The 224,981-nt window shown below is 71.2% G+C and carries 227 protein-coding genes (2 of these 227 running past the window's edge); 94 read left to right on the top strand and 133 right to left on the bottom strand.

Going from position 1 to position 224,981, the window contains the following annotated elements; translation table 11 throughout:
- The 5 genes from OG494_RS24565 to OG494_RS24585 all read left to right on the top strand — a co-directional run.
- Positions 1–194: the end of a hypothetical protein gene (locus tag OG494_RS24565; RefSeq protein WP_328442867.1), read on the top strand. Its footprint begins 913 nt before the window's first position; only the last 194 of its 1,107 coding nucleotides appear in the window; the start codon falls outside the window, past its left edge; its stop codon occupies positions 192–194.
- Positions 195–216: 22 nt separating this feature from the next.
- Entirely contained in the window at positions 217–690 is a 474-nt protein-coding gene (locus OG494_RS24570) for a cupin domain-containing protein (RefSeq protein WP_328442868.1), read from the top strand.
- Positions 691–800: 110 nt separating this feature from the next.
- The gene (locus OG494_RS24575; protein WP_328442869.1) at positions 801–998 is read left to right on the top strand and encodes a hypothetical protein; all 198 of its coding nucleotides are present in this window, start codon (positions 801–803) and stop codon (positions 996–998) included.
- A 2-nt stretch (positions 999–1,000) separates the two neighbouring features.
- Positions 1,001–2,110: a 3-oxoacyl-[acyl-carrier-protein] synthase III C-terminal domain-containing protein gene (locus tag OG494_RS24580; protein ID WP_328442870.1), complete on the top strand. Its 1,110-nt coding sequence runs from the start codon at positions 1,001–1,003 to the stop codon at positions 2,108–2,110.
- Positions 2,111–3,964: 1,854 nt separating this feature from the next.
- Positions 3,965–4,297 carry a hypothetical protein gene (locus tag OG494_RS24585; RefSeq protein WP_328442871.1) on the top strand — a complete coding sequence of 111 codons (333 nt, stop codon included), beginning with the start codon at positions 3,965–3,967 and terminating at the stop codon, positions 4,295–4,297.
- A 101-nt stretch (positions 4,298–4,398) separates the two neighbouring features.
- On the opposite strand, the gene OG494_RS24590 is transcribed toward OG494_RS24585, so the two are convergent.
- Together OG494_RS24590 and OG494_RS24595 are read right to left on the bottom strand one after the other, a co-directional pair.
- Positions 4,399–5,943 (bottom strand): recombinase family protein, encoded by a 1,545-nt coding sequence (locus OG494_RS24590; protein WP_328459009.1) that lies wholly within the window; start codon positions 5,941–5,943, stop codon positions 4,399–4,401.
- 1,111 nt (positions 5,944–7,054) lie between these two features.
- Entirely contained in the window at positions 7,055–7,321 is a 267-nt protein-coding gene (locus OG494_RS24595; RefSeq protein ID WP_328442872.1) for a ribbon-helix-helix protein, CopG family, read from the bottom strand.
- Positions 7,322–7,742: 421 nt separating this feature from the next.
- Between OG494_RS24595 and OG494_RS24600 the strand changes: the two genes are divergently transcribed.
- The 4 genes from OG494_RS24600 to OG494_RS24615 all read left to right on the top strand — a co-directional run bounded on the left by OG494_RS24600 (position 7,743) and on the right by OG494_RS24615 (position 10,005).
- Complete coding sequence (locus OG494_RS24600; protein WP_328442873.1) at positions 7,743–7,931, top strand: hypothetical protein; 189 nt, start codon at positions 7,743–7,745, stop codon at positions 7,929–7,931.
- Positions 7,928–8,263, top strand: a complete 336-nt coding sequence (locus OG494_RS24605; RefSeq protein ID WP_328442874.1) for a hypothetical protein — start codon at positions 7,928–7,930, stop codon at positions 8,261–8,263. The genes OG494_RS24600 and OG494_RS24605 overlap by 4 nt, the downstream gene beginning before the upstream one ends.
- 178 nt (positions 8,264–8,441) lie before the next feature.
- Entirely contained in the window at positions 8,442–9,488 is a 1,047-nt protein-coding gene (locus OG494_RS24610) for a hypothetical protein (RefSeq protein ID WP_328442875.1), read from the top strand.
- Complete coding sequence (locus tag OG494_RS24615; protein ID WP_328442876.1) at positions 9,457–10,005, top strand: hypothetical protein; 549 nt, start codon at positions 9,457–9,459, stop codon at positions 10,003–10,005. Before OG494_RS24610 ends, OG494_RS24615 begins: the two co-directional genes overlap by 32 nt.
- Positions 10,006–11,716: 1,711 nt before the next feature.
- Here OG494_RS24615 and OG494_RS24620 read toward each other — a convergent pair.
- Positions 11,717–11,983: a hypothetical protein gene (locus tag OG494_RS24620; protein ID WP_328442877.1), complete on the bottom strand. Its 267-nt coding sequence runs from the start codon at positions 11,981–11,983 to the stop codon at positions 11,717–11,719.
- 431 nt (positions 11,984–12,414) lie between these two features.
- On the opposite strand from OG494_RS24620, the gene OG494_RS24625 reads away from it, so the two are divergent.
- Entirely contained in the window at positions 12,415–12,600 is a 186-nt protein-coding gene (locus OG494_RS24625; RefSeq protein ID WP_328442878.1) for a hypothetical protein, read from the top strand.
- Between the two features lie 598 nt (positions 12,601–13,198).
- The gene (locus OG494_RS24630) at positions 13,199–13,855 is read left to right on the top strand and encodes a hypothetical protein (protein WP_328442879.1); all 657 of its coding nucleotides are present in this window, start codon (positions 13,199–13,201) and stop codon (positions 13,853–13,855) included.
- 182 nt (positions 13,856–14,037) lie between these two features.
- On the opposite strand, the gene OG494_RS24635 is transcribed toward OG494_RS24630, so the two are convergent.
- Positions 14,038–14,532 (bottom strand): DUF2690 domain-containing protein, encoded by a 495-nt coding sequence (locus tag OG494_RS24635; RefSeq protein ID WP_328442880.1) that lies wholly within the window; start codon positions 14,530–14,532, stop codon positions 14,038–14,040.
- Between the two features lie 151 nt (positions 14,533–14,683).
- Here OG494_RS24635 and OG494_RS24640 point away from each other — a divergent pair, with 151 nt between their 5' ends.
- Positions 14,684–15,688, top strand: a complete 1,005-nt coding sequence (locus tag OG494_RS24640; protein ID WP_328442881.1) for a hypothetical protein — start codon at positions 14,684–14,686, stop codon at positions 15,686–15,688.
- Positions 15,689–15,805: 117 nt separating this feature from the next.
- On the opposite strand, the gene OG494_RS24645 is transcribed toward OG494_RS24640, so the two are convergent.
- The 17 genes from OG494_RS24645 to OG494_RS24725 all read right to left on the bottom strand — a co-directional run bounded on the left by OG494_RS24645 (position 15,806) and on the right by OG494_RS24725 (position 32,712).
- Complete coding sequence (locus OG494_RS24645; RefSeq protein ID WP_328442882.1) at positions 15,806–16,747, bottom strand: hypothetical protein; 942 nt, start codon at positions 16,745–16,747, stop codon at positions 15,806–15,808.
- Positions 16,744–17,046 carry a hypothetical protein gene (locus OG494_RS24650; RefSeq protein WP_328442883.1) on the bottom strand — a complete coding sequence of 101 codons (303 nt, stop codon included), beginning with the start codon at positions 17,044–17,046 and terminating at the stop codon, positions 16,744–16,746. Before OG494_RS24650 ends, OG494_RS24645 begins: the two co-directional genes overlap by 4 nt.
- On the bottom strand, positions 17,039–17,392 hold the full coding sequence (locus OG494_RS24655; protein WP_328442884.1) for an SAV_915 family protein: 354 nt from the start codon (positions 17,390–17,392) through the stop codon (positions 17,039–17,041). Before OG494_RS24655 ends, OG494_RS24650 begins: the two co-directional genes overlap by 8 nt.
- A 1,638-nt stretch (positions 17,393–19,030) precedes the next feature.
- Positions 19,031–19,996, bottom strand: a complete 966-nt coding sequence (locus OG494_RS24660) for an ornithine cyclodeaminase family protein (protein ID WP_328442885.1) — start codon at positions 19,994–19,996, stop codon at positions 19,031–19,033.
- Positions 19,996–20,703, bottom strand: coding sequence for a 2OG-Fe(II) oxygenase family protein (locus OG494_RS24665; RefSeq protein WP_328442886.1), 708 nt, complete (start codon positions 20,701–20,703; stop codon positions 19,996–19,998). The genes OG494_RS24660 and OG494_RS24665 overlap by 1 nt, the downstream gene beginning before the upstream one ends.
- A 37-nt stretch (positions 20,704–20,740) precedes the next feature.
- Positions 20,741–21,421, bottom strand: coding sequence for a thioesterase II family protein (locus tag OG494_RS24670; RefSeq protein WP_328442887.1), 681 nt, complete (start codon positions 21,419–21,421; stop codon positions 20,741–20,743).
- An 11-nt stretch (positions 21,422–21,432) separates the two neighbouring features.
- A complete protein-coding gene (locus tag OG494_RS24675) occupies positions 21,433–22,782 on the bottom strand; it encodes a class I adenylate-forming enzyme family protein (protein ID WP_328442888.1) in 1,350 nt (449 codons plus the stop codon).
- Positions 22,779–23,246 (bottom strand): hypothetical protein, encoded by a 468-nt coding sequence (locus tag OG494_RS24680; RefSeq protein WP_328442889.1) that lies wholly within the window; start codon positions 23,244–23,246, stop codon positions 22,779–22,781. Before OG494_RS24680 ends, OG494_RS24675 begins: the two co-directional genes overlap by 4 nt.
- On the bottom strand, positions 23,239–24,378 hold the full coding sequence (locus OG494_RS24685) for a beta-ketoacyl-[acyl-carrier-protein] synthase family protein (RefSeq protein ID WP_328442890.1): 1,140 nt from the start codon (positions 24,376–24,378) through the stop codon (positions 23,239–23,241). The genes OG494_RS24680 and OG494_RS24685 overlap by 8 nt, the downstream gene beginning before the upstream one ends.
- Complete coding sequence (locus OG494_RS24690) at positions 24,372–25,604, bottom strand: beta-ketoacyl [acyl carrier protein] synthase domain-containing protein (protein ID WP_328442891.1); 1,233 nt, start codon at positions 25,602–25,604, stop codon at positions 24,372–24,374. The genes OG494_RS24685 and OG494_RS24690 overlap by 7 nt, the downstream gene beginning before the upstream one ends.
- Positions 25,601–26,878: an MFS transporter gene (locus OG494_RS24695; RefSeq protein WP_328442892.1), complete on the bottom strand. Its 1,278-nt coding sequence runs from the start codon at positions 26,876–26,878 to the stop codon at positions 25,601–25,603. Before OG494_RS24695 ends, OG494_RS24690 begins: the two co-directional genes overlap by 4 nt.
- Positions 26,875–27,132 (bottom strand): acyl carrier protein, encoded by a 258-nt coding sequence (locus OG494_RS24700; RefSeq protein ID WP_328442893.1) that lies wholly within the window; start codon positions 27,130–27,132, stop codon positions 26,875–26,877. Before OG494_RS24700 ends, OG494_RS24695 begins: the two co-directional genes overlap by 4 nt.
- On the bottom strand, positions 27,129–29,390 hold the full coding sequence (locus OG494_RS24705; RefSeq protein ID WP_328442894.1) for a non-ribosomal peptide synthetase: 2,262 nt from the start codon (positions 29,388–29,390) through the stop codon (positions 27,129–27,131). Before OG494_RS24705 ends, OG494_RS24700 begins: the two co-directional genes overlap by 4 nt.
- On the bottom strand, positions 29,387–30,103 hold the full coding sequence (locus OG494_RS24710; protein ID WP_328442895.1) for a thioesterase II family protein: 717 nt from the start codon (positions 30,101–30,103) through the stop codon (positions 29,387–29,389). The genes OG494_RS24705 and OG494_RS24710 overlap by 4 nt, the downstream gene beginning before the upstream one ends.
- Positions 30,104–30,113: 10 nt before the next feature.
- Entirely contained in the window at positions 30,114–31,343 is a 1,230-nt protein-coding gene (locus OG494_RS24715; protein ID WP_328442896.1) for an ATP-grasp domain-containing protein, read from the bottom strand.
- Positions 31,340–31,876, bottom strand: coding sequence for a GNAT family N-acetyltransferase (locus tag OG494_RS24720; RefSeq protein WP_328442897.1), 537 nt, complete (start codon positions 31,874–31,876; stop codon positions 31,340–31,342). Before OG494_RS24720 ends, OG494_RS24715 begins: the two co-directional genes overlap by 4 nt.
- Entirely contained in the window at positions 31,873–32,712 is an 840-nt protein-coding gene (locus OG494_RS24725; protein ID WP_328442898.1) for a hypothetical protein, read from the bottom strand. Before OG494_RS24725 ends, OG494_RS24720 begins: the two co-directional genes overlap by 4 nt.
- Before the next feature lie 259 nt (positions 32,713–32,971).
- Here OG494_RS24725 and OG494_RS24730 point away from each other — a divergent pair, with 259 nt between their 5' ends.
- Genes OG494_RS24730 through OG494_RS24745 form a run of 4 tightly spaced genes read left to right on the top strand, consistent with a single transcriptional unit; the run spans position 32,972 to position 38,871 of the window.
- The gene (locus OG494_RS24730) at positions 32,972–33,166 is read left to right on the top strand and encodes an MbtH family protein (RefSeq protein WP_328442899.1); all 195 of its coding nucleotides are present in this window, start codon (positions 32,972–32,974) and stop codon (positions 33,164–33,166) included.
- On the top strand, positions 33,163–34,053 hold the full coding sequence (locus OG494_RS24735) for a ketopantoate reductase family protein (RefSeq protein ID WP_328442900.1): 891 nt from the start codon (positions 33,163–33,165) through the stop codon (positions 34,051–34,053). Before OG494_RS24730 ends, OG494_RS24735 begins: the two co-directional genes overlap by 4 nt.
- A gap of 11 nt (positions 34,054–34,064) precedes the next feature.
- Positions 34,065–34,328: an acyl carrier protein gene (locus tag OG494_RS24740; protein WP_328442901.1), complete on the top strand. Its 264-nt coding sequence runs from the start codon at positions 34,065–34,067 to the stop codon at positions 34,326–34,328.
- A 28-nt stretch (positions 34,329–34,356) separates the two neighbouring features.
- A complete protein-coding gene (locus OG494_RS24745) occupies positions 34,357–38,871 on the top strand; it encodes a non-ribosomal peptide synthetase (RefSeq protein WP_328442902.1) in 4,515 nt (1,504 codons plus the stop codon).
- Positions 38,872–38,958: 87 nt separating this feature from the next.
- On the opposite strand, the gene OG494_RS24750 is transcribed toward OG494_RS24745, so the two are convergent.
- The gene (locus tag OG494_RS24750; RefSeq protein WP_328442903.1) at positions 38,959–39,282 is read right to left on the bottom strand and encodes a hypothetical protein; all 324 of its coding nucleotides are present in this window, start codon (positions 39,280–39,282) and stop codon (positions 38,959–38,961) included.
- A 464-nt stretch (positions 39,283–39,746) separates the two neighbouring features.
- On the opposite strand from OG494_RS24750, the gene OG494_RS24755 reads away from it, so the two are divergent.
- Entirely contained in the window at positions 39,747–39,920 is a 174-nt protein-coding gene (locus OG494_RS24755; RefSeq protein ID WP_328442904.1) for a hypothetical protein, read from the top strand.
- On the opposite strand, the gene OG494_RS24760 is transcribed toward OG494_RS24755, so the two are convergent.
- Both OG494_RS24760 and OG494_RS24765 read right to left on the bottom strand, forming a co-directional pair.
- Positions 39,917–40,489, bottom strand: coding sequence for a TetR family transcriptional regulator (locus OG494_RS24760; RefSeq protein ID WP_328442905.1), 573 nt, complete (start codon positions 40,487–40,489; stop codon positions 39,917–39,919). The two genes, OG494_RS24755 and OG494_RS24760, sit on opposite strands and share 4 nt — an antisense overlap.
- Positions 40,486–41,193, bottom strand: a complete 708-nt coding sequence (locus OG494_RS24765) for an SDR family NAD(P)-dependent oxidoreductase (protein WP_328442906.1) — start codon at positions 41,191–41,193, stop codon at positions 40,486–40,488. Before OG494_RS24765 ends, OG494_RS24760 begins: the two co-directional genes overlap by 4 nt.
- A gap of 310 nt (positions 41,194–41,503) precedes the next feature.
- On the opposite strand from OG494_RS24765, the gene OG494_RS24770 reads away from it, so the two are divergent.
- Together OG494_RS24770 and OG494_RS24775 are read left to right on the top strand one after the other, a co-directional pair.
- Complete coding sequence (locus OG494_RS24770) at positions 41,504–41,944, top strand: PTS sugar transporter subunit IIA (RefSeq protein WP_328442907.1); 441 nt, start codon at positions 41,504–41,506, stop codon at positions 41,942–41,944.
- 48 nt (positions 41,945–41,992) lie between these two features.
- Positions 41,993–42,931, top strand: a complete 939-nt coding sequence (locus OG494_RS24775; protein WP_328442908.1) for a TAXI family TRAP transporter solute-binding subunit — start codon at positions 41,993–41,995, stop codon at positions 42,929–42,931.
- 5 nt (positions 42,932–42,936) lie between these two features.
- On the opposite strand, the gene OG494_RS24780 is transcribed toward OG494_RS24775, so the two are convergent.
- Positions 42,937–44,334: a sensor histidine kinase gene (locus OG494_RS24780; RefSeq protein WP_328442909.1), complete on the bottom strand. Its 1,398-nt coding sequence runs from the start codon at positions 44,332–44,334 to the stop codon at positions 42,937–42,939.
- Between the two features lie 3 nt (positions 44,335–44,337).
- Positions 44,338–45,015: a response regulator transcription factor gene (locus OG494_RS24785; RefSeq protein WP_328459010.1), complete on the bottom strand. Its 678-nt coding sequence runs from the start codon at positions 45,013–45,015 to the stop codon at positions 44,338–44,340.
- A 303-nt stretch (positions 45,016–45,318) separates the two neighbouring features.
- Here OG494_RS24785 and OG494_RS24790 point away from each other — a divergent pair, with 303 nt between their 5' ends.
- The 5 genes from OG494_RS24790 (at position 45,319) to OG494_RS24810 (ending at position 49,492) form a co-directional block, all read left to right on the top strand.
- Positions 45,319–46,047 carry an amino acid ABC transporter ATP-binding protein gene (locus OG494_RS24790; RefSeq protein ID WP_328459011.1) on the top strand — a complete coding sequence of 243 codons (729 nt, stop codon included), beginning with the start codon at positions 45,319–45,321 and terminating at the stop codon, positions 46,045–46,047.
- Positions 46,048–46,122: 75 nt separating this feature from the next.
- Entirely contained in the window at positions 46,123–46,977 is an 855-nt protein-coding gene (locus OG494_RS24795) for a glutamate ABC transporter substrate-binding protein (RefSeq protein WP_328442910.1), read from the top strand.
- 74 nt (positions 46,978–47,051) lie between these two features.
- The gene (locus OG494_RS24800) at positions 47,052–47,738 is read left to right on the top strand and encodes an amino acid ABC transporter permease (protein WP_328442911.1); all 687 of its coding nucleotides are present in this window, start codon (positions 47,052–47,054) and stop codon (positions 47,736–47,738) included.
- A complete protein-coding gene (locus OG494_RS24805) occupies positions 47,735–48,637 on the top strand; it encodes an amino acid ABC transporter permease (protein ID WP_328442912.1) in 903 nt (300 codons plus the stop codon). The genes OG494_RS24800 and OG494_RS24805 overlap by 4 nt, the downstream gene beginning before the upstream one ends.
- Before the next feature lie 117 nt (positions 48,638–48,754).
- A complete protein-coding gene (locus OG494_RS24810; RefSeq protein ID WP_328442913.1) occupies positions 48,755–49,492 on the top strand; it encodes an SDR family NAD(P)-dependent oxidoreductase in 738 nt (245 codons plus the stop codon).
- 75 nt (positions 49,493–49,567) lie between these two features.
- Here the strand turns inward: OG494_RS24810 and OG494_RS24815 are convergent, their stop codons facing one another.
- A complete protein-coding gene (locus tag OG494_RS24815; protein ID WP_328442914.1) occupies positions 49,568–50,248 on the bottom strand; it encodes a YoaK family protein in 681 nt (226 codons plus the stop codon).
- Positions 50,241–51,182 (bottom strand): DUF4037 domain-containing protein, encoded by a 942-nt coding sequence (locus tag OG494_RS24820; protein WP_328442915.1) that lies wholly within the window; start codon positions 51,180–51,182, stop codon positions 50,241–50,243. Before OG494_RS24820 ends, OG494_RS24815 begins: the two co-directional genes overlap by 8 nt.
- Positions 51,183–51,353: 171 nt before the next feature.
- Between OG494_RS24820 and OG494_RS24825 the strand changes: the two genes are divergently transcribed.
- Positions 51,354–52,205, top strand: coding sequence for a helix-turn-helix domain-containing protein (locus OG494_RS24825; protein ID WP_328442916.1), 852 nt, complete (start codon positions 51,354–51,356; stop codon positions 52,203–52,205).
- A gap of 28 nt (positions 52,206–52,233) precedes the next feature.
- Here OG494_RS24825 and OG494_RS24830 read toward each other — a convergent pair whose 3' ends face one another.
- From OG494_RS24830 to OG494_RS24855, 6 genes are all read right to left on the bottom strand, one after another.
- A complete protein-coding gene (locus tag OG494_RS24830; RefSeq protein ID WP_328442917.1) occupies positions 52,234–53,352 on the bottom strand; it encodes an amidohydrolase family protein in 1,119 nt (372 codons plus the stop codon).
- Positions 53,349–53,567: a hypothetical protein gene (locus tag OG494_RS24835; protein ID WP_328442918.1), complete on the bottom strand. Its 219-nt coding sequence runs from the start codon at positions 53,565–53,567 to the stop codon at positions 53,349–53,351. The genes OG494_RS24830 and OG494_RS24835 overlap by 4 nt, the downstream gene beginning before the upstream one ends.
- 133 nt (positions 53,568–53,700) lie before the next feature.
- A complete protein-coding gene (locus OG494_RS24840) occupies positions 53,701–54,453 on the bottom strand; it encodes a succinate dehydrogenase/fumarate reductase iron-sulfur subunit (RefSeq protein WP_328442919.1) in 753 nt (250 codons plus the stop codon).
- Positions 54,450–56,366 (bottom strand): fumarate reductase/succinate dehydrogenase flavoprotein subunit, encoded by a 1,917-nt coding sequence (locus OG494_RS24845; RefSeq protein ID WP_328442920.1) that lies wholly within the window; start codon positions 56,364–56,366, stop codon positions 54,450–54,452. Before OG494_RS24845 ends, OG494_RS24840 begins: the two co-directional genes overlap by 4 nt.
- A 64-nt stretch (positions 56,367–56,430) precedes the next feature.
- A complete protein-coding gene (locus OG494_RS24850) occupies positions 56,431–57,255 on the bottom strand; it encodes a hypothetical protein (protein WP_328442921.1) in 825 nt (274 codons plus the stop codon).
- Positions 57,252–57,539, bottom strand: coding sequence for a hypothetical protein (locus OG494_RS24855; RefSeq protein WP_247063001.1), 288 nt, complete (start codon positions 57,537–57,539; stop codon positions 57,252–57,254). Before OG494_RS24855 ends, OG494_RS24850 begins: the two co-directional genes overlap by 4 nt.
- Before the next feature lie 255 nt (positions 57,540–57,794).
- Here OG494_RS24855 and edd point away from each other — a divergent pair, with 255 nt between their 5' ends.
- From edd to OG494_RS24875, 4 genes are all read left to right on the top strand, one after another.
- Entirely contained in the window at positions 57,795–59,690 is a 1,896-nt protein-coding gene (gene edd, locus OG494_RS24860) for a phosphogluconate dehydratase (protein WP_328442922.1), read from the top strand.
- Positions 59,687–60,292 (top strand): bifunctional 4-hydroxy-2-oxoglutarate aldolase/2-dehydro-3-deoxy-phosphogluconate aldolase, encoded by a 606-nt coding sequence (gene eda, locus OG494_RS24865; protein ID WP_328442923.1) that lies wholly within the window; start codon positions 59,687–59,689, stop codon positions 60,290–60,292. Before edd ends, eda begins: the two co-directional genes overlap by 4 nt.
- A 213-nt stretch (positions 60,293–60,505) precedes the next feature.
- Positions 60,506–62,767, top strand: a complete 2,262-nt coding sequence (locus OG494_RS24870; RefSeq protein WP_328442924.1) for a PEP/pyruvate-binding domain-containing protein — start codon at positions 60,506–60,508, stop codon at positions 62,765–62,767.
- Between the two features lie 22 nt (positions 62,768–62,789).
- Positions 62,790–64,052, top strand: coding sequence for an MFS transporter (locus OG494_RS24875; protein ID WP_328442925.1), 1,263 nt, complete (start codon positions 62,790–62,792; stop codon positions 64,050–64,052).
- Between the two features lie 60 nt (positions 64,053–64,112).
- On the opposite strand, the gene OG494_RS24880 is transcribed toward OG494_RS24875, so the two are convergent.
- From OG494_RS24880 to OG494_RS24900, 5 genes are all read right to left on the bottom strand, one after another.
- Positions 64,113–64,337: a hypothetical protein gene (locus OG494_RS24880; RefSeq protein WP_328442926.1), complete on the bottom strand. Its 225-nt coding sequence runs from the start codon at positions 64,335–64,337 to the stop codon at positions 64,113–64,115.
- A 2-nt stretch (positions 64,338–64,339) separates the two neighbouring features.
- Entirely contained in the window at positions 64,340–64,867 is a 528-nt protein-coding gene (locus tag OG494_RS24885; protein ID WP_328459012.1) for a regulatory protein RecX, read from the bottom strand.
- 85 nt (positions 64,868–64,952) lie between these two features.
- Entirely contained in the window at positions 64,953–65,999 is a 1,047-nt protein-coding gene (recA, locus tag OG494_RS24890) for a recombinase RecA (protein WP_328442927.1), read from the bottom strand.
- A gap of 229 nt (positions 66,000–66,228) precedes the next feature.
- Positions 66,229–66,423, bottom strand: coding sequence for a DUF3046 domain-containing protein (locus OG494_RS24895; RefSeq protein WP_328442928.1), 195 nt, complete (start codon positions 66,421–66,423; stop codon positions 66,229–66,231).
- A 62-nt stretch (positions 66,424–66,485) separates the two neighbouring features.
- Positions 66,486–68,342, bottom strand: coding sequence for an Hsp70 family protein (locus OG494_RS24900; RefSeq protein ID WP_328442929.1), 1,857 nt, complete (start codon positions 68,340–68,342; stop codon positions 66,486–66,488).
- 242 nt (positions 68,343–68,584) lie between these two features.
- Between OG494_RS24900 and pdxA the strand changes: the two genes are divergently transcribed.
- From pdxA to def, 4 genes are all read left to right on the top strand, one after another.
- Positions 68,585–69,610, top strand: coding sequence for a 4-hydroxythreonine-4-phosphate dehydrogenase PdxA (gene pdxA, locus OG494_RS24905; RefSeq protein ID WP_328442930.1), 1,026 nt, complete (start codon positions 68,585–68,587; stop codon positions 69,608–69,610).
- A 38-nt stretch (positions 69,611–69,648) separates the two neighbouring features.
- Positions 69,649–70,422, top strand: coding sequence for a DeoR/GlpR family DNA-binding transcription regulator (locus tag OG494_RS24910; protein WP_328442931.1), 774 nt, complete (start codon positions 69,649–69,651; stop codon positions 70,420–70,422).
- A complete protein-coding gene (locus OG494_RS24915) occupies positions 70,403–75,061 on the top strand; it encodes a DEAD/DEAH box helicase (RefSeq protein ID WP_328459013.1) in 4,659 nt (1,552 codons plus the stop codon). The genes OG494_RS24910 and OG494_RS24915 overlap by 20 nt, the downstream gene beginning before the upstream one ends.
- Positions 75,062–75,163: 102 nt before the next feature.
- Positions 75,164–75,664 carry a peptide deformylase gene (gene def / locus OG494_RS24920; RefSeq protein WP_328442932.1) on the top strand — a complete coding sequence of 167 codons (501 nt, stop codon included), beginning with the start codon at positions 75,164–75,166 and terminating at the stop codon, positions 75,662–75,664.
- A gap of 6 nt (positions 75,665–75,670) precedes the next feature.
- Here the strand turns inward: def and OG494_RS24925 are convergent, their stop codons facing one another.
- The 5 genes from OG494_RS24925 to OG494_RS24945 form a co-directional block, all read right to left on the bottom strand.
- A complete protein-coding gene (locus OG494_RS24925) occupies positions 75,671–76,750 on the bottom strand; it encodes a GNAT family N-acetyltransferase (protein WP_442874270.1) in 1,080 nt (359 codons plus the stop codon).
- Between the two features lie 222 nt (positions 76,751–76,972).
- Positions 76,973–77,263, bottom strand: a complete 291-nt coding sequence (locus OG494_RS24930) for a hypothetical protein (RefSeq protein ID WP_328442933.1) — start codon at positions 77,261–77,263, stop codon at positions 76,973–76,975.
- Between the two features lie 85 nt (positions 77,264–77,348).
- Positions 77,349–78,080: a VOC family protein gene (locus OG494_RS24935; RefSeq protein ID WP_328442934.1), complete on the bottom strand. Its 732-nt coding sequence runs from the start codon at positions 78,078–78,080 to the stop codon at positions 77,349–77,351.
- A gap of 58 nt (positions 78,081–78,138) precedes the next feature.
- The gene (locus OG494_RS24940; protein WP_328442935.1) at positions 78,139–78,906 is read right to left on the bottom strand and encodes a maleylpyruvate isomerase family mycothiol-dependent enzyme; all 768 of its coding nucleotides are present in this window, start codon (positions 78,904–78,906) and stop codon (positions 78,139–78,141) included.
- The gene (locus OG494_RS24945) at positions 78,896–79,360 is read right to left on the bottom strand and encodes an SAV_6107 family HEPN domain-containing protein (protein WP_328442936.1); all 465 of its coding nucleotides are present in this window, start codon (positions 79,358–79,360) and stop codon (positions 78,896–78,898) included. Before OG494_RS24945 ends, OG494_RS24940 begins: the two co-directional genes overlap by 11 nt.
- Before the next feature lie 221 nt (positions 79,361–79,581).
- Here OG494_RS24945 and OG494_RS24950 point away from each other — a divergent pair, with 221 nt between their 5' ends.
- Positions 79,582–80,103, top strand: coding sequence for a YbaK/EbsC family protein (locus OG494_RS24950; RefSeq protein ID WP_328442937.1), 522 nt, complete (start codon positions 79,582–79,584; stop codon positions 80,101–80,103).
- Between the two features lie 5 nt (positions 80,104–80,108).
- Positions 80,109–80,672 (top strand): GNAT family N-acetyltransferase, encoded by a 564-nt coding sequence (locus OG494_RS24955; RefSeq protein ID WP_442874499.1) that lies wholly within the window; start codon positions 80,109–80,111, stop codon positions 80,670–80,672.
- A 16-nt stretch (positions 80,673–80,688) separates the two neighbouring features.
- Here OG494_RS24955 and OG494_RS24960 read toward each other — a convergent pair whose 3' ends face one another.
- From OG494_RS24960 to OG494_RS24970, 3 genes are all read right to left on the bottom strand, one after another.
- On the bottom strand, positions 80,689–81,549 hold the full coding sequence (locus OG494_RS24960; protein WP_328442939.1) for a DMT family transporter: 861 nt from the start codon (positions 81,547–81,549) through the stop codon (positions 80,689–80,691).
- A 210-nt stretch (positions 81,550–81,759) separates the two neighbouring features.
- Positions 81,760–83,445, bottom strand: coding sequence for a DUF885 domain-containing protein (locus OG494_RS24965; protein ID WP_328442940.1), 1,686 nt, complete (start codon positions 83,443–83,445; stop codon positions 81,760–81,762).
- 106 nt (positions 83,446–83,551) lie between these two features.
- Positions 83,552–84,436: a methylenetetrahydrofolate reductase gene (locus OG494_RS24970; protein WP_328442941.1), complete on the bottom strand. Its 885-nt coding sequence runs from the start codon at positions 84,434–84,436 to the stop codon at positions 83,552–83,554.
- Positions 84,437–84,571: 135 nt separating this feature from the next.
- Here OG494_RS24970 and merB point away from each other — a divergent pair, with 135 nt between their 5' ends.
- Genes merB through OG494_RS24995 form a run of 5 tightly spaced genes read left to right on the top strand, consistent with a single transcriptional unit; the run spans position 84,572 to position 89,595 of the window.
- Positions 84,572–85,261 carry an organomercurial lyase gene (gene merB / locus OG494_RS24975; protein WP_328442942.1) on the top strand — a complete coding sequence of 230 codons (690 nt, stop codon included), beginning with the start codon at positions 84,572–84,574 and terminating at the stop codon, positions 85,259–85,261.
- 60 nt (positions 85,262–85,321) lie between these two features.
- On the top strand, positions 85,322–86,413 hold the full coding sequence (locus OG494_RS24980) for a polyprenyl synthetase family protein (RefSeq protein ID WP_328442943.1): 1,092 nt from the start codon (positions 85,322–85,324) through the stop codon (positions 86,411–86,413).
- A 1-nt stretch (position 86,414) separates the two neighbouring features.
- Positions 86,415–87,887, top strand: coding sequence for a phytoene desaturase family protein (gene crtI, locus OG494_RS24985; protein WP_328442944.1), 1,473 nt, complete (start codon positions 86,415–86,417; stop codon positions 87,885–87,887).
- A complete protein-coding gene (locus OG494_RS24990; RefSeq protein WP_328442945.1) occupies positions 87,884–88,810 on the top strand; it encodes a phytoene/squalene synthase family protein in 927 nt (308 codons plus the stop codon). The genes crtI and OG494_RS24990 overlap by 4 nt, the downstream gene beginning before the upstream one ends.
- The gene (locus tag OG494_RS24995; protein WP_328442946.1) at positions 88,807–89,595 is read left to right on the top strand and encodes an LLM class F420-dependent oxidoreductase; all 789 of its coding nucleotides are present in this window, start codon (positions 88,807–88,809) and stop codon (positions 89,593–89,595) included. The genes OG494_RS24990 and OG494_RS24995 overlap by 4 nt, the downstream gene beginning before the upstream one ends.
- A 40-nt stretch (positions 89,596–89,635) precedes the next feature.
- Here OG494_RS24995 and OG494_RS25000 read toward each other — a convergent pair whose 3' ends face one another.
- Positions 89,636–90,157 carry a CGNR zinc finger domain-containing protein gene (locus OG494_RS25000; protein WP_328442947.1) on the bottom strand — a complete coding sequence of 174 codons (522 nt, stop codon included), beginning with the start codon at positions 90,155–90,157 and terminating at the stop codon, positions 89,636–89,638.
- Positions 90,158–90,176: 19 nt separating this feature from the next.
- On the opposite strand from OG494_RS25000, the gene OG494_RS25005 reads away from it, so the two are divergent.
- The gene (locus tag OG494_RS25005; RefSeq protein ID WP_328459015.1) at positions 90,177–91,442 is read left to right on the top strand and encodes an MFS transporter; all 1,266 of its coding nucleotides are present in this window, start codon (positions 90,177–90,179) and stop codon (positions 91,440–91,442) included.
- Here OG494_RS25005 and OG494_RS25010 read toward each other — a convergent pair.
- Positions 91,378–91,746, bottom strand: a complete 369-nt coding sequence (locus OG494_RS25010) for an Rv2175c family DNA-binding protein (RefSeq protein ID WP_247062933.1) — start codon at positions 91,744–91,746, stop codon at positions 91,378–91,380. The two genes, OG494_RS25005 and OG494_RS25010, sit on opposite strands and share 65 nt — an antisense overlap.
- A 103-nt stretch (positions 91,747–91,849) precedes the next feature.
- On the opposite strand from OG494_RS25010, the gene pknB reads away from it, so the two are divergent.
- From pknB to OG494_RS25035, 5 genes are all read left to right on the top strand, one after another.
- Complete coding sequence (gene pknB, locus OG494_RS25015; RefSeq protein WP_328442948.1) at positions 91,850–93,856, top strand: Stk1 family PASTA domain-containing Ser/Thr kinase; 2,007 nt, start codon at positions 91,850–91,852, stop codon at positions 93,854–93,856.
- Positions 93,853–94,062, top strand: a complete 210-nt coding sequence (locus OG494_RS25020) for a hypothetical protein (protein ID WP_328442949.1) — start codon at positions 93,853–93,855, stop codon at positions 94,060–94,062. Before pknB ends, OG494_RS25020 begins: the two co-directional genes overlap by 4 nt.
- A gap of 50 nt (positions 94,063–94,112) precedes the next feature.
- The gene (locus OG494_RS25025) at positions 94,113–95,606 is read left to right on the top strand and encodes an SPFH domain-containing protein (protein ID WP_328442950.1); all 1,494 of its coding nucleotides are present in this window, start codon (positions 94,113–94,115) and stop codon (positions 95,604–95,606) included.
- A 136-nt stretch (positions 95,607–95,742) separates the two neighbouring features.
- The gene (locus OG494_RS25030; protein ID WP_328442951.1) at positions 95,743–96,444 is read left to right on the top strand and encodes a hypothetical protein; all 702 of its coding nucleotides are present in this window, start codon (positions 95,743–95,745) and stop codon (positions 96,442–96,444) included.
- A gap of 191 nt (positions 96,445–96,635) precedes the next feature.
- Entirely contained in the window at positions 96,636–97,946 is a 1,311-nt protein-coding gene (locus OG494_RS25035) for a wax ester/triacylglycerol synthase family O-acyltransferase (protein WP_328442952.1), read from the top strand.
- A gap of 37 nt (positions 97,947–97,983) precedes the next feature.
- Here the strand turns inward: OG494_RS25035 and OG494_RS25040 are convergent, their stop codons facing one another.
- The 5 genes from OG494_RS25040 to gltB all read right to left on the bottom strand — a co-directional run bounded on the left by OG494_RS25040 (position 97,984) and on the right by gltB (position 107,842).
- Positions 97,984–99,375, bottom strand: coding sequence for a class II 3-deoxy-7-phosphoheptulonate synthase (locus tag OG494_RS25040; RefSeq protein WP_328442953.1), 1,392 nt, complete (start codon positions 99,373–99,375; stop codon positions 97,984–97,986).
- Positions 99,376–100,103: 728 nt separating this feature from the next.
- Positions 100,104–100,394: a hypothetical protein gene (locus tag OG494_RS25045; RefSeq protein ID WP_328442954.1), complete on the bottom strand. Its 291-nt coding sequence runs from the start codon at positions 100,392–100,394 to the stop codon at positions 100,104–100,106.
- Positions 100,395–100,509: 115 nt separating this feature from the next.
- Positions 100,510–101,685: a macrolide family glycosyltransferase gene (locus OG494_RS25050; protein ID WP_328442955.1), complete on the bottom strand. Its 1,176-nt coding sequence runs from the start codon at positions 101,683–101,685 to the stop codon at positions 100,510–100,512.
- Positions 101,686–101,787: 102 nt separating this feature from the next.
- On the bottom strand, positions 101,788–103,296 hold the full coding sequence (locus OG494_RS25055; protein ID WP_328442956.1) for a glutamate synthase subunit beta: 1,509 nt from the start codon (positions 103,294–103,296) through the stop codon (positions 101,788–101,790).
- The gene (gltB, locus tag OG494_RS25060) at positions 103,289–107,842 is read right to left on the bottom strand and encodes a glutamate synthase large subunit (protein ID WP_328442957.1); all 4,554 of its coding nucleotides are present in this window, start codon (positions 107,840–107,842) and stop codon (positions 103,289–103,291) included. Before gltB ends, OG494_RS25055 begins: the two co-directional genes overlap by 8 nt.
- A gap of 333 nt (positions 107,843–108,175) precedes the next feature.
- Here gltB and OG494_RS25065 point away from each other — a divergent pair, with 333 nt between their 5' ends.
- On the top strand, positions 108,176–108,961 hold the full coding sequence (locus tag OG494_RS25065; RefSeq protein ID WP_328442958.1) for an SDR family oxidoreductase: 786 nt from the start codon (positions 108,176–108,178) through the stop codon (positions 108,959–108,961).
- Positions 108,962–108,964: 3 nt separating this feature from the next.
- On the opposite strand, the gene lgt is transcribed toward OG494_RS25065, so the two are convergent.
- The 4 genes from lgt to OG494_RS25085 are packed head-to-tail and all read right to left on the bottom strand — an operon-like array spanning position 108,965 to position 112,480.
- Positions 108,965–109,987, bottom strand: a complete 1,023-nt coding sequence (gene lgt, locus OG494_RS25070; RefSeq protein ID WP_328442959.1) for a prolipoprotein diacylglyceryl transferase — start codon at positions 109,985–109,987, stop codon at positions 108,965–108,967.
- Entirely contained in the window at positions 109,984–111,186 is a 1,203-nt protein-coding gene (locus OG494_RS25075; RefSeq protein WP_328442960.1) for a M20 metallopeptidase family protein, read from the bottom strand. Before OG494_RS25075 ends, lgt begins: the two co-directional genes overlap by 4 nt.
- A complete protein-coding gene (locus OG494_RS25080) occupies positions 111,183–112,307 on the bottom strand; it encodes an amidohydrolase family protein (RefSeq protein ID WP_328442961.1) in 1,125 nt (374 codons plus the stop codon). The genes OG494_RS25075 and OG494_RS25080 overlap by 4 nt, the downstream gene beginning before the upstream one ends.
- Positions 112,304–112,480 (bottom strand): hypothetical protein, encoded by a 177-nt coding sequence (locus tag OG494_RS25085; RefSeq protein ID WP_328442962.1) that lies wholly within the window; start codon positions 112,478–112,480, stop codon positions 112,304–112,306. The genes OG494_RS25080 and OG494_RS25085 overlap by 4 nt, the downstream gene beginning before the upstream one ends.
- A gap of 24 nt (positions 112,481–112,504) precedes the next feature.
- Between OG494_RS25085 and OG494_RS25090 the strand changes: the two genes are divergently transcribed.
- A complete protein-coding gene (locus OG494_RS25090; RefSeq protein WP_328442963.1) occupies positions 112,505–112,720 on the top strand; it encodes a hypothetical protein in 216 nt (71 codons plus the stop codon).
- A 61-nt stretch (positions 112,721–112,781) separates the two neighbouring features.
- Here the strand turns inward: OG494_RS25090 and OG494_RS25095 are convergent, their stop codons facing one another.
- Entirely contained in the window at positions 112,782–113,543 is a 762-nt protein-coding gene (locus tag OG494_RS25095) for a GntR family transcriptional regulator (protein WP_328442964.1), read from the bottom strand.
- Between the two features lie 117 nt (positions 113,544–113,660).
- Between OG494_RS25095 and OG494_RS25100 the strand changes: the two genes are divergently transcribed.
- Positions 113,661–113,939: a hypothetical protein gene (locus tag OG494_RS25100; protein ID WP_328442965.1), complete on the top strand. Its 279-nt coding sequence runs from the start codon at positions 113,661–113,663 to the stop codon at positions 113,937–113,939.
- A 151-nt stretch (positions 113,940–114,090) separates the two neighbouring features.
- Positions 114,091–114,318 (top strand): hypothetical protein, encoded by a 228-nt coding sequence (locus OG494_RS25105; protein WP_328442966.1) that lies wholly within the window; start codon positions 114,091–114,093, stop codon positions 114,316–114,318.
- A gap of 125 nt (positions 114,319–114,443) precedes the next feature.
- On the opposite strand, the gene OG494_RS25110 is transcribed toward OG494_RS25105, so the two are convergent.
- The 3 genes from OG494_RS25110 to OG494_RS25120 all read right to left on the bottom strand — a co-directional run bounded on the left by OG494_RS25110 (position 114,444) and on the right by OG494_RS25120 (position 115,352).
- Positions 114,444–114,650: a hypothetical protein gene (locus tag OG494_RS25110; protein ID WP_328442967.1), complete on the bottom strand. Its 207-nt coding sequence runs from the start codon at positions 114,648–114,650 to the stop codon at positions 114,444–114,446.
- A gap of 69 nt (positions 114,651–114,719) precedes the next feature.
- The gene (locus OG494_RS25115) at positions 114,720–114,929 is read right to left on the bottom strand and encodes a hypothetical protein (protein WP_328442968.1); all 210 of its coding nucleotides are present in this window, start codon (positions 114,927–114,929) and stop codon (positions 114,720–114,722) included.
- 156 nt (positions 114,930–115,085) lie between these two features.
- Positions 115,086–115,352: a hypothetical protein gene (locus tag OG494_RS25120; RefSeq protein ID WP_328442969.1), complete on the bottom strand. Its 267-nt coding sequence runs from the start codon at positions 115,350–115,352 to the stop codon at positions 115,086–115,088.
- A gap of 208 nt (positions 115,353–115,560) precedes the next feature.
- Here OG494_RS25120 and OG494_RS25125 point away from each other — a divergent pair, with 208 nt between their 5' ends.
- Entirely contained in the window at positions 115,561–116,919 is a 1,359-nt protein-coding gene (locus OG494_RS25125) for a glutamine synthetase family protein (RefSeq protein ID WP_328442970.1), read from the top strand.
- On the opposite strand, the gene OG494_RS25130 is transcribed toward OG494_RS25125, so the two are convergent.
- From OG494_RS25130 to OG494_RS25165, 8 genes are all read right to left on the bottom strand, one after another.
- Positions 116,911–117,564 carry an N-acetylmuramoyl-L-alanine amidase gene (locus OG494_RS25130; RefSeq protein WP_328442971.1) on the bottom strand — a complete coding sequence of 218 codons (654 nt, stop codon included), beginning with the start codon at positions 117,562–117,564 and terminating at the stop codon, positions 116,911–116,913. The two genes, OG494_RS25125 and OG494_RS25130, sit on opposite strands and share 9 nt — an antisense overlap.
- Before the next feature lie 47 nt (positions 117,565–117,611).
- Entirely contained in the window at positions 117,612–118,157 is a 546-nt protein-coding gene (locus OG494_RS25135; RefSeq protein WP_328442972.1) for a Uma2 family endonuclease, read from the bottom strand.
- Positions 118,158–118,206: 49 nt separating this feature from the next.
- Complete coding sequence (locus OG494_RS25140; protein WP_328442973.1) at positions 118,207–118,587, bottom strand: MerR family transcriptional regulator; 381 nt, start codon at positions 118,585–118,587, stop codon at positions 118,207–118,209.
- A 33-nt stretch (positions 118,588–118,620) separates the two neighbouring features.
- On the bottom strand, positions 118,621–119,412 hold the full coding sequence (gene trpA, locus OG494_RS25145) for a tryptophan synthase subunit alpha (protein WP_328442974.1): 792 nt from the start codon (positions 119,410–119,412) through the stop codon (positions 118,621–118,623).
- On the bottom strand, positions 119,409–120,641 hold the full coding sequence (gene trpB, locus OG494_RS25150) for a tryptophan synthase subunit beta (RefSeq protein WP_328459016.1): 1,233 nt from the start codon (positions 120,639–120,641) through the stop codon (positions 119,409–119,411). Before trpB ends, trpA begins: the two co-directional genes overlap by 4 nt.
- Entirely contained in the window at positions 120,620–121,429 is an 810-nt protein-coding gene (gene trpC, locus OG494_RS25155; RefSeq protein ID WP_328442975.1) for an indole-3-glycerol phosphate synthase TrpC, read from the bottom strand. The genes trpB and trpC overlap by 22 nt, the downstream gene beginning before the upstream one ends.
- A gap of 124 nt (positions 121,430–121,553) precedes the next feature.
- Positions 121,554–122,081 (bottom strand): Trp biosynthesis-associated membrane protein, encoded by a 528-nt coding sequence (locus tag OG494_RS25160; protein ID WP_328459017.1) that lies wholly within the window; start codon positions 122,079–122,081, stop codon positions 121,554–121,556.
- A gap of 58 nt (positions 122,082–122,139) precedes the next feature.
- Positions 122,140–123,699 carry an anthranilate synthase component I gene (locus OG494_RS25165; protein WP_328442976.1) on the bottom strand — a complete coding sequence of 520 codons (1,560 nt, stop codon included), beginning with the start codon at positions 123,697–123,699 and terminating at the stop codon, positions 122,140–122,142.
- A gap of 78 nt (positions 123,700–123,777) precedes the next feature.
- Between OG494_RS25165 and OG494_RS25170 the strand changes: the two genes are divergently transcribed.
- A complete protein-coding gene (locus OG494_RS25170; protein ID WP_328442977.1) occupies positions 123,778–124,410 on the top strand; it encodes a TetR/AcrR family transcriptional regulator in 633 nt (210 codons plus the stop codon).
- 9 nt (positions 124,411–124,419) lie between these two features.
- Here OG494_RS25170 and OG494_RS25175 read toward each other — a convergent pair whose 3' ends face one another.
- From OG494_RS25175 to hisF, 7 genes are all read right to left on the bottom strand, one after another.
- The gene (locus OG494_RS25175) at positions 124,420–125,226 is read right to left on the bottom strand and encodes a DUF3592 domain-containing protein (protein WP_328442978.1); all 807 of its coding nucleotides are present in this window, start codon (positions 125,224–125,226) and stop codon (positions 124,420–124,422) included.
- A gap of 73 nt (positions 125,227–125,299) precedes the next feature.
- Complete coding sequence (locus OG494_RS25180; RefSeq protein ID WP_328442979.1) at positions 125,300–126,073, bottom strand: DUF3592 domain-containing protein; 774 nt, start codon at positions 126,071–126,073, stop codon at positions 125,300–125,302.
- A 9-nt stretch (positions 126,074–126,082) separates the two neighbouring features.
- Positions 126,083–126,637: a hypothetical protein gene (locus OG494_RS25185; protein ID WP_328442980.1), complete on the bottom strand. Its 555-nt coding sequence runs from the start codon at positions 126,635–126,637 to the stop codon at positions 126,083–126,085.
- Positions 126,638–126,948: 311 nt separating this feature from the next.
- Positions 126,949–127,311, bottom strand: a complete 363-nt coding sequence (locus OG494_RS25190; protein WP_328442981.1) for a DUF1304 domain-containing protein — start codon at positions 127,309–127,311, stop codon at positions 126,949–126,951.
- Positions 127,308–127,673, bottom strand: a complete 366-nt coding sequence (gene hisI / locus OG494_RS25195) for a phosphoribosyl-AMP cyclohydrolase (RefSeq protein WP_328442982.1) — start codon at positions 127,671–127,673, stop codon at positions 127,308–127,310. Before hisI ends, OG494_RS25190 begins: the two co-directional genes overlap by 4 nt.
- Positions 127,670–128,047 carry a hypothetical protein gene (locus tag OG494_RS25200; RefSeq protein WP_328442983.1) on the bottom strand — a complete coding sequence of 126 codons (378 nt, stop codon included), beginning with the start codon at positions 128,045–128,047 and terminating at the stop codon, positions 127,670–127,672. The genes hisI and OG494_RS25200 overlap by 4 nt, the downstream gene beginning before the upstream one ends.
- On the bottom strand, positions 128,044–128,817 hold the full coding sequence (gene hisF / locus OG494_RS25205; RefSeq protein ID WP_328442984.1) for an imidazole glycerol phosphate synthase subunit HisF: 774 nt from the start codon (positions 128,815–128,817) through the stop codon (positions 128,044–128,046). The genes OG494_RS25200 and hisF overlap by 4 nt, the downstream gene beginning before the upstream one ends.
- A gap of 38 nt (positions 128,818–128,855) precedes the next feature.
- Between hisF and OG494_RS25210 the strand changes: the two genes are divergently transcribed.
- Entirely contained in the window at positions 128,856–129,461 is a 606-nt protein-coding gene (locus tag OG494_RS25210) for a TetR/AcrR family transcriptional regulator (protein WP_328442985.1), read from the top strand.
- A gap of 37 nt (positions 129,462–129,498) precedes the next feature.
- Here OG494_RS25210 and OG494_RS25215 read toward each other — a convergent pair whose 3' ends face one another.
- The gene (locus OG494_RS25215; RefSeq protein WP_328442986.1) at positions 129,499–131,127 is read right to left on the bottom strand and encodes a hypothetical protein; all 1,629 of its coding nucleotides are present in this window, start codon (positions 131,125–131,127) and stop codon (positions 129,499–129,501) included.
- Positions 131,128–131,423: 296 nt separating this feature from the next.
- On the opposite strand from OG494_RS25215, the gene OG494_RS25220 reads away from it, so the two are divergent.
- Both OG494_RS25220 and OG494_RS25225 read left to right on the top strand, forming a co-directional pair.
- Entirely contained in the window at positions 131,424–131,939 is a 516-nt protein-coding gene (locus tag OG494_RS25220) for an RNA polymerase sigma factor (RefSeq protein WP_328442987.1), read from the top strand.
- A complete protein-coding gene (locus tag OG494_RS25225) occupies positions 131,936–132,916 on the top strand; it encodes a hypothetical protein (RefSeq protein ID WP_328442988.1) in 981 nt (326 codons plus the stop codon). The genes OG494_RS25220 and OG494_RS25225 overlap by 4 nt, the downstream gene beginning before the upstream one ends.
- Here the strand turns inward: OG494_RS25225 and OG494_RS25230 are convergent.
- Positions 132,906–133,853: a hypothetical protein gene (locus OG494_RS25230; protein ID WP_328442989.1), complete on the bottom strand. Its 948-nt coding sequence runs from the start codon at positions 133,851–133,853 to the stop codon at positions 132,906–132,908. The two genes, OG494_RS25225 and OG494_RS25230, sit on opposite strands and share 11 nt — an antisense overlap.
- Before the next feature lie 144 nt (positions 133,854–133,997).
- Between OG494_RS25230 and OG494_RS25235 the strand changes: the two genes are divergently transcribed.
- The 3 genes from OG494_RS25235 to OG494_RS25245 are packed head-to-tail and all read left to right on the top strand — an operon-like array spanning position 133,998 to position 135,843.
- Positions 133,998–134,711 (top strand): ABC transporter ATP-binding protein, encoded by a 714-nt coding sequence (locus tag OG494_RS25235; protein WP_328442990.1) that lies wholly within the window; start codon positions 133,998–134,000, stop codon positions 134,709–134,711.
- Positions 134,708–135,442, top strand: a complete 735-nt coding sequence (locus OG494_RS25240; protein ID WP_328442991.1) for an ABC transporter permease — start codon at positions 134,708–134,710, stop codon at positions 135,440–135,442. Before OG494_RS25235 ends, OG494_RS25240 begins: the two co-directional genes overlap by 4 nt.
- Positions 135,443–135,456: 14 nt before the next feature.
- Positions 135,457–135,843 carry a PPOX class F420-dependent oxidoreductase gene (locus tag OG494_RS25245; RefSeq protein ID WP_328442992.1) on the top strand — a complete coding sequence of 129 codons (387 nt, stop codon included), beginning with the start codon at positions 135,457–135,459 and terminating at the stop codon, positions 135,841–135,843.
- Here OG494_RS25245 and OG494_RS25250 read toward each other — a convergent pair.
- The 5 genes from OG494_RS25250 to OG494_RS25270 all read right to left on the bottom strand — a co-directional run bounded on the left by OG494_RS25250 (position 135,827) and on the right by OG494_RS25270 (position 139,064).
- Positions 135,827–136,303, bottom strand: a complete 477-nt coding sequence (locus OG494_RS25250) for a GNAT family N-acetyltransferase (protein WP_328442993.1) — start codon at positions 136,301–136,303, stop codon at positions 135,827–135,829. The two genes, OG494_RS25245 and OG494_RS25250, sit on opposite strands and share 17 nt — an antisense overlap.
- A 48-nt stretch (positions 136,304–136,351) precedes the next feature.
- The gene (locus tag OG494_RS25255; protein WP_328442994.1) at positions 136,352–136,693 is read right to left on the bottom strand and encodes a DUF1330 domain-containing protein; all 342 of its coding nucleotides are present in this window, start codon (positions 136,691–136,693) and stop codon (positions 136,352–136,354) included.
- Positions 136,694–136,767: 74 nt separating this feature from the next.
- Positions 136,768–137,505, bottom strand: a complete 738-nt coding sequence (gene priA, locus OG494_RS25260) for a bifunctional 1-(5-phosphoribosyl)-5-((5-phosphoribosylamino)methylideneamino)imidazole-4-carboxamide isomerase/phosphoribosylanthranilate isomerase PriA (protein ID WP_326955040.1) — start codon at positions 137,503–137,505, stop codon at positions 136,768–136,770.
- 36 nt (positions 137,506–137,541) lie between these two features.
- Complete coding sequence (hisH, locus tag OG494_RS25265) at positions 137,542–138,162, bottom strand: imidazole glycerol phosphate synthase subunit HisH (protein WP_328459018.1); 621 nt, start codon at positions 138,160–138,162, stop codon at positions 137,542–137,544.
- Between the two features lie 32 nt (positions 138,163–138,194).
- Positions 138,195–139,064, bottom strand: a complete 870-nt coding sequence (locus OG494_RS25270) for a hypothetical protein (RefSeq protein ID WP_328442995.1) — start codon at positions 139,062–139,064, stop codon at positions 138,195–138,197.
- A gap of 172 nt (positions 139,065–139,236) precedes the next feature.
- On the opposite strand from OG494_RS25270, the gene OG494_RS25275 reads away from it, so the two are divergent.
- From OG494_RS25275 to OG494_RS25285, 3 genes are read left to right on the top strand one after another with little or no spacing between them, the layout of a single operon-like run.
- On the top strand, positions 139,237–139,425 hold the full coding sequence (locus tag OG494_RS25275) for a hypothetical protein (RefSeq protein WP_328442996.1): 189 nt from the start codon (positions 139,237–139,239) through the stop codon (positions 139,423–139,425).
- A 48-nt stretch (positions 139,426–139,473) separates the two neighbouring features.
- Complete coding sequence (locus OG494_RS25280; RefSeq protein ID WP_328442997.1) at positions 139,474–140,646, top strand: acyl-CoA dehydrogenase family protein; 1,173 nt, start codon at positions 139,474–139,476, stop codon at positions 140,644–140,646.
- A gap of 37 nt (positions 140,647–140,683) precedes the next feature.
- Positions 140,684–141,211 (top strand): NIPSNAP family protein, encoded by a 528-nt coding sequence (locus tag OG494_RS25285; protein WP_328442998.1) that lies wholly within the window; start codon positions 140,684–140,686, stop codon positions 141,209–141,211.
- Here OG494_RS25285 and OG494_RS25290 read toward each other — a convergent pair.
- Complete coding sequence (locus OG494_RS25290; protein ID WP_442874271.1) at positions 141,197–141,766, bottom strand: NUDIX hydrolase; 570 nt, start codon at positions 141,764–141,766, stop codon at positions 141,197–141,199. The two genes, OG494_RS25285 and OG494_RS25290, sit on opposite strands and share 15 nt — an antisense overlap.
- A 318-nt stretch (positions 141,767–142,084) precedes the next feature.
- On the opposite strand from OG494_RS25290, the gene OG494_RS25295 reads away from it, so the two are divergent.
- Positions 142,085–143,215 carry a hypothetical protein gene (locus OG494_RS25295; RefSeq protein ID WP_328442999.1) on the top strand — a complete coding sequence of 377 codons (1,131 nt, stop codon included), beginning with the start codon at positions 142,085–142,087 and terminating at the stop codon, positions 143,213–143,215.
- Here OG494_RS25295 and OG494_RS25300 read toward each other — a convergent pair.
- Both OG494_RS25300 and OG494_RS25305 read right to left on the bottom strand, forming a co-directional pair.
- Positions 143,193–144,077, bottom strand: a complete 885-nt coding sequence (locus OG494_RS25300) for a transketolase family protein (RefSeq protein ID WP_328443000.1) — start codon at positions 144,075–144,077, stop codon at positions 143,193–143,195. The two genes, OG494_RS25295 and OG494_RS25300, sit on opposite strands and share 23 nt — an antisense overlap.
- Positions 144,078–144,081: 4 nt before the next feature.
- A complete protein-coding gene (locus tag OG494_RS25305; RefSeq protein ID WP_328443001.1) occupies positions 144,082–144,774 on the bottom strand; it encodes a thiamine pyrophosphate-dependent enzyme in 693 nt (230 codons plus the stop codon).
- Between the two features lie 52 nt (positions 144,775–144,826).
- Here OG494_RS25305 and soxR point away from each other — a divergent pair, with 52 nt between their 5' ends.
- Positions 144,827–145,288: a redox-sensitive transcriptional activator SoxR gene (gene soxR / locus OG494_RS25310; protein ID WP_328443002.1), complete on the top strand. Its 462-nt coding sequence runs from the start codon at positions 144,827–144,829 to the stop codon at positions 145,286–145,288.
- Between the two features lie 33 nt (positions 145,289–145,321).
- The gene (locus OG494_RS25315; protein WP_328443003.1) at positions 145,322–145,870 is read left to right on the top strand and encodes an RNA 2'-phosphotransferase; all 549 of its coding nucleotides are present in this window, start codon (positions 145,322–145,324) and stop codon (positions 145,868–145,870) included.
- Between the two features lie 143 nt (positions 145,871–146,013).
- Here OG494_RS25315 and OG494_RS25320 read toward each other — a convergent pair whose 3' ends face one another.
- The gene (locus OG494_RS25320) at positions 146,014–146,607 is read right to left on the bottom strand and encodes a TetR/AcrR family transcriptional regulator (RefSeq protein ID WP_328443004.1); all 594 of its coding nucleotides are present in this window, start codon (positions 146,605–146,607) and stop codon (positions 146,014–146,016) included.
- A gap of 206 nt (positions 146,608–146,813) precedes the next feature.
- Here OG494_RS25320 and OG494_RS25325 point away from each other — a divergent pair, with 206 nt between their 5' ends.
- On the top strand, positions 146,814–149,009 hold the full coding sequence (locus OG494_RS25325; protein WP_328443005.1) for an MMPL family transporter: 2,196 nt from the start codon (positions 146,814–146,816) through the stop codon (positions 149,007–149,009).
- A 150-nt stretch (positions 149,010–149,159) separates the two neighbouring features.
- On the opposite strand, the gene OG494_RS25330 is transcribed toward OG494_RS25325, so the two are convergent.
- Complete coding sequence (locus tag OG494_RS25330; RefSeq protein ID WP_328443006.1) at positions 149,160–149,318, bottom strand: hypothetical protein; 159 nt, start codon at positions 149,316–149,318, stop codon at positions 149,160–149,162.
- Positions 149,319–149,335: 17 nt separating this feature from the next.
- Here OG494_RS25330 and OG494_RS25335 point away from each other — a divergent pair, with 17 nt between their 5' ends.
- The gene (locus tag OG494_RS25335; RefSeq protein WP_328443007.1) at positions 149,336–150,073 is read left to right on the top strand and encodes an MBL fold metallo-hydrolase; all 738 of its coding nucleotides are present in this window, start codon (positions 149,336–149,338) and stop codon (positions 150,071–150,073) included.
- On the opposite strand, the gene hisB is transcribed toward OG494_RS25335, so the two are convergent.
- Genes hisB through hisD form a run of 3 tightly spaced genes read right to left on the bottom strand, consistent with a single transcriptional unit; the run spans position 150,070 to position 153,088 of the window.
- Entirely contained in the window at positions 150,070–150,669 is a 600-nt protein-coding gene (gene hisB, locus OG494_RS25340; protein ID WP_328443008.1) for an imidazoleglycerol-phosphate dehydratase HisB, read from the bottom strand. The two genes, OG494_RS25335 and hisB, sit on opposite strands and share 4 nt — an antisense overlap.
- Positions 150,666–151,766 (bottom strand): histidinol-phosphate transaminase, encoded by a 1,101-nt coding sequence (locus OG494_RS25345; RefSeq protein WP_328443009.1) that lies wholly within the window; start codon positions 151,764–151,766, stop codon positions 150,666–150,668. Before OG494_RS25345 ends, hisB begins: the two co-directional genes overlap by 4 nt.
- A complete protein-coding gene (gene hisD, locus OG494_RS25350) occupies positions 151,763–153,088 on the bottom strand; it encodes a histidinol dehydrogenase (protein ID WP_328443010.1) in 1,326 nt (441 codons plus the stop codon). The genes OG494_RS25345 and hisD overlap by 4 nt, the downstream gene beginning before the upstream one ends.
- 84 nt (positions 153,089–153,172) lie before the next feature.
- On the opposite strand from hisD, the gene OG494_RS25355 reads away from it, so the two are divergent.
- Positions 153,173–153,964, top strand: a complete 792-nt coding sequence (locus OG494_RS25355; RefSeq protein WP_328443011.1) for a nitrilase-related carbon-nitrogen hydrolase — start codon at positions 153,173–153,175, stop codon at positions 153,962–153,964.
- A 78-nt stretch (positions 153,965–154,042) separates the two neighbouring features.
- Here OG494_RS25355 and OG494_RS25360 read toward each other — a convergent pair whose 3' ends face one another.
- From OG494_RS25360 to eccB, 3 genes are read right to left on the bottom strand one after another with little or no spacing between them, the layout of a single operon-like run.
- Complete coding sequence (locus OG494_RS25360) at positions 154,043–154,699, bottom strand: response regulator transcription factor (protein WP_328443012.1); 657 nt, start codon at positions 154,697–154,699, stop codon at positions 154,043–154,045.
- Complete coding sequence (locus OG494_RS25365) at positions 154,696–155,394, bottom strand: response regulator transcription factor (protein ID WP_328443013.1); 699 nt, start codon at positions 155,392–155,394, stop codon at positions 154,696–154,698. Before OG494_RS25365 ends, OG494_RS25360 begins: the two co-directional genes overlap by 4 nt.
- Positions 155,395–155,405: 11 nt before the next feature.
- Complete coding sequence (gene eccB / locus OG494_RS25370) at positions 155,406–156,827, bottom strand: type VII secretion protein EccB (RefSeq protein WP_328443014.1); 1,422 nt, start codon at positions 156,825–156,827, stop codon at positions 155,406–155,408.
- Between the two features lie 142 nt (positions 156,828–156,969).
- On the opposite strand from eccB, the gene OG494_RS25375 reads away from it, so the two are divergent.
- Positions 156,970–158,025, top strand: coding sequence for a type VII secretion protein EccE (locus tag OG494_RS25375; protein WP_328443015.1), 1,056 nt, complete (start codon positions 156,970–156,972; stop codon positions 158,023–158,025).
- 69 nt (positions 158,026–158,094) lie between these two features.
- Entirely contained in the window at positions 158,095–159,294 is a 1,200-nt protein-coding gene (locus OG494_RS25380; RefSeq protein ID WP_442874272.1) for an IS30 family transposase, read from the top strand.
- A 68-nt stretch (positions 159,295–159,362) separates the two neighbouring features.
- Here the strand turns inward: OG494_RS25380 and eccD are convergent, their stop codons facing one another.
- From eccD to OG494_RS25410, 6 genes are read right to left on the bottom strand one after another with little or no spacing between them, the layout of a single operon-like run.
- Positions 159,363–160,736, bottom strand: a complete 1,374-nt coding sequence (gene eccD / locus OG494_RS25385) for a type VII secretion integral membrane protein EccD (RefSeq protein WP_328443016.1) — start codon at positions 160,734–160,736, stop codon at positions 159,363–159,365.
- Positions 160,737–160,773: 37 nt separating this feature from the next.
- The gene (locus OG494_RS25390; protein WP_328443017.1) at positions 160,774–161,094 is read right to left on the bottom strand and encodes a YbaB/EbfC family nucleoid-associated protein; all 321 of its coding nucleotides are present in this window, start codon (positions 161,092–161,094) and stop codon (positions 160,774–160,776) included.
- Entirely contained in the window at positions 161,091–161,564 is a 474-nt protein-coding gene (locus tag OG494_RS25395) for a hypothetical protein (RefSeq protein ID WP_328443018.1), read from the bottom strand. Before OG494_RS25395 ends, OG494_RS25390 begins: the two co-directional genes overlap by 4 nt.
- A complete protein-coding gene (locus OG494_RS25400; protein ID WP_328443019.1) occupies positions 161,558–162,922 on the bottom strand; it encodes a WXG100 family type VII secretion target in 1,365 nt (454 codons plus the stop codon). The genes OG494_RS25395 and OG494_RS25400 overlap by 7 nt, the downstream gene beginning before the upstream one ends.
- 3 nt (positions 162,923–162,925) lie before the next feature.
- Entirely contained in the window at positions 162,926–163,999 is a 1,074-nt protein-coding gene (locus tag OG494_RS25405; protein ID WP_328443020.1) for a WXG100 family type VII secretion target, read from the bottom strand.
- A 53-nt stretch (positions 164,000–164,052) separates the two neighbouring features.
- Positions 164,053–164,829: a WXG100 family type VII secretion target gene (locus OG494_RS25410; protein WP_328443021.1), complete on the bottom strand. Its 777-nt coding sequence runs from the start codon at positions 164,827–164,829 to the stop codon at positions 164,053–164,055.
- A 143-nt stretch (positions 164,830–164,972) separates the two neighbouring features.
- On the opposite strand from OG494_RS25410, the gene eccCa reads away from it, so the two are divergent.
- Positions 164,973–168,899: a type VII secretion protein EccCa gene (gene eccCa, locus OG494_RS25415; RefSeq protein WP_328443022.1), complete on the top strand. Its 3,927-nt coding sequence runs from the start codon at positions 164,973–164,975 to the stop codon at positions 168,897–168,899.
- A 9-nt stretch (positions 168,900–168,908) separates the two neighbouring features.
- On the opposite strand, the gene OG494_RS25420 is transcribed toward eccCa, so the two are convergent.
- Positions 168,909–169,313, bottom strand: a complete 405-nt coding sequence (locus OG494_RS25420) for an Imm7 family immunity protein (RefSeq protein WP_328443023.1) — start codon at positions 169,311–169,313, stop codon at positions 168,909–168,911.
- A gap of 141 nt (positions 169,314–169,454) precedes the next feature.
- On the opposite strand from OG494_RS25420, the gene OG494_RS25425 reads away from it, so the two are divergent.
- On the top strand, positions 169,455–171,149 hold the full coding sequence (locus tag OG494_RS25425) for an arabinofuranosyltransferase (protein ID WP_328443024.1): 1,695 nt from the start codon (positions 169,455–169,457) through the stop codon (positions 171,147–171,149).
- A 19-nt stretch (positions 171,150–171,168) separates the two neighbouring features.
- Here OG494_RS25425 and OG494_RS25430 read toward each other — a convergent pair whose 3' ends face one another.
- Positions 171,169–171,660, bottom strand: a complete 492-nt coding sequence (locus OG494_RS25430; protein WP_328443025.1) for a hypothetical protein — start codon at positions 171,658–171,660, stop codon at positions 171,169–171,171.
- A 177-nt stretch (positions 171,661–171,837) separates the two neighbouring features.
- Between OG494_RS25430 and OG494_RS25435 the strand changes: the two genes are divergently transcribed.
- From OG494_RS25435 to OG494_RS25445, 3 genes are read left to right on the top strand one after another with little or no spacing between them, the layout of a single operon-like run.
- A complete protein-coding gene (locus OG494_RS25435; protein ID WP_328443026.1) occupies positions 171,838–172,554 on the top strand; it encodes a S1 family peptidase in 717 nt (238 codons plus the stop codon).
- 57 nt (positions 172,555–172,611) lie between these two features.
- A complete protein-coding gene (locus OG494_RS25440; protein WP_328443027.1) occupies positions 172,612–173,055 on the top strand; it encodes a YdeI/OmpD-associated family protein in 444 nt (147 codons plus the stop codon).
- Entirely contained in the window at positions 173,055–173,531 is a 477-nt protein-coding gene (locus tag OG494_RS25445; RefSeq protein ID WP_328443028.1) for a nucleotidyltransferase domain-containing protein, read from the top strand. The genes OG494_RS25440 and OG494_RS25445 overlap by 1 nt, the downstream gene beginning before the upstream one ends.
- Here the strand turns inward: OG494_RS25445 and OG494_RS25450 are convergent.
- Positions 173,528–174,991 carry a class I adenylate-forming enzyme family protein gene (locus OG494_RS25450; protein ID WP_328443029.1) on the bottom strand — a complete coding sequence of 488 codons (1,464 nt, stop codon included), beginning with the start codon at positions 174,989–174,991 and terminating at the stop codon, positions 173,528–173,530. The two genes, OG494_RS25445 and OG494_RS25450, sit on opposite strands and share 4 nt — an antisense overlap.
- 426 nt (positions 174,992–175,417) lie before the next feature.
- On the opposite strand from OG494_RS25450, the gene OG494_RS25455 reads away from it, so the two are divergent.
- The 6 genes from OG494_RS25455 (at position 175,418) to OG494_RS25480 (ending at position 179,654) form a co-directional block, all read left to right on the top strand.
- Positions 175,418–175,762, top strand: coding sequence for a WXG100 family type VII secretion target (locus tag OG494_RS25455; protein WP_256475974.1), 345 nt, complete (start codon positions 175,418–175,420; stop codon positions 175,760–175,762).
- Positions 175,763–175,779: 17 nt separating this feature from the next.
- Positions 175,780–176,082 carry a hypothetical protein gene (locus OG494_RS25460; RefSeq protein WP_072480751.1) on the top strand — a complete coding sequence of 101 codons (303 nt, stop codon included), beginning with the start codon at positions 175,780–175,782 and terminating at the stop codon, positions 176,080–176,082.
- Between the two features lie 102 nt (positions 176,083–176,184).
- Positions 176,185–176,568, top strand: a complete 384-nt coding sequence (locus tag OG494_RS25465) for a hypothetical protein (RefSeq protein WP_328443030.1) — start codon at positions 176,185–176,187, stop codon at positions 176,566–176,568.
- Positions 176,565–177,875 carry a WXG100 family type VII secretion target gene (locus OG494_RS25470; protein ID WP_328443031.1) on the top strand — a complete coding sequence of 437 codons (1,311 nt, stop codon included), beginning with the start codon at positions 176,565–176,567 and terminating at the stop codon, positions 177,873–177,875. Before OG494_RS25465 ends, OG494_RS25470 begins: the two co-directional genes overlap by 4 nt.
- A 97-nt stretch (positions 177,876–177,972) precedes the next feature.
- Positions 177,973–179,292 (top strand): alpha/beta hydrolase, encoded by a 1,320-nt coding sequence (locus OG494_RS25475; protein ID WP_442874273.1) that lies wholly within the window; start codon positions 177,973–177,975, stop codon positions 179,290–179,292.
- On the top strand, positions 179,289–179,654 hold the full coding sequence (locus tag OG494_RS25480) for a hypothetical protein (protein ID WP_328443033.1): 366 nt from the start codon (positions 179,289–179,291) through the stop codon (positions 179,652–179,654). Before OG494_RS25475 ends, OG494_RS25480 begins: the two co-directional genes overlap by 4 nt.
- 241 nt (positions 179,655–179,895) lie before the next feature.
- On the opposite strand, the gene OG494_RS25485 is transcribed toward OG494_RS25480, so the two are convergent.
- The 4 genes from OG494_RS25485 to nadA all read right to left on the bottom strand — a co-directional run bounded on the left by OG494_RS25485 (position 179,896) and on the right by nadA (position 184,694).
- A complete protein-coding gene (locus OG494_RS25485; RefSeq protein ID WP_442874500.1) occupies positions 179,896–181,047 on the bottom strand; it encodes a S8 family serine peptidase in 1,152 nt (383 codons plus the stop codon).
- Between the two features lie 97 nt (positions 181,048–181,144).
- On the bottom strand, positions 181,145–182,038 hold the full coding sequence (nadC, locus tag OG494_RS25490) for a carboxylating nicotinate-nucleotide diphosphorylase (protein ID WP_328443034.1): 894 nt from the start codon (positions 182,036–182,038) through the stop codon (positions 181,145–181,147).
- Positions 182,035–183,684: an L-aspartate oxidase gene (locus tag OG494_RS25495; protein WP_328443035.1), complete on the bottom strand. Its 1,650-nt coding sequence runs from the start codon at positions 183,682–183,684 to the stop codon at positions 182,035–182,037. Before OG494_RS25495 ends, nadC begins: the two co-directional genes overlap by 4 nt.
- Positions 183,681–184,694, bottom strand: coding sequence for a quinolinate synthase NadA (gene nadA, locus OG494_RS25500; RefSeq protein WP_328443036.1), 1,014 nt, complete (start codon positions 184,692–184,694; stop codon positions 183,681–183,683). Before nadA ends, OG494_RS25495 begins: the two co-directional genes overlap by 4 nt.
- A 111-nt stretch (positions 184,695–184,805) precedes the next feature.
- On the opposite strand from nadA, the gene OG494_RS25505 reads away from it, so the two are divergent.
- Both OG494_RS25505 and OG494_RS25510 read left to right on the top strand, forming a co-directional pair.
- Positions 184,806–185,438 (top strand): NUDIX hydrolase, encoded by a 633-nt coding sequence (locus tag OG494_RS25505; RefSeq protein ID WP_328443037.1) that lies wholly within the window; start codon positions 184,806–184,808, stop codon positions 185,436–185,438.
- Positions 185,439–185,543: 105 nt separating this feature from the next.
- Positions 185,544–186,260, top strand: coding sequence for an LON peptidase substrate-binding domain-containing protein (locus OG494_RS25510; protein WP_328443038.1), 717 nt, complete (start codon positions 185,544–185,546; stop codon positions 186,258–186,260).
- 6 nt (positions 186,261–186,266) lie between these two features.
- Here the strand turns inward: OG494_RS25510 and OG494_RS25515 are convergent, their stop codons facing one another.
- The 11 genes from OG494_RS25515 to OG494_RS25565 form a co-directional block, all read right to left on the bottom strand.
- The gene (locus OG494_RS25515; RefSeq protein ID WP_328443039.1) at positions 186,267–187,301 is read right to left on the bottom strand and encodes a M48 family metallopeptidase; all 1,035 of its coding nucleotides are present in this window, start codon (positions 187,299–187,301) and stop codon (positions 186,267–186,269) included.
- Between the two features lie 47 nt (positions 187,302–187,348).
- Entirely contained in the window at positions 187,349–187,945 is a 597-nt protein-coding gene (locus OG494_RS25520; RefSeq protein WP_328443040.1) for a DUF2567 domain-containing protein, read from the bottom strand.
- Between the two features lie 182 nt (positions 187,946–188,127).
- Entirely contained in the window at positions 188,128–188,337 is a 210-nt protein-coding gene (gene bsaP / locus OG494_RS25525; RefSeq protein ID WP_328443041.1) for a biotin synthase auxiliary protein BsaP, read from the bottom strand.
- Positions 188,324–189,337, bottom strand: coding sequence for a biotin synthase BioB (gene bioB, locus OG494_RS25530; RefSeq protein ID WP_326955073.1), 1,014 nt, complete (start codon positions 189,335–189,337; stop codon positions 188,324–188,326). The genes bsaP and bioB overlap by 14 nt, the downstream gene beginning before the upstream one ends.
- Before the next feature lie 79 nt (positions 189,338–189,416).
- On the bottom strand, positions 189,417–190,142 hold the full coding sequence (bioD, locus tag OG494_RS25535; RefSeq protein ID WP_328443042.1) for a dethiobiotin synthase: 726 nt from the start codon (positions 190,140–190,142) through the stop codon (positions 189,417–189,419).
- Positions 190,143–190,197: 55 nt separating this feature from the next.
- A complete protein-coding gene (locus tag OG494_RS25540; RefSeq protein ID WP_328443043.1) occupies positions 190,198–191,637 on the bottom strand; it encodes an alpha/beta hydrolase in 1,440 nt (479 codons plus the stop codon).
- 150 nt (positions 191,638–191,787) lie between these two features.
- Positions 191,788–193,983, bottom strand: a complete 2,196-nt coding sequence (locus OG494_RS25545) for a bifunctional SulP family inorganic anion transporter/carbonic anhydrase (protein ID WP_328443044.1) — start codon at positions 193,981–193,983, stop codon at positions 191,788–191,790.
- A 282-nt stretch (positions 193,984–194,265) separates the two neighbouring features.
- Positions 194,266–196,503 (bottom strand): bifunctional SulP family inorganic anion transporter/carbonic anhydrase, encoded by a 2,238-nt coding sequence (locus OG494_RS25550; RefSeq protein WP_328443045.1) that lies wholly within the window; start codon positions 196,501–196,503, stop codon positions 194,266–194,268.
- A 517-nt stretch (positions 196,504–197,020) separates the two neighbouring features.
- The gene (locus OG494_RS25555) at positions 197,021–198,301 is read right to left on the bottom strand and encodes an adenosylmethionine--8-amino-7-oxononanoate transaminase (protein ID WP_328443046.1); all 1,281 of its coding nucleotides are present in this window, start codon (positions 198,299–198,301) and stop codon (positions 197,021–197,023) included.
- 12 nt (positions 198,302–198,313) lie between these two features.
- Positions 198,314–199,516, bottom strand: coding sequence for a cytochrome P450 family protein (locus tag OG494_RS25560; protein ID WP_328443047.1), 1,203 nt, complete (start codon positions 199,514–199,516; stop codon positions 198,314–198,316).
- Between the two features lie 21 nt (positions 199,517–199,537).
- Entirely contained in the window at positions 199,538–199,963 is a 426-nt protein-coding gene (locus tag OG494_RS25565) for an SRPBCC family protein (RefSeq protein ID WP_442874274.1), read from the bottom strand.
- A 64-nt stretch (positions 199,964–200,027) separates the two neighbouring features.
- Here OG494_RS25565 and OG494_RS25570 point away from each other — a divergent pair, with 64 nt between their 5' ends.
- Positions 200,028–200,651 (top strand): uridine kinase, encoded by a 624-nt coding sequence (locus tag OG494_RS25570; RefSeq protein ID WP_328443049.1) that lies wholly within the window; start codon positions 200,028–200,030, stop codon positions 200,649–200,651.
- Positions 200,652–200,655: 4 nt separating this feature from the next.
- On the opposite strand, the gene OG494_RS25575 is transcribed toward OG494_RS25570, so the two are convergent.
- From OG494_RS25575 to OG494_RS25590, 4 genes are all read right to left on the bottom strand, one after another.
- Positions 200,656–201,813 (bottom strand): glycosyltransferase family 4 protein, encoded by a 1,158-nt coding sequence (locus OG494_RS25575; protein WP_328443050.1) that lies wholly within the window; start codon positions 201,811–201,813, stop codon positions 200,656–200,658.
- Between the two features lie 142 nt (positions 201,814–201,955).
- Positions 201,956–203,008 carry a C40 family peptidase gene (locus tag OG494_RS25580; protein ID WP_328443051.1) on the bottom strand — a complete coding sequence of 351 codons (1,053 nt, stop codon included), beginning with the start codon at positions 203,006–203,008 and terminating at the stop codon, positions 201,956–201,958.
- A gap of 419 nt (positions 203,009–203,427) precedes the next feature.
- Positions 203,428–203,685 (bottom strand): hypothetical protein, encoded by a 258-nt coding sequence (locus OG494_RS25585; protein ID WP_328443052.1) that lies wholly within the window; start codon positions 203,683–203,685, stop codon positions 203,428–203,430.
- A 281-nt stretch (positions 203,686–203,966) separates the two neighbouring features.
- Positions 203,967–205,355: an NYN domain-containing protein gene (locus OG494_RS25590; protein ID WP_328443053.1), complete on the bottom strand. Its 1,389-nt coding sequence runs from the start codon at positions 205,353–205,355 to the stop codon at positions 203,967–203,969.
- Positions 205,356–205,464: 109 nt separating this feature from the next.
- Here OG494_RS25590 and OG494_RS25595 point away from each other — a divergent pair, with 109 nt between their 5' ends.
- The 3 genes from OG494_RS25595 to OG494_RS25605 all read left to right on the top strand — a co-directional run bounded on the left by OG494_RS25595 (position 205,465) and on the right by OG494_RS25605 (position 208,617).
- The gene (locus tag OG494_RS25595) at positions 205,465–207,168 is read left to right on the top strand and encodes a DEDD exonuclease domain-containing protein (RefSeq protein ID WP_328443054.1); all 1,704 of its coding nucleotides are present in this window, start codon (positions 205,465–205,467) and stop codon (positions 207,166–207,168) included.
- A 988-nt stretch (positions 207,169–208,156) separates the two neighbouring features.
- Positions 208,157–208,438 (top strand): Lrp/AsnC family transcriptional regulator, encoded by a 282-nt coding sequence (locus tag OG494_RS25600; RefSeq protein ID WP_328443055.1) that lies wholly within the window; start codon positions 208,157–208,159, stop codon positions 208,436–208,438.
- Complete coding sequence (locus tag OG494_RS25605; RefSeq protein WP_328443056.1) at positions 208,435–208,617, top strand: YdeI/OmpD-associated family protein; 183 nt, start codon at positions 208,435–208,437, stop codon at positions 208,615–208,617. Before OG494_RS25600 ends, OG494_RS25605 begins: the two co-directional genes overlap by 4 nt.
- A gap of 45 nt (positions 208,618–208,662) precedes the next feature.
- Here the strand turns inward: OG494_RS25605 and qcrB are convergent, their stop codons facing one another.
- The 4 genes from qcrB to ctaE all read right to left on the bottom strand — a co-directional run bounded on the left by qcrB (position 208,663) and on the right by ctaE (position 213,022).
- Positions 208,663–210,366, bottom strand: a complete 1,704-nt coding sequence (gene qcrB, locus OG494_RS25610; protein ID WP_328443057.1) for a cytochrome bc1 complex cytochrome b subunit — start codon at positions 210,364–210,366, stop codon at positions 208,663–208,665.
- Positions 210,363–211,517 (bottom strand): cytochrome bc1 complex Rieske iron-sulfur subunit, encoded by a 1,155-nt coding sequence (gene qcrA / locus OG494_RS25615; RefSeq protein ID WP_328443058.1) that lies wholly within the window; start codon positions 211,515–211,517, stop codon positions 210,363–210,365. Before qcrA ends, qcrB begins: the two co-directional genes overlap by 4 nt.
- A complete protein-coding gene (qcrC, locus tag OG494_RS25620; protein ID WP_328443059.1) occupies positions 211,514–212,332 on the bottom strand; it encodes a cytochrome bc1 complex diheme cytochrome c subunit in 819 nt (272 codons plus the stop codon). The genes qcrA and qcrC overlap by 4 nt, the downstream gene beginning before the upstream one ends.
- 66 nt (positions 212,333–212,398) lie before the next feature.
- A complete protein-coding gene (gene ctaE, locus OG494_RS25625; protein ID WP_328443060.1) occupies positions 212,399–213,022 on the bottom strand; it encodes an aa3-type cytochrome oxidase subunit III in 624 nt (207 codons plus the stop codon).
- Positions 213,023–213,117: 95 nt separating this feature from the next.
- Between ctaE and OG494_RS25630 the strand changes: the two genes are divergently transcribed.
- The 3 genes from OG494_RS25630 to trpD all read left to right on the top strand — a co-directional run bounded on the left by OG494_RS25630 (position 213,118) and on the right by trpD (position 215,076).
- Positions 213,118–213,531 carry a hypothetical protein gene (locus OG494_RS25630; RefSeq protein WP_328443061.1) on the top strand — a complete coding sequence of 138 codons (414 nt, stop codon included), beginning with the start codon at positions 213,118–213,120 and terminating at the stop codon, positions 213,529–213,531.
- Positions 213,532–213,595: 64 nt separating this feature from the next.
- Complete coding sequence (locus tag OG494_RS25635) at positions 213,596–214,036, top strand: hypothetical protein (protein ID WP_328459022.1); 441 nt, start codon at positions 213,596–213,598, stop codon at positions 214,034–214,036.
- Between the two features lie 5 nt (positions 214,037–214,041).
- The gene (gene trpD / locus OG494_RS25640; protein ID WP_328443062.1) at positions 214,042–215,076 is read left to right on the top strand and encodes an anthranilate phosphoribosyltransferase; all 1,035 of its coding nucleotides are present in this window, start codon (positions 214,042–214,044) and stop codon (positions 215,074–215,076) included.
- 10 nt (positions 215,077–215,086) lie between these two features.
- Here the strand turns inward: trpD and OG494_RS25645 are convergent, their stop codons facing one another.
- Entirely contained in the window at positions 215,087–216,040 is a 954-nt protein-coding gene (locus OG494_RS25645) for a GlxA family transcriptional regulator (protein ID WP_328443063.1), read from the bottom strand.
- Positions 216,041–216,122: 82 nt separating this feature from the next.
- Between OG494_RS25645 and OG494_RS25650 the strand changes: the two genes are divergently transcribed.
- Entirely contained in the window at positions 216,123–217,085 is a 963-nt protein-coding gene (locus tag OG494_RS25650) for a DMT family transporter (RefSeq protein WP_328443064.1), read from the top strand.
- Here OG494_RS25650 and OG494_RS25655 read toward each other — a convergent pair.
- Together OG494_RS25655 and ctaC are read right to left on the bottom strand one after the other, a co-directional pair.
- The gene (locus OG494_RS25655) at positions 217,033–217,452 is read right to left on the bottom strand and encodes a cytochrome c oxidase subunit 4 (RefSeq protein ID WP_326947325.1); all 420 of its coding nucleotides are present in this window, start codon (positions 217,450–217,452) and stop codon (positions 217,033–217,035) included. The genes OG494_RS25650 and OG494_RS25655 overlap by 53 nt on opposite strands.
- 94 nt (positions 217,453–217,546) lie before the next feature.
- Positions 217,547–218,491, bottom strand: coding sequence for an aa3-type cytochrome oxidase subunit II (gene ctaC / locus OG494_RS25660; RefSeq protein WP_328443065.1), 945 nt, complete (start codon positions 218,489–218,491; stop codon positions 217,547–217,549).
- Positions 218,492–218,716: 225 nt separating this feature from the next.
- On the opposite strand from ctaC, the gene asnB reads away from it, so the two are divergent.
- On the top strand, positions 218,717–220,651 hold the full coding sequence (gene asnB, locus OG494_RS25665) for an asparagine synthase (glutamine-hydrolyzing) (protein WP_328443066.1): 1,935 nt from the start codon (positions 218,717–218,719) through the stop codon (positions 220,649–220,651).
- Positions 220,652–221,147: 496 nt separating this feature from the next.
- Here the strand turns inward: asnB and OG494_RS25670 are convergent, their stop codons facing one another.
- Positions 221,148–222,137 (bottom strand): carbohydrate kinase family protein, encoded by a 990-nt coding sequence (locus OG494_RS25670; protein ID WP_328443067.1) that lies wholly within the window; start codon positions 222,135–222,137, stop codon positions 221,148–221,150.
- A 147-nt stretch (positions 222,138–222,284) separates the two neighbouring features.
- On the opposite strand from OG494_RS25670, the gene OG494_RS25675 reads away from it, so the two are divergent.
- Entirely contained in the window at positions 222,285–222,455 is a 171-nt protein-coding gene (locus OG494_RS25675; protein WP_328443068.1) for a hypothetical protein, read from the top strand.
- A 94-nt stretch (positions 222,456–222,549) separates the two neighbouring features.
- Here the strand turns inward: OG494_RS25675 and OG494_RS25680 are convergent, their stop codons facing one another.
- Complete coding sequence (locus tag OG494_RS25680) at positions 222,550–222,927, bottom strand: HesB/IscA family protein (protein ID WP_247062697.1); 378 nt, start codon at positions 222,925–222,927, stop codon at positions 222,550–222,552.
- A gap of 145 nt (positions 222,928–223,072) precedes the next feature.
- Between OG494_RS25680 and OG494_RS25685 the strand changes: the two genes are divergently transcribed.
- A complete protein-coding gene (locus OG494_RS25685) occupies positions 223,073–223,735 on the top strand; it encodes a DUF3043 domain-containing protein (protein ID WP_328443069.1) in 663 nt (220 codons plus the stop codon).
- Between the two features lie 60 nt (positions 223,736–223,795).
- Here the strand turns inward: OG494_RS25685 and OG494_RS25690 are convergent, their stop codons facing one another.
- Complete coding sequence (locus tag OG494_RS25690; RefSeq protein WP_328443070.1) at positions 223,796–224,050, bottom strand: hypothetical protein; 255 nt, start codon at positions 224,048–224,050, stop codon at positions 223,796–223,798.
- 159 nt (positions 224,051–224,209) lie between these two features.
- Between OG494_RS25690 and OG494_RS25695 the strand changes: the two genes are divergently transcribed.
- Positions 224,210–224,981, top strand: the 5' portion of a protein-coding gene (locus OG494_RS25695) for an aldo/keto reductase family protein (protein ID WP_328443071.1). Its footprint extends 218 nt past the window's final position; 772 of the gene's 990 nt are visible here — the first part of the coding sequence; its start codon is at positions 224,210–224,212; the stop codon falls past the right edge of the window.

Genomic DNA, 224,981 nt, shown 5'->3' on the forward strand with positions numbered 1-224,981 from the left:
CCGGCCTCGTTGACGAAACCCACCCCAAGGACTCCCGCACCGCGCTCGGACTCGTCGAAACCGAACTGAACCGGCCCGTCCTCGCGGTCGCCGCGGCCTGCGGCCACGGCCGTCGACTGGTTCCCGAGGCAGTCGCCAACGCCGCACTCGCGTGCGAACTCGCTCATCACACCACCGACACCCCGGCCCGCTGACCCCACGGAAAGGACCGCCGAGATGGACACCACAACCACGCCGATACCGCCCGCAGCCGGGAACCTGACCGGCGAAGACGAGACGCTCAAGCCAATCCTGCGCACCGGGATCGTGCCCACCCGCGCGCTCTCCGGTGGCCGGATGCACCTGCCCGGCGCCACCACCCTCGCCCCTCAACGCCACGACACCACCGAGACCGCGATCGCGATCATCAGCGGCCACATCGCCGTCCTCTCCGGCAACGCCATGCAGCCCTTCCATCCGCGCGCGGGCGACATGATCTACATCCCGCCGACGCTGCCGTACGCGGTGGTCAACCTCAGCAACAACGCCTCCGTCCTCGCCTTGGTCTTCCGCACCGACCCCGGATTCAGCACCGACGTGCACCGGATGCCCGAACTCGACCAACAGGTCCGCGAGCAGATCGCCGACCTACGCCGCGCCCACCACAAGGCCCTGCTCACCCGGCGCAACGGCCGCGCCCGCCGTCCCTAGCCCAGCTCGTCTCGTCAACGACGCCCCAGCATTCACGCCACATGCCGGACCATCCCGGCACCTCCCCGTCACCCGGCGTGCCAAACCACCCGCTCGACCGGGGAGACCCCATGCGCACCTGGATCACCGACACCACCCGCGACCTACTCGACGATCCACCACCTGGCGGACCGGTCACGCTCGACGAAATCTCCGCCTGCGCCGGCATCACGATCCACCACCTGCGTGCCTACTACGGCTCGGTCGACGCCGTCATCACCGATCTCACCGCCGGCGCATCTATCGCTGCCCGGTCTAGGCGGTGCTGACAATGCAGTGGAAGAACTTGCATATCCGCGGCGTCGGAGCTGCCCTCGGCGACATCGTCGCTGTCGAGGACCTCGAGCCTGCGCGGACGCTGCACGAGGCGACCAGCCAGCGCGGTGTGTCGATCGCCCGCAACAGCACTGGAATGGACTTGGCGATCCGCGCCGGCCGCAACGCCCTCGCCAGCATGGCCATGACCACCACCGGCCCGCTGCCCGTCCCCGACATGCACTTCCACGCCGCGATCTGGCGCGGCAGCCGCGGCATCGACTTCTGGTCCCGAGCCGCCTACGTCCGCTCCCGTCTCGGCCTGCCCGCCGGCCGCGGCATCGCCACCGAGTTCAACGCCATGAGCAACAGCCTCGTCGGCGGCATCGACATCTCCGCCCGCGTCCTCGCCGGCAGCCCCGACCTCGACACCGTCCTGCTCACCGGCGGCGAAACCTTCGGCCCACCCGCCTTCGACCACCTCACCGCCGACCACGGCATCGCCTACGGCGACGGCGGCTCCGCCCTCATCCTCGGCCGCCACCGCGGCCTCGCCCAGATCCTCGCCACCAGCTCCTACACCGACCCCACCCTCGAACAGCTCCACCGAGGCAACGATCGGTTCCTCCCCGCCGGTACTACCGAACTCGGCATTGAACGCATCCACGAACGCAAACGTCAGTACACCGACGTCGTCGGCGCCGCCTCGGTCACCCGCCGCAACCACGAGGGCGTCCGCGCCGTAATCGACGAAGCACTCCACGACGCCAACCTCAGCCTCGACCAGCTGCGCTGGGTGCTGCTGCCGCACTACGGCCGGCACCTGCTCGACACCCACTGCCTTCGACCCCTCGGCATTACGACCGACCGCACTTTGAGCCACGCAGGGGACCAGTGGGGCCACATCGGTCCCAACGACCAGCTCATCGGACTCACCCACTTGCTCACCCGCGGCGCCGTCGCCCCCGGCGACCACGTCGCGCTCCTCGGCATCGGCATCGGCATGACCTGGACCGCCGGGATTGTCCGAATCGACTCGGTCCCAGACGGCCTGAGTGCACTCGCGCCGCCCCTGCGCTGGCCCTGGCGCAGAACAGAGCGCCAGCAAGAACCCGCAGCGGACTGACCGACTTACAAGCGCCCAGCCAGAGGAACCAAATGGCAAACCTCTACTCCCCGACAGACCTGGACCGCGCTCTCTTTCAGGCGCCCTTCATCGTCATCAACGCCGACAACGCTGTACACGGTATTGCCTACGAACTCGATGAAGCCGTTCACATCCTCAACACCGAGGCCGCCGCGCGATCGCTCGTCGGCACGTTGCGCCCGCCGATGTTCGCGATCGACATCGACCCCGACGACACCGGAGCAACTCCCGAGGCGGGCGACGCCGTCGCCGAACAACTCATCCTCTGGGCCGACCGTTACGGCCTTCCATGGCTACGCCGTGACTCCGGGCGCGACGGCCACGCTCACCTCGTCATCAAGACACCCGATTGCCTTCGTCACGAACTCAACGCTGTCGCGAACGCTGTCGCGATCCGACAAAACGTCGCAACAACGGTACGGACCTCGCTGCGGCTGACTTCGGCACCTCATCGACACAGCCTTCCCTGTCCGCTTCGGGGAGGCACACTGGTTCTCAACGATCTCCCACCTTCAGCGACGACGAAGCGCCGCCCAAACCGCACACTGAGCGCTCCACCACGCGCCTCGTACAGCGGACCCAGCAGGTCCGAAGGCGAATACGGGCATGCGTTGGCGCTCGCCCGCGCCTGCTTCACGAGCCTTCAAGCCTGGGCATACGCAAACCTCGCCGGCACGAAGGCCCGCGAGATCGGCGAGACTGCATGGCGGCGGTGGATCTGGGCGCCTGCAACCACGGTCGTTGCAGCTGAACGACATCTCAGCGAGCGTCAAGCGTGGCAGATATTCCGCGACGCCTCACCTATCCAAGCTCGGCATCTCGGGCAAGCCGGCTGGCACTACACCCGCTGGCTTCCTGCCGTCGATCAAGCCGCGCAGTTTCGGCCACGCCGTAGATCGCTGCACCGAACGCAGCTGGCCCAGCCAGCCAGCGACGCCACAGCCAACTCCAAGGCGAACAACGAGGCAATGCAACACGCAATCGACGCGTTGCTCAGCAAGTCATCGTCGGGCAGCCGGATCATACGGTCATCGCCGACTGAGCCGGGCGTGCAAGTTCGAAGCATGCGAGCCGCCCTCGCAGCACTGGCCCACGCCATCGCCGTAAAGGACGGATCGATATCCGTCAGAGAGTGGGCCGAGAGGTCCCACCTCGATCCCAAAACGGTGCGACGAGCACGGGACGTAGCTCTTAAACTCGGCATCATCAAGTTGACACAGCAATACCGAGGCGGAAGTCACGATTCTGATGCATTCACGTTGCCAAAGACAGATCTCCGAACTTCGCATCTTTCGAGCAAAACTTCCCCCACTTCGTACACCCCCAAGACTGGCAACGCTAACGTCTCACGGCTGCAAGCGCAGCATCACAAAGATCGCATCGCCTGGACCACATACCTCTCGACGACAAACGAAACGAAGCGCACAAATACCAGTTCAACATTTTCACAAAAACCTCCCCGGTTGATCGCGTACGAGGAGGAAGTACATGTCTACAAATATCGAGGCAGAGCCCCATCGGTATGCACTGATACTTCCATCAATGCACCTACCTTTCCACTCCAGAGAACTACTAGAACAAGCCCTAGCTCGTTCCGGTCGAGTCGGTCCAGTGTTCATTCTGCAAACTGGACAACTCTTCTCTCCACTACCCGCGAGGCGAACTTCCTACCAAGTCCAGTCAGATCACTTGATCGAGTGGACGATCGAGAACCTACTCCATCCCATTCGAGCCCACTTCACAGGGCCACTTATTATCGCGGCAGCAACCCCGGATACACCGCCCTACAGAGCACTTCGACAAGTCCATATCCCCGGGCTCCAGATAAAGATCATGAAGACGCCGTTCTTTATTGCCCCAGGCTGGCTCGTAGCGGATGACGCCCCCCAGAATACCAACCAACATATCCCCGGACGCGACAACCTGCGACACGCGATGCTGTCCAACTCTTCCATACTTTCCGGAACAACCAACACTTTGACCGACCTGCGACATACCGTTATCCATCGCGATCACACTCATAACACTGTGCGAGCAGTCGAGATCGGCACGCTTGCCGACATCAAGCTCGCGCGCAAAGCAGGCCACAATACCCAAGGCTGGCGGAACGGATTCGCCACAATCCGACTGTGCGATAGCACCCTCACCATTGAAGCCTCACATTAAGTCGATACCCTGGCAACGAAATGAATGGCAGCCAACCTCACCGAAACGATCACTCGACGGTCCAGCTACGATCACATCATCGCCGCAGTATTGCAGCGAGACTAACCTTCACCGCTCGCCCACACGGGCACTTCATACCCTGGAACACGTCGACGAAGCAGCACCTCAGGAACAATGAACTCCAGCTTCAGCGGATCTGTCCACGCCATCACCCGAACACCCGAGTCCAGCATGAGCTGTCGCCGCTCGACGTCATCCATCCGAACCCATGCCTGACCATAGGTCTCTCCAGTTCCTACATCGCGCCACTCGTCCGGCGCACTCGGCTGCTGCTCAAGTTCAACGATCCGTTGGTCCAGGGCTGCCATCTGCGCACGAATTCTGCTTTTCGCACGCTCGGACCGAGCTTGCGCAGCGAACAGCGTCAGCTCAGTAAGTGCAGCTTCCGCTTCCTCCAGAGCTGCCGAAGTGTCGTTGCCGGGGATCAGTACGGATTCTGTGACCTCGACATCGCCGATATGACTAAGGAGCTGCTCTTCGGTAAAGTCTCGCAGAATCTCCGCTCTAATATTCCTCCCATCACAGTCACCGCCAGTTACATTCGTTGCGCATTTATAGTACCCGTACGTCTTCCCACGCCTCGTTGCTCCCTGCCGATACAACCTGGCGCCGCAACCGCTGCAGAACACCACTCCGAGCAAAGGAGTCGTCTTTTCGCTTCGATTGCGAGTACCTTTACCGTCAACTAAACGGTCTTGCAGCTGCTTCCACTCGGCCACAGAGACAATGGACTCTCCCACCTTGACTAACACGCCGTCCGGTCCGACCACTGGCCGTCCCTCGTGGCTCATGAGACCTCGAAGAGAATCCGAAGTCAGGATCGACCTCACCGTCGAGACGTTCCACTTGAGACCTCGGGTCGGCCTACCAGCCTGCTGACGCCTGAGATCCTGTGGCGACAAGACACCCCGATGCGTCAGCTCCTTCGCGACAGAATTGAGCGACTTCCCTGCCAGGATCGCCTCGACCATGTACCTCGCATGCGGATAAGCTTCAGGGTCCCGATACACACCGTACCCTGGACCGTCCTCGCGAGGCTGGGCCCGCAGCCCATACACAGGTGCACCACCAGCCCACCTTCCAACTTGCCGCAACTTCTCGCGGCTACCGGTAGTGCGTTCTTTGATCGCCGTCCGCTCAACTTCGGCGAAGATCGCCGCGAGCTGGATCCAGACCCGGCCCATCGACGTCTCCGAGTCGATGCCGTCGTCGACACATACGATGCGCTTATCCCGATCAATACACCACCGCAGCAGGCGCAACGTGTCTTCAGCCGACCGGCTGATGCGGTCCAGTTTCCAGGCAACGAGAACATCCCAATGCTTGGCTTGCGCATCGGTCAGCCATTCACCCAGTCCTCCACGTTCAAACGGCGACACGCCCCCTGATACATCCAGGTCTTCGGCAACGTGCACGACACGACCACCGTTCCCGCTCGTCCACCACTCGATTCGGTCACGTTGCCGCGCAGGTGACGTACTCTCATCGGTTGCACGACTAAGCCGGACAGCACCCAAAATTCTTAGCTTTCCTCCCACACAATCAGCGTAGACATAGTTGCAAACGCTAGCAAACCCATCTCCCACAAAAGGGTTACTTCGTTCGATAACCAAGCTCTAGCCAGCCACTAAATCCACGCAAGTATGCCCGTAAGCCGCTTTACCAGTGGATTCGTTGGCGCTGCCGACCGATCGAACGTTGAACCCTGGCCTGAACATCTCGCCTGCCGGTACCCACAGCGCCCGGACAGGCAGGCCTGCCTCGCACGCCGAAGGCCAGATTTCTGACACGTCGCCGACCGCCGATTACGGCGCCACTGTCAGTCCTACTAAGTCCGGGCTGCGCTTGTTCAAGCGCAGCCCGGTGGGCACCCACCCAAGCCCGAGTACGTCTCGAGCACGACAATTATGGCGCACCACGTTCCGCCCAATGCATCCACCGCAGCCGCACTCAAGCAGACCGCGGCCTGCGACCGCTTCGCCGGCGATCGGGAGTAGCTGGTCTGGCTGCGCGGGCCCCCGGCCGAGGCTGCTGCGGCGTGCCAGGACCTCGCGGCCGCGTTTGGGAGCCGGACTCATTCTGGCCACCGAACCTGCCGGGCCGCTGCCGTCATCGAGATCGGACGCCACAACGCAGGACGAACTGCAGGGCGCGCTGCGTGTGTGCGACTGCGAAGCTGTGCGTCCGGCGGATCGAGGAGATCACCAGCGCCTTGCCCGGGGCCGTCGTCCTGGCGCGCAGCACCTTGAAGCGGATCGAGAAGGGCGCGAGCAGGGCGTCGCTTCGTTAAGGCCTGCCGCCAGGCCCCGCGCGAACAGCGACTGTGAGCCCGGGCGGCTGATCGGGTCGCCCAGCTCGCCGCCGGCGGCCCGGACCCGGCCGACCGGGCAGGTCGAGATGTCGCTGCGCACTCACTCCCGTCCAGTACCTCGGGAAGGCCACCGACGTCCGGCCATGCGACGAGTTCCTCTGTGCCCAGTTGGCCGCGAGCTCGCCCCTTGATCTCGACAGCCGAAGCGACACCAGTCGGATCACATGCAACCAGGCTCAAACATGAGAAGGTCCGGACGCCCTACACGTCCGGACCTTCTCGTAGCTACCCAGGCTCGACTGCACGGCACTCCCTGCCGCGCTGCCAAGGACATACGGTGTTAGACCACCCTCCCCGACGGTCCAGTGCCACGTGACGCGGACATGTCAGAGGATTATGACCTGCTTGGTGGAATCACCGGTCTTTAGCAGCACCTCTGCGCCATCCCGTTTGACGGCGTCATACACAACCTCACCGTAGCCAATGAGGCGACGGACAGCTTCGGTGAGGCTCACACCCTCGCGTTCGATCACGGCTTCGAGCGCATGGATGGTCTCAGGATTCACCGCGACGTTGATGCGCTTGGGCGGTGCCTTTTCCTTTCCCTCAGGGGTACCACGCTGGTGCGGCGCGTTGGTAGCAGCTGCGGACATACTTCTCTCCCTCGGCAGGATCGGCGCATCGGGTCCCTCACCCCGAATTTCCCGGCGCCTGTCGATCTTCTGGTAGTCGCCGACCCAGACTCCCTCCCGACGGAGTTCTAGGTCGCACGATGCGTCCGTAACCACATGCCCTGACAGGGACTCGACACTCCCAGAGCATGGCTAGCACGTTAGGGCTCACGCACCATACTCAAGCACCTTTCCCACGAGAACACCACCCATCTGCAGCAATCGTCACACGATGTGACCACGCTGGTACCACGTACAACCCACGCCCTAAACACGTCTGTGTGTCGTCTGGGGTAGGGTCCCCGTTACGCGTGAACTTGGTCAACAGGTTCCGGCACTCGATCCCGACGAGTACCAGCGCGGCTTCGTGTCCCTTTACTAGGAACGCAGGTATCCCGCCCGCATGACCACATACCCCGAGCACCCCAACCCCCCGACAGCTGACGTCGAGCACCTCAAAACCGCCGAGGCCCGCCACGACCTCGACGAAGACACCTGGGTTGGGTTGACGCCACACGACAAGGTTCCGCGCGGACCGGTCGTTGTGCTGTTTGTCAAGGAGGAGAAGAGCCCGACCGGCAGGCGCCGGTGACCGAGTCCGACGACGAGACCTGGAGGGACGACGACCCGGCCTCCGGGCCGTCCCATCGCACGCCGCCGCCGAGCGACACGCCGCTCGTCCGGATCGACGATCTGGAGGTGCGCCGACATGCCCACAAGGCTTCGATGCAGAACCGCGTGCTCGCCGGCGTCTTCGGCCTATTACTCATCACGTTCGTGGTCATCGTAATCGCGGTATCCCTCGGAGGCATTACCGAGAGCTTCGCACTAGACCTTGGCCGACTCATCTTGCCGGCCGCGCTGGCGTCTGGAGGGACCATCGTCGGCGCACTGTTCATCAGCCGAGGCCGCGATGACTCCTAACGATCATCGTGCGTGGGGCTACGCCGACTTTGTCCCCCGCAGCCCCACGCACACCTTCACGACTTGACAGCATGCAGCACCGAGCAGTGACCCAGATGCCACCGACGCAACCTTTGGCAACCAGCCAACTAAATCCGCGGGCCGAGGCTCCGCAGCCTGACGAAGGGAGTCTGGCCGGATGACCAGCTATGGCTACAAGTTCTATACGTTCAGCGTCCATCACCGGCGAGATACAGCCACCCGATTGAAGCTCGGTACGCTCCGCGGTGAGAGCGGCGGCGCAGATGGCATCCCGGCCTCCCGGTGCGATGCCCTCATCACTCTGTACGGCCTTCTGAACGGAATCCGAGGACGCCGCCTGGACGAGAAGACCAAACACCTCACCGTCCAGTCCGTCAGCCCGGCCGGTCGGTCGATCCGGTTCACGGCCGACCTGGGCACGAGCGGCCAAAGTTCAACCTTCATCGACCCGGCCACCGGGACGGACGCCCAGGTCTTTAAACGGGTCGAACGCCACATCGAAAGCAACCAACGCCGCGGGCTCGTCGTCGCGCCCACGCAGTCGTCGGTCGGCATGGTGGCACTCGAGTCGCACTCCGGTTCGACCGGCAGCAGTCAGATCATCCCCATGCTCAAGCGCGGGTTTACCGCTCACACCGGCCTGGTCGTCGATTTTGACGCCGTGGTTCACGAGGACGCTCTCAACGCGTTCCTCGAGGAGGCCCACATCGGTGCTATCACCGTACGTCGGCAGGGCCTGCCCAACGATCTCGCCGACCTCCTGGAGGTACGCGACAAGGAGGCGCCGCTCGGCCGCCTGGAGATGAAGATCAGCAAGGGCCGCATCCCCGCGTTCACGCGAGGCTTGACGGACAAGCTCCGCCGGAACGCGCAGGCCCGTGAGCAGCTGCTCTCGGTCGGCGGCCTCGCGTTTGACGAGGTCAACGTCAAGATGGAGGTCGGAGACCGTGCGACGACGCTGTCGATATCCGCAGAGCGGATGCCGTCGTTCGTCTACCGGATCCGCACGAACGCCCTCCCGACAGACGCCCGCTTCTACGAGGAGGTGACGCAGATGGTGCCGGAGGTGGCGCGAGCTTTCGGCGCGATTGTCGGTGCTGCCTGGCAGACTGGCGCCTGGACAGATGCCAGCCGAGCGACGGTCGTGGAGCTGCCGCAACAGGAGGTATCTCGTGAGGAGGGGCTCGCCTCGAGCGCGGGGTAAGTTTTCTAGCTTTGCCCTGGTCAGCGACCACTACCGAACGCTAAGAGACGCCGAGACCGGTCGACCACGGATCCGCGACTATCTGACGTTCGTCGGCCTGCCGCTCCTCCTGGCGGCCCTTGCCTGGGTGCGCGGCGCCCACGCCGGCCACATCCCCGAGGTACTCGCCGCGGTGGCCATCCTCACCGGGCTGATCTTCAACGTCTTCGTACTGCTCTTCGATCTGACGATGCGGGCGGCCGACAAGACCGACCCAGCACACCAGGCCACCCTCAACCAGCTGACCGACGAGCTCCGCGCCAACATCTCCTACGCGGTATTGCTCGGCTTGGTCCTCACGGCCGCCTTTGGCGGCCTCGCCATGTTCACCGACACGAGCCAGCCGCTTCCGACCAGCGTCACGGCCGTGATCGTGTTCCTCGGCGTTCAGATGCTCCTGACCGTCTCGATGGTCCTGAAGCGCATCCGGGCCCTCTACCGGGCATTCCGAGTCGTGAGCCCAGAACGCATCCCATGAGCCCAGTGCGCCGCAGGCCAATTGACACTCTGCCAAGGTGACCTTGATGACACATCACAACCGGCCGCGCGTGATGTTCACTCGATAGTGTCGGTCAACTTGACCTCACCTGCGCGAATACCTAGCGCGCACGGCGAAACGGCAGAGCCACGGCAGCCTCACGGCGCTCTTTGTGGTGATACGCCTTAACTTCTCCGTATTTTGAGTCGCGTGCTAACCACCCGCGCCGAAGCGACCCGCGAAGGTTTCAGCCGCCAACGGACGGTCCTGGCACCTCGGCCAGCGGGGGGACGGAGACTCTTGCCCCCGTTCTTCCAGCAGCTCGTCGTCGAAGCACGAGCGCCGACAACGCAGGCGCTCCACATGGAGACCGGCCGGACTGGGCTATATCAGCATAAGCGGGCGGACTCGCCACGACGCCGGTGCGCTGCGGCCATGGGGCACGATTTTGCGGGATCCCGAGGCAAGACAGGCTGCTTGTTCGACGTCGTTGGGGCGTAGCTGTCCAAGCGATATTCCGCTATTGACTGCGTTGAGCTCCACCTCTGCTTCCGCTCTTCCTGTCGCACATCGGGGCTTCCGGGCCAGACCCGGGCGAGCACAGCGTTGCTACCGCACATCCAGCCCGGAGGTGGGACTAGTCCGTTCCAGTCCCACGCGGTGCGGCCGCACTCTCCCATTACCCGAATGGCGTCATCCAATCGAGTGACGGTAAGTGATCATCATCGCAGCCATATCCGCCAGCTCGACCTCAGGGAGCGCTCGCGCACAAATCAGCCGAGAAGGCTCGCATGACTACCGAATCCGCAGCCGTTTCCGCAGCTCTGGGGCTGTAACCACCGCCTGCGCCACCACGCCCAAAGGTGAACATGACTCAGGTATTTGCGCGAATTCGCCGCTTATCCAAGCGCTTAGTCCGACGAGCGGTCCATCGCGGCAATGACTCACAGTCAGCACGAACGTCCCCCGACCGTTGGCCGACGCGGGGCGTTCGCTCGCCGCGTCGCACCTCTGCGTAGTTCTCGATGTTGAGCACTCGACTCCAGAATGGACTCATGACCGGGCGGCGTCAGGTAACGAAAACGCGGCCCCCTGCGGAAGCAAGGAGCCGCGTGACGTAAACCAGCCCGCTAACGTCCCTTCCAGGAAGGCAGCAGACAGCCGTGACTGCTCAGCCGATTCTCTCGGCCAGGCCACGCCAGCGAACTCCGGTACGACTGACGATCGCAGTCGCAGCCGCGGCCTATCGCGCGATCGTCGCGCCGACATTGCGACACTTCGACCAGTGGATGCCGACCGCGCGGGCAGCTGCTGTAATCAGCCTCCTGTTCGGCGGCATTACCTCCGCCGCTCAGCTCCACGCCGCCGGCGCCGACACGGCAGCTTGGCTCACCGGTGGCGGGCTTCTGCTGCCGGCGACCGTCCTCGCGGCGTCCGCTGTGAGGACTGCGTCGGACCGCAGCCCCGAACCGCACCAAAGCTTGCACAGTTCTCGCCCCGGCGACAGCGGTACTCCTGCAATGACGCCGGAGATCATGGCCCTCGAGTCGTGGTGACGCGCCATCAGGCACCGAACGCAGGGAAGGCTCGGACACCACTCTCGTCCGAGCCTTCCCGAAAACAAACCCCAGGCCTGCCGATGCACCATCCACTCACGTGCAACCACAGGGATATGGACCAGCTGGGCAAGCAGCTACTCCATGACGGTCACCTACAGAATGACGACCTGCTTGGTGGAATCACCGGTCTTCAACAGAACTTCTGCACCGTCCTGCTTGACGGCATGGTAGACGACCTCGCCATAGCCGATCAGCCGACGAACGGCTTCGGTCAGGCTGACACCCTCGCGCTCGATCACGGCTTCGAGCGCCTGAATCGTCTCTGCATTTACTGCGACGTTGATACGCTTGGGAGGCGCCTTTTCCTTACCTTCGGGTGTTCCACGCCGACGAGGCGCGTTGGTGGCTGCAGCGGACATGTTGTTGTACTCCTCGCGACGGTCAGCGCACGGGCCCCTCTCCCACGTCCCGGCGCCGAGCGAACTTCGGGTCGTCGTCGGCTTGGAACCCTCTCCACCAGGGATCCAAGCCGAACGATGCGTCCATAACCACATGCCCTGACAGGGACACAACACTCCCAGAGCACGGCTAGCGCGTTAAGGCTCACCCGCCTACTCAAGCATCTTTGCCACTGACGCACCACCCAACTGCCGCCTCCATCACACGAGAGTGCAACATGCATGCCACGTTCAGACCACATGTACGCCACACCTGACACACATCTGAGTGTCAGATCCGGTAGTGTCCGGGTTACGCGTGGACCTCAGCGCCTGGTCCTGGCCTCGGCCCCCGACGAGCGCCAGCGCGGCTTCGTGTCCCTTTCAACAGGAACGCAGGTAATCCCGAGACCATGACCACATACCCCGAGAACCCCGGCCCCCCGACGGTCGAGGGAGATCGCCTGGCAAGCGCCGAAGCCCATCACGACCTGTCGACAGACACCTGGGTCGGCGAGACTCCGCCCGAGAAGATGCTTCGCGGCGCGGTCGTCGCCGTGTTCCTCGAGGAGAACAGCCATACCGGTAAGCGCCGATGACCAACTCTGACACGTCGAGCGACGAGCCTCCAGCATCGGGTCCGTCTCAACGCACGCTTCGTGCCCCGTCTCGCGCCCGTCGATCCGTATCGACGACCACGAGGCCAACGTCATGCCCGCAGGGCGTCGAGGCAGCGCAGCGTACATGCCGGCGTCTTCGACCTGCTGCTGACTTCGTTGCTCGTCACAGTCGACACTCTCCTCGCCGGAGGTTGTCACCCGTGACGCATCACGAGCGCTAGGCGGTCGGGGCTGTCGACACGCACGTTCGACAGCACACCGCTGGCTGCCCACCGCGATTTCGCTCGGCCATCGCGTCGCGATGCCCATACAGCGGCGCCGCGGTCAAAGTTGGCGACTCCAGACGTTGAGGTCACCGTGTCCTCCCGTCCACCGCGCCGGGAGGACACGGCCACGTACCGCGACCGGGGATTCTGAGGTTAGCCCGCACCGAAGATCAGCACGTAACACATGGCAACACGATGACGACCTTGAGTCCCGGATCAGCTAAGCCTGAGCTCGGAACCCGCCAGACCAGTTCTATTCAGCGCGACACGCGTTAGACGTATGTCCAGGACTTGCAGGAACGGACTTTGCGATGAACAGCCCCACGTCGTCCACGAACTCGGCCCCACCCGCTCGAGCCGGCCTCGGGCTCTGGGGCTCGGTTGGCCTCATCGCGGACGCCTCGGCGATCGTCACGCTCGCCACGCAGGGCCCCACAGCATTGGCTGTCGTCACCTGTGCCGTAGCGCTCCTTGCGGGAATCCGGCTCATCACGGCTCGCCTGCGTGGCGCTCTGCGGGTAGGGCTGCTCGTTCTGCTCATCAGCGCCGCGGCGCTGGCTGTAGTCGTGATCGGACTTGACCGAGTGAAATCCTGGGCCGCGACCGGCCCGAGCGACATAACAGCGATGACCGGTGGCTGCGCGCCGTTCCAGGTCTTCGGGCAGAACCGGTGGCAGCCTTACGGTGCTCGGCAGCTGGCCGGCCCGAACCTGCAGTCCCGCGTCATCGGCCCCGTCGCTCCCAACAAGACCATCTTTGTCAATGGATGGGTTCACGGAGCAGTCGCTTACCCGCTGAATTCACCGCCGTGGAACTCCGACGTCTACTTCCACCTGTCGGACAACACCGGCTGGGTCACATTTGCCGGCGTCCGAGCGGTGCCGACTAATCAAGACCCCTCAGGCCACTCTCCTGACGGTGGCGTTCCCGTGCCGATCCTGCCTGCTTGCGAAGGAGCAATCCAATGAGGACCGAGTCGGGCCTACGCACACGTCGCCACCGCAGCTTAAGCAGGACCGTCACGCCGCCGGGATCGTGCGAGCACTCTGACGTGGTAGCCGCTCGGCGGAGCCGTACAGGCAGAAGGTTCACGGCGGAAACGTCAGGATCGTGTCTCCACCGTGAACCTTCGCCAGGAGCCGCCGTGCGGTTACACCGCTGCAGTCTCCGCTTTGCCGCCCGTGGCACAGTCGAACGCCGACCCGACGATGGTGAGATCGCCGCACATCAGGTTGGCGGCGGCCTTCACCTTGTGCACCGGCGAGTAGATCATTGGCGACCAGTAGGTTCCGGCTCGCGTGCCGTTGACGTCGTCCATCCCGGATGCGCTTTGGCTGTAGCCGGTGTCCTGGATAGCGACGAGCGACAGGGCGAGGTCGGACTTGAGCCCAACCGGGTACTGCTCCCACCGGGCCCAGTTCGTCTTGCACGTCGGGGACCAGCGCACCTCGAGCCGTGCACCGCTCAGGTCCTCGATCGCCACGGTTTTGGCGTCAGCTGCACAACCTGTGGCCTGCGGGTCCTGTCCCGAACAGTAGTCGCCGTAGCAACCGACGGCGGCCTCGGCCGATGCGGCCGGCTGCAGCCCAGCCATCGCCGCGACAGCCAGCACCACCGCCCCTGCAGTCTTCATCCGCGTGAACATCTGCATCTCCTCACCGCTGGTGAGCCAGACGTCTCTAGCTCCTTCTTCCTTGATACCGGTGGGGTGTCGCAGCCTTGTCGCAAGCGATCGGGGCTTACCGGGACGCACCCAGCCAGCCAAGACGCTGTCGCGAGAGGAGCCGAGGTCCGTCATGCCATCGCAACGTGAACCGAGTTCCCGCGGGCAGGCGCAGCAGGTCGCGGCGACATCGGACTACCTCGTTCACCTGTTGACCAACCAGGCGCAGTACCGCAAGCGTTGGGAACGTCATGATCAAGTAGTTCAGCACCGCGGACCAGCAATCAGCCAGGCGGCCGTGGCCCACGTGATCTACGACCATCTGCGCGAGCGCGGTGAAGGCCATCCCAGCATCGAACAGGACGACGACAGCCGCTCGCCCTCGCGAAGTCTCAAAGACATCGTGAGCCGCGCCTTGACGGGCAAGGTCCTCTCCAATAGGACGCTCCGGTGGTTTACAGACGCTTTCGACATGCGTGAAGCCGACATCGACAAGCTGAGGGCCCTACGAGCCGGGAATGACTCCGGCCCCGCGCAGATCGTCCGACCTGCCCGCATCACCACTGAGCAACCAAACTTCCGGGCGCGGTATCAGACCATCTCGCTGCGCGAATTCCACGTCGTTGGCCCCGTCGGCATCCCCGTATTGCACCGGACTACGCACGTCGTCCGCGCCATCGACGAATTACGAAGCTACCGCTACCGCTTCGACACCAGCGCTGCGTCCGTCGAGGTACTGCACGGCGGAACTGCCGGGCCCATCTGCCGAACCGGCGACGACGGAATCTATGCGGTGGACATCACCTTCCACGAACCGGTCCCGCCCGACGCAACGGAGTCGTTTGAGTACCAGACTGTCCTCAACTATGACCAGGCGCCGCCGCCGGAGTTCCGACGAGCAACGGTCAACCCTATCGCCAACGTAACCATTGACGTCACGTTTGACGACGAGCTGCGACCTACCCAGGTGTGGTGGGCTGAGTGGGATGACCTAAGAGCACGCCACCCTGTCCATCAAGAACCTGTCAAATTACGCCACGATGGGCGTGTCCACCGGCACGTCGAGCATCTGCAGGGCATCGTGGGCTTCCATTGGGAGTTCTCGGCAGACCAACTCCACCGTGTCCGCAACTCGTAGCCGCCATCTCTGAAACTATGTCGCGACCCGCCTCGCCTCGACGACCCGCCGACTTTCGCCGCCACGGATGTCGCATGCCGCCACGATCTTGCGATCACAGCGGCATGCGACACCGACTCACCAAAACTTGCCGTGTTTCCATGCATCCCAGTGGTGATCCACGACGTAGCCTACGCCCATGGAGACAGCAGCCCCCACGCCGAGCGCCACCCACCCGGGCGGGCCGGATGCGACTGCGAAAGTGGCAAGAGCTCCAAGCGCCAAGCTGGCAGTTCCGCTCGCAATGGCCTTGTCGACCGGCTTACCGTCGTGAATGGACTGCAAGACCCCGGCCCCAGTCAACACAGCACCGAGGTAGGAAACCTTCAGCGGCGCCTTCGCGAGTTCCCACCCGAAGCCCTTGCCGAGGACGTCGTTAACCGGCGAGACCACCTTGTTGATCTCCCAGCTCCGGACGAAGCCTTGGGCGGATGTGACTGCCTCACTTCCCTTCCCGGTCAGCGCCGTGCGCAGCCTCTCGTTCCTGACGACATCGTTAATCGCGCGCGCGTCGCTGGAGATCTTGGCCCCCGCGGTGCGCAAGTACCCTGTGGTCCTTGTCCACGTAGAGGGCGGGAACAGAGCTTCCGTCAGAGCTTCGTGCGCCATTCGCTCGCCTTCCCGAGCACCTGAGATGCGGCTGCTGAACTGACCAGACAGATCGGGGCGTGTGCACTGGACCACATCATCGATCACGGCCAGGCCGGCAGATCGAGCGTCGCGCCGGATATCGGCCATCCGAGCACGGACACGGTCGATGGCGTCGGCGAAGACCATCAACGCGGTAACGAGCGTCGAGGCATCGTGTGCGACCTGGTCGGCAAGCGTGCCGTTCGTGGTGAGGGTCTTGGCTGAGCGATCAGCAGCGTTGCATACCCAGTCCGGTGCGAGGCGATTGCGCTGCTCGAAGATGTCCGCCGCACTGGACGTGGTCAGTCGCTGAACCATGCCCACACTATCGGCGGCCCTCCTGCAGGCGCAGGGATCCGCGTCGACGCGCGTGGAAAAGGTGATGATCATGGCTCATCCTTCACGAGGCCAAGGATGCTTTCGGTGCACCCGCGTTCGTAGGTCGCATACCGCTGGCCAGCTTGACGAAGGCTGGTCGTATGGGTCGTCGTTGCCTTCGCCAGGCTGGATGCCCGCTCGCGAATGTCGTCAATGACCGTGGCGACCGCACCAGTCGAGGTGCCGGCATTAATGCGACCGAGGGTCTCCAACTGCGCCGATGCAGCCTTCAGGTCTGCCACAGTGTCCTCGAGTCGATCGGCGGAGGCAGCGAGTGTCTCGGGCTGCACCCGGAAGCCATGGCTAGCCATCGAGGCTCTCCTTCGTTCGTTGCAGTTCGCTGGGCAGTGCGTGATCCCAGAGGATGACGTCGGCATCGCAGTCCCGCTGGTGTTCATGCACGTCCCGACCTCTGACCTGCGCCCATGGCTGGTGTTCGCCGCAGCAGGCGATCAACTGCTTCAGGGAGCTGTAGGCCAGCAGCGCACGAGTGCCGTCCGGCAAGGCGCGGACCTCCACCGGGACCGGCTCGTCCGGACGGACGAGCCGCTGGGCCGGCAGGTACACCGGCGCAGCCTCGAGCGTTACCGGTTCAGGCTCGGACCGGTAGATACCAAGCACGGGGTCGGTGACAACATCAGGTCGATAATGGTCCACGAAACCACCTTTGTTCTGTCTTGGACCCACAACGTTGATCGTTACTGTGCTGAGAATCCGTCGCTTTCGCAACCACCAACGACCGATTTAGGGAAAATTTAGGCAAACATCGATCACCGAATGCGACATTCGCCGCATCGGAGCGTACGACGAACTTCCCCCAGTGCAGCCTTGAACGCCGTTCGGATAGTTCAACAAACCCGTTCACTTCACCCAAATCCCGGCAGTATCACCTGGTCAGAGCCTCACTAGCGAGCCACATGGACCGCACCAGAGCACGCCATGTCGCATCAAGCCGGGGCCGCCAGGCCTCAACCTATGGAAAGTCTAAAACACGATGATCGCCCCGCTTCCCCTGCCTCCCGTCGACAGATGTCGCATTTTTGTCGCAGGATCGCGATGCTTCGCCGCATTTCTTCAGATGGACCACCGCGAGGCGTGCACGCCGATCCATGAAGACGATTCACGTATTAGCGGGGCCACGCTCCTGGGCGCGCCAAGCGCGCAATGTCGCCCGACCCGCTGGCACGACTCGACCAACAAACCGGAGAACGAGGGACGTGGCGCCACAGCCCGGGTGTCAAGACAACCGACTAGACCTTAAGCGAGCTCGCCGCCAGGCTCCGCACTACTCGCCCACCCGGAATTCGCATCCAGCCCAACGCCGGGAGCAGCTCTCACGGCTCATCGACTGGCCGCCTACAGCAACCCAGCCTGATGAAGTCTTATCGCTGCCGTGACGCCAGCCCCACCGAGCAGAACCAGAAGCATCCGGAGCACCCGTACAGCCCGGTCGCCATGACGATGGTCATGGTGCAGTACGGCCACTACGACGACGAAGGAGATCAGCAGCAATACGTAGCCGACCAAGACCCAGGCCCACATAAGCCGTTCCCTTCAACCCGCACCATCGGTGTTGAAGGGAGGGAACGAGCGGTGATTACTCAGAGTAGTCACCAAGAGTGCGCGTTCGACGCGTACTCCACGTCCCACGCCCATCGTCTCACTGACACCGCGAAACCCCAAAACTGCTGACCAAAAGCCCAGTTCGGCCGTGTCGCGACGACTTCGAGGCAAAAGTACTACTAATCACCCGTTCAGACGAACAGCCGTAAATCAGCTACAAATCAGCTCGATTTGGGGTAATTGAGGCGTACGCATCTACCCGAATAGCCGCCGTCGGTGTCACCCGTACGGCCCATGGCTTGATCGCAACAGCCGGAAGCGGACGGCGAGCCTTGATAAGCGCGGTTTCGCAAGGAGACGAAGTGCCCCTCCGCACCTCGCCGCTGCCGCGTACGGCCACCGACGCCGCGCGCAGCCATCTATTGGCAGTGCTGCAGACCGACCTTCACCTGTAGTCGCCTGGACAACTCTGCTCGGATGAAGACAACCGGCCGGCATGCACGTTGGTTGCAAATCTGTGCAGACCTAGGTGCGGATCTGGTACGCCCTGGGTGCCTGTGTCTCGGTCATCGCTGACCAGGGTAACCCCGGGGTCGGCGGGCCTTGCCCGGCGCCCGCCTCCGGTCCGCCGCCACGGCTCCCAGGGCTTCGCAGTACGCCATGGCGTCCCACCGAACCGGCGACACTGGCATCGCTCGAAGCACGTCACCAGGAACCGGCCACTCGAACCGGTCAGTACTCGACGCGGGTGCCCGCTCCCGTCTCCTGAGCGCGGGCGTACACGAACCGCGCCGCCGCCAGGTCCTGGATCGCCAGGCCCACCGACTCGAACACCGTGATCTCCTCCTCCGACCCGCGGCCCGGCGCCCGGCCCAGCAGGACGTCGCCGAGGGGTGTCAGGTCCACCGCCGCCCCCTCGCGAGCTGCGAATACGTAGTCGCCCGCTTCGTTGACCGCCGACTCCGGCGAGTCCACGAACACCCGGGCCGACGCCATCGTCGCCGTGTCCAGTTCGCGCGTGTGGGGGACGCACGAGCCGATCGCGTTCACGTGCGTTCCTGGCCGCAGCCACGCGTGCCGCAGCAGGGGTGAGGCCGCGTTGGTCGCCGTGATCACGATGTCGGCTGACCGTGTCGCCTCCTCCGCGGAGGAGGCGACCACCACCGGCACGTCCAGCTCCGCCGACAGAGCCGCGCACCGGGCCCGGGCGTCCGAGCGGGTCACCACCCGGACCTGATGCAGCGGGCGGACCGCCGCCAGGGTGCGGATGTGAGCCGCGCCCTGGACGCCGAGGCCGAAGATCGTCACGTCCGTCGCGTCCGGGCGGGCCAGGGTCTCCGTGGCCACCGCCGTCACCGCCGGGGTGCGCAGCTCCGTCAGGACCGAGGCGTTCAGCAGCGCCAGGGCTTCTCCCGTCTCGCCGCTGAACAGGAGCATCGCGCCCTGGTGGGCGTCGAGACCGCGCGCTGTGTTGCCCTCGAACAGGCAGACGATCTTGACGCCGTAACCGTCGGCGCCGGTGTACGCCGGCATCATCGCCAGCAGGCCCGCCGCTCCCTCCGGGGCGACCACCGGCCGCAGCGGCTGGTGCGCGTCGCCCCGGGAGAGGGCCTTGAGGGCCTCGCGCATCGGGGCGAGGCCCTCCTTCGGCGGGAACGCCTCGCGGACGTCGGCGCCGGAAAGAACCAGCAGGGTCATCAGGCGGCCGTGCCGAACAGTTGCTCGTCCAGGCCCTCCGGCCGGACGGCTTCGGGGATCGAGCGGGTGTAGTAGTTCATCGTGACGACCGCGCGCAGGGCGTCGTCGGTGCGCAGCGGCTGGACGTAGTGCGGGTGGAAGCGCGCGTCGAAGAAGAACAACTGGCCTCGCCGCGGGTAGATGACGGCGGCGTCTTCGTCCACTTCGGACACGTCGCGGGCGTGGCGGTTGCGGGAGACGACCAGGCCGCCGCCGGTCTCCTCGGTGCAGTCGGTCAGGTACAGCAGGCCTTCCACCGGGTTGCTGTCCACGTGGCACGGGTAGCGCATGGTGACGCCGCGCTGCACGTTGAGGCTCAGCGCGCGGTTGGCCGTGCTCGTCAGTTCCAGGGGCTCGTCGGCGAGGCGCTCCCCCAGCTGCCGGAACCAGCCGGTGTAGAGCTCGTTCACCCACGGCGCCTGCTCGACGAGCACCGCGCCGTCGACGGACTCCAGCGGGATGACGGCGTCGGGGGTCTCGCGCGCGGTGGCCATCGTCGGGCGGAAGCTGCGGCGGGCCGCCTGCCGGCGCGCGACGTCCAGCAGCTCGTCGGTCCAGCCGGCGGGCAGCGTGCTGCCGACGTCGTAGATGTGCCAGTGGAACGGCAGGTCCCGCGGCGGGGTCCAGCCCGCGAACAGGCCGGCGGTGGGGTCGATCGTGGCCGACATGGTTCTCTCCTTCGGTCGAACCGTCCTCGGAAACTCTTCAGGGGACGCTCACGTGCGCTCGCAGCCGCGCGGCCACCTCGGCCGGCCGCTCGAACGGGAAGTGGTGGCCGCCGGGGAAGGCGGCCGGGTGGAACTCGGCGGCGGTGTAGCGGGCCCAGTCCCCGACCGCCGCCGGCGACGCCGAGGGGTCGTCGGCGCCGTGCCAGGCCAGCAGGTCGACCGGCAGCGGGTCGCCCGGCTCCGGGCGGTACTCCGCCACCAGGCGCAGGTCCGCGCGCAGGGTCGGCACGAACATTGCGCGCATTGGCGAATGCCGCGCCGCGGGCTCGACGAACCCGGCGGCGGCCAGCTCGCCGAGGAACTCGTCGTCGTCCGCCACCGCGACCAGCCGGGCGAACTCGCCGGCCGGGCTCGAGTGCGGGGGCCGGGCTCCGGCGACGACGACGAACTCGGGACGCGGCAAAGCATCCCCGGCGCAGACCAGGCGCGCCATCTCGTAGGCGATCAGGCCGCCCATGCTGTGCCCGGCCAGCGCGTACCGGCCGTCACGAGGGATGCGTTCGACGAGCCGGGCGGCCACGCCGACGAGGCTCGACGCCGGGGTGTCGCGGCCGCGCGGGTTCAGCGGGCGGACCGTGATGTCCGGGGCGAGCGCGCCGGCCCACGGGCGGAAGGCCCGGGGCGAGCCGCCGGCGCCCGGCACGCAGAGCAGTTCCACGAGTCCCTCCCCTACTTGTGCAGGCTGCCGGCCGTGACCGGGTGCACGGTCAGCTCGCCGGGGCGCTCGTTGGGCGTCAGCAACGGGTACAGCGTCCGCCGGACGTCCTTTTCGGACAGTGCGCGGGTTTCGTCGACGTAGAGTGCCAGCTCCAGAGCCCCGGCGTTTTCGTCCGCGGGCGGCGTGACGATCGCGCGCAGGACGCCGTCCAGGGACTCCGCCGCCTTGCGGACCGAAGACAGCGAAACCTTGTCGCCGCGCACGATCGCGAAGTCCGAGATCCGCCCGCTGAGCCACAGGTAGCCGTCGTCGTCGAGGCGGCCGACGTCCCCGGTGGCGATGGTGTCCGCCGCGACGAGCTTGCCGCGCGACACACTCCCCTCGACGCCGACCTTGGCCCGGTACACCGTGTCGGCGGTGACCAGGACCTCCTGCTCGTCCGGGCCGCGGCCGGCGTCGCGCAGGCCCAGCCGGACGCCGTCGATCGGGGTCCCGGCCGAGGCGTACCGGGCCGGCGGCTCGCGGTGCGCGGCCAGCGTCGACACCCGCGGCCCGGCCTCGGTGAGCCCGTAGGTCAGGTAGAGCTCCAGGTCCGGGTTCGCGGCGAGCAGCCGGGCCGTGCGGGCCGGGTCGAGCGCGTGGCCGCCGACGCCGAGCGCCCGCAGGCCGCGCGGCAGCCGGCCGCCGTCGGCCTGCAGGTCGGCGACGAGCAGCGGGGTCAGTGCGGACACGGTGACGTCGTGGGCGGTGACGACGTCGCGGTAGCCGGCCGGGGTGAACGGCGGTCCGGTGACGACCAGCGACGCGCCCGTGACAAGGCCCGCGATGACCTGCGCGACCAGCGCGTACGAGTAGTGCATCGGCAGCGTGATCAGCATCCGGTCGGCCGGCCCGAGCCCGATGCTGCGGGCGTGCCGTGTGGCGTTGCGCCGTAGCGCCGCGACGTCGTGCAGGCAGCCGGTGGCCATCCCGGACGTGCCGGAGGTCAGCAGGATCGCCTGCCCGGGCCGGTGCGTCCGCACCGAAGTGTCGTCCAGGCGGGTGACCGTCACCTGGTCGGTCTCGCCGCCGGGGCGGACCAGGGCCGTCGCGCCGAGCCGCCGGGCGGTCGCGCGCAGCCGTGACGCCGGGGTCGACGCCGCGAGCAGCGTGGGCACCAGCCCGGCGAGGACCAGCGCGAAGAACACCCGGATCAGCCGGGTGCCGTTGGGCAGCGCGACCAGCACGACGGAACCCGGGACGAAGCCGGCGGCGAACCGGTCGGCCAGCTCGCCGACTCCCGCGCAGTCGCCGGTGGCGCCCGGCCAGGTCGTGCGGGCGAGCAGGTCCTCGACCTCGCGCGCGGTGACGCCGGTGTTCACGCCGCCTCCAGGAGTTCGCAGGTGCCGCGGTGGGTGCCCGACCGGTCGACCTCGTGCGTCACGAGCAGCACCGCGGGCGCCGCGCCGGTCAGCCAGCGCCCGGCGAGCACGCGCGCGACGGGCAGGCCGTCGGACGGCGGCATCGTGAGCAGCAGGCTCGGCCCGTGCAGCCCGAACTGCAGGCAGCTCAGGCCGACGAGGGTCCCCGGGCTGGCCGCGACGAACCGCAACGGCGACACCGCGTGTTTGACGACTTCGGCGGCGACGCGCCGCAGCGTGTCGCCGGTGGCGTACTCGCTCACGCCCAGCACGCCGACGGGCTCGCGGTCGCCCGGCCAGTCCCGCAGGACCCGGCCGACGAGGTCGCACACCAGCCAGGCGGCCGGATCGGCGTAGCGGACCTGGGCCCCGGCCGGCCGGGGCGCGTCCGGGGCGCGGACCCCGGTGGCGATCGGCTCAGGCATCGTCCCCCCGTTCGAACAGCAGGCACGTGTTGAACCCGCCGAACCCGAGGGTCAGGCTGATCCCGAAGTCGCCGTCGACGGCGTGCGGGACGTCCCGGGCGACCGGCAGCCGCAGCTCCGGCATCGGCCGGGTCAGGCCGAGGACCGGCGGCACGGTCCGGTCGCGCAGGGCCAGCAGCAGGGTGATCGCCTCGACGACACCGGTCGCGCCCAGCGAGTGCCCGAGCGCGCCCTTCGTCGCGAACACCACCGGCGGCCGCGGCAGGTCGCCGAACAGCCCGGACAGGCAGGCGGCTTCGGCCTGGTCGTTCAGGACCGTCGCGGTGCCGTGGGCGTTCACCACGGCGACGTCGGCCAGGGGCCGCTCCGCCAGCTCGGCGCAGCGGCGGACGGCCCGCGCGGCGGCTTCGCCGTCGGCCTTCGGCGCGGTCATCCCGGCCGCGTCGTTGGTGGAACCCCAGCCCCGCAGGAACCCGAGCGGGCGGGCGCCGCGACGCCGCGCGGACTCCAGCCGCTCGAGGACGACGCAGCCCGCGCCGTCACCGGGCAGCATCCCGGAGCGGTCGGCGTCGAACGCGCGGTGCGTCGACGGCGACAGCGTGCCGAGCACCGAATGCCCGAGCCGCTTGCCGTCGGTCAGCAGGTCGACGCCGCCGGCGACGACGACGTCGGCGTACCCGGCCTCCAGCAGTTCGGCCGCGACGGCGATGGCGTCGGACCCCGACGAGCACGCCGTGGACAGCGAAACCGGCGGCCGGGTCAGCCCGAGCCGTTTGCCGGCTTCGGCGACCCAGTCGTGCAGCGAGCCGGGGTCCGCGTCGTCGATGTGCGGGCCCAGGCTGGTGCCGAGCACCAGGACCGGATCGGCCTCTTCGGCGCGCAAGCCGGCGTCGCGCAACGCGGCTTCGGCGGTGGCCGTGGCCAGTTCGACGTGCCGCTCCCGCGGGCCGCCGTCGGCCGGCCCGTCCGGCAGCAGGCCCGCGACGAAGCTGCGCAGCACGTTCGCGCCGGGCACCAGCTGCAGGCCGGACCGCCCGGCGAGCAGGCCTTCCCACACCTCGTCCCGGCCCGCGCCGAGCGAGGTGTGCCACGCGGTCCCGGTCACGCAGAGCGTCCGGTCCGACCTCAGCACGGGACCTGCTCGACGACCGCGAACGCGTTGGTGCCCCCGATCCCGGCCGACATGACCCCGGCGCGGCGCGGCCCGGCGGTCGCCCAGTCCCGGCCCTCGGGCAGGATCGAGAACCGGTCGCCGCCCGCGGTCAGCTCTTCGATCGCCTCGGTGGTGTTCGGGGTGGCGGGCAGGAACCCGTGCTCCACCGCGAACGCCGTCTTGATCAGCGCGGCCAGCCCGGCCGCGGTGTCGGTGTGCCCGATGCTGGCCTTGACCGACCCGACGGCCAGGGGCTGCCCGGCGGAGCCGAGGGCCTCGGTCAGCGCGGTGGCCTCGATCTGGTCGTTGACCGGGATGCCGACGCCGTGCGCCTCGACGTACCCGAGGTCCGCGCCGGTCACCCCCGCGCCGGCCAGAGCCTGGTCGACCACGCGGATCTTGCCCTCGACGCCGGGGATCGTGAAGCCGGCCTTCTGCTTGCCGTCGTTGTCGACGGCGGTCGAGCGGATCACGGCGTGGATCGGGTCACCGTCGGCCAGCGCGTCGTCGAGCCGGCGCAGCAGCACGGCCCCGACGCCGTCGCCGGGGACGGTGCCGGTCGACGCGCGGTCGAACGGCCGGCAGATGCCTTCGCTCGAGTAGATGCCGTTCGGCGTGTACTCGTAGGTGCCGTCGGTGTCCATCACCGCGACACCGCCGGCGAACGCGTAGTCGCTGGCGCCGAGCAGCAGGCTCTGGCAGGCCAGGTGCACCACGACGAGCCCGGTCGCGCACGAGGCGTCGATCATGATGCTTTCGGCGCGCAGGTCGTGGAAGTAGGAGAAGTGCGGGCCCGCGAACGTGGCGTCGCGGTCCACAGTGGACTCGAAGGTGCCCCGCTCGACGTGCTTGGTGCGCGCCACCCCGGCGTAGACGGCGGTCGTGTCGCCGATGTCCGACAGCCGCACGCCGGCGTCCTCGGCCGCGGCCCACATCGCCTCGTAGAGCATGCCGTGCTGCGGGTCGCGCTCAGCGGTCTCGCTCGTGTAGCCGACCAGGCCGGCGTCGTAGAGGTCGCGGTCCGGGATGTAGCCCCACGCGGCGATGTCGCGCGGGCCGTCCCCCGGCGGCACGGGCGCGCCGCGGGTGAAGCGGTCGCGCCCGGCCCGGAGGTTGTTCCAGAACTGCGTGGCGCTCGCGGCCCCGGCGTACCGGCAGCCCACCCCGACGATCGCGATCGCGTCGGCTCCCCGCGTTCGGCTCATGCCGCGCTCTCCATTTCGTCGAAGGTCTCGGGCGCGGGTTCCGCCTGCTCGGCGGGCAGCGTCCGGCGCAGGCTCAGCACCAGGAGCGTCGCGACGGCGCTGAGCACGATCATCACGACGACGAACACGGCCCCGGAGCCGACCGACAGCAGTGCGCCCGCCAGGGCCGGGCCGATCACGGCACTGGTGGACAACGTGATCGAGAACAGGGCGTTCGCCCGGCCCCGCAGGTCTTCGCCGACGGCGTTGTTCAGCAACGTCGTGAGCAGCGGGACGACCAGGGACTCCCCGATGGACAACAGGATCACCGCGACCGTGGCCAGCACCAGTGCTGTCGTGCCCTCGTGGCGCCCGGCCAGCAGCACGAACACCCAGCAGGCCGCGAACATCACGCCGCTGGCGCCGACCAGCAGCGTCCGGGAGAACCGTTCGAGGTGTGGCATCACGGCGAACTGCACGACCGCGCAGAGGATGATGTTGACGGCGAAGGCGAACGACAGCCCGCTCGCGGTGATGGCACCGGTCTGGGTCAGGTACCCCGGGAGGCCGGCACGGAACTGGCCGAAGGACACCAGCCCGGACAGCAGCAGCACGGCCAGCAGCGCCAGCAGGCTCGGCGAGCGCAGGACGGCCCGGTAGGTGCCGCGGACGGCGCCGGCCCGCTTCCGCTCGGCCTGGTGCGCGCGGTTCGGCAGCACCCGCACGGTCGCGACGGCCATCACGAAGAACGTCGCCGCGTCGATCGAGTACATCAGGAAGTACCGGCCGACCGGGCTGAGGAACGCCAGCGCGGCAAACACCCCGCCGAGGATCACGCCGATCCCCATCGCGACGTTCAGCACGCCGTAGTCCGCCGAATACGCGGTTTCGCGCTGGTCGGTGCTCGTGGTCGCGCCGTACGCCGAGCGCACGGCGGTGCCGACGCCGCTGATCCCGAAGCCGAACACCACCGCGGCGGCGACGGCGATCCAGGCCTGCCCGGCGAAGGCGAACAGGAGCGTGCCGACGCCGGCGTTGACGTTGGCCAGCGGCACGACGACGTTGTAGGGCAGCCGGTCGAGCAGCGCGCCGTAGGCGAGGCCGCCGAACACCGCGGCGAACGCCTGGATGGCGAGGGTCGCGGCGGGCACCCAGGTGGGCAGGTGCCGGACCTCGGTGAGGTAGATCCAGAGGAACGGCATCACCATGCCCGCGCCCAGCGCGCTGATCCCGTTGGTGGCGATCAGCCAGCGAGCGGCCCGCGGCAACGTGGCGATCCGGCTCAGGCCCTTCATGCCGCGTTCGCCTCCAGCCGAGCGGTCAGCGCGGCGACGAGCGTCGCCACGGTCTGGTGGTCGAAGAGCATCCGGACCGGCAGCCGGGTGCCGACCTCGCGGCCGAGCGCCGCCATCACCCGCGTCGCGCCGAGCGAGTTGCCGCCGACCGAGAAGTAGAAGTCGTCGTCGGTGAACCGGTCGTGGCCCAGCACGCGGACCCAGGTCCGGCGGACCAGGTCGGCGAGGTCGGGCTGCGGGTGCGGAGTGGTCACGGCTGGGCTTCCTTCTCTTCGGACTTCTCGGCGAGGTGTGCAGCGAGACGGCGTGGGGTGGGGTGGCCGTAGAGGTCCCGGATGCCGACCGTCAGGCCGGCGTCCCGGAGAGCGGCCAGGGTTTTCGCGGCCAGCAGGGAGTTGCCGCCACTGTCGAAGAAGTGGTCGTCCGGGCCGATCGTCCCGCCGAGCACCGCGCGCCACGCGGCCAGGACGACGTCTCCGTCTTCGGCCGGGGTCGCCGAGGGGGTACCGCCGAGGACCGGCTCGGGCAGGGCGGCTTCGTCGAGCTTTCCGTTGACCGTCAAGGGAAGCGCGGGCACCGCGGTGAACGTCGAGGGCACCATGTACTCGGGCAGCAACGCGGCCGCGCGGGTCCGCAAGGCGTCCGGGGTGCCGTCCGTGAGGACGACGTAGGCGTCGAGGCGGGCTTCGGCGGTGCCCGGGGCGGCGAGGACGACCGCGGCCGCGACGACGCCGGGCTCGGCCAGCAGGACCTTGCGGATCTCGTCCGGCTCGATCCGGTAGCCGCGCAGCTTGACCTGGCTGTCGAGGCGGCCGAGGTGCTCCAGGCGGCCGTCCGGCAGCAGGCGGCCGAGATCGCCGCTCAGGTAGACCCGGCGGCCGGCCGAGGTGACGAACCGTTCGGCCGTCAGCTCCGGACGGCCGAGGTAGCCGTGGGCCAGCCCGGCGCCGCCGACGGCGATTTCGCCCGGCACGCCCGGGGGCAGCGGCCGGTGGCGCGCGTCGACGACCTGGACGTCCCAGCCCGGGATGGCGTGGCCGACCGAACGTGAACCGGCCAGCGCGTCGGCGCGGGTCACCGTCTGCGCGGTGACGTGCACCGTGGTTTCGGTGATGCCGAACATGTTCACCAGCCGGCAGCGCGTCTGCGGGTACCGGTCGAACCACGGCAGCAGCGCGAACGCGTCGAGCGGCTCGCCGCCGAAGATCACCAGGCGCAGCGGGAGGTCGTCGAAGCGCCGCAGCTGCGTCTCGATCACCTGCGCGAAGCTCGACGGCGTCTGGCTGAGGACCGTGACGCGCTCGTCCCGCAGCAGCGCGGCGAACTCGTCCGGCGAGCGCCGCGTCCACTCCGGCACGACGACCAGGCGGCCGCCGGTGAGCAGGCAGCCCCAGATCTCCCAGACCGAGAAGTCGAACGCCACCGAGTGGAACCACGTCCAGACGTCGGTGCCGGCCAGGCCGAACCCGTCCGCGGTCCCCGTGATCAGGTCCACGACGTTGCGGTGCGGGACGACGACGCCCTTGGGCCGCCCGGTCGAGCCGGAGGTGTAGATCACGTAGGCCGGGTCGTCGGGGCCGGCCAGCCCGGCCGGCACTTCGCCGTCGGCCGGCAGCTCCGCCGACGTCACCGCGGGCACCCCGGGCAGGCGTCCCGCCGCGGCCTCGTCGGTGACGACCAGCGCGAGCCCGGCGTCGCCGGCGATGTAGGCCAGGCGCCCGTCGGGGTAGGCCGGGTCGAGCGGGACGTACACCGCGCCCGCCCGCAGCACCCCGAGCAGCAGCGCGACGAGGCCGGCGCCGCGTTCGTGCACGATCCCGACCCGGTCGCCGGGCCGGATCCCGCGCTCCCGCAGGCCGGCGGCGAACCGCTCCGCCCGCTCGGCCAGGTCCGCGTAACCGAACCGGCCGTCCTCACCGGACACCGCGGGGGCGCCGGCGCGTCGAAGAGCCTGCTCGGCGAAGACGTCCGTGATCGTGCGCGGGCTCCCGGCGGCCACCAGCGGCGGCGGCGCGGCACCGGTTTCGAGGGCGATGTCGGCGAGTGGCCGGTCCTGGTCCCCGGTCCGCAGCTCCGTGAGGACGGCGGTGAGGTGCCGCCCGAGCTGCGCGGCCGCCCACGGCGCGACGGCGTCTTCGGCGAACCGCGCCGTCGCCCGCCCCCCGGTGACCTGCACGGTCAGCGGGTACGGCGCCCGCTGGTCCTCGACGACGCCGACCGTGGGCAGGTCGCGCGTCGACCCGGCCGGCGCGGTGGCCGCGTGCTTGCGGAACACCCCGGCCGGCTGGTCCTCGTCGACCGTGATCAGCGTGGCGCCACCGGACACGCCGACGGCCAGCGTCGCGGCGCGCGCGTAGCGGCCGAACACCAGGCCGAGCGCGGCGAGCACATCGGCGGGCCCGGCCGCGCCCAGGTCCACAGTGGACGCGCTCGACGTCCCGGCCAGGTGCGCCAGCGGATCCCGGACGGCCGCGACGTCCGGCAGCGGGGCGAGGGGCGCCGGCCCGGTCACGACCGCGCCTGTTCGCCGGCCAGCGTCCGCTCCAGCAGCGCCACCAGGGGCCGCCACCGCTCGACCAGGTACATGTGGCCGCCCGGGATCTCGGCGGTCGTGCAGCCCGCCGAGGTCACCTCGGCCCAGCGGGCGGCCGCCGCCGCGGACACCAGCTCGTCGGCGTCGCCGCGGACCGCGACGATCGGGAACCCGACCCCGGTCTCCTCCGCGGGCCGGTGGGTCTCGTCGACCGCGATGTCGCCCCGCAGCGCGGGCAGCAGCAGCTCGCGCAGGTCCGGGTCGTCCATCGCGGGGTGGCGGTAGCCGGCCAGCTCGGCCACGGCGATCACGAACTCGTCGTCGGGCAGCCCGGCGATCGGTGCCGGCCGCGGGATTCCGGGCCGCTCCGCGCCGCTGGCGAACAGCGTCAGCTCCACGGCCGGCCGTTCGCGCGCCACCAGCCGGGCGACCTCGTAGGCGACCCGCGCGCCGAAGGAGTGGCCGAAGACACCCACCCGCCCGGCGTCGCCGACTTCGCGCAGGACGTCTTCGGCGATCGCGTCCAGCAGCGCCGCCATGGTCGTCGCCGGGGTCTCGGCGAACCGCCGTTCCTTGCCGGGCAGCTCGACGGCGGTGAACCGCAGCGCCGTCGCCGCGGCCGGCCACGCCTGGAAGAAGCTCGGTCCCGCCCCCGCGGGCGGGAAGCACAGCACAGGTACGCCGGTCGTCATCGTGCCTCCCTCACTCGAACCGGTTGCCCTCGGCGATGAACGCGGACGCGGCGGCCGAGGCGGCGCGGAACCCGGCCGCGGTCGTGCCTTCGACCCACACGTTCTGCAGCCGCCCGTGCAGGCCGGTCCGGTAGTCGGTCACGTCGCCGACCACGCGGCGGGGGTCGACCCGCCACACCCCGGGCACCCGCAGCAGCGCGGCGGGATCGGCGAGCGCGGTGATCCGGCGGGCGGCCACCGGGGCCTGGGTGAACAGGCAGGACGCGTAGCCGGTGGTGACCACCGGGCGGCGCTCGGCCTTGCCGACGGCCACCTCCAGCGCCAGTCGCACCGGGTTCAGGTCGCTGACACGCGGCACGATCGACGACAGGAACCCGCCGAGCCGGCCGTTGACCTCGATCAGCCGCGGTCCGGTGGCGGTGTGCTTGAACTCCATGTGCGCCAGGCCCGTCGTGACGCCCAGCGCGGTCAGGATCTCGCCGGCCCGCTCGATCGCGAGCCGCTGGGTCTCCCACGGCAGCAGCGACGGCCCGGTCATCCCGCTGTCGCGCAGCGGCGGGAGCAGCGGGTAGCGGTCCGAGAGCCAGAACGCCCAGTGCTCACCTTCGCCCAGGGTGGCCACCTCGACCGAAAAGTGGTCGCCGAGCCAGTCCCCTTCGGGGTGCGGGACGCCGATCAGGCGCTCCTCCAGCAACCACGTCTGCCCGGCGTCGCCGGCCGCCGCGGCCAGGGCCGCGCGCAACGCGGCCTCGTCGTCGACGGGGAAGATGTTGAAGCTTCCGTTGCCCCGCACCGGTTTCAGCACCGCGGGGAAACCGACGGCCGCGATCGCGGCGGCCGGCCCGGCTTCGTCGGTGAAGGACGCGGCCCGCACGCCGAGCCCGGTGCCGGCGAGGATCGCGCGCTGGACGTCCTTGCGCGTCACCGCTTCGGCGGTCGCCTCGTCGTGGTAGGGCAGGTCCAGCCGGGCGGCCACCGCGGCGACGAGCGGGATCAGCTCGTCCTCCACGGTCAGCACGCCGTCGACCTCGAGGGCGGCCAGCGCGGCGGCGATCGTGGCGGCGTCCTGCCCGGCGGCGTCGACGACTTCGGCCAGGTCGGCGAGGCCGTCCCGCTCGTCGGCGGACCAGGGCCGCCCGCCCGCGTTGACGACGACCAGCTCGCACCAGTCCGCCGCCGCGTCGAGCAGGTCCGGCAACGCGGACGCGTCGGCCGATTCGAACACCGCCACCTTGGTCATGACCCGGGCTCCCGCCGCTTCGCGTATTTGCGGGTCTCGCCGTCGGAACCGAGGAACGCGAACCCGGTCTTCTCCAGCACCCGCCGCGACGGCAGGTGCCCTTCGTCGGTTTCGGCGCGCACCGCGGTGACGCCGGGCTGGTCGAACGTCCAGGTCAGCAGCGCTTCGACGACCTCGGTGGCCAGGCCGCGGCCCTGGAACGCCTCGATCAGGCCGTAGCCGATCTCGGCCTCCCCCGCCGCGTCGGGCGCGGAGTGGAAACCGACGTCGCCGACGGCGAGCCCGGACTCGTTGTCCACGACCTGGTAGAGGCCGAAGCCCGGCCGGTAGGCGTCGGCGGTGACCATCCGCAGCACGAGCTTCGCGCCGCCGACCGTCCCGTCGAACGGGTAACCGGGCGCCCAGGCCCACTTCCCCGCGCCGGGTTCGCCGGCGAGGATCGCGCGGACCTCGTCGAACGGGACCTCCCGCAGCGTGGTCCGCGCCGTCGTCAGGACCGTGAGCGGGGCCGGGGGTTTCGTTTCCTGCGTCATGCCGCCTCTTCTTCAGGGGCCACCGCGCTCATCGCGCGGTAGACCGCGGTGTTCTGCAACCACAGCTTCGGGAACAGCGGGCGCACGGCGAGCCGTTCCAGGTCGGAGATCGAGCGCCCGCGCATGCTCCGCGGCCGGTCGCCGTCGTCCTGGTCCTCCTCGGCGGCGACCGGCTGGCCCCCGAGCATCTGCCAGACGAGGTTGATGTGGACCTGCTTCCACTCGAGGACCTGCGTGTCGAACCGCTGGAGGCCGGTCATCACCTCGGCGAGCTGCATCGTGGCCGGCGCCGCCGACGTCTCCGGGCCGGTCGCCTCGACGAGGTCGGCCATCGTGACGCCGGCGGCGGTGACGGCGGCCTCGAACGCCGCCCACACGGCGTGCGCGGCGCGCCGGACGTTGCGCGACCCGGGCGACGCGAGACCGGAGGCCGCCCCGGCCAGGTCCTTGCGCATCTGCAGGAACGACACCTGCGAAAGGGAGTTCGTCATCACGCGCAGGCATTCGACGGTCAGCCCGGCGGTGTCGGCGCAGCGGACGAGGTGCCGGGTGGCCATGATCGGGTCGCCCTTCGCGAGGGCCCCGGTCAGGTCGCACAGGCTGTGGTGCACGGCGACCCAGCAGTACTCGGTCAGCAGGTGCAGGATCTGGAAGAAGCGGTGGTCGGAGTGCAGCAGTTCGTCTTCGGGAATCAGCGCCGAGAGCGCGGCGGTCAGCCGGAGCTCGGTCTCGTAACCACTGCCGCGGTCGAATTCGTACCGCAGGCGTGGATTCGATTGGGACGGATTGAGCGTCCGGACCTCGCGGTCGCCCTCTTCGCCTTCCCACCGCACCACGAAACGACCCCCAAAGTGTGACTATGACAGGACTGCCGCCCTTGTGCCTCACAGTGGCAGTCACCGGCCGACTACAGCAACCAAAACGAAAGGTGTCTCAAATCACAGCATTTTTGAATATCTTATCGGCCGCACCGGGCGCGCTCGCGAGAATACGCAGAAATGGAGAAGGGCGGTTCCCGACGAGTCGCTAACGTCGAATCCGGCAGCGGTCCGGGGGGCACCCGGGCCCGACGGGTGGTGCGTAGTGGGGGCGAGAGTGCCGGAGACGAACGAGGCCACGTACATCGCCGTGGTGAACGGCGAAGAGCAGTACTCGGTGTGGCCCGCCGGGCTCGATCTCCCGGCGGGCTGGGAGGCCGCCGGGTTCACCGGCACCGAGGAGGCCTGCCTCGACCACGTCGCCGGGACGTGGCGCGACATCACGCCGCGCTCGGTCCGCCGGTCCGCATGAGCCGGCACGCGGTCCTCGGCGCCGGCGGGGTCGGGCTCGCGCTCGCCGCCGCCCTCGCCCGCGGCGGCGAAGACGTCACCCTCCTGCTGCGACCGGCCACCCTCGCGCGGTACGGCGGCGTGGTCGGCGTTCAGCAGGGACTCCGCGCGGGCTTCACCGTCGCGGTCCCGGCCGGCACGCGCCTGACCGAGCCCGCCGACGTGCTGTGGGTCTGCGTCAAGCACCCCGACCTGCCCGGCGCGCTGACCGGCGTGGCCGCCGACGTCGGCGTCGTCGTCCCGCTGCTCAACGGCACCGGGCACCTGCCGCCGCTGCGGGACCGCTTCGGCGACCGCGTGGTCGCGGGCGCGATCCGGATCGAAGCCACGCGCACCGCCGTCGGCGAGGTCCGCCAGGATTCCCTCTTCACCGAGATCGAGCTGGCCGGGGCGCCCGAGGTCGTCGTCAGGGCGCTGGCCGCGGCCGGGATCGGCTGCACCGACGGCGGTTCCGAAGCCGACGTGCTCTGGCGCAAGCTCACCCTGCTCGCGCCGCTCGCGCTCGCCACGACGTGCGCCGCCGGGCCACTCGACGCCGTCCGCGCCGACGAGGACCTGACCCGGCTGATGCTCGCGTGCGCGGACGAAGCGTGCGCAGCCGGCCGGGCCGAAGGTGCCCGGCTGGACCGCGGCCGCGTCCTGCGCGCGCTCACCCGCGCGCCCGGCCGGACCCGCACGTCGCTGCAGCGCGACGTCGAACGCGGCGCGCCGGGCGAGCTCGACGCGATCGCCGGCCCGGTCCGGGAAGCCGGGGCCCGGCACGGAATCCCGACCCCGGCCACCGACGAGCTCGTGCGCCGGGCCCGCCACGACGCGGGCACGCCGTTGCCCGCCGGAACCCGAGAGTGAGGCAAGCGCCCATGTCCCCGAAAGCCGTCCTGGAAAACACCTTGCGCGAGATCCTGGTCGCCGACCTGTACGTCGACGTCCCGGCCGACGGCATCCACGCCGACGACAGCCTGCAGGAGACGCTCGGGCTCGACTCGCTCGGTTTCGTCGAGCTGCGCGCCCGCTGCGAGCAGCAGTTCGGCGTGCCCATCTCCGACACCGACTTCACGCCGGTGAACTTCCGGTCCATCAGCACGATCGCCGACTTCGTCGTGCGGCGCCAGGCGACCGACTGACCGGCTTCCGCCACACGAAAGGAACCCCGTGATCGAGACGCGCAGGCCCGCGACGGCCGAGCAGACCGAGGTGTGGCTCGCCATGCAGCGGGAACCGGAGTCCGCCCGGTTCACCATCCCGCTGGACCTCGAGTTCACCCCCGGCGTCGACGTCGCGGCGTTGCGGATCGCGCTCGGCGACCTCGTCGAGCGGCATCCGAACCTGCGCAGCGCGTTCGTCGCCGACGGCAGTGAGCTGGTGCAGGTGGTGCACCACCGCCCGCCCGTCCCGTTCGTCGAGCACCGGCGTCCCGGCCGCTACGACCGGGCCGCGGCGCTGGAGTGGGCCGCGGCGATCGCCGCCCAGCCGTTCGACCTCGGTTCCGCGCCGCTGGTGCGGGGCACGCTCCTGCACGCCGACGACGGCGCGTTGTTCGTGCTGGCCGTGCACCACGTCGTGTCCGACGGCTGGTCGCAGGGCATCGTGGCGCGGGACCTGGTGCACGCCTACCGGGAGCGCGTCGCCGGGCGGCTGCCGTGGGACGCGCCGCTGGCGATCGCCGAGTCCGCCGAGTCCGCTGAGTCCACTGAGTCCACTGATTCCACTGTGGAGGTTCCCGACAGCGAGCTGACCGCGTACTGGTCGGGGCTGCTGGCCGACCAGCCGCCGTCGCTCGCGCCGATCGCGGACCGCAACCGGCCCGGCTCGGTGCCGGGCCCGGCCGGTTTCCGCGAGGCCGTGCTGACCGAGGACGTCCTCGAGCGCGTCCGCGCGGTGGCCCGGGAGCGGCTGGCCTCGCCCGCAACGGTCGTGCTGAGCGCGTGGCTGACCCTGCTGCACGCGTGGAGCGCCGGCGCGGACGGCACCACCGGCATGCTGTTCGCGTCGCGCACGCCCGACGACGAAGAGCGCGTCGACCTGCTGGCCCGGGTACTGCCGGTCCGCAGCAGGCTCGACTTCACCGAGTCCTTCGGCACGCTGGTCGACCGCGTGCGCGACCAGGTGCTCGACTCGCTCGAGCACTCGGCCGTCCCGTCCGCGCGGCTGCGCGACATCCGCCGCGACGGCGGCGCGTCCCTCATCGACAACAGCGTCTTCATGTACTTCCCGGAGCAGGAGCTGTCCTGGACCGAAGGCGACACGACGATCCGGGTCGTCGAACACGAGACCACCGCGGGGAAGTACGACCTGTCGCTGGCGGCGTTGGAAGGCGAGGCGCACATCCGGCTGCGCGTCGACCACGACACGCTGGTGTACCGCGACAGCACCGCCGAAGTGCTGCTGGCCCAGCTCGTCAAGCTCCTCACCGACGCCGTCGCCGATCCCGGCGCGACCTGCGGCGCGCTCGTCGCCGCCTGCGACCCGTTCGTGCCCGCCCGTCCGGTGACGGAGACCGCGCCGGTGAACCGGGTGCTGCTGCACGACATGGTGCGCCGCCAAGCCGAGCTGCGCCCGGACGCCGTGGCCGTGCGCTACCACGACGAAGTCCTCACCTACGCCGGCCTCGTCGCGCGCGCCGGCGCCGTCGCGAACTGGCTGCGTGCCGAAGGGCTCGGCGCCGAGTCGCTCGTGGCGCTGCTGCTGCCGCCGGGCCCGGCGTCGGTCGTGTTCTGGCTGGGCACGCTCATGGCGGGCGCGGCCTACCTCCCGCTCGACCCGGCCTACCCCGACGCCCAGCTGCAGATGGTGATCGACGACGCCCGGCCGCGGCTGGTCGTCGGCGCGCCCGGGTTCGTCGAGCGCGTGCGGCTGCCGAAGTGCCCGATCTACCTCGTCGACGAGGCCCTGGCCGAGGCCGCGCGCCACCCGGGCACCCCGCCGGAGGTGGCGATCGACCCGGCGACGGCGTTCAACGTGCTCTACACGTCCGGGTCCACGGGCCGGCCGAAGGGCGTCGTCTGGCCGCACGCCGGGTTCATCCGGCTGCTCGACCGCCCCGACTTCGTGCCGCTGCACCACACCGACGTCGTCTCCCAGCTCTCGCCGCTGAACTTCGACGGCGCGACCTACGAGGTCTGGGGCGCCCTCACCCACGGCGCCGAGCTGGTGATCTTCGACAAGGAGCTGACGCTGAGCCCGCCGGAGCTGCGGACGGCGTTCCGCGAGCGCGGGATCACCACGCTGATCGTGTCGTCGCCGCTGCTCAACCGGCTGATCGAGGACGTGCCGGACCTGTTCCCCGGCCTGCGCCGGGTGTACTTCGGCGGCGAGATCGTGTCGGTGCCGCACCTGGAGAAGGCGCTGCGCTGGAGCGCGCCGGGCACGATGCTGCACAGTTACGGGCCGACGGAGAACTCGTTCACCACGACGTGGACGCCGATCACGGAGATCGAGGAGAACGCGCGAACGCTGTCGATCGGCCGGGTCGTCCCGGAGACCGACGGTTACGTCGTGTTCGACCACACCACGATGCGCCAGGCGCCCCGGGGGGTGCCGGGTGAGCTGCTGCTGGGCGGCACCGGCGTCACGCGCGGCTACCTCGGCAACCCGCGCGAGACGGCGCGGCGGTTCATCCCCGACCCCTATTCGGGGGTGCCCGGCGCGCGGCTGTACCGCACGGGCGACCGGGTGCGCTGGCTGCCGGACGGCCGGCTGGAGTTCATCGGCCGCAACGACAACCAGGTCAAGATCCGCAGCCAGCGCGTCGAGCTGGGCGAGGTCGAGTCGGCCCTCGCCGCGCACGCGTCGGTCGAGGCGGCGTTCGTGACGGTGTGCTTGAACAGCCGCAAGGAGAAGGAGATCGCGGCGTACGTCGTGCTCGGCGCGGGCGGCACGGTCGAGGAGCTGCGCCGGCACGCGCGGGAGGTGCTGCCGGTGTTCGCGGTGCCGCGGTACCTGGTTCCGCTGGACCGGATGCCGTTGACGCCGAACGGAAAGATCGACCGGCGCCGGCTGCCCGAGGCGGCCGACGCTCCCGCCGCTCCCGCTCGTGTTCCCGCTCCGGCCGCGGCCGCCGTGGTTCCGGCGGCCGAGTCCACTGTGGACCTGGTACGGGCGGCGTGGGCGGAGCTGCTGGAGCACGACACGTTCGCGATGGACGACAACTTCTTCGACGTCGGCGGCCATTCACTGATCCTGGTGAAGCTGCAGGCGAATCTGAGGTCGCGGTTCACGACAGCCCCGTCGATCGGCGAACTGCTGCGGCACACGACGGTACGGGCACAGGTGGCGCTGCTGGCGAACGTCACGCCGGTGGATCGCCCGGCCACGGCCGTCTCCTCCGCTGGCGCGCCGGCGTCCACCACTCCCGCGACTCTCGTATCGAGCGGCGCTCAGCGGGAATCCGCAGCTGCCCCGGCCGCCGCCGCGGAGGTCCCGGCTGAGTCGGCGCCCGGCGGCGCTCAGGCTGTCGGCGCAGCCGCATCCGAGCCGGCGGCTGGCGGCGCTCAGGTCGTCGGCGCAGCCGCATCCGAGGCGGCGACCGGCGGCAGCCAGGTCATCGCAGTCTCAACGGCGTCCGAGCCGGCGACCGGCGGCAGCCAGGTCATCGCCGTGTCGGCGGCGTCCGAGGCGGCGCTGGCCGAGGCCCGGCGGCGGCTGGCCGACCACCTGACCACGGCCCCCGACGTCGACCTCGCGCAGGTCGCGGCCACCCTGGACCGCGGCCGCGAACGCTTCCCGCACCGGTTCGCCGTCGTGGCCACCGACCCCGCCACCGCGGCGGCCGCCCTGCGCGCCGGCGCGCTGAGCACCGGCCCGGTGGCGGCCGGCGTGGTCGACCGCACCCGGCCCGTCCGGCTGGTGTTCGCGTTCGGCGCCGGCGCGGGCTCGTCGGCCCGGACGTTCGCCGCCCAGCACGCGCTCGTCACACAGCTCACCGGCCACGGCGCGGCACCCGATGTCGTGACGGGCTCCGGAGCAGGTCACCTGACAGCGGCCGTAGCCGCCGGAGTCCTGACCCACGCCGACGGCCTGCGCCTGGCCACGGCACTCGACAACCCCGGCACGCTCGCCGCGGCGCTCGAGGCGGTCACGTTCACGCCTCCCGCCGTCGCCCTGGCCGCCCCGGACGGCGTCACCCCGGCGGGCCGCCCCCTCGACGCCCGGCTGTGGGCCAAGCACCTCACCTACCCGGCCGAGGCGACGGAACTGCTGGCCACCGCAACAGGCGGCCGCCCGGCAGTGGTCGTCGACCTGGGCGGCGACGAGTTCCTGGCCGCGGCGTCCACCCGCCCGGAACTGACGGCCGTGTCGAGCACCGGTCCGACGGCTCTGGCCCAGCTCTGGTGCAGCGGCGTCGAGATCAGGCTGACCGACCCCCGGACCGGGCGAGTTCGCCTCCCGGGCTACCCGTTCGCCCGCCCCGGCACCACAACCCCGGCGGCGACCCCGTCCGCAGAGCGCGTCCGCGCGACGCTGACTGCGGCTTGGCAAAACCTCGCCGGCGAACAGGACACGTTCCCCCCGGACCGCGTACCGCAGCTGCACCACCGCCTGCGGCTGGCCTTCGACCGGGTCCCGGACACGACGGCCCTGTCGGCAGCCGAGGACTTCGACGGCCTCGCGAACCTGCTCACGGAAACCGTGACGGCGTTGACTCCCACCGTGCTGCCCCTCGACTGATCCCGCGCAGTCGTTCGTGAGTGTTCAGGGCGGTTCTAACCGCCCTGAACACTCACGACCAGGCCGCGGCAGACCGCCTGACCCGCACTAGCCCTGCTCCTCACCGGGCAGGGCGAAGAGCGTCCGCTGGTCCGGGTCCTCCGGCTCCCCGCCCAGGCGCAGGCACTTGCGGCAGCTGACGCCCTGGTGGGTGGGCGTGACCTCGCCGCCCGCGCCGAGGCCTGACCAGCCTTGGTGGCACGCCGGGGCGGGGAGGGTCAGGCTGTTCATCCACGGCACCCAGCTGACCCGGTGGGCGACGCCGGACCGGCCGATGTGCAGGCGCATGCCGGTGAACAGCCGGTGCTGTTCGGCCGCGAAGCGCGCCGGGTCGATGGGCGGGACCGGGAACAGGGGGATCGGCTCGCTCATCCCACCAGTATGCCGTTCGGGCGTACACCGGGAATTCGAGCGGAATCCGGGTACGTTGCCTCCCCTGAAGACTCCGGCCTCGCCGCTGTCCCCCGTGCTCACCGTCACGCCGGCCGCGGCAGGAGGCGGGGGCCTCGCACCCGGCGTCACCCTGCACACCACCGTGTACGGCGAAGGCACCGGCCACAACACCTGGACAGCCACCGTGCAGGTGCAGGCCCGATCCGGCCGCGCTCGGCACCCGGGAACACGCGGCCTCGCTGGTGACGGCGTTGCGCGGCAAGGGTTTCGCGGCGCGCTCGGCCGGCGGGTGCGGGTCGGCTCCAGCTGGGAAGCCCTGCGCTGTAACCGGGCTGACGGCCGTCGGCCGCGACGATCCGCAGCAGCCCCGGCGGTCGAGGCCGACCATCGTGCGCGGGTTGCGCTTGACGCCCCAGCCGTAGACGAACGACGGATCGCCGGGGGTGCACCACGCCGTCCGCGGCCGCGATCCGGCCGTCGCGGACCAGCCACGGGCCGCCGTCGACCACGCCCGCCGGGTGGATCGGCGGGACGCCGTCGAGGATCCGGGCCCGACGCGCAGGTTTCGCGCCCGGCCGCCCGTGCCCGGCCACGCGCCCCTGGTGCTGCCGCGCTAGCGCGGTTCGACCACGCTCCGCACCGCTTCCACCAGCGCCGCCCGGTGCTCCTCGAACCGATCCGGCTCCACCGCCGCGGTCAGCGCCGGCGGCGCGCTCAGCCAGCTCTCCGTCATGCGCAGGACGATCGCGAACAGGTCCGCGGCCGGGAGGTCGGCGCGGATCCGGCCCTCCTTCTGGGCCGCCGTCACCGCGTCGACGCGGGCGCGGAACCGGTCGACCTCGGCGGGGGCCGGCTCGATCTGCTCGAGCGTGCGCCACGTGCCGATCCGCCGGGACGCCGCGTTGGCCAGCATGTAGTCGAACCGCGCGGCCGCGAACGCGCGGAGGTCGCCGTCGGCCATCGGGGCCGCCTCGAAGACGGCCCGGGCCTCCTCCTCCACGACCGCGTCGAACAGCTGGTTCTTGTCGCCGAAGTAGACGTAGATCAGGCGCTTGTTGGCTCCCGCGCGCTCGGCGACGCGGTCGATCCGGCCGCCGGCCAGCCCGTGCTCGGCGAACTCCGCCGTCGCCGCTTCGAGCAGCAGGGCCTTCGTGGCCGCGGCGTCGCGGGGACGGGCGGTGTTCACCAGGCCACCGGGCCCGCGGCGTCGAAGAAGCCACCCGTCGGACCGTCCGGGCCGGCCTGGGCCAGCCGGACCGCGGCTTCGGCGCCCTGCGCGACGGTCTGCGTGCCGCTGTTGTGGTTGAGGTCGGTCTTCGTGTAGCCGGGGTCCACGGCGTTGATCCGGAACCCGGGGAACGCCTTGGCGTACTGCACGGTGACCATGTTCAGCGCGGCCTTGGACGCCGGGTACGAGATCCCCGGGTAGAACGCCGTGAACGAGTCCGGGTTCGCCAGGTCCGCCGTCCGCGACAGGCCGCTGCTCACGTTGACCACCACCGGCGCCGCCGAGCGCCGCAACAGCGGCAGGAACGCGCGGGTGACCCGGACGACCCCGAACACGTTGGTGTCGAACAGGTCCCGCATCTGATCGGCGGTCACGTCGGCGGCGCCGATCACGCCGCCGTCGGACTGCCGGCCCTCGACGCCGGCGTTGTTCACCAGGACGTCCAGTTCCCCGTCGGCCTCGATCGTCTTGACCGCCGTGGCCACCGACGCGTCGTCGGTGACGTCCAGCCGCACGAACCGCGCGCCCAGCCGGCCGGCCGCCTCCCGCCCTCGCTCGGCGTCCCGCGCGCCGACGTACACGGTGTGCCCGGCGGCGACGAGCTGCCGGGCCGTCTCGTAGCCGATGCCCTTGTTCGCACCGGTGACCAACGTTGTCGTCATGCCTGCTCCCGTCCGGTATCTAACTGGATAGTTACAAGATAGGTCCGCTCACGGCCGCACGTCAACGGTCAGTTACTCCGCTCACTCCCCGCGCCGGGAACCCGGATTTCCCCAGTCTTCCGCGGAAATGCTTGACACAACGTCGTCCGACGCATTCGAAATACTTTTCACTTTTCCGCAAAGGCGGGCAACTTGCAGAATTCCCACCCGTTGAAAACCTTGTGAGATACCTTACGGAAACATCGCCGAAACCTTCTTCGCCGCTTAGCGTTGCCGCAGCCAGCCAAGAACGCCGATGAAAGAACAAAAAATGATGAGCACGCGGCAATCCGCACTGACCGTCCACGCGGTACACCTCGGGGTGAAAGTGGCCTCACGCTGGGAAGCCGTGGCCTATCTGGGCGCCGAGCTCGAACGGTCCGGTGCCGCCCACGCCGGTTACGCCGACTCTCTCGCCGCTCGCGAACGACGCTTTTCCACCTATCTCGGACACGGGATCGCCGTCCCTCACGCACTGCACATGCACGACTACCTGCTGGCCGAGGAAGGAATTGTGTTCGCCCGTTTCGCCACGCCCATTCCTTGGGACGACGAAGAGGTTTCGATGTGCCTCGCCGTCGCCGCGACGGCGGACGCCCAGGTGGAAATCCTCTGCCGGCTGACGGCCACGTTCCTCAACTCCGAGCACCTCGACACGCTCGCCACGTCGGCCGACCCCGCCGCGATCGAGCGGATCCTCCAGAGCACCTGATCCCGGCTTCGAGCGCGCGCGGGCCACGGCGTCTGGCACGATCAGGCCGTGGCCCGGACCCGGCGGAAACGCGCGCTCGCGATGGTCGCCGCCCTGCTCACGTTCGCCGCGCTGCTGACGGGGTGCAGCCCCGGCTTCGGGGGCCTGCGGCTGCGGATCGCCGCCGGCAACCCGGGCGGGGTCTACGACACGCTCGCGCAGACCCTCGCCACGGCCTGGCAGTCCGGTCTCGACATCGAGCGGCCGCAGGTGCTGCAGACCCAGGGCTCCCCCGACAACGTCAACAAGGTCCTGGCGGGCGCCGCCGACGTCGGGTTCGTCGCCGCCGACGTCGCGGCCGACACCTACAAGAAGAACCCGGGGCTGACGACGCTCGCCCGGATCCACGACGACTACCTGCACATCGTCGTGCGCACCGACTCCGCCATCCACTCCGTCGCGGACCTGCGCGGCAAGCGGATCGCGATCGGCTTGCCCGCGTCCGGCGTCGAGTACATCGCCAGCCGGCTGCTGCAGGCCGCCGAGCTGAACGGCTCGGTCAGCACAACCACCACACGCGGGCTGGAAGACTCGGTGAAGGCGCTGCTGAACGGCGACGTCGACGCCTTCTTCTGGTCCGGCGGGCTGCCGACGCCGTTGATCGCCGGCCAGAACGACACGAAGTCCCTGCGCCTGCTCGACATCGCCGACCAGATGCCGCGGATGCAGGCCCTCAACCAGGTGTACGGGACCGCGTCCATCCCGGCGAGCATGTACGAGCAGGACCGGCCGGTCACCACGCTGCTGGTGCCGAACTTCCTGGTCGTGCCCAGCTCGATGTCCGACGACGTCGCCGAAGCCCTGGTCCGCGGCCTGTTCGACGCCCGGGCGCAGCTCGCGCGGGCCAATCCGGCGGCCCTGTCGATCGACGTCCACCCGGGCATCGAGACGCAGCCGATCCCGCTGCACCCCGGCGCGCTCCGGTACTACCGCTCGCAGAAGGACTGACGCGCTCAGACGGCCGGGAACGTCATCGTGATCCGCAGGCCGCCACCTTCGGGCAGGTCGAGGGCCAGCTTCCCGTACGAGTGCGCGACGATCTCGCTGACGATCGCCAGGCCGAGCCCCGAACCCGGCACGTTCTGGTGCGCGCTGCTGCGCCAGAACCGGTCGAGCGCCCGGTCGAGCTCGTCGGGCCGCAGGCCGGGGCCGTGGTCGCGGACCGACAGCCGCACCTCGTCGCCGTCGTGGGTGACGCCGATCCGGATCTCGGTGCCGGCGGCGGTGAACTTCAGCGCGTTGTCCAGCAGCGCGTCCAGGATCGTCTCGGCGCCGCGCGGCGGCATCCGCACGCGGACCCCGTCCCCCGAAACGTCCACGACCAGCCGCACATCGCGGGCCTCACCGACCACCGACCAGTCGGCGACCCGCTCGGCGACGGCCTCGTCGAGGTCGAGGGGGTCCAGTTCGCCGCCGGAGGCCTCGGCGCGGGCCATCGACAGCAGGCCGTCGAGGATCTGGTGCAGCCGGCCGGCGTCGATCCGGGCGGCTTCGAGGTCCGCGGCCGCGGGCTCGTCGTCCACGTGGCCTTCGAGGTTCCCGAGCCGGATCTTGAGCGCGGTGAGCGGGTTGCGCAGCTGGTGCGACGCGTCGGCGACGAACACCCGCTGCGCCTCCAGCGCGCCGGACACGCTCTCGGCCATCCGGTCGAAGGAGCGTCCGAGCTGCCGCAGCTCCGGCGGCCCGCCGCCCTCCCCCACCGGTTCGGCGGCCCGCCCGCCGACCACGGACGCGACCAGCGCGCCGGTCGCGTCGTCGAGCCGCTTCACCGGGCGCAGGATCCAGCGGACCACCGGGATCGCCACCGCCAGCGCCAGCACGAACGCGAGCACGCCGCCCGCGGCCAGCAGCAGGAACCACCACAGCACGTCGGTGCGGGAGGCCGTGGTGTCCGAGATCGTCACCACCGCGCCCCGCACCTCGCCGTCGGCCAGCACGGGCTCGGCCAGCACCAGCGGGTCGGTGTTCCACGGCAGCAGCATCCCGCCGGGCTGCGACCGGCGGCCGGCGAGCGCCTCGTGGACCGGGCCGGTGATCCGCGCGGTCCGGAGGTCGATCCGCGCGGCGCCCGGGCCGGGCACGGTGTCGACCGCGGTGCCGTCCTGGTCGAAGACGACCACCTGCACGCCGTACACCTCGGTGTAGCGGCGCAGGTCGGGGTCGATCAGCTGGGGCTTGCCGTCCAGCAGGGGGCGTTGGGCGAGCGAGGCGAACCGGGCGGTGTCGGTCAGCCGGTCGAGGAACAGGTCCTGCTGGGCGCCCGTGGCGATCGTCGCGGCGAGCGGGATGCCGAGGCCGAACACGAGCAACGCCACCAGCGTCAGCACGATGCCCTGCAGCCGGACGCGCACCCGTCAGCTCCGGGCGGCCTGGCCGCCGAGGCGGTAGCCGACCCCGCGCACCGTCTCGATCAGCGCCGGGCGGCCGAGTTTGGTCCGCAGGGTCGCGACGTGGACGTCGAGCGACCGGCTCTCCGCCGGCCCGCGGTGCCCCCACACCTCGGTGAGCACGTGTTCGCGCGAGCAGACGTTGCCGCGCGCGCCCGCCACCAGCGCGAGCACCTGGAACTCCTTGCGGGACAACGCGATCGCCTGCCCGTCGACCAGCACCTCGTGCCGGGACAGGTCGACGCTGACGTCCCCGGCCCGGATCACCACGGGCTCGGCGGGTGTGCTGTGCTCACCGCGCCGGCGGCGGACCGCCTCGACCCGGGCCATCAGCTCTTCGACGTCGTAGGGCTTGACGAGGTAGTCGTCGGCGCCCGCGCGCAGGCCCTGGATCCGGTCGTCGACCTCGCCGCGGGCCGAGACCACGATGATCGCGACGTCGCTGACCGCGCGGATCTGGCGGCACAGCGTCACGCCGTCGATGTCCGGCAGGCCGAGGTCGAGCAGGACGACGTCGACCTCGTGCACCCGCTCCAGCACGCCGGCGCCGGACGCGAGCCGGGCGATCGCCAGGCCACGCCGGGTCAGCGCGGGGATGAGCGCACCCGCGACCCGGTCGTCGTCCTCCACCAGCAGTACCCGCACCCCGTCCGCCTCCCGCGTGACCTGCTTCACCCCAGCCGGTAGCGAAACTCTAGGACGTCGCCCCGGCGGGCGCACCGGACACCCGGTCGGTGACTCTCCGTGATTTCGGCTCGACTAAAGTCACGAAGGCATCAATACTCGCCAAAAGGACATCGATACCCACTTGAAACCCTAAGTATTGGTCAAGCGGCCTTGCCAACCGTGAGGGCGGCGGTAGGTTTCCGCCATCGCGTGGTGACCCACACCCACTTGCCGGTACGAAACAGCTCTGGAGGCCAGATGACCGCGGAGGTGGCGGCGCCGATGATCAAGGCGTCCGCCGTGAACAAGTACTTCGGCGACCTGCACGTGCTCAGGGAGATCACGCTCGAGGTGCCTCGCGGCCAGGTCGTGGTGGTGCTGGGCCCCTCGGGGTCCGGCAAGTCGACGCTCTGCCGGGCCATCAACCGGCTCGAGCCCATCAACTCGGGCGAGATCGCCGTCGACGGCACGGCGCTGCCGGCGGAGGGCAAGGCGCTCGCCGCCCTGCGCGCCGACGTCGGCATGGTGTTCCAGTCGTTCAACCTGTTCGCGCACAAGACCATCGTCGAGAACGTGATGCTGGCGCCGACGAAGGTCCGCAAGACCTCGAAGGACGAAGCCCGCAAAACGGCGATGGAGCTGCTGGAGCGCGTCGGGATCGCCAACCAGGCGGACAAGTACCCGGCGCAGCTCTCGGGTGGCCAGCAGCAGCGCGTCGCCATCGCGCGGGCGCTGGCGATGCGGCCCAAGGTCATGCTGTTCGACGAGCCGACCTCGGCGCTGGACCCGGAGATGGTCCAGGAGGTCCTGGACGTGATGACCGGGCTGGCCAAGGACGGCATGACGATGCTGGTCGTCACGCACGAGATGGGCTTCGCCCGCCGGGCAGCCGATCGGGTGATCTTCATGGCCGACGGCGAAATCGTCGAGGACACGACGCCGGAAGAGTTCTTCACCGCGCCGAAGAGCGAGCGCGCGAAGGACTTCCTCGGCAAGATCCTGACCCACTGACAACACTGACACCACAACTGAGAACTTTTCCTCCGGCCACCGCCGGACGAGATTCGGAAGGAAACCTGAGAGACGATGCGGTTTAGTCGAGTTCTGCAGACGGGTGCGGTCGTCATGGCCGCCGGTCTGGCCCTGACGGCCTGCGGCGGCGGGTCCGGCAGCAGCGGCGCGAGCGGCGACAAGAACCTGGTCCAGCGGGCCAAGGACAACAAGAAGCTGACCATCGGCATCAAGTTCGACCAGCCGGGCCTCGGCCTGAAGAAGCCGGACGGCACCTACGCCGGCTTCGACGTCGACGTCGCGAAGTACATCGCGAAGCAGCTCGGTGTCGAAGAGTCGGGGATCACCTGGAAGGAAGCGCAGTCCGCGCAGCGCGAGGACCTGATCAAGAAGGGTGAGGTCGACTTCATCGTCGCCACCTACTCGATCACCGACAAGCGCAAGAACGACGTCTCCTTCGGCGGCCCGTACTTCATCGCGCACCAGGATCTGCTGGTCCGGTCGGACAACACGGACATCACCGGCCCCGAGTCGCTGACCGGCAACAAGAAGCTCTGCTCGGTCAAGGGCTCGACCCCGGCACAGAACGTGAAGACGAAGTACGCCAAGGAGGTGCAGCTGCAGGAGGTGGGCAAGTACACCGACTGCGTGACCTCGCTCCTGAACGGCAGCGTCGACGCGATGACCACCGACGACGTCATCCTGGCGGGCTACGCGGCCCAGCAGCCGGGCAAGCTGAAGCTGGTCGGCAAGGGCTTCACCGACGAGAACTACGGCGTCGGCCTGAAGAAGGACGACGCCGACGGCAAGGCCGCGGTCAACAAGGCCATCCAGGCGATGGAGCAGGACGGTTCCTGGGAGAAGTCGCTGCAGACCAACGTCGGCCCGTCGGGCTACAAGATCCCGGCCGTGCCGGCGATCGCGCCCTGACCCTCATCCGAAGTTGAACGGTGCGCCGCGAGCCGCGGCGCACCGTTCCCGTTCCGAGGCCAGGTTGGACAACAGTGTTCGATTTCCTCAGCAATCCTGACTACAACCTCGTCGACGCGTTCTGGACGACGATCCAGCTGACGTTCTTCTCGGCGATCGGCGCGCTGATCTGGGGCACGATCCTCGTGGGCATGCGGGTCAGCCCGGTGCCGATCATGCGCGGGTTCGCCACGGTGTACGTCAACATCTTCCGGAACACCCCGCTGACGGTGATCATCATCTTCACCTCGCTGGGTCTTTCGTCCACCCTGGGCATCAACCTGGCCGCGTCCGACTCGCCCACCTCGCTGGCCGACAACGCGTTCCGGCTGGCCGTGCTGGGCTTCATCGTCTACACCGCGACCTTCGTGTGCGAATCGCTGCGGTCGGGCATCAACACCGTCCCGGTCGGCCAGGCCGAGGCGGCGCGGGCCCTGGGGCTCAACTTCGTGCAGGTGCTGGGCCTGATCGTGCTGCCCCAGGCGTTCCGCGCGGTGATCGCGCCGCTGGCGAACGTCCTGATCGCGCTGCTGAAGAACACCACCGTCGCCTCGGTGATCGGCGTCGCGGAGGCGTCGCTGCTGATGTCGACGATGGTGGAGAACGAGTCCGACTCGCTGTTCTCCGTCTTCATCCTGTTCGCCCTGGTGTTCGTCGTGCTGGTCCTGCCACTCGGCCTGCTGCTCGGCTGGGTCGCCAAGAAAGCCGAGGTCAAGCGATGAGCACGCAGTCCGTCCTGTACGACGTCCCCGGTCCGAAGGCCCGCACCCGCAACTGGCTGTACTCGGTGCTGTTCGTGCTGATCCTGCTGGCCGTGGCGTACTTCGTCTACGACCGCTTCAACGAGAAGGGCCAGTGGGCGGGCGCGCTCTGGAAGCCCTTCGTCGAAGGGACGACCTGGTCCCAGTTCCTGCTGCCGGGCCTGGTGAAGACCCTCGAGGCGGCCGGGCTGTCCATCGTGATCGCGCTGCCGATCGGAGCCCTGCTGGGCATCGGGCGGCTGTCCGAGCACAAGTGGGTGCGGGTCCCGGTCGGCGCCGTGGTCGAGTTCTTCCGGGCCATCCCGGTACTGCTGCTGATGGTGTTCGGTGCGTCGCTGTACGCCTACTACACCGACATCAGCCCGGACACCCGCCCTCTGTTCGCCGCGGTCACGGGCCTGGTGCTCTACAACGGCTCGGTGTTGGCGGAGGTGTTCCGGGCGGGCATCCTGTCGCTGCCGAAGGGGCAGACGGAGGCGTCGTCGGCCCTCGGCCTGCGCAAGACCCAGACGATGGTCAGCGTCCTGCTCCCCCAGGCCGTCACGCTGATGCTCCCGGCGCTGGTCAGCCAGCTGGTGGTCATCCTCAAGGACACGGCGCTCGCCGGCCAGCTGACGATCGGCTACGACGAGCTGATCCGCGGTTCGGGACCGATCACCGGCAACTTCAACAACACGATCCCGACGCTGATCGTCATCGCGATCATCTTCATCGCGCTCAACCTGCTCCTGTCGTGGTTCGCTTCGTGGCTGGAGCGGAAGCTGTCGCGCCGGAAGAAGGCGCCGCGCGGCGCCAAGCCGTTGGAAGGGCCGCCGTCCGTCGTGACGGCGACCGACTTCAACACCGGCCGCGCGGTCTGACCTCGGATCACCGGAAGCGGGCAGGTGCGGAACTCCGCGCCTGCCCGCTTTTCGTTTCCCCCGATCGGCTGAGCCGGAGGGTTGTCGTACTCGGGGGTCACCCCTAGCGTCGGGTGCATGGGTGTCGCTCTGGTGACCGGAAGTTCCCGAGGGCTGGGCCGTGTGATCGCGCGGCGGCTGGCCCGCGACGGGTTCGCGGTGGCGGTGAACGCGCTGCACGACGACCCGGACCTGAAGGTCGCCGCCGAGGAGGTCCTCGCCGAGGGTGGCAAGGCCGCCGCCTTCGCCGCCGACGTGACCGACCGGCGCCAGGTCGGCGAGCTGGTCGACGCGGTGACGGCGCTGCTCGGCCCGATCGACGTCCTGGTCCTCAACGCGACCGGCCCGCAGCCGGACGGCCTGGTGTCCGAAGTGGACTGGCCGGAGCACCTGGCCGAACTCGACTTCTTCGTGCGCTCGCCGGTGCTGCTCGGCCACGCGGTGCTGCCGGGGATGCGGTCGCGGGGCCACGGCCGGATCGTGCACGTCGATTCGGAGCAGGCGGACCGTGCGCCGGTCGGCCGCTCGGCGTACGCGACGGCGAAGGCGGCCCAGGTCGGCCTGGCCCGCGCGTGGGCGCGCGAACTCGCCCCGGACGGCATCACGGTCAACACGGTGGCCCCGGGCTTCATCCCGGTGGAACGGCACGCGGACGTCCCGGAAGCCGAGCGCGAGGCCTACCGCGCCTCGGTCCCGGTGGGCCGTCTGGGCACGCCGGACGATGTGGCCGCGGCGGTGAGCTTCTTCGCCTCGAAGGACGCGGGCTTCATCACGGGCCAGCGCCTCCGGGTCGACGGCGGCCGCGCCCTCGGCTGAGCCGCAGCGGCTTCGCGGTGCTCACGAACGGATACGACGAGCGCACCCGCTTCCGCCGCCCGGCAAGGCGGTTCATCACCGGTCGACGGAGGTCCTGTCACGCGCTCGGTCGAGCTGCAGCACCGTCAGCACCCCGAGGACCAGCAGCAAGGCCAGCGTCAGCGCCGACCACATCGCGACGTGCAGCTGCAACATCCCGCCCGCGAACGCGCCCACCAGCATCGCCGCCACCGCCGCCACCTTGCGCAGCGGGTGGGACCCCGGGCCGCCGGCGGCTTTCGAGTCCGCCGCGAAGCCCGTCAGCGTCATCGTCAGCACCGTGGTCGTCAGGTCGGGGGCGCCGATGCGGCGGACCGCCGCGTTCTGCAGGCCCATCGCCACGCCCAGCACCACGATCAGCAGCTCGCTGCCCGGCCGGGTGCCGCTGCCGAGCGTCGCCGACAGCACCACGGCAATCGCGACCAGTAGCGCCTGGGCGGCCGTCGCCTGGCGCAGCACGTCGTGGTCCTCGTCGGCGCGCGCCAGCCGCCCGCCCGCGAGCGCGCCGGCCAGGAACGCCGCCACCGCCGTCAGCGACGCCACCACCGACAACGTCGTCTCGCCCGCCGCCGCGAACCCGAGGAACACCACGTTGCCGGTCATGTTCGCCACGAACACGCGGCCCAGCCCGAGGAAGCTGACCGCGTCGACCACCCCGGTCACGACGGTCAGCGTCAGCAGCGGCACCGCCAGGTCCCGCGGTTTCGTCTCAGCCATGCGGGCAGTCAACCACCCGGCGCGTGAACGCGCGGTCGCCGAGCGCGTCCGTGCTGTCGACGAACTGGTCGATCGCCCCGATGGGGGACGCCGGCCCGGCGTACAGCGCTTCGGCGAACCGCTTCGCGTGGATCACCCGGAACGGCCGGTCGAAGAACCCGCTCACCCGCGGCTCGATCGGCGCGGTGAGCCCGAGCGCGTTGTGCACCTCGGCGACGGTCTCGTACGCCGTCACGAGGTGCCGCTCCCGCTCCCGCCAGGTCGTCGAGGCGAGCGCGGCGGTGAGCGGCGGCGTGAGCGTGCCGGCGACCGGCAGCCGCGCGAAGGCGCTGCCGAGCCACTTGCCGTACGGCGGGTACCGGCGCGCCATCAGCAGGCACAGCCGCATCAGGTCCCGCACGAGCCGCGCCGCGACGACGGCCGAACCCAGCTCGTCCCCGGCCTCCCCGCACCGGCCGACGAACGGCTCCTCCTGCTCGATCCGCCGCCACTGGCACGCGAGGACGTACCGCCAGACGTCGTCCGGGTACCAGGCGACGTTGCGCCGCAGCGCCTCGAGCCCGAGGTCGTCGTGGAACACCGCGCCGCCGGTGAACTCGGCGAAGACCTGCGTCGGCGTGGCGAGCCAGTCGCGCCGCTCCGGCCGGCGCGGGTCGAAACCGAGCGCGCCGCGCGGCCAGTCCTCGAGCGTGGCGACGATCAGCTTCGTGGGGTGGCCGAGAAAGCCCGCCGGGACGTCCAGGTCGCGCACGCGCGGCAGGAACAGCTGGACGCGCGCGGTCCAGTCGTGGTCGGCCGAGCGTGCGGTGTCGAAGCCGAGGACCTCGGAACCGGGGCCGAGCAGGGCGGCGCTGTGGGGCTCGTTCGCGAGCAGCGGGCGCACTTCGCCGACGTAGAAGCGGCGTGCGAGTTCGATTCCGGAAAGGAACGTCATGACGTCATTCTGGCTTACTAACGTGCGAAGCGCGCTTCATTGTGCGAAGCTGCTTCGCAGCGCTTCGCGGGCGAAACCTGTTGTCGCATAGGCAGAACACCCCACATCCCTTCCGGTGAATCCCCGCGCGGCACGCGACATTTTGTCGGTGGTTGCCTTTAACGTGCGAGCATGACCGAAAAGAGCACGGTGCGCACACGGGAGATGGGCATCGAGTTGAAGGCCCAGCGCGAGGCGAAGCAGATGTCGCTGCGCGAACTGGCCCGGCGCGCGGACTGGTCGGCGTCGAAGGTGTCCGGCTGGGAGAACGGCCGCCGCATCTCCCCGATCGACGCGGCGATCTACCTGGCCAACTGCGGAACCAAGGCCCCGGAACGGAACAGGTTGCTGGAACTGACAAAACCCCCGAGTGACCTCTACTGGGTGCGGCCGTACTTCAGCGAGCTCGTCGATCCCGCGAAGTCCCTCATCGTCCAGGAGAACCTGGCGACCCGGGTGATCTCGAACAGCCCCACGGCGCTGCCCGGCATGCTCCAGACCGAGGACTACGTCCGCACCCTCTACGAGATGTCCGGCCGGTACACCACCGACCGGCTGCAACTGCTGATCCAGGCGAGAATGGACCGGCAACGGCTGCTGCAGCGGACGAACCCGCCGGACTGCCTGTACTTCGTCCACGAGCACACCCTGCGCTCGATCCTGCGCGATCCCGCCCTGATGCACGAACAACTGCAGTCCCTCGTGCTCGCCACCAACCTGCCCCACTGCACCATCCGGGTCGTGCCCGCGTCGGCGCCGCCGTACCACCTGGTCGGCAGCCGGTTCACCATCATGGAGTTCGCCGAGCACCCCGCCGTGGCCTACGAGGAAACCTTCGCCGCCGGGCTGTTCATCGACGATCGGGTCGCCGTCGAAGGCTTCTACATCCTGCGCACCCGGCTGGAGCAGGTGGCCTTGTCCGAACGCGAGTCGCGCGAGTTCCTGATCCGGCTGACCGAGGAGTTCGATCTCATGACGGGCTGACCCACCACCGGCCTCGCCCCCGTCCCCGTCATTCCCTTGCGCCGACAGCCTTTCCGTCGTGCCAGACCGCCCGGACCCGTCCCGGCAGGTCGGTCACGTCGAGGTCCGTGCCGTCCAGCAGCACCAGGTCGGCCCGCAAACCCGGCTCGACGCGGCCGCGGTCGTCGTCGAGGCGCAAGAGCCTCGCGGCTTCGCTGGTGGCCGCCTTCAAGGCCGCCGCGTCGCCGAGGACCGCGGCCAGCAACCGCAGTTCGGTCGTCAAGTCGACATGGGGTCGTGGGGCGAGGTCCGAGCCCGCGGCGATCCGGACGCCCGCCTCGGCGGCGAGGCGCACCGACCGGCGGTGGTCCGCGGCGAACTCGCCGTCGTGGTTCGGCACCAGCGTCGGCACGTACCAGGCGTTCCCCAGCGCCGCAACGGCTTCGTCGTCCAGGAAGGTGCCGTGCTCGACACTCCGCACCCCCGCGCGGGCCGCCGAGACCACGGCGACGGACGTGTGCGCGTGGGCCAGGACGTCCCGCCCGCACCGGCGAGCCTCGTCGACCAGCGCGACGAGTTCTTCGTCGGTCGGGCGGACGTCCACGCCCGCGCGGACCGCCCGCATCGCACCGCTCGCGCCGACCTTGATCCAGTCCGCGCCGGCACGCACCATCCGGCGGACCGCCGCACGCGCCGCGTCCGGCCCGTCGTACAGCGGGTCCGGCAGTGACGGGTCGCCGAAGTGGTCGACAGCGCCCGCGGGCGGCTCCCAGCTGTCCCCGAGGCCGCCGGTCGGGCTGAGCTGGCGGAGGCTGATCAGCAGGTCCGGGCCGGTGATCCAGCCTTCCCGCAACGCGTGTCGCATGCCGGCGTCCGCGCCCCAGGCGTCGCGGACGGTGGTGATCCCGCGCGCGAGCAGCTTCCGCAGCACGGGCACGGCTTCGAGCACCCGGGCGCTGCGCGGCAACGGCTCGGGCCGCGGGAACGCGACGTGCACGTGACAGTCGATGAGCCCCGGGATCAGCAGCCCGCCCGCGCAGTCGACCCGCCCGTCGCCGTCGAGTCCGGGGCCGACTTCGGTGATCCGGTCACCGTCGAGCCGGACGTCCGCGCGGCTCGTCTCGCCGGTGTCGGGGTCGAGCACCCGCGCGCCGACGAGCAGCGTCATGAGAGTTCCTTGTGGTAGCCGAGAAAATCGCCCGTCGTGGCCGGCGACGGCGCGAGGTGCGGGTAGTCCTCGGCGAGATCGGCGCGGCGGGAAACGCGGTCGTGCCACTCGGCGAGGATCTGCTTCGACGGATGCGTCCACTCACACGGCACCAGCAGTTCGAGCTGCCTCCGGCGGCAGCCCGCGTCCCGGCCGGCCTGTTCGGCGAACCGCACCGGCTCCCGGCCGGTACCGGCACCCCCGCGAACCGTACGAATACCAGCGAGCCCCGTAACGACGCTCGCGAACCGGCTCGGGCCGCTTCGAGAGCGGCCGGCACACGGTTCGCGAGCGTCGAACGGGAAAGCGTCACTGATCCCGGCGGAAGAGCTTGTTGCCCAGCCAGACGATCGGGTCGTACTTGCGGTCGGCCACGCGCTCCTTCATCGGGATGAGCGCGTTGTCGGTGATGTGGATGCCCTCCGGGCAGACCTCGCTGCAGCACTTGGTGATGTTGCAGTAGCCGAGGCCGTGCTCGTCCTGGGCCGCGTCACGCCGGTCGGCGACGTCGAGCGGGTGCATCTCCAGCTCGGCGATCCGCATCAGGTACCGCGGCCCCGCGAAGGACTCCTTGTTCTCCTCGTGGTCGCGCACGACGTGGCAGGTGTTCTGGCACAGGAAGCACTCGATGCACTTGCGGAACTCCTGCGAGCGCTCGACGTCCACCTGCTGCATCCGGTAGTCACCCGGCTTCAGGTCGGCGGGCGGGGTGAACGACGGGATCTCCCGGGCCTTCGTGTAGTTGAACGACACGTCGGTGACCAGGTCGCGGATCACCGGGAACGTCCGCATCGGCGTCACCGTGACGACCTCGTCCTCGGTGAACGTCGACATCCGCGTCATGCACAGCAGCCGCGGCTTGCCGTTGATCTCCGCCGAGCACGAACCGCACTTGCCCGCCTTGCAGTTCCAGCGCACCGCCAGATCCGACGCCTGCGTGGCCTGCAGCCGGTGGATGATGTCGAGGACGACCTCACCCTCGTTCACCTCCACGCTGAAGTCCTGCAGGGCGCCGCCCGTGTCGTCGCCGCGCCAGACCCGGAAACTCGCCTTGTAGCTCATGCTTTGCTCCCGGGGTGCGGCTCCAGTTCGGAGTCGGTGTAGTACTTGCCGAGCTCGCCGAACTCGAACAGCTCCAGCAGGTCCTGCCGCAGCGGCAGCTGCTCCTGCACCACGACACCGATGTCCGGGACGACGGGGTTGTCGCCCTCGCTCGCCGAGCACACGAGCAGCTTGTGACGCCACTCGGGATCCATGCCCGGGTGGTCGTCACGAGTGTGCCCGCCGCGGCTTTCCGTCCGGGTCAGGGCCGCCTTCGCGACGCACTCGCTGACCATCAGCATGTTCCGCAGGTCGATGGCGAGGTGCCAGCCGGGGTTGAACTGCCGGTGCCCCTCGACCGTGACGCGCAGGATCCGCTGCCGCAGCTCGCCCAGTTTCTCCAGCGCCTGCTGGATCTCCCCGGCCTTGCGGATGATGCCGACCAGGTCGTTCATCGACTGCTGCAGCTCGGTGTGCAGGGTGTACGGGTTCTCGGCCGTCGCGCCCTCCGGCGGGTCGAACGGCGCGAGCGCCATCTTCGCCGCGGCGTCCACATCGGACTGCGCGACCACGGGCCGGTCGGTCAGGCCCAGCACGTACTCGGCGGCGCCGAGGCCGGCGCGGCGGCCGAACACCAGCAGGTCCGACAGCGAGTTGCCGCCGAGCCGGTTGGAGCCGTGCATCCCGCCCGAGCACTCGCCGGCGGCGAACAGGCCGGGCACGCTCGCCGCGGCCGTGTCCGGGTCGACCTCGATGCCGCCCATCACGTAGTGGCAGGTCGGGCCGACCTCCATCGCCTCCGCCGTGATGTCGACGTCCGCCAGCTCCTTGAACTGGTGGTACATCGACGGCAGCCGCTTCTTGATCTCCTCGGTCGGCAGCCGGCTGGCGATGTCGAGGAACACGCCGCCGTGCGGGGACCCGCGCCCCTCCTTGACCTCGGAGTTGATCGCGCGGGCCACCTCGTCGCGCGGCAGCAGGTCCGGCGTGCGCCGGTTGTTGTCCGCGTCGGCGTACCAGCGGTCGGCTTCCTCTTCGCTTTCGGCGTACTGGCCCTTGAACACCTCGGGCACGTACTCGAACATGAACCGCTTGCCCTCGGAGTTCTTGAGCACACCGCCGTCACCGCGCACGCCCTCGGTGACGAGGATGCCCTTGACGCTCGGCGGCCAGACCATCCCGGTCGGGTGGAACTGGACGAACTCCATGTTGATCAGCTTCGCGCCCGCCCGCAGCGCCAGCGCGTGGCCGTCGCCGGTGTACTCCCACGAGTTCGACGTCACCTTGAACGACTTGCCGATGCCGCCGGTCGCGAGCACGACCGCCGGCGCGTCGAACAGGATGAACCGGCCGCTTTCCCGCCAGTAGCCGAACGCGCCGGCGATAGCGCCGTCGGCGGTGAGCAGCTCGGTGACCGTGCACTCGGCGAAGACCTTGATCTTCGCCTCGTAGTCCCCGGTCTCGGCGAAGTCCTCCTGCTGCAGCGAAACGATCTTCTGCTGCATCGTGCGGATCAGTTCGAGCCCGGTGCGGTCACCGACGTGCGCCAGCCGCGGGTACGTGTGCCCGCCGAAGTTGCGCTGGCTGATCCGGCCGTCCGCGGTGCGGTCGAACAGGGCGCCGTAGGTCTCGAGCTCCCAGACGCGGTCCGGTGCCTCCTTGGCGTGCAGCTCGGCCATCCGCCAGTTGTTGAGGAACTTCCCGCCACGCATGGTGTCGCGGAAGTGGACCTGCCAGTTGTCGTTCGAGTTCGCGTTGCCCATCGACGCGGCGCAGCCACCTTCGGCCATCACCGTGTGCGCCTTGCCGAACAGGGACTTGCACACGACCGCGACGCGGTAACCGCGTTCGCGCGCTTCGATCACCGCGCGCAGGCCGGCACCACCGGCACCGATCACCACCACGTCGTAGCTGTGCCGTTCGACCTCGGTCATGTAGGGATTCCACCTCGGAAAATGGGGACAGTCTTTGTCGGGAAGGGCGGGGTCGGGAAGGCGCTCAGTTCACGAATCTCAGGTCCGTGATGGCCCCGCTGGCCACGAGCATGACGTAGAAGTCGGTCAGCACCAGCGTGCCGAGCGTCGTCCAGGCCAGCGCCATGTGCCGGGTGTTGAGTTTGGTCACCTGCGTCCAGATCCAGTACCGCACCGGGTGCTTGGAGAAGTGCTTCAGCCTGCCCCCGGTCACGTGCCGGCACGAGTGGCAGGAAAGCGTGTAGGCCCAGAGCAGGACGACGTTGGCGAGCAGGACGACGTTGCCCAGCCCGAAGCCGAAGCCGCCGGTCTTCCCGTGGAACGCCGTGATCGCGTCGTAGGTGTTGACCAGTGAGACGACCAGCGCGACGTAGAAGAAGTAGCGGTGGACGTTCTGGATGATCAGCGGCAGCCGGGTCTCGCCGGTGTACTTCGCCTTCGGTTCCGCGACGGCGCACGCGGGCGGGGAGAACCACACCGCCCGGTAGTAGGCCTTGCGGTAGTAGTAGCAGGTCAGGCGGAACCCGAGCAGGAACGGCAGCACGACGAAGCCGAGGGGGATGAACCCCGGCAGGTCGCCGAACCAGTGGCCGAAGTGGCTCGAGCCCTCGACGCAGGACGTGGACAGGCAGGGTGAGTAGAACGGCGTCAGGTAGTGGTAGTCGGGCACCCAGTAGGCGGTGCGCACGAACGACCGGACCGTCGCGTAGACGATGAAGGCGCCCAGCCCGAGCACGGTGAGCAGGGGCTGGAGCCACCATCGGTCGGTCCGCAGGGTGCGTTCGGCGATCCTGGCCCGCTTCGGGGACCGGACGCCGGTGCCGACGCCGTTGTCAGCCGGAGCGCTCACCGCTGGTCGCGCTTGTAGCCGCCGACACCTTCGTCGTCCGCGCCGTGCCACAGCGCCGGGTCGTACGGCGTGTCGGGAACTTGGACGCGCTCCGCGGCCTTCGCCTGGGTCGGCACGGCGAGCGGCGTGCCGTCGAGATCGGCGGTGTCGATGTCGAGACGCTCCACGTCGTTGGCGAGCCGGCGGACCGCGGAAGCGTCGCCGTACCGAGAGCGCAGTGCGCCGACGCACTGCCTGAGCTGACCGATGGTTCGCCGCAGCTCGGCGATTTCGGAGGTGGACATCATGCCTCCCGGGTGGTGGTGGGGCCGGCAGGGAACCGTCCGGGCGATCACTCGCCGTACGGCTTTGCCACGCGTCGTGCAGATGTGACAACTAGCACACTAACGGTTCCCGAGGTGATCGGGGTCACGCGAACCGATCATCTGAATCGATTTTGATTCGGCGTTTCCGCGAGGTACTGTGGCCAGTGTCACGACCCAGAGGCGCCAGCGCTGCCGTCCCGCGGACCACCACGAACCAGTGATCCGGAGCCGGACATGAGCCACACCTCCACCACGCCCCTCCACCGCGTCGTCGCCGACGTCACCGCCCGCATCACCGAGCGCAGTGCCGCGACCCGCGCCGCGTACCTCGGCCGCACGGCCGCCGCGCACGAAGAGGGGCCCATCCGCCGCGGCCTCGCGTGCAGCAACCTCGCCCACGGCTTCGCCGCCATGGAGAGCGCCGACAAGGAGGCCCTGCGGGCCGCCCGCGCCCCCGGCGTCGCAATCGTCTCGTCCTACAACGACCTGCTCTCGGCGCACCAGCCGATGCAGGAGTACCCGGCCTGGCTGAAGAAGTCCGTCCGCGGCGCGGGCGGCGTCGCCCAGTTCGCCGGCGGCGTGCCCGCGATGTGCGACGGCATCACGCAGGGCCGCGCGGGCATGGAGCTGTCCCTGTTCAGCCGCGAGGTCATCGCGATGTCGACGGCCATCGCGCTGTCCCACGACATGTTCGACGCGGCGCTGCTGCTGGGCGTCTGCGACAAGATCGTGCCCGGTCTGCTGATCGGCGCCCTGTCCTTCGGCCACCTGCCGGTCGTGCTCGTGCCGGCCGGGCCGATGAACTCGGGCCTGCCGAACAAGGAGAAGGCGCGCGTCCGGCAGCTGTACGCCGAGGGCCTCGCGACCCGCGAAGACCTGCTCGACGCCGAAGCGGCGTCCTACCACTCGGCCGGGACCTGCACGTTCTACGGCACGGCCAACTCCAACCAGATGGTCGTCGAGGTGATGGGCCTGCACCTGCCCGGCGCCAGCTTCGTCCAGCCCGGATCGGCGCTGCGCCGCGCGCTGACCGAGGAGGCCGGGCGCCGCGCCGTCACGCTCTCGCGCGGCGAGGAGTACACGCCGGTCTCGCGGATCCTCGACGAGAAGGCGTTCGTCAACGGCGTCGTCGCGCTGCTGGCCACGGGCGGGTCGACCAACCACACGATGCACCTGGTCGCGGTCGCCGCGGCCGCCGGCGTCCAGCTGACCTGGGACGACTTCTCCGACCTCTCGGCCGTCGTGCCGCAGCTGGCGCGGGTCTACCCGAACGGCAGCGCCGACATCAACCACTTCCACGCCGCCGGCGGCATCCAGTTCCTGGTCGGCACGCTGCTCGACGCCGGGCTGCTGCACGAGGACGTGCACACCGTGGCCGGCTTCGGGCTGCACCGCTACCGCGCCGAGCCGATCCTGTCCGACGGCGAGCTGGTCTGGCGCGACGTGCCGACCCGCAGCCTCGACGAAGAGGTGCTGCGCCCGGCGTGGCGCCCGTTCGCCGCGGACGGCGGGCTGCGGATGGTCGCGGGCAACCTCGGCCGCGCCGTGGTCAAGGTGTCCGCCGTGGCGCCCGAGCGCCGGATCGTCCAGGCGCCGGCCCGGGTGTTCACGACGCAGGAGCAGTTCACGGCCGCCTTCGAGGCCGGCGAGCTGGACCGCGACGTCGTCGTGGTGATCCGGCAGCAGGGGCCGCGGGCCAACGGCATGCCGGAGCTGCACGGGCTCACCCCGGCGCTGGGCGTGCTGATGGACCGCGGGCACCAGGTGGCGCTGCTCACCGACGGCCGCATGTCGGGCGCGTCCGGCAAGATCCCGGCCGCGATCCAGGTGACCCCGGAAGCCGCGGCGGGCGGCCCGATCGCCCGCGTCGCGGACGGCGACGTCGTCCGCCTCGACGCCGCCGCGGGCACCCTCGACGTCTTCGTCGGTGACGAAGAACTCGCCCTGCGTGACCTTGTGGATTCGCCGCCGTCCGAAGCATCCTGGACCGGCACCGGCCGAGAGCTGTTCGCCGCGTTGCGCCGTGCCGTCGGCCCCGCCGACCAGGGCGCTTCGGTGTTCGGAGGGCTGACGCCGGAGCACTTCGGCATCCCCACGCACTCGTTGGAAACCCAGGAGGTTGGTCAGTGACCACCGGTTCGGACCTGCTCGCGCTGTCCCCCGTGATGCCCGTCGTGGTGATCGACGACGCCGACGACGCGGTGCCCACGGCCCGGGCCCTGCTCGCCGGCGGGATCGGGGTCATCGAGCTGACCCTGCGCACGCCGGCGGCGTTGTCGGCGATCGAGCGCGTCGCGACCGAGGTCCCGGACATCGTGATCGGCGCCGGCACGGTCACTTCGCCGGGCCAGGCGAAGCAGGCGGCCGACGCGGGCTCGAAGTTCCTCGTGACGCCGGGCTGCACGGACGCCGTCCTCGACGCGTGCTTCGAGACCGGCTTGCCGTTCCTGCCCGGCGCGAGCACGGTGTCGGAGGCGATGCGGCTGGCCGAGCGTGGGCTCACGGCGTTGAAGTTCTTCCCGGCCGAGGCGTCCGGCGGGGTCGCGTACCTGAAGTCGATCGCGGGGCCGTTGCCGGGCTTGAAGTTCTGCCCGACGGGCGGGATCACGGTCGCGTCGGCACCGTCGTACCTCGCGCTGCCGAACGTCGGCTGCATCGGCGGCTCGTGGCTGACGTCCTCGCTCGATGTCGCCACGATCGAGAAGCTGGCCGCGGAAGCCGCGCGGCTGTAGCGGAGATCACCTGCAGGAAGTCCCTCCCCGAACGGCGGAACCGGCGTCCGGATTCCGGGAGCACCGTTCCAGTGCGCTGGAACGGTGCTCCGAGAGGGTGTGGCGGCCGTCATGGGTTCCGCCATTCGTTCCAGTCACCGGGGCATTTGCGCCACAGTCGGTGATTCACCACCTGTTAACGTCCCTCCTCGCAATTTCCAGCGAGGAGAACCGGTGTCCCTGACCAGCGTGGTCGCCCCCAGCACGTCCCCCGAGAACGTCGCCGCACTCGTCGGCGAACGGCTTTCCCTGTCCGCGCTCCACCAGTTGTGCGGCACCCTCGGCGGCTATTCCTTCGTCAAGGTCGTGGTCGATCGCGAACTGCGGACGATCCACTTCCTGAACGACGCGCGTCATTCCTTTCACGCGATCTATATCGGCGAGGAGATCCTCGGCGTCCCCGAAGAGCGGGTGCGCGCCGAGATCGACAGCTACAACGAACGCTTCTACCACGCGCCGGACCGCCGGTTCCTGCTCGGCATCCTCGCCCTGCACACGCGGCAGGAGAAGAAGATCCTCTCGCTGGAGACGGTCGAGGTCGACACCATGCCGGCCGCGCTGATCCGCGAGTTCCACGCGTTCGTGGCGGAGTACGTCGACCCGGCGCTGCCGCTGCTGTTCAAGCCGGCGAACCAGCTGCAGGAGCGGCTCGTCCGGGAGATCCCGGCGAGCGAGCTCCCCCGCGTCTTCGCCCACGAACTGTTCTCCACGGCGCCCTTCGTGGCCCTGAACCCGGGCACGACGACCGGGCGGCTGCGCGCGTTCCGCACCGAAGCCGAGTACCGGGCCGCCACGACCACCGCCGGGCTGGCCTGGTCGGACATCATCGTGATGGACCGGGTGCCCGACGACATCCCGCGGCTGTCCGGCATCGTCAACGCCCGGCACACGACCCCGTTGTCGCACACCAACGTGCTGGCCACCGGCTGGCAGATCCCGAACGCCGTCCAGCTCGGCGCGCTGGCCGAGATCGACCGCCGCGGCCTCGACGGCAAGTGGGTCGAGTACACCGTGGACGCCCGGTCGCTCACGCTGCGCGAGATCGACGAGCCGGCCGACGCGACGCCGCCGTCCTGGTACGCCCAGCGCGTCACGCTGGAGGAACCCGAGTCCGACCACAGCCCGATCGTCGACCTCGCGCGGCTGCGCGCATCCGACCGCTACCGCTACGGCACGAAGGCCGCGAACCTCGGCGAGCTGCACCACGTCCTGGCCTGCGGTTCGCAGCGTCTGCTGGGCTTCTACCAGGTCCCGCGGCCGCCGCGGGAGAACCTGCTGCCACACCTGGCCCAGCTGCTGGAGCAGACGACGGGAACCACCGAGTCCTCGGCCGCCGACATCGGCTCGACCAGCGGGAGCATGGGCACTGCATACAGCTCGACCACCGCCGGCAGCCTGCACACCACTGCCGGCTCAGCCGCCGCGAACAGTCTGGGCACCACCACCAACCCGGCCGCCGCCAACGACCTGTGCACCGCCGACAGCTCGACCGCCACCGGCTCAGCCGCTGCCAACAACTTGGCCGCCGCCACGGGCTCGACCACCGCCGGCGACCTGGCCGCCACCACCGGCTCGAGCGCCGCCGGCGACCTGGGTGCGGCCGCCCGCCGGCTGCTCGATCAGCGCATCCGCGTGCCGCGCGGGATCGCCCTGCCGTTTTCGCTGCAGCGGCGGTTCCTCGAGTCGTCGCCGCGGATCCAGCAGGCGATCGGCAAGCTGAAGATGGCGCTGGAGCTGGACGCGCGCGAGATCGAGCCGTTGTGCGTCGAGCTGCAGAGCCTGATCCGGTCGGCGCGGCTGCCGGGCGCGCTGGCCGGTGAGATCGACTCCGCGCTGGTGTCCCAGCTGGCCGGGGTGCGGACGTTCGTCGTGCGCAGTTCGTCGAACGCCGAGGACCTCGCCGGGTTCTCGGCCGCCGGGATCTACGAGTCGATCAACCACGTCACCACCGCCGAGCGGATCTTCGCGAGCGTCAAGGAAGTCTGGGCGTCGCTGGTGTCGGTACGCAGCGTCCGGCTGCGCCACCAGGCCGGCATCTCGCTCGACGAGTGCTACATGGGCGTGGTGATCCAGGAACAGGTCGCGGCGGACTTCGGCGGCGTGCTGGTGACGACGAACCCGATGAACCGCGCGGACTTCCGCACGGTCTACGTCAACGTCTCGCCGAAGGTCACCGACGTCGTCGACGGCTCGGCGCTGCCCATGCAGTACCTGTACTCGACGGTCGAGGGCGGCGGCCGCACGCTGTCCCTGGGCGACGCGGAGTCGGACCTCGACGAACGAGCCCACGAGCAGCTGCAGCGGCTCGCCGTCGCCGGACGCCTGCTGCAGGCGCACTTCTCACCCGACTACACGTTCGACTCGCCGGTGGACATCGAGTGGCTCGCGGATCGCGACCACATCCACATTGTCCAGCTGCGCCCCTATTCGGCCTGAGTTCCTCCCGGGAGACACCATCATGCTGGGCTTTCGCCTGCCCGCGAAACCCGCCGTTCAGCGCGCCGTGCGGCTGACCTACGGGTTCCAGTTCTTCTTCGGCCTGTTGTTGTGGGTGCCGATCTTCTACCAGTACCAGAAGCTCATCGGCCTCGACGACGGCGAGATCTTCGGCATCCAGAGCATCTACTACATCGTGTTCTGCCTGCTGGAGATCCCGACCGGGATGATCGCCGACCGGTTCGACTACCGCACGTCGCTAAAGGCCGGCGCCGCTGTGCTCGTGGCGGCGAACCTGGTTCCGGTGTTCCTCGGTTCCTACACCGGGTTCCTGATCCACTTCATCCTGATCGCCCTGGCCCGCTCGCTGGTTTCCGGCGCGCAGAGCGCGTACCTCTACGAGTACCTGCACGCGAACGGCGCCGGCGAGCACTACCTTCGCGTCGAAGGCGTCGGCCGCGCGTACAGCCTGATCGGCAAGATCGTGTACTGGCCGGTGATCGGGCTGCTGATGGCGTGGAACCTCCCTTCCCCGTACTGGCTGACGGCCCTCAACGCGGCCGTCGCCCTCGCGTTCGCGATCAGGCTCCCGGCCGTCCCGGGCGGCCGTCAGGTCCGGGACAAGACGGCGTCACTGCTCGCGGGCGTCGGCGGCGCGCTGTCGGCACTGCGTTCGTCGCGCTGGCTGTTCTTGCTGATGGTGCAGGGCATCGCGATGTTCACACTGGTGCGGATCTGCCAGGTGAACCTGTTCCAGCCGATCCTCGAGTCGAAGACGCTTTCGGTGAACTGGTTCGGCGCGGTACTGGCCGCCATGACGGTCTTCGAGGCCCTCGGCGCGGCCCGCCCCCACCGGCTGCGCCGCGCCATCGGCCCGGTCGCCTCGGTGTTCACGCTGACGATCGTGATGGCCCTGTGCCTCGGGTTCATCGTGCTGTCGGGCTCGTTCGCGACGGTGGTGCTGCTGTGCGTCTTCGCGGTGGCGACGGGTATTTCGTTCCCGATCCAGAAGCAGCTGCTGAACGACTCCATCCCGGACTCCCGCTACCGCGCGACACTCCTGTCGATGGAGTCCATTGTGGACCGAGCGGTGTGCGCTTTGGTGGCGGTCGCGCTGGGCGCGTACCTGTCGGCCGGCCGGCTCGACGAGTTCCTGGTGCTGTCGGCCGTGGTCACGTGCGTGGTGATGGGCCTGCTCGCGGTGCTGTTGCTGGTGGTCCGCAAGCACCGCTCGGACCGCCGGCTGCCGGTCGGACGGGAGCCGGTGCCCGCCCGCTCCGCCTGACACGCGGGCCGGTGCTCACGACCTGCCGAGCACCGGCACTGCGCCCGGCACCACGCCCCGTCACCGGCGACGGGGCTCCCGGTCGTAGTACACCGTCATCGTCAGGTCGTCTTCGCCCCCGGTGACCTCGCTGTGGAAGGTGATGTCCTGCACCTGGACGTCACCGAGCTCGTCGAGGCTGTCGGCGACCCGGCGCAGCAGCGCGGCCACATCACCCTGCCCGGGCCCCGCGACGTTGCTCTGGGAGAAGTGCCGGATCAACTGCTCGCCACTCGGGGACGCCACCGTCAGTCGATGTAGGCGTCGTCCAGGAGAGTGGACTCCGCGCCGTACTCGCGGAGTTCCTCCTTGATCACCGTGTACGCCAGCCCTTGCGGGTAGCCCTTACGCGCCAGGAAGCCGAGCAGGCGCCGCAACGCCGTCTGCTCGTCGACGTTGCCCAGGGAGCCGAGCCGCTTGCGGACCAGTTCCCTGGCCATCTGCTCCTCGGACTCGCGGTCGACCTCTCCCGCCGCCTGCGCCGCGACCTCGTCGTCGACGCCCTTGCGTCGCAGCTCGGCCATCAGCGCGGTGCGGGACAGCCCCTGGGTCTCGTGCCGGGACTTCACCCACAGCTCCGCGAACTCCGCGTCGTTGACCAACCCCGCCCGGTCGAGCTTGCCGAGCAGGGTTTCGCTGGTCTCCTCGTCGAAGCCCTTGCGGTGCAAGGCCTGCCGGAGCTCCTCCTGAGTACGCGCACGCACGGCCAGGAGATCGAAGCAGATCTCCTTGGCCTTCTTGTAGCGCTCCTCCGGAGGCAGCTCCGACGGCGGGATCTTCGGGGCCCTCGCCACCTCGGTCACTCCTCGTTGTTCATGACCTCACCGCGAACCGCGGTCACGGTGAGGACCGATCCGTCCCTCAGAAGTCGACCGGCGCCGGAACAGCTTCGACGGCTTCGGCGTCGAGCTGCGGGCCGATGCCGAGCTTCTCCTTGATGCGCTTCTCGATCTCGTTGGCGATGTCCGGGTTTTCGCGCAGGAACTTCCGCGCGTTCTCCTTGCCCTGGCCGAGCTGGTCGCCCTCGTAGGTGTACCAGGCACCGGACTTGCGCACGATCGCCTGGTCGACACCCATGTCGATGAGCGAACCCTCGCGGGAGACGCCGTGGCCGTACAGGATGTCGAACTCGGCCTGCTTGAAGGGCGGGGCCATCTTGTTCTTCACGACCTTGACGCGGGTGCGGTTGCCGACCGGCTCGCCACCGTCCTTGAGCGTCTCGATGCGGCGCACGTCGAGCCGGATCGAGGCGTAGAACTTCAGCGCCTTACCACCGGTCGTGGTCTCCGGGGAGCCGAACATGACGCCGATCTTCTCGCGCAGCTGGTTGATGAAGATCGCGGTGGTGCCGGAGTTGTTCATCGCACCGGTCATCTTGCGCAGCGCCTGGCTCATCAGGCGGGCCTGCAGACCGACGTGCGAGTCACCCATCTCGCCCTCGATCTCGGCGCGCGGCACGAGCGCGGCCACGGAGTCGATGACCAGGATGTCGAGCGCGCCGGAGCGGATCAGCATGTCCGCGATCTCCAGGGCCTGCTCACCGGTGTCCGGCTGGGAGACGAGCAGCGCGTCGGTGTCGACGCCGAGCTTCTTGGCGTACTCCGGGTCCAGCGCGTGCTCCGCGTCGATGAACGCCGCGATGCCGCCGTTGCGCTGCGCGTTCGCCACCGCGTGCAGGGCGACCGTGGTCTTACCGGAGGATTCCGGGCCGTAGATCTCGATGACCCGGCCGCGGGGGTAACCGCCGATGCCGAGGGCGACGTCGAGGGCGATCGAGCCGCTGGGGATCACGGCGACGGGCGCGCGGCCCTCTTCGCCGAGGCGCATCACCGAGCCCTTGCCGTACTGCTTGTCGATCTGCGCAAGGGCGAGCTCGAGCGCCTTGTCCTTGTCGGGTGCTGCAGGCATGGAAGTCCACCTCGCTGGTCTGAGCCCGCCGGGCTCTTTCGGTTCTTCAGCTGTCCGGTCCGACGCTAGCGGCGGGGTCCGACAATTCCAGGCGCGGCGCCCCATCTGTGGATCGCTGGACCCGATGTGGACAACACCATAGACGAACACCTGTTCGAGGTCGGCAGCGACACGCCCTTGCGCTAGGATTTTCGCCCGCCCGGGGCGGCGATGCCCCGAAACGTGCAGGTCAGCGCCGTTCCGACGGGACGTCGAAGGCGTCGCAGACCTCTCGCCAGATCTCTTTCGCCGGGATTCCCGCGGTCAGCGCCTGGTCGACGGTGCGCCCACCGAGCGCGCTGAGCACGTGGTCCCTGGCCAGGACCTGAGCCCGCCCGGGACCGAACTCGTCGGCCATCAGGCGCCGGAAGACCGTGATCCGCATCGGACCCATGCTATCCGGGCGGTCGCGACGGGCACGAACGGCCCGTTCGCGCCCTTCCCGGGTCAGCTGCCGGGCTGGACGCTCGCCTCGAAGTAGTCGGCCAGCGTGCCCGGCGTGGTCGCCGCGGCCTGATCGCTCGAGTTCAGCTGGTAGATGAACCCCACCAGGGGCCGGTCCGACACGGTGAACACCAGCACCGCCGACGTCCTGCCCGCGGCGGACGAGTAGTGGCCCTTGAGCCCGTTGCCGCCCCAGTCGGCCTCGGTGCGATCGCCGCCGGCCGAGGTGAGCAGGCCGTCGGTGTACTGCTTCAGCGTGTCGGCGCTGTCACCCTGGACGTAGGTCACCTGGGTGCCCGCCCGGCCCGGCGCGGAGCAGGTCGAGGACGCGCCGAGGCTCTCCGCCGGCGCCGCCGGGCCGTTGCCCATGCCGGGCTTGCAGTCGCCGGTGTCGGCGATCTTCCCGGCGAGCTGGCGCAGGCAGCCGGTGAGGCCCTTGTCGTCGGCCTGGCCCGGCGTCTTGCACTGGTCCGCGGTATAGGTCTGCGCCGAGGACGACGACGTCAGGAAGAACGTCAGGCCCGCCGCGAGCACGACGACCACCGCGACCGCGATCCCGATGATCAGCTTCTTCTTCCCGCCCGGCTTCGGCTCGGCCTTCTCGGCCGCGGGCGAGTACGCCGGGAAGTTCGACGGCGCGGGAGCCTGCACCCGCTGCGGGCCGCTGGGCGGGAAGTTCGACGGCGCGTAACCCGGGTACTGCGGCGGAGGCGGCGGCGAGTACTGCGGGCGGTGCGGCGCGGTGCCGGCGGCCACGGCCCCTTCGACGTTCTGCGTCCGTGCGCCGAGCCCGTCGCGGGCGACGTGCTGGGCCCCGAGCGCGACGGCGGTCTCCGGCTGGTCGAGGCTGCCCGGCACGACGCCGAGCTTCTCCGCGATCATGGCGCCGACCAGCGGCAGCCGGCTCGATCCGCCGACGAGGTAGATGCCCGCGAGCCGGTCCGGCGCCGTCCCGGACGACCGCAGCGTCCGCGACAGCAGCTCGACGCTGCGCAGCATCGCCGGACGCACCAGGCCTTCCAGCTCACCGCGCGTGACCAGGACGTCCTTGAACGGCTCCGGCATCGGCACCTCGGTCTGCGGGTGCCGCGAGAGGGCCTCCTTGGCCGCCTTCACGTCCTCCTGCAGCGTGCGCCGGGTCCGGCGGTCCGCGGTCGACTCGGGGCGCAGCAGCCGCTGCCAGCGCTGCGGGTCGGAGTGCGAGACCTCGCGCCCGACGTGCACCATCAGCGCCTGGTCGACGTCGAGGCCGCCGAGGTCGGGCAGGCCGTCCTCGGCGAGCACGGTGAACCCGGTCTGCGTGGCGCCGACGACGGCGACGTCGAAGGTGCCCGCGCCGAGGTCGTAGACGGCCAGCGCCTGCCCGGGCGCGAGCGCCTTGCCGGGGAACGACGCGAAGTGCGCCGCCGCGGCGACCGGCTCGGGCACCAGCAGGATGTTCCCGGCGACCCCGGCGAGCCGGGCGGCGGACATCAGGACGGTGCGGCGGGTCGGCCCCCACTGCGCGGGGTGGGTCAGCCGGACCTCGTCGGGCTGTTCGCCGCCGAGCTGGCGGGAAGTCTCTTCGAGGACGCGGCGGAGGATGGCGGCGAGGGCCTCGTTCACCGGCACGACGTCGGTGCCCAGCAACAGGGTCTGCTCGTCGATGCGGCGCTTGGGGTTCGGCTCGAAGCGGGTCGGGTCGAGACGGGCGCGGCGTTCGGCGTCCCGGCCGACCATGATCGTGCCCTCTTCGGTGGCGAACACGGCCGACGGCATGTTGGCCGAGCCGTCCACTTCGACGACCCTCGGCGGCCTGCCGTGCGCCGACAGCACGGCGACGGTGTTGGACGTCCCGAGGTCCACCGACAGGATCCGCACAGCACTCCGCCTTTCGCGCGAAACACGCCTTGGCGGCGTTCGCCGTGATGCTGCCACGTGCGCGGTCACCGTGCGTGCGGACCCGCGAAAGTCACTGCTCCACGTTCTTGTTGCGCGATCCGGTCAGAAGAGTTGCGCGATCCGCGCAAGCCGACGTAGTCTCTGTCCATGACACGCGGCGCGAGTCGCACCCGTTCGACGGACGACCCGTAGCGCAGTGCCGACAACGAAGGAAGAGACCCGTGAGCGAGCTCCCGATCCTCGCCGTCACCCTCGGCGACCCCGTGGGCATCGGCCCGGAGATCACCCTGAAGACCCTCGCCGAGCCCGAGTCCCTGCAGATGGCGCGCGGAGTGGCGGTCGGTGACGCGATCGTGCTGGAACGCCTGGTCCGGCACCTGGGCCTGAACCTGGAGATCAACCCGATCGCCACGGTCGCCGACGCGCGGTTCACCACCGGCGTGATCGACATCCTCAACCTCGGCGTGGTCCGGGAGGACCTGCCGTGGGGCGAGGTGAACCCGACCGCGGGCGCCGCGGCGGTCGGGGCGATCGAGGTGGCCACCCGGCTCGCGCTGGCCGGCGAGATCGACGCGGTGGTGACCGCCCCGATCAACAAGGAGGCGATCTGGGCGGCGGGCTCGAAGCACCTCGGGCACACCGAGATGCTCGGCGAGCTGACCGGTTCGACCCGGTTCAACACGATGTTCTGGGTGTCGGGGCTGAAGATCTTCTTCGCCACCCGGCACCTTTCGCTGCGCGAGGCGCTCGACCGGATCACCCGGGAGAACATCGAGTACGCGATCCGCGAGGCCTACACCGCGCTGGAGGTGTTCGGCACGGAGAAACCGAGACTCGCGGTGGCGGCCCTGAACCCGCACGGCGGCGAAGGCGGCAAGTTCGGTGACGAGGAGATCGTCGCGATCGCGCCCGCGGTGGCCGCGGCGCGGGCCGCGGGCCTCGACGTGGTCGGCCCGCTCCCCGCGGACTCCGTGTTCCACCAAGGGATCCAGGGCCACTTCGACGGCGTGCTCTCGCTCTACCACGACCAGGGGCACATCGCGTCGAAAACCTACGACTTCGAGGGCACGGTGTCGGTCACCGTCGGCCTGCCCATCCTGCGCACTTCGGTGGACCACGGCACGGCGTTCGACATCGCCGGCACCGGCCGCGCGTCGCACGGCACGATGGTCGCGGCGTTCAAGGCCGCCGCGGCACTGGCGCCGTACGCGCGGAAGCTGCCCTCGATCTACCCGCCGGGCCGATGACTTCCCGGCCCCGACCGGGAACCCGTGACCGGCGCGCGATGCTGCTGGAAGCCGTCCGCGACGGCTCGGGCGGCATCACGCAGCTGGCCGAGGAGTTCGGCGTCTCCGAGTCGACGATCCGCCGGGACCTCGCGTCGCTCGCCGGTGCCGGGCACGTGGTGCGCACCTACGGCGGCGCGCTCGAGACCGGAGCGGACCGCGGTCCCCAGGAGAAGGACCAGGAGTACGCGGCGGCGAGGGACGCCATCGCCCGGAAGGCCGCGGCGGTGGTGCGGGACGGCGAAGTCGTGCTGCTCGACGCCGGGGCGGTCACCGGGCGGCTCGCCCGCCACCTCGCCCACCGCGAAGGGCTGACGGTGGTCACCAACAGCGTCACCGCAATCCGCGAGCTGGCCGGCTTCCCCGGGATCGACCTGATCGTGCTCGGCGGGCGGCTGCGGCACCCCGCCGAGGCGATCCTCGGCGAGACCGTCCTCGCGCAACTGCGGCACGTCTCACCCGACCGGGTGTTCCTCGGCACGGACGGGATGGTGTCCGGGAAGGGTCTGTGCTGCCCGTCACTCGAGCAGTCGGTGGTGAAGCACGCGATGCTGCACGCGGGCACCGAGGCGTACGTGCTGGCCGACCAGTCCCAGCTGGGCCAGGCACCTTTCCCCTACTGGGCTCCGCTGGACCGGGAGTTCCAGCTGGTCACCAACCGCACCTCCGTGGACGTCCGGTACTCGCCGTTCGCCGAGAGCGGAGGCGTCCTGCTCGCCGGCGTGCCGGAAACTGTCGGAGGTGGCGCGCATCATGGACCGCGTGGCTGCTGACGTGCTCGACCTCTTCTCCCCCGCGACCCGCGACTGGTTCGCGGGGGCCTTCGCCGCGCCCACGGCGGCGCAGGAGGGGGCCTGGCGGGCCGCGCACGCGGGGGAACACGCCCTCGTCGTCGCGCCGACCGGGTCCGGCAAGACGCTGTCGGCGTTCCTCTGGGCACTGGACCGGCTCTCGACGGAACCACCGCCCGCCGAAGCCACGAAGCGCTGCCGGATCCTCTACGTCTCTCCGCTGAAGGCCCTGGCGGTCGACGTCCAGCGGAACCTGCGGGCGCCGCTCGCCGGGATCTCGCAGGCCTCCCGGCGGCTCGGGCTGCCGGTGCCCGAGATCGCCGTCGGCATGCGCACCGGCGACACCACCGCGGCCGAGCGCCGCTCGTTCGGCAAGACCCCGCCGGACGTGCTGGTGACCACGCCCGAGTCGCTGTTCCTGATCCTGACCTCGTCGGCGCGGGAGTCGCTGCGCGGCGTCGAGACGGTGATCGTCGACGAGGTGCACGCGGTCGCCGGCGGCAAGCGCGGCGCGCACCTGGCCCTGTCGCTGGAGCGGCTGGACTCGCTGCTCCCGAAGCCCGCGCAGCGGATCGGCCTGTCGGCGACGGTCCGCCCGGTCGACGAGGTGAGCGCGTTCCTCGCCGGCGGGCGTCCGGTGCGGGTGGTGCAGCCGAAACTGGCGAAGACCATCGAGGTGCGGGTCGAAGTCCCCGTCGACGACATGAGCAACCTCGACGCGCCGCGCGGTCCGGCACCGAGCCCGTTCGACGAGCTGGAGTCGATGACCGAGGCGTTCCCGCCCGGCGACATCGCGCCGGGCGGCCTGGGCACGCTGGAGGAGATCGCCGGCAACCCGGTGCAGCGGCCCTCGATCTGGCCGGCGGTCGAGGAGCGGGTGCTGAGCCTGATCCAGTCCCACCGCTCGACCATCGTGTTCGCCAACTCCCGGCGCCTCACCGAGCGGATGACGGCGAGGCTCAACGAACTCGCCGCCGAGCAGACCGAGCTCACGGCGAGCGACACGTTCCCCGCCGAGGCCGTCGGGCAGTCGGGCGTGAGCACCGGCGCGCCGCCGGTGATCGCGCGGGCGCACCACGGGTCGATGTCGCGGGAGCAGCGCACGCACGTCGAAGAGGCGCTCAAGTCCGGGCAGCTGCCGTGCGTGGTGGCGACCTCGTCGCTGGAGCTGGGCATCGACATGGGCGCGGTCGACCTGGTGGTGCAGATCGAGGCACCGCCGACGGTGGCGTCCGGGCTGCAGCGCGTCGGGCGCGCCGGGCACCAGGTCGGCGCGGTGTCCTCCGGGGTGATGTTCCCGAAGTTCCGCGGGGACCTCGTGTCCTGCGCGGTCGTCGCGGAACGGATGGCGTCCGGGGCGATCGAAGCGGTCCGGTACCCGCGCAACCCGCTGGACGTCCTGGCGCAGCACGTCGTGGCCATGGTGGCGCTCGAACCCTGGACCGTCGCGGACCTCGCGACCCTGGTGCGGCGGGCGGCGCCGTTCGCCGCGCTGCCGGACGACGCGCTGCACGCGGTGCTCGACATGCTCGCCGGCCGGTACCCGAGCGAGGAGTTCGGCGAGCTGCGGGCGCGGATCACCTGGGACCGCATCGCCGGCGAGCTGCGCGGGCGGCCGGGCTCGCAGCGGCTGGCCGTCACCTCGGGCGGCACCATCCCGGACCGCGGCCTGTTCACCGTCATGACCCCGGGCGGGGACGACAAACCCGGCTCCCGGGTCGGCGAGTTCGACGAAGAGATGGTGTACGAGTCGCGCGTCGGCGACACGATCCTGCTGGGCACGTCGTCGTGGCGGATCACCGACATCACGCACGACCGGGTCATCGTGGTGCCCGCGCCGGGCGAGCCGGCGCGGATGCCGTTCTGGAAGGGCGACGCACCGGGGCGTCCGCTGGAACTCGGCCGGGCGCTGGGGAAGTTCGTCCGCGAACTGTCCACGTCGGACGACCAGAAGGCACGGGAGCGGGCCACCGCGGCGGGCTTGGACGAGCGGGCGTGCGACAACCTGCTCGCCTACCTGGCCGAGCAGAAGGCCGCGACCCGGCACGTCCCGAACGACCGGACGCTCCTGCTGGAGCGCTACCGCGACGAGCTGGGCGACTGGCGGATCGTCGTGCACTCGCCGTTCGGCGCGCAGGTGAACGCGCCGTGGGCGCTGGCGATCGCCGCGCGGCTGCGGGAAAACCGCGGGGTCGACGCGCAGATCGCGCACTCCGACGACGGCATCGTGCTGCGCCTGCCCGACGCGCTGGACGCCGAGGGCGCCGACGTCACGATCAGCGCCGACGACATCCTGCTCGATCCCGAAGAGGTCGAGCAGCTGATCGTCGCCGAGGTGGGCGGCTCGGCCGTATTCGCGGCCCGGTTCCGGGAGTGCGCGGCGCGGTCGTTGCTGCTGCCGCGCCGGGATCCGCGGCGCCGGACCCCGTTGTGGCAGCAGCGGCAGCGGGCGTCGCAGCTCCTTTCGGTCGCGGCGAAGTACGAACGCTTCCCGGTCGTGCTCGAGGCGATGCGCGAGGTCCTGCAGGACGTCTACGACGTGGGCGGGCTGCGCGAACTGATGGCGGACGTCCGGGCCCGCAAGGTCCGGCTGGTGGAGGTCGAGACGCCGGCCGCGTCGCCGTTCGCGCGCAGCCTGCTCTTCGGCTACATCGGGATGTTCCTCTACGAGACCGACGCGCCGCTGGCCGAGCGGCGCGCGGCGGCGCTGTCGCTGGATTCGGGTCTCCTGGCCGAACTCCTGGGCACGGAGGCGATCCGGGAACTGCTCGATCCCGAAGCCGTCTCCGAGGTCGAGCGGTCGTTGCAGCGCCTCGAACCCGACCGGCACGCGCGCTCGGCCGAGGACACCGCCGACCTGCTGCGGTTCCTGGGCGACATGACCGTCGCGGAGGCCGGGGAGCGCGGGATCCAGCCGGAGTGGCTCACCGAGCTGGAAGGGGCGCGGCGCGCGCTCCGGGTGCGGATCGGTGGTGAAGAACGGTTCATCGCGATCGAAGACGCGGGCCGGGTGCGGGACGCGCTGGGCACCGCGCTGCCGGTCGGCGTGCCCGAGGCGTTCACCGAACCGGTCGCGGACCCGCTCGGAGACCTGCTGGCGCGCTACGCCCGGAGCCGGGGCCCGTTCGCCGCGGCGGCCGTGGCCGTACGGTTCGGGCTCGGCGCGGCCGTCGTCACCGGCGTCCTCGACCGGATGACCGGGGAAGGGCGCCTGGTCCGGGGCGAACTGAGTCCCGTCGGGCACCCGGACACCCACGGTGCCGGGGTCGAGTACTGCGATTCGGCCGTGCTGCGGCGCCTGCGGCGGGCGTCGCTGGCGAAGCTGCGGGCCGAGGTGGAGCCGGTCGAACCGGCGGCTTTGGGCCGGTTCCTGCCGTCGTGGCACGGGTTCGGCGGGCGCGTCCGGGCGGCGCCGACGGCGGACGACGTGCTGTCGGTGGTCGAGCAGCTCGCCGGGGCGCCGTTGCCGGCGAGCGCGGTGGAGTCGCTGATCCTGCCGGGCCGGCTGCCGGGCTACTCCCCCGCGTTGCTGGACGAGCTGACGACCGCGGGCGAAGTCACCTGGGCGGGCTGCGGCGCGCTGTCGGGCGGCGACGGCTGGATCGCCCTCGCCCCCACGGACGTCGCCGACCTGCTGCTGCCGGAAGTGGTCGAGGACATCCCGACCGGACCGCTGCACGACGCCATCGTGTCCACTTTGGAGGGTGGCGCGCTGTTCTTCCGGCAGCTGGTGGACCGCGCGACCGTACTGGTGGACAAAGCGCCGAGCGACGCCGAAGTCGTGGCCGCGCTGTGGGATCTGGTGTGGGCCGGGCTGGTCACCGGCGACACACTGGGGCCGTTGCGCGCCCAGGTCGCCGGGCACGGCGCGCACAAACCGCGTCGCCAAGCCCCGCGCGGCCGGTACGCGCGGCTGCGGGCGGGGCGGCCGCAGATGCCGTCGCGCTCCGGCCCGCCGACCGTCGCCGGCCGGTGGGCGCTGACCCCCACCCGCGAGACCGACGCGACCCGGCGGGCCCACGCCCGTACCGAAGCGTTCCTGGAGCGCCACGGGGTCCTGACCCGCGGCGCGCTCGACACCGAACGCGTCACGGGCGGATTTTCCGGGATCTACAAGGTGCTGCGCGGAATGGAGGACACCGGCCAGGTGATCCGCGGGTACGTCGTGGAGGGGCTCGGCGCGGCCCAGTTCGCGGCGAAGGGCGCGGTGGACCGGCTGCGCGCGCTGTCCGGCCCGGACCGTCCCGCTCCCGGGCGCGCGGTGGTCCTGGCGGCGGCGGACCCGGCCCAGCCGTACGGCGCGGCGCTGCCCTGGCCCGCGGCGACCGGCGACACGAAACACCGACCGGCGCGGAAGGCCGGCGCGCTGGCCGTGCTGGTGGACGGGGTGCCGGCCCTGTACGTCGAGCGAGGCGGCCGATCGCTGCTGAGCTTCACGGAGGAACGGCAACCCCTCACGGACGCGGCCCAGGCGTTGTCGGCGGCGGTCCGCGAAGGCTGGCTGGGTCAGCTGTCGGTCCAGCGCGCGGACGGCGAGCAGGCCCTGACCTCCGAACTCGCACAAGTACTGACGGAAGCGGGTTTCCGCGCGACACCCTCGGGTCTGCGCCTACGCGCCTGACCCGGCCGGCCGGCCGCGCCGGGTTCGTGGTGATTCCCCGACGGGGCGCTCACCCGCTGGCCTAAGCTGCCAGTCCGACACCGCACGAAGGATGTTCTGCTCATGGCCATGCGCGAGCTGCGCTATTTCGGGGACCCGATCCTCAAGTCCGCCTGTGATCCGGTCACGGTTTTCGACGAGAAGCTCGAGGCGCTCGTGCGGGACCTGGTCGACTCCGTGAAGCCCGACGGGCGGGCCGGGCTGGCCGCGCCGCAGATCGGCGTCGGGCTGCGGATCTTCAGCTATGACGTCGCCGGGCTCACCGGGTACGTCATCAACCCCGAGATCGTCGAGCTGTCCGAAGAGACGCACGAGATCAACGAGGGCTGCCTGTCGGTGCCGGAGCTGTGGTTCCCCACCGAGCGGGCGGTGCACGCCAAGGTCCGCGGGGTCGACGTGCACAACGAGCCGATCGAGGTGGAGGGCGAACAAGTGCTGGCGCAGTGCCTGCAGCACGAAACCGACCATCTCGACGGCGTTCTCTACCTCGACCGGCTCACGACCGAGCGCAAGAAGACCGCTCTGCGCGAAGCGCGGGACAAGGACTGGTTCTGGAAGCGCTGATCGCGCTCAGGCCGACAAGAACAGCCTGAGCTTGGCTCCGTCTTCCGTACCGCGTTCGGTGCGCAGGCCGGCTCGGGCCGCGGTGCGGGGCAGGACGTCGTCGCCCGCGAGGCAGTCGGCGGTCAGTTCGGTGATGCCCTGGGCTTCGGCGATGGCCGCGAGCCGGGCCAGCAGGGCGGTGCCGATGCCCTGGCGCTGCCAGTCGTCCTCCACCAGCAGGGAGATCTCGGCGCCGCCGCCCGCGGACGGGATGAGCTGGGCCAGGCCGATCACCTCCCGGCCGAAGACGGCCAGCACGCTCGTGCCGCGCGGCGGCATCAGCAGGCGGTGCAGCCAGCGGCGCGGCACCGTCCGCACCCCCGTGTGGTAGCGGCGGAACAGCGTCGCCATCGAGCAGCGGCGGTGCAGTTCGGACACCGCGTCGGCGTCGCCGGGGAGGCCCTTGCGCAGGACGATCGCCGCGCCGTCCGGGCGGTTGAGGACCACCGGGCCCGCGACGTTCCGGGCCGCCGCGGTGAGCAGGGTGACGAGCGACTCGGCGCGGGTCAGCTCGAGCTGCACGAACGGCGCCCACTGGCGGCGCGCCACCAACGCGGTGTCGGCGCCGAGCTCGAACACCGCGCGGTGCCCGCTCTCGGTGCGGGCCGGGTTGGCCTCGGTCGCGGGGACGAGCGTGACGACGTCGGCGGCCAAGACCTCCTTCAGCACCTCGGTGAGGCGGGCCGGATCGTCGATCGCGCGGCGGGCCGCGGCCAGCGTCGACGACGCCGAGTCGACCAGCTCGTGGACGTCGGCGTCGATGATCGCGGTGCATTCGCAGCCCTCGTCGCGGATGGCGTCGACCAGCAGCCGCCGGGGCAGGCCGACCGCGGGGCGCAGCACGATCTCGTCCAGCACGCCGCCCGGGACCGGCAGCACGGTCAGGCCGAGGATGTTGCACTCGAGGTCGGCGAGCCGGATGGCGATGCGGGCCAGGGTGCCCGGGTGATCGTGCATCCGGACCCGCACCCGCCAGGCGGACGGCACGGCCGGCTCCTCGACGCCGGCCGGCTGACCGTGCTGGGGCAACGCTCGAGAGGTCTCCATGCCCACCACGGTCCCCCGTGGTTGTTGCCTCACCGGGACGCGAGTGTTTCGCGCAGGTCAGCGTTCGCCGTGCCCCGGCAACTCCGGCGAAACACGCAAGTCCCACACCCCCGGCGCGGCTGCCGCCCCGGGGATGTCTTCGGCCGGCAACCCGGGCCGCGCGTGGTTGCGATCCGGCCGCCGACCGGGGGACCAACCCGGCCCGCCACACTCCACGACAGCTCAGCCCGCCACGCGCCGACCACGCACGCAACCGGCCCGCTGACCTGACGACCAGCCCGGCCTGCCCGCAGCCCGCCCGCCGACCTGACGACAAGCCCGGCCTGCCCGCAGCCCGCCCGCCGACCTGACCAGCCGGAAGAACGGCAAGCCCGACGGCGGGATCGCGACCACGTCGGCCAGCAGCCAGGACGCGTACGGCATGCCGTGAACCAGGTGGACGCGCAGTGATACCGCGCCGCAGTAGTCGCGGACCATGACGTGGAGGCGGTCCAGGCCCCAGTGGGTGAGCAACGCGCCGATGCCGACCGCGTGGGATGGATCCTTCGACGATCCGCCTTCCCCGCCAGTCGGAGGTCTCCATTCTTCCCAAGCCGGCTCAGCGCGGGGTCAGCACGCAGAACTCGTTGCCCTCCGGGTCGGCCAGTACGCGCCACGGCAAGCCCGCGCCCTCCCGATCCGCCGGGGACGCGCCCGCCACCAGGACTTCCGACACCGCGGCCGCGTGGCCGGCGCCCGCCGGGGGTGCGATGTCCAGGTGGATCCGGTTCTTCACGCGCTTCGCGTCCTCGTTGCGGAGGAACTCCAGCCACGGGCCGCGGCCCGACGGGGCGCGCAGGCCCACGATGACGTCGCCTTGGCGGGACCGGACCGGCCAGCCGGTGATCCCCGCCCAGAAGTCCGCCAGCCGCGGCGGGGACCAGGCGTCCACCAGGATCGACGCCACCGCACCCGTGTCCGCGTAGTGTTCGCGCGGCTCCAGGACGCAGAACTCGTTGCCCTCCGGGTCCGCCAGCACCACCCACGGCACCACGCCCTGCCCGATGTCGACGCGCCGGGCGCCCAGCTCCACCGCCCGCTCGACCAGCTCCGTCTGGTGCGAGAGGGTCTTGCTCGCCAGGTCGAGATGGATGCGGTTCTTGACGACCTTGGCTTCCGGCACCGGCACGAACACCAGGTCCAGATCCCAGCCGTCGGTCTCCGGGGCGCGGACGTCGACCTCGTCCGGCTGCTCCACGGCGACGCGCCAGCCGAGCAGCGCGGCCCAGAAGTCCGCCAGGACCCTCGGCCGCGCCGCGTCGATCACCAGGTTGACCAGGCGAGTACTCATGCGCCGCAGGCTAGCCGCGACCCCCGACAATTCCGGTTCGGCTTCCCCGCCGGCCGGGTCATCGGGTCGCGAGCCGCAGCAGCGCCCAGAGCTGGGCCGCCTGGTCGTGCACTCCTCGCACGGTCACCGAGGTCAAGGACGCCCGGCCCCAGAGCCACAGGTACATCCGCTCCGGTTCGGCCGTGACGACGTCGTCCGCGGCCTCGGCCTCCTCGGCCGGGCAGTGCCAGGCCTGCGTCGACTCCGGTCCGGCCCGCGCGATCCAGCTGTGGCCGCCGGCCCGCACGCCGACCGAGCCCGCTTTCGTGCCGGTCAGCCCGAGCAGCGGCAGCTTCTGCCCGAACCAGAGCGCCAGCGCTTCGTCGATGCCGTCGAGCGCGAGGTCTTCGGGCACGTCACGCGGTTCGACGCCGGCCGACTGTTCGACGTCGACGCGGTGCACGATCGTCTCGTGCACCATCCGCCGGCGCCAGAAGCCGTACGTCGGGTCGGCGGGCCACCACGTGTCGGCGTGCTCCTCCGGGTGATGCGCCGCCAGCTCGTCGAGCAGTTCGGCCAGGCCGGTCTCCAGGTACTCCGCCAGGCCCTGGCCGGGCTCGGGGTCACGCTGCCATTCGTCCGGAATCCGCCCTTCGGTCAGCCGGCGCCGGACCATCCGGTAGCGGCTGCCGACGTGCCGGGCCACCTCGCCGAGCGACCAGCCCGGGCACGCGGGCACCGGTGCCTCGAGCGGTGCCTCGCGCACCGCCTCGGCCAGTACCCCGCCTTCGATCCCCAACGCCGTGAGCAGCCGCCCTTGGTCGACCAGGCCGTGCTCACGCGACATGGGCGTCCTCGGCGATCGGCAGACCGTGCACGAGGCGGCGGACCAGTTCCAGGAACGGCTTGGCGGCGCGCACCAGCTCCGCGGCCGCCTCGGCGGTGACCTTGCCGGTGATCCCGGCCTGCGCGTCGGCGCGCATGGCCGAGTTGCTCGCGAAGAAGGCGGACCACTCCCGCAGCTCGGGGGCGTCGGCGTCGAGCAGGACCCAGGTGCTGGCCGGGCGCGACCGGCCCCGGTGCGGGCGGCCGTGGGCGGCGAGCACCGCGGCGGCGCCGCGCAGCGCGGCGAGGTAGGCGCCGATGAACCGCTCCGCGGGATCGGCTTCCCGCTCGGCTTCGGCGAGGCCGCGCCGCGCCTGGGTGAGCAGGCCGGCCGCCGCCGGCGAGGCGGGCGGGCGCAGCGACATGGGCAGCTGGGGCTGCCCGGGATCCGCGGGGGACACGACCGAGACGGACATGACGACCCTCCTCCTGCGCGTTGTGAGCCCGGTCGATGACCGGCGCGGGGCGCTTCCCCCGTCCCGCGCCGGTCACCTGACCGGTGCGCGCTCACCAGATGTCGAACGTCTGTTCGAACAATTTCCAGAGTAACCCCGGACGTGGCGTTCGCTCAACCCCGAGGCGGAATCCCCCGGACGTGGTGCGGGACACCTCGCCGCCGGCGTGATCTCATAGGTTCATGAGTTCGCTGGACCACCCCGCCGTCGCCAAGGTGGCGGCCGCACTGTCCGAAGCCGGGCAGCACGCCGCCGCCGAAGGCATCCGCGTCCTGCCCGCCGAGGTCCGGACCGCCGCCCAGGCGGCCGAGGCACTCGGCGTGCCGGTGGGGGCCATCGCCAACAGCCTCATCTTCCGCGTGGGGTACGACAAAAACGCGCACGCGCTGCTCGCGCTGACCTCCGGCGCCCACCGCGCGGACCCGGAAACGCTCGCCGGGCTGGCCGGGGTCGACGCCGTCGGGAAAGCCGACGCCGACTTCGTGCGGGCTCACACCGGGCAGCCGATCGGCGGCGTCGCCCCGGTCGGGCACCCCACGCGGCTGACCACGCTGGTCGACACCGCGCTGCGCGCCCACGACGTCGTCTGGGCCGCCGCCGGGCACCCGAAGACCGTCTTCCCGACGACCTTCGCCGGGCTGGTGGCGTTGACCGGGGGCACCCCGGGCGCGCTCGCCGGCGCGGAGGAAGATGAGCAGCCGTGACCGCGATGCGCTCCCGTTACGTCCAGCTCTCGGCGGACGAGTTCCGCGCGCGCCTGCCCGAGGCGCTGGACATCTACGTCCGGGCGATGCGCTACCCGGCCGGCACCGCCGAGCAGCGGGCGCCGATGTGGCTGACCCACGCGCTGCGCGAGGGCTGGCGCTGCATGGCCGCCTTCGACGCCGACGACGTCCTGCTCGGCGTGGCCTACGGCTACCGCGGCCGGCCCGGGCAGTGGTGGCACGAGCAGGTGCGCCACGGCCTGAGCCGCCGGTCCGGGCCCGCCGAGGCCGACCGCTGGCTGATGGACTACTTCGAGCTGACCGAGATCCACGTCCGGCCGGAGAACCAGGGCCACCAGATCGGCGAGGACCTGCTGCGCGGCCTGCTCGAGAGCGTGCCGAGCGCGAACGTGCTGCTGTCGACGCCGGAGGGCACGAGCCGGGCGTGGAAGCTCTACCGCCGCACCGGTTTCGTCGACGTCCTGCGCGACTACCACTTCGCCGGCGACCCGCGGCCGTTCGCGATCCTGGGGCGGGCGCTGCCCCTCGAGCCCCTCGAGACGCCCTGAGGGGCAGCGCCGGGGTTCACCTCCGTTCGGGCCGCCAGTAGCCGACGGCCAGCGCCGCGACCAGCACGGCCGCGCCGCACCACGCCGTGCCGGGCGGCCGTTCGCCGAGCAGGACCGCGGACAGCACCGCCGCGGTCAGCGGTTCGAGCACCGCCGACAGCGCGCCCAGCACCGGGTGGGCGTCCGCGAGACCGCGCAGGTACGCGGCGTACGCGAGCGCGGTGGGCACCACACCGAGGTACAGGGCGACCGCGAGGACGTCCACGTGCAGGAGCAGCGCCATCCCGGACCAGCTCGCCACCGGGGTGAGCAGCAGCCCGCCGAGCAGGCAGCCGAACGCCGTCGTGGACAGCGGGTCGAGGCTCTCGACCGGCTTGGCGGTCACCAGGGTGAGCGTCGCGAAACCGGCCGCCGCGAGCAGCGCGAAACCGAGGCCGCCGAGGGACGCCGAGTCCTGCGGCGACCAGCGGAGCAGCACCAGGCCGGCGAGGGTGCCGGCCAGCGAGACGAGCGTCCAGCGGCCGGGACGGCGCCGCGCGGCCAGGGTGACCACGACGGGTGCGGCGCCGATCGTGGTCATCGTCGCGACGCTCACCGAGCTGAGCGCGACGGCGGTGAAGTAGCTCGCCTGGAACAGCGCGAACAGCCCGCCGACGGCGAGCAGGCGCTTCGCCGCGGCCAGGCCGCGCGGGCGGATCTTGACGAACAGGCACGCGACTCCCCCGCCGACGAGCAGCCGCCAGGCGGCGACGGCGAGCGGGTGGAGGCCGGCGAGTTCGCCGAGAAGTGAGCCGGCGAGACCGCCGGTGCCCCACAGGACACCGGCGAGGACGAGCGCGGCCGACGAACGGGCGCGCACGGGTAAGGCGAGGGACATCGGAAACGCTCCTGCGTCGAAGGAATCGGAATCGACGACGCGGGGCGATCTGCTTCAGAGCATCACGAAGAAGCCGTGGGTCACACGGCGAAGACCACCCCGCTCAGACGCGGGGCGGCGGCGTGACGAACAGGATCCGATGCACGAAGGGAACGTAGCGGGGACGCGGAGCGCGCGGCCACCGGTTTTCCCGGCGGCCGCGCGCGGCCGTCAGTCCAGGTGGGCCAGCTGGTCCCGCAGCGTGTCCAGGCCCATGCCGCCCATGTTGAGGGCCTGGGTGTGGAAGCGCTTGATGTCGAACGACGCTCCCGCGCGGGTCCGGGCGTCCTCGCGGGCGGCCAGCCAGAGGCGCTCGCCGATCTTGTACGACGGGGCCTGGCCCGGCCAGCCCAGGTAGCGGTCGATCTCGTCGCGGACGTGCGCGGGGTCGGTGATCGTGCGGGTCAGCATGAACTCCAGGCCCAGTTCGGGGGTCCAGCGCTCGCCTTCGTGGAAGCCCGTGCCCGCCGGGATCCCGAGTTCCAGGTGCATGCCCAGGTCGATGATCACGCGGGCGGCGCGGAAGAGCTGCTCGGACAGCATGCCCAGCAGGTCGCCGTCGTCGGAGAGGTAGCCCAGGTCCTGCATCAGGCGCTCGGAGTACAGCGCCCAGCCCTCCGCGTGGCCCGAGGTGAACGCCATCATCCGCTGGTACTTGTTCAGCGCGTCCGACTGGTCGACCGCCGTCGCGATCTGCAGGTGGTGGCCCGGCGCGCCCTCGTGGTAGACGGTGCTCGTCTCGCGCCAGGTGATGAACTCGTCGCGGCCCGGCGGCAGCGACCACCACATGCGTCCCGGCCGGCTGAAGTCCTCGCTCGGGCCGGTGTAGTACGCGCCGACGCCGCCGCCCGGCGGGGCGATCAGGCACTCCAGCGCCATCACCCGGTCCGAGATGTCGAAGTGCTTGCCGCGCAACGACTTCAGCGCGTCGTCGGACAGTTTCTGCATCCACGCCTCGAACTCGGCGCGGCCCTGGACGCGGTAGCGCGGGTCGGCGTCGAGCTGCGCCGCGGCCTCCGCCGGGGTCGCGCCCGCCTTGACCCGGTTCGCGACGGCGCGCATCTCGGCCTCGATGCGGGCGAACTCCGCCCAGCCCCACTCGTAGGCCTCGCGCAGGTCGAGCGCCGCGCCGACGAAGTACCGCGACCACAGGCGGTAGACGTCCTCGCCGACGGCGTCCTTCACCGGCGCCTTGGGCGCCAGCTCGGCGCGGAGGAAGCCGGCGAACTCCGCGAACGCCTCTTCGGCGGCTCGCGCGCCGCGTGCGAGGTCGGCCTTGAGGGCGTCGCCCTGCTTCTCGGCGCCACCCACGAGTTCGTTGAAGAAGCCCTTCTCCTCCTTCAGACCGGCCCACGTCTCGCACTGCTCCGCGACCTTCGCGACCTGTCGCAGCGCCGCGACGTGGTCCGCGTCGGAGCCGGCCAGCAGGCCCGTGCGGATCCCGGCCAGCGCCTTCGGGACCTCGCCGATCCGCGACGCGACGACCGACCAGTCGGCCTCGGTGTGCACCGGCATCAGGTCGAAGGCCATCCGCAGTTCCTGCACCGGGCTGGAGATCACGTTGAGCTGCGCGACGTCCAAGCCGGCTTCGTGGATCTCCAGCTCGAGCCCGATCCGCTCGGTGAACACGGCTTTCGCGGAGCGCTCGCCGGCGTCGGCGGGCTCGGCCGCGCCCACCGCGGCGTGCGCCCGCGCGGCCAGCGCGGCGCGCTCGTCGAACCCGGCGGGTGAGTAGTCGGTCAGCAGATGGTCGTGGCCGATGATGCCGAAGGAGGTCGCGGCGACCGGGTCGGCGGCCGCGTAGTCGTCGACGTAGCGGTCGCAGATCCCGTGCACGCCATCGGAAGAAGAAGCCATGCGCCGCACGCTACCGGTCCACTACCGGCCCGCGGTACGGACTTAAGTGCGGGGGCTCCGGGTGGCGGAGCCCCCGGCCCGGGGCGGAGCCACGGCTGTCGCAGTCTTAAGTGCGGGCCGGCACCAGCCCGAGCCGCGCGATCACCTCGCGTGTCGCCTTCGACCGGTTGAAGGTGTAGAAGTGCAGCGTCGGCACGCCCTCGGCGATCAGCTTCTCGCACAGCTCGGTGATCACGTCGATGCCCGCGGCGCGGAACGCCTTGGGGTCGTCGGCGAACGGCTCGAGCCGGTCGAGCAGCTTCGCCGGGGCCGGCGCGCCGGACAGCTTGATCGTCGTCTGCAGCGTCCGCAGCGTCGTCAGCGGCATCACGCCGGGCAGCACCGGGACGTCGCAGCCGGTCGCCGCGACGCGGTCGCGCAGGCGGAGGAAGTCCTCCGCGTCGTGGAACAGCTGCGCGATCGCGAAGTCGGCGCCCGCGCGCAGCTTGCGGACCAGGTACTTCGTGTCGTGCTCGAGGTCCGGCGAGCGCGGGTGGCCGTAGGTGGACGCCGAGACGCCGACGCAGAAGTCGCCCAGCTCACGCACGAGCTGGACCAGCTCTTCGGCGTAGTTCAGGCCTTCGGGGTGCGGGACCCAGTCGCCGTAGACGTCGCCCGGCGGGTCGCCGCGCAGCGCGAGGATGTTGCGGACGCCGACCGAGGCGTACCAGCCGATGACGTTGCGCAGCTCGGCGACGGAGTGGTTGACGGCGGTCAGGTGCGCCATCGGCACCAGCGTCGTCTCGGTCGCGACGCGGGCGATGCTGCGGATCGTGCCGTCGCGGCTCGAGCCGCCGGCGCCGTAGGTGATCGACATGTAGGCCGGGTCGTACGGCTCGAGCTCCCGGATCGCCTTCCACAGGACGGCCTCGTCCGCCGTGTCCCGGGGTGGGAAGAACTCGATGGAGAACTTCGGCCCGTCTCCTCGCAACCGCTCGATCACCGACGTCATACCCGAATGTTAAGGGCCAGTGCCCGACATCCGGGAGCCCCCGCCGGTGTTCCGAGACGGAGTGTCGAGTGGTTTTCGAGTGCGTTTCGTGCGGCCGCCGCCGACTAGACTGGATCCGCACCCCGGGAGGGAGCGATGAGGGACGACGACGCGAGCTGGGACGAGAGCGTGCGCCTGGCCGTCTACCAGGCCTTCGCCGGCCACGGGCGCGCGCCGACGGCGTCCGAGCTGGCCGACGCGGCGGGCGGATCGCTCGCCGTGGCGAAGCAGGCCCTGCACCGCCTCGCCGCCGCCCACCACCTGGTGCTCGACGAGTTCGAGCACGTCGTGCTGGCGCACCCGTTCGCCGCTCGGTCGTTCGGCTTCTCCGTGATGGGCGCGCGCACGCTGTGGTGGGGCGGCTGCGCCTGGGACTCGTTCGCCGTCCCCCACCTCGTCGAAGCCGAGCCGGAGGTGCTGGTCGCCACCCGGTGTCCCGGCTGTGAGCGGCCGCACGCGCTGGTCGTCGGCCGCGCCGGGCCGCCGGACGGTGCCCAGGTGGCGCACTTCCTCGTGCCCGCCGCGCGGATGTGGGACGACGTGCTGCGCACCTGCGGGCACCAGCGGCTCTTCTGCGACGAGTCCTGTGTGGACGAGTGGCTTGCCGCGACCGGGCAGGCCAAGGGGTACGTGCTGGATCTCGCGACGCTCTGGCGGCTCGCGCGCGGCTGGTACGCGGGCCGGCTGGAACGCGGCTACCGGCGCCGCGAGCCCGACGGTGTCGTCGCGTACTTCGCCGAAGCCGGGCTCACGGGCCCGTTCTGGGCGCCCGGCGCGAGAGTCTGATTCACCACATCCGGGCGCCCCGGCGGCCCGGGCGCGGCCGGGTTCGGCGAGGATGACGGCATGAACGCGCCCGTTTCCGACGTCGATCTGCCCGCCCACGTCGAGCGCGCGCTGGCCGGGTTCCTCGGCCGGGCGGGCGAGCGGATCATCGAGACCGAGCCGACCGTGGCCGCCGGGATCGAGGCGCTCAGCGGGTTCGTGCTGACGGGTGGCAAACGTTTGCGGCCCACGTTCGCGTGGTGGGGCTGGCGCGGCGCGGGCGGCGATCCGGCCGGGCCGGACGCCGAGGGTGTGCTGCAGGCGGTCGCCAGCCTGGAGCTGATCCAGGCGTGCGCGCTGATCCACGACGACCTGATCGACTCCTCCGACTCCCGCCGCGGCTTCCCGACCGTGCACATCGCCGGGGCGAAGCTGCACGCCGACCGCGGCTGGCTCGGCTCCCCCGCGACGTTCGGGCTCGCTACCGCCGTGCTGGTCGGCGACCTCGCGCTGGCCTGGGCCGACGACATGTTCGCCGACGCCCCGCTGCCGGCCGAAACGCTCGCCGCGGCGCGCCCGGCCTGGCGCGCGATGCGCACCGAGGTGCTCGCCGGGCAGTACCTCGACGTCCGCACGCAGGCCACCGGCGACGCCTCCCCCGAGGCCGCGCTGAAGATCGACCGGCTCAAGACCGCCGCCTACACCGTGCAGCGGCCGCTGCACCTGGGCGCGGCGCTCGGCGGGGCGTCCCCCGAGCTGATCGGGACGCTGCTGGAGTTCGGCGGCGAGGTCGGCATCGCGTTCCAGCTGCGCGACGACCTGCTGGGTGTGTTCGGCGACCCGTCGGTCACCGGCAAGCCGGCCGGCGACGACCTGCGCGAGGGCAAGCGCACCCTGCTCGTCGCGCTCGGCCTGCAGCTGGCCGCCGAAAAGGGCGAAGAGGCGGCCGCCACGGTCATCGCGGACGCGATCGGCGACGCCGGCCTGTCCGACGAAGGCGTCGAGACCGTCCGGATGGCGTTGCAGCAGGTCGGCGCGGTCGACGCGGTCGAGAGCCGGATCGACGAGCTGACCACCGCCGCGATGGCCGCGCTCGAGCGCGCGCACCTGGCCGAGCCGGCCCCCGCCGCGCTGACCGGGCTGGTCGTCAAGGCCACCCAGCGGACGTACTGACGTGCGGCGCGTGGAAGGGCCCTCCGACCACGTCGTGGTCATCGGCGCCGGCCTGGCCGGCCTGTCGGCGACCCTGCACCTGCTCGGCGCGGGCCGCCGGGTGACGCTGCTGGAGCAGGCCGACACCCCGGGCGGGCGCACCGGGCAGCAAACCTTCGACGGCAACGCCGTGGACACCGGCGCGAGCGTGCTGACCATGCCCGAGCTGCTCGACGAGGCGTTCGCCGCGGTCGGCGACTCGATGGCCAAGAACCTGCGCCTGACCCGGCTGGACCCGGCGTACCGGGCGCGGTTCGCCGACGGCAGTTCCCTGGCGCTGCGCACCGACGGCGACGCGATGGAGGCCGAGATCCGCGCCTTCGCCGGCGCGCGGGAAGCGGCGGGCTACCGGGCGTTGCGGCGCTGGCTGACCGAGCTATACGCGGTGCAGAAGGACCGGTTCCTCGGCACGAACTTCGACTCGCCGCTCGACCTCGCGCGCCCCGAACTGGTGAAACTCGCCGCCCTCGGCGGGTTCGGCCGGCTCGGCCCGCGCGTCGCCCGGTACCTGCGCGACGAGCGCGTCCGGCGGCTGTTCTCCTTCCAGGCGCTCTACGCGGGCCTCGACCCGGCCCGCGCGATCGGCGCGTACGGCGTCATCTCGTACATGGACACCGTCGGCGGTGTGTACTACCCCGAAGGCGGCATGGGCGAGATCGGCCGGGCGCTGACCGGTGCCGCGACGCGGGCGGGCGCGGACGTGCGGTTCGGCACCGAAGCGGCGTGGCTCGAGCGCGTCTCGTCCCGGGTGCGCGCGGTCCGCACGCGCTCGGGCGAGCGGATCCCGTGCGACGCCGTCGTCCTCGCCACCGAGCTGAGCACGGCGTACCGGCTCATCGGCGCCCGGCCGAAACGGCCGGTGCCGCTGCGCTACTCGCCGTCCGCGTTCGTCCTGCACGGGCGGACCGCGAAGGCCTGGGACCTGGGCCACCACTCGATCTACTTCGGCGCCGCGTGGGAGCGGACGTTCGCCGAGATCATCCGCGAAGGACGGCTGATGAGCGACCCGTCACTGCTGGTCACGCGGCCGACGGCGACCGACCCGGGGCTCGCCGGGAACGGCGGCGAGATCGTCTCGGTGCTCGCGCCCGCGCCGAACCTGAACCGCGGGCCGATCGACTGGGAGCGCGTCCGCGGGCCGTACCGCGAAGAACTGCTTCGCACGCTCGAAGCGCGCGGACTGACCGGGTTCGGCGACGAGTTCACCGTCGACGAGACGCTCACCCCGGCGGACTGGGCGGCCCGCGGGCTCGCCGCCGGGACGCCGTTCTCGCTGGCGCACACGTTCACCCAGACCGGCCCGTTCCGGCCGGCGAACCTGGTGCGCGCGGCGGGCAACGTGGTGCTGGCCGGCTGCGGCACCACGCCGGGCGTCGGCATCCCGCCGGTGCTCATCTCCGGGCGGCTCGCCGCGGAACGGATCACGGGGAAGTGAACGAGCTCGACGCCGCCGGCGTCACCGACCCGGCCCTGCGCGCCTCCTACGTCGCGTGCCGCCGGCTCAACGCCCACCACGGCCGCACGTTCTTCCTGGCGACGCGGCTGTTGCCGGCCCGCGCCCGGCCGGCCGCGCACGCGCTGTACGGCTTCGCGCGGATGGCCGACGAACTGGTCGACAACCCCGAACCGGGCACGGACCCGGCGGCCGAGCTGGACCGCGTCGGGGCCCTGGTCGAGGACGTCTACGCCGGCGTGACCCCGGACGATCCGGTGCTCGCGGCGCTGTCGGACACCGTGCGGCGCTACGACATCGCCCAGGAGTTGTTCGACGCGTTCCTGCGCTCGATGCGGGCGGATCTGAAGCCGGCCGAGTACGCGACGTTCACCGACCTGGGTGAGTACATGTACGGCTCGGCGGCGGTGATCGGGCTGCAGATGCTGCCGGTCTTCGGGACCGCCGGCCCGCTGGCCGAGGCCGAGCCGGGGGCGATCGCGCTCGGTGAGGCGTTCCAGCTGACCAACTTCCTGCGCGACGTCGGCGAGGACCTCGACCGCGGCCGGCTCTACCTGCCGCTGGACGAGCTGGGCGCGTTCGGCGTCTCGCGTGAGCTGCTGGAACAACGGCGTCCCGACCCGCGGATCCGCGCGGCGATGGCGTACTTCGTGGCCCGGACCCGGGCGGTGTACCGGCGGGCCGAAGCCGGGGTTCCGTTGCTGCGCCCCGAATCGCGGCCGTGCGTGCGGACGGCGCTGACCCTGTACGAAGGGATCCTGGACGAGATCGCCGCGCTGGACTACGACGTCCTCGCGCGGCGGGCGGTGGTGCCGAAGACGCGCCGGCTGGTGGTCGCGCTGCCCGCCTTCGCCGCGGTCTGGGCGCGCGAGACCCTCGGGGCCGGTCGTAGGCTGCGATCATGACCTCAGCAGCAAAGCGACCGATCCGGATCGGGTTGCAGCTCCAGCCGCAGCACGCCGACTACGACACCATCCGGCGCACCGCGTCCGCAGCGGAAGAGCTCGGCGCCGACATCATCTTCAACTGGGATCACTTCTACCCCCTCTACGGTGAGCCCGAGGGCAAGCACTTCGAGTGCTGGACCATGCTCGGCGCCTGGGCGGAGTCGACGTCGCGCGTGGAAATCGGCGCGCTCGTGACCTGCAACAGCTACCGCAACCCCGAGCTGCTGGCCGACATGGCCCGCACCGTCGACCACATCTCCGGCGGGCGGCTCATCCTCGGCATCGGCTCCGGCTGGTTCGAGAAGGACTACGACGAGTACGGCTACGAGTTCGGCACCGCCGGCGGCCGCCTCGACAACCTGGCGGAGTCGCTCCCGCGGATCGAGGCCCGCCTCGGCAAGCTGAACCCGGCGCCGACGCGCAAGATCCCGGTGCTCATCGGCGGCGGCGGCGAGAAGAAGACCCTCAAGCTGGTCGCCAAGCACGGCGACATCTGGCACGGCTTCGGCGACCCGGAGGTCGTCGAGCGCAAGGTGAAGATCCTCGACCAGCACTGCGCCGACGTCGGCCGCGACCCGGCCGAGATCGAGCGGTCGTGCGGCGTCCAGGGCGAGCCGGACGAGCTGGGCCCGAAGCTGCTCAGCCTGGGCGTCTCGACGTTCACGGTCGGCGTCGGCGGCCCGGACTACGACCTGGGCGCGCTCAAGTCGTGGATCGCCTGGCGCGACAAGAACAACGGCTGAGTGCTGTTCCCGTGAAGGCCACCTCTGTCGGAGGTGGCCTTCACTTTTTGGTGCGGTGGGCGGCGACGCGCTCCCGGGTCGCGCAGCGGGGCGAGCAGTAGCGGCGCGGGCTGCCGCCGCCGAGGTGGGCGAACGGCTTGCCGCACGACGGTGACGCGCACAGGCCGCCCGGCGGGCCCTGGCAGTCCGCCAGCAAGGTGGCCAGGCCCAGCGCCGACGACGTCACCAGCCAGCGGTCCCACGGGCCGTCGTCGGCGGTGTCGACGTGCAGGTGCCAGCCGAAGCCTTCTTCGTGGTCGGTCAGGCGGGGCGGGCCCGCGTACGCCGCGAAGAGCCGGTTAAGCACCGAAGCCGCTTCGACGACGTCGGACGCTGCGAAGACCTCGCGGAGTTCTCGTGCTGCTTCGCGCAGCTTCGCGAGGTCTGTCTCCGAGAGCGACGTCGGAGGTTCGCCGTGGGCTTGGAGCACGCGCTCCACCTCCGCCGCCTCGACGTCCGGCGGCAGCAGCACGGCGAGCAGGTCCACGGCGCGCTGGACGGAATCCCGGTGCGGAACGGCCATACCCCACTGTAACGTCTTGATGGTGCCAAGCCGTTACGGACTCGCCGGGTACCTCACCGGCGCGACGCTCGCGCGCACCGGCGACGAGCTGTCCGGGCCCGCGCTCCTGCTGCTGGGCCTGACGGCCGGCCCGGGTGCCGGGTCGGCGCTGCTCGCCGGGTTGACGGCGGCGGCCGCGGCAGGCGGCCCGGTGTTCGGAGCGCTGCTGGACCGCAGCCCGGCGCCCGGCCGGCTGCTCGCAGTCGCACTGGCCGGGTACGCGGGCGGGATCGCCCTGGTGACGGCGGTGTTCGGGCACCTGCCGCTGTGGTCGGTGGTGGCGCTGGCGGCGCTGACGGGCCTGCTCAACCCGGCCATCGCGGGCGGCTGGACGGCTCAGCTGCCCTCGGTGGTGGGTAGCGGTCGGCTGTCCTCGGCCGAGGGTGGGCGGCTGCGCTCAATCGCAAGACGCGAGCGGGGTCGGCTGCCCACAGCCTCGAACCCCGTCCTCGCGACCGCGAGCCGCCTCGATGCCATGACCTTCACCGCCGCCGCCCTGGCCGGACCGGGGCTCGCCGGGCTGCTGGCCGCCCTCGCGGGTGCCTCGACCGCCCTCGCCGTCGCGGTCGCCATGGTCGCCGCCGCTCTCCCCTTCGCGTGGACCCTCCCCCCAAGGCCCGGACCGAAGGCCACCCGGCTCACGGAACAGCTCCGGAACGGCTTCACCGTCCTCCTGCGCAACGCCCCGCTGCGGCGGGCCACCGTGACGTCGACACTCTCGTGCGCCGGGATCGGCATGGTCACCGTCTGTTATCCCCTGCTCGGCGCCGCCCACCTCGGCGGTGCCGCGAACGGCGCACTGCTCATGACCGTGCTCGCCGTGGCATCGCTGCTGGCCAACGCCATCTTCACGGGAAAACCGGACACGGTCGTCCGGGCGAGCACCCTGCTTCTCGCCGCCGGCTGCGTCGTCTCGGCGCTGGCGACCGGGGCAACACTCCTGATCATCGGCGCGGCTTTGGCGGGATTCGCCGAAGGACCGCAGCTCACGGCCCTGTTCGCGATCCGGCACCGCGAGACGCCCGAACGGGTCCGGGCTCAGGTGTTCACCACGGCGGCGAGCGTCAAGATCACCGGCCTGGCCCTCGGAGCGGCCGTGGCCGGGCCGCTGTCCGCGGCCGGAACGGGAACGTGCCTGACCACGGCCGCGGCCGTGCAGCTGCTGGCCGCGGTTACCCAGGTCAGAAGGCCATCGCCTGGGCGCGCCGCTTCACCTCGGTGCCGTGGCTCGTGCGCAGCGCGTTGACCGGCGTGTTGCCCGGCAGCGACTCGTCGACGGTGAACAGCCAGCGCAGCATCTCGGTGCGGCTGAACCCGGAGTCGTCGAGCACCGTTATCGTGCCGGACAGGCCCTTGACCACGCCGTCCTTGACGAGGAACGCGCTCGGGACGCACAGTTCGCCGCCTCGTTTGAGGGCGATCAGCTCTCCCTCGCGCAGCAGCTGGCGGACCTTGTTGGTCGACGTCCCGAGGGCCGTCGCCACCTCCGGCAGCGGCAGCACCGCGATGTCGGCGGCGAGGACGTCTTCGGCGACAGGAATCCCACTCACAGGTGACACTGTGCCACATTCGTCCCCCTCTCCCGCTAGTGCGCACGGGTGACCCGCGAGGTCACCTCCACGGGGCGTGCCGGGTTCCGTACGATCCCTACTCGTGACACGCACCCATCCCAGCCTGGCCGGCACGCTGCTCGAGCGGCGGTACCGCGTGGACAGCCTGCTCGCCCACGGCGGGATGTCGGCGGTCTACCGGGGGACGGACACCCGGCTGGACCGCCAGGTCGCGATCAAGATCATGGACCCGCGCTTCGCCGACGACCGGTCGTTCGTGGACCGGTTCGTGCGCGAGGCGCAGTCGGCCGCCCAGCTGCATCACCCGAACGTCGTGGCCGTGCACGACCAGGGCGAAGAGGGCGGCGTCGCCTTCCTGGTGATGGAACTCGTCGACGGCGGCACCCTGCGGGACCTGCTGGACGAGCGGGGCCCGCTCGACATCGCGCTCGCGCTGAGCGTCGCCGAGCCCGTGCTCTCGGCGCTGGCCGCCGCGCACCGGGCCGGGCTGGTGCACCGCGACGTCAAGCCGGAGAACGTGCTGATCGGCCGGTCCGGGCTGCACACCGGAGGCGTGGTCAAGGTCGCCGACTTCGGTCTCGTGCGGGCCGTGGCCAGCGCCGGGACGACCAGTTCGAGCGTCATCCTCGGCACCGTCGCCTACCTCTCCCCCGAGCAGGTCACCACCGGCGCGGCCGACTCGCGCGGGGACGTCTACTCGGCCGGGATCCTGCTCTACGAAATGCTCACCGGCCGCGCGCCCTACACCGGCGACACCGCGATCTCGGTGGCCTACCGGCACGTCAACGACGACGTCCCGCGGCCGAGCGAGCTGCGCCCGGACCTGCCGGCCGCGCTCGACGAGCTGATCACCCGCGCCACCCGGCGCGACCCCGCGCTGCGGCCCGCCGACGCCGGGGAGTTCCTGACCGAGCTGACCGCGGTGCGCGCGCAGCTGGGCCTGCTGCCGGTCACCGTGCCGGTCCCGGTGTCGCACGGCCAGGGCGACGTCGCCGACACCGAGCGCACGCTGCCGCGGATCCCGCAGGTGCTGCCCGACACCGCGAAGACGATGCCGGTGCACCGTCCGAACGCGACCCGGGCGCTGAGCCACCCCGGCACCCCGCCGCCCGGGATGCCCGCCGCCGGGAACGTCCCGCCGCGCCCGCCTCGGCGCCGGAGCGAGCCGGAACCCGAGAAGCCGATGGACAACCGCAAGCGGATCGCGCTGATCGCCGGCGCCGTGCTGCTGTTCGGCGGGCTGCTCACGGCGTTCATCTTCATGCTGACCGACACCGGCGGCGACAAGACGTCGACGGTGCCGAAGCTCGTCGGGCTGAACCAGGCGGCGGCCGGTGACGCCCTGCGCTCGGCGAAGCTGACACCGCAGTTCAGCCAGGAGTTCGACAACACGGTGCCGTCGAACACCGTGCTGCGCAACGAACCCGCCGAAGGCACCACGCTGACGCCGAACTCGACGGTGTCGGTCGTGCTGTCCAAGGGCCGCCCGGCGGTGCCGGACATCCGCCCGGGCACCGCGCTGCCCGACGCCGAGCAGGCGATCAAGACGGCGCAGCTGACCCCGGTCCGCGGCACCGACGACTTCGACGCCGACGTCCCGCAGGGCGCGGTGATCCGCACCGAGCCGTCCGCGGGCAGCCAGCTGAACCTGGGCGGGCAGGTCACGATCATCGTGTCCAAGGGCCCGATCCCGCTGCCGCCGGTCCCGGACGTCACCGGGCGGAGCAAGGACGAGGCGTTCCAGCTCCTGCAGCAGGCCGGGTTCGAGCCGTTCCAGGCCGGCGAGGAGTTCAACCAGAACGTCCCGGGCGGCGCCGTCACGCGGACCGACCCGCCGGCCAACTCGCAGGCGAAGGCGAAGCGGGTCGGGGTGTTCGTCAACAACGCCGTCCAGGTGCCGGACGTCCGGTTCAAGCCGTTCGACGACGCCCAGAAGATCCTCGAGCAGGCCGGGCTGCAGGCCGATCGCGACGGCGGCCGGGGACGCGGCGGGGGCGGCGGGTTCGACTTCGTCTTCCAGCAGGACCCGCAGCCCGGCTCGTTCGTCCAAAAGGGCTCGAAGGTCAAGCTGAAGGGCTTCGGTGGATGATCGGCAGCCGCGGCCGGGTGACCGGCACGATCGGCCCCGGCCTGATCGGTGAGGTGCTGCTGAACGTCCGCGGCGGGACCGAGGCGTTCTACGCCTACCCGATCGACCCCGAAGCGACCTTCAGCTCGGGCACCCAGGTGCTCGTCGTGGACTTCGAACCTCCCCGCACGGTTTATGTCGAGCGGTGGCAACCACTGACGCGTTAGCGGCGTCGAAGGGCTACCAACAACAGAAGACTGAGGGGTGTGGGAGGCCAATGAACATCTTGCTGATCGTCGGCATCGCCGTGGTGGCCGTGATCGTGATCTTCGGACTGCTGCGGGTCCTGTACAAGGTGGCGGAGCCGAACGAAGCGCTGATCGTGTCCGGCTGGGGGATCCGGGTCGAACGCAGCGAGACCGCGGACAGCCTGGGCTTCAAGATCATCACGGGCCGCGGCGTGAACGTCATCCCCGGGTTCCAGACCGCCCGGCGGCTGTCCCTGGACACCCGGGGCGTCAACCTGCAGGTCTCGTGCGTGACCCGGCAGGGGCTGCCGGTCACCGTGCGCGCCGTGGTGATCTACAAGGTGGGTGACGACTTCTCGTCGATCGCCAACGCCGCCCGCCGGTTCCTGGACCAGCAGAAGGGCATGAACGACACGATCCACGAGCTCTTCTCCGGGCACCTGCGCTCGATCGTGGGCGGGCTGACCATCGAGGAGATGATCCACAACCGGGACGCGCTCACCGGCGAGGTGCGCCAGTCCTCGGCCACGGAGATGATCAAGCTCGGCCTGATCGTGGACTCCCTGCAGATCCAGGAGATCGACGACGAATCGGGCTACATCCTCAACCTCGGCAAGCCGCACGCCGCCGCGATCGCCGCGTCGGCCCGCATCGCCGAGGCGCAGCGCGACCAGGAAGCCGCCCAGGTCGAGCAGGAGTCGGCGGCGAAGAAGGCGGCCGCCGTCCGCGCGAGCCAGATCCAGCAGGCCGGCTACCAGGCCGAGGTCGACCAGGCGCGGGCGAAGATGTCCCAGTCCGGTCCGCTGGCCGAGGCGACCGCGCGCCAGGAGGTCGTCGTCCAGGAGACGCGGGCGGCCGAGCTGGAAGCCGCCCTGGCCGAGCAGCGGCTGCAGTCGCAGGTCCGCAAGCCGGCCGACGCGAAGGCGTACGACACGCGCACGGCGGCCGACGCGGCCCGTGACGCTTCGATCGCCAAGGCCCAGGCCGAGGCGAAGGAGACCGAGCTGCGGGCGGCGGCGGACGCGACCCGCGTCAAGACCGCGGCCGAAGCCGAGGCGCAGGCGACGAAGGCCCGCGCCGAAGCGGCCGCCGGGGCGACCCGGGCGACCGGTGAAGCGGAGGCGGCCGCGGCCAAGGCACGCGGTCTCGCCGACGCGGAAGCCGCGAAGGCCAAGGGTCTCGCCGAAGCCGAATCGGCCCGGGCGAAGGGTCTCGCCGAAGCGGACGCCATCAAGGCGCGTGCCGCGGCCCTGGCGGAGAACCAGGAAGCCGTCGTCGCGCAGCAGCTGGCCGAGCGCTGGCCGGAGATCGTCGAGGCCGGCGCGAGCGCGTTCGGCAACATCGACCACATGGTCGTGCTCAACGGCGCCGACGGCATGTCCGACATGTTCGCCAAGGCCTTGTCGCTCGGCGGCACCGGTCTCGGCCTGGCCCGGCAGCTGATGGAGTCGATGGGCAAGCCGGCCGACAAGGAGCTCGACGAGGCCGCCCGCCAGAACGGCGAACTCAAGCTGAGCGACTGATCGCGCACGCTGCGTACGGCCCTTGTGTCCCGGATCACGGGAGACGAGGGCCGTACGCCCGTTCGGGGGCGGAAATTCCCGTGACGTTGCCTTACCGTGGGCGCATGGTGCCGGACAGCACGTCGCGGACCGCCCGATGAACTTCTTCACCGGCGGTCCCCGCGAGCGTCCCCTGTTCCCCGTCCCGGAGCAGGAGCTGTACGCCTTCAACGGCCGGCACTGGACCGATCCCCCGCGCGAGCACATCGTCCCGGCCGTGCTGCCGTGGGCGCGGCCGCTGGGCCGGTCCGAACGCACGATCGTCGCGCTGCGGGCGATCGAGGTGTGGCCGGAGGCGGTCACGCTGCGGATCACGGTGTACTCGCGCGACAGCCTGGTCGACGACCCCGCCGAGGGTTTGATCGACCACCGCCGGGTACCCGACTACAACGGCCTGCTCATCGGCGTGCTCTACGCCGACGGGAGCCGGGCCAGCTCGGAGACCATTTCGGTGCCCTCGGCGAGTGAGCCGGACGGGCCGGTGCTGCGGGCGCAGGCGGTCGGCGGGACGCGGTTCGCCGTCGAGCACGAGGTGTTCCTGTGGCCGCTGCCGTCGGCGGGGCCGCTCAAGCTGGTCGTCCAGTGGCGCGACCGGGGCATCGACGAAGCCCGTACGACGCTCGACGGCGGCGCGATCCGCGCCGCGGCGAAGGACGCCGCGGAGATCTGGCCGGGGCTGGGCAAGCGTCACGCCGGCGCCCTGCCCGTGCGGCGCGTCGGCAAACAGGTGGCGTTGACCCCCGACTGGGGGACCGCCGTGGCCCGGGCGGACCAGCCCGAAACCACGCCCGGCGAATAAGAACCGGTTGATCTGTGACCCCGGGCACCGCCGCCCGGGGTATCTCGAATGGATGAATGGGGTGGTTAGTTAGCGTCGATGAAACACTTCGACCACCCGCACGTCACGTCGGGCTGGTGCAGTGGATTTCTCCTCCCCCTCGTCGCACGTGGCCGTGCAGACCCGCGAACGCCTGATGGGAAAGGTCGCTTATGGCAGGCTCGCCGCTCAGCGCACTCGACGTCGCTTTCCTTTGCCTGGAAAGCGAAAAGTCCCCGATGCACATGGGCGCGGTGATCACGTTCACCGCGCGCCGACCAGTGGATCCCTCAGCGTTGACCGCGATCCTGGCCGAACGCGCCGCCCGGCTCCCGAAGCTGCGCCAGCGGGCGCGCGCGGAACTGTTCCCGCCCGGCGCCGCCAGCTGGACCGAAGACGCGGATTTTGTTGCCGCGGAACACATCCACCACGTCGAGCTCAGCTCGCTCTACGACCCGGACCCGCTGGCGGTGTACGCGTCGCGGTGGATCGCCGAGCCGCTCGACACCCGCCGCCCGCTGTGGGACCTCACCCTGGTCACCGGGCTGCCGGACGGGAAGTTCGCGCTGCTGATGAAGCTGCACCACGCGCTCACCGACGGCGCCGGGGCGTACGCGGTCATGGCCGGCCTGCTCGACGGCGTCAAGCTGCCTTCCGCGCCGGCCCCCCGGATCCCGGCCCAGAGGTCCACTTTGGACACCGTGAAGGACGCGCTCGGCACGGTGTGGGACCAGGCGAACGAGGCCGCCGGCATCGCCTCCTCGGTGGTGCGGGCCACCCGGCCGACGCTGTCCCCCGTGTCGGCGCCGGTCTCGGCCGAACGGCGGCTGGGGTTCGTGCGGCTGCCGCTCCCGGAGCTGCGCCGGGTGCGCCGGGCCCACGGCGGCACGACCAACGACGTCGTGCTGGCGGTGCTTTCCGGCGCGCTGCGCGAATGGCTGGTGAACCGCGGCCACCGCGCCGACGGCCGCACGCTGCGCGCGCTGATCCCGGTGAGCGTCCGCGGCCGCGCGGGTGACCAGCTCGGCGGCAACAAGCTGTCCGGTTACCTGTGCGACCTGCCGGTCGGCGAGGACGACCCGGTCGAGCGCCTGCGTGTGGTCCGCCGCGCGATGAACCGCAACAAGGCGGCCGGCCCGAGCCGCGGCGCGGGCGCGTTGCCGCTGCTGGCCGACCGCGTCCCGTCGCTGCTGCACCGGCTGGGCACGCGCACCGCGGGCCAGGCCGCGCCGCTGCTGTTCGACCTGGTGATCACCACGGTCCCGGTCCCCCCGGCCCGCCTGTCGATCGACGGCGCGGCGCTGGCGGAGGTGTACCCGTTCGTCCCGCTGGCCCCGCGTCACGCGGTCGGCATCGCGGTGGCCACCTACCGCGACTCCGTCCACATCGGACTCCAGGTCAACGGCGAGGCGGTGCCGGACATCGGCTCCCTGCGCGACGCGGTCCTGAAGTCCACGGCCCGCCTGCTCGACGCCTCTTCCTGACCCCAAGCGCCCCGATGGGGGGCGCTTGGGGTGGGCATCAGCCGCGGAGCATCTCCGCGACCAGGAACGCCAGCTCCAGGGACTGCTGCGTGTTCAGGCGCGGGTCGCACGCCGTCTCGTAGCGGCCCGAAAGGTCGATGTCCGAGATCTCCTGGGCGCCCCCGAGGCACTCGGTGACGTCCTCGCCGGTCAGCTCGACGTGGATGCCGCCCGGGTAGGTGCCGAGGTCGTTGTGGACCTCGAAGAAGCCCTGGACCTCGTCGACGATCCGGTCGAAGTGCCGGGTCTTGTACCCGGTGGACGACTCGTGCGTGTTGCCGTGCATCGGGTCGCACTGCCAGATGACCTTGTGGCCGGACGCCTCGACCTTCTCGACGATCCCCGGCAGCACCTCGCGGACGTTGCCGTTGCCCATCCGCGCGATCAGCGTCAGCCGGCCCGGCTCGAAGCGCGGGTCGAGCCGCTCGACGTACTCCAGCGCCTGCGCGGGCGTGGTCGTCGGGCCGATCTTGAGGCCGATCGGGTTGGCCAGCAGCTCGGCGAACGCGATGTGCGCGCCGTCCAGCTGGCGGGTCCGCTCGCCGATCCAGAGGAAGTGCGACGACAGGTTGTACAGCTTCGGGTTCGCCACGTCGGCGTTGTCCAGGCGCAGCATCGAGCGCTCGTAGTCGAGCAGCAGCGCCTCGTGGCTGGCGAAGATCTCGGTCGACTGCAGCGACGTGTCGGTGACGCCGCAGGCCGACATGAACCGCAGGCCGCGGTCGATCTCGTTGGCCAGCGCCTCGAAACGCTGCGCCGCCGGCGACGCCGACACGAAGTCCTTGTTCCAGTCGTGCACCTGGTGCAGGTCGGCCATGCCGGCGCCGGTGAGGGCGCGGACCAGGTTCATCGCCGCGCCCGCGTTCGCGTAGGCGCGGATCATCCGGCCGGGGTCGGGCACGCGCAGCTCGGGCTTGGCGACCAGCGAGTTGATGATGTCGCCGCGGTACACCGGCAGGCCGAGCGCGTCCGTCGCGGCCGAGCGCGGCTTCGCGTACTGGCCGGCGATGCGGCCGACCTTGACCACCGGCAGGCTGGCGCCGTAGGTCAGCACGACCGCCATCTGCAGCAGGGTGCGCAGGTTGGCCCGGATGTGCGGCTCGGTGTTCGACTCGAACGTCTCCGCGCAGTCACCACCCTGCAGCAGGAACGCCTCACCGCGCGCGACCATCGCGAGCCGGCTCTTGAGCCGGTCGATCTCCGCCGGGACGGTGATCGGCGGCACGCTCTCCAGCACGCCGCGAACTCGGTTGGTGAGTTCTGGATCGGGCCACTCCGGCTGCTGGGCCGCGGGCAGGGCCAGGGCCTTGTCGAGGCGGGCCCGCAGCTCGGGCGGAAGCGGCGGCAGTTCGGGCAGTGTGTCGACGGGGACGTCCACAGTCCAGTTCACACCCCCCAGGATAAGGTTCGCGCCGCGCTTCGTTCCGCCCGGTGGGCCACCGAGCTCCCGGCTCCCTGGGTCCGGGTGCTCGCGCTGCCGCTCGCGCTCGCCCGGGACGCGACCGGCTTCCGGCGCTGAGCTGGGGCCTGCTCGGCGCCGTCACCGGGTCCCCGATTCCGATGGCCGTGATCGTCCGCGGGGCACGGCGCGGCAAATGGGACGGCCGTCACGTGAGCGATCGGGCCGGGCGCCGGGTCCCGCCGCTGATCCCCGGGCGCTCCCTCGGCCTCGGCTTCGTCGTCCTGCCGGAAAGGCACGCGCCGGCGGCGCTCGTCTCGCCGGCCGCGTCGATGCTGGTCAGCCTGCCGGTCACGGACGTCATCACGGTCGGCGCGAAGGTCAAGATCTCCCGGCACGCGGCGGTCGCGGCCGCCGCCGTCGTGGTGCCGACGCCGACCTACGGCCCGTGGGCGCTGCCGCCGGCCCTGCCCGTCGCCTGGGTGGTGTGGCCGCGGATAGCCCTGCGCGACCACACCTCGCCGGAGGTGCTCGCCGGGTCGGTGATGGGCGTCGTCGTCGGTGGCGGCGGCTACTGGGGACCGCTCGCCGCGGCGGCCGGCCGAACCGGCCGCCGGTTCCGCCTCCGGCGAGTCAGCAAACGGGGAGAACCCGGCGCCACCCGTCCGGGTGAATCACCGGCCGGCCGGGCAGGACCCGTCGGCCGCCGGGAAGACCCGTCACGCCGACAGCCCAGAACCGCTTGGTCGCCACAGGCGTTCTCCCGGGTGAACACCCCGTGCCCGCCGGCGTCGACGGTCACCGGCCGCGCCCGGGAACCGAACGCCGCCCGCGTCTCGCGCGCGCAGGTTCTGCACCAGCGGGACGCCGGCCGGGCCGGGCCGCCGACGCGCACCGGCCGTCGGCGACGGCGCCAGGCCGTAGTCCGGGCTCGGGGTCGTCCACTCCAGCGCCGGTTGCACGGTGGCGAGCCGAGGCAGGAAAGCCAGGCGCACCAACGTTTTCCGCATGCCCCGAACCTGCCGTCCCATCGGCGTCGACCCGGAGACCGGACCGGACCTGCGTCCCGGGGTGGACAGTCCGTGAATGGCCCATCGAGGGACTCCATGTCCCTCGATGGGCCATTCACGGCGTCACCAGCTCCTCGATCGCGTCGGCTCCGGCGCGCGGGCCGCCGGCCGCACGCAGGTGCCCGGCCATCCGGGTCAGGTTCGCGCGGATCGCCGGGTCCGCCGCCACCTCGTCGACCGTCCGGCGCAGCGCCTCCGGGTCGGGCGGGCCGGTGAGCACCCGGCCCAGGCCCAGTTCCTCGACGCGGCGGCCGTTGCACGTCTGCTCCGGCGTCTGCGGGTACGACACCAGCGGCACCTCGCACAGCAGCGCCTCCATTGTCGAGTTCATCCCCGTGTGCGACAGGAACACCTGCGCGTGCCGCAGCACGGCGGGCTGCGGCACGTGCGGCCGGACCTCGAAGTTCGCCGGGATCGGGCCCAGCCGGGCCGGGTCGACCCGCTCGCCGAGTGCCAGCACCACCGGCCGGCCGGTGCCGCCGAACGCCGTCACGCACGCCGCGAAGAAGTCGGGGCGGTCGTTGACCACCGTGCCCAGGGAGACGAACAGCACCGGGCCGGTGGGCGGCGGCCACTCCCGCGCCGGAGAACGGGACCCGAACGACGGGCCGATGAAGCGGTAGTCCGCCCCGAAGGTGTCGCCGGCTATCTGGAACTCGCGCGGGAGGAAGACGAGCTTGAGGTCGGCGAGCCGGCCCACCGAGGCCAGCGTTTCGGCCGGGACGCCGGCGGCGTCGGCGAACCGGGCCTGGGCGGTGGCGTACTCCACCAGCCGCGGGTGGCCCGGGTCGAAGTCGGGCGGGGCCAGCAGGGTCGTCGGGTCGAACACGTCGTTGCCCGCGAACGTCGGCACGGTCGCCACCGACGGCCGGCCCAGCCGGTGGGCCAGCACCGGCCCGAACGGCGTCAGCGAGTCGTAGCAGACGACGTCCGGCGGATCTTCGCGGAACACCTCCGTCAGGCGCGGCAGCACCGCGCGGGTGACGTCGAGCGCGCCGGACAGCGTCTCGGCGACCTCCTCGGTGGTCCGGCTGCGCGCGGCGGCCACCTTCGCCCACGGCGCCTCCGGGACGAGCGGTGCCGCTCCCGCTGCGGCGACGGCTTCCCGCAGCGCCGGACCGGTGGCGTAGGTGACCCGGTGCCCGCGCCGGACCAGCTCTTCGACCAGCGGCAGCGTCGGATTGACGTGCCCCGCCGCCGGAACCGCGAGAAACGCGATGTGTGCGCCCATGGTCGGAACGAACCCCCATTTCCCGCCCATTGTGGCGGGCACCCCTCGAATACGGAAAGGGCCACCCGGCAGGCGGCCGGGTGGCCCTTTCCGCAATGCGGCTCAGACGACGGCGAGCGGCAACGCCGTCGGGTGCACCGGGGACGGCAGGTCGGACGCGCCGGTCAGGTACGTGTCGACCGCGTTGGCCACCGAACGGCCCTCCGCGATCGCCCAGACCACCAGCGACGCGCCGCGGTGGGCGTCACCGCAGACGAACACGCCCGGCGTCCCGGTCTGCCAGTCCGCGCCGCACGACAGCGTGCCGCGCTTGGTCAGCGAGAGCCCGAGGCCGCCCAGCAGCGGCATCTCCTCGACGCCCTCGAAGCCGATCGCCAGCAGGACCAGGTCCGCGGGCAGCGTCTCGACGTCGTCGCCGACCGGGATCACCTCGCGGCGGCCGGTCTCGGGGTCCTTCTGCACCTTCACCTGCTGCAGCTCGACCGCCGTGACGCGGCCGGCGTCGTCGCCGACGAACCGCTTGACCGCGACGGCGAACTTCCGCTCCCCCGCCTCCTCGTGCGCCGGGTAGGTGCGCAGGATGTAGGGCCAGGTCGGCCACGGCGAACGGTCGTCGTCCCTTGTGGACGGTGGGATCGGGTACTGGTCCAGCTGCGTCACCGAAAGCGCGCCCTGACGGGTGGCCGTGCCGTAGGAGTCGGCGCCGGTGTCGCCGCCGCCGATGATCACGACGTGCTTGCCGCGCGCGTCGACCGGCGACGGACCGTCACCCTCGACGAACTTGTTGGCGGGCACCAGGTGTTCCATCGCCAGGTGCACCCCGGACAGCTCGCGCCCGGGTGTCGTCGTGTCGTCGCGGCCGCGCAGGGCGCCGACCGCGAGCACGACGGCGTCGTACCGCTCCCGCAGATCCTCCACCGTCAGGTCGACGCCGACCTCGCAGCCGGTGACGAACTTGGTGCCCTCCTTGCGCAGCTGCGCGAGGCGGCGGTCGAGGACCTTCTTCTCCATCTTGAACTCGGGGATGCCGTAGCGCAGCAGCCCGCCGAGCCGGTCGTCGCGCTCGAAGACGGTGACCTCGTGGCCGGCGCGGGTCAGCTGCTGGGCGGCGGCGAGCCCGGCCGGGCCGGAGCCGACGACCGCGACCCGTTGCCCCGACGACACTTCCGCCACCTGCGGCTGGACGTAACCCGCTTCCCAGGACTGGTCGGCGATCGTCTGCTCGACGCGCTTGATCGACACCGGCCCGCCCGAGAGCGGCGAGATCGACAGCACGCAGCCCGCCTCGCACGGCGCGGGGCACAGCTTCCCGGTGAACTCGGGGAAGTTGTTGGTGGCGTGCAACCGATCGCCGGCCGCGGCCCAGTCGCCGCGGCGGACGAGGTCGTTCCACTCCGGGATCAGGTTGCCCAGCGGGCAGCCGGAACCGCCGGAGTGGCAGAACGGGATGCCGCAGTCCATGCACCGCGACGCCTGCTTGCGCACCTCTTCGTTGCGCTCGGCGGGTTCGACGTCCGCGTAGACCTCGCCCCACGAGTGCAGTCGGTCCTCTTTGGACTTCTTCTTCGGCTCTTCGCGGTCGTACTTGAGAAAACCGGTCGGGTCAGCCACGAGCGGCCTCCATGATCGCCTCGTCGACGTCGCGGCCCGCGGCTTTCGCCGCCTTCGCCGCGTCCAGGACCCGCTGGTAGTCACGCGGCATCACCTTGGTGAACGCCACGGCGCGGCGCGGCCAGTCGCCGAGCAGCGACGCGGCCACCGCGGAGCGGGTGAGATCGTAGTGCTGCTGCACGGTTTTCTTGAGCCAGGTCAGGTCGTCCGCGGTCGGCTTGAGCAGGTCCACCATGTCCTGGTTGACCTTCTTGCGGTCGACGTCGAGCAGGAACGCGATGCCGCCGGACATGCCGGCCGCCAGGTTCCGCCCGGTCGGGCCGAGCACCACGGCGCGGCCGCCGGTCATGTACTCGAAGGCGTGGTCCCCGACCCCCTCGGCGACGACGGTGGCGCCGGAGTTGCGGACGCAGAAGCGTTCGCCGACCTGGCCGCGCAGGAAGATCTCGCCGCCGGTCGCGCCGTAGGCGATCGTGTTGCCGGCGATCGTCTGCGCCTCGGCGGCGAAGGACGCTTCCGGGTCGGGGCGGACGATGATCCGCCCGCCGGACAGGCCCTTGCCGACGTAGTCGTTCGCGTCACCGACCATGTCGAGGGTGATGCCGCGCGGCAGGAACGCGCCGAGCGACTGGCCCGCGGACCCGGTGAGCAGCACGTGGATCGTGCCCTCGGGCAGGCCTTCCCCGCCGTAGCGGCGGGTGATCTCCGAGCCGAGCAGCGTGCCGACGGTCCGGTTCACGTTGCGCACCGGCAGTTCGAGACGCACCGGGTGCGCGTCTTCCAGCGCCGCCTCGGCGAGCTGGATGAGCGTGCGGTCCAGGGCGTGCTCGAGGCCGTGGTCCTGGCCGCGGGTGCGCCGCTTCGCGCCGCCGTAGGGTGTCTCGGCCGGCACCTCGAAGATCGGCGACAGGTCGAGCCCGGACGCCTTCCAGTGGTGCACGGCTTCGTCGGTGTTCAGCAGCTCGGCGTGCCCGATGGCTTCGTCGAGCGTCCGGAAGCCCAGTGCCGCCAAGGTTTCCCGGACTTCCTGGGCGACGAACTTGAAGAAGTTGACGACGTGCTCGACCTGGCCGGTGTAGCGCTTGCGGAGCTCGGGGCTCTGCGTGGCGACGCCGACCGGGCAGGTGTCGAGGTGGCAGACCCGCATCATGATGCAGCCCGCGACGACGAGTGGGGCCGTCGCGAAGCCGTACTCCTCGGCGCCGAGCAGCGCCGCGATGACGACGTCGCGCCCGGTCTTCATGGCGCCGTCCACCTGGACGGTGATCCGGTCGCGCAACCCGTTGAGCAGCAACGTCTGCTGCGTCTCGGCGAGGCCGATCTCCCAGGGCGTGCCGGCGTGCTTGAGCGAGTTCATCGGGGACGCGCCGGTGCCGCCGTCGTGGCCCGAGATGAGCACGACGTCGGCGTGCGCCTTGGACACACCCGCCGCGACCGTGCCGACACCGAGCGAGGACACCAGCTTCACGTGGATCCGGGCGTGCTCGTTGGCGTTCTTGAGGTCGTGGATCAGCTGCGCGAGATCCTCGATGGAGTAGATGTCGTGGTGCGGCGGCGGCGAAATGAGCCCGACGCCCGGCGTGGAGTGCCGGGTTCGCGCGATCCACGGGTACACCTTGTTGGGCGGCAGCTGGCCGCCCTCGCCGGGCTTCGCGCCCTGCGCCATCTTGATCTGGATGTCGTCGGCGTTGACGAGGTATTCGCTGGTGACGCCGAAGCGACCCGAAGCGACCTGCTTGATCGCGCTGCGGCGTTCCGGGTCGTAGAGCCGTTCCGGGTCCTCGCCGCCCTCGCCCGTGTTGGACCGGCCGCCGAGCCGGTTCATCGCGATGGCCAGGGTTTCGTGCGCCTCGGCCGAAATCGAGCCGTACGACATCGCGCCGGTGTTGAAGCGCTTGAAGATCGCCTCGGCCGGCTCGACCTCGTCGAGCGGCACCGGCTCGCGGACGCCGTCGCGGAAGGAGAACAGCCCGCGCAGGGTGCCACCCTCGCGGTAGAGGCGGTGCACCTCGTCGGTGTACTTGCGGTACACCTCTTCCCGCCCGGTCTTGGACGCGTGCTGCAGCAGGAACACCGTCTCCGGCGAGAACAGGTGCAGCTCGCCCTCGCGGCGGTAGGCGTACTCGCCGCCCGTCTCGAGTCCACGGTGGACACGGTCGGTCGGGTTGTCCGGGTACGCGCGGCGGTGCCGCACGCCGACCTCTTCGGCGAGCACCTCGAGACCGACACCGCCGAGCTTCGACGACGTCCCGGTGAAGTACTCGTCGAGCAGGTCCTGGGCCAGGCCGAGGGATTCGAAGACCTGGGCGGCGGTGTACGCGCCGACCGTCGAGATGCCCATCTTGGACATGATCTTCAGGACGCCCTTGACGAGCGCCTGCACGTAGTTGCGGATCGCCTTGCCCGACTCGATCCCGGTGACCGCGCCCTGCCCGATCATGTCCTCGATGGTCTCGAAGGCCAGGTACGGGTTCACCGCGGCGGCGCCGTAACCGAGCAGCAGCGCGATGTGGTGCACCTCGCGCGCGTCCCCGGACTCGACGACGAGCGCGACGCGCAGGCGTTCCTTCGTGCGCACCAGGTGGTGGTGCACCGCGGAAACCAGCAGCAGCGACGGGATCGGCGCCATCCGGTGGTCGGAGTCGCGGTCGGACAGCACCAGCGTGCGCGCGCCGGCCGCGATCGCCTCGGACGCCTCCCGCCGCACGCGCTCGACCGCCGAGGCCAGCGCCTCGGCGCCGCCGTCCACTTCGTACAGTCCGGAAAGGACACTGCATGCGAAGCCCGGCAGGTCGCCGTCGTCGTTGATGTGGATGAGCTTGGCGAGCTCGTCGTTGTCGATCACCGGGTACGGCAGCTTCAGGTGGCGGCACGACGCCGGGCCCGGGGCCAGGAGGTTGCGCTCCGGGCCCATGATCCGCGCCATGCACGTGACGAGCTCTTCGCGGATCGCGTCCAGCGGCGGGTTGGTCACCTGCGCGAAGTTCTGTTTGAAGTAGTCGTAGAGCAGGCGGGATCGCTGGGACAGCACCGCGACCGGCGTGTCCGAGCCCATCGAGCCGATCGGCTCGGCACCCTTCTCGGCCATCGGCGCGAGCAGGATCTTGAGCTCCTCCTCGGTGTAGCCGAAGGAAAGCTGGCGCCGCAGCACCGAGTCGTGGCTCTGCACGACGTGGTCGCGGTCGGGCAGCTCGGCGAGCTTCAGCAGGCCCGCGTGCAGCCAGCCCTCGTACGGGAGGTCCTTGCCCAGCGCGGACTTGACCTCTTCGTCGTCGACGATCCGGCCGGCCTCGGTGTCCACCAGGAACATCCGGCCCGGCTTGAGGCGGCCCTTCGCGACGACGTCCTTCGGGGCGACGTCCAGGACGCCGGCCTCACTGGCGAGCACGACGCGGTCGTCGGCCGTGCGCCACCAGCGCGCCGGGCGCAGGCCGTTGCGGTCGAGGACCGCGCCGACCAGTGTGCCGTCGGTGAAGGTGACGCAGGCGGGGCCGTCCCACGGTTCCATGAGACTGGCGTGGAACTGGTAGAAGGCGCGGCGCGCGGGCTTCATCGTGGCGTGGTTCTCCCACGCCTCCGGGATCATCATCAGCACCGCGTGCGGCAGCGACCGGCCGCCCAGGTGCAGCAGCTCCAGGACTTCGTCGAACGACGCCGAGTCCGACGCGTCCGCCGAGCAGATCGGGAACAGCCGGGTCAGGTCGCCGGGGATGAGGTCCGATTCGAGCAGCGCCTCGCGGGCCCGCATGCGGTTGCGGTTGCCGCGGATGGTGTTGATCTCGCCGTTATGGGCCACAAACCGGAACGGGTGCGCGAGCGGCCACGACGGGAACGTGTTGGTGGAGAAGCGGGAGTGGACCAGCGCGATGGCGCTCGCCAGCCGCTCGTCGCGCAGGTCGGCGAAGAACGCGGGCAGCTGCTCCGGTGTGACCATGCCTTTGTAGACGATCGTGCGCGAGGACAGCGACGGGAAGTACGTGCCGCAGCCCGCGATCCCGCTCTCGTGCTCGGTGCGCTTGCGCAGGCAGAAGGCCAGCCTGTCCAGCTCGAGCCCGGCGGCGCCGTCGCCGCTCACGAAGAGCATCGCGAAGTGCGGCATGACCGAACGGGCGGTCGGGCCGATGTCGGCGCGGTCGGCGTCGACCGGGACCTCGCGCCAGCCGAGGACTTCGAGTCCTTCTTCGACGGCGATGCGTTCGGCCAGCTCGACGGCCTTGCGGCGCTGCTCGGCGTCGGCGGGCAGGAAGGCGATTCCCGCGGCGTAACGGTGGTGACCGTGTTCGTCGGGCTCGGGCAGCTCGAAACCGGCTTCCGCGCGCAGCAGCTCGTCGGGCAGCTGCAGCAGGATGCCGGCGCCGTCGCCGCTGGTGGGTTCGGCGCCCGCGGCGCCCCGGTGGTCCAGATTGGTCAACGCGGCGAGGCCGTCGGTGACGATGCCATGGGAGCGGCGGCCGCGGATGTCGGCCACCATGGCCACACCGCAGGAGTCCTGTTCGGTCTCCGGATCGTAGAGACCCTGCTTGCCGGGAATGGCGGAGAAGATCATGAAGGGACCTCCTTCGTCGTCTGTTCGTGCTGGCCGGGCTAGCGGCCGGGGAGCGCACGGGACGACGATGGCCCGCTCGTTGACGCGACTTTAACACCTGGGAAACATGCCAGCATCAATTCAGAGCGCCCCGGGCAACGTCGGACGGTAACGATCTGGCTGCGCGGAACGACGTAGTTCCTGATGGGTTCCTGGTAGTTCGCTCTGCTAAGTATACGACCCGGAAACCTTCGTCAAGTCTAACGTGACGCGGCCGACGCCGCCCGGCCCGATGTCCGGGACGCCCCATTCGGGACCCTGCCGCGCACTAATAGAACGTGTTACATTTCCGGCATGATCCTCGACCGGTTCCAGCTGCCCGGCCAGGTTGCGGTGGTCACCGGCGCCGGACGCGGGATCGGCGCGGCCACCGCCGTGGCCCTCGCCGAAGCGGGCGCCGACGTGGTCATCGCCTCCCGGACGGCAGCCCAGCTCGAAGAAGTGGCCTCCCGCGTGTTCTCGGCGGGCCGGCGCGCCCACGTCGTCCCGCTCGATCTCGCCGACCCGGCCGCCGCCGCGACGCTCGCCGCGGTGGCCGTCGAGGAGTTCGGGCGGCTCGACCTGGTGGTCAACAACGTCGGCGGCACCTACCCCCGCCCCCTGCTCGAGACCACGCCCGAGTTCCTCGAGGAGGCGTTCCGCTTCAACGTCTCGACGGCGCACGCGCTGACGGTCGCGGCGGCGCCGTCGCTCGTCAAGACGGGCGGCTCGGTCGTCAACATCTCGTCGATCATGGGCCGGGTCAGCGGCCGCGGCTTCGTCGCGTACGGCGCCGCGAAGGCGGCCCTGGCCCATTGGACCCGCCTCGCGGCGGCCGACCTCGCGCCCAAGGTGCGGGTCAACGCGATCTCGGTGGGCTCGGTCGCGACGTCGGCGCTCGAGATCGTCGTCGGCAACCCGGAGCTGAAGGAGAAGATGGAGTCCGCGACGCCGCTGCGCCGGATCGGCGAGGCGGAGGACATCGCGGCGACCGTGGTCTTCCTGGCGTCGCGGGCCGGCGGCTACATCACGGGCAAGATCCTCGAGGTCGACGGCGGGCTCCAGTCCCCCAACCTGGAACTGGGCCTGCCGGACCTCTGATCCTCAGCTCTCGTCGGTCTTCTTCGGCTCGTCCACGACCGGGGTTTCCTCGGCGGGCTTCTCGGCCGGAGCCTCCGCGGGCACCTTCACGGCGTCTTCGTCCTCGGCCGCATCCGCTTCCGGCGCGGGCACCGCGACGGCGTCCTTGCTCACCAGCAGTTCCGGGGCCTCGCGCGGGCCGCGCTTGCCCGCCAGCACGAAGTAGGCCACCGCGGCCAGGAACAGCAGGATCGACGTCCACACGTTGACCCGCAGGCCGAGGATGTGGTTCGCGGTGTCGGTCCGCATCATCTCGATCCAGCCGCGGCCCACCGTGTAGCCCGCGACGTACAGCGCGAACACCCGGCCGTGGCCGAGCTTGAACTTGCGGTCGGCCCAGACGATCAGGCCGGCGATCAGCAGGTTCCAGATCAGCTCGTACAGGAACGTCGGGTGGACCGGGCTCTCCGGCAACGGGATGTGCCCCGTCGCGACGCCGTTGAGCAGGTTGTCCGGGTCTTCCGGGTTGAAGCGCTGGTAGACCTCCAGGCCCCACGGCAGGTCGGTGTGCGCGCCGTAGAGCTCCTGGTTGAAGTAGTTGCCGAGGCGGCCGATGGCCTGCGCGACGATGATGCCGGGGGCGATCGCGTCGGCCATCGCCGGCAGCGGGACGCCCTTGCGGCGGCACGCGATGAGCGCGCCCACCGCGCCGAGCGCGATGGCGCCCCAGATGCCGAGGCCGCCGTCCCAGATCGCGAAGGCGTTCCAGGGGTTCTTGCCCTCGGTGAAGTACAGCTCGGGGTCGGTGATCACGTGGTACACCCGGCCGCCGACCAGGCCGAACGGCACGGCGAACACGGCCATGTCGATGACCGTGCCTTTGGTGCCGCCCCGGGCGACCCAGCGCCGCTCACCCCACCAGATCGCGACGATGATGCCGGCGATGATGCACAGGGCGTAGGCGCGGATCGGGATGATCCCCAGGTGCCAGACCCCGCGGTCGGGGCTGGGGATCGTCGCGAGGAAGGCAGCCGAGGCGGAAATCACGGGGCCACCGTAGCGCGTCTCCCGGGCCGGCGGGACTCCGCCTCCGTCGCGGCCAGGTAGCCCGCCACCAGCGCGTGCGCGACGCGGGTGACGGCGTCGTCCCCGGGGAGGAACACCTCGTCGTGCAGGCTGGGCGCGCCGGCGGTGTCGCCGAGGCCGACGAAGAGCATCAGGCCGCGGGTTTCGCCGCCGCAGTAGTGGGCGAAGTCGTCGGCGCCGAACGAGCGGAACTCGTGGTCGACGCGCGCGCCGCCGTGCACCAGCCAGCGCTGCGCCGCGGCGGCCAGGGCCGGGTCGTTGTGCAGCACCGGCTCGCACGGGCTGATCCGCAGCTCGGCGGTGCAGCCGTGGGCCGCCGCGGTGCCGTGCACGATCTGCTCGAGGGCTTCGAGCGCGCGGACCCGGTCTTCGGCGCGCATCAGCCGCAGCGAGCCGGCCAGGCTCGCCGTGTTCGGGACGACGTTCGCCGCGGTGCCACCCCGGATCCGGCCGACCGAGCAGACCGCGCCGAACACCGGGTCGATCCGGCGTGCTGCCAGCTGCTGCAGGCTCACGACCAGCTGCGACAGCGCGAGGATCGGGTCGCGCAGCATGTGCGGGTAGCCGGCGTGGCCGCCCTGGCCCCGGACGACGACCTCGAACTCGTCGGTGGAGGCGTTGACCGGGCCCGGCACGGCCGACACGGCGCCGTCCGCGAGCCGCGGCTGGACGTGCGCGCCGATCACGGTGTCCACCCGGTGCTCGGCCAGCAGCCCGGACTCGACGACGTCGAGCGCGCCGGAGGGCGACGTCTCCTCGCGCGGCTGGAGCAGCGCGAGGATCGGACGGGGCAGCTCGACCCGGATCGCCGCGCGGGCCACCGCGACCAGCGCCGCCAGGTGCACGTCGTGCCCGCACGCGTGCATCAGGTCGGTCTCCGACGCCCACGGCACGCCGGTGCGTTCGGTGACCGGCAGCGCGTCCAGCTCGGCGCGCAGGGCGATGCCCGGGCCGCCCGGCGCGCCGGGCAGCGGGATCGCGCGGCCGGTCTTGGCGACGCGGACGCCGTCGCCCGCGCCGATCGCCGCGGTGACGAGCCGGGCGGTGTCCTCCTCGTCACCGGACGCGCGCGGGTCGGCGTGCACGGTGTGCCGGAGGGCGACGGCGGCCGGCAGCTCGTCGTCGATCGCCCGGGTCCACCGGGTCCACAGGTCGCTCACGCGTGCTCCAAGCGGTAGATCCTCTTCGCGTTCTCGTGTCCCACCAAAGCACACAGCCGGACGGCGTCCACTTCGGACATCGCGTCGGCGGCCAGCGCGGCCCGCACGAAGTCCGACAGGCCGCGCCGGAACAGGGCCGTGCCCAGGTGGTACAGCTCGGCCAGGCCGAACGCGTCGGTGGAGAAGAGCACTTTCCCGAACGGCGCGATCTCCAGCAGCTCGGCCAGGATCGCGGGCGCCCGGAACCCCGCGTTGTGCGTGATGAGCCCGGCGTCGACGAAGACGTGCTCGAAGACCTGCGCGAGGTAGGCCGCGTTGCGGTGGAACGGGTAGTTGTGCAGCAGCAGGATCGGCACACCTCGAGCGCGCGTCGCCCGCAGGAAGCCGGTGAGCAGCAGCGGGTCGCAGCGGTGCAGGTCGACGTCGGAGTCGCCGAACCCGACGTGGAACTGCACGGGCAGGCCCAGGTCGAGCCCGGTCCAGACGAGGTGGCGGTGCAGCACCTCGTCGGCCAGCCGGACGTTTCCGGTGCGCAGCCAGCGTCCCGCCGCGGTCGCCACTTCGGACGGCGACGGCCGCTCCCCCGCCAGTTCGAGGCCGACGCGGTAGGCGGCGATCGACTTGAGCCCGACGGCCGTCGCGGCACGTTTCCCCAGCTCGTCGGCGAAGGCCGCGGCGAACCCGGCCGCGGTCGTGCCCGGGATCACCGCCTCCGCGACCTGTTCCAGCCGGACGACGTCGTGTGCCCGCGTCGCGGCGAGGGCGCCGAACTCCGGCGTCGTCGTCAGCGCGTCCGGGAGGAACCCGCCGTCCAGCAGGAAGTCGGTCGTGCCGGTGGCCCGCAGGAACCGCCGCGCCACCTCGGCCGCCCCCAGCTCGGCGCGGCGCTCGAGGTAGACGTCGGCCGGCGCGTGCTTCGGCAGGTCGAGCACGGGCGCGCAGCGTTCGCGCACGGCCAGGCCGATGAGCGAGTCGAACAGGCTGGTCCCGAGCGGCGACGTCGTGTCGGCCTCGGTCAGCAGGGCCTCGAAGTCCGCGCGGGCCACGCCCCGGGTGAGGACGCCGTGGCAGTGGTGGTCCACGAGCGGCAGGTCCGCGACGAACGGGAGCAGCTCGGTCATGCGCCTCCGATCTTCTCCCCCACCCCACGAGCGTAGGCGGGCGCGGCGAGCGCGCCGATCGGGAAGACGAGGTGCCACACCGGCACCGGCATGCGGCGTTTCACGAACAGCAGCAGCAGGATCGCGCCGGCCGTGGTCAGCAGGTAGATGACCAGCAGGATCAACGTGCTCATCATCCGTAAATAGGGAGAACGAGCGTGTCCAACCCCATGCCGATGTCCGCCAGCGACGCCGCGCAGAGCCGGATTCTGAACGACGACGACCCGATGCCGCAGGCCGCGTTGGAGCAGCTGGCGGTGACCTACTCGATCAGGACGATCCTGCTGTGGACCCTGGTCATCGCGCCCATCGTCTTGACCACCGTCGGCATCGTGCTCCACACGTCGGTAGATGACCCCGGGATCACCAGCTAGCCGCCCGAGCAACAGAAAGGCCCCGACGAGCACAAGTGTCGGGGGCCTTTCGCGTCTCAGGTCAGTCGGCGGCCCACTCGTAGCTGAGCACGTACAGGCTGGCCGGGAGCGTGATGTCGTTCATCTCCAGTGGCCTACCGTTGGCGCCGTAGGCCACGCGAGTGATCGTCAAGACCGGCACGCCGTCACCGAGTTGCAGGAGCCGGAGTTCGTCCGGAGAAGGCATCCGGGCACCGACGTGTTCGGCGAAGGAACCGATATCGTGACCGGCTTCTTCCAGACGGGCGTAAGCACCGCCTTCGCCCGTGTCGACCTTCTCGATCGCGGTGCCCCGAGTGATTTCGCGAGGCAGCCGGGACACCGCGAGTTGAGCAACCAGCCCATCGGCCCGCATCACCCGGTCCCTCACCGTCAGCTCGGTCCCGATGTCTACCTGCAGATATTCGGCCGCACGTTCGTCGGCCGGCTCGAAACGGACCTTGACGTTGCTCGAAGCGGTGAAGCCCTTGGCCTTGGCTTCGGCCAGGAATGCGCCTTCGTTCCGACCGCGTGCTTCACGGGACAGACGGGACCGGGCGAGCCGCCGAACGTTCGAGGGAGGACGGACGAATACGCCGCGTCCGTGCTCGACGTTGACCACGCCTTCGGACCTCAGGAGGTTCACCGCCTCGCGGACGGTCGGCCGCGAAACGCCATAGGCGTCGATCAGTTCTCGTTCACTCGGAAGCTTGGCTCCGGGTGCGTACTCACCGGCATCGATCTTCCTTCGAAGGTCGGTCGCCACTTGCCGGAACGCGGGAACTCCACTCGTGCGGTCCACCATGCGAATCATTCTCCACTCGCCAACTCGTCTTGACCGGTTGCCCACCTCGTGTGACAGTCAACTTGTCAGGACGTCATGATAAGTGGCGGTGGGGCGACACGCATAGGGACCTAAGCCATGGATGGCGTGCGAGGACTGGTCAGGGCCGACACGGAGGCCGACTACGCCCAACGGCACAGGTCGGTGGACGGCTTAGTTCGCGACTACCGGAAGCGGGAACTCGCCGATCCGTCCTTCGCCCGCCTGACTCCGTGGTGTGAGGCCGGGAAACTCCTCCCCGAACAGCACACCCGGCAGGAGATCGACTTGGTGGCGCTGCAGCGCCACGCGAAGTTCGACGTGTGCCCCGGCTGCGCCGAAGAGCGGCGGATGGCACGTGAAGGACGGCCATCGTGAAGACCGACGAAGCGCCGAAGGTCGTCCGGACGCGCAACGCAAGGCCGTTCGCGGACGAGCGGTGTCCGTGCGGCAAGACACCTTCGTGGGCGCAAGTCGAGTTCTTGGAAGACGGAACCCAGGCTCGGACGCCGATGTGCGGGTGGTCCTCGTGAGCGTGGTCGTCTACTTGGACAAGGCGAAGCTTCAGCCCCTGATCGCCGACGTCTGGCACCGGGTCGCCGGGATCGACTTCATCGGCGGGAAGCTCACGACGCTGTGCGGCCTGACGGAAGAGGTCGAGTACGAACCGACCGAGCATCGCCCCACCGGCGTGAAGACGTGCTGGGAGTGCGACACGAATTACCGCCGAAGCCGGAACATCCCCCGGCGCGCCTAGTCAGCCCGGTCGGTGCGCTGCCTCCATCGGCGCGTCGGCCGGGTGTCCTCTTCGCCTTCGGGTGAAGGCCAGAGCCCCACGGTTCCCACGTCCCGTAGGCCGCCGCGGGGCTCCGCACTATCCACCTAGTGGACGCTGGGCTCGGCGGGCTCAACAACGTTGAAGACCACCAGCGCGGTCATCCGGTAGTTGTTGCCGTCCGGGCTCCAACTCTCACTCATGGACACCGACGCCACCGTCCACTCCGAGTTCATGTCGAGCGTCTTGCTCACCTGCTGTGCGATCTGATTGGGGTCCACGTGGGTGAACGCACCCATGACCTGTTTGGGCACCGCTTCCTCCTCGGTCGGGTTTCCCGAAGAGTCGGTGCCGGGGGCGCCGTTGCTACCGCACGACCTCAGTCAGCCGATGTCGAAGCAGACGAGGGCGCTGAACGTCAGCCCAGCATCCGGATGTCCCCTCGGCACGAAGACGTTGGTCAACGTCATCGACGACACACGAACCTCGGTCCTGGGGTGGCTGAGCTTCAACTGCTTGATGCTTTCTTCGATGTCCAATGCAATCTGGTTGAGATCATCTTTTGTGAAGACGTCGACCTGTTGTCGCCCCACTGGTGGGCCTCCTGTCATCGCTCTACGCCCTCTTGTCGGTTCAGACCGGCCACCCGCTACACCGGAGACACGAGGAAGGTCCCCGTGCTCAACCCGGCGATCGAGTGCCAGGGAGCGCAGGGCCTTGTTGACCCGCGTCAGGGCGGGTCGTCTTCGTCATGTCGGTTCGCAGCGGGTCAGCCGTCGCGCCGAAGAACACCCACGACGGCGGTCCGGCCAGATGCCGGCCTGGGTGAGGAAGGCCCGGCCGAGCAGACCCGCCGCCGAGCTCGTGACGACCGCGTAGAAGGTGTACGTGCCGAGCAGGCCGATGCCGGAGACGACGCCGGCGCGGGCGCGGGCCGCGCCGACGAACGCGTAGACCGACCCCGCATGCTGGTAGTACTGGCAGAGCTTGACGAAGCCGTACGCGACCAGCGGCACGCCGACCGCCGAGAGCAGGGAGGCGAGCTGGACGGCGCGGCCGGCGGCGGCCGCGGTCTGGGGGCCATCAGCGCGACGGACAGTCCGACGGCCTGGCAGACGGAGAGAGAGCGGCGCAGCCTGGACGGGTTTCGACGGCGTCTGACACGATCTCCTCCACTTTCCCAAGGTATCCGGTTTCTCGCGGTATCCAGTGAACAGGAGCAGGATGAGCCGGCTCGATCGGGCAGAACTCGCGCAGCAGGGCGCCATCCGGGCCGACGGCCTGCGCGCGGCCGGGGTGGAGCTGGTCGCGCTGACCTTCGTGGACAACAGCGGCATCACGCGGACGAAGGCGGTCCCGGTGGACCGGCTGTGGTCGGCGGCCGCGTGGGGCGTCGGCGCGTCGAACTCCTTCGACTTCTTCCTGGCCACCGACGAAATCGTCGGCGGCACCTATTCGCGCGGCCCGGTCGGCGACCTGCGGCTGCACCCGGACCTCGACGCGCTCGTCCCGCTGGCCGCGCAGCCCGGCTGGGCGTGGGCGCCGGCGAACCGCTACGACCAGGAGGGCACCCCGCACCCGCAGGACTCCCGGGCCCAGGCGGCCGCGGCGACGGCGCGGCTCGCGTCGCTGGGCTACACCGTCCGGACCGCGTTCGAGATCGAATGGGTGATCACGGCCGCCGACGCGCCGGACGACCCGCGCTCGGCGGCGGCGGGTCCGGCTTACGGCTACGCGCGGCTTTCCGCGCAGGCACCGTACCTGCGCGCGCTGGTGTCGGCGCTGGCCGCGCAAGGTGTTGCGGTGGAACAGATCCACCCGGAGTACGCGGCCGGGCAGTTCGAGCTGTCGGTGGCGGCGGACGACCCGGTGCGTGCGGCCGACATCGCGGTGCTGACCCGCGAGACGATCCGGACGGTCAGCGAGCAGCACGGCCTGCGCGCGTCGTTCACGCCGAAGTTCGCGCCGGACGGCGTCGGCAACGGCGGCCACGTGCACCTGAGCCTGTGGGACGGCGACCGCAACCTGTGCGCCGGCGGCGACCGCCGGTTCGGGCTGACCGCGACGGCCGAGGCGTTCGGCGCCGGCATCTTCTCGCGGCTGCCCGCGTTGCTGGCGATCGGCGCGCCGTCGGTGGTCAGCTACCTGCGGCTGGAGCCGCACCACTGGGCGGGCGTGTTCCTGGCGTGGGGCCTGGAAAACCGCGAAGCGCCGCTGCGGCTGGTGCAGGGCGCGGCCGGCCAGCGCGAGCGGGCGGCGAACTTCGAGGTGAAGTGCTTCGACCTGACCGCGAACCCGTACCTGGTAGTGGCCGCGCTGCTGTTCGCCGGCCTGGCCGGCATCGACGCCGAGGCGACCCTGCCGGAACCGGTCGACGTCGACCCCGGGACGCTGCCCGACGCCGAGCGCCTGCCGCGGACGCTGGCCGAAGCCGTCACGGCGTTCGAGGCCGACGAGGCGCTGGCGAAGGCATTCGGTCCCGAGCTGGCGACGACGCTGATGGACGTGCGCCGCGGCGAGATCGACCGGCTCGGGCGCCTGTCGCCGGCGGAGCTGTGCGCCGTGATGCGGTACCTACACTAGGGCTTTCGCGACCTCCGTCCGCAGTTGCGGCAGCTTGGCGTAGAGGCGGTCGCCGGGGCACTCGGTGTTGTAGAAGTCGCGGTGGCCCTTGATCTCCTCGACCGGGATGCCGTACTGGCGGCAGATGTAGGCACAGAAGACGACGAGCGAGTCCCATTGGGACCGCGGCGGTTCGACGCTGGTGTAGAGGCCTTCGTTCTCGATGCCGATGGCGTTGGTGTTCTGGCCGGGACAGTGCGCGCCCTGGATCATGGTGGTCCGGCCGCGCACCGCGTCGAGGCTGCCGTGCCGCCCTTCCATCCGGTAGCCACCGCGGCTGACGGTGAAGTGCTGGCCCGTGTCGGACCAGCCGTTGTTGTCCATGTGGTCGTGCTGATCGTCGCGGGCGACCTGGAAGGCGTGCTCGAGGGAGTAGTCGGTGCTGTTGGCGCTGGCGATGTGGTGGATGAGGATGCGATTCGCCGGGTGGTCGAGGGTGACCAGCTCGTCCGACGGCGGCCGCGCGCCCCACTCGGCACAGCTGTAGATCCGCGGCGCCACCGCGGCGTTCGCCGCGCGGGGCAGGAGCAGGCCGGCCGCCCCGGCGACGGCGAGACCGGTGGCGCCGCGGAGGAACGTGCGCCGCGGGAGGTGTCCGATGTCCATGCACCGGACTCTGCCGCGGGCGCGTACAGCTTTTGTACAAAGCCCGGTCAGGCCAGGGTGATCTCGGCTTCGAAAGGCCGGGTGAAGGTGAGCTTCCCGGCGTCGCTCTTGGCGATGGGGACGTACTCGCCGCGTTGGAGTTCGAACAGGGTCGCGGTGTCCGGCTCGACCAGCAGGTAGAACGGGATCAGGGCCTCCGCGTAGAGCGCACGCTTGAGGATCCGGTCCTGCACCTCGGTCGACGGCGACACGATGCCGACCACGAGCACGACCTGCTTTTCGGTCAGGCTCATGCCCTTCAGACCGGGCTCGTCGGTCACGACCAGATCCGGGATCAGCAGCCGGTCACCCCGGTTCCCCGGGACCAGGTTCGCGCCGGGGAGCACCTCGAGTCGCTTCCCCGCGCCCGCCGCGAGCCGGCCCGCCAGCCTGCCGACGAGGCGCTGATGCTCGAGGCGTGGCCACGGGCCGATCAGGAGAACCCCGTCGACAACCTCTATCCGCTGTCGCGAGGTCTGCTCCGCGGAAAGCGCGAGCACGTCGTCGGCCGTCCAGCCTTCGGGGCGGAGCATGATCCGGAACTCTTCTGTCACACGGGGAGTATGCGGACCACCACCGACAGTTCTGGGTCAGGTGATGGCGTCACGAGGATGCGACAGCCAGTTCGGACGCGCCGCTGTACATCTTGATCTTGAACTGGATGTGCTCCTGGTGCTCGCGCAGCCGCTCGATCTGGGCCTCGACGCGGGCCTCGTGCTCGCGCAGGACGTCGAGGCGCTCGTCCTGGGTCGCGTCGCCGGAGCGCAGCAGCTCCACGAACCGCAGCATCTCCGCGACCGGCATGCCCGTGTAGCGCAAGCACCTCAGCAGCTGCAGGAACTCCACGTCGTGGTCGGTGAACGTGCGGCGGCCGCCGGCGGTGCGGCCGACGTGGTGCAGCAGGCCGATGCGCTCGTAGTACCGGAGGGTGTCGATGGTGAAGCCGGTCTTTTCGGTCACCTGGGCCGGGGTGTAGGACGTCACCGGCCCAGAGTGGCACCTGGAGTGCACTCCAGGTCAAGCCGTGGCGACAGCCCGGCGCACCCCGTCGGCCAGTTCCGCGGACAGCCGGTGCACCCCGGAAGGCCCTTCGGCCGCCGCGGTGACCAGGGCGGAGCCCACGATCACCGCGTCGGCGAACGACGCCACCTGGGCCGCCTGGTCGCCCGAGCGCACGCCGAGGCCGACGCCGATCGGGAGGGACGTGTGCGCGCGCGTGCGGCGGACCAGTTCTTCGGCACCCGCGCCGACCTGGTCACGCGCACCCGTCACGCCCATCACCGCGGTCGCGTAGATGAACCCCGAGGCCGCGGCGACCGTCTTCGCGAGCCGCTCCTCCGACGACGACGGCGCCACCAGGAACGTCCGGTCCAGCCCGTGGGCCTCCGACGCGGTCATCCACTCGCCGGCTTCGTCCGGGATCAGGTCCGGCGTGATCAGGCCGAGCCCGCCGGCCGCCGCGAGGTCGCGGGCGAAGCGGTCGACGCCGTAGCGGTGCACCGGGTTCCAGTACGTCATGACCACCGCGCGGCCGCCGCGCGCCGAGATCGACTCGACGACCTCGAACACGTGCTTGAGGCGGAAGCCGTTGTCCAGCGCGGTCACCGACGCGGCCTGGATGGTCGGGCCGTCCATCACCGGGTCGGAGTACGGGACGCCGACCTCGATGAGGTCCGCGCCGCCGTCGATCGTCGCCGCGATGAGGTCCTTCGACGCGGCGACGGTCGGGAAGCCCGCCGGGAGGTAGCCGATCAGGGCGCCGCGGCCCTCCGCGCTCGTCGCGGCGAAGAGGTCGTCGATCCCGCTCACTTGTCCACCAGCCCGAACCACTTCGCCGCCGTGTCCATGTCCTTGTCGCCGCGGCCGGACAGGTTGACCACGATCAGGCCCTCCGGGCCCAGCTCGCGGCCCAGGTCCAGCGCACCGGCCAGCGCGTGCGCCGACTCGATCGCCGGGATGATGCCCTCGGTGCGCGAGAGCAGCATGAACGCGTCCATCGCCTCGGCGTCGGTGATCGGCCGGTACTCGGCGCGGCCGGTGTCCTTCAGCCACGCGTGCTCCGGGCCGACACCCGGGTAGTCCAGCCCGGCCGAGATCGAGTGCGACTCGACCGTCTGGCCGTCCTCGTCCTGCAGCAGGTAGGTCATCGCGCCGTGCAGGTTGCCCGGGGTGCCCTTGGTGAGGGTCGCGCCGTGCCGGTTGCCGTCGATGCCTTCGCCGCCCGGCTCCAGGCCGACCAGCCGCACGGACAGGTCGTCGTAGAAGCCCGAGAAGATGCCGATCGCGTTCGACCCGCCGCCGACGCAGGCCGCGACGACGTCGGGCAGGCGGCCGGCCTGCTCGAGGATCTGCTCGCGGGCCTCGGTGCCGATGATGTGGTGGAAGTTGCGGACCATCGCCGGGAACGGCGCCGGACCGGCCGCCGTGCCGAACAGGTAGTGCGTGGTGTCCGCGTTGGCCACCCAGTCGCGCAGCGCCTCGTTGATCGCGTCCTTCAACGTCCGCGAACCGGTCTTGACCGGGATGACCTCGGCGCCGAGCAGCCGCATGCGCGCGACGTTCAGCGCCTGGCGCTCGGTGTCGACCTCGCCCATGTAGACGACGCAGTCGAGGTCGAGCAGCGCGCACGCGGTGGCCGTGGCCACGCCGTGCTGGCCCGCGCCGGTCTCGGCGATGACGCGCTTCTTGCCCATGCGCTTGGTGAGCAGCGCCTGGCCCAGCACGTTGTTGATCTTGTGCGAACCGGTGTGGTTCAGGTCCTCGCGCTTGAGGAACACGCGCGCGCCGCCGGCGCGCTCACCGAAGCGCTTGGCCTCGGTGAGCAGCGACGGCCGGCCCGCGTAATCGCGGAGCAGGCGGTTGAACTCGTTCAGGAACTCGGGGTCGTGCCGGGCCTTCTCGTACTCGGTGGCGACCTCGTCGACGACGCCGATCAGCGCCTCCGGCATGAACCGGCCGCCGTACGGGCCGTAGTAGCCACGCTCGTCCGGGTCGTGTTCGGGGTTGTACTCTTCGGTCACCGGGAGGGCCTCGGGCAGGCGGGGTGCGATCCGGCGGTGACCAGCTTGACCAGGGCGCCCTTCGGGTCACCCGAGGCGACGAGGCCTTCGCCGACCAGCACCGCGTCGGCGCCGTGCCCGGCGTAGGACATCAGGTCGCCCGGCCCGCGGACCCCCGACTCGGCGACCTTGTAGACGTCCATCGGCAGGCCGGGGGCCAGCCGCGAGAAGACGTCCCGGTCCACCTCGAGGGTGTGCAGGTTGCGCGCGTTGACGCCGATGACCTTGGCGCCCGCCTCGAGGGCCCGGTCGGCCTCCTCGGCGTTGTGGATCTCCACCAGCGCGGTCATGCCCAGCGACTCGACCCGGTCGAGCAGCGCGGCGAGCGCGTTCTGCTCCAGCGCGGCGACGATCAGAAGCACCATGTCGGCGCCGTGCAGGCGGGCCTCGTGCACCTGGTAGGGGCTGACGATGAAGTCCTTGCGCAGCACCGGGATGTCCACGGCCGCGCGGACGGCGTCGAGGTCGGCCAGCGAGCCGCCGAAGCGGCGCTGCTCGGTGAGCACGCTGATCACCCGCGCGCCGCCGTCCTGGTAGTCCTTGGCCAGCGCGGCGGGGTCGGGGATGTCGGCCAGGTCGCCCTTCGACGGGCTGCGGCGCTTCACCTCGGCGATCACGCCGATGCCGGACTCGCGCAGCGCGGTCATCACGTCGCGGGGCGGCTGCGCGGCGGCCGCGCGGACCTTCAGCTGGTCGAAGGGCAGCGCGGATTCCCGCACGGCGAGGTCTTCCCGCACGCCGGCGACGATCTCTTCGAGCACGCTCACCGGGCGCTCCCGCCCGGGCTCGTGGTCACGGTTTCACTCGCAAAGTCGCTCACAAAAACCTTCCCCTTCCCGCCGAAACGATGCTAACCCCCGCATCCGAAGAGCCCGGTTCCGGGTGTGCGCGTTACTCCGAATGCCGCCCGCCACCCTCCGTGGGATCCTCGCCCTCCGACAGCGCTTCCCACAGCTCGGCGTCCGGATCACGCACCTTCTTCCGGGTGGCCGGGGCCGCGTACTTCGCGCCGAGCCGGGCACCTCGCCCGGCACCCTTGATCGCTGCCAACCCGCCGGCGGCGACGAGAATTCCCCCGAGCACGGCCAGGCCGCGCCCGAGCAGCATCTGCGTCACCGGCAGCCCGTCGGCCCACCCGGTGAACCGGACGCCCGCCACGCCGGCCCACCCGGCCGCCACCCCGGCCAGCGCCAGCACGGCACCCAGGACGCGCCGGGCCCAGCCGCCGGTGGCGATCAGGCCGGCCACCCCGGCGAGCGCGAGCAGCGCCAGCGGCACGAGCGCCGTCGCGCGCTGCTCGCCGGTCTCGCGGTAGAGGACCGTGCCGCGGACGCCGCCGTCGCGGAACTCGGCGTACCAGGTCAGCTTGGCCGCACCCCACAGCGCGAGCGCGCCCAGCAGCAGCGCGACCACCATCATCCACAGTGGACGCCGCGACGGCCGCGGCGTCGTGGTTTCGGGGTCCGCCACCTCCGGCTCAGACATGAGCGGCGTCCGCGGCCGGGTCGAGCCGGCCCGCCGGCACCATGGTCTGGGCCGCGGCGACCGCGGACAGCACCGTCCGCGCCTTGTTCAGCGATTCGGTGTCCTCGTAGTCCGCGACCGAGTCGGCGACCACCCCGCCCCCGGCCTGGACGTGCGCGATCCCGTCCTTCACCAGCGCGGTGCGGATCGCGATCGCCGTGTCGGCGTCCCCGGCGAAGTCGAGGTAGCCGACGACGCCGCCGTAGAGCGCGCGGCGCACCGGCTCCAGCTCCTCGATCAGCTCCATCGCGCGGACCTTCGGCGCGCCGGACAGCGTCCCGGCCGGGAAGCACGCGGTGACCGCGTCGAACGCCGTCCTGCCCTCGGCCAGCTCGCCGGTGACGGTGGACACGATGTGCATGACGTGGCTGTAGCGCTCGATCTGGAAGAAGTCGACGACGCGCACGGTGCCCGGCTTGCAGACCTTGCCCAGGTCGTTGCGGCCGAGGTCGACGAGCATCAGGTGCTCGGCGCGCTCCTTGTCGTCGGCCAGCAGGTCCTTGGCCAGCTGCGCGTCCTCCTCCGGGTCGGCGCCGCGCCAGCGGGTGCCCGCGATCGGGTGCGTGGTCGCCTTGCCGTCCCGCACGGTGACCAGGGACTCGGGGCTGGATCCGACGATGTCGAAGCCCTCGAGCCGCAGCAGGTACATGTACGGGCTCGGGTTGGACGTCCGGAGCACGCGGTAGATGTCGAGCGCGTCGGCGGCGGTGGCGATCTCGAAGCGTTGCGAAGGCACGATCTGGAACGCTTCGCCGGCCTTGATCGCCTCGACGGCCTTGTTCACGGCGGCGTGGAAGTCCTCCTTGGAGCGCTTCCGGGTGAACTCCGGCGCGGGCCGGTCGAACGCGGCGATCGTGGCGGGCGCGGGCACCTGCAGCTGCTCGGTCATCGCGCCCAGCCGGGCGACGGCGTCGTCGTAGGCCGCGTCCACGCGCTCGGGCGAGTCGTCCCAGTTGACGGCGTTCGCGATGAGCGTGACCGTGCCCTCGTGGTGGTCGAACGCGGCCAGGTCGGTGGCCAGGAGCATGGTCAGCTCGGGGATGTCGAGGTCGCGCTCGGCCAGCTCGGGCAGCTTTTCGAGCCAGCGGACGGCGTCGTAGCCGATGTAGCCGACCATCCCGCCGGTGAGCGGCGGCAGGCCGGGCAGGGCCTCGGTGTGCAGCGCCTCGATCGTCTCGCGCAGCACGGTCAGCGGGTTGCCCTCGGCCGGCAGGCCGACCGGCGGGGTGCCGGTCCAGACCGCCTGGCCGTCGCGGACGGTGAGCGCGGCCGGGCTGCGGACGCCGATGAACGACCAGCGCGTCCAGGAGGCGCCGTTCTCCGCGGACTCGAACAGGAAGGTGCCCGGCCGGTCGGCGGCGAGCTTGCGGTAGACCCCGATCGGCGTCTCGCCGTCGGCGAGCACCCGGCGCACGACCGGGATCACGCGGCGGCTCTCGGCGAGGGCGCGGAAGTCCTCGCGGGACGGGCTGACCGAGCCGGGGCCGGTGGAACCGGCGTAAGCGCTGACCATGGAAGTCATTGTGCCGCCCCGCGCGAACCGGGCCGCGCGGGGTCCCGAATTCAGCAAATGTTGAATTCAGGATCGGGGATGGGTCATGATGGAGCGGTGAGCACCACCGACAATCCCGACACTACGGCGCGGCGCCGCGGCCGGCGGCCCGCGGGCCAGGACACGCGCACCGCCCTGATCGACGCCGCCCGGACGGTGTTCGCCGAAAACGGCTACGACGGCGCCACCGTGCGCGCGATCGCCACCCGCGCCGGTGTCGACGCCGCGATGGTCAACCACTGGTTCGGCAGCAAGGAGGGCCTGTTCGCCCGCGCGGTGCTGGAGCTGCCGTTCGACCCCCTGGAGCTGATGGAAACCCTGCGCGACGGCCCGGACGAGGAGTTCGGCGAACGGATCGTCCGCACGTTCCTGACCCGCTGGGACAGCGCGGGCGGCGGGGTGTTCGTCGCCCTCATCCGCAGCGTCGCCGGCCACGAGCAGGCCGGCCACGTGCTTCGCGACTTCTTCCAGAAGTTCTTCACCCACGTGCTTTCGTCGGTCGGCTCCGACCGGATCCCCCTGCGCACGACGCTCTGCGCGTCCCAGCTGGTCGGCATGGGCATGATCCGCTACGTCGCGAAGTTCGAGCCGCTGGCCGAGGCGGACGTCGAGACCCTGGTGGCCGCGGTGGCCCCGAACGTGCAGCGCTACATCAGCGGCGACATCGGCTAGCGAACCGCGTCAGCCCAGGTCGAGGCCCGGCTTCCGGTCGAACGCCGGGACCGCGTACGGCCGGCGCCGGTCGCCGCGCGAGAAGAGCACGACCATGTCCCGGCCCGAGCCGCCCACCCACGCCGGCCGGCGAGGCCGGTGCCACAGGTACGTGCTGCCGTGACACGACATGGAGGCCCGCAGCTCGGCACGGCTGCCGTCGCGGTACTCGACGAGGATGTCCGGCAGGTGCCTGCCCCTGCGGACCGGGTAGTCGGGCGACACGGTGGCCACGGCCGGCCGCCAGCCGGTCCGCAGCACCGCCCGGTGCCGCCGCCGCCACCGGACCGACGCGACCAGGCTCACGCCGGCGAAGGTCAGCACGAACAAGCCGAGGATCCAGAACAACCCGGACACCCGGCCGTCCAGGCGGTCTTCCAGGATCGTGCGCGCCCGGGACGGGTTCGCGGGGTCGTAGATCACCGTGAGCGTCCCGCCCACGATGTAGCGCCGTCCCGAGGTCACGGGGATGGTGGCGTAGCTCGGTTCGCCTCCCACGTCGTAGGAGACGCGGATCGCCTGCGCTCCCCGAAGGTCGTCGAACCACAGCACCTTCCCGGAGACGTGGACACCGTCGCGCAGAAGCGCGCGAGCCGGGTGCTCGTACACGATCAGGCCGGCGAACACACCTCCGGCGGCCACCAGCAACAGCAGCGCGATGACCAGCGCGCGCCGGCCGAACACCCGCAGCCTGGCGATCTGGACGGCCGGATCCGGTGGCGTCCCGTCCGGCGCGGTTTCCTCAGGCGTCAGCGGTGAAGCCGTTTCTTCCCCCATCGGCGCAGAATACGCCCGGCGGGATCGCGCCGCGGCACCTTTCGCAGGCACCGTTCGCGGCCGCCGTGGAGCGCTACACCAGCGGCGATGTCGGCTGGTAGCCGCGGAGAAACCGGGTACCGCCTTCGCCGCCCGCGCGCGTGGCCACCACGACGGGGAACGGGAGCAGCACCAGGGTGACGAGCAGCGCCACCACGCACAGCCCGACGAGGAACCCGTCGTCGTTCTTCTCCTCGGACGTCCGGACGTGCGCGGGATCCGCCGGGTCGTAGACGACAGTGATCACTTCGCCGGCGACGTACTTCCGGCCCGAGTCCCGCGCGATCTCCGCGGTGCGCGACTCCCCCGCCACGGTGTAGCCGACGTCGAGCGTCGGCGTGCCGCGCGCCGGATCCCGGACGCTCAGCACGACCCCGCCGGTCCGCGCGCCCGTCGCCAGCAGATCGGCTTGGCCGAGGTCCAGCGCCGACAGCCCGAGGACACCCGCCGCGAGCACGACGTACAGCGCCACGGCGAAACCGCAGGCGACGCGGACCGGCCTGCGGGGGCGCGAGGTGCCGTACCGAGGCCGCCCGGCCGGCTTCGACGGGCCGGCGACCACCGTCGTGCCGCCGGCGGGCCGAGGCCGCAGCCGCGCCATGAAGACCGCGACCACGATCACCGCGAGCGAGCCGCCGAGCACGGCGAAATCGGCCGCGAGTTCCCCGTCTTCGAACTCGTAGCGCGAGACGAGCAACGACCACGCCGTGCCGGTTCCGAAGGTCACGAACGCCGCCGCGCCGTACGCCGCCGCGATGAGCCACGCCGTGCGCCACCGCCCCGGCGCCCGAGCGCCGCGTCTCCCCACCTGACCAGCCTACGGTTTCGGCCGGCGGCGCGGGACCGGCGTCCAGCGGAAGGTCTCGGCCGACGCGGTCATCAGCTTCGGCCGGTCCCGCCACGGCGGCTTCGGCAGGATCAGGACCGTGAACGCGGAGCCGTGCCCGCCGATCAGCGCGGGCAGGTCCGGCAGTTCGGCCAGGGCCAGCGCGGAGAAACCCAGGTCGCAGGTCCGCAGCCGGATCAGGCTGCCGTCGGCGAACTTCACCGCCACGGTCGCCCAGGTCTGGCGCCGCCGCACCGGTCCGAGCGTCACGGTCGCCGGTCGCCAGCCGGTCCGCTGCGCGGCTTCCGCGCGCCGGTACCAGCGGACGCAGTCGAAGAGGGCCGGCCCGGTGAAGGGCAGGAAGAGGAGCATCGGCGTCACGGGTTCGCCGCTGATCAGGAGGCTGAAGAGGACCACCGCGGTGCACAGGACCGCGACGACGGCGACGATCGTCGCGCGGCGGAACCGGCGGGCGACCAGGGTCGTGGCCCGGCCGGCCCCCTCGACCGCCCGGCCCGGCGGCAGCCACTGGGAGAAGTCCGGCATCACGCCTCCCACCGGGGAGTGTCCGACGTGGACGGAAGCCACCATGTCGAGGTCGCCGCGGTGAGCCGGGCGATCTCGCCGCGGCGGCTCCGGGGACCGATGCCGGGCCCGGAGGACCCGCACCCGCCGGGCCACGCCGAGCGTCGCCGGCGCTGCCGCACCAGCTCCCGGTGGTCGCGCACGGCCCGTACCCTCGTCCCCATCCGCTCAGCGTAGAGCGAAAACCCCAGGTCGGAGGGCGATCAGAAGCACAGCGGACGCGGGCAACCCGGCGGGCCCGCCGAGCGTGCAAGGGAGCAGGTCCGCCGCCGTCAGCGGGACAGCAGCAGCGCGATCAGCGTCAGCACACCCGGCACGACCTGCACGAACAGGATCCGCTTGTTCGCCGTCACCGCGCCGTAGATGCCGGCGATGATCACGCAGACGATGCCGTAGAGCTTCAGCTGGAAGCCCGTGGGGTCGCTCGCGATCAGGCCCCAGACCAGCGCGAGCGCCAGGAAACCGTTGTACAGCCCCTGGTTCGCGGCCAGCGGCGCACTCTCCTTGGCGAACTCCTCGGTGGTCCCGAACGCCGCGCGGGCGCGCGGGGTGGTCCAGAGGAACATCTCCAGGACGACGATGTAGACATGGATCAGGGCGACCAGCCCGACCAGGATGTCGGCGGCGATCTTCACGTGGTGTGCTCTTTCTCGTCGGCCAGGAGCAGGCGCTCCTCGGTGTCGAAACAGGTGTGGGTGCCGGTGTGGCAGGCAGGGCCGGTCTGGTCGACGCGCAGCAGGACGGTGTCGCCGTCGCAGTCGATGCGGACCTCGCGGACGTGCTGGTAGTGCCCGGACGTCTCGCCCTTGACCCACAGCTTCTGCCGGCTGCGGGAGAAGTACGTGCCCCGGCGGGTGGACAGGGTCGCCGCGAGGGCGTCGTCGTTCATCCAGGCCATCATCAGCACGTCCGAGGTGGCGTGTTCGACGACGACCGCGGCGATCAGGCCGTCGGCGTTGCGCTTGAGGCGCGCCGAGACGCCCGCGTCGAGGGTCATGCTTCGGCTCCCAGCAGGTGCCGCTTGAGCGGCATCGAGTTCAACAGGACGAACGCGTAGCCGTACCCGACGAAGGACAGGCCGGAGAACACCTTGTTGAACCACAGTTCGGCGCCCAGCAGCAGGAACGCGTGCAGCAGCGCGAACACCACGGTGACGACCAGGCCGCCGACGCGGGCGCTGCCCATCTTCACCGCCAGCCCGGTGGTCACGACACCGCCGAGGATCAGGGCGAGCGCGGGCGTCCGGTAGATGGCCAGGCTCGAGCCCGCGCTCAGCACGGGGATCAGGTCGAGCAGGGCCCACGCCACCGGCAAGCCGATCAGCAGGGCCGCGACGACCTTGACCTCGACGGGGGCGCGCCAGGACTTCATCGGACCTCCACCCCGCCGTCGCGCAGCGCGGTCTTGACCTCGCCGATCTTCAACTGTCCGAAGTGGAACACACTGGCGGCGAGCACCGCGTCCGCGCCGGAGCGCACCGCGGGCAGGAAGTGCTCCAGGGCGCCCGCTCCCCCGCTCGCGATCACCGGCACCCGCACGGCCTTGCGCACCAGTTCGATCAGCTCGAGGTCGAAGCCGTTCTTGGTGCCGTCGGCGTCCATCGAGTTCAACAGGATCTCGCCGACGCCGAGCTCTTCGCCCCGCGCGGCCCACTCGACGGCGTCGATGCCGGTGCCGCGGCGGCCGCCGTGGGTGGTGACCTCGAACCCGGACGGCGTCGCCTCGCCGCCCTCGGGCACGCGGCGCGCGTCGACCGACAGCACGATGCACTGGGCGCCGAACCGGCGTGAGGCCTCGTGGAGGAACTCCGGGCGGGCGATCGCGGCGGTGTTGATGCTGACCTTGTCCGCGCCGGTGCGCAGCAGCCGGTTGACGTCGTCGTTGCTGCGGACGCCGCCGCCGACGGTCAGCGGGATGAACACCTGCTCGGCGGTGCGGCGGACGACGTCGTAGGTGGTCTCGCGGTCGCCCGAGGACGCCGTGACGTCGAGGAACGTCAGTTCGTCGGCTCCCTCGGCGTCGTAACGCCGGGCCAGCTCGACGGGATCGCCGGCGTCGCGGAGGCCGGCGAAGTTGACGCCCTTCACGACCCGGCCCGCGTCGACGTCGAGACAGGGGATCACCCGCACCGCGACAGACATGGTCACCAGCGTAGTCAAGGGCGTTCTAAGCTCGGGCAATGGCACAGGCGGGGCGGCGGCCGGGGCAGACGGAGACGCGGGAGAAGATCCTCGACGCGGCCCGGCACCGGTTCGCGGAGCTGGGGTACGACGGAGCGACGGTCCGCGGGATCGCCGCCGACGCCGGCGTGAACGCGGCCCTGCTGCACCACTTCTTCGGCAGCAAGCAGCAGCTCTTCGCGGCCTCGATGAACCTGCCGGTGAACCCGGCCGACCTGATCCCGGCGATCCTCGCGGGCCCGCGCTCGGGTGTGGGCGAACGGCTGGCGCGCGCCTTCCTGGCGATCTGGGCGGCACCCGAGGGGCGGACGCCGTTCCTCGCGATGCTGCGCGCCGCCGCGACGAACGAGCAGGTCGCGCTCATGATGCGCCAGTTCATCGAGCGCACGGTGCTGGCCGAGGTCGCCCGCGCGCTGGACGTGCCGCCGGTGCGCGTCACCGGGATCGCCGCGCAGATGATCGGCGTCGCGCTGCTGCGGTACGTGATCAAGCTGCCCCCGCTGGCCGAGGCGGACGACGAGGAGCTCGTCGCGCTGCTCGCGCCGGTGGCGCAGTACTACCTCGACCCGGCGCAGGGTGGGTTCGCCCCGGCCACCCCCGCCTAGGCCGCCCGGGTGCGCCCGCCGCTCGCGACCACCCGCGTCACCGGACGAAGATCCGCGGCACGCTCACCCTCGGCGGTGGCGCGATCCGCGGGACCCGGGCGATCTCCGGCGGCACCGGGAACGTGTCCGGCGGCGTGTAGCCGTGCAGTCCGTAGTCGCGGGTCCCGTAGGCGCCCAGGCCGTGGTCGTACGGGTACCGCAGGCTGTAGTAGTCCGGCGGTGGCCGCCGCAGCGGCTCGATGTCGGGCAGGGTGAGCTTCAGCCTGCCCGACGGGTCGTACACCGGCGGTGGCCGCCGCGCGTCGATCGCCTCCGTGACCTTCCGGTCCAGCTCGCCCGGGCCGTTCCGCAGCACCGACACGGTCGTCGCGAACGTGCGCGCCAGGTCCTCCGCGTGCGCGGTGGCGTGCGCGACCGGCTTGCCGACGTCCGTCTGGCGGACCAGGTCCGCGGCCTCGCGGTCGACCGCCGCGCCGAGGTCCTGCGGGGCGCGCAGCACCAGGTCGGCCAGGCGGTCGTACGCCCGGGCGAGCCGGTCCTGCAGGCCCTTGTCCGCCGCCTCGACGAACGCCTGCACCAGCGGGTCCAGGAACGGGACGGCGTCCGTCACCGGTTTCGCGAGCGCCGCGATCCGTTCCGTGGCCACCTTCTCGACCTGCAGCGTCACCTTCTTCCGGCTGTCGGCGACCAGGTCGATGCCCGGCTCGGCCGGCCGCGCGTCGACGACCGCCCGCGCGGCTTCGACCTGCTCCGGCGTCACCTTGCCGGGCGCCGCCCGGCCGGTGGCCTCGACCCGCAGCTCCGGCGCGATCCCTTCGGCCTTCTCCGCACTCACGGTCTCCGCGCGGACGGCGTCGTCGACCGCCGGCAGGCTGATGTCGTACGGCTTGGCGCTCGTGGCACTGCTCCGCGCGGCGTCGACCAGTTCCGGCAGTTGCGTGCCCCGCGCCGCGAGCGCGTCCCGGTAGGACTGCGGGAACGCCGCCTCGACCTTGTCGTACAGCTTTCCGGCGACGCGCTCGGTCAGGCCCGCCTCGATCTTCCGCGTCACCTCGGCGTAGCCCTGCTGCGCCACCTTGAACTTCACCTGCAGGTCCGTGGCCGGCACGCCCACCTGCATGCCGAACAGCGTCAGCGAGGCGAGCGTGGCCAGCCCGGCGGCCGCCGGTCCGCTGTACTTCGTGTAGAAATCCGCGACCCGCCCCAGCCTGGCGGCGGTGCGCCCGCGCCACGGCCCGGCGTCCCGGCGGGCGAGCAGCAGGCAGGTCAGCAGGTAGACGCCGATCAGCACGGCGAACACCGAGAACTCACTGAGTTTCAGGTGGTCCGCGAAGAACCGCGACACCGTTTCGAAGAACCGCTGCAGTGAGATCAGCCAGCCGACGCTCGACGTGTCGCCGAACCACCGCAGGTACGCCGACAGCAGGAAGTACGCCGTCGCCGCTACGCCGATGGGCACGAGGTAGAGCACCCCGAACGAAGCCAGGTGGTATCGGAACCCCGGGCCCTTCCGCACCTGCTCGGCCGTGAACCGCCGCGTGTAGCCGCGGCCGAACCGCACCAGCCCCCAGACCACGCCCACGACCAGCGCGAACGGGCCGACCGCGAAAGCCGCCACGAGCACCATCGAGACGGCCGGAGCCGCCCGCCACTTCCCCGCCGTCATCTCCCCCTCCGTTCTGTCCGGTTCAGGAAAGCACGGCCCCCCGACAGGTTTTCCGAGGCGATCTCCGGCACCGCCGAAGGCCGGGAACACAGCGGAACCGGCACTCACCCGGACTCGTGAACGACGGCGACCGGGGCACCACACAACCCGCCCGACATCTGCTGCTCTGTGACAGACAAAGGTTGCGAACTGGGCCGAACCGGTGAACTCCGTCACTAAAGAAACTTCCCGCCCGCGTGCATCAACTCGGCCGTCCCGGACGTCCATGAAGGTGACAGGCGGGCGAAGGGACGTACGTGGGCTTCGAAGAGTTCGTGGCGGAGCGGCTGGACGGGCTGCTCCGCTACGCGACCGTCCTGACGAACGACCCGCACCTCGCGCAGGACATCGTCCAGGACGTCCTGCTGCGCGCGCAGCAACGCTGGGACAGCATCGACGCCCCGCCGACGTACGTCCGCCGGATGGTCACCAACGAGTACCTGTCGTGGCGCCGCCGGGCCGTGCGGCGGATGGTGCCGAGCAGCCACGAGGTCCTCGACGCCCTTTCGCCACCCGAAGCCGATCCCGCCACCGCCTACGACGAGCGGGACGCGATGCTCGGCCTGCTCGCCACGCTCCCCCGCAAGCAGCGCGCCGCGATCGTGCTGCGATACTACGAGAACTACACGGACGCCGAGATCGCCGCCGTCCTGCGCTGCGGCACGTCCACCGTGCGCAGCCAGATCTCCCGTGCCCTGGCCACATTGCGCGAGGCGCCCCAGCCCGAGCCCGTGCCCCTCACTGCGTCCTTCAAAGCAGGAGCCCCCGAATGACCCGCAGCGACCACGAGACCGAGACGCTGATCCGGGAGAGCCTCGACCGCCTCGCCGCCCGCGCGCCGGACGGCCACGCGGTCCGCGACGCGCTCGCGGACGCCCGGCGCCGCCGCCCGGTCGCGCGGCTGACACTGGTGGCGGCCGCGGTGGTCGTGCTGGTGGCCGGGGTCTTCGTCGGCGCGCAGGTGCTCACGAGCCCGCCGGACCTCGAGCCGGCGGCGGGCCGCCCGGTGCTCGGGTACACCCCAGGCTGGCTGCCCGACGGCTTCACCGAGCAGTACCGCGAGGGCGGCCCGGGCATCGCACCGCAGGTCCGGCGGTGGTCCGCCGGGCCGGCGGAGATCACGCTGTCGGTGTATTCGACGGCCGATCCCGAGTGGTCGGGGCCCGTGCCGAAGGTCGCGTCGGTCCAGGACCAGATCGTGGTGCACGGCCGGATCGCCATGGTCACCGGCGACACCAGCACCGCCGCCCTGCTCACCTGGACGGCCGACGACAAGCACGTGCTCACCGCCCGGGTCGGCGGGGTGCCGGACGCCCGCGCGGTCGCCCAGCGGATCGCCGAGTCGGTCCGCGCGACCCCGGTCGGCGTCCGCGGCGAACTGCGGTTCGGGCCGCTGCCGGCGGGGCTGGCGGAACGCTCGGCCGTCGTCCGGGGTACCGGGCCGGACGACGCGAGCACCGAGCTGACCGCGGCCGACCCGGCCCGCCCGTCGGTCCCGGCCGTGACGGCCGCCGTCGGTGCCGGCTCACCCGGGATCGGCGGCGCCGCAACGATTTCCGTACGCGGCGGCGGGGGGTTCTACTCGGCGCCGAAGGCCGGCGAGGCCGCGCTGGTCGCGGTCCGGCTGCCGTCCGGGCGCTGGCTGACGGTGTCCGGGCCGCAGCCGGAAGCCGTGCTGGTCGCCGTCGCGGACGGCGTCCAGCTCGACCCCTCGCCCGACTACCGCTGGCTCGGCCGGCCTACCAGCTGACCATCGGGAACCAGATGATCCCGAGCCGGCCGAGCACGCGCACGTCCCAGTAGAGCAACGTGAACGTGCCGCCGACGAGCAGCGCCGCGCCCGTCACGGCGGCGATCCGGCCCGGCTTGGCGGCCAGCCAGCGCTGCACGCGCCCGCCCGTCGCGTGCGTCAGGAGCAGGAACAGCACGCCCATGATCACGATGTTGCCGAGCGACTGCAGGGCGAACGCGGCGGCGCCGTAGAAGACGTTGTGCTGCTCGGCGGCGCTGCGGAACATGATCCGGAACAGCGGGTACGGCCGGCCGATGAGGAAGCCGCCGATCAGCGCGCCCATCAGGACCAGGGGCGCGGCCGGGTGCCGCCGGGTCAGCGCGCCGATCGGGTTGCCGATCACGCCCAGCGAAGCCAGGCCCAGCACCAGGAAGGCCAGGCCGACGACGCCGAACGCGACCATCGACTGGATGCTGCGCGGCGTCAGCCCGCTGGCCGGCGCGGTGTCGAACTGCGGCATCCGCGTGCCGACCAGCGCGACGATCACGCCGTAGACGATCGACACGGTCAGCATGCCCGCCGCGATCCAGCCGAGCGGCTTGAGCGTGGTCGCGAACCGCCGTTTCCCGCCCGCCTCGCCGCCGACCAGCGGCGCGACCGCGCCGAACGCGGCGATGTTGCACGCGGTGAACGAGCCGGCGAGCCCGGAGACGAACGCGAACAGCGTCCCGGCGAGCACGCCGCCGATCGGGGTCGCCTTCGCGTCGTAGCCGAGCAGCGTGTTGGCGACGCTGTCGCCGATGACGGAGTCGACGAACGGCGCCGACCAGAGCGCCGTCAACGCGAACCCGGCCAGGACCGCGAGCACCAGGACTCGCGCCCGGTGGACGGGATACGGTCCCGAGCCGAAGAAACCCGCCTGCGGATGAACCGGAACCTGCTGTGTGACGGCCATCTACACCCTCCAGTGTGCGGGAGAAACCCAGGCCCACAAATCGTTGCAGGTGACACCCCTGACGCGCTTCTGCCGTTGTGCGGCTCCGGGTTCGGCCGGACGCCCCCTTGACCGCGGGAACTCGCCGGGCTCAGAATTAAACGCATGACTAATTCTGCCCTCGAGGTCGCCGGCCTGCGGGTCCGCCGGGGCGGCCGGCCGGTGGTGCGCGACGTGAGCTTCGAGGTGCCGCGCGGCGCGGTCACCGGCCTGCTCGGCCCGAGCGGCTGCGGCAAGACGACCCTGATGCGCGCGATCGTCGGCGTGCAGCTCGTCGAAGCCGGCACCGTCACCGTGCTGGGCCTGCCCGCGGGCAGCCCGCCGTTGCGGCGCCGGATCGGCTACGCGACGCAGAACCCGGCGATCTACGCGGACCTGACCGTCCGCGAGGCGCTGCGCTACTTCGCCGCGGTGCTGCGCGCCCCGGCGTCCGATGTGGACCGGGTCATCGGCGAGGTGGGCCTGGCCGGGCACGCCGGGAAGCTCGTCGGCTCGCTCTCGGGCGGCCAGCACAACCGCGCGAACCTCGCCGTCGCGCTGCTCGGCCGGCCGGAGCTGCTGGTGCTCGACGAGCCGACCGTCGGGCTCGACCCGGTGCTGCGCGACGAGCTGTGGGCGCTGTTCCGCCGGCTCGCCGAAGGCGGCGCGACGCTGCTGGTGTCCAGTCACGTCATGGACGAAGCGGCGCGCTGCGACCGGCTCCTGCTCATGCGCGAAGGCGTCCTGCTGGCCGACGGCGCACCGGCGGAACTGCGGCAGCGGACCGGCACCACCGACCTCGAGCAGGCGTTCCTGCGGCTCGTGCGGGTGGCGTCGTGAACCCCGCGCTGACGCTCGCCACCACGCGGCGCATCCTGACCCAGCTGCGGCACGACCCGCGCACCGTCGTCATGCTGGTCCTGGTGCCGACGCTGCTGATGATCCTGCTGCGGTTCGTGTTCAACTCGGCGCTCGTGTTCAGCCACGTCGCGCCCGCCCTGCTCGGCGTCTTCCCGTTCCTGATCATGTTCCTGATCGCGTCGATCACGACCCTGCGCGAGCGGACCACCGCCACCCTCGAACGGCTGATGACGCTCCCCATCGGCCGCCTCGACCTGCTTTTCGGCTACGCGCTGGCGTTCGGCGCGATCGCCGTCGTCCAGGTGGCGCTCGCGGCCGGCGTCTCGCTGTCGTGGCTCGGCCTCGACCTGGCCGGGTCCATCGGAATGCTGCTGGTGATCGCCGTCCTCGACGCGCTGCTGGGCATGGCGCTCGGGCTGTTCGTCAGCGCGTTCGCGCGCACGGAGTTCCAGGCCATCCAGTTCATGCCGGTGTTCGTGCTGCCGCAGATCCTGCTGTGCGGGCTCTTCGTGCCGCGAGAGGACATGGGCTGGCTGCTGCGATGGGTGTCGGAGGTGATGCCGCTGTCCTACGCGGTCGAGGCCCTGAACCGCGTCACGGCTTCGTCGACGGTGGACGCGGTGATCCTGCGGGACCTGGTGGTCGTCGCCTGCTGCGCGCTGCTGGCGCTGGTCCTCGGCGCGGCGACGCTGCGCCGCCGGACGCCCTGACTACCGTGGGCCGCATGGCATCCGAAACGGACCGGCTCGCGGCCGAGCGCTACGTCGTCCTGACCACGTTCCGCAAGGACGGCCGCGCTGTGCCGACCCCGATCTGGGTCGCCGGCGACGGCGGCGAGCTCGTCTTCAACTCGGTGCGGGACGTGGGCAAGGTCAAGCGGATCCGCAACAGCGGCCGCGTCGAGGTCCAGGCCTGCGACCTGCGCGGCAAGAAGACGCACGGCGCGGTGGTGGGCGGCCAGGCCCGGCTGCTGGACCTCGACGAGACCCGGCGGGTCCAGCAGGTGATCGGGCGCAAGTACGGCGTCTTCGGGCGGGTGTCGATGTTCTTCTCGAAGCTGCGCGGCCCGGCGGACCGGACGGTCGGGATCGCCGTCAAGCTGAGCGAGTGAAGCCGCGGAACCCCCGCCGCAGGTAGTTCGGCAGGGCGTTCGGGTGATCGAGGGTCGAGGTGTGCAGCCAGACCCGGCGCGCGCCCGGCACGGTCCACGCGGCCGCGACGACGAGGGTGAGCGCGTACCCGCCGAGGCCCTTCCCGACGAACTCGGGCAGCAGCCCGAACGTCGTGATCTCGACGTCGTCGCCGGCCTGCGGCTCGAAGTCGGCGGCGCCGGCGACCACCCCGCGGTACTCGACCAGCCGGTAGCTCCGGTGCGGCTCGGCGAGCCAGCGCGCCCAGTCGTCGCCGGTCCGCTCCGCGCTCGGCCATCGGTACGGCGTCCCGATCCGGACGTGCAGGTCGCGGATGAGCGGCGACGCCTCGACGGCCCGCAGGGTCACCCCGTCGACCGGCGGCGCCGGGTTGAGCTGGTCGGCCGCGGTCATCTCGAGCTGGGTGACGATCTCCTCCACCGCGGCAACCTAGTGGTTCGAAGCGCCGCTGTCAGCCACTTTTCGGCGTCAACCGGCCGCGCGCATCGCCGCCGCCATGGCCGCCGAGTCGTGGTCCGGCCCGCAGCCTTCGACGATGACCAGGTCGCCCGGGATGTGGTCGGCACGCAGGCGCAGGATCGCCTGGTAGGCAGGCGAGTCGTACCACTCGCGAGCCACCGTGACGTCCGGGAACCCGATCACCACGAGCGCGCCGGGCCACTCGCCTTCCAGCACCCGCACGTCGGCGCCGTGCACGACGAACTTGCCGCCGTAGGGGTCGAGCGTGGCCTGGATGCGTTCGAGGTACTCGAAGACGTCCTCGTGCAGCACCTCGGGCGGACGCAGGTGCGCGATTCCGTAGGCGGTCATCGTGGTCCTTTCGTTGTCCTGAAAGGAACTCTGCCCGCCGGCGCGCACCGCGTCGATTACCCCGAAGGTAATCCTCAGACCTGCGCGACCGCCGCCAGCGCCTCGGGCAGCGTGAACGCGCCCGCGTACAGCGCCTTGCCCACGATCGATCCCTCGACGCCGTCCGACTCCAGGCCGGCCAGCGCGACCAGGTCGTCCACACTGGACACGCCGCCGGAGGCGATGACCGGGGCGTCGGTGCGGGCGACGACCTCACGCAGCAGGTCGAGGTTCGGGCCCTTCAGCGTGCCGTCCTTGCTCACGTCCGTCACGACGTAGCGGGACGCGCCGTCGCGGTCGAGGCGGTCCAGGACCTCCCACAGGTCACCGCCGTCGGACGTCCAGCCGCGGGCCGAGAGCCGGTGGCCGGCTTCGGTGATGCGGACGTCGAGGCCGATCGCGACGCGGTCGCCGTACTCGCCGATCACGCGCGCGGTCCACTCCGGATCCTCGAGCGCGGCGGTGCCGAGGTTGACGCGGCGGGCGCCGGTGGCCAGCGCGGCCTTCAGCGAGGCGTCGTCGCGGATGCCGCCGGAGAGCTCGACCCGCACGTCGAGCCGGCCGACGACCTCGGCGAGCAGCTCGCGGTTGCTGCCCTTGCCGAACGCGGCGTCGAGGTCGACCAGGTGGATCCACTCGGCGCCGTCGCGCTGCCAGGCCAGTGCGGCCTCCAGCGGGCTGCCATAGGAGGTCTCGGTGCCGGCCTCGCCCTGGACGAGTCGCACGGCCTGGCCATCGGCCACATCAACGGCGGGAAGCAGCGTGAAAGTCACACCGGTAACTCTAGGGCGGAGACCCGGGTCACCCGGTCAGAGGGTCGCGAGCCAGTTGCGCAGCAGCCGCGCACCGGCGTCGCCGGACTTCTCCGGGTGGAACTGGGTCGCCCAGAGCGGCCCGTTCTCCACCGCCGCGACGAAGTCCTCGCCGTGGTTGGCCCAGGTGACCTTCGGCTCCTGGCCGGGCAGGCCCGACTCGAGCTCCCACTTGCGGTTGGCGTAGGAGTGCACGAAGTAGAAGCGCTCTTCGGGATCGAGGCCCGCGAAGAGCTGCGAGTCCGCCGGCGCGCGCACGGTGTTCCAGCCCATGTGCGGCAGGACGTCGGCGTTCAGCTTGTCGACGACACCCGGCCACTCCCCGGTGCCCTCGGTCTCCTCGCCGTGTTCCACGCCGCGGGAGAAGAGGATCTGCATGCCGACGCAGATGCCGAGCACCGGGCGGCCGCCGGCGAGGCGCTTGCCGATGATCCGGTGCCCGGCCACCGACAGCAGCCCCTCCATGCAGGCGGAGAAGGCGCCGACGCCGGGCACGACCAGGCCGTCGGCTTCGACGGCGGCATGCGGGTCGGCGGTGACCTCGACTTCGGCCCCGGCGCGCGCCACAGCGCGTTCGGCGGAGCGGAGGTTGCCGGAACCGTAGTCGAGAATCACCACACGAGACACGCCACCCAGCGTAGCCGGAGGGCTCAGCGGCGCTCGAACGAATAGACATCGGTCACCGTGTTGCACGGCGACGGCGGCACGACCTCGACCCGCAGGACCCCCGTCGGCGCGTCGTAGTCGACGCCTTCCGGGGTGAACGTGCCGGTGCAGGTGCTGACCAGCGGCACCTGGCCGAGCTCGCGCACCTTCGCCGTGACGTCGTGGCCGTTCAGCGGCCGGGCGAGGTCGACCTGCAGCAGCTGCAGGTTCGTCGGGTACAGGTCGTTGTCCGGATCCGACGTCGCGCAGACCAGCCGCGTCGAGCTGACGAAGTCGCAGCCCTGGGCGCTGCGGATGTGGTGGTCGAGGTGGATCCGGGCGGCGATCGGCAGGTCACCGGCGACGCGCGGGGCACGCGGGTTGAGGAACGGCGTCGGCGAGACGTAGAGCCGGTCGATCTCGCCGAGCGGGCCGGAGACCAGCCACTGACCGTCGGGAGTGGCCGCGACCTGGGCGTTCGCGTTGGCGGCGGGCTCGTCGGCCTGCAGCGGGTGGACGAACTCCGTGGTTGTCCCGTCCGGCTTGGTGACCAGGTACATCTTCTTGGCCGGCGTCGGCGTGACGGTGTCCTGGTAGACGTCGAAGACGTAGCCGCGCAGGGAGTCGGGGTCGCCGACGTGGCCCCAGCCCTCGTCCTTGAGCGGCTGCGGGATGGTCGCGCCGTTGCGGAAGACGGTCTCGGCGGCGTGCCCGGGCAGCCGGAGCGTCGTGATGCCCTCGCCGCTGACCCGGTTCTCGGCGGTGGTGTGGCCGACCTGGCGCCAGGGGCTGCCCTGAGCGGCGGCGATCCCGGTGCCGCCGAGCAAGGTCGTGGTGGTCAGGGCGAGCAGACTTGCCGTCCGCAGTGCGCGCATGTGCGCTCCTCAGGAGTGGAGACCACGGCGGCGGCCACGCGATTCTGCCATGGGTGGGCGACGCGCCGGAAGAATCTTGAAGAGCGACGTTTCGGTGTCCCGCTCGCTGGGTATCTAGTCACCCGATCGCGGGAGGGGTTCCTCGCGCGCGCCCGGACGCCAGGAGGCGGAGATGGCCGAGAACGATGTGCTGTCCCAGATGCTCGACGCCTGGCGCGACGACGTCGAAAGCGTGCCGTTCCCCCAGTTCAGCGAACTGCTGATCCCGCGCCAGCAGGTCCGGCGGCGGGCCGAGCGGCGCTGCACCGCGCGTCCTTCTGTCGCCCGCGTGACGAACGCCACGCAGGGAACAGACGCCTGACTGTGGTTTCCTGCGGGGACCGCACCGACGCGTCCCCTTGGAGCCCTCATGAGCCGCACCCCGGATCCGCACGACTTCCTGGACCTCGACGCCGGGCTCGCCGAGGAGGAACGCGCCATCCGCGATGCCGTGCGCGCGTACGCGAAGGACAACCTGCTGGACCGCGTCGCCGGCTGGTACGAGACGGGCGCGCTGCCGGCGTCCGAGCTGGCGAAGGAGTTCGGCTCGCTCGGCCTGCTGGGCATGCACCTGGAGGGCTACGGCTGCGCCGGCACCAGCGCGATCGCCTACGGCATCGCGTGCCGTGAGCTGGAAGCCGTCGACTCGGGCCTGCGGAGCTTCGTGTCGGTGCAGGGCTCGCTGGCGATGTACGCGATCCACAAGTGGGGCAGCGAGGAGCAGCGGCAGGAGTGGCTGCCGCGGATGGCCACCGGCGACGCGCTGGGCTGCTTCGGCCTGACCGAGCCGGACGCGGGCAGCGACCCGGGCGCGATGCGGACCCGCGCGGTGCGCGACGGGTCCGACTGGGTGCTGTCGGGCACGAAGATGTGGATCACCAACGGAACCGTCGCCGACGTCGCGGTCGTCTGGGCCCAGACGGACGACGGCATCCGCGGCTTCGTCGTCCCGACGTCGACGCCGGGCTTCACGGCGAACGAGGTCAAGCACAAGCTGTCCCTGCGGGCTTCCCTCACCGCCGAACTGGTCCTCGACGGCGTCCGGCTGCCCTCTTCCGCCGCGTTCCCCGAGGTCCGGGGCCTGCGCGGGCCGCTGTCCTGCCTGAACGAGGCCCGCTACGGCATCCTGTTCGGCGTCGTCGGCGCGGCGCGCGCGTGCTACGAATCGGCGTTGGAGTACACGCTGTCCCGCTCGCAGTTCGGCAAGCCGCTTGCCGGGTTCCAGCTCACGCAGCGCAAGCTGGCCGACCTGGTAGTCGAGGTCAACCGCGCGGGTCTGGTGGCCCTGCAGATCGGCCGGCTCAAGGACAGCGGGCAGCTGCACCACAACCACGTCAGCTTCGGCAAGATGGCCAACGTGCGGTCCGCGATCGAGGTCGCCCGCACGGCGCGGACGATGCTGGGCGCGAACGGGATTTCGCTGGAGTACCCGGTGATGCGCCACATGGCCAACCTCGAGACGGTGCTGACGTACGAGGGCACCGAGGAGATGCACGCGCTGTCGCTGGGCCAGGCCGTCACGGGGCTGGCGGCGTTCCGCTGATCGTTTTTTGTCGGTGGTGGCCGGTAGCTTCTGCTTCGTGACTTTCACCGAGTTCGAAACCGTCCTGGAGCTGCGTCGCTACACCCTGCACCCGGGGCGTCGCGACGAGCTGATCGAGCTGTTCGAGCGCGAGTTCGTCGACCCGCAGGAAGAAGCGGGCGCGCACCTGTTCGGCCTGTTCCGCGTACCGGCGTCCCCGGACGAGTTCTTGTGGCTGCGCGGATTCCGCTCGATGGAGGCTCGGAAGGAGGCGCTGGAGGCCTTCTACTTCGGCCCGGCGTGGAAGGCCCACCGCGAGGCGGCGAACGCGACGATGATCGACTCGGACAACGTCCTGCTGCTGCGCCCGGTCCTTCGCGGTCTGACTTCTCCGCCACCGGGATCGCAGCTGTACCTGTCTGTTCCGGCGCAGCCTTCGGATGCCTTCGCGGTGTTCGAGACCGAGCCGTCGCCGAACAACTTCCCCCAGCTGCCGGTCCGGTCGGACGGCCCGTTTTCGGTGTCGTTCAGCCGCGAGCCCGCGGGAGAGCTGCTGGAGCCGACAGCGCGGTCACTGCTCCGCTGAGAGCAGCTCGGTGAGCCCTCTGGGGTAGAGGATCTTGGTGCCGTCGCGGAAGTCCGCGAAGTCGACCCACCGCGCGGTGGCGTCGTCGTCGAGAATCTTGAACTCGTCCCGGGCATAGAGGGCGGGATCGGCGAACTCGGCGTCGAACATGAAGGCGATCTCGTGCCCTCGGCGGCCTCGCCAGGTGTAGACGTTCTCGAGGACACCGACCCGCTCACCGACCGTCACCTCCGCGGCGAGCTCCTCGACGAACTCGCGTCTGAGGGCGTCCTGGCTGGCCTCGCCGAACTCGATCCCACCCCCGAGCGGCCGGTAGAAGGTCTCGCCCTTGAGTTCGTCGCGCCCTTCGAAGACGAGCAGCGCGTCACCCCGCCAGATGACCCCGAGCGCGATCGGCCGAATCGTGGACGCCATGCCACCCACGCTATCGGCCCGGCGTTCCCGAAGCACCACCCGACAGAGCGCCCCCACCGAACCGGCAACCAGCACCCCGGCGGCCAGCCAGGCCCACCCGGCCCCGAACACCCCGGCACCAGCGACCACCACGATGCCCACAGCAGGCACCGCCCAGGGCGAAACCCCCATCACCACCTCGTCCCACGTTGTCGACTGGGCCTGAATGCTGGCCTAACATGGTCCATTCCTGGAGGGCGGGGTGAGGCGGATGCGCAAACTTCGACTCGTCCTCGCCGGCAGCTTGCTCGCCGCGATGTTCGGTCAGGAATTTCCCTCGACCTCGCACCCCGGGGAAGGGCCGAGCAAGCCGGAGAGTCTGCTCTGTCCCTGCGGTGACGTAGTCGTCAAGAAGCGGGGCAAGTACCGCTGCCAGGGATGCTGTGAAATCTATACTCGTCCGCCCGGGAAGACGTAATCGTGTCGACACCTTCCCTGCCTGACACTGCGGTCGGCCTGGGCGCGAAGATCGGACGATACTTCAGCGTCGTAAGCATTCTTCCGGCACTGTTCCTCACGGTCTGGACCGTCGCGCTCATCGCCAGCGGGGCTTGGAAATCGCGACCGAATCTCTCTACCATGACCGACAGCCTCGGAAAGTGGTCCCTCGCAGGTGCAGCGTGGGTCATTCTCGGCACCGTGGTCGCCGCGTTGTTCCTGCACCCACTCCAGCTCGGGATGACCCGAGTGCTGGAAGGGTATTGGGGCCGCTCTCGATTCGCTCGCGCCGCACTTCGCCGACGCATCGCACATCACCGGAAACGACAAGCGAATCTTCGACGAAAGCAACAACGTTGGCTGATACAACGGAACAAGGTCCTCGACGAGCTCCTGAGAGAAGCTTACGAGGAGAAGCGTTCGCGCAATATCAGAACTACCGACCCGGACCGCTGGACCTCGGCGACCCGGGACGAGCATCGCGACGCGATGCTCGAAACGTGGCGAGCGGCGAATCTCGGCGGCCTGCAGTCGGCTTTGGACTCGGTACCTCGCGCGCTCGCTCGTTACCCCGACGCTGCACGAATGATGCCCACACGTCTCGGAAATGCCTTAAGGGCCGGCGAAGACTCGATCGGCTCTCAGTACGGCTTGAGCACCATGACCACAGCGTCACACATCGCGTTCATCGCGCCGGAAGTCCAGTTGAACTACCTCAGGGACTCCCGTCAGCAGTTGGACACCTCCGTTCGGTTGTGTGTCGTCGCTCTGATCGCCAGTGCGGAATCCGTGGCGGCCATGGTCACCGACGGATGGTGGCTCTGCGGCGCTCTGGTGCCGTACTTCTTCGCCTACATCGCCTACCGAGCGTCGGTCGCGGCGGCCGACGAATACATGGCCGTCGCACGCACGATGCTGGATCTCAACAGATTCAAGCTCTACGAGAGTTTGCACGTGAAACTTCCGCGGAGCTCGACCGAAGAAAGGAGGGCCAACACCAAGTTGATGGCGCTCTTGGGCGGAGATGACGAAGTAACCATGACCTACAAGCACCCCGCCGCCGGTACCCCCAGCACCGGCGCCGCGCCGCCTACTCCCCCAGGAACTCCCTGATCGACAACCCCAGCGACCCCGCGTCCAGCCCGTGCGCCAGGTCGTGGTCCGCGATCTCCCCGTACGTCCGCACCTCCGCGTCCCGCCGCACCCCCAGCGACCGCAGCCGGTGCGGCATGTCCGACAGCGCCTCCGAAACCCAGTACGCCGAAGTCCCCGCCAAGTACGGCTCCACCATCACGACGGAAGCCGAAGCAGCGAGCACCGCAGAACGCAACCCCGCCGCGTCGAAAGGCCGCACCGTCGACGCGTACAACACCGTCACGTCCAGACCGGAAGTAGCCCGCAGCACCCGGTCCAGCACCGGCCCGACCGCCACCACCACCCCGCGAGAACCCGATCGCAGCCGGGTGAATCCCACCCCCAGGTGCGGCGACGCGTTCTCCTGCGCCGACAACCGCAGGTACACGCGCCCATCCCCGGGAATCGACTCCAACAGCAGCCGCCGCGCCTCCGCGGGATGACCCGGGACGTGCACCGTCCACCCCGGCAGCGAATCGATCAACGCCACATCTCCCGGCGCCTGGTGCGTGCGACCCGCCGTCGGCATGTCGTACGACGCTCCGTACGACACCAGGACCCCGCCCAGGTCCTGGTGCGAAAAGTCCAGCTTGATCTGCTCGAACCCGCGCTCCACCAGGAACGACGAGAACGTGTGCACGATCGGCCGCAGCCCCGCCAACGCCAGGCCCGCGCCGGTGCTGACCAGCAGTTGCTCGCGGATCCCGACGTTGATCACCCGGTCCGGGTGCCTCCGCGCGGCGCCGGCCAGCTGCGCCGCCGAAATGTCCGCCAGGACGATCGCGACGTCCGGGTCGGCGTCGAGGATCTGCTCGGTCGTGGTCAAGAACGTGTCCCGCATGAGTTCAGCCCTTCGGTTCGACGACGGCGACGACCGCGAGCGGCCGGCCCGGATGCGGGGCGGTGAAGGCGTCGGACAGCGCGTCGTGGTCGCGGCCGGGCACCGTGCGCGTCTCCCAGCCCTCGACACCGAAACGGCGCGCGATGCCGCCCGGCCAGCCGCGCGTCGACGACCGGTTGTCGATCACCACCGTCGTGAGGTTCTCGAGCGCATCACGCGCGGCGACGACGATCGCCTCGTGGTTCGAGCCTTCGTCCAGCTCGGCGTCACCGATGAGCGTCACCACCTTGGGCGACACCAGGCCGCGAGCACGCAGGCCCAGCGCCGTGCCGAGCGCGATCGGCAGGCCGTGGCCCAGCGAACCGCTCGAGATCTCGACGCCGGGGATGCGTCGCCGGTCCGGGTGGTGGCCGAGGCGCGACACCGGGTCGGACCACGTCGGCAGTTCCGCCTCGTCCAGGAAGCCTTTCGCGGTCAGCACGGCGTAATACGCCATCGGACCGTGTCCTTTGGACAGCAGGAACCGGTCACGGTCCGGCTCGCGGAAGTTCCCGGTCGTGATGTCGAGCACGCGGTCGTAGAGCACCCACAGGACGTCCACTGTGGACTCGGCGGCGGCTTGGTGTTTGTCGTCGCCCGTCATCAGCGAGATCAGGCGGGGCAGCTCGGCGTAGCCCGGTTCGGTCGCAGTGGTCATGCTCCGACGATGCAACCTCGACTAAACTCGAAGTCAAGGATAGCCTGAGCTGGTGACCAGGCTCGCTGAACATCTCAGTATCGGACAGGTGGCGGACCGCAGCGGGGTGCCGCACACGGCACTGCGGTTCTACGAGGAAAGAGGGCTGATCAGCTCGGAGCGCTCGGCGGGCAACCAGCGCCGCTACGCGCGCTCGGTCCTGCGGCGGATCGCGTTCATCCGCGCGGCGCAACGGGTCGGGCTCTCCCTCGAAGACATCAGCTCGGCGCTGGCCACTTTGCCCGCCGACCACGCGCCGACGAAGGCCGACTGGGCCCGCCTCTCCCGCGACTGGCAGCACGAGCTCGACGCCCGGATCGACGCCCTGCAACGCCTTCGCGACCGCCTCACCGGCTGCGTCGGCTGCGGGTGCCTGTCGCTGCGCAGTTGCGCGCTCTACAACAACGACGACGACCTCGCGCGTTTCGGGCCGGGCGCGAGCAAACTGCGTCCCGCGGTCGAGGGCGGCATCTAAATCGCTTGCCCTCGGCGGGATCCTGGGGAAGCAATGAACGAAAAAGAACTGATCCGCATCTCGAAGCGGCTGGCGCTGCACCTGCGCCACGACCCCGCCGCGATCGGCCTCACCCTCGGCCCCGGCGGGTGGGTGACGGTCGACGCGCTCCTGCGCGCGCTGCGCGCCCACGGGTTCACGCTCACCCGTGACCAGCTCGACGAAGTCGTCGAGACGAACAGCAAGCGTCGCTATGCCTTCGACGAAACCGGCACGATGATCCGGGCGAGCCAGGGCCACAGCGTGGACGTCGACCTCGGCTTGGCGGACGCGACGCCGCCGGGCGTCCTGTACCACGGCACGGTCGCGAAGTTCCTCGACGCGATCCTGCGTGACGGCCTGCGCCCGATGAACCGCCACGCCGTCCACCTGTCGGCGACGCTCGACACGGCCCGGACGGTCGCCGCCCGCCGCGGCAAGCCGGTCATCCTCCGCGTGGACGCCGCCGCGATGGCGGCCGCGGGTCACACCTTTCAGGTGAGCGCGAACGGCGTGTGGCTGACCGCCGCGGTACCCCCGGAACACCTCCACCGCCTGGCCTGAACCGGACGACACGCGTACGTGCGCGGACGACACGCGTACCTGGATGGACGACTCGCGTGCCCGGACGGTCGGCTCGCGTACCCGGACAGTCGGCTCGCGTGATTGGGGACGGAACTCGCGTGAGTGGGGGGCGGCTCGTGGGGTTAGAGGGTCGAGACCGGGAGGGGGGCTCGGCGGCGGGGGCGGCCCAGGAGGCGGCGGCCGACGTCGAGGAGTTCCGTGCGGAGTTCTTCGTCGTCCAGGCCGGCGAGGTCCGGGGAGCCGCCGGCCATGGCGATGCCCGTCAGGGCGACCATCGCGTTGACGCGGGCCGTCGTGTCCGGGTCCGGGCCCGACAGGATGCCCAGCAGCGCCTGGCCGAAGCCCTCCATGCCGCCGTGGGCCGACTTCTCGATCGCGCGGATCAGGCCCGGGTCGCTCGAGAACAGCGCCACCAGCGTGCGGTGCCGGACCACCAGGTCGACGAACCCCTCCAGCAGCAGGTCCACCTGCGCGCCGCGGCGCTTCTGCGCGGCCGCGCGCAGCACGAGCTCGTCCAGGTCGCGGATGCCGGGCTCGGCGACGGCCTCGGTGATCTCCGCCTTCGTCTTGAAGTGGTAGTAGACCGCGGCCTTCGTGATGCCGAGCGCGTCGGCGATCATCTGCAGCGACGTGCCTTCGACCCCGTGTTCGGTGAACAGCCGCAGCGCGGTGTGCAGCAGTCGGGTCCGGGTGTCCTCGGCCGGGCCGGCGGTCATTCTTCCTCCTCAGCGAGCCGTCGGAGCGTACGTCACGGCCTCCTCCGTGAGCAAACCGGTTACTTGCCGATCGGCTAGCGAGTCACTTGCTGTTCGACAAGTCACATACTTGCCGATCGGCTTGGACGCGCCCTTGCCGATCGGCTAGCTTGGAAAGTAATCAGATGGAGTGAACCGAGCCCGTTCGGGCGAAACGGAGCTGACTCGTGGCAACCTTCCTGTACCGGCTAGGCCGGTTGTCCTTCCGGCGGCGCGCGCTGGTCGCGGCCGTCTGGGCGGCCGTACTCGTGGCCCTCGGACTGGGCGCGCTGACGCTGTCGGGCCAGCTGTCGAACTCGGTGACCATCCCCGGCACCGAGTCGCAGCGGGCGATCGACCAGCTCACCGAGAAGTTCCCGCAGGCCAACGCCGGTGGCGCCACCGCGCGCGTCGTGATCGAGGCCCCGGCCGGGACCACCGTGACCGACGCCAAGGGCAAGGCCGCCGTCGAGGCGCTCGTCGGGCAGCTGAAGACCGCGCCCAAGGTGTCGAGCGTCGTCGACCCGTTCCAGGCCCAGTCGATCTCGCCGGACAAGCGCGTCGCCCTCGCGCAGGTCAGCTACGGCGCGAAGGCCTACGAGCTCACCGACGAAGACCGCCAGGCGCTGCTGAACACCGCGAACGCCGCACGCGACGCCGGCTTCACCGTCGAGCTCGGCGGCGACGCGGTGCAGGGCATCCCCGAAACCGGCGCGACCGAAGGCCTCGGTGTCGCGGTCGCGGCCGTCGTGCTGATCATCACCTTCGGCTCGCTGATCGCCGCCGGGATCCCGCTGCTCACCGCGCTGATCGGGGTCGGCACCGGGATGGGGGGCATCTTCCTCGCCTCCGGTTTCCTCGAGCTGAACTCGAACACGCCGATCCTGGCGTTGATGATCGGGCTCGCCGTCGGCATCGACTACGCGCTGTTCATCGTGTCGCGCTACCGGCACGAGCTCAGGCTCGGCCGCAGTCCCGAGGAAGCCGCGGGCCGCGCCACCGGCACCGCCGGGTCCGCCGTCGTCTTCGCCGGCCTCACCGTGATCATCGCGCTGGCCGGGCTGACCGTCATCGGCATCCCGTTCCTCGGCCAGATGGGTGTGGCCGCCGCGGTCACCGTCGCGGTCGCCGTCGTCATCGCCCTGACGCTGCTGCCCGCGATCCTCGGCTTCGCCGGGAAGCGGGTCGCCGGCGAGCGGATCCGCCTGCGGCGCAAGCCGGTCGAGACGACGCACGGCGAGCGCTGGGCGCGGTTCGTGGCCCGCCACCGGTGGCCGGTGCTGCTCGTGGCGCTGGCCGGGATGGCCGTCGTCGCGCTGCCCGCGCTCGGCATGCAGCTCGGCCTGCCCAACGACAGCACCGCCGCGCCGGAGTCCACGCAGCACAAGGCGTACGAGATCGTCAGCCGCAGCTTCGGCGAAGGCGCGAACGGGCCGCTGCTGGTCGTCGTCGACGTCGGCTCGAGCACGAACCGCCAGGCCGCGCTCGGCCAGGCCGCGGCCGACATCCAGAAGCTGCCCGACGTCGCCGCCGTCACACCGGCGAAGGTCAACCAGAACGGTGACACGGCGTTGCTCTCGGTGATCCCCAAGAGCGGGCCGAGCAGCACCCAGACCGAGGATCTGGTCGCCGCGATCCGCACCGAATCCGGGACGCTGCAGGAGGCGACCGGCGCGAAGCTGGCCGTCACGGGGCAGACCGCGGCGAACATCGACGTCTCGGAGAAGCTGTCCGACGCGATGCTGCCCTACCTCGCGCTGATCGTCGGGCTGGCGTTCATCCTGCTGATGCTGGTGTTCCGCTCGGTCGTGGTGCCGCTGAAGGCGACGATCGGCTTCCTCGGCTCGGTCGCAGCGACGTTCGGCGCCGTGGTCGCGGTGTTCCAGTGGGGCTGGCTGACCGACCTGCTCGGCGTCGAGTCGACCGGGCCGATCATGAGCATGCTGCCGATCCTGCTCATCGGTGTCCTCTTCGGACTCGCGATGGACTACCAGGTGTTCCTGGTGACGCGGATGCGCGAGGAGCACGTCCACGGCGCCGAACCCCAGGAGGCCATGGTCACCGGCTTCCGGCACGGCGCCCGCGTGGTCGTCGCGGCGGCGCTGATCATGATCAGCGTGTTCGCCGGGTTCATCCTCGCCGAGTCGACGCTGATCCAGTCGATCGGCTTCGCGCTGGCGTTCGGCGTGCTGGTGGACGCGTTCGTGGTCCGGATGACGCTGGTGCCCGCGGTGATGTCCCTGCTCGGCCGCGGCGCCTGGTGGCTGCCGAAGTGGCTCGACCGCATCCTGCCGGACGTCGACGTCGAGGGCGAGAAGCTCACGAAGCACCTCGACGACGCCCCCGGCGACGACCCGCGCGAACTGGTCGGCGCGAGCCGCTGAGCTGGGTTGTCCACAACCCGGTGGGGTTGTGGACAACCAGGCTCCGGCCGAGGGTTTTGTCGGCCACCACCGGTAGACTGGACGTGGGACGCCCCCCGGGGAGGGTGGGGGCTGCTCGAGGGCGGGGGCTGCTCGAGGGCGGGCGGCCGGTTAGCTGGCGAACCAGAAGATGGCGCCGCCGACGGCCAGTACGGCCGCGATGCCCAGCACCACGGCCATGAACTTGGCCGTCTTCCAGGCCGAGTAGACGCCGCCCACCAGGAAGCCGCCCAGGGCCAGCAGCAGGACGCCAACGACTTCTTTGCTCACGCTGGTTAGGGTGCCACATGCCGTTCGACCTGACCGTGCTGGGCAGCGCCAGTCCCTACCCGCGTCCCGGCGAGCCGTGCTCGGGGTACCTCGTGCGCAGCGCGGGCGCGACCCTCTGGCTGGACGCCGGGCCCGGCACCCTGGCCGCGCTCCAGGAGCACACCGCCCTCGCCGAGGTCGACGCGATCTGGATCTCGCACCTGCACGCGGACCACGTCGCCGACCTGCTGCCTGCGGTGTACGCGCTGCTGTTCGCCGACCTCCGGCCGGCGCGGCCGATCCCGCTGTACGGCCCGCCGGGCACCGGCGAGCGGCTCGGCGCGTTCCTCACCAACACCGCGCCGGCGCCGATCGGCGAAGCGTTCGCGGTGCACGAGCTGCACGACGGGCACTTCGCCGAGGTCGGCGGCCTGACTTTGGCGACGACGGCGGTCGAGCACGGCTTCCCGGCGTTCGGCGTCCGCGTGACCGACGGCGATCGGGTGCTGGCGTACTCCGGCGACACCGGCCCGTGCGCCGCGCTCACCGAGCTGGCCACCGGCGCCGACCTGCTCCTCTGCGAGGCCGACGGGCCGGAGCCGTCGCCGGTGCACCTGACCCCGGAGGACGCCGCCCGCGCCGCGCACGGCGCGGGACGGCTCGTGCTGACCCACCTGGGCCCGTTCCTCACCGCCGAAGTCGCCACCGCGCGCGCCTCGACCGTCCACTCGGGACAGGTCGAGGTCGCGGCGGCGGGGCGCGTGTTCGCGGTTTAGAGCACGCCCTTCGTGGAGGGGATGCCGCCCGCGCGGGGGTCCGGCTCGGTCGCCGCACGCAGGGCCCGGGCCACCGCCTTGTACTCGGCCTCGGCGATGTGGTGCGGGTCGCGGCCGTGGATGACGCGGACGTGCAGCGCGATCTGCGCGTGGAACGCCAGCGAGTCGAACACGTGGCGGGTCAGCACGAACGGGTAGTTGCCGCCGATCGTGAAGGTGTTGAACTGCTCCGGCTCCCCCACGTGCACGCAGTACGGCCGGCCCGAGACGTCGATCGCCGCGTGGGCGAGGGTTTCGTCCATCGGGATCCAGGCGTCGCCGAAGCGGCGGATGCCGCTCTTGTCGCCCAGCGCCTGGCGGATCGCCTGGCCGAGCACGATCGCCGTGTCCTCGACCGTGTGGTGCGCGTCGATGTGGACGTCGCCGGTCGCCTCGACCTTGAGGTCCAGCGAGCCGTGCACGCCGAACGCCGTGAGCATGTGGTCGTAGAACGGCACGCCGGTGGCGATCTCCACCTCGCCCGTGCCGTCGAGGTCCAGCTGCACGGAGATCGAGGACTCCTTGGTGGTCCGCTCGACCTTGCCGATGCGCGTCATCGCGAAACTTCCTTACTCGCCTCGAGGAAGGCGTCGTTCTCTTCCGGGGTGCCGATGCTGACGCGCAGGTGTCCGGTGATGCCCGGGTCCCGGATCAGCACGCCCTTGTCCAGATAGGACTTCCAGGCGGTCTCCGGCGACGCGAACCGTCCGAAGAGGACGAAGTTCGAGTCGCTCGGCACCGGGTCGAAACCCAGGCCCGCCAAGGCTTCCACGACGCGGTCGCGTTCCGCGGCCAGCTTGTGCACCGTGCTCAGCGTCGCGTCCGCGTGGCGCAGCGCCGCGCGCGCGGCCGCCTGGGTCAGCCGCGAGAGGTGGTACGGCAGGCGCACCAGCTGCAGCGCGTCGACGACCGCGGGCGCCGCCGCCAGATAGCCGAGGCGGCCGCCGGCGAAGGCGAACGCCTTGCTCATCGTGCGCGACACGATCAGCCGCGCCGGGTAGTCCGCCAGCAGTTCCACCGCGCTCAGCTGCGACGAAAACTCCGCGTACGCCTCGTCGACGACGACGATCCCGGTGGCCGCGTCCAGCACCGCGCGCAGCTCGTCCAGCGGGATCGAGCCGCCGGTCGGGTTGTTCGGGCTGGTGACGAACACGATGTCCGGCCGCTTCTCCCGGATGAGCGTGGCCGCCGCGGCCGTGTCGAGCGTGAAGTCGGCGCGGCGTGGGGCCGGTACCCACTCGGTGCGCGTGCCCGACGCGATGATCGGGTGCATCGAGTACGACGGCTCGAAGCCCAGCGCGCTGCGCCCGGGACCGCCGAAGGCCTGCAGGATCTGCTGCAGGACCTCGTTGGACCCGTTGGCGGCCCAGACGTTCGCCTCGGTGAGCACCACCCGCGTCGACACGCTCAGGTAGTCGGCCAGGTCGTGGCGCAGCTCGAGGGCGTCGCGGTCCGGGTAGCGGTGCAGCTCGGCAGCCTCCGCGCGGACCGCCTCGGCGACGTCCGCGACCAGCTCGGGCGGCGGCGGGTAGGGGTTCTCGTTGGTGTTGAGCCGGACCGGGACGTCCAGCTGCGGCGCGCCGTAGGGTGACTTGCCGCGCAGGTCCTCGCGCAGCGGCAGCTCGTCCAGCGTGATCTCTTCGCCGATGGTCATCGGGCCTCTCCCGCGAATCGGGCCGTGACGGCTTCGCCGTGCGCCGGCAGGTCCTCGGCGTTCGCCAGCGCGACGACGCGCCCGGCGACCTCGCGCAGGGCGTCCTCGGAGTAGTCCACGACGTGGATGCCCTTGAGGAAGCTCTGCACGGACAGGCCCGAGGAGTGGCGGGCGAACCCGCCGGTGGGCAGCACGTGGTTGGAGCCGGCGCAGTAGTCGCCGAGCGACACCGGGGCGTACGCGCCGACGAAGATCGCGCCGGCGTTGCGGACCCGGGCCGCGACCTCGCGCGCGTTCGCCGTCTGGATCTCCAGGTGCTCGGCGGCGTAGGCGTCGACCACCGTCAGCCCGTCATCCACTGTGGACACCAGGATGACGCCGGACTGCTTGCCGCCCAAGGCTTCGGTGACACGCTCGGTGTGCTTGGTCGCGGCGACGCGCCCCACCAGCTCCTTGTCGACGGCGTCGGCCAGCTCCGCCGACGTCGTCACCAGGACGCTCGCGGCGAGCGGGTCGTGCTCGGCCTGGCTGATCAGGTCGGCGGCGACGTGCACCGGGTCGGCCGTCTCGTCGGCGAGGATGGCGATCTCGGTCGGGCCGGCTTCAGAGTCGATGCCGATCAGGCCGCGCAGCATCCGCTTCGCCGCGGTCAGGTAGATGTTGCCCGGGCCGGTGACGACGTCGACCGGGGTCAGCTCGGTGCCGTCGGTGTCCGTGCCGCCGTAGGCCAGCAGCGCGACGGCCTGCGCGCCGCCGACCGCCCACACCTCGTCGACGCCGAGCAGCTCGGCCGCGGCGAGGATGGTCGGGTGCGGCAGGCCGGCGAACCCGGCCTGCGGCGGCGAGCAGACGACCAGCGAGCCGACGCCGGCGATCTGCGCCGGGACGACGTTCATCACCACGGTCGACGGGTACACCGCGAGGCCGCCCGGCGCGTACAGCCCGACGCGCTCGACCGGGACCCACTTCTCGGTGACCGTGCCGCCGTCGACGACGTTCGTCGTGACGTCCTGACGGCGCTGCCCGGCGTGCACCTTGCGGGCGCGGGTGATCGACTCCTCCAGCGCGGCGCGCACGGCCGGGTCGAGCTGGGCGAGGGCCTGGGTGAGCCGCTCGCGCGGCACGCGGACGCTCACCGGCCGGACCTTGTCGAACTTCTCGGTGTACTCGAGGACGGCTTCGACACCGCGGTCGCGGACCGCCTCGACCACCGGCCGCACCTGATGCAGCGCCGCGTCCACGTCGTATTCGGCACGCGGGAGCGTGGCGCGGAGTTCGGCGGCGGTCGGGACCTGCCCTCGCAGGTCGGTGCGGTTCAGCATGCCCACCAGGGTACGAGGTCACGATCGTGGCCCTGTCGGCGATACTCCCGGGTGACGGCGGATCCCAGCATGCAGGAGGCAGCGGTGGCGCGAATCGCGTTGTGCCAGCTCAACTCGGGTGACGACCCGGAAGCGAACCTGAAGCTGGTTCGCTCGGGCGTCGAGGCGGCGGTCGCGGACGGGGCGCGGATCGTCGTGTTCCCCGAAGCGACGATGGTGCGCTTCGGCCGGCCCCTGGACGCGGTCGCCGAGCCGCTGGACGGGCCGTGGGCGTCGGCGGTCGCCGCGGTCGCGGCCGAGCACGACGTGGTGGTCGTCGCCGGGATGTTCACCCCGGCGGACGGGCGGGTGCGCAACACGCTGCTGGTCACCGGCGGCGGGCACCACCGCGGTTACGACAAGATCCACCTCTACGACGCGTTCGGCTTCGCCGAGTCCGACACGGTGGCGCCGGGGACGTCGTTGACGACGTTCGAGTTCGAAGGCGTCGTCTACGGCGTCGCGACGTGCTACGACGTGCGGTTCCCGGAGCTGTTCCGGGCGCTGGCCGACGACGGCGCCGACGTCGTGCTGCTGCCGGCGTCGTGGGGCGCGGGCGAGGGCAAGCGCGAGCAGTGGGAGGTCCTGGTGCGGGCCCGCGCGCTGGACTCGGGCTGCTGGGTGCTGGCGTGCGGCCAGGCCGACCCGGCGGCGACGGGCGTCACGGTGAACCCGAAGGCGCCGACGGGCATCGGGTACTCCCTGGCGTCGGACGGCTTCGGCCGGGTGCTCGCGTCCGCCGGCCCGGGCGCGGAGACCTTGGTGGTGGACGTCGACCCGGCGGTGGCGGTGGCGGCCCGCACGGCGACCGGCGCTTTGGCCAACCGCCGACTTTGAACCGCAAAGCGGAGCTTTCGCTAGGAAAGATACGTCGGAGGCCCCTTCAGACGCATCTTTCCTAGCGAAAGTGACGTCTTAGCGGAGCAGGCCTTCGCGGATCGCTACTCGGACGAAACCCGCGCGGCGGCGCTCGCCCGTCTTGTCGCGGATGCGGTCCAGGTACGAGCGGACCGTGCGGACGCTGATGTTGAGGATCTCCGCGACGTCGACGTCGCGCTCCCCCGCCGCCACCAGGCGCAGCACCTGCTTCTCGCGCTCCGACAGGACGATCTTCGGCCCCGCGTGGCGCTCTTCGCTGTCCTGGATGATCATCCCGGCCAGCGTCGGCGACACGTACGCGTTGTCGTCGGCGATCGTGCGGATCGCGCGCAGCAGCTCGTCGCCGTCGACGTCCTTCGACAGGAAGCCCTTCGCGCCCGCCTGCATCGCGCCCAGCACCTCGGGCTGCTCCGCGTGCGCGGACACCACCAGCACCTTGTGCCCCATGGCCCCCACCTCCAGGACCGCGGCCGCGTCCTGGACGCCGCGCAGCTTGAGGTCGAGGACGACGACGCTGCCCGCCGGCTGGTCCTGCACCGCGAAGCGGGCCACCGAGTCGGCGACCGCGCCCAGCTCGATGTCCGGGGCCTCGGTGAGCACGCGGGTGAGCGCGTACCGGTAGAGCGGGTGGTCCTCGATCACCCCGACGTGGATGCGCCGGGGAGCCGGGTTCTCCGTACCGGAGCCGCTCACTTGCGGCCCCCGCGCCGCGGGCCCGACCCGCCGATCAGACCGCGCCGGATGGCTTCCTTGACCAGCCCCGGCCGGCGCCGTTCGCCCGTCTTGTCGCGGATCCGGTCGAGGTAACCGCGCACCGTCCGGACGCCGATGCCGAGGATCAGCGCGATGTCGACGTCCCGCTCCCCCGCCGCGACCAGCCGCAGCACCTGCTCCTCGCGCGGCGACAGCTCGACCTCGGCCGCGGTGACCGGGCGGTCGGCGTTGTCCTTGATGATCATCCCGGCGACCACCGCCGAGACATACGCGCCGCCGTCGGCGACCGTCTTGATCGCGATCAGCAGCTCCTCGGCGTCGACGTCCTTCGACAGGAAGCCGCGCGCGCCGGCCGCGATCGCGCCGAGCACGACGTCCGGTTCCGCCTGGGCGGACACGACGAGCACGTGGTGGCCGAGTTCGCAGACCTCCAGCACGGCCGCCGCGCCCGCGACGCCCGGGAGGCCGAGGTCGAGCAGCACCACACTGCCCGGTGGCTGCCGGTGGACGTGGAAGCGGGCGACCGAGTCGACCACCGCGCCGAGTTCGACGAAATCGGCTTCGGCCAGCACGCGTTCCACGGAAACGCGGTACAGCGGGTGGTCCTCGACGACCGCGACCCGGATCCGGCCCGTCGCGGCCACTGCGTCTTCGGTCGAGCGCTCTTCTGTCATGTGCACGACTTTCACCCCGTTCCACCCGACGGGGCCGGCCGGCCGGCGGTGGCCGGATCCAGCGCGGGGCCCGTCGGCACCAATGCGAGCAAACTACCTGCGATCGACTGGCGGGCCACCCCTCCGTACCCCAGTGAGGCCAGCGCCTGCGTGTTCACCACCGGATACTTCCGGCCCGTGTCGGTCACCAAGTACGTCGTCGCCGAACCCGCTTCGGCGACCACCGCCCCTCCCGAGGGCGGCACGTAGACCTCGTCCGCCACCCTTGCTTCGGAGCGGGTCGTGACCTGGATGGCCCGGGATCCGGCGGGAAGCGGGAATTCGGCCGAAACGAGCAACCGGTTCCCCTGACTGCACAACGTCACCGCGTTCCCGGTGATCGGCGCCTTGCCGGGGATGCGGTCCGGGAAGGCGGCCGGGTCGGCGCCGCCCGCGCGGGGGGCCGCGAGTTTCCGCGCGCCCGCGACGTCGGCGGCGCGCACCTCGACCGGCGCCGGGGTCCCGGAGTAGGCGGCCGCGTTGGCTTCCGTCGTCACCAGGAGGCTGGCTTCGGTCTGCCCGACCGGCTCGAGACCGTCCGCGCGGACGAGGTAGTACGACGTCGCGGTGCCGGGCGCGGCCATCGCGTCGACCACCGAAAGCACTTCGCCGACGCGCGTGTCGCGGCCGCCCACGGCCGGGCCGCGGCCGCCGGCGCCGTCGACCGGCAGCGCGGTGAGGTCGCGTCCGGACGCGACGGTGTCGATCCAGCGGGCGGACACCGCGATCGTCGGGTAGCTGTCGAACTGCAGCGCGGTCGCGGCCTCGTCGCTGAGCTTGTAGCGCCGGCCACCGGAGAGCAGGAAGCGATCGCCTTGCGGCAGCCGGACGATGACGCCCTGGTCGCGCGGGAGTTCGACGCCGGAGGCCGGGGTGGCGAGCAGGACGGCGGTGCGCGGCTCGGCCGACGCGGGCGCGTCCTGGGTGGTCCGGCTGCAGCTCGTCCACGGCGCGGTGACCAGCGCCGGCGCCGCGGGCAGCGAGTCGGGGGCGCCGGCGATGCCGATCTGGGTGCCGCGCCCGGCCTTGCCGAGGTTCTCCGAGGACACCGAAACGGTCGCGTCGCCGTTGCCGCCGGCCAGCAGCCGGGCGGAGGCGTAGTTGAGGACCGGGTGCAGCACGCCGTCGGCACCGAGGACGAACCGCGCGCCGGTGCCCTCTTCGACGATCACCTTGCCGCCGGCCAGCCAGTCTTTACCGCCGTTGGGGTTGAGCAGGCCGATGATGCCGAAGACGGCGGTGACGAGCAGGGCGGCGACGAGACCCAGGACGGTGCCGAGCACGAGGCGGCGGCTGGGTGAGACGGGGTGGTTGGCGTCGGCGGCGACGAGCGCGGAGACCAGCCTGCGGCGGAGGAACTGGTACGCCTGGATCTGGTCCCGCTGCGTCCACACGCTGCTGCGCCCCCGGTGTGTGCGTACCGACCCTCCGAGCGGTTGATGCTAAGCACCCGATCCGGACACGGCGAGGGTAATTTTTACGCCCACGCCGTATCTGGGGAGGTACTAGCGTCCCGGACCGGGGAAAGGGGAACCTGTGTCCGTCGGAACCGCTGAATCCGCCGTCCGTCCGGCGCCGCCGCGACCCGCTCGCGCGCCGCTGCCGTGGCTGCTGCCGATCCGGCCGCTGCAGGCCGCGGTGTGGGAGGTCGCGGCCATCGCCGCGCTGCTCGCGTGGACCGTCGGCGGCCTCGCGCAGCCCGTCCGGATCGGCGTCAGCGCCGCCGCCGGGCTGGTGGTGCTGCTGACGTCGGTGCGGTTCGCCGGCCGGCACCCGGCCGGCTGGGCCCTGACGTGGATCTCGTACCGCCTGCGACGGCACGACACGCGCCACGACAGCCCGGACCCCCTGATGCGCGTGGCCGGGCCGGTGAAGGTGCGCCAGCACGTCGACCGCGCGGGCAACCGCTTCGGCGTCGCCGAGGTCGACGGCGGCTGGAGCGCGCTGGTGCGCCTCACACCCGGGTCGGGCTCGCCGTCCCCCGCGGCGCTGGTGGACATCCTGCGCGCGGCCTACCGCCGCACCGACGTCCCGCTGGCGTCGGCGCAGCTGCTGACGTGGGCGGTCCCGCGCGGCGACCAGGTGCTGCGGGTGCGCTGGCTGGCCGTGCGCTACCGCCCGGACCTCGCGCCGATCGCGGCACTGGCCCGCGGCGGCGGCGACCTCGGCGCGTTGCGCAGCACGGCATCGGCGGCGTTGAGCCTGATGGGCGAGCTGGCCGAGGCCGGCTACCCGAGCACGGTGCTGGAAGCGGGCGAGCTGGGCCAGGAGCTGCGCGTGGCGCTGGGCGTCCAGGGCCCGTCCGAAGGGCTCACGGACCACTGGCGCTCGTGGCGGTGGGGTGACGCGGCCCAGATGTGCTTCCGGCCGCGATCGGTGCGCGCTCTGGACATCCCGGTCCCGGAGGCGGCGTTCACGGCGTCGTCGTACACGCTGCGCCGCACGGCGGGCGGCAAGGAACACGAGGAGCTGACGATCCGGGTGGGCGCCCGGCCGGGTAAGCCGGTGCCGTCACCCGAGTCGGCGGTTCCGTTGCACGGCCGCCACGGCGCCGGCGTCCGTCGGACGCTCCCCCTCGCGCTGGACTCCTGAAAGTCCGTGAAGGACTCTCGGAGTCATGAGGTCATCGCAACACCACCTCAACGAAAGGTGGGATTGCAGATGGCGCGAATGCATCGCTGGCTGCCGAGGTCGGTGCAGCTGGAGTTCTGGGACCAGGTCCGGGCCGGGACAGCGGCGAAGCCGGCCGCGCAAGCGGCCGGCTTCGCCCCGACCACCGGAGTGCGGCTGTTCCGTCAAGCTGGCGGGGTGATCAGCAACGCACCCCGCCAGCCCGGCCCGCTCCGGTTGAGTATCGCTGAACGGGACGAGATCGCCTGCCTGAAAGCTGCAGGCCACGGCCCCCGCGCCATCGGCCGGGCGATCGGACGCCCGGCCTCGACGGTGTCACGGGAGCTGGCCCGCAACACTGGCCTGACCGGCGCGTATCGGGCCAGCTCGGCCCAGCACCGCGCCGACGACCGCGCGAAACGACCGAAGATCGCGAAACTCCAGGCCGACCCGGTGCTGCGGAAGATCGTGCAGGCGGGGCTGGACCGCAAGTGGTCACCCCAGCAGATCTCCGAGAGACTGGTGCTGGATTTTCCTGACCGGCCGGAGATGCGGGTGTCACACGAAACGATCTACCAGTCGCTGTATGTGCAGGGCCGGGGTGCGCTACGCCGGGAACTGACCACCGCGCTGCGGACCGGGCGGGCGTTGCGAATGCCACGACGTCAAGCCCAGGCCCGCCGGGAACGACCCTCGGGCCGGATCCAGGACATGGTCAACATCAGTGAACGGCCGGCAGAGGTCGCTGACCGGGCCGTTCCGGGGCATTGGGAAGGGGACCTGATCCTGGGCAAGGACAACAAGTCGGCGATCGGGACGCTGGTGGAACGCCAGACCCGGTTCGTGATGTTGCTGCACCTACCCGACGGACGGGACGCCGCCACCGTCGCGGCGGCGATGACGGAGATGATCGCGGCGTTGCCGCCGTTGCTGCTGGGCTCGCTGACCTGGGATCAGGGCAAGGAAATGGCCCATCACCGGAAGATCACCGTGGACACCGGGTTGGAGATCTACTTCTGTGACCCGCATTCGCCGTGGCAGCGGGGCAGCAACGAGAACACCAACGGCCTGTTGCGTCAGTACTTCCCGAAAGGCACCGACCTGTCCCAGCACAACGCGGCGGAGTTGGTGCGGGTAGCCGAAGAGCTGAACGGGCGGCCGCGGGAGACCCTCGGCTGGCGAACACCAGCCGAGGTCCTCACGGCGTTACTGTTGGATCAGCAGACACCAGGTGTTGCAACCACCGCGTGAATCCGCCACTCCTTGAGGGACTCTGAGTCCCTCAAGGAGTCCTTCACGGACTTTGGACCAGATCACGCTCAGCCGCGGACGGCTTCGTAGACTCCGGCGATCATGCCGACGAACGGGACCAGCGACAGCAGCACCAGGAACTCCGAGACGTCCAGCAGCCGGGACCAGTACGGCGACCGGACGCCGCGGGCCACCCGCGTGGCGTAGACCAGGCAGATCGCCGCCGCGACGACCACCGCGCAGCCCGTCGCGAAGATCGCCGTGCGGTTGCCCGAGGCCACCAGCCAGGCGCCCGCGACGACCAGGCTCGTGATGCCGAACCCCACCAGCACCAGGCGTTGCGTCCTGCCGGCGTACGAGCGGGACCGCAGGATCCACGCCAGGCCCAGCACCGCCGCCAAACCGGCGTCCCACGGGCCGCCCGTCGCGAGGACGACCGTCGAGAACAGGACCACCAGGCCCAGCGCCACCAGTAAGCCCGTCAGGACGGCCTGCGCGCGGGACGTCCGGCCGAACATCTCGGTGCCCAGCGACGGCTGTTCGTCGGCGCGGAACGCTTCCATGTCCTCCGGGACCCGGGGCAGCGGGAGACGCGCGAGGCGCAGCGCCAGCATCGGGGCCACCGCGGCCAGCGCCGTGGCGAGCACCGCCGCCACCGCCGCGGCCGCCACCGGCGAGACGCCGGCCAGCAGCACGACTCCCGTCGTCACCGCGCCGAAGCCGGCCGCGACCGTGATCGCGACGAACCACGGCAGCCGGTCGGCGACCGAGACCGCCGCGAGCACGCCGTAGATCGTCACCGCGGCGAAGCCCGCGGCCAGCGGGCCGGCCGACAGCGAGAACAGCGGGTGCGGGGGCAGCACGGACATCCCGGCCAGCAGCGCGACGCCGACCCCGGCGAGCGACCCGGCCGCGCCGGCCTCGGCGTCGCCGTAGGCACGGCTCAGCGCGCCGCCACCCAGCAGCAGCACCAGCGCCAGCAGCCCGGTCCCGATCGGCGCCAGGACGCTGCCGGACGCCGCGGCCTGCACCAGCAGCCCGCCGGCCAGCAGCAGCACCACCGCGGCCACCAGCCCGGACCGCCGGGCGGCCGACGGACCCCAGCCGCCGGTCGAGTCGGCGACGCTGGCGATCGAATCGACGACGTCGTCGAACAGCAGCGGACCCCGCGGGCGTTCCCGCGGGGTCAGGTGGAGGACTTCGCCGTCGCGGATCTGCGCCGCGGCGACGCTCAGGCCGAGCGCCAGTGGCGCCCCTCCCAGCCGGGAAAGCACCCAGCCCGGATGGTCGGCCGAGGCCTGCCCGGACGCCCCGGCGAGCCGCACCAGCTGCGGCACCAATTCGGCGAACGTCGACTGCTGCGGTAGCGCGACGTCCACGCGGGCCCGGGGCGTGACCACGGTGACCCGGCGGGTCGTGCCCGTGATTGCGGCGGCGGTCATCGTGCCGCCTCCTCGGGAAAAAACACGTCGGCGGTCATCAGATGTTCTTGGCGGCCGAGATGACCGGGGCGAACTTCGCGTTCGAAGCCTCGGCGAGCTTCGAAAGCCCGGCGTTCACCGCCTCCAGCACGATCTCCGAGAGGTTGCGGGCGTCGTACTCGCGGATCGCGCGGGGGTCGATGTCGATCGAGGTGAACCGGCCGTCGCCGCGGAGGGTGACGGTGACCTCGTTCTGCCGCGAGTGCGCCTTGACCTCCATCGCCTCGACCGTGCGCTGGATCCGCTGGACCTCTTCGGTCTGCTTGCGCACCTGCGCCAGCAGTTCGTCCATGTCCGGCACCGCGTACGGATCGGTCATCGCGTTTTCCCTTCGTGCTGGCGGACGTGGACGCTGCCCACGAACCGCTGGAAACCGGGTGAGAGCGCCCGCGCGGTCGCGGGCGCGGCCGTGCAGGCGAGCTCGAGCACCAGCCGCTGCTCCGGCGTGGCGCCGGGGACGGTCAGGTGCACCTGGGTCTGGATCAGCTCGGTGCCTTCGCCGGTGCGCAGGCGCAGCAGCTGCATGACACCGGGCGCGGCCGGGGCGCCGACGTCCCGGTGGCTCAGGACGTCGAGCCCGGCCGAGGTGAGGGACAGCCGCTCGACGGCTTCGGCGGCGATGTCGTCGATCGACTTCGCGTCCGGCCGCTGCTGCACGCTCACCGTGATGTTCGGGACGAACTCGCCGGCCGGCGCCTCGTGCACGGCGACGAACACCGCGCCGGAGTCGCCCGGGTCGACGGCCGTCCAGCCGTCGGGGATCACGAAGTCCAGGGGAAGGGTCACCACGCCCCCACGGAGGAAACCGCGTCGTCCCAAGCGGAACCGACGGCGTTGGCCGCGTCGTGCGCCGCGGTGCCGACGTAGTCGACGGCCGCGCCGCCGTACTCGCTGATCGTGTGGCCGACCTTCGGCAGATCGATGTCGATCTTCGCGCCGATTCCGGCGCCGAAGCCGAGCGCCGCGCCCGCCTTGAAGTTGACCTTGAGGTGGCCCGCGTCGTAGACGGCCTGGGCGTCGAGCTGCGCGCCGACGCCGTACTGCAGCGTGCCGTTCGCGCCGACGCCGATGCCGGCGACGTCCGCGGCGACCTCGCCCTCGACCTTGCCGCCGACGAAGGCGTTCGCGTGCGCGCCGACGCCGTGCGCGCCGAGGGTGCCGGACGCGCTCGCCTCGCCGCCGGCGAACAGCGTGCCCTTGGCGTGCGCCGACGAGACGCCCCAGTCGCCCTTGAGCTCGCCCTCTTCCTTCACCGCGGCCAGCTCTGTGTGCCCGGACGCGCCGACGTCCCAGCCCTTCGACGTGATCTTCCCGTCGTACTCCGGGGTGAGCCCGTCCTGGTCCTGCTTGAACTTGTAGTAGGTGATCTCGGTGTTGTTGCCCAGCTTGTCCTTGAGGCTCTCGGGCTTCGGCTGCCCGAACGGCGTGTCCGCCTTCTTCGGCGCGCGGGTGCCTTCGAGGCCGTCCCAGGTGAGCTTCTTCCAGCCCGAGTTCTTGAACCACGACGGCGCGTCGCGCGGCCGCTTGCGCCCGTCGAGCGGGCTGCCGTTGAGCCACCCCAGCGGGCCCGCGGTCTTCTTGCCCAGCTTGTACTCCAGCCGCTGGGTGCCCTCGGGCGGGAACAGCTCGGCGAGCGCGTCGGAGAACTCGTCGACGACCTGGCGCGCCGCCTGGACGCTCTGCTCGCCGAGCTGGCGGGCGGCCTGGATGAACGCGCCGACCGAGGCCGAGTTCACGGCGCGGGCCTGCGCGGTCAGCTGCTGGGCGTACTGGTCGAACTGCGCGAGCACCGAGTCGACGGCGGCCTTCGCGGACTGCACGAGCTGCGACGCCGTCGAGAGCCGTTTCGCCTGGTCGTCGAGCTTCGTGGCGGCGTCGGTGAGCTCCCCGCCCAGTTTCCGCGCCGCGGTGGCGAACGCGGTGTAGGCGTCGCCGTCCCAGTCCGCGTGCAACGTTTTCGCCGAGTCGTCGATCTCCTTGGCCTTGCCCGAAACCGTCGAGGCCTGGGTGGCGACCTGCTGCGACGCCGCGCTCAGCGCGCCGGGATCACCCGTGACGCGCCGCTGGCACTCGACGAGAACCTGCCGGTACCCGGACAGCACGGAGCTGACCACACCCGACGCGTCGACGACCCCCGAACCCCACATCGGCTAGTTCCCGGCCGCGTCGTAGCCGACGTGCTGGCTGAAGTGCTTTCCGTTGTAGTCGAGGTTGATGTCGACGTCGAAGTCCTGGCCACCGGGAGCCTCCACAGTGGACTCACCGGTGGTGAGGTTGGTGTGGATGACGACCTCGTTCGCTCCGCCGATCGCGCCGGAGCCGCCGGTGACCGGGGCGGGCTGCGCGACGGGCTGGGTGACCGGCGCCGGCTGGGTCGGCACGGTGGCACCGTGCTGCGACGGGTCCACCGCGATCCAGCTGTTCGACGGGTCGAGCGGGGTGCCGTTGGCCGTCACCGGAGTGGTCGCACCACTGGAACCGCCGCCGGTGGCGAGCGCGGGCGGGGTGTAGTCGGTGAACGAAGGCTGCTGCGGGATCCCCCCACCGCTCCCGCCCGCCACCGCCTGCTGCCCGGCCGGGCTCGCCACCGACGACGGGGCCTGCGGCGCCGTGACCGGGGTGGTCCCCGCCGACGGCGTCGTCGCTCCCGCGGTTGGAGTGTCGTGGTGGAACAGCTTCTCGATCTCGCCGATGACCGTCGCCAGCTGGGTGATCTGCTGGGCGAGGTCGGTCGCGCCGAGCGCCTTGAGCAACGCGCCGATCGACGTGATGAAGGCCCGCAGCGACGCGCTCGTCCCGGTCGACAAAGCGACCGCCGCGCCGTAGGTCCACGGGTTCGACATCAGCGAGGCGACCGTCGGGTTCACCGCGGCGACGACCGCGCGGTAGGCCTCCTGCGCGGTCTTGATCAGGGTGCCCGAGATGCCGAGCAGCTCGGCGCCCTTCTGGACCACGCCGATGATCTTGGTCAGCTGGTCGAGGGAGTCGGTGATCTTCTTCAGCGCCGACTCGCTCGCCGCGCCCGACCAGATCTTGCCGAGCTGGTCGGCGGCCTTGGACAGCTCGGTGTACATGCTCAGGAACTGCTCGGCCTTCTTGACCAGGTCGAGCACGTGCTGGGCGATCTGCTCCGGCTGACCGGTGACGATCTGCGGCAGGACGGTGATCGGCCCGCCCGAGGCCGCGGTCGCGTCCATCGCGCTGGAGTTCGGGAAAGTCAGCATCGGACGACCTCACAGAGTCTCATCGGGGTCTCATCGGGCACACGGGAAGAAGTTCAGACGACGGACGCGGGCCGGTACACGCTGACTTTCGCCAGCCCGCTGATACGGGCGTCGAGGAGCCCGTGGTTGTACAGGCGGCCGCCGTCGCCGGCGACGCCGATGACCGGCTGGCGGTCGGAGAACAGCAGTGGTTCGACCACCACGACGTCCCCGCTGTGCACGCCGCCGGGGACGTCGGAGAACGTGCGGGCGGTGCCGGCGTAGACCTCGATCAGCCCCATCCGCGCCTGGTTGTCGGCGTCGCCGGCGAGCCAGTCGTTGAAGTCCGCGACGCCGTGGAAGCGGGTGTCGGTGATCGGGTGGTCGCCGAGCTTGCCGAGGTCCGCGTCACCCAGGTAGCGCAGCACGTTGCCGACCGACGACGGCTCGCCGTGGGCGCCCGCGCTGTCGTTGATCGCCAGGGTGGCGAGCTCGGAGGCGTGCGAGTTCCCCCAGATCGACGAGGGCGCCGTGGCCCCGCCGGTCGCGGTGCCGCCCCCGTACCCGGTGGCGACGTCCTTGTCGGCCGCCTGGTAGGCGTCGGCGCTGGCCTTGACGAGCCCGTTGATCTGCTGCAACAGCTGCAGCAGCGTGCGGACCGCGGTGATCTGGCCGGAGTGCAGGGCCGCGTTGGCGGCGGCCACCGCGCTGCCGAACGTCGCGAACGACGTCGGCTGCACGACCAGGCGTTCGAGGTCGGCCACGGCGTTGATCCCGTGGGCGATGATGCCGCCCACGTTCCCCACGGCGGAGCGCATCGCCTCGGGCTCAGCCCGGTACTCGCCGGCCATGGGTCTCCTTCCGCGGATGGCTTGCTCGGCAGAGCGTAAGTTCGTCCCCGGAAGCGGGCGGACGGCAAAAGTACCCACCGCGAGCGGGCGGTGAGTGGCCAAAATACCGGGCAGAGCCATCCCGGATCTGGAGTTTTCGCCGCATGAGCCTTACGCCCGAGCGCCCCACCGAGATCGTGCTGCAGTCGCCGCCGATGCTGCCGAAGAGCTCGTCCGGCGGGATGATGCAGCTGATGATGTTCCTGCCGATGATGCTCGGCATGGGCGCGATGTCGTTCGTCTACATCGGACGCGACGGCGGGGTGATGACCTACATCTTCGGCGCGCTGTTCATCTGCGCCATGGGCGGCATGGTCGTGATGTCGCTGGGCCGCGGCGGGATGGCGAAGAAGGCGCAGATCAACGACGAGCGCCGCGACTACCAGCGGTATCTCACCGGCCTGCGCGGCCAGGTCCGCGACATCGCCGACGGCCAGCGCGCCGCGATGGTCGCCGTCCAGCCCGACCCGGCCGACCTGTGGGCCTACGTCGAGACCGGGCAGCTGTGGGACCGGCGGCGCACCGACTCGCAGTTCGCGCAGGTCCGCGCCGGTACCGGGCCGCAGCGGCTGGCGACGCCGTTGAAGGCGCCGCAGACCGTGCCGCTGGAGGACCTGGACCCGGTGTCCTCGACCAGCCTCAAGCACTTCATCCGCACCTACTCGACGGTCGACGGCCTGCCGGTGGCGCTGTCGCTGCGGTCGTTCGCCGCGGTGAGCCTGGCCGGGCGCCGCCCGGACGTGCTCGGCCTGACGCGGTCGCTGCTGTGCCAGCTCGCCACCTTCCACTCCCCCGCCGACCTGCGGATCGCGCTGTGCGTGGCGCCGGACCGGCAGCACGACTGGGAGTGGCTGAAGTGGCTGCCGCACGCGACGGCGGCGACAGCGTCGGACGCCGTGGGCTCGCGGCGGCTGGCGGCCGAGGCCGCGGTCCCGCTGGCCGAGCTGCTCGGCCCGGACCTCGGCGAGCGACCGGTGTTCAGCCGCCGCGCGGCGAGCGAGCTCGACCTGCCGCACCTGGTCGTGGTCGTCGACGGCGGCAACGCCCACGGCGAGCCCCGGCTGATCGGCGTCGACGGCCGGCTCGGCATCACCGTGATCGAGGTCGGGGCGGAGCACCCGCGGACGTTCTCGACCGAGAAGCTGCTGAGCCTGCACACCACGCCGGACTCGCTCGGCATGGTCGTCGGCGACGCCACCGAGCAGCGGCTCGGGTTCCTCGGCCGGCCGGACGTGCTCGACCGCGGCGCCGCCGAGGCGCTGGCCCGGATGCTGACGCCGTTGCACACCCCCGCGGCCGTCGTCGGCGAGGCGCCGATGTCGGCGACGTTCGGGCTGTCCGGCCTGCTCGGCATCGGCGACCCGCGCGACACCGACACCGCCGTGACGTGGGCGCCGCGCGCGGCGCGGGACCGGCTGCGGATCCCGCTGGGCGTCAACCCCGAGGGCCGGCCGGTGGACCTGGACCTCAAGGAGTCGGCCGAGGGCGGGATGGGCCCGCACGGCCTGGTCATCGGCGCGACCGGGTCCGGCAAGAGCGAGCTGCTGCGGACGCTGGTGACCGCGCTGGCCGTGATGCACTCGTCGGAGACGCTGAACCTGGCGCTGATCGACTTCAAGGGCGGCGCGACGTTCGCCGGGATGACCGGGCTGCCGCACACCTGCGCCGTCATCACGAACCTGTCCGACGACCTCGCGCTGGTCGACCGCATGGCCGACGCCCTCAACGGCGAGCTGCTGCGGCGGCAGGAGCTGCTGCACGCGGCCGGGAACTACGCGTCGGTGCGCGACTACGAGAAGGCCCGCGCGGACGGCGCGCCGCTCGACCCGCTGCCGTCGCTGCTGGTCATCATCGACGAGTTCAGCGAGCTGCTCTCGGCGCGGCCGGAGTTCATCGACCTGTTCGTCGCGATCGGCCGGCTCGGGCGCTCGCTCGGGATCCACCTGCTGCTGGCGTCGCAGCGGCTGGAGGAGGGCCGGCTGCGCGGGCTCGACTCGCACCTGTCCTACCGCGTCGGCCTGCGGACGTTCTCCGCCGCGGAAAGCCGTGCGGTGCTGGGGGTCGCCGACGCCTACCACCTGCCGCCGGTGCCGGGGTCGGCCTACCTCAAGGCCGACACCGACACGCTCATCCGGCTCAAGGCGGCCTACGTCTCGGGTGAGCTGCCGCCGCGCAGCACGGTCGTGCGCGAGGACGGCCAGGAGCTCGGCGTGCTGCCGTTCTCGCTGGCCCCGGTCGAGATCCCCGTGACGACCGAAGTCGAAGACGCGCCGGCCGCCGACGGCACCGGCGAGACGATCATCCACGCGATGCTCTCGCGGCTGGAAGGCCGTGGCCCGTCGGCGCACCAGATCTGGCTGCCGCCGCTGGCCGAACCGCCGACGCTGGACCAGCTCCTGCCGCCGCTGGGCGAGGACGCCGCGCGCGGCCTGTGCCCGCTCGGCTGGGGCGGCAACGGGAAGCTGACGATCCCGGTCGCGCTGGTGGACAAGCCGTTCGAGCAGCGCCGCGACATGCTGTGGGCCGACTTCTCCGGCGCCGGCGGGCACGCGCTGATCGTCGGCGCCCCGCAGACCGGCAAGTCGACGCTGATGAAGGACATCGCGGGCATGCTCGCGCTGACGCACACCCCGGCCGAGGTGCAGCTGTTCGTGCTGGACATGGGTGGTGGCGCGCTGGCGCCGATCGCCGGGCTGCCGCACACCTCCGGCTACGCGACCCGCCGCGACGCGCAGCGCTGCCGCCGGGTCGTCGCCGAGCTGACGACGTTGCTGGAACAGCGCGAGGAGTTCTTCGCCGCCAACGGGATCGAGTCGATCACGACGTTCCGCCAGCGCCGCGCGGAGTTCACCGAGAGCACCGACGGCCGCGAGTTCGGCGACGTCTTCCTGTTCGTGGACAACTGGACCACGATCCGGCAGGAGTACGAGCAGCTGGAGGAGCAGATCACCGGGCTGGCCGCGCGCGGGCTCGGGTTCGGCATCCACGTGATCGTCTCGCTCAACCAGTGGATCGGCGTCCGCGCCCAGCTGCGCGACGCCATCGGCACGCGCTTCGAGCTGCGCCTCGGCGACCCGATGGACTCCTCGATCGACCGCAAGGTCGCGATCAACGTCCCCGCCGACCGCCCCGGGCGCGGCATCACCGCGGAGAAGCTGCACTTCCTCGCGGCGCTGCCGCGGATCGACGCCGACCAGCGCCCGGAGACGATCGGCGCGGGCGGCGTCGACCTGACCCGCCGGATCAACGAGGCCTGGCAGGGCCCGCGCGCGCCGCAGGTCCGGCTGCTCCCGCCGGAGGTCCCGCTGGACACCCTGGCCGCGGGTGCCGGCAAGCAGGTCACCTTGGGCATCGCGGAGTCGACGTTGCGCCCGGTCTACCTGGACTTCGCGGCGGACCCGCACTTCGTGGCCTTCGGCGACGTCGAGTCCGGGAAGAGCTCGCTGCTGCGGGCGATCGCGACCGGCATCACCTCGGCGTACACCCCCGACGAGGCGGCGATCATCGTCGCGGACTACCGCCGCGGCCTGCTGGGCGCGGTCTCCGAAGCGCACCTGCTGGGCTACGCGGGCGCGGAAGGCAAACTGACGGAACTGATCGCGGACTGCGCGACGGCGATGCGCAACCGCTTGCCGGGCCCGTCGGTGACACCGGAGCAGCTGCGCAACCGCTCGTGGTGGCGTGGCCCGGAACTGTTCGTCCTGGTGGACGACTACGAACTCGTGGCCACGGTCGGGCGGAACCCGCTGCAGCCACTGCTGGAGTTCCTGCCGCAGGCGCGGGACATCGGCCTGCACGTGCTGATCGTGCGAGGTTCCGGCGGTGCGGGCCGCGCGCTGTTCGAACCGGTGCTGCAGCGGTTGCGGGAGCTGGGCTCCCCGGGCCTGATCATGTCGGGCACCAAGGACGAGGGCGCGCTGCTGGCGGACGTCAAGCCGTCACCGCAACCGCCGGGCCGGGGAACGCTGGTCTCGCGCCGCCACGGCACGGGTCTCGTCCAGGTGGCGTGGACCAAGCCCGTGGAGTCCTGACCGCCGGTCTCAGTCCTCGATCACGGGGTTCACCGGCGAGAGGAACGGGTCCAGCCGGGTGACGAGCCGGCCTCTCGCCATGACCCGCACCCGGAACGCGCCGGGCCCGGGCGGCCGCTCGAGGTCGTCGGACCGTTCGTAGAGCAGCCCCCAGGATCCGGGGAACCGCCTCGCGACGAAGTCCAGCAACCCGGTCAGGTCCGTGCCGAGTGCGGCCGGCCGGTTGGGCGCTCCGTTGACGATGAGGAAGTACGTCCCGTTGTGCACGTCCAGGGACGCCGCGGCGGACGGCACGCCGTCCCAGCCGAGGGCCTCGATGCGCGCACGCAAGTCGCGAAGCCCGTCGTCCAGGGTGCCCGAATCGCCGTCTTCAGCGTTCTCGGAGATGCCGAACCACCCGTGGAACTCGTACATCCGCCGCACGGTAGCGGCTCCGGACGGCCGTGGCGTTCTGACCGCGGCCGTCTTCCGCTACAGTTCCCCGCCTGCGCCACCGCGGGCGCGGCCGGCTTCCCGGGTGCGCGCGGGCGCCGGCGTTTCCCCAGGGAGCTGTCCGTGAAGACCGTGGTCGTCGAGGAACCCGCCGCAGTTTCGCCCTGGCGGCTCGTCAACCGCGTCACGCTCGGGCTCACCGTGGCCGGCTTCGCCGCCGCGGCCTGGGATCGGCGCTGGATGAGCGACGACGGCCTGATCGTGCTGCGGACCGTGCGGCAGCTGCTGGCCGGGAACGGGCCTGTCTTCAACGTCGGTGAGCGCGTCGAAGCGAACACCAGCACGCTCTGGACGTACCTGCTGGCCGCGTTCGGCTGGGTGCCCGGTATCCCGCTCGAGTGGGTCGCCGTGGTCACCGGCCTGCTCTGCGCGGCCGCCGGGCTGCTGCTGGCCCTCGACGGCGCCCGCCGGCTCAGCGGCGGGTTCGCCCTGCCTGCGGGCGGGCTCGTCGTGCTCGCGCTGCCGCCGTTCCGGGACTTCGCGACATCCGGGCTCGAGACCGGCCTGATCCTGCTGTGGCTGGGCGGCACGTGGTGGCTGCTGGTCCGCCGCGCCCTGCGGCAGCCGTGCGGTCCATTGTGGACGACGGCCGTCGCGGTGGGCCTGGGTGTGCTCGTCCGGCCGGATCTGCTGCTGTTCAGCGTCTTCGCCGGGATCGGCCTGCTGGTGCTGGAGTGGCGGGGTTGGCGAGCCGCGGCGGCCTGGCTCGCGGCCGCCGCGGCGCTTCCGTTGGCGTACCAGGTGTTCCGCATGGGGTACTACGGCCTGCTGACGCCGAACACCGCGCTGGTGAAGGAAGCGTCGAGGGTGCGGTGGGACGAGGGCTGGGCGTACCTGGACGACTTCTTCACGCCGTACCTCCTGTGGATCCCGCTCGCGCTGTGCGCCCTGGCGGCCCTGCTCCGGCGCTTCTCCTTCGACCGCCGGGTGGTCGTCGTGTGCGCGGTGCCGGTGGTGGCCGGGCTCGCGCAGGCGCTGTACGTCGTCCGCATGGGCGGCGACTTCATGCACGCCCGGATGCTGCTGCCGGCGCTGTTCTGCCTGCTGCTGCCGGTGATGGCGGTCCGGCTCACCCGCGCGTCGGCGCTGCCGGTGGCCGCGCTGGGGGCCTACGCCCTGGTGGCCGCCGTCGACCTGCGGACGCCCTACGCCGGCCTGCCGGCCCCGCTCGACGAAGCCACCGGGATCGCCGACGAGCGCGCGAGCTACGTCATCGCCAGCGGCCACGCGAACCCGGTCCTGGCCACGGACTTCGCGCAGTTCACGGCGATCGCCGACCGCCTCCGCCCGCGCCTGGCCGCGGAGCCGGGCCCGGTGCTCTTCTGGGACGACGACACCTGGCACGCGTACCCGTCGGCGGCCGGCTACAGCGCCGGGACGTTCTTCAACATCGGCGGCCCGGGTTTGCTGCTACCGCTGGAAGTGGCGGTCCACGACCCGATCGGCCTCGCGAACCCGGTGGCCGCGCACACGACGCCCTACCCGGATCGCCGCGTCGGCCACGACAAGTACGCGGGCACGATCTGGGCGGTGGCGGACCAGGCCCTCGGCACGCCGGCCGAGTTCCCCCCGGACAACCTGGCGGCGATCCGCCGGACGCTGGCCTGCCCGCAGGTGCGCGAGATGCTGGACTCGGTCCGCGCGCCGTGGACGTTCGCGCGGTTCCGGGAGAACGTCGTGGGCGCGTTCGCGCGCACCGGCCTGCGCTACGACCACGACCCGGTGAAGGCCCAGTACTGCGGGCCACCGGATCGGTGAGCGAGGGTCGGCGGGCACCTCAGCGCGCGGGCGCGGTCATCTCGGCCGTGAAGCGGTAGTAGCAGACCGCCCGGGGCTTGCCCCCGATTCCGCTGACCGATACCGGGGTCATGACCTGGACTCGCGCGCCGGGGATCGGGCGGGCGGCGGCCTGACAGCGGTCCAGGATGGGCTGGTAGGACCCGCCGATGTCGGGCATCGAGCCCTCGGCCAGCGGGAGCACCGCGAACGCCTCGGCGGTGTGCCGCTCGGTGCGGGGCGTCAGCAGCACGTCGACTTCGCCCGTGCCCGTCGGAGACCAGAAGCATTGGCCCGCCGTGATGTCGAGTCCGTGCGCCTCCCCCTCGGGCAGCCGGTCCCCGGACGGCTGCCGCCACCACACCACGCAGGCGGCGAGGACGAGCAGCCCGAACACGAGCGTCGCGATCGCGTAACGGCCGACCGGCCGACGGCGACGTTCGGTGCGCATCAGCTCGTCGAACAGTTCCGGGTCGTGCTCCGGTGCCGCCATGGTTCCCCCTCGTGCGTGGCCGCGGGCACTCTAGCCCGTCCCGGCCACCGGGCCGAACACATTCACCGTCGGCAACTTTCCGACTTCGGTAGGTTTCGGAAAATTCCGGCGGAACTTACCTTGGGCGAGTCGTCCCGCTCGGGACGGATCACCAGGCCGAAGGGCATTTTCATGCGAATGTCTGTGGTTTCGAAGGCTTCGAAGGCGGTTGCCGCGGTCGGTGCCGCTGCCGCCGCGTTGAGCTTGGTCTCCGCGGGAGTCGCGGACGCCCAGGAGGACATCATCGGCGGGAGCACCGTCTCCTCCGCGCCGTGGGGCGCCCAGATCTACTGGAACAACGTCACCACCTACGGCGGTTTCGAGTGCTCCGGGACGATCATCGCCCCGCAGTGGGTGCTCACCGCCCAGCACTGCCTGAACTCGCCGGGCATGCACGTGAAGGTCGGCAACGTGACCCTCCAGCAGGGCACGAACGCCGCCGTCGACCAGCAGAAGGCCTCGCCCAACGGCGACGTCGCGCTCCTGCACCTCTCGACGGCGGTGAACACCACGTACATGAAGCTCGGCACCGGCAACCCGCCGTCCGGGTCCACCAACCAGATCTACGGCTGGGGCCGCACGCAGGGCACCAGCCCGCCCTCGAGCACGCTGAAGACCGCCAACGTCCGCGTCACCGGCACCAGCACGGACGCCTTCGGCGGCACGGCCATCGCCAGCCAGGGTGTCAACGGCTCGGCCTGGCACGGCGACTCGGGCGGGCCGGAGCTCTACAACGGCCTCCAGGTCGGCGTCTGCTCCACCGGCAACAACTCCGGTTCGAACCCGCAGGGCACGCAGAACTACGCGAGCATCGCGTCGAGCCGCAGCTGGATCCGCACCACCGCGGGCGTCTGACACGCGTCCCGCGCCGGCCTCACCGCCCGGGAGGCCGGCGCGGGGCATACTCGCCCCATGAAGTTCCGCACCACGGTCCTGCTCGGCGGCAAGACGGCGACCGGCCTGCCGGTGCCCGGCGACGTCGTCGAGGCGCTCGGCGCCGGCAAGAAGCCCGCGGTCACCGTCACCCTCGGCGGCCACTCCTACCGGACGACGGTCGCGAGCCGCGGCGGGCAGTACCTCGTGCCACTCAGCGCGGAGAACCGCGAGAAAGCGGGCGTCGCCGCGGGGGACGACGTCGACGTCGAGATCGTCCTCGACACGGCGCCGCGCGAGCTGGAGATCCCGGCGGACCTGGCCACGGCGCTCGCCGCCGACAGCGAAGCCCTGAAACGGTTCGAAAGCCTGTCCTACAGCCGGAAACAAGGGTTCGTGCTGCCGATCGGGCAGGCGAAGACCGAGGAAACCCGGCAACGGCGGATCGCCAAGGTCGTCACGGACCTGCGCGCCGGGAAGTGATGGACGCCCGGACGGTCCTGCGGGTGCTCGAAACCCTGGCCCCGGCCGAAGTCTGGCTCGCGGGCGGCTGGGGTGTCGACGCCCTGCTCGGCCGCCAGACGCGCGAACACCGCGACCTCGACCTGCTGCACCGCCGGGAGCAGGAGCCGGCGGTGCTCATGGCGCTGGCCACGCTCGGCTACCGCGAGACGCTCGACCTGCGCCCGGTCCGGTTCGTCCTCTCCGGCGGCGGCACCGAGCTCGACCTGCACCCGCTGGTCTTCGCCGAGGACGGCTCAGCCGTCCAGGCCGCCCCCGGCGGGACTTTCCCTTACCCCGCCGGGTGTTTCGTCACGGGACGGATCGACGGCGTCGAGGTGCCGTGCGTTTCCGTGGCCCAGCAGGTGTTCTTCCACCAGGGGTACGAGCCGGCCGGGCGTGATCTCGCGGACATGCTGGCCCTGCGCGAAGAATTCGGCGTCGACACCCACTTCTAGTCCACAATGGACGCACGTAGCGCCGCCTTGTCCGGCTTCCCCGACGGCGCCACCGGTACCGCGTCCACCAGCTCGAACCGCGCCGGCACGGCCGCCTCCCCCAGCTCGGCCGCCACGCCCTTGCGCACCTCGGCCAGGTCCGGCGTGCGCCCCGGCACCGGCACCACGAACGCCACCGCCGCCTCGCCGGTCAGCGCGTCCGGTACCGCGACGACGTACGCCTGGTCGACGTCCGGGTGTGCGGCGATCGCGTGCTCGATCGGGCCGGTGTAGTGGATGATCGCGTTGACGATCACGACGTCGCGGGCGCGGCCGGACAGGTGCAGGTACCCCTCGGCGTCGAGGTGCCCGAGGTCCTGGGTGCGTACCCAGCCGTCGTGCAGCACCTCGGCGGTGGTGGTCTCGTCGCGCCAATAGCCCGCCAGGGCCGACGGCGTGCGCACCCAGACCTCGCCTTCCCGCCCCTCGGCCAACGCGGCGCCGGAAGCGTCGCGGACCTCGATCTCGACCGTGTCGCACGCCTTCCCGACCGACCCGGGCCCCTCGTCCGCCCCGCAGACCGTCAGCATCCCGGTCTCGGTCTGGCCGTACGCGTGGTGCATCGCGGGCCCGATCAGCTCGGCCGCCTCGGCGAGCTTGTGCGGCGGCACCGGCGAGCCGGCCACGATCAGCGTCCGCAGGTCGCTCAGGTCGACGTCCTCGGCCCGCAGGACGTCCAGGACCTGGTGCAGCCGCGGCACGGTCATCAGCGCCGCGCTCACCCGCAGCCGCGGCAGGATCCACGGGAAGTCCGGGAGCCCGTCGGGGACCACGGCCGTGCCGCCGGCGAGCAGGCAGAGCGCCAGCTGTTCGAGCATCACCGCGCTGGAGAGCGTGCCGAACAGCAGGAACCGGCTGAACCCGGCGCCGAGCTTCTCGTGCGCCGAGCCGGGCTCCGGCGCCCGCCAGACGCGCCCTTCGGTCAAGGCCCGGTAGCTGAACGCGACGCCCTTCGGGACGCCGGTGCTGCCGCTGGTGAACACGACCGTCGCGATGTCGCCGGGCCGGCCGGCGGGCACCGGTTCCTCGTACGCGGCGAGCAGTTCCGGCCCGATCCGCAGGATCAGCGCGCCCGCGACGGTGCCGAGCAGCTCGGGTGACTCGGTCGCCTCGTCGACCACGAGCGCGTCGATGTCCTCGACGATGTGCCGCAGCTGCGGCACCGGCAGCCCGGCCCGCACGCAGACGACCCGGCAGCCGAGCACGTGCGCGGCGACGATCGCGGCGAAGCCTTCGGGCGTGACGGCGGTGGCGATCCCGACGCCGGCGCCCGGCCCGAGCCCGGCGGCCCGCAGCCCCGCGGTGAACCGGCCGACCAGCTCCTTCAGCGACGCCCGGGTGGTCACCGCGTCCCCCCGCTCGAACGCGGGCACGTCCGGCGCGCGATCCAGTTCGGTGAGCAGAGCGTGCGGGTGGACCATCTCGGGCCGCCTTCCGTCCGGGGCCCCCGGGTCTACCGGGCGGATCTCAGAATTTCGGCAGAGACCACCCGGAGCCGGGTCGGCGTGTTGACCACCGTGCGATCATCTACGAGCAGCCCGAGCACGACGCCGCGCACAGGGGCGCCGTCGCTCCGGCGAGCACGACAGCGGGTGGTGCCACGACCGGAGCGTGACCAGCGGATTTCCCTTGTCTGCCAGGGCATACAGCCTGGCCGGGACGGTCACGACGGGCACTGGAGCGCGCCCCCGTCCGGGGATGGGCCGGTCCCCTGTGGGTAATAGTGCCGTCAGCACGACCGGCAGTTGTGCCGTTTGACCACACCCCCCTTCTTTCTAGCGTGACTTTCACACCGCGCGGATCACCGCGCCAGGGGAAATTCGCTTCAGGAAGGAGGTGGCCCGTCGATGTCCAGTCCGGGATTCCAGGCAGATTCCGCTGCTATGACGCGCGCCGTCCAGGGTTTCGAGGAAACCGCCACGAACGCCAAGTCCACGATGGCCAGCTTGGAGTCCGAGCTGACCGAGGCCCTGCGCAACTACAAGGGTGACCAGGCTGTGGCGTTCTGGGACCTCCAGCGCCGGCTCCAGGAGAAGATGACCACGGCCGTGAAGGAGCTCGACACCATGTCGCAGCTCGTCCACACCAGCCACGCGAACTACGGCCGCGGCGACTCCGACGTCCACCAGAGCTTCCAGGGGGTCGGCAACACCCTCGAGGGCTCGGGCGTGATCCCCCGCCTCAACCCCTGACCTGAGAGGACGTACCGATGGCCGACGTCGTCGAAATCAACTTCGCCGCGCTGCAGCACAGCTCGGCGTCCCTGGCCGCCAAGGCCAAGGCGCTCACCTCGCAGCTGGAGCAGCTGCACCAGAACCTCCAGCCCATCACCGCCACCTGGTACGCCTCCGGCAGCTCCGCCGGTGACGCGGCGCGCCAGTCGGAGACCCGGCTGCGCCAGGCCACCGCGGACATCGTCGCCATCATCGCGCAGTTCGGCGGCAAGGTCGGCGAGGCCCACGACCTCCAGCAGCAGCTGGAGAACCGCAACCAGGGACTGTTCGCGGGCTGATCCGCGCCTAGACGTCGGTCGGCCGGTGCGGGACACCCCCCGCTCGCACCGGCCGATCGGCTTTCCCTTTTCCCTAGCGTGCGACGAGAGAGCCGGGATCCGATGCACGACCAGTCGTACTACGTCCACCTGGAATCGCTGAAGGACTTCGTGCGGGAGCTGGAGACCCAGATCCACGCGATGTCCAAACCGAACGACTTCCTGCTCACCCTCGGCGAGGAGCCGCTGCTGTTCGGCGAGTTCGGCGAGGCCGGGTCGCTGGCCGACGCCAACCGCGCCGCGGTGTCGGAGATGCAGGGCCTGCTCGACCAGGTCCGCAGCGCGATCGGGTTCGCGCAGGACGTCACGAACACGGTCGCCGACGGTTACGCGAACGCCGACCAGTCGGTGGCCGGCGACCTGCACAGCTCGGGTGCCGTCACCGGCCTGCTGGACCCGGTCCTCGGCCTGCTCGGCCTCGGTGACGGCGACAGGAGCAAGGGATGACCCACCACCACGACAACACGGCCCACACGAACTTCGCCGCGTACAGCCATCAGCAGCTGTACGCGATGCTGCAGGCCGGCGACCCGAACAGCGCGCGGCACGCCGCCGACAAGTGGAAGTCCGCGTCGCTGCACCTGCACGAGCAGGCCCACAACCTGAACTCCGAGCTCACCGAGTTCAAGGACCAGTGGACCGGTGGCGCCGCCGACCAGTACCAGCACATGATCGTCGACCTCGCGAACGGCATCGCCAAGGTGGCGCAGACCGCCGAAGCGATGAACGTGATGCTCGGCGACGCCGCCGACGCGCTGGTCAAGGCCAAGAAGGAGATGCCGCCGCCGGTTTCGGTGCCGGACGTCTCCCCCGCCGACGTCGCGCTCGCGGTGAACCCGCCGCTGCTGCCGCCGGACGCTTCGCCCGCCGTCATGCAGGCCGCCGCGCAGCAGCGCCAGCAGGCGATCTCGAACGTCGAGGCGCAGCAGTCCGCCGCGAACGCCGCCGGTTCCGCGCACGGCAAGGCGATCGCGGTCATGACCACGCTGGCCGGTGAGTACAGCGTCGCCGAGGACTCGATCCCGGCGTCGCCGAACGCCGTCGAGACGCCGGCGACCGTCCCCGCCGGCGGTGGCGCGGGCGGCACGGGTTCGCCCGGCCTCGTCGGCAACGGCACGACCGATCCCGGCGTCGTCGTCACGCCGACCGACGGGCACCCGCTGCCCGGCGCCGACGGCACCACACAGCAGCCCGGCACGACCGTGCCGACGTCGAACCCGCTCTTCGGCGACATGTTCACCGCCGGGCTCGCCGCGGCTTCGGCCGCCGCGTTCGGCCGGTTCGGCTCGATCATGCCGAAGGTGCCCGGCTGGGCGTCCGGCAAGGACCCCAAGGAGAACAAGGACGAGGCGCCCGGCACGAAGCTCGGCGGCGGCGCCGGCGTCGAAGGGGGCGCCGGGGGCGGCATCCCGATCGGCGGGGGTGACGCGCCGTCGATCGGCGGCGGGATCCCCGGGGGCGGCGGTCTCGGCGGCGGTGCGGACGCCCCGGCGGCGCACTCCGGCCTGGCCGGCGACGGCGGCTCGGGCAACGCGCTCAGCGGCCTCGCGGGCAGCGCGGTCGGTGCCGCGGGCGCGGCGGCCGCGAAGAGCGCGATGCCGATGATGCCCATGATGCCGATGGGCATGGGCGGCGGCGGGGACATGGGCTCCGGGCGCCGGATCCCGGCCTGGCTGGTGGAGACCGAGAACGTCTGGGGCCAGTCCGCCCCGGTCGCGCCGCCGGTGATCGGCGAAGAGCCGGACGTCTACTGACCCGGTCGTGAGTGTTCAGGGCGGTTCTAACCGCCCTGAACACTCACGACCCCTTGCTGCAGAACGGAGGCGGGCCGTGACGGCTGCCGGGTATCGTGTGGCCCCCGCTCGCCTCGACACGGCGGCGGGTGAATACGGCACGCGGGCGGACGCGCTGTCTTCGGCGCAGTCCGCCGTCGCGGGCGAGAAGGTGCCGGCCACGGCCTTCGGGCAGGTCAACGCGTCCAAGGCCGCGGCCAAGACGTTCGAGAAGACGATGACGGAACTGGGCTCGAAGCTCTCCGGCGACGTCACGCTCGCCAAGAAGCTCCAAAGTGGACTGACCGAGTCGGCGGCCGGGTACCGGCGGGCCGACGCGCAGGTCGCCGCGATGTACCGGGCCCTGCTGCCCGAGGATCCCTTGCCCAAGGCCGGAAACCCGGCGGGTATCGGCGGCGCGGCCGACACCGGCGCGTGGGGCAGGGCGATCGCGGCCAACCGTACGAAGGTCGCCGACGCGCTGACCGCCGAGCGCTCGCGGCTCGCGCAGCTCACCGGCGCCGACGACATCAAGGCGTCCCAGGCGCGGATCAAGCTGTACGAGGACATCCTCGCGAGCAACCGGCAGATCCTGAAGTTCGACCCGTCGGGCAACGGCCGGATCGCCGAGCTGGTCGGGCACATCGAACCGGGGACGCGCAACGTCGGGCTGTTCGTGCCCGGCGTCAACACGCAGATGTCCAACTTCGACGCCTACGCCGGCCTCGGGCGCAGCCTGGTGGCCGCGGACCCGACCGGGCGCACCGCGATGGTCGTCTGGGCCGACGGCGTCTTCCCGCAGAACCCGGTGGTGCAGGGGCCGGACGCGAGCTACGCGCAGACGATGGCGCCGGACCTCAAGCACTTCACCGACGACCTGCGCGGCGAGATCTCGAGCCACGCGGGCGACGACGTCACGCTGACCGCGATCGGGCACAGCTACGGCGGCGCGACGGTCGGGCTGGCCGAGACGCAGGGCCTCGACGTCGACCGCGTGCTGCACGTCGAGTCGGCGGGCATGGGCCACGGCGTCTGGTCGCCGGCGGACCTGCCGGCGAGCCAGGCGGGCGTGCAGCGGTTCTCGATGACCGCGCCGCTCGACCCGATCGAGATCGCCCAGGGCAACGCGTGGGGCCTCGAGTGGACCGGCATCGGCCACGGCGCCGACCCGGACACCTTCCCCGGCGTCACCGACCTGGAGACCGGGCGCGACGCGGCGGGCAACGAGATGTGGGGCCTGTCGTCGCACAGCGACGTGCTCAAGCCGGGTTCGGAGTCGTGGACGAACATCTACCGCGTCATCACCGGCGGCCCGACCACCGCCGACGGCACTTTCGACCCGCATGGCATCGTGGAGAACGGCGTCGAGTTCCTCAACGACGGAGGTGTCCTGCGATGAGCGTCGAACTGGACCGTCTGGCGGGCGAGCTGACGGGCGTGATCGACAGCGTCGCGGCCGTCTTCGGCTCCCCGGCGGACCCCACGGTCGACGGCGAGCTGGACTGCGACCCGACCCGGCCCGGCAACCTGCTGTGCTGGCAGTACGGCGTCCGCCTGGAGCACACGGGCGAGCCGGAACGCCGCCTCGCCGAGGTCGTCCTCCCGTCCCTGGAAGAACGAGGCTGGCAGGCCCACGACCGCAGCACCCCCCGCGAACTCATCGCCCGCTTCAGCCGCGAAGGCGCCGACTTCACCGTCCACGTCGCCCGGGCCAGCCACGCGGTGGCGATCATCGGCTCCACCCGCCCCGTCCCCGCCTGACCACGCGAGTCCCGCCTTCAATCACGCGAGTTCCGGCCTCCACACCGTGAACCGACCCTCCGGGTACGCGAACCGACCCTCCAGGCACGCGAGCCGACCCTCCAGGCACGCGAGTTCGCCGCTCCGGTACACGTGACTCCCGTGATCAGAGGCGTATCTCGCGTGATTGAACGCGCAACTCGCGTACCCGGAGGGTCGGCTCGCGTACCCAGGCAGTCGGTTCGCGTGCCTGGAGGGTCGGTTACGGGGTGAAGCGGGAGGGGCGCCAGCCCCGACGGCGGGCCCGGCGGACCGCGGCCACGGTCACGCCGGCGGCGGCCGCGAAGGCGACGCCGGCCAGGGCGATCGTGCCCGCCGCGACGTCGGACTGCGGACGAGCGGGGGCCGCGGCCGGGATCACCGCCGGCTCGGGGGCCGGGGCGACCGCGGAGCCGGGCGGGGAGACCTCCGCCGGGAGGGTGGAGGAGACGGCGGCGTAGGCGTCCAGGACTCCCCAGCCCAGGCGCGGGTCGTGCGCCCCGGAAGGCGGGCGGTGCGCGGTCAACGTCAGCCGGGTGACGACCTGGTCGCCGGTCAGGTTCGGGTGGTACGCGCGGACCAGCGCGGCGACGCCCGCGACGTACGCCGCCGCGAGACCGGGGTCGGTGACCGGCCAGCGGTGCGCGATCGCGCCGCCCGCGCCGGCCGACGTGCTGACCAGCTCCGCGCCCGGTGCGGCGACGCCGACGTAGTCGCCCGCCTCGGTCTGCACCGGCTCGCCCGCCTGGTTCACCGAGCCGACGCCCAGCACCCCGGACGTCGCCGTCGGGTACGTCCGGGCGCCCTGCTGGGTCGCCGTCGCCGCCGAGACGACCACCGCGCCCTGCGAACGCGCCCGCGCGACCGCGCCGGACAGCGCCGGGCTGTCGAACGCCGCCGGGACCGCCACGAGGATCACCCCCGCGTGCCGGTCGGCCGCCGTGTCGATCGCGCCGGCCAGCGCACCCGGGTCGCCACCGTCGTTGGACGAGCCGTTCGCCTGTGTGTAGCGGATCGGCAGCAGGTGGACGCCGGGCGCGACGCCGGCGAACGTCGTCGACGGATCGGGCTGCGCGCCGACGATGCCCGCAGCGATCGTGCCGCGGCCGTCGCAGTCGGACGCCTCGGTGCCGCCGCCACCCTCGAGCTGGCCGGGCGCGAACTGGGAGTTCTGCCCGTCGACGCCGGTGCCGATGACGGCCACCAGCTGCCCCTCACCGCGCGTCAACGGCCAGAGCCGCGCCGGGTCGACCAGCCGCTGCCCCCACGGGACGCCGCCGGTGTAGGTGCCGGACGGGTTCGCGCACTGCGCCTCGGGGGCGGCGAAAGCGAGCGTGGGCGAACCGGTCAGCATCAGGCCCGCCACCGCGAGCACCGCCGGAAACCGCACCCCAACCCCTCCGAACCCCACGAACGAAAGCCGGTGGCGGAAAGGAACTTCCGCCACCGGCAGTCTAACGGGGAAACACTGTTCAGCGAAGGTCCATGCCGAGATCCAACGCGGGTGACGAGTGCGTCAAACCCCCCACCGACAGATAGTCCACACCGGACTCGGCGTAGGCCTTACCACGGTCGAGGGTGAGGCCACCAGAGGATTCCAGCCGCGTCTTCGGGGAGACGTCGTCGCGCCGCGCGACCGCCTGGGCGCACTCCTCCGGCGTGAAGTTGTCCAGCAGCACCTCGTCCGCCGCGGCCGCCAGGGCTTCTTCCAGCTGCGCAAGCGAGTCGACCTCGACCTCGCACGGCAGTTCCGGCGCGTGCGCCCGGGCCGCTTCCAGCGCGGCGGTGACCGAACCCGCGGCGACGACGTGGTTGTCCTTGATCAGCACCGCGTCGCCCAGCCCCATGCGGTGGTTCACCCCGCCACCGCAGCGGACCGCGTACTTCTGCAGCAGCCGCAGCCCCGGCAACGTCTTGCGGGAGTCCCGGATCGCGGCGCCGGTACCGTCCACTTCGGACACCCACGCGGCCGTCGCGGTGGCGACGCCGGACAGGTGGCACAGCAGGTTCAGCGCCGTCCGCTCGGCGGTGAGCAGGCCGCGGATCGGCCCGCGCAACACCAGCGCGGGTTCCCCCGCGACCAGCCGGTCGCCGTCCTCGCGCCCGGCCAGCACTTCGTAACCGTCGCCCAGCACCATGTCGAACACGGCCAGCGCGACCGGCAATCCGGCCACCACGCCGTCGACCCGCGGGGTCAGCTCCGCGACGGCGATCGCGTCCGCGGGCACCGTCGACGCGGTCGTCGCGTCCGGCCCGTACCGCAGGTCCTCGCCCAGCGCCGTCGTGACGACCCGCGTCACGTCGTCGACGTCGAGGCCCGAAGCCGCGATCAGGCGGCGGACCGGTTCGGAGATCGGGAACGTCATGCCACGCCCTCCAGGGGGATCGGGTCGGCCAGCACCGGCTGACCGGAGAGGCTGAGCCGGATGTGCTGGCTGCGCCGCCAGGTCTCCGACGGCGCGGGAAAGTCGGTGCGCACGTGGCAGCCCCGCGACTCGGTGCGCCGGTCGGCCGCGGTGAGCAGCGCCTGCGCGACCACGGTCAGCGCCGCGTCTTCGACGGCCGCGTGCGTCCACAAGGGACTGTCCTGGGTCGCCAGGTCGAGCACGGAACCGGCGGCCGCCAGGCCGTCGGCGTCCCGGCCGATCGCCGCGTACCGGCTCATCACGCGCTGCAGGGCGTCCCGCTCGGCCGTCGGCGCGGTCGTCCACGACGGCAGCCGCCCGCGTGACGGGTCGGCCAGCAGCCCGGCCGCGAGGTCCGCCGCGACGGCCTCCGCGACGCGCTGCCCGACGACCAGGCCCTCGAGCAAACTGTTGGACGCCAGCCGGTTCGCTCCGTGCAAGCCGGTCCGCGCCACCTCGCCGGCGGCGTAGAGACCGGGCACCGACGAGCGTCCGTCCGCGGTGGTCACCACGCCGCCGCAGGAGAAGTGCGCCGCGGGGGTCACCGGGATCGGATCGCGGGACGGGTCGAGCCCCAGCACCCCGCACGCGGCGAACACCGTCGGGAACCGCCGTGCGAACCCGGCGATCCCGGTGGCGTCGAGGAACACGTGGTCGTCGACGCCGCCCGGCGCCGTCAGCATCCGCCGGGTGATCGCCGCCGAGACGACGTCACGCGGGGCGAGGTCGCCGAGCGGGTGCACGCCGCGCATCACGGATTCGCCGGCGCCGTCGACCAGGGTCGCCCCTTCGCCGCGGACCGCCTCGGTGACGAGCGGGCAGCGGCCGCGCGCGCCCGGCGTGTAGAGCACCGTCGGGTGGAACTGGACGAACTCGATGTCGGCCACCGTCGCCCCGGCCCGCAGCGCGAGCGCGAGGCCGTCCCCGGTGGCGATCTCCGGGTTCGACGTCGCCTGGTAGAGCTGCCCGACCCCGCCGCTGGCCAGCAGCACGGCCGGCGCCCGGACGACCCCGGGCACGCCGTGCGAGTCGAGCACGGTGACACCCGCGACCCGGCCGCCCGGTGTGCGCAGCGCGTCGACGGCGATGTGGTGTTCGAGCACCGGCACCCGTGCCTGCCCGGCCTGCTCGACCAGGGCGCGCTCGACCTCGGCGCCGGTCGCGTCACCGCCCGCGTGGATCACGCGGAACGCGCTGTGCCCGCCTTCGCGGGTCCGGGCCAGCAGACCGTCTCCGGACGCGGCGGCGTCGAACTTCGCGCCGTCCGCGCGGAGCCGGGCGATCGCGGCGGGGCCGCCGTCGAGGATCGAGCGGGCGGCCACCTCGTCGACCAGCCCGGCGCCCGCGGTGAAGGTGTCCTCCGCGTGCTTCTCCACGGAGTCGTCGAGGTCGTGCTCGTTTTCCAGGACCACGGCGACCCCGCCCTGGGCCCAGCGCGTGTTGCCGTCCGCGACCGCCGCTTTGGTGACGACCAGGACGTGCAGCCCGAGCGCCTGCGCCCGCAGCGCCGCGGTCAAACCGGCGACGCCACTGCCGATCACGACCAGATCGGCACGAGCTTCCCAGACCGGGGTTTTCGCCTGTGGGTCATTAACCGGCGTGCTCATTCGCCGCCGCCGGGCTGCCCGATCTCGATCATCCGCTGCACCGAAGCGCGCGCCTTCGACGCCGTTTCGAGGTCGACGTGCACCTCGTCGAGGCCGTCGCGCAGGCACCGCAGCAGGGCCGCGGGGGTGATCATCTTCATGTACCGGCAGGACGCGCGGTCGTTCACCGCGCGGAAGTCGATGTCCGGCGCGGCCTTGCGCAGCTGGTGGATCATGCCGATCTCGGTGGCCACCAGGACCGACTTCGCCTTGGTGTCACGAGCCTCGTGGACCATGTCCCCGGTCGAGAGGATCTTGACCCGCTCCGGCGCCACCGCACCCTCGCCGGCCAGGTAGAGCGCCGACGTCGCGCACCCGCACTCGGGGTGGATGAACAGGTCCGCCTCCGGGTCCTCGGCCGCGCGCGCGGCGAGTTCGGCACCGTTGATCCCGGCGTGGACGTGGCACTCCCCGGCCCAGATGTGGATGTTGTCCCGGCCGGTGATGCGCTTGACGTGCGCCCCGAGGAACTGGTCCGGCAGGAAGAGAACCTCCTGGTCAGCGGGGATGGAGGCGACAACGTCGACGGCGTTCGAGGACGTGCAGCAGATGTCCGTTTCGGCCTTCACCTCCGCCGTGGTGTTGACGTAGGAGACGACGACGGCGCCCGGGTGCTCGGCCTTCCAGGCCCGCAGCTCGGCGCCGGTGATCGAGTCGGCGAGCGAGCAGCCGGCCCGCGCGTCGGGGATCAGGACGGTCTTCTCCGGGGCCAGGATCTTCGCGGTTTCGGCCATGAAGTGCACCCCGCAGAAGACGATGGTGGACGCGTCGCTGCTGGCCGCGATGCGGCTGAGCGCGAGCGAGTCGCCGGTGTGGTCGGCGATGTCCTGGATCTCCGGGACCTGGTAGTTGTGCGCGAGCAGGACCGCGTCGCGCTCCTTCGCCAGGCGCCGCACCTCTTCCGCCCAGGCCGCGTTCGCCTCGACCCCGCCGAACGGGGTGAGACCTTCCGGAACCAACGTGGTGGTCATCTGGCCCTCCTGGACCTGTCTCCGGTTTTCGCCTTATAATCGAAAACCGTGCGAAGTCATCTTAACACCCAGACCCCCTTGGCCCACGAGGTTTTGGGAGCGGTCCTTCAAGTGCGCTCGGACACACTCCGGGTCCTGCTGTGGCGCCGCGCGCTCGACCCGCACCTCGGCCGCTGGTCGCTGCCGGGCGGGCGGCTGCGGCCCGACGAGGACGTCGAGACGTCCGTCCGGCGCCAGCTGAAGGAGAAGGTCGACGTGCGCCAGCTCAAGCACGTCGAGCAGCTCGCGGTGTTCAGCGACCCGCACCGCGTCCCCGGCCCGCGCGTGGTGGCGACCGCGTTCCTCGCCCTGGTCCCCTCCGACGTCGACCCCGAGGTGCCCGAGGACACCGAGTGGCACGACGTCGCGAAGCTGCCGCGCACGGCGTTCGACCACGAATCGATCGTGCTGCGCGCCCGCGACCGGCTGCGCTCGAAGCTCTGTTACACGAACCTCGGGTTCGCACTGGCACCCGAGGAGTTCACGGTGTCGGCGCTGCGCGGGCTGTATTCGGCCGCGCTGGGCTACAAGGTGTCCGCGACGAACCTCCAGCGCGTGCTATCCCGGCGGGGACTGCTGGTCCCGACGGGCCACACCGCCCCTCCCGGGCGCGCGGGCGGACGTCCCGCCGCACTGTTCTCCTTCGCCGGCAAGGGCATGCAGATCACCGATCCGTTCGCGGTGTTCAAGCCGCCGAACCGGTGACCCGCCAATTTCTTTCGGGGGTCCGGGTGGCGGAGCCCCCGGCCCCGGGGCGAAGCCCCGGGTATCACACTGCAGTGCGACCGTTCTCCCCTTACCGTGGGACGCGTGACCGAGCCGGAATCGGAAAGTGACGCGACGACGACAATCCTGCCGTTGTTCCCGCTCCAGACCGTGCTGCTGCCCGGCACCCGCCTCCCGTTGCACATCTTCGAACCGCGGTACCGGCAGCTGATGGCGGACCTGGTGAGCGGGACCGTCCCGGGGCGCGAGTTCGGCGTGGTCGCGCTGCGCTCGTCGCTGACCCGCGAGGTACGTGGTCTGGACCAGCTGTACGACATCGGCTGCAGCACGGTGCTGCGCGAGGCGAAACGCCTGCCGGACGGCCGGTTCGACGTCGTGACGCTGGCCCAGCGCCGGTTCCGCCTGCGGGAGCTCGACTGCACTTCCGCGCCGTACCTGATCGCCTCGGTGGAGTGGGTCGACGACGAACCGGTCGCGCCGAGCGGCGGCGTCGCCGAGCGCCTGGCCGCCGTCGCGCGCACGGCCCACCAGCGCTACTGCGAAACGGCGTGGCGCAGCGACGACTGGGTCGAACCGGAAGCCGACGCCGCGCTCGAAGACCTGGCCTACCTGCTGGCCGCGGACTGCCTGCTGCCGCTCGAAGACCGCCAGCGGCTGCTGGAGGAACGCCACCCGCTGCGCCGGCTGCGCATCGCCTGCCGCCTGCTGACGCGCGAAACCGGCTTCCTCAACACGCTCGGCGCGGTGCCCCTGCCGCCGGGCGAACTGACGGACCTCAGCCGCCCGGCCAGCCTCAACTGAGGCGCCTCAGGACTCGGAACCCGAGCCGTTGCCGAACTTGTTCCAGACCTTGCCCGCCGCGCCGGACACCGTCTCGCCGACGTCGCTGAACACCTTCGTCAGCGGGTCGGCGGACGCGTTCCACGAGTCCTTGTACGACTTCGCGGCCGACTTCAGGTCGTCCTTCCAGTCGGACGTCGGGGTGTCGTCGTCGCGGCGCGGGTAGTCGCCCGCCAGGATCGCGCGGTACTCCGCCGACGCCGCCCACTTCTGCAGCTGCGCCGCGCGGACCACGGCGAACGGGTGTGACTCCGTCTCGACGTAGCGGAGCTTGAGGAAGCTGTCGCGGATGTCGTCGACCGACTCGTACTCGGTCGCCTGCCGCAGGAACGACGGGATGTCGATGCGGGCCGGGTCGATGCCGCCGGCGACCTGGATCTGGGCGCGCAGCGCGGCCGTCGGGTCCTGGCTGCACAACAGGCCCGCGCGGTCGCAGGACAGCTCGGCCTTGCGGTACCACTCGCGCAGCGCCGCGATGATCGCCCGGATGCCGAGCGCGCTGACCGGCGTCCACGACAGCGACAGCTGCAGGCTGATCAGCCGCACCATGATCGTGCGGTACACGGTGTGCCCGGAGAGCACGTGCCCCATCTCGTGGCCGAGCACGAACCGCAGCGCGTCGTGGCTCATCAGGTCGACGAGCCCGGTGCTGAGCCGGATGAACGGCTCGTCCATGCCGACGGCCGACGCCTGGACCCGCGGGTCCTGGTAGACGAACACGTTCGGCACCGCGGGCAGGTCGAGCGTCTCGGCGCACTCGTGGCGGAGCTTCTCCAGCTCCGGGTACTGCTTCGGCCCGACGCGGATCGACGACGCGAGCGCCATCAGCCGCTCGCCGCGTTCGTTGTAGAAGCCCGAAACGGCCTTCACGACCTGCGCGAACCCCGGCACCGCGCGCAGCGTGGCGAGCGCGCCGCGGTCCACGGGATGCTCGTAGGCGCGCGGGCTGATGCCGGGAAAACGGACGGCGTTGTGCCGCGATATCTCGATGTCCTCGGTCACTGCTGAAACCCCCTGTGGTTTTCGAGGGGGCCCAGCCTAGGGAACGCTCAGCCGAGGCGGCGGCCGAGGTCGTCCCGGCCGTTCCAGGTCGTGAGCAGGCTGTAGGCCAGGGCCACGCCGAACGGGCCGGTGATCAGCACCCACCACGACTCCAGGCGCGGCGCCAGCTCGATCACCGAACCGAGCGCCGGCGCGCTGTCGATCGTGTAGTGGCTGTTGGCCCAGCCGACGCCGAGCAGCATCGCCAGCGCGCTCGCGAGCACGACCCCGAGCACGGCGGCGAGGAAGACGACCGGGCCGCGGCGCTCGCGCATCAGCCACGCGACGACGCCGACGACGATGCCCAGGCCCAGGGTGAGGAACCCGAAGATCGCGAGGTCGTCGAAGCGGTGCCAGCTCTCGAGTTCGAGGGCGCCCTGGGTGCCGTCGGAGGCAATGATCCGGACGCGCTCCGGCGGTGCGATCCGCGACCACAGGAAGGCGAGCGGGAAGCTCAGGATGCTGAGGGTGCCGAGCACGCTCACGGCGGGCAGCAGGTCGGCCTTGACGACGACCCGCGGCTGCCGCTCCCGGAACAGCACCGGCACGGACCACGGTCCCGGCACGGCCGACGGCCGGTGCGCGGGGCCCGACGACTCACTCACCCGGACTCCCTCCTGCAACACGTGCGACCGAGCGTAACCGGTCGGTGCGTGGCGGACGTCAGCCGCTCGCCGTGTCGGCGGCACTCCCTCGGCGCCGCCCCCGCAAAAGCCGTGAAGGCCCCCTTGAGGGACTCTATGTCCCTCAAGGGGGCCTTCACGGAACTCCGGGGGAAGTGGGGCGCTCAGCCGCTCGCCGTGTCGCCGTGGCGGCTGCAGCGGGCCGTCCAGCCCAGCGGGCTCACCTGGACGACCAGGCGACGCGCGCAGTACGTGCAGAAGCGCGGGGGCTCCAGCGCCGTGCGCGGGTTGTGGCACGCCGGGTGGTCCGCGCCGCCCGGCGAGTCCTGTCCACAGTGGACGCAAAAGGCGGCGACCGCCTCAGAGGCTGTCACTGAGGGCCTTGATGGGCATCTTGAGCTCGTCCAGCATCTCCAGGTCGGCGCTGGCCGGGCGACCCAGGTTCGTCAGGTAGTTGCCGACGATGATCGCGTTGATGCCGCCCAGCATGCCCTGCTCGGCGCCGAGGTCACCCAGCGTCAGCTCGCGGCCGCCGGCGAAGCGCAGCATCGTGCGCGGCATCGCCAGGCGGAACGCCGCCACCGTCCGCAGCGCGTCCTTGCCCTCGACGATCTCGTAGTGCTCGTACGGCGTCCCGGGCTGCGGGATGAGGAAGTTCATCGGCACCTCGTGCGGGCTCAGCTCGGCCAGCTGCACGGCGAACTCCGCGCGCTGCTCGATCGTCTCCCCCATGCCGATGATCCCGCCGCAGCAGACCTCCATGCCCGCCGCGGCGACCATCCGCAGCGTGTCCGCGCGCTCTTCCCAGGTGTGCGACGTGACGACGGACGGGAAGTGCGACCGCGCCGTCTCGAGGTTGTGGTTGTAGCGGTGGACGCCCATCTCGACGAGCTCGTCGACCTGCTCCTGCGTGAGCATGCCCAGCGAGCAGGCGATCTGGATGTCGTTGCCGTCCTCGCGGATGGCCTTCACACCCTCGCGGACCTGCGAAAGCAGCCGCTTGTCGGGCCCGCGGACGGCGGCGACGATGCAGAACTCCGTCGCGCCGGTCTCGGCGGTCTGCCGGGCGGCCTTGACCAGGTTCGGGATGTCGAGCCACGCCGAGCGCACCGGCGTCGGGAAGCGGCCGGACTGGGAGCAGAAGTGGCAGTCCTCGGGGCAGCCGCCGGTCTTCAGGCTGATGATGCCCTCGACCTCGACCTCGGGGCCGCACCAGCGCATCCGCACCTCGTGCGCCAGGGCCAGCAGGTCGGGGAGCCGGTCGTCGGGCAGCCGCAGCAGCTCGAGGACCTCGGCCTCACCCAGGCCGACGCCGTTTTCGAGGACCTGCTCGCGCGCGTAGGCGAGGACATCGGTGTCCGGGACTGCGGTCACGGGCGTCTCCTTGGTCGTGGTGGAGCGGAAAGCGTCTCTCATCGTGCACGAAGCGCGGTCGAGGCGACAGCGACGCAGGTCACTTCTGGGCGGACGCCCGTCCGGTGAACAGCTCGGGGTCGAACTCGCCGCCGAACCACGGCGAGAGCCCGGCCCGCGCCGCCTCCAGGAACTCCTCGGGCGACGCGGTGCCCAGGCCGGCGGGCAGTACGCCCAGCAGCGGCGCCCCGGCCGCCACCGGCAGGTCTTCGAGGTTGGACAGCGCCGCGAGGTCCGGCTCGGCCGGCCAGGAACCGATGATCACCCCGGCGACGGTCAGCCCGCGTTTCGTGGCGACCTCGGCGGTCAGCGCGGTCGCGTTGAGCGTGCCCAGCCCGGCCTCGGCCACGATGATCACCAGCGAGCCGAGCGACCAGGCGACGTCGGCGAGGCTCGAGCCGGCGGCGTCGAACCGCACCAGCAGCCCGCCCGCACCCTCGATCAGGGTCAGGTCGTGGTCGGTGTCCAGGTCGGACGCCGCCCGCGCGATCTCGCCCGGGTCGAGCGTCGGCAGGCCGCTGCGGCGGGCGGCGGCCTCCGGCGACAACGGGTCGGGGTAGCGCCGCAGCTCGCGCGTGGTCACCTCGGGCCCGGCCAGGCGCACGACATCGGCGAGGTCACCGGGCTCGTCGGGGCCGAGACCGGTCTGCGCCGGTTTCAGCACCGCCACCCGCTGCCCGCCGGCCGCGGCCAGCGCCGCGATCGCCGCCGTGGAGATCGTCTTGCCGACCCCGGTCCCGGTCCCCGTCATCACCAGCATGGTCACGGACCATCAACTTAGTGACCCCCGCCCGGGCCGCGCAGCCCGGGCGGGGCGGGCGTCACGCCGGGCAGGTGGTGTCCGCCGCCGGGCGGACCCCCTCGGCGAGGTAGCGGGCGACCGCGGAGTTGGCGCAGGCGTTGGTGCCGAACAGGTACGCACGGTGCCCGCCCTGGTCGACGCTCAGCAGCCGGGCCCGCTGGCCCAGGGTGCGGCGCATCTCGACGCCGCCCGGGTAGTCGGTGCCGTTGTCGCGCAGGTTCTGCACCATGAGGATGTTCGACGGCCCGCGGTCGGTGATCCGCACCTGCGGCTCGGTCTTGTGCGCCGGCCAGAACGCGCAGGCCCAGACGTTCGCCGCGGCCGCGCCGAGCAGCGGGAACCGGGTCCGGTCCTGCGCCACGGCGTGCCGGTAGACGTCGACGTTCTTCGGCCAGCCGTCCATGTTGCAGACGATCGCCAGCAGCCCGGAGAAGTCGAAGCCGGGCGGCAGCGGCGGCCGCGCGATCGTGCCGTCGTCGGCCTGCTGCCAGACCTGCGCGAGCAGCGGGAACGTCGCGTCCGACTGGGTGAGGGCCTCGTTGATCCAGCGGAACGTGGCGCCGTCGACGGTTTCGATCGGCGTCTGGTCGAGCTTCGCGGCCAAGGCGAAGTACTTGGCCTTGACGGCTTCGGGCGTGCTGCCGAGGCCGTAGGTCGCGTTCTGCGACGCGGCCCAGGCGGCGAAGTCCGGGAAGTGCTTCTCGAAGCCCGAGGCGAACCGGCGCGACCAGGTGTAGTCGAGGCCGCCCGGGCCGGTCGAGCTGTCCAGCACCACCCGGTCGGTGCGCTGCGGGTACATCGTCGCGTAGGTCGCGCCGAGGAAGGCACCGAACGAGTAACCGAGGAAGGAGACCTTCGGCTCGCCCAGCGCCGACCGGATGCCGTCGAGGTCGCGGGCGACGTTCCGGACGGTGATGTAGGGCAGCAGGTGCGCCGACGGCGCGTCCGCGCAGCCCTGGGCGTTCTGGCGGGCGACCACGGCCTGGCTGTCGACGCCCGCGGGCGTCACGGCGTAGGCCGGCGGGATCATGAACGTCACGGGCAGGTTGCACGTCACCCGCGTGCTGTCGCCGGCGCCGCGAGGGTCGAACGCGATCAGGTCGTAGGCGTCGCGCACCGACTGCGGCAGGCCGAGGGCGACCAGCTGCAGCGGCAGCGAGAGCTGGGAATCACCCTGCGACCCCGGGTTCAGCAGGAGCACACCGCGGCGTTTGGCCGGGTCGGCGGCCGGCAGCCGCGAGAACGCGAGTGTGACCTGCTCCCCCGACGGCCGCGCGTAGTCCAGCGGCGCGCTGATCGTCGTGCACTGCAAGCCCTGCGTGGGCTCGGGCACCCCGGCGCAGGCCTGCCACGCGAGGGAAGTGCCGGCCGTCGAAGCGACGGCCGGCACGGCGGGAACCCCGGCGACCGTGGCCAGCACGGCCACGGCGAGCACCCGGAAACGTCTGGAAAGCGACATGCGTGGCCTACCCCTCGGCGCGGCCGGCGCCCGGGCCCAGTCCCGGGTGCCGGTGAACCGACCGAAGTTCGCACGCCGGACCGGGCCCCGGAACCGCCGTTCGGGCCAGTTCCGGCAACTGCGCACGGGAGAAGACGACAGCCGGGGCCCTCAGCCCTCCGGCACCACCGCCGCCCCGGCGAGGCGGAACGAGCGCGCGTCGCCGTCCAGCAGGTGCACCTGGGCGGCCCCGACGTCGAAGTACATCCCGGTCAGCTGCAGCTTCCCGGCCGCCTCGGCGGCGGCGACCTGCGGGTACTCCCGGAGGTGGTCGAGCTGCTGGAGCACGTTGAGCAGGGCCAGCCGGTCACCCTCGCGAGCCGGGCGGGCGCCGTCGACGGTGACCGGGCCCGACCGGCGGGCACTCGGCACGGCGTAGCGCAGCCACGTCTCCAGCGGCCCCGGCGGCGGCCCGTCGGCGAGCGCGGCCATCGCCCCGCAGCCGGAGTGGCCGCAGACGACGATCTCCTCGACACCGAGCACCCCCACCGCGTACTCGATCGACGCGTTCATCGACGGGTCGGCCTGCCCCGGCGGGACCAGATTGCCGATGTTGCGGATGGTGAACAGGTCACCGGGCCCGCTGGTGGTGATCAGGTTCGGCACGATCCGCGAGTCGCCGCAGGTGATGAACAGCGTCCGCGGCTTCTGGCCGTCGGCCAGCCCGGACAGCGTGTCCCGCAGCAGGGGCGCGGCCCGGCGGTGGAACTCCGTGGCGCCGCGACGGGTCTGCTGGGCGGGGATGTCGACGGCTTCCGCGGCCTGCCAGTCCGACCACGGCGCGAGCCACCGCGGCACGGCCTGGCTCGCGGCGAACCGCGACCGCGTCGGACGGCCGGCCTTGCCCTCGCCGAACCACGGGTGGCCGACCTCGTCGACGTCCACCGTGCCGCCGGCGCGTTCGTGCGCCTGCTGCCAGGTGGTGAGGCTTTCGAACGCGGCGTGGTCCAGGTAGTCGACGACCAGTTCCAGCCGCACCGGCACGCCGGCCGGGATGGCGCCGAGCACCTTGGACAGCCGCGGCACGGACAGGAACGTCAGGACGCCTTCGACGACGACGCGGTGGCGGTCGCCGTCGCTCTCGGTGTTTTCCCTTTCGACGTGGATGCCGGACCAGACGGTGCGCCGCAGCATGAGCACGAGCGCCAGCCCGATCCCGGCGAGCACGCCGGTGAGCAGGTCGAACACCACCACGCCGGCGAGGGTGAGCAGGTAGACCGGCAGATCGCCGTGCCTGAGCGCGGTCTTCATGTGGCCGGGGTTGACCAGCTTCGCGCCGACGTGCACCAGCAGCCCGGCCAGCGCGGCGAGCGGGATGTTCTGGATCAGCCCGGCGAGCAGGACGACGAACACCAGCACCCAGACGCCGTGCAGGATCGCCGACACGCGGGTCTTCGCCCCGGCGGCGACGTTGGTGGAGCTGCGGACGATGACGCCGGTGACGGGCAAGCCGCCCAGCGCCCCGGAGACCATGTTGGCCGCGCCCTGGCCGACCAGCTCGCGGTCGAGGTTGGCGCGCGGGCCGGTGTGCATGCGGTCGACGGCGACCGCCGAGAGCAGGCTCTCCACGCTGGCGATCAGGGCGATGGTGACGACGGCGAGCGCGAACCCGCCCCAGCCGCCGTCGGGCAGCTGCGGGACCAGGTGGACGTTCAGCAGGTCACCGGGCAGTTCGACGCGCGGCAGCGTCATCCCCGTGGCGACCGACGCCACGGTGGCGAACGCGATCGCCGCCAGCGGCCCGGGGACCCGCTGGACGGCCTTCGGCAGCCGCGGCCAGATCAGCAGGATCGCGATGGTGAGCAGGCCGATCACGGTGGCGGAGTCGTGGTGGGCGACGATCTGGCCCGGCAGCTCGGCTACGTTCTCCACGGCCGAGCTCTGGGCCTTGCCGCCGAGGATGACGTGCAGCTGGCCGAGCACGATCGTGACGCCGATGCCGGCCAGCATGCCGTGCACGATGGCCGGCGAGATGGCCAGCGCGGCACGCGCGATGCGGCTCAGCCCGAGAAGGATCTGGAGGGCGCCGGCGGCGACCGTGATCAGGCACGTGACGGCCCAGCCGAAGGTGCTGATGGTTTCGGCCATGATCACGGTCAGGCCCGCGGCGGGCCCGCTCACCTGGAGCGCGGAGCCGCCGAGCGCACCGGCGACGACCCCACCGACGACGGCGGCGATCAGGCCGGCGGCGACCGGCGCGCCCGAGGCGAGCGCGATGCCGAGGGAAAGCGGTACGGCGACGAGGAAAACGACCAGGGAGGCCGGCAGGTCGTGGCGGAGCACGGCGAGGGGTCTCATGATCACCATGCAACCGGAAATCGTGTGAAATGTCCGCTATGCGCCACCCGATCGAGTGAACAACTGGCCATATTTTGCCCGAATGACACAAATCGGACGCCCGGTTAACCCGCCGTTCACGCCCCGCCCGCCTGTCACGCGACAGTTGAACCCTTTACGACACAAGGGTTCCCGAGCGCCCCGATGTGGCCTTCGGTGCGTTGAATCAGCACTGCGGTGCGAAGCGCCTCCGTTGAGGGCGGTGGCGGGGGCATGGATCGAGCACCGAAGGCCACCGCGGGCGTGCTCGGCTCAGGACGTGACGGCGCCCGCCGGGACGAAGCCGCGGGCCGCGTCGTCCAGCAGGGACACCTGCGCGGCGCCGACGTCGAAGTACATCCCGGTCAGCCGGAGCCCGCCGCGCTCCAGGGCCGCGGCCACCACCGGGTAGCCGCGCAGGGTTTCCAGCTGCTGCACGACGTTCTGCAGCGCGAGCTGGTCCGCCTCGGCGGCGGGACGGCGTCCGCCCAGCAGCAGCGGCGCTTCCCGGCCGCGGCGCAGCAGCGTCGGCTCGCCGTGGCGCAACCAGGCGCCGAGCTGGTGCAGGCCGGGCGGCGCCTGGCCGAGCAGCGCCTTCATCGCGCCACAGCCCGAATGCCCGCAGACCACGATCTCGGCGACCCCGAGCACGCCGACGGCGTACTCGATCGCCGCGCCGACCGACGAGTCGGCGCCACCGTCCGCCGGCGGGACGAGGTTGCCGATGTTCCGCACCGTGAACAGGTCGCCCGGCCCGCTGGTGGTGATCAGGTTCGGCACGATCCGCGCGTCACCGCAGGTGATGAACAGGGTGTGCGGCTCCTGGCCGTCCGCCAGCCCGGTCCAGGTGTCGCGCAGCAGCGGCGCGGTGCGGCGCTGGAACTCCGACGCGCCGCGGCACAGCAGGGAGCTCGCGCTGCGCTGCACCGGCAGGGCGACGTGCTCGGCCTGCCACTCCGACCAGGGCGCCAGCCAGCGCGGCACCACCCGCGCGGCCAGGCCCCGGCGCACGGTCGGCGTGCCCGCACGGCCGCGTTCGAACCACGGGTGGCCGATCTCGTCGACCGTCACCGGCCCGGCGTGCGCCTGCTGCCAGCCGCGCAGGCAGTCGAACGCGGCGTGGTCCAGGTAGTCGACGAGCAGTTCCAGGGTGACCTCGGCGTGCGCGGGCACCTCGGCGAGCACCCGGGTCAGCCGGGGCACGGAGAGGAACGTCAGCGCGCCTTCGATGACGACGCGGTGGCTGTCACCGTGCCGTTCGACATGGATACCGGAGAAGATCATCCGCCGCAGCATCAGCGCGAGAGCCAGCAGTATCCCGGCCGCGACGCCGGTGAGGAGGTTGACCGCGACCGCGCCGGCGAGGGTGACGACGTACACCGGGAGGTCACCGTGGCGGCGGACGTCCTTGATCGCGGCCGGGTTGACCAGCTTCGTCCCGACGTACACCAGCAGCGCGGCGAGCGCGGCCAGCGGGATCAGCCGCAGCGTCCCGGTGAGCAGCAGGCAGGCGGCGAGGATCCAGACGCAGTGCAGGATCGCCGACATCCGGGTGCGCGCGCCGGCCTCGTAGTTGGTCATGCTGCGCACGACGACGCCGGTGACCGGGAACCCGCCGAGCGCGCCGGCCGCGACGTTCGCCATGCCCTGCCCGACCAGCTCGCGGTCGAGGTCGGTGCGCGCGCCGCCGCGGCGCTTGTCGACCGACACGGCGGACAGCAGGCTTTCGAGGCCGGCGATCAGCGCGATGGTGACGGCGGCGAGGGCGAACCCGCCCCAGCCGCCGTCGGGCAGCCGCGGCACGACGTGCAGCGACGGCAGCCCGGCCGGCAGATCGACGCGCGGCAGGGTCATGCCGGTCAGCACGGACAGCCCGGTGGCCAGGGCGATGGCGGCCAGCGGCGCGGGCACGCGGCGGACGGGCTTCGGCAGTCGCGGCCAGGCCAGCAGCACGCCGAGCGTGACGACGCCGATCAGCACGGCCTGGTCGTGGTGGGCGGCGATCTGCCGGGGCAGCGCGACGACGTTGGCGAGCGCGGAGCCCTGGGCGGTGCCGCCCAGGACGACGTGCAGCTGGCCGAGGACGATCGTGACGCCGATGCCGGCGAGCAGGCCGTGCACGATGGCCGGCGACACCGCGAGCGCGGCGCGAGCGGTGCGGGTCAGGCCGAAGAGGATCTGGAGCAGCCCGGCGGCGACGGTGATCGCGCAGGTGACGGGCCAGCCGTGGGTGGCGATCGTGTCGGCCAGCACCACGGTGAGAGCGGCGGACGGCCCGCTGACCTGCAGCGGCGACCCACCGAAGACGCTCGCGACCAGGCCGCCGACGACGGCGGAGACGAGGCCCGCGAGCACGGGAGCACCGGCGGCGAGCGCGATGCCGAGGGAAAGCGGTACGGCGACGAGGAAAACGACTATCGAGGCGGGCAGGTCGTGCTTGAGGTTCTGCTTCAGGTTGTCCAGCGGAGACGGCGGGCCGGTGTCGTGTTCACCACGAACGATCTCGATCATGGGGGCAGGATCGCCGAAAGCACGCGAAAAGTCTGCTATGCAAGCATTTCTCGCGTTTACACCGGTACGGGATCGGTGCCGCGCCGGGGACCTTTCACACTCGCCGCCTCCGCCGTTCGCGTGGTGTAGATCGAGGGTTTGCACGCAGAGCGACGATGAGGGACCTTCGGGTCTCGCTGTGCGCGCGGTCACACCCGATGTGCTGAAATCAAGCGTTTACAAACCCCGGGAGTCTCCCGCGGGTGATCACACCTTCTCCGCCACCGCCGAGATTCGCGCGATCACGACCCGACGACACACGCGCGCCCGCCCCGATGCCGAGGCCGGGTGCCTTCCCCACCGCCGGGTGCCCGGATCCGCGCCGGACGCAGCCGAATCAGTGCCAGCACGATCCTCGGCGGCACACGCGCGCGATCCGGAGCCGAGGCTCCGGCCACCCGAACGCCGGCCGCCGTAGCCGGATCGCGGAGGTGGCCGCACCACGGTCAGCGACCCCGAAGCGCCGACCCGCGCGACGTCACGCCTTCTCCGCCACCGCCAGCATCGCCCCGGTGATCACCGCGAGGTCCTCGTCGCCCGTCACGTACGGCGGCATCGCGTACACCAGGTCGCGGAACGGCCGCAGCCACGCGCCCCGCGTCGTCACGACCTCGGTCGCCACCGCCATGTCCACCGGGTGGTCGAGCTGCAGCACGCCGATCCCGCCGAGCACCCGGACGTCGATCACCGACGGGAGGTCGCGGGCCGGGGCGAGGCCGTCCAGCAGGCCCTTCTCCACGCGCGTCACGTCGGTCTTCCACGCGCCGTCCGCGAGCAGGCCGAGGGACGCGTTCGCCACCGCCGAGGCGAGCGGGTTGCCCATGAACGTCGGGCCGTGCGCGAGCACCGGCAGCGCGCCGCGCGAGATGCCGGCGGCGACTTCCGGCGTGCACAGCGTCGCGGCCATGCTCAGGTAGCCGCCGGTCAGCGCCTTGCCGAGGCACAGCACGTCCGGCGTCACCCCCGCGTGCTCCGCGGCGAACAGCGCGCCGGTGCGGCCGAACCCGGTGGCGATCTCGTCGAAGATCAGCAGCACGTCGTGCGCCTCGGTCAGTTCCCGCAGCGCGCGCAGGTAGGCGGGGTGGTGGAACCGCATCCCGCCGGCGCCCTGCACCACCGGCTCGACGATCACCGCGGCCAGTTCCCCGGCGTGCTGGGCGATCTCCGCCTCCAGGACGTCCACATAGGACTGGTCCGGCGGGGTGTCGAAGCCGGCCGGCGGCGCGGGCACGAAGACCTGCTCGGGCAGTACCCCGCGCCACAACGAGTGCATGCCGCCGTCGGGGTCGCAGACGCTCATCGGCGTGAACGTGTCACCGTGGTAGCCGCCGCGCCACGTGAGCAGCCGCCGCTTCTCCGGCAGGCCGCGGGAACGCTGGTACTGCAAGCACATCTTCGCCGCGACCTCGACCGAAACCGAGCCCGAGTCGCACAGGAAGACGTGCTCGAGCCCGTCCGGTGTCAGGTCGACCAGCGTCTTGGCGAGGGTGATCGCCGGCTCGTGCGTCAGGCCGCCGAACATCACGTGGCTCATCCGCCCGGCCTGCTCGGCGAGCGCGGCGTCGAGGGCCGGGTGCCGGTAGCCGTGGATCGCCGACCACCACGACGACATCCCGTCGACCAGCTCCCGGCCGTCCGCGAGTTTCAGCCGCACCCCGCTCGCCTCGGTCACCAGCAGCGAAGGCACCTTCGCGGGCATGGGCGCGTACGGGTGCCACACGTGCTGGGCGTCCAGGGCGAGCAGGTCGGCGGAGTCCATCCGCCGATTAAATCAGCGCAGCCGGACCGGAAGGGACTCCAGGCCGTGGATCAGGGAACTGGGCCGGTAGGCGAGCTCGTCCGGCTTCGCGTCCAGCTCGAGGTCCGGGAACCGCGCCAGCAGGCCGCCGAGCGCGATTTCGGCCTCCAGCCGGGCCAGCGGGGCCCCGACGCAGTAGTGGATGCCGTGGCCGAAGGCCAGGTGCCCGCCCGCGGCGCGCGTGACGTCGAGCTTGCCCGCCTCGGCGTAGCGCGCCTCGTCCCGGTTCGCGCCCAGCAGCGAGATCAGCACGAACTCGCCCTCCGGGATCGTCACGCCGCCCGCCTCGACCGGCGCCGTGGTGAACCGCAGGGTGGCCAGGTGGATCGGGCCGTCGAAGCGGAGGAACTCCTCGACGGCATTCGGCAGCAGCGACGGGTCTTCGCGCAGCAGGGCGAGCTGCGCCGGCTCGCGCAGCAGCGCCAGCACGCTGTTGGCGATCAGGTTGACGGTGGTCTCGTGCCCGGCGACCAGCAGCAGGAACGCCATCGACACCAGTTCGGGCTCGGACAGCGAGTCGCCGTCGTCGCTCGCGTGGACCAGGTCCGAGAGCAGGTCCTCGGCCGGCTCGGCGCGCTTCTGCGCGATCAGGCCGGTGAGGTAGCCGAACATGTTCTGCGCCGCGGCCTGCCCGGCCGCCGGCTCCGACGCGCTCAGCAGCGTCTTGGACCAGTCGGCGAACTCCGTGCGGTGCTCCGGCGCGACGCCGAGCAGCTCGCAGATCACCGTGATCGGCAGCGGCGCGGCGAAGGAGGGCAGCAGGTCGGCCCGCTCCCGCCCGGCCAGCGCGTCGAGCAGCTCGGCGGTGATCTCCTCGATCCGCGGCCGCAGCCGCGCCACGGTCCGGCCCGTGAACGCCTTGTTGACGAGCTTGCGCAGCCGCGAGTGGTCCGGCGGGTCCATGTTGAGCATGTGGTGGCCCAGCGACTCGCCGAAGCCACCCTGCGCGGCCACTTCGTCGGGCAGCTTGGCCTCGAACAGCGCGTGCGCGCGCACGTTGTCCTTCTGCAGCCGGGAATCGGCCAGCAGCGCGCGGGCCTGCGTGAAGTCCGTGACGATGTAGCAGGTCAGGCCCCGCGGCATCCGGACCAGGCGCGTGGGCCCGCCCGCGCGCAACAGTTCCGCGAACAAGTGCGCGTCCTGCGCGAAATCTTCGGCTACCTCGACCGTCGTCATACCCGTCCCCCAGGAAAATCGTCAGCGTTCGGCGAGCGCCGCCACCACCCGATCGGTGACGTCCTGCCAGTATGCCCGTTGTTCTTCGCGCTCTTCCGCGCCCGAAAGCCATTCCTGGTGGAACCGCAGCGTGGTCTTGGCCCCCGAGCCGCTCAGCCGCACCTGGACGGTGGAGTCGTGGTCCCAGTCCTGCGGCCGCCAGGTGAGCCGGACGCGGTCGCCCGCCACGAAGCTGCGGATCTCCCCGACGGTGCCGTTTTCGGTCTCGTACTCCGCGCCCGGCTCCCGCGGCAGGTCGACCCCGGGACCCAGCCAGATCGCGACGCCGTCCCGGCTGACCAGGAAGTCCCAGACCTCCGCCTCCGGGTACGGCAAGGTGCGGGAAACCCCTATGTTCCAACCGACATCGGCGGTCTTCCCCGTTGAAGAACCCAGTGAAGAAGTCATGCCCGCATCATCCCATCGGGGGACGACGAAAACCGTCCCCGGTCCGGGTGGAGGATCTGTACCCGTGCGCTACCGCCCGATTTCCCCCGCCGTTCTGGCCGAAGAGCTGACCGAGCGCATCGGCGCGCTCACGGAGCGCCCCCGGATCGCGGTCGCCGTCGACGGCGCGGACGGTGCGACGGAAACCACAGAACTCGCGGACGCCCTGGTCGAGCCGCTGCGCCTGCGCGGCCGCGCGGCCCTGCGCGTGTCCGCGCGCGACTTCCTGCGCCCCGCGTCGCTGCGCTTCGAACACGGCCGCACGAACCCCGACGCCCGCTACACCGACTGGCTCGACGTCGGTGCGCTGCGCCGCGAAGTGCTCGATCCCCTGGCCGGCGGCGGTTCCGGCGAGATCCTGCCGTCGCTGTGGGACGCCGGCCGCGACCGCGCGACCCGCGCCGCCCGCGTGCCGGTGCCCGAAGGCGGCGTCGTGATCCTCGACGGCGAGCTGCTGCTCGGCGCGGGCCTGGCCTTCGACCTGGCCGTGCACCTGTGGCTCTCCCCCGCCGCGCTGCGCCGCCGCGTGCCGGACGCCTGGGCGGTCCCGGCCTACGAACGCTACGAGGAGGAAGCGGACCCGAGCGCGCTGGCCGACGTCGTGGTCCGTGTCGACGACCCGCGGCACCCGGCGCTCTACACGCCCTGACGGGTCAGCGGACGGCGGCCACCGGGTCGCCGTCCAGCAGGCCCGACAGCCGGCCCGCCATGACGTCCCAGCGCCAGTTCCCGGTCACCCACGCGCGCCCCGCCTCGCCCATCCGGCGGGCCCGCACCGGGTCCGCGAGCAGGCTGGCGACGGTCTCCCCCAGCTGGTCGACGTCCCGGCCGTCGACGACGTGCCCGGTCACCTCGTCCAGCACGGCCTCGGGCGCGCCGCCGGAGTTGCCCGCGACCACCGGCAGGCCGGTCGCCGATGCTTCCAGGTAGACGATGCCGAGGCCCTCGACGTCGAGGCCCCGGCCGCGGGTGCGGGCCGGCATCGCGAAGACGTCCCCGGCCGTGTAGTGCGCGGGCAGCTCGGCCCACGGCACCGATCCGGTGATGACGACGTCGCGCTCGACGCCGCACTCGCGGACCAGCTCGGTCAGCCGCTTGCGGTACGGACCGCCGCCGACGATCAGCAGCGCCGCGCCGGGCACGCGTTCCTTCAGCTTCGGCATCGCGCGGATCAGCTGGTCCTGGCCCTTGCGCGGGACCAGCCGCGACACGCACACGACGGTCGGCCGGTCGCCGAGGCCGTGGCGGGCCCGGATCTCCGCGCGCGCGGCGGGATCCGGCCGGAACAGCTCGGTGTCCACACCGGACGGCAGCAGCTCCAGCCCGGCCATCGCGCCGAACGCGGCGGCGAACCGGCCGCGGGTGTAGCGGCTGACGTAGGTGACGACGTCCACGGTGTCGCCGATGCGCCGCAACGCCTGTCGCGAGCCCGGGAGCATGGACCAGCCGACTTCGTGGCCGTGCGTGGACGCCACGACGCGGCGCGCCCCGGCCTGGCGCAGCGAGTGTCCCAGCAGCGCCAGCGGCGCGGCGGCGCCGAACCAGACGGCTTCGCAGTCCCGCGCCCGCATGATCTCCTTCGCCCGGCGCAGCACGTCCGGCGTCGGCAGCATCAGCGACGTCGGGTGCCGGACGACCTCGAACGGCGCCTCGGCGTCGAACTCCTGGTGCGACCCCGTGCTCGACTCCCACGACGGCGCGTAGACGACCAGGTCGTCCGCCGGCAGCCGGGTCGCGAGGGAGTTCAGGTAGTTCTGGATCCCCCCGGGCCGCGGCGGGAAGTCGTTGGTCACGAGCAGGGTCTTGAGCACGCCCCTGAGGCTAGCGGCCTCCACCTCTTCGTTCGGGGGCCCGGGTGGCGAAGCCCCCGGCCCGAGGCGGAGCCTCGGATGACAGGACAGCGAAGGGGCGGCACCGCGTGTGCGGTACCGCCCCTTCACGAACTGCTCCGGGTCACGACGTCGGGCGTCGCGCTCCCGCGTACTGGCTCTGCAGCGGCGAGATCTTCACGACGTCACCGGTGTCGGGCGCGTGCACCATCTTGCCGTTGCCGACGTACATGCCGACGTGCGAAACGGGCGAGTAGTAGAACACGAGGTCGCCCGGCTGGAGCTGGTCCCGCGGCACCGCGGCGCCGAAGGTGGACTGCTCCCGGCTGGACCGGGGCAGGGTGATGCCGGCCTGCTTGTAGGCCCAGAGCATCAGGCCCGAGCAGTCGAACGTGCTCGGCCCGGTGGCACCCCAGACGTAGGCGCTGCCCAGCTTGCTCAGCGCGGCGTCCAGTGCGGCCTGGGCGTCCGCGGTCGGGGCCTTGAGACCCGGAGGCGCGGAGCCCGTGTCGCGCTGGGCCGCCTTGTCGAGCGCGCTCAGGCTCTTGTTGGCCGCCTTGAGCTGGTCGATCTGGTCGTTCAGCGTCTTCTGCTTGGCCTGGATGTCCGAGGTCAGCTTCGCCGCGGCGTCACGGGCGTCCGTCGCCCGCTTCGCGGCGTCGGTGGCCTTGTTCGTGGCGTCGGTGGCCTGCTGGACGGCGCCGCTGAGGTTGCCCATGGCGGCGTTCTTGTCGGTCGCGATGACCTCGAGGGCCGACGAGCGGTCCAGGAAGTCCTGCGTGGACGTGCCGGCCAGCAGCGCGGACAGCTTGTTCAGCTGGACACCGCTGGTGAACGACGCGCCGGCGAACTTGTCGACCTCGGTCTGGTACTTCTTCTCGTTCGTGCTCGCCGCGGCGGCCTGGTCCTTCGCCGCGTTGACGTCGGTGGTGGCCTTGTCGAGCTCACCCTGCTTGGCCTTCAGGTCGTCCTGGGCCTTGAGCAGGTCTTCGTTCAGCTTCTCGGCCTGTGCCGCGAGATCGCGGTACTGGGCGAGCGCGTCCGAACCGGTGGGCGGGGCTTGGAGAACGGGGATGGGGGCGGCGGTGGCCGTCGGCTGGGCCAAGGTGACGAGGGTGATCACCGAAGCCGCGGCGAGGGCACCTGACACCACGCGCCTGACTGGATGCGACTGCACGGTCGCGCGGGTCTCCTTTGCGTCTCGGCCGCCGAGGGGGACCGGCGCACGAAGAGGTCGGGGGTTCCTCTTCGCCGTTGTCCCGCCACCGCACGCGCTCTCCCCCATAAGGGAAAACCCGCGATGGTGGTTCCGGTTCCCAGCTTCCCGACAAAGCTGCGTCCGGCGGCGATCTCGCGTCGCCGCCTCATCGACGGTCATGGGCCACGAGATCTCGGACAGGTTACGAAAAGACCGCCACCACGTCCACCACCCCCGGGGCAAAAACTCTGCGTAGCGCCGCTAAACACCATCGGACCAGCACGGGAGAAAACATGTGATGGGCGTTACACGCTGGGGATATTCCCACCGCCGTTTCGACTACCGACCGTTCACCTGATCCGATCGACCACTCGGCGCGCCGACACGAAACGGCTGAGTCAGGCGGTGCGCAAAGCCGGTTCCTCGACCATTCGGAGCCGCGGCACCATCCCCGCCTCGGCCAGCGCGTCCACGGCGCGGCGCTCGTCGGCGTCCCACACCACGGCGGGTGGCGCGCCGAGCAGAACGGTCACCACACAATCGTGGCAGGAGATGCCGCGCACGACGCAGCGGTCGCAATCGACCACGACGCCTTCGATGTCGGAAACGGAAAGGTGCGAGACGTCCACTTCGGACAACTCCGGGGTGCCGGTCATGTGGTCCTCCTCACGTCGGGAACTGCTGCCCCGCACGTTAGGCGGCACCACCGACAGTTTCCGGGGCTCAGATCCGCCACAGCGGCTCCGATTCACCCGATCGGGTCCCTACGACGCCGTCGGCTCGAACTCGGCTGAGACGGCTTCCCAGCACCGCGGAGGGCTTCCGGCGCACGACCCGCGCGACCGCGCGCCGGCGCCATCTCGCCACCACTGCCTCAAGCGATTGAATGCCCGGCCCCGCGCGCGACCGGTGTCGGCCTGCCGAGGCGCGGAAAGCGTCAGACCCGGCTGAGCCGGCTCACGAGCACCGCGGACGGCGTCGGGTGCGCCCCGCCGCCGCGCACCGAGTCCGCGACCGCGCGATCCGACGTCGCGACCACCATCGGCCGGCCCGCGGGCTCGGCCGCGACGATGTTGCGGATGACGTCGTCGGCCAGCACGCCGCGGTCGGAGAACAGCACCCGGACCCCGCGGGGCACCGAGGCAGGGACCGACAGCACGCCGGCGCCGTCGAAGACCACCGTGACCTCGGCGGAGGTCCGCGCGGCCAGCGCGGAGAGCTGGTGGATCAGCCGGTCGCGCTGGTCGGCCAGGGCGAGCTCGGGATAGCCGGTCTTGGTGACGTTGTAGCCGTCGACGATCAGGTGCACGTTGGGCAGCGCGAGGTAGCGGTCCAACGTGGACACGTCGGCGATCTTGCCGCCCTGGCCCAGGCCGGAGCTCGCGCCGCGGACCATGTCCGCCGGCCGGGCCCCGCGGGCGCCGAGGGCCAGCTCGCGGCGCAGGCCGTTGACCGCGCCGTCGATCGTGTCGACGAGCAGGGCCAGCCGCACTTCATCGGCTTCGCGGGCTTCGCGGGCCGACTGCCGGGCGATGTCGGCGTCGGCGACGGCTCGTTCGGCGCGGGCGCGTTCGTTCGCGACGCGCTGGCGTTCCCGCGCGAGCTGGGCGGTGAGGGCGGCGACCTCCTTGGCCCGCGCCGAGGAATCGCGTTCGGCGTCCACGGAGGCCGATTCGGCCGCGTCCTTGGCCTGCCGCAGCTGCACGCCTTGCTCGCGAAGCCTCTTCAGGAGCTTCTCGACCTCGCCTTCGCGCTCGCCGCGGACGCTCTCGGCGGCCAGCTTCGCGTCGGCGAGCTCGGCCCGGACCTGCACGAGCTCGGTTTCGAGCCGCTGGGTACGGGCCAGGGCCGCGTCCCGCTCCGCGCGCAGGACGTTCTCCTCGGCGTTCTTCGCGACCAGCCGGACCCGGCCCGCGGCCCCGGACTCGCCGAGCAGGACGGCGGCGGCCGCCCCGGCGACCGAGTCGACGGCGTTGGGGTCGAGGGCGTCGGTCCGGTGCTCGCGCAGCCATTCGATGACGGCGGTGCGGAACTGGGACGACTCGCCCAGCGCGGTCAGCAGGGCGGCGCCGCCGAGCTTCGCGCGCTTGGCCGGCGCGAACTTGGCCACGGGCCGCAGCTGCCGGGGCACGTCGGTGTTCGGCAGCTTGGCCACGGCGGCCGCGGCGAGCTCGGCGATCCGGTCGCGGACCGGCTCTGGCAGGGCGGGCCAGGTGGCGGGTTCGGGCCGCTCCCCCGCGTCGTCGGCCGGCTCGGGGCGCGGCGCGACACCCGCGGGACCGGTGTGGTCCCCGGGCGGCTCCGGCACGAGCGGCTGCGGGTGCATCGCTCCAGGGTAGGCCCCACCCCCGGATCCCGCGTCGCACGCCATGCGAACCCCCGGTGACCGGCCGGTCGCCGAAAATTGTCGGGGGTGGCATCTAGGGTCTGCGGCCATGCGTCCGGTCCAGGCACAGCTCGCGTTCGACGAGCTCGGAACCCCGTTGCGGGACACCACTTTCGTCGTGTTCGACCTCGAGACGACCGGGGCGGCACCCGGCCCGAACGGGATCACCGAGATCGGCGCGGTGAAGGTGCGCGCGGGCGAGGTGCTGGGCGAGTTCGCGACCCTCGTGAACCCGGGGACGCCGATCCCGCCGCAGATCGTCTCGCTGACGGGCATCACCCACGCGATGGTCTACGACGCGCCGCCGATCGAGGAGGTGCTGCCGGCGTTCCTGGAGTTCATCGGCGGGTCGGTGCTGGTGGCGCACAACTCGGGCTTCGACACGTCGCACATGCGCGCGGCCTGCGAAGGGCACGGGTACGTCTGGCCGAAGGCGACCGTGGTGTGCACCGTCCGGCTGGCCCGGCGGGTCGTCCCGCGTGACGAGGTGGGCCGCTACAACCTCACGGCGCTGGCGCTGCTGTTCGGGGCGCGCACGCGGCCGACGCACCGCGCTCTCGACGACGCGCGCGCCACCGTCGACGTGCTGCACGGCCTGCTGGAGCGCGTCGGCAACCTGGGCGTCCACTCGCTCGAAGAGCTGATGGGGTACCTGCCCGAGGTCACGGTGGCCCAGCGCGCGAAGCGGCACCTGGCGGCGGACCTGCCGGCCGCGCCGGGCGTCTACCTGTTCCGGGGGCCGAAGGAGGAGGTCCTGTACGTCGGCACGGCGAAGGACCTGCGGCGGCGGGTGCGGACGTACTTCACCGGCTCGGAGGGGCGCAGCCGGATCCGGGAGATGGTCGCGCTGGCCGAGCGCGTCGACCACGTCGTCTGCGCGCACTCCCTGGAGGCCGAGGTGCGGGAGCTGCGGCTGATCGGCGCGCACCGGCCGGCGTACAACCGGCGGTCGAAGAACCGGCACCAGGGCTGGTGGGTCGGCCTGACCGACGAGGCGTTCCCGCGACTGTCGGTGGTGCGGCTGCCGCGCCCGGGGGTGCTGGGCCCGTTCCGCAACCAGGCCGACGCCCGCACGACGGCGGACACCCTGGCCGGCGCCTCGGGGCTGCGCACGTGCACCCAGCGGATCTCGCCGAAGGCCCCGAGCGGCACCCCGTGCGTCCTGGCCGAGCTGGGCCGCTGCGGAGCGCCGTGCGCCGGCCGCCAGAGCGTCGAGGCGTACGGCCCGGCGGTCGAGTCGGTCTCGGGGCTGATCGCGGGCCTCGACGGCGCCCCGCTGCGAGCCGCGGCGGCCCAGCTGGAGCGGCTGGCGGACGCCCAGCACTACGAGCAGGCGGCCCGCCACCGCGACGAGCTGGCCGGTCTGATCCGCGTCCTGGGCCGAGCCCACCGCCAGGCCGCGCTGGCCTCGATCGGCGAACTGATCGCGGCGGGCCCGGACGGCGCGGGCGGCTGGGAGCTGTCGGTGATCCGCTACGGCCGGCTGGCCTCGGCGGGCGTCGCCCGCCGAGGGGTGCCGCCGATGCCGGTGGTGGAGGCGTTGGTGGCCTCGGCGGAGACGGTGCTGCCGGACCCGGGCCCCCTGCACGGCGCGCCCCCGGAGGAGGTGGGCGTGCTGCTGAGGTGGCTGGCCCGCCCGGGAGTCCGGCTGGTCCGGACGACCCGCCCCTGGGCCGAGCCGGCGACGGTGGCCGGCTGGCGAGGGTGGCTGGACCTGGTGACGGAAGCGCATTCCCTGGAACACGTCGGCTGAGGCACCGCGGCCCACGCCTCCGGCCGGCGAGCGCACTCGCCCGGCCGGAGATGAGCTGCGGCCGGCTCCCAGCGTCGTGGCTGCTCGGACACCGGCGCGCAGCTCGGCGAATTGTCCGCCGCCCGCTTTTGGCCGAGGCGGCCACCGGCGCGGTGGCCTGGCCCGCCGCGTTGTTCACCCGCGCGAAAGGCGAAGGGCTATCGATCGAGCGGCCGCCGCAAGTGAGGGGCTACCGACCGAGCGGGCTGCGGCGGGTACGGCCCCCCAAGGGGCACCGACCGAGCGGGTCCAGCGATCCCGAGGACAGCCGCCCCGCCAAGCCGACCCTCGCTACCGCCCTCCCAAGAGGGTAGGGACCAAACAGTGCGGCGCCCCCAGCCCACCAGCGGTCGCCGACCTCCCACCCGATCTCGCCACCGGCGCCGCCCGGGCCCCTGCCCTCCCAAGCGGTACGGACCGAGCGGGTCCAGCTAGCCCAGCCCCGAGCCGGCGCCCTCCCGAGGGGTACCGACCAACAGCACAGCGACCCAGTCCACCAGCGATCGCGGCCACTCACCCCGATCTCGCCACCGGCACCACCCGGCCACCGCCATCCCGAGCGCACTGACCGAGCGGGTCCAGCGACCCCAACCCACCAGCGGTCGCCGACCTCCCACCCCGATCTCGCCACCGGCGCCACCCGGGCAACCGCCCTCCCAAGGGCACCGACCGAGCGGGTCCAGCGACCCCAACCCACCAGCGGCCGCCGACCTCCCACCCCGATCTCGCCACCGGCGCCACCCGGGCCACCACCCTCCCAAGCGGTACGGACCAAGCCGGTCCAGCTAGCCCAGCCCCGGGCCACCGCCCTCCCGAGCCGACCCTCGCCGTCCGCGCCGCCCATCGGCAGGCGCCCGCCCGCTGTTCCGCGCCGAGTCAGACCGGCCACTCCGCGTCGGGCTCACTAGGATCGCGGGCGATACCCGCAGACGAGTCTTGGAGGACCCAGGTGATCACCGCGATCGTGTTGATCCAGGTAGAGGCGGACGCGATCCCGGACGCCGCGCAGGCGATCGCCGACCTCGACGGGGTCGGGGAGGTCTACTCGTGCGCCGGGGACGTCGACCTCATCGCCACCGTGCAGGTCTCCGCGCACGAGGAGCTGGCCGAGCTGATCCCCGGGCGGATCGGGAAGGTGGCGGGCGTCCTGAACACCGTCACGCACATCGCGTTCCGCTCCTACTCCCGCGCCGACACCGAATCGGCCTTCTCGATCGGCGCCGAGGAGTGAGCGACCTCCCGGAGGAGCTGGCCGCCGCGCTCGCGGCGGCCCCGGACGCGGCGGCGCTCTACGAGGCGCTGCCGCCCTCCCACCAGCGGGAATACACAAAATGGGTCGCCGAGGCCAAGAAGCCGGAGACCCGGGTCTCCCGGGCCGGGAAGACCGTCACGAGACTGCGAGAACGCTGAAGGCCACCTTCCGGATCGGAAGGTGGCCTTCAGCGTCAGTACCGCTCAGTGCTCGGAGTGCTTGGACGCCGTCTCGGCGCTCTCGATCTCCGCGCGGGTGTGGCCGTTGCCGTTCGCGTGGCCATTGCCATTCGAATGCCCGTTGCCGTTGGAGTGCCCGTTGCCGTGCGCCCGCTGCAGCGCGGTGGTCTCCTCGGCCGGGTCCGGCGACCAGAACGTGCCCGGCACGGCGTGGCCCGCCGAACCCAGCTTGTTCATCTTCTTCGGTACGGACGCGCCCTGGTACTCGAGCGGGATCGCGTGGCCGTGGCTGTCTACGCCGCCGAGCGGCTGGTGGATCTCGATGAACTCACCGTGCGGCAGCCGCTTGATGATGCCCGTCTCGACACCGTGCTCCAGCACCTCGCGGTCGGCCCGCTGCAGGCCCAGGCAGAGCCGGTAGGTGAGGTAGTAGGCGACCGGCGGCACGAGCAGGACGCCGATGCGCCCGGCCCACGTCGTCGCGTTCAGGGAGATGTCGAACTGGTCGGCGATGATGTCGTTGAAGCCCGACAGCTCGATCACCATGAAGAAGCCCAGCGCCATCGCGCCCAGCGCCGTGCGGACCGGGACGTCCCGGGGCCGCTGCAGCAGGTTGTGGTACGCGGTGTCCTTGGACAGCTTCCGCTCGATGAACGGGTAGCTGATGAACAGGCCGATCAGGATCGGCATGCCGACCGCGCCGGGGAAGAACACCGCCGGGATCGTGTAGTTCCCGAGGTAGACCTCCCACGCCGGCCAGATCCGGAGCATGCCGTCGGCCCAGGCCATGTACCAGTCGGGCTGGGACCCCGCCGAGACCTGCGCCGGGTTGTACGGGCCGAAGTTCCACACCGGGTTGATCTGGAACAGGCCCGACATGAGCGCCAGCACGCCGATGACCAGCGTGAAGAACGCGCCGCCCTTGAGGGCGAAGTACGGCATGATCCGCACGCCGACGACGTTGGTCTCCTTGCGGCGCACACCCGGGAACTGCGTGTGCTTCTGGTACCAGACCAGCGCCAGGTGCGCCCCGACCAGGGCGAGCATGATGCCCGGCAGCAGCAGGATGTGCAGCGTGTACAACCGCGGGATGATCTGATCGCCGGGGAACTCCCCACCGAACAACGCCCAGTGGATCCACGTACCGATCACCGGCACCGACAGCACGATCCCCGACAACGTCGCCCGGATCCCGGTACCGGAGAGCAGGTCGTCCGGCAGCGAATACCCGAAGAACCCCTCGAAACAACCCAGGACCAGCAGCAGACCACCGATCACCCAGTTGGCCTCACGCGGCTTGCGGAACGCGCCGGTGAAGAACACCCGCAGCATGTGCACCGCCATCGACGCGACGAAGATCAGCGCCGCCCAGTGGTGCAGCTGCCGCATGAACAGCCCACCGCGGACGTCGAAGGAGATGTCCAGCGTCGTGCGGAACGCCTGCGACATCTCCAGGCCCTGCATGTTCTTGAAACTGCCGTGGTAGACGACCTCCTGCATGGAGGGGTCGAAGAACAGCGTCAGGTACACCCCGGTCAGCAGCAGGATGATGAAGCTGTAGAGCGCGATCTCGCCGAGCAGGAACGACCAGTGGGTCGGGAACACCTTGTTCATCTGGTGCCGCAGGCCCTTGGCCAGGCGGTAGCGCTGATCGGCGTTGTCCGCGGCGTCGCCCACCGCCCGCTCGATCGCGCTCGACCCCTTGGTCGGCGTGGTGAGTGAACTCATGACTTACGCTCCCAAAAGGCCGGACCGATGGCCTCGATGAAGTCGCCTCGCGCGATCAAGTATCCCTCTTCGTCCACCGTGATCGGTAGTTGGGCCAGCGGACGGGTCGCCGGACCGAAAATCGGCTTGGCGTAGTGGAGGGCGTCGAACTGCGACTGGTGGCACGGGCACAGGATGCGGTTGGTCCGCTGCTCGTACAGGGAGGTCGGGCAACCGACGTGGCTGCAGATCTTCGTGTACGCGTACAGGTCGCCGAAGTTGAAGTCCTCCTGGCCGGACCGCTTGACCACCTTGGCGGCGTCGGTCGGGCGCAGGCGGATCAGCATGACCGGGTTGTCGACCCGGGTCAGCGCGGCGGCCAGCAGCTCCGGCTTGTCCTTCTCGGAGTCGCGGTACGGGAACACCGTCTCCATCGCGCCGGCGTCGAGGTCCTCGGCCTTGACCAGGCTCGCTTCCTGGCCCTCTTCCAGCGGCTTGCCGGTGTTGCGGCGCAGGTAGACCTTCTCGCCGGGGAAGTTCGGCTGCCAGCCGGTGTGCCAGAGGGAGTCGCGGCCCTCGGTGTCCTTCCACGGGTTCTTGATGAACGACGCGAGCGGCAACGCGGCGGCCGCGAGGCCCAGCGTGCCGGCCCCGGCGATCGCCGAGCGCTTGATCAGCGACCGGCGGGCGATGGTGCTGCGGCTCCCGGCGTCGGCCAGGTGCGCGAGGATCGTGGCGCGGTCGACCTCGGCCGAGCCCGCGCCGTCACCGTCGTGGCGCTCCTGCACCGAGACCTCGGCGGGCACGAACTTCTTCGTGTACAGGATCACTCCGATGCCCAGGCCGAGGATAGCCAGGCCGAGCGTGAGCCCCAGCATCGGGGTGTACAGGCTGTACCAGAAGTGGCCGCTCTCGTTGTCCGGCGCCTCGTACTGCCACGGCCACCAGATCAGCGAGACGACGAAGCCCAGCCCGGCCACGGCGGACAGCGCGAACCAGAACGCCACCAGGCGTTCGGCGCGCTTCTCCGCCCGGGTGCCCTCCACGGGCCACGGGGTCGGGTATTCGGCGATCTCGACGCCGTCGAGCTGACCGCCCAGCTTCAGCAGCTGGTCACGGTCCATCTCAGCCAGCTCCGCCTCCGACGGCGGCTTAGGCCCCTCGGCACTCATGCCTTCGATCCAATCCACAACGTCACGCCGATCAGCGCGGCGATCCCGACGATGAAGGCGATGACGCCCTCGGAGGCGGGGCCGACCCCGCCGAGGCCGTTACCACCCGGGTCATTGTTGCCGTCGGACACCGACTTCACGTAGGCGACGATGTCCTTCTTCTCCTCCGGCGACAGCTGCCGGTCGGAGAACTTCGGCATGTTCTGGGGGCCGGTGAGCATGGCGGTGTAGATCTGCTCTTCGCTGGCCGGGTCCAGGTTCGGCGCGTACTTGCCCGCCGACAGCGCGCCACCGCGGCCGGTGAAGTTGTGGCACGAGGCGCAGTTGAGGCGGAACAGCTCGCCACCGCGGGCCGGGTCGCTGCCGCGCAGGGCCTCGCCCTTCTCCGCGGGACGCTGGGCGCCGCCGCCGTGCGCCTGGATGAAGGCGCCGACCGCGTCGATCTCGGCCTCGCTCAGCTTCGGCGGCTTGCGCTCGACCTGCGCCTCCTGGCGCGCGGCGGGCATGCGGCCCGAAGAAGTCTGGAAGTACACCGCGGCGTCACCGATGCCGATGAGGCTCGGGCCGCGGTCCTGCACGCCTTCGAGGTTCGCGCCGTGGCACGCGATGCAGGTGTTGTTGTAGACCTGCTCGCCGAGGCGCAGCTGCGCCGGCGTGCCCTGGGCCTGCGCGGTCTGCGGCTCGGGGGCGAACACGGCGTACAGGGCGCCGGCGCCCACCAGCGCGATACCGAGCGCGAGCAGGCCGGCGAACCGCCTCCGCAGCTTCGACCGCGCGCGGTAGCCGCGCTCCGAGGATTTGGTGCTGGTGGTCATCTTGCGGCAACCCTTGCTGTCAGTTCAGGCCGATGGTGAAGGTGGTGGCGGCTGGGTGCGGCTGCCTCATGGCAGGAGGTAGATCACACCGAAGAGGCCGACCCACACGATGTCGACGAAGTGCCAGTAGTAGGACACGACGATCGCCGACGTGGCCTGAGCGGGCGTGAACTTGCTCAGCTTGGTGCGGATGAGCAGGTACACGAAGGCGATGAGCCCGCCGATGACGTGCAGGCCGTGGAACCCGGTGGCGAGGTAGAAGACCGTGCCGAACGGGCCGGACGGGATCGTCATCCCCTCTTCGACCAGGTTGTGGTACTCGTTGGCCTGGCCGCCGACGAAGATGGCGCCCATGATCAACGTGATGATGTACCAGCGGCGCAGGCCGTAGACGTCACCGCGCTCGGCGGCGAACACGCCGAACTGGCAGGTCAGCGACGAGAGCACCAGGATCACCGTGAACGGGATCGCGTACCCCACGTTGAGGTGGAACGGCTCGTCGTGCAGCGGTGGTGGCCACGCGCCGGTTGAGTTCTGCGCCTTGACGGTGAAGAACATCGCGAAGAGTCCGGCGAAGAACATCAGTTCGCTGGACAGCCACACGATGGTGCCGACACTGACCATGTTCGGCCGGTTCAGCGAGTGAACCCGCTGACTGATGGTGGGAGCTGCCGTTGTCACGGATCGCATTATGTCCTCCCGCACCGCCGTCCCGCCGGGTGGGTCCACGGCAAGTCGCGTGCGGAGCCGATCACACCCCCGGCGGAGAAAGGTGAGAGCTACTCATGGGTTTACTCGACCGGCTGCGTGACCTGGTCAAGAAGGGCGAAACCGCTGTTCTGACGCCTGATACGCCCGGGTTGAAGATCGTCGCCGAGGCCTTCGACCCGGTCGTCGCGGACTCCGCCGTACTCGCCGGTTCACCCACCTGGGTCAGCACGGCACCGGCCGTTCTGCGGCACCACCTGCTGCTGCCGCCGGGCCGGCTCGCCGAGGCGGCGTCGATCCTCGCCCAGGACGGCTACGACCTGCGAGAAGAGTCACCCGAAGGGGATCGCTCGCGGGTGCACGCGGTGCGCGTCCAGGTCCTCGACGCGCTCCACTGCGCCCAGGAACGGTCCCGGATGGCGGGCCTCGCGCAGCGGCTGGGCGGCGACGCGCTGGGCTGGGACGCGCTCCAGCCGGAGGCGCCCGCGTGATGTCGGTCTCGGCCGATACGATCGGTGCGAGTAGAGCTTTGACAACGACGGAGGCGTGCTCAATATGGCCGAGCGGGCGATGCGGGTCCTGGTGTTCAGCCACAAGGCGGAGGTGCGCGAGGCGATCGTGAACGCGGTCGGCCGGCGGCCCGCCGCCGACGTGGGCCGCGTGGAGTACGTCGAGGCGGCCGGCATCGCGGACGTGCTGTCCGAGGTCGACGCCGGGAACGTCGACCTGGCGATCCTCGACGGCGAGGCGCAGCCCACCGGGGGCATCGGGCTGTGCCGCCAGCTGAAGGCCGAAATCGGGGTGGGGGCGGGCCGGGCCGGTAAAAACACAGTCTGCCCGCCGATCGTGGTGGCGGTGCGGCGGCGGGACGACCGGTGGCTGGCCACCTGGTCGCAGGCGGACGCCGTGCTGGTGCACCCGCTGGACCCGCTGACCGCCGCGGAGACCGTCGCCGACGTGCTGCGCGCGCGACGGGTCCCCGTCGTGAACGGCTGAGCCCGGTGACCACCCCGGTCCCCCGCACCTGGCCACCCCTGCTCAAGCAGCTCATCGCGCGGGTCGACCTGTCCGAGGACGACACGGCGTGGGCGATGGACCAGATCATGAGCGGCGCGGCGAGCCCGGCCCGGATCGCCGGGTTCGCGGTGGCGTTGCGCGCCAAGGGCGAGACGCCCGCGGAGATCGCCGGCATGGCCGCGACGATGCTGGCGCACGCGCGCCGCGTCGAGCTGGACGGGCCGGCGGTGGACATTGTCGGCACCGGCGGTGACGGCTCGAACTCCGTGAACATCTCGACGATGGCGACGATCGTCACGGCGGCGGCGGGCGCGCCGGTGGCCAAGCACGGCAACCGCAGCGCGTCGTCGAAGTCCGGGGCGGCCGACGTGCTGGAGACCCTCGGCGTGCGGATCAGCCTGCCGCCGGAGGAGGTGCAGCGCAGCCTCACCGAGGTCGGCGTCGGGTTCTTCCTGGCGTCGGCGTTCCACCCGGCGCTGCGCCACGCGGGCCCGGTGCGGTCCGAGCTGGGCGTGCCGACGACGTTCAACCTGCTCGGCCCGCTGACCAACCCGGCCCAGCCGGGCAGCGCGCTGATCGGCTGCGCGTACCAGGACAAGACCCGGGTGCTGGCCGAGGTGTTCGCCCGGCGCGGCACGCGGGCCCTGGTGGTCCGCGGCGACGACGGCCTCGACGAGATCACCACCACGACGACGTCGACGGTCTGGGTGGTCGACGGCGGCGAGGTCACCGAGCGCGGCCTCGACCCGTTGGACGTGGGGATCCCCCGCGCGACGGCGGAGGACCTGCGCGGCGGCGACGCGGCGGCGAACGCGGAAGTGGTCCGCGAACTGGTGGGCGGCAAGCCGGGCCCGGTCCGCGACGCGGTCCTGATCAACGCCGCGGCGGCCCTGGCGGCCTTCACGGGCTTCTCGGCGTCCCTGGAAGACGATCTGCGAGCGGGCCTGGTGCGCGCGGCCGAGGCGATCGATTCCGGGGCCGCGGCGGCCCTGCTGGACCGCTGGATCGCGTTCCAGTAGCCGGACGGCGTCAGCCGCGGAAGGCCGTGCGGTACGAGGTCGGGCTCGTCCCCCGCAGCCGGGTGAACTGGTGCCGCAACGCCGCCGCGGACGCGTAACCGCACGCCACCGCGATGTCCTCCACCGACAGCCGGCCCTCCTCCAGCAGGGCCTGGGCGCGGTCCAGCCGGCGCTCCGTCAGCCAGCGGTGTGGCGTCGTGCCCGTCGCCGCCGAGAAGCGGCGGAGGAACGTGCGCTCCCCCAGGCCGCTTCGGCGGGCCAGCTCCGCCACCGTGAACGGCTGGTCCAGCCGCCGCTCCACCCATTCCAGTGCTTCGGCCACCACCGAGTCGTCCGGCAGGGACGGGACCGGGGCCTGGACGAACTGGGCCTGGCCGCCCGCCCGGAAGGGCGCCGCCACCATCCGGCGGGCCAGCGTGGTCGCCGCCGTCACGCCGCGCAGGCGGCGGACCAGGTGCAGGCACAGGTCGACCGCCGCGACCGTGCCCGCGCTGGTCAGGACGCCGTCGTCGTCGGCGTACAGCGCCTGGGGATCCACGAGCGCCGTCGGGAACTTCTGCCGGAACTCCGCCTCGTACACCCAGTGGACCGTGCAGCGGCGGCCGTCGAGCAGGCCCGCGTACCCCAGTGTGAACACGCCCGCGCAGAACCCCGCCACCCACGCGCCGCGCGCGGCCGCGTCGCGCAGGACGTCCAGCACCGGGGACGGCGGCGGTGCCGTCCGGGGCGCGCACGTCGGCACGATCAGCAGGTCCGCCGACGCCGCGAAGGACAGGTCCGCCAGCCCGGACAGGCCGAAGCCCGACCAGCTGGCGACCGGCGCGCCGGCCGGGGAGCAGACGGCGAAGTCCCAGCCTTCGATGCCGTCCGCGCTGCGGTCGGTGCCGAACACCTCGCACGCGACGCCCAGCTCGAACGGCGAAACGTGGTCGGCGAGCACCACCGCGACCCGGTTGACGTCCATCGGCCGAGTGTGTCACAAGTTTTGCGGCCGTTGTCATCTCTGACACTGGTCGGCCGGCGCGCGCGGGACGAACCTGGTCCGCATGATGAATTCGGAAACCCGCCCGCTGCTCCAGTGGACCGCGGCGATGGCGATGTCCGGGACGATCGGCGCGGTCGTCCTGGAAAGCGGTGCCGCGGCCCCGGCCGTCGCGTTCGCCCGCTGTTTCGTCGGCGGGACGCTGCTCGTGCTCTGGTGCCTCGCGCGCGGCTGGCTGCAGGCCTGGCGGCCGACGCGCCGCGACCTCGGCCTGGCCGTGCTGGGCGGGCTGTTCCTGGTCGGGAACTGGGTGCTGCTGTTCGCCTCGTACGCGCTGTCGTCGATCTCGGTCAGCACGGTCGTCTACCACACCCAGCCGCTGATCCTGGTCGGCTTGGCGGCGGCGTTCCTGGGCGAGAAGTTCGCGAAGAGTCACCTGATCCGGGCCGGGATCGCGTTCGGCGGCGTGGCGCTCATCTCACTGTCGGCCCACGGCGAGGACGGCAAGCCGGTGCAGCTCGCGGGAATCGCCCTCGCCCTCGGCGCGGCCGTGCTCTACGCCGGCGCGTCCTTCGTCGCGAAGCAGCTGAAGCACGTCCGCCCGCACCTGCTCGCGGCCGTGCAGACCACGGTCGGCGCGCTGCTGCTGGCGCCCGTGCTGCTGATCACGCCGCTGCCGTCGACGACGTCGGGGCTGCTCTGGCTGGTGCTGCTCGGGACGGTGCACACGGCCCTGATGTACGTGCTGATCTACGCCAGCATCGGCAAGCTGCCCACGACGACGGTGGCGCTGCTGTCCTACGTCTACCCGGTGGTCGCCGTGCTGGTCGACATCGCTTTCTACGGCCACCGCCCGACCTGGCCCGAGGCCGTCGGCATGCTCGCGGTGCTGGCCGCCGCGCTGGCCCCGCAACGCACGAAAACCGGCCGCCACACTGTCGAGCAGCGTGACGGCCGGTCAGCGGAACTCGAGGTCAGTCGTGCGACGGACCCGTGTGGTACTCGAACACCAGGCCGCCGATCGTGATCAGCAGCGCGACGAGCGCGATGACGAGGAGCCAGATGTGGAAGAACGCCAGGGCGAGGGCGGCCAGGGCGGCGGTGGCCGCCATGCTGACCGGCCAGTAGCTGCCCGGGCTGAAGAAGCCCAGCTCACCGGCGCCGTCGCTGATCTCGGCGTCTTCGCGGTCTTCGGGGCGCGGTTCGATGCGGCGGGCGACGAACTGCATGTAGCTGCCCGCGAGGAACGCGAGGCCACCGGTGAGGAACAGCGAAACGATGCCGACCGGCTCGGGTCCGTGGGTGGCGGCCAGTGCGGTCCACACCCAGTACACGGCCGCCATGAACACGGCGAAGCTCGCCACGATGAAGAAGATTCGCGCTTCGACCTTCATGGGTCTTTCCTACTCCTGTTATCGCTCTTCAGGGGGTCCGGGTGGCGGAGCCCCCGGCCCGGGGCGGAGCTCCGGTTGGCACAGTCGCCGGGCGTCAGTTCGACGCGGTCCGCGCCGTGCGGTCGGTGTTGAACGGCTGGGTGGTGACCGCGTGCGGGGTGCACAGCTCGCCGCAGTTCATCTTCGTCAGCGCCTCGGACGCGGTGAACGTCTGGTTCGTGGCCGGGTTCACCTGCTTGCGCAGCGCGATGTACTGGTCGTACTTGTCCGCCGACAGCGCCCGGACCTCGAAGTTCATCACCGAGTGGTACGTGCCGCACAGCTCCGCGCACCGGCCGACGAAGGAGCCTTCGCGGTCGATCTTGTTCTGGAAGGAGCTGTCCTGGTTGTTCTTGTCCGGGTTCGGCATGACGTCGCGCTTGAAGTGGAACTCGGGCACCCAGAAGGAGTGGATGACGTCGGTCGAGATCAGGTCGTACTGGATCGTCTTGCCGACCGGCAGCACCAGCAGCGGGATCTCGCCGGACGAGCCGACCGTGCTGACCTGGCCGCTGCCGTCGGGCTTCGCGGCGCTGGGGTCCTCGTACTTGAACTCCCAGTTCCACTGGAACGCCACGACCTGGACCTTGACGTCCGGGTTCGGGATCTTGTCCAGGACCTTCGACTCCGTCGTCGCGGTGAAGAAGAACAGGACGCAGACCATGATCGTCGGGACGACGACCGTGAACAGCTCGAGCGGGATGTTGTACTGGAACTGCCGGGGCAGCTCCTCCGGCTCGCCGTCGACCGTCTTCTTCTTGCGGTGGAACGTCGCGGTCCAGAAGATCAGGGCCCAGACGATGACGCCGACGACGAGCGCCGCGACCACGGTCCAGGTCCAGAGGTTCCGCATCTCGTTCGCCTGCTCGGTGACACCCACCGGCCAGCCGAACCGCAGGATCTCGTCGCCGGAGCAGCCCGTCGCGGTCAACGCGACCAGCACGGCCAGCGCGGCTACGCGCACGGTCCGCTTACCCAGGGTGCGCTCGGGTTTTCCCACTGCGCCTCGCCCTTTCACCCAGAGCCTCCTACGACCGATCTTTGTGACAGGTGCGGAGCCTAGCCGAGTTGGCGCGCTCCGCTGACCAAGGGGTAACCCTCGACGCGCGTGGTACGCGCCACGTGGGCGCCCCGGCCCGGACTCGCGTGTCGTCCGCCACGGCGCGCCCGGCATACTGGGCGCTTCCCAGCCCCGCGAAGACCCCCTGAAGGTGTGTGAGTACCCGTGTGCGGCCTGCTTGGACTGATCTGCGCGACCGAGACCGGCGCGGCGAACGCGCGTGACGCCGTCGGCGCGGCCATGCGCTGCCAGCGCCACCGCGGCCCCGACGAGCAGGACACCTGGGCCGACGCCGAGGTCGTCTACGGCTTCAACCGGCTGGCGTTCATCGACGTCGAGCACTCCCACCAGCCCCTGGTCTGGGGGCCGCCGGAGGCGCCGGGCCGGTACACGATGAACTTCAACGGCGAGATCTACAACTACGAGGACCTGCGGGCCGAACTCGCCGAGAAGCACGGGGCGAAGTTCGAGACCGAGGGTGACGGCGAGGCGATCGTCGCCGGCTACCACTACCTGGGCGCCGCGTGGGTCGAGAAGCTGCGCGGGATGTTCGCCTTCATGATCTGGGACTCGCAGGAGAAGCGGGTCTTCGGCGCGCGCGACCCGTTCGGGATCAAGCCGCTGTTCTACTCGGCAGGCCCCGGCGGCGTGGCGTTCTCCAGCGAGAAGAAGAGCCTGCTGGAGCTGTCGGACACCCTCGGCGTCGGGCAGGAGCTGGACCGCAAGGCGCTGCAGCACTACCTGGTCCTGCAGTACGTGCCCGAGCCCGAGTCGCTGCACACCGCGATCCGCCGCGTCGAGTCCGGGACGTCGTTCGAGGTGGTCCCCGGCGGTGAGGTGAAGTTCACCCGGTACTTCCACCCGCAGTTCGCCACGAAGGCGGTCAACGGGCCCGCCGAAGCAGAGGCGCTGTACGAGCGCATCGCCGATGTGATGCGCGACTCGGTCGGCAAGCACATGATCTCCGACCCCGACGTCACGGTCGGCGCGTTCCTCTCCGGCGGCATCGACTCCACCGCCACCGCCACGCTGGCCAAGGAGCACAACCCGAACCTGATCGCGTTCACCACCGGGTTCGAGCGCGAGGGCTACTCCGAGGTCGACGTCGCCGCCGAGTCGGCCGCCGCGATCGGCGTGAAGCACGTCGTCCGCACGGTCACCGCGGACGAGATGATGGAGGTGCTGCCGCTCATCGTCTGGTACCTCGACGACCCGGTGGCCGACCCGGCGCTCGTGCCGCTCTGGTTCATCGCGCGCGAAGCCCGCAAGCACGTCAAGGCGGTCCTTTCGGGTGAAGGCGCCGACGAGCTGTTCGGCGGCTACACGATCTACAACGAGCCGATTTCGCTGGCGCCGTTCGAGAAGATGCCGGGCGGCATGCGGAAGCTGATCGGCAAGGTCTCCACGAAGATCCCGGAGGGCACCCGCGGCAAGGACCTGCTGCGCCGCGGCGCGCTGCCGCTGGAGGACCGCTACTACGGCAACGCCCGCAACTTCCGCGACGACCAGCTGCGCCGCGTGCTCAAGACGTACCAGGAAGGCGTGGGCTTCAAGGACGTCACCGCGCCCTGGTACGACGTCTCGCGCGGCTGGGACCCGGTCGCCCGGATGCAGCACGTCGACCTCTACACCTGGCTGCGCGGCGACATCCTCGTCAAGGCGGACAAGGTGACCATGGCGAACTCCCTGGAGCTGCGGGTGCCGTTCCTGGACGCCGAGGTGTTCAAGGTCGCCGCTTCCATCCCGCTGGACCAGAAGCTGGCGCACAACACGACGAAGTACGCGCTGCGCCAGGCACTCGCCAAGATCATCCCGGCGCACGTGCTGAACCGCCGCAAGCTCGGCTTCCCGGTGCCGATCCGGCTGTGGCTGCGCAACGAGATGTACGACTGGGCCAAGGGCATCATCAACGATTCGCGGACCGAAGAGCTGCTGGACAAGAAGGCCATCCTGGCCCTGCTGGAGGAGCACAAGGCAGGCCAGCTGGACCGCAGCCGCCAGCTGTGGGCGCTGATCGTGTTCATGCTGTGGCACGGCATCTTCGTGGAGCACCGGATCAAGCCGGAGATCCCGGAGCCGGTGTACCCGGTCAAGCTCTGACCGTCCATTGTAGACAGTGTGTCCCGCGCGCGGGACATGCGAAAGGGCTCCTCGCCGAGGCGGGGAGCCCTTTCGCGTCGGGTCAGTGCCACCACTGCCGGGTGCCGCCGGCCACGAAGTCCCACAGGTCGGGCCTTGTCGCCGTCGGTGAAGAGCCGTTCTGGTCCGGTTCGAGGCAGCGGTCGTTCCACCCGCTCCGCAGCACGGAGGCGGGGTGGTCCGGATCGGCCGCGCCGGCCGGCGGTGCGATGACTTCTTGACGGTCACGGTTTCCCGCTCCGGGTCGAATCCCCGCGGAGGACCGGCAGCGGCCCGCGGGCCGCTGCCGGAGTTCCCCTGGTGGAGCCGTCCGATCCCCTCTCGGCCGCCTCTTCGGCCATTCTCCGTACCGGACGGGGCGTCGTCGAGCGGTTCAACGCCAGACGCAAACCCCCAGGTCAGGCGCACGAAAAGGCCCCCTCGCCGGCGGGCGAGGGGGCCTTTCGAGGACAGCGCGTCAGACGGGCAGGACCACCGAGATCTCGTCGGCCGCGTCCGGGCCGAAGGCCTCGCCGATGCGGGCGAGCGCGTCGGCGCGGTCGAACGTCCACTCCTGGGTGCCCACGGTCTCCAGCACCAGCACGGCAACGAGCGAGCCGAGCTGGGCGGCGCGTTCGACGTTGAGACCGCCGTCGAGACCCGCCAGGAAGCCCGCGCGGAAGCCGTCGCCGACACCCGTCGGGTCGGCCTTGGCCCGCTCGGGCACCGCGCCGATCTGCAGGGCGACGCCGTCCTTGCCGACGATCTCGACGCCCTTCTCCCCCAGCGTCGTGATGCGCACGCCGACCTGCTCGAGGACGTCGGCCTCGGTCCAGCCGGTCTTCTGGAGCAGCAGCTCCCACTCGTAGTCGTTGCTGAACAGGTACTTCGCGCCCGCGACGAACGCCCGCGCCTGCTCCCCGGTCATCCGGGCCAGCTGCTGGGACGGGTCGACGGCGAAGGTGAAGCCGCGCTGGCGGCACTCCTCGGCGTGGCGGACCATGCCCTCCGGGTCGTCCGGGCTGATCAGCACCAGGCTCAGCGCGCCGGCGCGTTCGGCGATCGGCGCCAGCTCGATGTTGCGGGACTCCGCCATCGCGCCCGCGTAGAACGTCGCGATCTGGCAAAGGTCCTCGTCCGTCGTGCAGACGAACCGCGCGGTGTGCGCGGTCTCCGACACGTGCACACCCGAGGTGTCGACCCCGTGCCGCTCCAGCCAGGAGCGGTAGTCGGCGAAGTCGGCGCCGACCGCGCCCACCAGCACCGGCTTGACGCCCAGCATGCCGAGGCCGAACGCGATGTTCGCGCCGATCCCGCCGCGCCGGACCACGAGGTCGTCGGCGAGGAAGCTCAAGGACACCCGGTGCAGCTGCTCGGCCACCAGCTGTTCGGCGAATCTCCCCGGGAAGTGCATGAGGTGGTCGGTTGCGATACTGCCGGACACTGCGATCCTGGCCTTGTCTGCCACCGGCTGCTCCTTTGTGGTCGACCTCACGGCAAACGGCGCGAACCTACCCCCGGGTCGTGCCCCATCCGGGTTGTTCGCGCGCACCACCCGACACTACCGGCTGGTACTCCTTCTCCAGTCGAGTCGCGATCAATAGCGTTACGAATCGTGAACGCCGTCACCGAACCCGAGACCCTGTCCGAGCTGATCGCCGACTGCGCCCTCATCCCGACGACGCTGCGTGCCGGCAACGTGCCGCTGCCGCGCGTCGAGGCGCCGCCGTGGCAGGTCGACGAGGCGTGCCACGCCCAGGTCGCGGAGCTCGACGCGTACGTCTGAGCCCGCCCCCGCGAGTCCGCAGCAACGAAGAAGGCCCCGTCCTCCGTTCGGAGGCGGGGCCTTCTCGCGTGTTGCTCGGACTCGGCGGCGAGACTCAGTGGAACGAGTCGCCGCAGGCGCAGGAGCCGGTCGCGTTCGGGTTGTCGATCGTGAAGCCCTGCTTCTCGATCGTGTCCACGAAGTCGATGACGGCTTCCGAGACGTACGGGGCGCTCATCCGGTCCACGGCGACCTTGAGGCCGTCGAAGTCGCGGAACAGGTCACCGTCGAGCGTGCGCTCGTCGAAGAACAGCTGGTAGCGCAGGCCCGCGCAGCCACCGGGCTGGACGGCGATGCGCAGGTGCATGTCGTCGCGGCCCTCCTGGTCGAGCAGGGCCTTCGCCTTGGCAGCCGCGGTGTCGGTCAGCGTGACGCCGTGGGTCTCCTCGGCGGTCTCGGCCTGCGTCGCGCCGGCGTGCTCAGCGGTCGTCATGGCACTCCTCATAGGTTCGAACTCACTGCGGATACTCCTGGTGCCCTACGTCCAACACCCGGTGCGTCCGATCTGTTCCCCCTCCATGGTCGCACATCGATCGACCTGGTGAACGGCGGCGTGACGCCTGCAATACCCTGATGACGTGAGGTTCCTGCGCCGAAGCACCACAGACACCGCCGCCGACGAGCCGGCCACGACCGAAGCCGTCGACGTCGGCGGCAAGTCGTTCACGCCCGGTAAGGGCAAGGCCACGCCCAAGCGGCGGGAGGCGGAGGCGAAGCGCCGCGGCCCGGTCGCGCCGCCGCCGACCACCATGCGTGAGGCGATGAAGCGCAACAAGGAGCTGCGCAAGGCGAACCCGCAGACGAAGGAAGACCGCCGCGCCGCGGCGAAGGCCCGCCGCGACGCGATGATGCGGGGCGACGACAAGGCCCTGCTCCCGCGTGACCGCGGGCCGGTCAAGGCGTACGTCCGCGACCTGGTCGACACCCGGCGCAACCTGCTCGGCCTGTTCATGCCGCTGGCGATCGTGGTGTTCATCGGGCTGTTCATCTTCCAGACCAACCCCGCCTACGCCCGGCTTTCGGAGTACTTCACCTTGTTCACGATGGTGATGCTGATCGTGATGGCCTTCGAGGGGTTCACCAACGGCCGCAAGATCACGAAGCTGGTGCGGGAGAAGTTCCCGAAGGAGACGGTGAACGGCCGGTCGCTCGGCTGGTACGCGTTCGTCCGGGCGAGCCAGATCCGGCGGCTGCGGGTGCCGAAGCCGCGGCTCAAGCCGGGGGACCCGATCCCGAACTGAGCGGTTCCGGGAAGCCGGGTGAGACGCGTCTCACCCGGCTTTTTGCTGTTCTGGGAGCGGTCAGCCGACCTCGACCGCCGTTCGGGCCACGAACTCAACGGCTTTCCCGACCGAGGCGGCAGCGAGTTCGTCGACCTGGCCGGTGTCCGCCGCCTCCCGGATCCGCCGCACCGCCGCCAGGGCCTGCTCGGCCATCTCGACGATTCCCGGCTCACCCACCCGGACCTGCCCTCGATGAGCGAATTCCTCCGCCCGCCTAGCCGCGCGCCTGCCGAAGAACTGGGTGGTGAGTACGCCGCTGAGCGTGCCCAGCACGGCGATAAGTGCAGTCCGAAAGCCAGACATCGCTGTCTCCTGATTCCCGTCGGCCACATCGAGAGGCCTATCGTCCCGGCGATCGGGCCCGTCGGTCACCGGGCTGGAGTCACTCCAGGTCGTTAGCAAAGCAAACGATTACCGCCTAGGCTGGGCGGCATGGAGTTTCGTCGTCTCGGCCGCAGCGGCCTCAACGTCAGTGAGATCTCGTACGGGAACTGGCTCACCCACGGTTCCCAGGTCGAGGAGGAGCAGGCCCACGCCTGCATCAAGGCCGCGCTGGACGCCGGCATCACCACCTTCGACACCGCCGACGCCTACGCGAACACCGCCGCGGAGTCGGTGCTCGGGCGCGGCCTGAAGGGGCAGCGGCGGGAGAGCCTGGAGATCTTCACCAAGGTCTTCTGGCCGACCGGTCCCAAGGGCCCCAACGACAAGGGCCTGTCCCGCAAGCACATCCTGGAGTCGGCCGACGCGTCGCTGAAGCGGCTCGGCACCGACTACCTCGACCTCTACCAGGCGCACCGGTTCGACCGGAGCGTGCCGCTCGAAGAGACCATGCTCGCCTTCGCCGACCTGGTCCGCCAGGGCAAGGTGCTCTACGTCGGCGTCTCGGAGTGGACCGGCGAGCAGATCAGCCGGGGCGCGGCGCTGGCCCGCGAGCTGAAGGTGCCGTTCGTCTCGAACCAGCCGCAGTACAACATGCTCTGGCGCGTCATCGAGGACCAGGTCATCCCCGCTTCCGAGCGTGAAGGGCTCAGCCAGATCGTCTGGTCGCCGATCGCGCAGGGTGTGCTGACCGGCAAGTACAAGCCGGGCGCGGCGTTCCCCGAGGGCTCGCGCGCCACCGACGAGAAGGGCGGCGCCAACATGGTCCGCCGCTTCCTCGACGACGAGGTCCTCAAGCGCGTCGCCGAGCTGGAGCCCCTGG

It is taken from the genome of Amycolatopsis sp. NBC_00438 (assembly GCF_036026695.1).
GTDB lineage: Bacteria > Actinomycetota > Actinomycetes > Mycobacteriales > Pseudonocardiaceae > Amycolatopsis.

Excerpts from the sequence above, each read along its gene's own strand:
- OG494_RS24710 (WP_328442895.1), bottom strand. The coding sequence starts at position 30,103 with ATGACGACCGGCGTACCTGTGCTGTGCTTCCCGCCCGCGGGGGCGGGA.
- OG494_RS25210 (WP_328442985.1), top strand. The coding sequence starts at position 128,856 with ATGGCACAGGCGGGGCGGCGGCCGGGGCAGACGGAGACGCGGGAGAAG.
- OG494_RS25095 (WP_328442964.1), bottom strand. The coding sequence starts at position 113,543 with ATGGTGGACCGCACGAGTGGAGTTCCCGCGTTCCGGCAAGTGGCGACC.
- OG494_RS25230 (WP_328442989.1), bottom strand. The coding sequence starts at position 133,853 with ATGGCCGTCACACAGCAGGTTCCGGTTCATCCGCAGGCGGGTTTCTTC.
- OG494_RS24875 (WP_328442925.1), top strand. The coding sequence starts at position 62,790 with ATGCTGGGCTTTCGCCTGCCCGCGAAACCCGCCGTTCAGCGCGCCGTG.
- OG494_RS24965 (WP_328442940.1), bottom strand. The coding sequence starts at position 83,445 with ATGGCTTCTTCTTCCGATGGCGTGCACGGGATCTGCGACCGCTACGTC.
- OG494_RS25410 (WP_328443021.1), bottom strand. The coding sequence starts at position 164,829 with ATGGCCGGCGAGTACCGGGCTGAGCCCGAGGCGATGCGCTCCGCCGTG.
- OG494_RS24810 (WP_328442913.1), top strand. The coding sequence starts at position 48,755 with ATGGGTGTCGCTCTGGTGACCGGAAGTTCCCGAGGGCTGGGCCGTGTG.
- OG494_RS24790 (WP_328459011.1), top strand. The coding sequence starts at position 45,319 with ATGATCAAGGCGTCCGCCGTGAACAAGTACTTCGGCGACCTGCACGTG.
- OG494_RS25560 (WP_328443047.1), bottom strand. The coding sequence starts at position 199,516 with ATGACGACGGTCGAGGTAGCCGAAGATTTCGCGCAGGACGCGCACTTG.
- OG494_RS25165 (WP_328442976.1), bottom strand. The coding sequence starts at position 123,699 with ATGGTCAGCGCTTACGCCGGTTCCACCGGCCCCGGCTCGGTCAGCCCG.
- OG494_RS25025 (WP_328442950.1), top strand. The coding sequence starts at position 94,113 with ATGAACATCTTGCTGATCGTCGGCATCGCCGTGGTGGCCGTGATCGTG.
- OG494_RS24660 (WP_328442885.1), bottom strand. The coding sequence starts at position 19,996 with ATGACCCTGCTGGTTCTTTCCGGCGCCGACGTCCGCGAGGCGTTCCCG.
- hisI (WP_328442982.1), bottom strand. The coding sequence starts at position 127,673 with ATGACCCTCGACGCGGGCGTCTCGGCGCGCCTCAAGCGCAACGCCGAC.
- OG494_RS25435 (WP_328443026.1), top strand. The coding sequence starts at position 171,838 with ATGTCTGTGGTTTCGAAGGCTTCGAAGGCGGTTGCCGCGGTCGGTGCC.
- OG494_RS24955 (WP_442874499.1), top strand. The coding sequence starts at position 80,109 with ATGCGCTCCCGTTACGTCCAGCTCTCGGCGGACGAGTTCCGCGCGCGC.
- OG494_RS24735 (WP_328442900.1), top strand. The coding sequence starts at position 33,163 with ATGAGCCGGCACGCGGTCCTCGGCGCCGGCGGGGTCGGGCTCGCGCTC.
- OG494_RS24980 (WP_328442943.1), top strand. The coding sequence starts at position 85,322 with ATGAACGCGCCCGTTTCCGACGTCGATCTGCCCGCCCACGTCGAGCGC.
- nadA (WP_328443036.1), bottom strand. The coding sequence starts at position 184,694 with ATGACCACCACGTTGGTTCCGGAAGGTCTCACCCCGTTCGGCGGGGTC.
- OG494_RS25590 (WP_328443053.1), bottom strand. The coding sequence starts at position 205,355 with ATGCACCCGCAGCCGCTCGTGCCGGAGCCGCCCGGGGACCACACCGGT.
- OG494_RS25100 (WP_328442965.1), top strand. The coding sequence starts at position 113,661 with ATGGATGGCGTGCGAGGACTGGTCAGGGCCGACACGGAGGCCGACTAC.
- OG494_RS25085 (WP_328442962.1), bottom strand. The coding sequence starts at position 112,480 with ATGAGCACGTTGATCCTGCTGGTCATCTACCTGCTGACCACGGCCGGC.
- edd (WP_328442922.1), top strand. The coding sequence starts at position 57,795 with ATGAGCCACACCTCCACCACGCCCCTCCACCGCGTCGTCGCCGACGTC.
- OG494_RS25125 (WP_328442970.1), top strand. The coding sequence starts at position 115,561 with ATGAGCCGGCTCGATCGGGCAGAACTCGCGCAGCAGGGCGCCATCCGG.
- OG494_RS24740 (WP_328442901.1), top strand. The coding sequence starts at position 34,065 with ATGTCCCCGAAAGCCGTCCTGGAAAACACCTTGCGCGAGATCCTGGTC.
- OG494_RS24945 (WP_328442936.1), bottom strand. The coding sequence starts at position 79,360 with ATGTCCGTCTCGGTCGTGTCCCCCGCGGATCCCGGGCAGCCCCAGCTG.
- OG494_RS24915 (WP_328459013.1), top strand. The coding sequence starts at position 70,403 with ATGGACCGCGTGGCTGCTGACGTGCTCGACCTCTTCTCCCCCGCGACC.
- OG494_RS25445 (WP_328443028.1), top strand. The coding sequence starts at position 173,055 with ATGGACGCCCGGACGGTCCTGCGGGTGCTCGAAACCCTGGCCCCGGCC.
- OG494_RS24610 (WP_328442875.1), top strand. The coding sequence starts at position 8,442 with ATGACCAGCTATGGCTACAAGTTCTATACGTTCAGCGTCCATCACCGG.
- OG494_RS24625 (WP_328442878.1), top strand. The coding sequence starts at position 12,415 with ATGACCACATACCCCGAGAACCCCGGCCCCCCGACGGTCGAGGGAGAT.
- OG494_RS25005 (WP_328459015.1), top strand. The coding sequence starts at position 90,177 with ATGGTGCCAAGCCGTTACGGACTCGCCGGGTACCTCACCGGCGCGACG.
- OG494_RS25035 (WP_328442952.1), top strand. The coding sequence starts at position 96,636 with ATGGCAGGCTCGCCGCTCAGCGCACTCGACGTCGCTTTCCTTTGCCTG.
- OG494_RS25455 (WP_256475974.1), top strand. The coding sequence starts at position 175,418 with ATGTCCAGTCCGGGATTCCAGGCAGATTCCGCTGCTATGACGCGCGCC.
- OG494_RS24665 (WP_328442886.1), bottom strand. The coding sequence starts at position 20,703 with ATGTCGGCCACGATCGACCCCACCGCCGGCCTGTTCGCGGGCTGGACC.
- OG494_RS24570 (WP_328442868.1), top strand. The coding sequence starts at position 217 with ATGGACACCACAACCACGCCGATACCGCCCGCAGCCGGGAACCTGACC.
- OG494_RS24845 (WP_328442920.1), bottom strand. The coding sequence starts at position 56,366 with ATGACCGAGGTCGAACGGCACAGCTACGACGTGGTGGTGATCGGTGCC.
- OG494_RS25645 (WP_328443063.1), bottom strand. The coding sequence starts at position 216,040 with ATGGACGTCAACCGGGTCGCGGTGGTGCTCGCCGACCACGTTTCGCCG.
- OG494_RS25065 (WP_328442958.1), top strand. The coding sequence starts at position 108,176 with ATGATCCTCGACCGGTTCCAGCTGCCCGGCCAGGTTGCGGTGGTCACC.
- OG494_RS24935 (WP_328442934.1), bottom strand. The coding sequence starts at position 78,080 with ATGAGTACTCGCCTGGTCAACCTGGTGATCGACGCGGCGCGGCCGAGG.
- OG494_RS25450 (WP_328443029.1), bottom strand. The coding sequence starts at position 174,991 with ATGGTCCACCCGCACGCTCTGCTCACCGAACTGGATCGCGCGCCGGAC.
- OG494_RS25280 (WP_328442997.1), top strand. The coding sequence starts at position 139,474 with ATGAGCCGCACCCCGGATCCGCACGACTTCCTGGACCTCGACGCCGGG.
- OG494_RS24995 (WP_328442946.1), top strand. The coding sequence starts at position 88,807 with ATGACCTCAGCAGCAAAGCGACCGATCCGGATCGGGTTGCAGCTCCAG.
- OG494_RS24595 (WP_328442872.1), bottom strand. The coding sequence starts at position 7,321 with ATGTCCGCAGCTGCTACCAACGCGCCGCACCAGCGTGGTACCCCTGAG.
- OG494_RS25045 (WP_328442954.1), bottom strand. The coding sequence starts at position 100,394 with ATGCGGAAAACGTTGGTGCGCCTGGCTTTCCTGCCTCGGCTCGCCACC.
- OG494_RS24575 (WP_328442869.1), top strand. The coding sequence starts at position 801 with ATGCGCACCTGGATCACCGACACCACCCGCGACCTACTCGACGATCCA.
- OG494_RS25465 (WP_328443030.1), top strand. The coding sequence starts at position 176,185 with ATGCACGACCAGTCGTACTACGTCCACCTGGAATCGCTGAAGGACTTC.
- OG494_RS25030 (WP_328442951.1), top strand. The coding sequence starts at position 95,743 with ATGAACTTCTTCACCGGCGGTCCCCGCGAGCGTCCCCTGTTCCCCGTC.
- OG494_RS25345 (WP_328443009.1), bottom strand. The coding sequence starts at position 151,766 with ATGACCATCGGCGAAGAGATCACGCTGGACGAGCTGCCGCTGCGCGAG.
- OG494_RS24895 (WP_328442928.1), bottom strand. The coding sequence starts at position 66,423 with ATGCGGATCACGGTCTTCCGGCGCCTGATGGCCGACGAGTTCGGTCCC.
- OG494_RS25235 (WP_328442990.1), top strand. The coding sequence starts at position 133,998 with ATGACTAATTCTGCCCTCGAGGTCGCCGGCCTGCGGGTCCGCCGGGGC.
- OG494_RS24770 (WP_328442907.1), top strand. The coding sequence starts at position 41,504 with ATGATGAGCACGCGGCAATCCGCACTGACCGTCCACGCGGTACACCTC.
- OG494_RS25585 (WP_328443052.1), bottom strand. The coding sequence starts at position 203,685 with ATGACCGGCACCCCGGAGTTGTCCGAAGTGGACGTCTCGCACCTTTCC.
- nadC (WP_328443034.1), bottom strand. The coding sequence starts at position 182,038 with ATGACGTTCCCGATCTCCGAACCGGTCCGCCGCCTGATCGCGGCTTCG.
- OG494_RS24630 (WP_328442879.1), top strand. The coding sequence starts at position 13,199 with ATGAACAGCCCCACGTCGTCCACGAACTCGGCCCCACCCGCTCGAGCC.
- OG494_RS25050 (WP_328442955.1), bottom strand. The coding sequence starts at position 101,685 with ATGGGCGCACACATCGCGTTTCTCGCGGTTCCGGCGGCGGGGCACGTC.
- OG494_RS25160 (WP_328459017.1), bottom strand. The coding sequence starts at position 122,081 with ATGATGGTGGTCGCGCTGCTGCTGGGCGCGCTCGCGCTGTGGGGTGCG.
- OG494_RS24855 (WP_247063001.1), bottom strand. The coding sequence starts at position 57,539 with ATGTCCACCTCCGAAATCGCCGAGCTGCGGCGAACCATCGGTCAGCTC.
- OG494_RS25550 (WP_328443045.1), bottom strand. The coding sequence starts at position 196,503 with ATGATCGAGATCGTTCGTGGTGAACACGACACCGGCCCGCCGTCTCCG.
- OG494_RS24640 (WP_328442881.1), top strand. The coding sequence starts at position 14,684 with ATGCCATCGCAACGTGAACCGAGTTCCCGCGGGCAGGCGCAGCAGGTC.
- OG494_RS25650 (WP_328443064.1), top strand. The coding sequence starts at position 216,123 with ATGATGAATTCGGAAACCCGCCCGCTGCTCCAGTGGACCGCGGCGATG.
- OG494_RS25270 (WP_328442995.1), bottom strand. The coding sequence starts at position 139,064 with ATGCGCGCACTGCGGACGGCAAGTCTGCTCGCCCTGACCACCACGACC.
- OG494_RS25390 (WP_328443017.1), bottom strand. The coding sequence starts at position 161,094 with ATGACCGATCCGTACGCGGTGCCGGACATGGACGAACTGCTGGCGCAG.
- OG494_RS25420 (WP_328443023.1), bottom strand. The coding sequence starts at position 169,313 with ATGTACGAGTTCCACGGGTGGTTCGGCATCTCCGAGAACGCTGAAGAC.
- OG494_RS24765 (WP_328442906.1), bottom strand. The coding sequence starts at position 41,193 with ATGACGACAACGTTGGTCACCGGTGCGAACAAGGGCATCGGCTACGAG.
- OG494_RS25635 (WP_328459022.1), top strand. The coding sequence starts at position 213,596 with ATGGCCGAGCGGGCGATGCGGGTCCTGGTGTTCAGCCACAAGGCGGAG.
- OG494_RS25680 (WP_247062697.1), bottom strand. The coding sequence starts at position 222,927 with ATGACGACCGCTGAGCACGCCGGCGCGACGCAGGCCGAGACCGCCGAG.
- OG494_RS25540 (WP_328443043.1), bottom strand. The coding sequence starts at position 191,637 with ATGTCGCTTTCCAGACGTTTCCGGGTGCTCGCCGTGGCCGTGCTGGCC.
- OG494_RS25655 (WP_326947325.1), bottom strand. The coding sequence starts at position 217,452 with ATGAAGGTCGAAGCGCGAATCTTCTTCATCGTGGCGAGCTTCGCCGTG.
- OG494_RS25175 (WP_328442978.1), bottom strand. The coding sequence starts at position 125,226 with ATGGGGGAAGAAACGGCTTCACCGCTGACGCCTGAGGAAACCGCGCCG.
- recA (WP_328442927.1), bottom strand. The coding sequence starts at position 65,999 with ATGCCTGCAGCACCCGACAAGGACAAGGCGCTCGAGCTCGCCCTTGCG.
- OG494_RS24795 (WP_328442910.1), top strand. The coding sequence starts at position 46,123 with ATGCGGTTTAGTCGAGTTCTGCAGACGGGTGCGGTCGTCATGGCCGCC.
- OG494_RS24600 (WP_328442873.1), top strand. The coding sequence starts at position 7,743 with ATGACCACATACCCCGAGCACCCCAACCCCCCGACAGCTGACGTCGAG.
- OG494_RS24720 (WP_328442897.1), bottom strand. The coding sequence starts at position 31,876 with ATGACGCAGGAAACGAAACCCCCGGCCCCGCTCACGGTCCTGACGACG.
- OG494_RS24715 (WP_328442896.1), bottom strand. The coding sequence starts at position 31,343 with ATGACCAAGGTGGCGGTGTTCGAATCGGCCGACGCGTCCGCGTTGCCG.
- ctaE (WP_328443060.1), bottom strand. The coding sequence starts at position 213,022 with ATGCGATCCGTGACAACGGCAGCTCCCACCATCAGTCAGCGGGTTCAC.
- OG494_RS24750 (WP_328442903.1), bottom strand. The coding sequence starts at position 39,282 with ATGAGCGAGCCGATCCCCCTGTTCCCGGTCCCGCCCATCGACCCGGCG.
- eccCa (WP_328443022.1), top strand. The coding sequence starts at position 164,973 with ATGAGCCTTACGCCCGAGCGCCCCACCGAGATCGTGCTGCAGTCGCCG.
- OG494_RS25405 (WP_328443020.1), bottom strand. The coding sequence starts at position 163,999 with ATGCTGACTTTCCCGAACTCCAGCGCGATGGACGCGACCGCGGCCTCG.
- qcrC (WP_328443059.1), bottom strand. The coding sequence starts at position 212,332 with ATGACCACCAGCACCAAATCCTCGGAGCGCGGCTACCGCGCGCGGTCG.
- OG494_RS25315 (WP_328443003.1), top strand. The coding sequence starts at position 145,322 with ATGAACGAAAAAGAACTGATCCGCATCTCGAAGCGGCTGGCGCTGCAC.
- OG494_RS24695 (WP_328442892.1), bottom strand. The coding sequence starts at position 26,878 with ATGAAGGGCCTGAGCCGGATCGCCACGTTGCCGCGGGCCGCTCGCTGG.
- OG494_RS25130 (WP_328442971.1), bottom strand. The coding sequence starts at position 117,564 with ATGGACATCGGACACCTCCCGCGGCGCACGTTCCTCCGCGGCGCCACC.
- OG494_RS24815 (WP_328442914.1), bottom strand. The coding sequence starts at position 50,248 with ATGGCTGAGACGAAACCGCGGGACCTGGCGGTGCCGCTGCTGACGCTG.
- gltB (WP_328442957.1), bottom strand. The coding sequence starts at position 107,842 with ATGATCTTCTCCGCCATTCCCGGCAAGCAGGGTCTCTACGATCCGGAG.
- def (WP_328442932.1), top strand. The coding sequence starts at position 75,164 with ATGGCCATGCGCGAGCTGCGCTATTTCGGGGACCCGATCCTCAAGTCC.
- OG494_RS24970 (WP_328442941.1), bottom strand. The coding sequence starts at position 84,436 with ATGACGTCGGTGATCGAGCGGTTGCGAGGAGACGGGCCGAAGTTCTCC.
- OG494_RS25480 (WP_328443033.1), top strand. The coding sequence starts at position 179,289 with ATGAGCGTCGAACTGGACCGTCTGGCGGGCGAGCTGACGGGCGTGATC.
- OG494_RS25170 (WP_328442977.1), top strand. The coding sequence starts at position 123,778 with ATGGGTCATGATGGAGCGGTGAGCACCACCGACAATCCCGACACTACG.
- OG494_RS25400 (WP_328443019.1), bottom strand. The coding sequence starts at position 162,922 with ATGTGGGGTTCGGGGGTCGTCGACGCGTCGGGTGTGGTCAGCTCCGTG.
- OG494_RS25300 (WP_328443000.1), bottom strand. The coding sequence starts at position 144,077 with ATGCGGGACACGTTCTTGACCACGACCGAGCAGATCCTCGACGCCGAC.
- OG494_RS25275 (WP_328442996.1), top strand. The coding sequence starts at position 139,237 with ATGGCCGAGAACGATGTGCTGTCCCAGATGCTCGACGCCTGGCGCGAC.
- OG494_RS24820 (WP_328442915.1), bottom strand. The coding sequence starts at position 51,182 with ATGACGTTCCTTTCCGGAATCGAACTCGCACGCCGCTTCTACGTCGGC.
- OG494_RS24825 (WP_328442916.1), top strand. The coding sequence starts at position 51,354 with ATGACCGAAAAGAGCACGGTGCGCACACGGGAGATGGGCATCGAGTTG.
- OG494_RS25565 (WP_442874274.1), bottom strand. The coding sequence starts at position 199,963 with ATGACTTCTTCACTGGGTTCTTCAACGGGGAAGACCGCCGATGTCGGT.
- OG494_RS25380 (WP_442874272.1), top strand. The coding sequence starts at position 158,095 with ATGGCGCGAATGCATCGCTGGCTGCCGAGGTCGGTGCAGCTGGAGTTC.
- OG494_RS24910 (WP_328442931.1), top strand. The coding sequence starts at position 69,649 with ATGCTGCTGGAAGCCGTCCGCGACGGCTCGGGCGGCATCACGCAGCTG.
- OG494_RS25495 (WP_328443035.1), bottom strand. The coding sequence starts at position 183,684 with ATGAGCACGCCGGTTAATGACCCACAGGCGAAAACCCCGGTCTGGGAA.
- OG494_RS25430 (WP_328443025.1), bottom strand. The coding sequence starts at position 171,660 with ATGGCGGCACCGGAGCACGACCCGGAACTGTTCGACGAGCTGATGCGC.
- OG494_RS25225 (WP_328442988.1), top strand. The coding sequence starts at position 131,936 with ATGACCCGCAGCGACCACGAGACCGAGACGCTGATCCGGGAGAGCCTC.
- eccD (WP_328443016.1), bottom strand. The coding sequence starts at position 160,736 with ATGACCGCCGCCGCAATCACGGGCACGACCCGCCGGGTCACCGTGGTC.
- OG494_RS25460 (WP_072480751.1), top strand. The coding sequence starts at position 175,780 with ATGGCCGACGTCGTCGAAATCAACTTCGCCGCGCTGCAGCACAGCTCG.
- OG494_RS25630 (WP_328443061.1), top strand. The coding sequence starts at position 213,118 with ATGGGTTTACTCGACCGGCTGCGTGACCTGGTCAAGAAGGGCGAAACC.
- OG494_RS24580 (WP_328442870.1), top strand. The coding sequence starts at position 1,001 with ATGCAGTGGAAGAACTTGCATATCCGCGGCGTCGGAGCTGCCCTCGGC.
- OG494_RS24925 (WP_442874270.1), bottom strand. The coding sequence starts at position 76,750 with ATGGAGACCTCTCGAGCGTTGCCCCAGCACGGTCAGCCGGCCGGCGTC.
- OG494_RS25215 (WP_328442986.1), bottom strand. The coding sequence starts at position 131,127 with ATGACGGCGGGGAAGTGGCGGGCGGCTCCGGCCGTCTCGATGGTGCTC.
- hisB (WP_328443008.1), bottom strand. The coding sequence starts at position 150,669 with ATGACGCGCATCGGCAAGGTCGAGCGGACCACCAAGGAGTCCTCGATC.
- OG494_RS25470 (WP_328443031.1), top strand. The coding sequence starts at position 176,565 with ATGACCCACCACCACGACAACACGGCCCACACGAACTTCGCCGCGTAC.
- OG494_RS24650 (WP_328442883.1), bottom strand. The coding sequence starts at position 17,046 with ATGGCTAGCCATGGCTTCCGGGTGCAGCCCGAGACACTCGCTGCCTCC.
- hisF (WP_328442984.1), bottom strand. The coding sequence starts at position 128,817 with ATGTCTGTCGCGGTGCGGGTGATCCCCTGTCTCGACGTCGACGCGGGC.
- OG494_RS25185 (WP_328442980.1), bottom strand. The coding sequence starts at position 126,637 with ATGCCGGACTTCTCCCAGTGGCTGCCGCCGGGCCGGGCGGTCGAGGGG.
- OG494_RS25335 (WP_328443007.1), top strand. The coding sequence starts at position 149,336 with ATGCCGTTCGACCTGACCGTGCTGGGCAGCGCCAGTCCCTACCCGCGT.
- OG494_RS24805 (WP_328442912.1), top strand. The coding sequence starts at position 47,735 with ATGAGCACGCAGTCCGTCCTGTACGACGTCCCCGGTCCGAAGGCCCGC.
- hisD (WP_328443010.1), bottom strand. The coding sequence starts at position 153,088 with ATGCTGAACCGCACCGACCTGCGAGGGCAGGTCCCGACCGCCGCCGAA.
- OG494_RS24620 (WP_328442877.1), bottom strand. The coding sequence starts at position 11,983 with ATGTCCGCTGCAGCCACCAACGCGCCTCGTCGGCGTGGAACACCCGAA.
- OG494_RS24585 (WP_328442871.1), top strand. The coding sequence starts at position 3,965 with ATGAAGACGCCGTTCTTTATTGCCCCAGGCTGGCTCGTAGCGGATGAC.
- OG494_RS24950 (WP_328442937.1), top strand. The coding sequence starts at position 79,582 with ATGAGTTCGCTGGACCACCCCGCCGTCGCCAAGGTGGCGGCCGCACTG.
- OG494_RS25305 (WP_328443001.1), bottom strand. The coding sequence starts at position 144,774 with ATGACCACTGCGACCGAACCGGGCTACGCCGAGCTGCCCCGCCTGATC.
- OG494_RS24840 (WP_328442919.1), bottom strand. The coding sequence starts at position 54,453 with ATGAGCTACAAGGCGAGTTTCCGGGTCTGGCGCGGCGACGACACGGGC.
- OG494_RS25020 (WP_328442949.1), top strand. The coding sequence starts at position 93,853 with ATGATCGGCAGCCGCGGCCGGGTGACCGGCACGATCGGCCCCGGCCTG.
- OG494_RS25080 (WP_328442961.1), bottom strand. The coding sequence starts at position 112,307 with ATGACCGAGCTGCTCCCGTTCGTCGCGGACCTGCCGCTCGTGGACCAC.
- OG494_RS24645 (WP_328442882.1), bottom strand. The coding sequence starts at position 16,747 with ATGATCATCACCTTTTCCACGCGCGTCGACGCGGATCCCTGCGCCTGC.
- OG494_RS25320 (WP_328443004.1), bottom strand. The coding sequence starts at position 146,607 with ATGACCGCCGGCCCGGCCGAGGACACCCGGACCCGACTGCTGCACACC.
- OG494_RS24635 (WP_328442880.1), bottom strand. The coding sequence starts at position 14,532 with ATGTTCACGCGGATGAAGACTGCAGGGGCGGTGGTGCTGGCTGTCGCG.
- OG494_RS24960 (WP_328442939.1), bottom strand. The coding sequence starts at position 81,549 with ATGTCCCTCGCCTTACCCGTGCGCGCCCGTTCGTCGGCCGCGCTCGTC.
- merB (WP_328442942.1), top strand. The coding sequence starts at position 84,572 with ATGAGGGACGACGACGCGAGCTGGGACGAGAGCGTGCGCCTGGCCGTC.
- OG494_RS25555 (WP_328443046.1), bottom strand. The coding sequence starts at position 198,301 with ATGGACTCCGCCGACCTGCTCGCCCTGGACGCCCAGCACGTGTGGCAC.
- OG494_RS25000 (WP_328442947.1), bottom strand. The coding sequence starts at position 90,157 with ATGGCCGTTCCGCACCGGGATTCCGTCCAGCGCGCCGTGGACCTGCTC.
- OG494_RS24680 (WP_328442889.1), bottom strand. The coding sequence starts at position 23,246 with ATGCCTGAGCCGATCGCCACCGGGGTCCGCGCCCCGGACGCGCCCCGG.
- OG494_RS25255 (WP_328442994.1), bottom strand. The coding sequence starts at position 136,693 with ATGACCGCCTACGGAATCGCGCACCTGCGTCCGCCCGAGGTGCTGCAC.
- OG494_RS24940 (WP_328442935.1), bottom strand. The coding sequence starts at position 78,906 with ATGTCGCGTGAGCACGGCCTGGTCGACCAAGGGCGGCTGCTCACGGCG.
- OG494_RS24830 (WP_328442917.1), bottom strand. The coding sequence starts at position 53,352 with ATGACGCTGCTCGTCGGCGCGCGGGTGCTCGACCCCGACACCGGCGAG.
- OG494_RS25545 (WP_328443044.1), bottom strand. The coding sequence starts at position 193,983 with ATGGTGATCATGAGACCCCTCGCCGTGCTCCGCCACGACCTGCCGGCC.
- OG494_RS25200 (WP_328442983.1), bottom strand. The coding sequence starts at position 128,047 with ATGAAGTCCTGGCGCGCCCCCGTCGAGGTCAAGGTCGTCGCGGCCCTG.
- OG494_RS25245 (WP_328442992.1), top strand. The coding sequence starts at position 135,457 with ATGGCATCCGAAACGGACCGGCTCGCGGCCGAGCGCTACGTCGTCCTG.
- OG494_RS25365 (WP_328443013.1), bottom strand. The coding sequence starts at position 155,394 with ATGACAGAAGAGCGCTCGACCGAAGACGCAGTGGCCGCGACGGGCCGG.
- OG494_RS24690 (WP_328442891.1), bottom strand. The coding sequence starts at position 25,604 with ATGAGCCGAACGCGGGGAGCCGACGCGATCGCGATCGTCGGGGTGGGC.
- OG494_RS25440 (WP_328443027.1), top strand. The coding sequence starts at position 172,612 with ATGAAGTTCCGCACCACGGTCCTGCTCGGCGGCAAGACGGCGACCGGC.
- qcrB (WP_328443057.1), bottom strand. The coding sequence starts at position 210,366 with ATGAGTTCACTCACCACGCCGACCAAGGGGTCGAGCGCGATCGAGCGG.
- OG494_RS25595 (WP_328443054.1), top strand. The coding sequence starts at position 205,465 with ATGCGTCCGGTCCAGGCACAGCTCGCGTTCGACGAGCTCGGAACCCCG.
- qcrA (WP_328443058.1), bottom strand. The coding sequence starts at position 211,517 with ATGAGTGCCGAGGGGCCTAAGCCGCCGTCGGAGGCGGAGCTGGCTGAG.